General features: G+C 72.1%; 200 protein-coding genes, 4 tRNA genes and 1 pseudogene (2 of these 205 cut by a window edge). 103 read left to right on the top strand and 102 right to left on the bottom strand.

What is annotated here, in order from left to right; all coding sequences use genetic code 11:
* A protein-coding gene (locus FHX71_RS29920; protein ID WP_182614372.1) for a LamG-like jellyroll fold domain-containing protein crosses the window boundary here: on the bottom strand, positions 1-183 show its 5' end (the start). Its footprint begins 2,724 nt before the window's first position; 183 of the gene's 2,907 nt are visible here — the first part of the coding sequence; it begins with the start codon at positions 181-183; its stop codon lies beyond the left edge, outside the window.
* A 1,490-nt stretch (positions 184-1,673) separates the two neighbouring features.
* Here FHX71_RS29920 and FHX71_RS03095 point away from each other — a divergent pair.
* The 4 genes from FHX71_RS03095 to FHX71_RS03085 all read left to right on the top strand — a co-directional run bounded on the left by FHX71_RS03095 (position 1,674) and on the right by FHX71_RS03085 (position 5,701).
* Positions 1,674-2,840 (top strand): nucleotidyltransferase domain-containing protein, encoded by a 1,167-nt coding sequence (locus tag FHX71_RS03095; RefSeq protein ID WP_182614371.1) that lies wholly within the window; start codon positions 1,674-1,676, stop codon positions 2,838-2,840.
* Entirely contained in the window at positions 2,812-3,321 is a 510-nt protein-coding gene (locus tag FHX71_RS30350; protein WP_486352075.1) for a type II CBASS E2 protein, read from the top strand. The genes FHX71_RS03095 and FHX71_RS30350 overlap by 29 nt, the downstream gene beginning before the upstream one ends.
* Positions 3,318-3,851, top strand: a complete 534-nt coding sequence (locus FHX71_RS03090) for an SLATT domain-containing protein (RefSeq protein ID WP_182614370.1) — start codon at positions 3,318-3,320, stop codon at positions 3,849-3,851. Before FHX71_RS30350 ends, FHX71_RS03090 begins: the two co-directional genes overlap by 4 nt.
* Positions 3,852-4,399: 548 nt before the next feature.
* The gene (locus FHX71_RS03085) at positions 4,400-5,701 is read left to right on the top strand and encodes a nucleotide-binding domain-containing protein (RefSeq protein WP_220489445.1); all 1,302 of its coding nucleotides are present in this window, start codon (positions 4,400-4,402) and stop codon (positions 5,699-5,701) included.
* A gap of 248 nt (positions 5,702-5,949) precedes the next feature.
* On the opposite strand, the gene FHX71_RS28980 is transcribed toward FHX71_RS03085, so the two are convergent.
* Both FHX71_RS28980 and mobF read right to left on the bottom strand, forming a co-directional pair.
* Positions 5,950-8,301 (bottom strand): toprim domain-containing protein, encoded by a 2,352-nt coding sequence (locus FHX71_RS28980; RefSeq protein WP_512699495.1) that lies wholly within the window; start codon positions 8,299-8,301, stop codon positions 5,950-5,952.
* Positions 8,302-8,391: 90 nt separating this feature from the next.
* A pseudogene (gene mobF, locus FHX71_RS03075) lies at positions 8,392-11,273 on the bottom strand (MobF family relaxase); the annotation flags it as partial.
* Between the two features lie 482 nt (positions 11,274-11,755).
* Here mobF and FHX71_RS03070 point away from each other — a divergent pair.
* Positions 11,756-13,093, top strand: coding sequence for a helix-turn-helix domain-containing protein (locus FHX71_RS03070; RefSeq protein WP_182614367.1), 1,338 nt, complete (start codon positions 11,756-11,758; stop codon positions 13,091-13,093).
* Positions 13,094-13,109: 16 nt separating this feature from the next.
* Positions 13,110-13,616 carry a hypothetical protein gene (locus tag FHX71_RS03065; RefSeq protein ID WP_182614366.1) on the top strand — a complete coding sequence of 169 codons (507 nt, stop codon included), beginning with the start codon at positions 13,110-13,112 and terminating at the stop codon, positions 13,614-13,616.
* Here FHX71_RS03065 and FHX71_RS03060 read toward each other — a convergent pair.
* Positions 13,576-14,133, bottom strand: a complete 558-nt coding sequence (locus FHX71_RS03060; RefSeq protein WP_220489443.1) for an NUDIX hydrolase — start codon at positions 14,131-14,133, stop codon at positions 13,576-13,578. The genes FHX71_RS03065 and FHX71_RS03060 overlap by 41 nt on opposite strands.
* Positions 14,134-14,406: 273 nt before the next feature.
* On the opposite strand from FHX71_RS03060, the gene FHX71_RS03055 reads away from it, so the two are divergent.
* Positions 14,407-15,600: an HAD family hydrolase gene (locus FHX71_RS03055; RefSeq protein ID WP_312876905.1), complete on the top strand. Its 1,194-nt coding sequence runs from the start codon at positions 14,407-14,409 to the stop codon at positions 15,598-15,600.
* Between the two features lie 224 nt (positions 15,601-15,824).
* Here the strand turns inward: FHX71_RS03055 and FHX71_RS03050 are convergent, their stop codons facing one another.
* The 7 genes from FHX71_RS03050 to FHX71_RS03025 all read right to left on the bottom strand — a co-directional run bounded on the left by FHX71_RS03050 (position 15,825) and on the right by FHX71_RS03025 (position 20,532).
* Positions 15,825-16,397: a hypothetical protein gene (locus FHX71_RS03050; protein WP_182614364.1), complete on the bottom strand. Its 573-nt coding sequence runs from the start codon at positions 16,395-16,397 to the stop codon at positions 15,825-15,827.
* A gap of 340 nt (positions 16,398-16,737) precedes the next feature.
* Complete coding sequence (locus tag FHX71_RS03045) at positions 16,738-17,220, bottom strand: hypothetical protein (protein WP_182614363.1); 483 nt, start codon at positions 17,218-17,220, stop codon at positions 16,738-16,740.
* Positions 17,221-17,334: 114 nt separating this feature from the next.
* Positions 17,335-17,580 (bottom strand): hypothetical protein, encoded by a 246-nt coding sequence (locus FHX71_RS03040; protein ID WP_182614362.1) that lies wholly within the window; start codon positions 17,578-17,580, stop codon positions 17,335-17,337.
* 1,284 nt (positions 17,581-18,864) lie between these two features.
* Positions 18,865-19,386 (bottom strand): tyrosine-type recombinase/integrase, encoded by a 522-nt coding sequence (locus FHX71_RS28975; RefSeq protein WP_246402176.1) that lies wholly within the window; start codon positions 19,384-19,386, stop codon positions 18,865-18,867.
* Between the two features lie 28 nt (positions 19,387-19,414).
* The gene (locus FHX71_RS28970; RefSeq protein WP_246402723.1) at positions 19,415-20,038 is read right to left on the bottom strand and encodes a tyrosine-type recombinase/integrase; all 624 of its coding nucleotides are present in this window, start codon (positions 20,036-20,038) and stop codon (positions 19,415-19,417) included.
* A complete protein-coding gene (locus FHX71_RS03030; protein ID WP_182614361.1) occupies positions 20,038-20,316 on the bottom strand; it encodes a helix-turn-helix transcriptional regulator in 279 nt (92 codons plus the stop codon). Before FHX71_RS03030 ends, FHX71_RS28970 begins: the two co-directional genes overlap by 1 nt.
* A 142-nt stretch (positions 20,317-20,458) precedes the next feature.
* Positions 20,459-20,532: transfer RNA gene (locus FHX71_RS03025), tRNA-Pro, on the bottom strand.
* Positions 20,533-20,724: 192 nt separating this feature from the next.
* Here FHX71_RS03025 and FHX71_RS03020 point away from each other — a divergent pair.
* Positions 20,725-21,198, top strand: a complete 474-nt coding sequence (locus FHX71_RS03020) for a hypothetical protein (RefSeq protein WP_182614360.1) — start codon at positions 20,725-20,727, stop codon at positions 21,196-21,198.
* A 132-nt stretch (positions 21,199-21,330) separates the two neighbouring features.
* A complete protein-coding gene (locus tag FHX71_RS03015; protein ID WP_182614359.1) occupies positions 21,331-22,326 on the top strand; it encodes a LacI family DNA-binding transcriptional regulator in 996 nt (331 codons plus the stop codon).
* A gap of 87 nt (positions 22,327-22,413) precedes the next feature.
* On the opposite strand, the gene FHX71_RS03010 is transcribed toward FHX71_RS03015, so the two are convergent.
* Positions 22,414-23,409: a family 43 glycosylhydrolase gene (locus FHX71_RS03010; RefSeq protein ID WP_182614358.1), complete on the bottom strand. Its 996-nt coding sequence runs from the start codon at positions 23,407-23,409 to the stop codon at positions 22,414-22,416.
* Between the two features lie 203 nt (positions 23,410-23,612).
* Between FHX71_RS03010 and FHX71_RS03005 the strand changes: the two genes are divergently transcribed.
* The 3 genes from FHX71_RS03005 to FHX71_RS02995 are packed head-to-tail and all read left to right on the top strand — an operon-like array spanning position 23,613 to position 27,208.
* Positions 23,613-24,587, top strand: coding sequence for an ABC transporter permease (locus tag FHX71_RS03005; protein ID WP_312876904.1), 975 nt, complete (start codon positions 23,613-23,615; stop codon positions 24,585-24,587).
* Complete coding sequence (locus FHX71_RS03000) at positions 24,584-25,543, top strand: carbohydrate ABC transporter permease (RefSeq protein WP_182614357.1); 960 nt, start codon at positions 24,584-24,586, stop codon at positions 25,541-25,543. The genes FHX71_RS03005 and FHX71_RS03000 overlap by 4 nt, the downstream gene beginning before the upstream one ends.
* A gap of 18 nt (positions 25,544-25,561) precedes the next feature.
* Positions 25,562-27,208 carry an extracellular solute-binding protein gene (locus FHX71_RS02995; protein WP_182614356.1) on the top strand — a complete coding sequence of 549 codons (1,647 nt, stop codon included), beginning with the start codon at positions 25,562-25,564 and terminating at the stop codon, positions 27,206-27,208.
* A gap of 358 nt (positions 27,209-27,566) precedes the next feature.
* Here the strand turns inward: FHX71_RS02995 and FHX71_RS02990 are convergent, their stop codons facing one another.
* Positions 27,567-28,598 (bottom strand): LacI family DNA-binding transcriptional regulator, encoded by a 1,032-nt coding sequence (locus FHX71_RS02990; protein ID WP_182614355.1) that lies wholly within the window; start codon positions 28,596-28,598, stop codon positions 27,567-27,569.
* 204 nt (positions 28,599-28,802) lie between these two features.
* Here FHX71_RS02990 and FHX71_RS02985 point away from each other — a divergent pair, with 204 nt between their 5' ends.
* From FHX71_RS02985 to FHX71_RS02970, 4 genes are all read left to right on the top strand, one after another.
* Positions 28,803-30,752 (top strand): glycoside hydrolase family 127 protein, encoded by a 1,950-nt coding sequence (locus FHX71_RS02985; protein ID WP_182614354.1) that lies wholly within the window; start codon positions 28,803-28,805, stop codon positions 30,750-30,752.
* A gap of 136 nt (positions 30,753-30,888) precedes the next feature.
* A complete protein-coding gene (locus FHX71_RS02980; RefSeq protein ID WP_182614353.1) occupies positions 30,889-32,202 on the top strand; it encodes an ABC transporter substrate-binding protein in 1,314 nt (437 codons plus the stop codon).
* Positions 32,199-33,116, top strand: coding sequence for a carbohydrate ABC transporter permease (locus FHX71_RS02975; protein WP_182614352.1), 918 nt, complete (start codon positions 32,199-32,201; stop codon positions 33,114-33,116). The genes FHX71_RS02980 and FHX71_RS02975 overlap by 4 nt, the downstream gene beginning before the upstream one ends.
* 1 nt (position 33,117) lies before the next feature.
* The gene (locus FHX71_RS02970) at positions 33,118-34,035 is read left to right on the top strand and encodes a carbohydrate ABC transporter permease (RefSeq protein ID WP_246402169.1); all 918 of its coding nucleotides are present in this window, start codon (positions 33,118-33,120) and stop codon (positions 34,033-34,035) included.
* On the opposite strand, the gene FHX71_RS02965 is transcribed toward FHX71_RS02970, so the two are convergent.
* Entirely contained in the window at positions 33,968-34,918 is a 951-nt protein-coding gene (locus tag FHX71_RS02965) for an EamA family transporter (RefSeq protein WP_182614351.1), read from the bottom strand. The two genes, FHX71_RS02970 and FHX71_RS02965, sit on opposite strands and share 68 nt — an antisense overlap.
* A 70-nt stretch (positions 34,919-34,988) precedes the next feature.
* Between FHX71_RS02965 and FHX71_RS02960 the strand changes: the two genes are divergently transcribed.
* The 4 genes from FHX71_RS02960 to FHX71_RS02945 all read left to right on the top strand — a co-directional run bounded on the left by FHX71_RS02960 (position 34,989) and on the right by FHX71_RS02945 (position 37,565).
* On the top strand, positions 34,989-35,924 hold the full coding sequence (locus FHX71_RS02960) for a LysR family transcriptional regulator (protein WP_182614350.1): 936 nt from the start codon (positions 34,989-34,991) through the stop codon (positions 35,922-35,924).
* A gap of 12 nt (positions 35,925-35,936) precedes the next feature.
* The gene (locus FHX71_RS02955) at positions 35,937-36,317 is read left to right on the top strand and encodes a nuclear transport factor 2 family protein (RefSeq protein ID WP_182614349.1); all 381 of its coding nucleotides are present in this window, start codon (positions 35,937-35,939) and stop codon (positions 36,315-36,317) included.
* Between the two features lie 183 nt (positions 36,318-36,500).
* Positions 36,501-36,571: transfer RNA gene (locus tag FHX71_RS02950), tRNA-Gly, on the top strand.
* A gap of 313 nt (positions 36,572-36,884) precedes the next feature.
* Positions 36,885-37,565: a hypothetical protein gene (locus FHX71_RS02945; protein WP_182614348.1), complete on the top strand. Its 681-nt coding sequence runs from the start codon at positions 36,885-36,887 to the stop codon at positions 37,563-37,565.
* 51 nt (positions 37,566-37,616) lie between these two features.
* Here FHX71_RS02945 and FHX71_RS02940 read toward each other — a convergent pair whose 3' ends face one another.
* The 3 genes from FHX71_RS02940 to FHX71_RS02930 all read right to left on the bottom strand — a co-directional run bounded on the left by FHX71_RS02940 (position 37,617) and on the right by FHX71_RS02930 (position 43,483).
* Entirely contained in the window at positions 37,617-37,865 is a 249-nt protein-coding gene (locus tag FHX71_RS02940; protein WP_182614347.1) for a hypothetical protein, read from the bottom strand.
* Between the two features lie 374 nt (positions 37,866-38,239).
* Positions 38,240-38,941 carry a hypothetical protein gene (locus tag FHX71_RS02935; RefSeq protein ID WP_182614346.1) on the bottom strand — a complete coding sequence of 234 codons (702 nt, stop codon included), beginning with the start codon at positions 38,939-38,941 and terminating at the stop codon, positions 38,240-38,242.
* Positions 38,942-39,055: 114 nt separating this feature from the next.
* Entirely contained in the window at positions 39,056-43,483 is a 4,428-nt protein-coding gene (locus tag FHX71_RS02930; RefSeq protein ID WP_182614345.1) for an NACHT domain-containing protein, read from the bottom strand.
* A 437-nt stretch (positions 43,484-43,920) separates the two neighbouring features.
* Here FHX71_RS02930 and FHX71_RS02925 point away from each other — a divergent pair, with 437 nt between their 5' ends.
* Positions 43,921-45,231, top strand: coding sequence for a glycoside hydrolase family 6 protein (locus tag FHX71_RS02925; protein WP_182614344.1), 1,311 nt, complete (start codon positions 43,921-43,923; stop codon positions 45,229-45,231).
* A 71-nt stretch (positions 45,232-45,302) separates the two neighbouring features.
* Entirely contained in the window at positions 45,303-46,118 is an 816-nt protein-coding gene (gene bglS / locus FHX71_RS02920; RefSeq protein WP_182614343.1) for a beta-glucanase, read from the top strand.
* A 17-nt stretch (positions 46,119-46,135) separates the two neighbouring features.
* Here the strand turns inward: bglS and FHX71_RS02915 are convergent, their stop codons facing one another.
* Positions 46,136-47,158: a LacI family DNA-binding transcriptional regulator gene (locus FHX71_RS02915; protein WP_182614342.1), complete on the bottom strand. Its 1,023-nt coding sequence runs from the start codon at positions 47,156-47,158 to the stop codon at positions 46,136-46,138.
* Positions 47,159-47,264: 106 nt separating this feature from the next.
* Between FHX71_RS02915 and FHX71_RS02910 the strand changes: the two genes are divergently transcribed.
* Positions 47,265-48,008, top strand: a complete 744-nt coding sequence (locus tag FHX71_RS02910; RefSeq protein WP_182614341.1) for an SDR family NAD(P)-dependent oxidoreductase — start codon at positions 47,265-47,267, stop codon at positions 48,006-48,008.
* A 19-nt stretch (positions 48,009-48,027) separates the two neighbouring features.
* Here FHX71_RS02910 and FHX71_RS02905 read toward each other — a convergent pair whose 3' ends face one another.
* A complete protein-coding gene (locus FHX71_RS02905; RefSeq protein WP_182614340.1) occupies positions 48,028-48,726 on the bottom strand; it encodes a hypothetical protein in 699 nt (232 codons plus the stop codon).
* Between the two features lie 222 nt (positions 48,727-48,948).
* Here FHX71_RS02905 and FHX71_RS02900 point away from each other — a divergent pair, with 222 nt between their 5' ends.
* Positions 48,949-49,365, top strand: coding sequence for a hypothetical protein (locus FHX71_RS02900; RefSeq protein ID WP_182614339.1), 417 nt, complete (start codon positions 48,949-48,951; stop codon positions 49,363-49,365).
* A gap of 8 nt (positions 49,366-49,373) precedes the next feature.
* Here the strand turns inward: FHX71_RS02900 and FHX71_RS02895 are convergent, their stop codons facing one another.
* Together FHX71_RS02895 and FHX71_RS02890 are read right to left on the bottom strand one after the other, a co-directional pair.
* The gene (locus FHX71_RS02895; protein WP_182614338.1) at positions 49,374-49,841 is read right to left on the bottom strand and encodes an HAAS signaling domain-containing protein; all 468 of its coding nucleotides are present in this window, start codon (positions 49,839-49,841) and stop codon (positions 49,374-49,376) included.
* A complete protein-coding gene (locus FHX71_RS02890; RefSeq protein ID WP_246402166.1) occupies positions 49,841-50,176 on the bottom strand; it encodes a PadR family transcriptional regulator in 336 nt (111 codons plus the stop codon). The genes FHX71_RS02895 and FHX71_RS02890 overlap by 1 nt, the downstream gene beginning before the upstream one ends.
* 168 nt (positions 50,177-50,344) lie before the next feature.
* Between FHX71_RS02890 and FHX71_RS02885 the strand changes: the two genes are divergently transcribed.
* Complete coding sequence (locus tag FHX71_RS02885) at positions 50,345-50,578, top strand: hypothetical protein (protein WP_182614337.1); 234 nt, start codon at positions 50,345-50,347, stop codon at positions 50,576-50,578.
* A 10-nt stretch (positions 50,579-50,588) separates the two neighbouring features.
* On the opposite strand, the gene FHX71_RS02880 is transcribed toward FHX71_RS02885, so the two are convergent.
* The 4 genes from FHX71_RS02880 to FHX71_RS02865 are packed head-to-tail and all read right to left on the bottom strand — an operon-like array spanning position 50,589 to position 52,617.
* Entirely contained in the window at positions 50,589-51,035 is a 447-nt protein-coding gene (locus tag FHX71_RS02880; protein WP_376770137.1) for a DUF6924 domain-containing protein, read from the bottom strand.
* Positions 51,036-51,055: 20 nt separating this feature from the next.
* Entirely contained in the window at positions 51,056-51,493 is a 438-nt protein-coding gene (locus FHX71_RS02875) for a hypothetical protein (RefSeq protein ID WP_182614335.1), read from the bottom strand.
* Positions 51,494-51,531: 38 nt separating this feature from the next.
* Positions 51,532-52,122 (bottom strand): MafI family immunity protein, encoded by a 591-nt coding sequence (locus FHX71_RS02870; protein WP_182614334.1) that lies wholly within the window; start codon positions 52,120-52,122, stop codon positions 51,532-51,534.
* A 6-nt stretch (positions 52,123-52,128) separates the two neighbouring features.
* The gene (locus FHX71_RS02865) at positions 52,129-52,617 is read right to left on the bottom strand and encodes an SMI1/KNR4 family protein (RefSeq protein WP_182614333.1); all 489 of its coding nucleotides are present in this window, start codon (positions 52,615-52,617) and stop codon (positions 52,129-52,131) included.
* Between FHX71_RS02865 and FHX71_RS02860 the strand changes: the two genes are divergently transcribed.
* Entirely contained in the window at positions 52,587-53,018 is a 432-nt protein-coding gene (locus tag FHX71_RS02860; RefSeq protein WP_182618430.1) for a DUF1990 family protein, read from the top strand. The genes FHX71_RS02865 and FHX71_RS02860 overlap by 31 nt on opposite strands.
* A 12-nt stretch (positions 53,019-53,030) precedes the next feature.
* Here FHX71_RS02860 and FHX71_RS02855 read toward each other — a convergent pair whose 3' ends face one another.
* The gene (locus FHX71_RS02855) at positions 53,031-53,615 is read right to left on the bottom strand and encodes a hypothetical protein (protein WP_182614332.1); all 585 of its coding nucleotides are present in this window, start codon (positions 53,613-53,615) and stop codon (positions 53,031-53,033) included.
* Between the two features lie 113 nt (positions 53,616-53,728).
* Here FHX71_RS02855 and FHX71_RS02850 point away from each other — a divergent pair, with 113 nt between their 5' ends.
* The 3 genes from FHX71_RS02850 (at position 53,729) to FHX71_RS02840 (ending at position 57,312) form a co-directional block, all read left to right on the top strand.
* Positions 53,729-54,472: an SDR family NAD(P)-dependent oxidoreductase gene (locus tag FHX71_RS02850; RefSeq protein WP_182614331.1), complete on the top strand. Its 744-nt coding sequence runs from the start codon at positions 53,729-53,731 to the stop codon at positions 54,470-54,472.
* 111 nt (positions 54,473-54,583) lie between these two features.
* Positions 54,584-55,555, top strand: a complete 972-nt coding sequence (locus FHX71_RS02845; protein WP_182614330.1) for a hypothetical protein — start codon at positions 54,584-54,586, stop codon at positions 55,553-55,555.
* Positions 55,556-55,758: 203 nt separating this feature from the next.
* A complete protein-coding gene (locus FHX71_RS02840; RefSeq protein ID WP_182614329.1) occupies positions 55,759-57,312 on the top strand; it encodes an alanine/glycine:cation symporter family protein in 1,554 nt (517 codons plus the stop codon).
* Positions 57,313-57,365: 53 nt separating this feature from the next.
* Here the strand turns inward: FHX71_RS02840 and FHX71_RS02835 are convergent, their stop codons facing one another.
* Positions 57,366-58,157, bottom strand: coding sequence for a DUF2625 family protein (locus FHX71_RS02835; protein WP_312876903.1), 792 nt, complete (start codon positions 58,155-58,157; stop codon positions 57,366-57,368).
* Between the two features lie 82 nt (positions 58,158-58,239).
* Here FHX71_RS02835 and FHX71_RS02830 point away from each other — a divergent pair, with 82 nt between their 5' ends.
* Together FHX71_RS02830 and FHX71_RS02825 are read left to right on the top strand one after the other, a co-directional pair.
* Positions 58,240-59,418, top strand: a complete 1,179-nt coding sequence (locus tag FHX71_RS02830; protein ID WP_182614327.1) for an MFS transporter — start codon at positions 58,240-58,242, stop codon at positions 59,416-59,418.
* Between the two features lie 44 nt (positions 59,419-59,462).
* Entirely contained in the window at positions 59,463-60,506 is a 1,044-nt protein-coding gene (locus FHX71_RS02825) for a DNA polymerase III subunit beta family protein (protein ID WP_182614326.1), read from the top strand.
* 16 nt (positions 60,507-60,522) lie between these two features.
* Here the strand turns inward: FHX71_RS02825 and FHX71_RS02820 are convergent, their stop codons facing one another.
* Both FHX71_RS02820 and FHX71_RS02815 read right to left on the bottom strand, forming a co-directional pair.
* Positions 60,523-60,972 carry a hypothetical protein gene (locus FHX71_RS02820; protein ID WP_182614325.1) on the bottom strand — a complete coding sequence of 150 codons (450 nt, stop codon included), beginning with the start codon at positions 60,970-60,972 and terminating at the stop codon, positions 60,523-60,525.
* An 11-nt stretch (positions 60,973-60,983) separates the two neighbouring features.
* On the bottom strand, positions 60,984-61,565 hold the full coding sequence (locus tag FHX71_RS02815) for a hypothetical protein (RefSeq protein ID WP_182614324.1): 582 nt from the start codon (positions 61,563-61,565) through the stop codon (positions 60,984-60,986).
* Positions 61,566-62,157: 592 nt separating this feature from the next.
* Here FHX71_RS02815 and FHX71_RS02810 point away from each other — a divergent pair.
* Positions 62,158-62,406: a hypothetical protein gene (locus FHX71_RS02810; RefSeq protein ID WP_182618781.1), complete on the top strand. Its 249-nt coding sequence runs from the start codon at positions 62,158-62,160 to the stop codon at positions 62,404-62,406.
* 69 nt (positions 62,407-62,475) lie between these two features.
* On the opposite strand, the gene FHX71_RS02805 is transcribed toward FHX71_RS02810, so the two are convergent.
* Both FHX71_RS02805 and FHX71_RS02800 read right to left on the bottom strand, forming a co-directional pair.
* Complete coding sequence (locus tag FHX71_RS02805) at positions 62,476-63,015, bottom strand: hypothetical protein (protein WP_182614323.1); 540 nt, start codon at positions 63,013-63,015, stop codon at positions 62,476-62,478.
* A gap of 26 nt (positions 63,016-63,041) precedes the next feature.
* Positions 63,042-63,554, bottom strand: a complete 513-nt coding sequence (locus FHX71_RS02800) for a hypothetical protein (protein WP_182614322.1) — start codon at positions 63,552-63,554, stop codon at positions 63,042-63,044.
* A gap of 72 nt (positions 63,555-63,626) precedes the next feature.
* On the opposite strand from FHX71_RS02800, the gene FHX71_RS02795 reads away from it, so the two are divergent.
* Complete coding sequence (locus FHX71_RS02795) at positions 63,627-64,178, top strand: GNAT family N-acetyltransferase (RefSeq protein WP_182614321.1); 552 nt, start codon at positions 63,627-63,629, stop codon at positions 64,176-64,178.
* Between the two features lie 169 nt (positions 64,179-64,347).
* A complete protein-coding gene (locus FHX71_RS02790; protein ID WP_182614320.1) occupies positions 64,348-65,061 on the top strand; it encodes a PIG-L deacetylase family protein in 714 nt (237 codons plus the stop codon).
* Positions 65,062-65,091: 30 nt separating this feature from the next.
* Here the strand turns inward: FHX71_RS02790 and FHX71_RS02785 are convergent, their stop codons facing one another.
* Entirely contained in the window at positions 65,092-66,726 is a 1,635-nt protein-coding gene (locus FHX71_RS02785) for a sensor histidine kinase (RefSeq protein ID WP_312876902.1), read from the bottom strand.
* 152 nt (positions 66,727-66,878) lie between these two features.
* On the opposite strand from FHX71_RS02785, the gene FHX71_RS02780 reads away from it, so the two are divergent.
* Together FHX71_RS02780 and FHX71_RS02775 are read left to right on the top strand one after the other, a co-directional pair.
* Entirely contained in the window at positions 66,879-67,907 is a 1,029-nt protein-coding gene (locus FHX71_RS02780; RefSeq protein ID WP_182614318.1) for a metalloregulator ArsR/SmtB family transcription factor, read from the top strand.
* 61 nt (positions 67,908-67,968) lie between these two features.
* Positions 67,969-68,400 (top strand): arsenate reductase ArsC, encoded by a 432-nt coding sequence (locus FHX71_RS02775; RefSeq protein ID WP_182614317.1) that lies wholly within the window; start codon positions 67,969-67,971, stop codon positions 68,398-68,400.
* A 9-nt stretch (positions 68,401-68,409) separates the two neighbouring features.
* Here the strand turns inward: FHX71_RS02775 and FHX71_RS02770 are convergent, their stop codons facing one another.
* Entirely contained in the window at positions 68,410-69,951 is a 1,542-nt protein-coding gene (locus FHX71_RS02770) for an FAD-dependent oxidoreductase (RefSeq protein WP_182614316.1), read from the bottom strand.
* Between the two features lie 83 nt (positions 69,952-70,034).
* Here FHX71_RS02770 and FHX71_RS02765 point away from each other — a divergent pair, with 83 nt between their 5' ends.
* Complete coding sequence (locus FHX71_RS02765) at positions 70,035-70,412, top strand: ArsR/SmtB family transcription factor (protein WP_182614315.1); 378 nt, start codon at positions 70,035-70,037, stop codon at positions 70,410-70,412.
* A gap of 218 nt (positions 70,413-70,630) precedes the next feature.
* The gene (locus FHX71_RS02760) at positions 70,631-71,263 is read left to right on the top strand and encodes a dihydrofolate reductase family protein (RefSeq protein WP_182614314.1); all 633 of its coding nucleotides are present in this window, start codon (positions 70,631-70,633) and stop codon (positions 71,261-71,263) included.
* Positions 71,264-71,506: 243 nt separating this feature from the next.
* Here FHX71_RS02760 and FHX71_RS02755 read toward each other — a convergent pair whose 3' ends face one another.
* Positions 71,507-73,117, bottom strand: coding sequence for a HEAT repeat domain-containing protein (locus FHX71_RS02755; protein WP_182614313.1), 1,611 nt, complete (start codon positions 73,115-73,117; stop codon positions 71,507-71,509).
* 140 nt (positions 73,118-73,257) lie between these two features.
* Positions 73,258-73,662 (bottom strand): VOC family protein, encoded by a 405-nt coding sequence (locus FHX71_RS02750; RefSeq protein ID WP_182614312.1) that lies wholly within the window; start codon positions 73,660-73,662, stop codon positions 73,258-73,260.
* A 75-nt stretch (positions 73,663-73,737) separates the two neighbouring features.
* Between FHX71_RS02750 and FHX71_RS02745 the strand changes: the two genes are divergently transcribed.
* Positions 73,738-74,376 carry a TetR family C-terminal domain-containing protein gene (locus tag FHX71_RS02745; RefSeq protein ID WP_182614311.1) on the top strand — a complete coding sequence of 213 codons (639 nt, stop codon included), beginning with the start codon at positions 73,738-73,740 and terminating at the stop codon, positions 74,374-74,376.
* Between the two features lie 113 nt (positions 74,377-74,489).
* On the opposite strand, the gene FHX71_RS02740 is transcribed toward FHX71_RS02745, so the two are convergent.
* The 3 genes from FHX71_RS02740 to FHX71_RS02730 form a co-directional block, all read right to left on the bottom strand.
* On the bottom strand, positions 74,490-74,690 hold the full coding sequence (locus FHX71_RS02740; RefSeq protein ID WP_182614310.1) for a hypothetical protein: 201 nt from the start codon (positions 74,688-74,690) through the stop codon (positions 74,490-74,492).
* A gap of 21 nt (positions 74,691-74,711) precedes the next feature.
* Complete coding sequence (locus FHX71_RS02735) at positions 74,712-75,002, bottom strand: UBP-type zinc finger domain-containing protein (protein WP_182614309.1); 291 nt, start codon at positions 75,000-75,002, stop codon at positions 74,712-74,714.
* 72 nt (positions 75,003-75,074) lie between these two features.
* The gene (locus FHX71_RS02730; protein ID WP_182614308.1) at positions 75,075-76,100 is read right to left on the bottom strand and encodes a LacI family DNA-binding transcriptional regulator; all 1,026 of its coding nucleotides are present in this window, start codon (positions 76,098-76,100) and stop codon (positions 75,075-75,077) included.
* A 270-nt stretch (positions 76,101-76,370) separates the two neighbouring features.
* Here FHX71_RS02730 and FHX71_RS02725 point away from each other — a divergent pair, with 270 nt between their 5' ends.
* Positions 76,371-76,913 carry a GNAT family N-acetyltransferase gene (locus FHX71_RS02725; RefSeq protein ID WP_182614307.1) on the top strand — a complete coding sequence of 181 codons (543 nt, stop codon included), beginning with the start codon at positions 76,371-76,373 and terminating at the stop codon, positions 76,911-76,913.
* Between the two features lie 142 nt (positions 76,914-77,055).
* Positions 77,056-79,395 carry a glycoside hydrolase family 43 protein gene (locus tag FHX71_RS02720; protein WP_182614306.1) on the top strand — a complete coding sequence of 780 codons (2,340 nt, stop codon included), beginning with the start codon at positions 77,056-77,058 and terminating at the stop codon, positions 79,393-79,395.
* Between the two features lie 136 nt (positions 79,396-79,531).
* Here FHX71_RS02720 and FHX71_RS02715 read toward each other — a convergent pair whose 3' ends face one another.
* The gene (locus tag FHX71_RS02715; protein ID WP_182614305.1) at positions 79,532-80,398 is read right to left on the bottom strand and encodes a helix-turn-helix transcriptional regulator; all 867 of its coding nucleotides are present in this window, start codon (positions 80,396-80,398) and stop codon (positions 79,532-79,534) included.
* A gap of 180 nt (positions 80,399-80,578) precedes the next feature.
* On the opposite strand from FHX71_RS02715, the gene FHX71_RS02710 reads away from it, so the two are divergent.
* Positions 80,579-81,445 carry an SDR family NAD(P)-dependent oxidoreductase gene (locus FHX71_RS02710; RefSeq protein WP_182614304.1) on the top strand — a complete coding sequence of 289 codons (867 nt, stop codon included), beginning with the start codon at positions 80,579-80,581 and terminating at the stop codon, positions 81,443-81,445.
* 348 nt (positions 81,446-81,793) lie between these two features.
* On the opposite strand, the gene FHX71_RS02705 is transcribed toward FHX71_RS02710, so the two are convergent.
* Positions 81,794-82,720 (bottom strand): SDR family oxidoreductase, encoded by a 927-nt coding sequence (locus FHX71_RS02705; protein ID WP_182614303.1) that lies wholly within the window; start codon positions 82,718-82,720, stop codon positions 81,794-81,796.
* 91 nt (positions 82,721-82,811) lie between these two features.
* Here FHX71_RS02705 and FHX71_RS02700 point away from each other — a divergent pair, with 91 nt between their 5' ends.
* Positions 82,812-83,396 carry a TetR/AcrR family transcriptional regulator gene (locus tag FHX71_RS02700; RefSeq protein WP_182614302.1) on the top strand — a complete coding sequence of 195 codons (585 nt, stop codon included), beginning with the start codon at positions 82,812-82,814 and terminating at the stop codon, positions 83,394-83,396.
* A gap of 6 nt (positions 83,397-83,402) precedes the next feature.
* Here the strand turns inward: FHX71_RS02700 and FHX71_RS02695 are convergent, their stop codons facing one another.
* Together FHX71_RS02695 and FHX71_RS02690 are read right to left on the bottom strand one after the other, a co-directional pair.
* The gene (locus tag FHX71_RS02695) at positions 83,403-84,179 is read right to left on the bottom strand and encodes an ABC transporter permease (protein WP_182614301.1); all 777 of its coding nucleotides are present in this window, start codon (positions 84,177-84,179) and stop codon (positions 83,403-83,405) included.
* Complete coding sequence (locus FHX71_RS02690; RefSeq protein ID WP_182614300.1) at positions 84,176-84,928, bottom strand: ABC transporter ATP-binding protein; 753 nt, start codon at positions 84,926-84,928, stop codon at positions 84,176-84,178. Before FHX71_RS02690 ends, FHX71_RS02695 begins: the two co-directional genes overlap by 4 nt.
* 113 nt (positions 84,929-85,041) lie before the next feature.
* On the opposite strand from FHX71_RS02690, the gene FHX71_RS02685 reads away from it, so the two are divergent.
* Entirely contained in the window at positions 85,042-86,139 is a 1,098-nt protein-coding gene (locus FHX71_RS02685) for a sensor histidine kinase (protein ID WP_246402164.1), read from the top strand.
* Positions 86,136-86,798: a response regulator gene (locus tag FHX71_RS29915; RefSeq protein WP_312876901.1), complete on the top strand. Its 663-nt coding sequence runs from the start codon at positions 86,136-86,138 to the stop codon at positions 86,796-86,798. The genes FHX71_RS02685 and FHX71_RS29915 overlap by 4 nt, the downstream gene beginning before the upstream one ends.
* On the opposite strand, the gene FHX71_RS02675 is transcribed toward FHX71_RS29915, so the two are convergent.
* The 6 genes from FHX71_RS02675 to FHX71_RS02650 form a co-directional block, all read right to left on the bottom strand.
* Positions 86,795-87,991: an AI-2E family transporter gene (locus FHX71_RS02675; RefSeq protein WP_182614299.1), complete on the bottom strand. Its 1,197-nt coding sequence runs from the start codon at positions 87,989-87,991 to the stop codon at positions 86,795-86,797. The two genes, FHX71_RS29915 and FHX71_RS02675, sit on opposite strands and share 4 nt — an antisense overlap.
* 97 nt (positions 87,992-88,088) lie before the next feature.
* Entirely contained in the window at positions 88,089-89,129 is a 1,041-nt protein-coding gene (locus FHX71_RS02670; RefSeq protein WP_182614298.1) for a 1-aminocyclopropane-1-carboxylate deaminase, read from the bottom strand.
* The gene (locus FHX71_RS02665) at positions 89,126-89,848 is read right to left on the bottom strand and encodes a GntR family transcriptional regulator (protein WP_182614297.1); all 723 of its coding nucleotides are present in this window, start codon (positions 89,846-89,848) and stop codon (positions 89,126-89,128) included. The genes FHX71_RS02670 and FHX71_RS02665 overlap by 4 nt, the downstream gene beginning before the upstream one ends.
* Before the next feature lie 339 nt (positions 89,849-90,187).
* Positions 90,188-91,807, bottom strand: coding sequence for an N-acyl-D-amino-acid deacylase family protein (locus FHX71_RS02660; RefSeq protein WP_182614296.1), 1,620 nt, complete (start codon positions 91,805-91,807; stop codon positions 90,188-90,190).
* On the bottom strand, positions 91,791-93,041 hold the full coding sequence (locus FHX71_RS02655) for a glycoside hydrolase 5 family protein (protein WP_220489441.1): 1,251 nt from the start codon (positions 93,039-93,041) through the stop codon (positions 91,791-91,793). The genes FHX71_RS02660 and FHX71_RS02655 overlap by 17 nt, the downstream gene beginning before the upstream one ends.
* A 58-nt stretch (positions 93,042-93,099) precedes the next feature.
* Positions 93,100-94,122 (bottom strand): LacI family DNA-binding transcriptional regulator, encoded by a 1,023-nt coding sequence (locus FHX71_RS02650; RefSeq protein WP_182614295.1) that lies wholly within the window; start codon positions 94,120-94,122, stop codon positions 93,100-93,102.
* Between the two features lie 159 nt (positions 94,123-94,281).
* Here FHX71_RS02650 and FHX71_RS02645 point away from each other — a divergent pair, with 159 nt between their 5' ends.
* The 6 genes from FHX71_RS02645 to FHX71_RS02620 all read left to right on the top strand — a co-directional run bounded on the left by FHX71_RS02645 (position 94,282) and on the right by FHX71_RS02620 (position 102,227).
* The gene (locus FHX71_RS02645) at positions 94,282-95,568 is read left to right on the top strand and encodes an ABC transporter substrate-binding protein (RefSeq protein WP_182614294.1); all 1,287 of its coding nucleotides are present in this window, start codon (positions 94,282-94,284) and stop codon (positions 95,566-95,568) included.
* Positions 95,569-95,597: 29 nt separating this feature from the next.
* On the top strand, positions 95,598-96,533 hold the full coding sequence (locus tag FHX71_RS02640; RefSeq protein ID WP_182614293.1) for a carbohydrate ABC transporter permease: 936 nt from the start codon (positions 95,598-95,600) through the stop codon (positions 96,531-96,533).
* Between the two features lie 41 nt (positions 96,534-96,574).
* Positions 96,575-97,438, top strand: coding sequence for a carbohydrate ABC transporter permease (locus FHX71_RS02635; RefSeq protein ID WP_220489439.1), 864 nt, complete (start codon positions 96,575-96,577; stop codon positions 97,436-97,438).
* 152 nt (positions 97,439-97,590) lie between these two features.
* On the top strand, positions 97,591-99,813 hold the full coding sequence (locus FHX71_RS02630; protein WP_312876900.1) for a glycoside hydrolase family 3 N-terminal domain-containing protein: 2,223 nt from the start codon (positions 97,591-97,593) through the stop codon (positions 99,811-99,813).
* Entirely contained in the window at positions 99,810-101,126 is a 1,317-nt protein-coding gene (locus FHX71_RS02625) for a glycoside hydrolase family 125 protein (RefSeq protein ID WP_182614291.1), read from the top strand. Before FHX71_RS02630 ends, FHX71_RS02625 begins: the two co-directional genes overlap by 4 nt.
* Before the next feature lie 195 nt (positions 101,127-101,321).
* Positions 101,322-102,227, top strand: a complete 906-nt coding sequence (locus tag FHX71_RS02620; RefSeq protein ID WP_182614290.1) for a patatin-like phospholipase family protein — start codon at positions 101,322-101,324, stop codon at positions 102,225-102,227.
* 57 nt (positions 102,228-102,284) lie between these two features.
* Here the strand turns inward: FHX71_RS02620 and FHX71_RS02615 are convergent, their stop codons facing one another.
* On the bottom strand, positions 102,285-103,886 hold the full coding sequence (locus tag FHX71_RS02615; protein ID WP_182614289.1) for a helix-turn-helix transcriptional regulator: 1,602 nt from the start codon (positions 103,884-103,886) through the stop codon (positions 102,285-102,287).
* A 338-nt stretch (positions 103,887-104,224) separates the two neighbouring features.
* Entirely contained in the window at positions 104,225-107,047 is a 2,823-nt protein-coding gene (locus FHX71_RS02610; protein WP_182614288.1) for a CLIPPER-2 domain-containing protein, read from the bottom strand.
* A 398-nt stretch (positions 107,048-107,445) separates the two neighbouring features.
* Here FHX71_RS02610 and FHX71_RS29910 point away from each other — a divergent pair, with 398 nt between their 5' ends.
* Positions 107,446-109,443: a M15 family metallopeptidase gene (locus tag FHX71_RS29910; RefSeq protein WP_182614287.1), complete on the top strand. Its 1,998-nt coding sequence runs from the start codon at positions 107,446-107,448 to the stop codon at positions 109,441-109,443.
* A gap of 19 nt (positions 109,444-109,462) precedes the next feature.
* On the opposite strand, the gene FHX71_RS02600 is transcribed toward FHX71_RS29910, so the two are convergent.
* Positions 109,463-109,867 (bottom strand): pilus assembly protein CpaE, encoded by a 405-nt coding sequence (locus FHX71_RS02600; protein WP_182614286.1) that lies wholly within the window; start codon positions 109,865-109,867, stop codon positions 109,463-109,465.
* Positions 109,868-110,014: 147 nt separating this feature from the next.
* Between FHX71_RS02600 and FHX71_RS02595 the strand changes: the two genes are divergently transcribed.
* Positions 110,015-110,236 (top strand): hypothetical protein, encoded by a 222-nt coding sequence (locus FHX71_RS02595; RefSeq protein WP_182614285.1) that lies wholly within the window; start codon positions 110,015-110,017, stop codon positions 110,234-110,236.
* 102 nt (positions 110,237-110,338) lie between these two features.
* Positions 110,339-110,731, top strand: a complete 393-nt coding sequence (locus FHX71_RS02590; protein WP_182614284.1) for a BlaI/MecI/CopY family transcriptional regulator — start codon at positions 110,339-110,341, stop codon at positions 110,729-110,731.
* 312 nt (positions 110,732-111,043) lie between these two features.
* Here FHX71_RS02590 and FHX71_RS02585 read toward each other — a convergent pair whose 3' ends face one another.
* From FHX71_RS02585 to FHX71_RS02555, 7 genes are all read right to left on the bottom strand, one after another.
* Positions 111,044-111,781 carry a DUF5134 domain-containing protein gene (locus FHX71_RS02585; RefSeq protein ID WP_182614283.1) on the bottom strand — a complete coding sequence of 246 codons (738 nt, stop codon included), beginning with the start codon at positions 111,779-111,781 and terminating at the stop codon, positions 111,044-111,046.
* A gap of 111 nt (positions 111,782-111,892) precedes the next feature.
* Positions 111,893-113,350, bottom strand: coding sequence for a PepSY-associated TM helix domain-containing protein (locus FHX71_RS02580; protein ID WP_182614282.1), 1,458 nt, complete (start codon positions 113,348-113,350; stop codon positions 111,893-111,895).
* A gap of 13 nt (positions 113,351-113,363) precedes the next feature.
* Positions 113,364-114,587: a Dyp-type peroxidase gene (locus FHX71_RS02575; RefSeq protein ID WP_182614281.1), complete on the bottom strand. Its 1,224-nt coding sequence runs from the start codon at positions 114,585-114,587 to the stop codon at positions 113,364-113,366.
* Positions 114,587-115,180, bottom strand: a complete 594-nt coding sequence (locus FHX71_RS02570; RefSeq protein WP_182614280.1) for a copper chaperone PCu(A)C — start codon at positions 115,178-115,180, stop codon at positions 114,587-114,589. The genes FHX71_RS02575 and FHX71_RS02570 overlap by 1 nt, the downstream gene beginning before the upstream one ends.
* Positions 115,181-115,191: 11 nt before the next feature.
* Entirely contained in the window at positions 115,192-115,887 is a 696-nt protein-coding gene (locus FHX71_RS02565; RefSeq protein ID WP_220489437.1) for a copper resistance CopC family protein, read from the bottom strand.
* Between the two features lie 142 nt (positions 115,888-116,029).
* Positions 116,030-116,674, bottom strand: coding sequence for a hypothetical protein (locus FHX71_RS02560; RefSeq protein ID WP_182614279.1), 645 nt, complete (start codon positions 116,672-116,674; stop codon positions 116,030-116,032).
* Between the two features lie 220 nt (positions 116,675-116,894).
* Positions 116,895-117,509 (bottom strand): TetR/AcrR family transcriptional regulator, encoded by a 615-nt coding sequence (locus FHX71_RS02555; RefSeq protein ID WP_246402160.1) that lies wholly within the window; start codon positions 117,507-117,509, stop codon positions 116,895-116,897.
* 144 nt (positions 117,510-117,653) lie between these two features.
* Between FHX71_RS02555 and FHX71_RS02550 the strand changes: the two genes are divergently transcribed.
* Together FHX71_RS02550 and FHX71_RS02545 are read left to right on the top strand one after the other, a co-directional pair.
* Positions 117,654-118,514 carry an alpha/beta hydrolase gene (locus FHX71_RS02550; protein ID WP_182614277.1) on the top strand — a complete coding sequence of 287 codons (861 nt, stop codon included), beginning with the start codon at positions 117,654-117,656 and terminating at the stop codon, positions 118,512-118,514.
* A gap of 114 nt (positions 118,515-118,628) precedes the next feature.
* Positions 118,629-119,357: an aminotransferase class IV gene (locus FHX71_RS02545; RefSeq protein ID WP_182614276.1), complete on the top strand. Its 729-nt coding sequence runs from the start codon at positions 118,629-118,631 to the stop codon at positions 119,355-119,357.
* Positions 119,358-119,532: 175 nt separating this feature from the next.
* Here FHX71_RS02545 and FHX71_RS29640 read toward each other — a convergent pair whose 3' ends face one another.
* Positions 119,533-123,585, bottom strand: coding sequence for a S8 family serine peptidase (locus FHX71_RS29640; RefSeq protein WP_182614275.1), 4,053 nt, complete (start codon positions 123,583-123,585; stop codon positions 119,533-119,535).
* Between the two features lie 145 nt (positions 123,586-123,730).
* Entirely contained in the window at positions 123,731-124,576 is an 846-nt protein-coding gene (locus FHX71_RS02535; RefSeq protein WP_246402152.1) for an alpha/beta fold hydrolase, read from the bottom strand.
* A 108-nt stretch (positions 124,577-124,684) separates the two neighbouring features.
* On the opposite strand from FHX71_RS02535, the gene FHX71_RS02530 reads away from it, so the two are divergent.
* The 3 genes from FHX71_RS02530 to FHX71_RS02520 all read left to right on the top strand — a co-directional run bounded on the left by FHX71_RS02530 (position 124,685) and on the right by FHX71_RS02520 (position 129,293).
* Positions 124,685-127,417, top strand: coding sequence for a helix-turn-helix transcriptional regulator (locus tag FHX71_RS02530; protein ID WP_182614274.1), 2,733 nt, complete (start codon positions 124,685-124,687; stop codon positions 127,415-127,417).
* Positions 127,418-127,557: 140 nt separating this feature from the next.
* On the top strand, positions 127,558-128,382 hold the full coding sequence (locus tag FHX71_RS02525) for an alpha/beta fold hydrolase (RefSeq protein ID WP_182614273.1): 825 nt from the start codon (positions 127,558-127,560) through the stop codon (positions 128,380-128,382).
* Positions 128,383-128,468: 86 nt separating this feature from the next.
* Entirely contained in the window at positions 128,469-129,293 is an 825-nt protein-coding gene (locus FHX71_RS02520) for an alpha/beta hydrolase (protein WP_182614272.1), read from the top strand.
* Between the two features lie 102 nt (positions 129,294-129,395).
* Here FHX71_RS02520 and FHX71_RS02515 read toward each other — a convergent pair whose 3' ends face one another.
* On the bottom strand, positions 129,396-130,784 hold the full coding sequence (locus FHX71_RS02515) for an MFS transporter (RefSeq protein ID WP_312876899.1): 1,389 nt from the start codon (positions 130,782-130,784) through the stop codon (positions 129,396-129,398).
* A 72-nt stretch (positions 130,785-130,856) separates the two neighbouring features.
* Positions 130,857-131,870: a hypothetical protein gene (locus tag FHX71_RS02510; RefSeq protein ID WP_182614271.1), complete on the bottom strand. Its 1,014-nt coding sequence runs from the start codon at positions 131,868-131,870 to the stop codon at positions 130,857-130,859.
* A 116-nt stretch (positions 131,871-131,986) separates the two neighbouring features.
* Here FHX71_RS02510 and FHX71_RS02505 point away from each other — a divergent pair, with 116 nt between their 5' ends.
* Positions 131,987-135,817: a S8 family serine peptidase gene (locus FHX71_RS02505; protein WP_182614270.1), complete on the top strand. Its 3,831-nt coding sequence runs from the start codon at positions 131,987-131,989 to the stop codon at positions 135,815-135,817.
* Between the two features lie 251 nt (positions 135,818-136,068).
* Here the strand turns inward: FHX71_RS02505 and FHX71_RS02500 are convergent, their stop codons facing one another.
* The gene (locus tag FHX71_RS02500; protein ID WP_182614269.1) at positions 136,069-136,662 is read right to left on the bottom strand and encodes a hypothetical protein; all 594 of its coding nucleotides are present in this window, start codon (positions 136,660-136,662) and stop codon (positions 136,069-136,071) included.
* A gap of 153 nt (positions 136,663-136,815) precedes the next feature.
* Here FHX71_RS02500 and FHX71_RS02495 point away from each other — a divergent pair, with 153 nt between their 5' ends.
* Together FHX71_RS02495 and FHX71_RS02490 are read left to right on the top strand one after the other, a co-directional pair.
* Positions 136,816-137,184, top strand: coding sequence for a YciI family protein (locus FHX71_RS02495; RefSeq protein WP_182614268.1), 369 nt, complete (start codon positions 136,816-136,818; stop codon positions 137,182-137,184).
* Entirely contained in the window at positions 137,181-138,443 is a 1,263-nt protein-coding gene (locus FHX71_RS02490; RefSeq protein WP_182614267.1) for an RNA polymerase sigma factor, read from the top strand. The genes FHX71_RS02495 and FHX71_RS02490 overlap by 4 nt, the downstream gene beginning before the upstream one ends.
* 43 nt (positions 138,444-138,486) lie before the next feature.
* Here the strand turns inward: FHX71_RS02490 and FHX71_RS02485 are convergent, their stop codons facing one another.
* Positions 138,487-139,527, bottom strand: a complete 1,041-nt coding sequence (locus FHX71_RS02485; protein WP_220489435.1) for an NAD-dependent epimerase/dehydratase family protein — start codon at positions 139,525-139,527, stop codon at positions 138,487-138,489.
* A 54-nt stretch (positions 139,528-139,581) separates the two neighbouring features.
* On the opposite strand from FHX71_RS02485, the gene FHX71_RS02480 reads away from it, so the two are divergent.
* Positions 139,582-140,244 (top strand): TetR/AcrR family transcriptional regulator, encoded by a 663-nt coding sequence (locus FHX71_RS02480; protein ID WP_182614265.1) that lies wholly within the window; start codon positions 139,582-139,584, stop codon positions 140,242-140,244.
* Here the strand turns inward: FHX71_RS02480 and FHX71_RS02475 are convergent.
* Positions 140,241-141,236 carry a TetR/AcrR family transcriptional regulator C-terminal domain-containing protein gene (locus FHX71_RS02475; protein WP_182614264.1) on the bottom strand — a complete coding sequence of 332 codons (996 nt, stop codon included), beginning with the start codon at positions 141,234-141,236 and terminating at the stop codon, positions 140,241-140,243. The genes FHX71_RS02480 and FHX71_RS02475 overlap by 4 nt on opposite strands.
* A 190-nt stretch (positions 141,237-141,426) precedes the next feature.
* Between FHX71_RS02475 and FHX71_RS02470 the strand changes: the two genes are divergently transcribed.
* The 5 genes from FHX71_RS02470 to FHX71_RS02450 all read left to right on the top strand — a co-directional run bounded on the left by FHX71_RS02470 (position 141,427) and on the right by FHX71_RS02450 (position 145,909).
* Positions 141,427-142,656, top strand: coding sequence for an FAD-dependent monooxygenase (locus FHX71_RS02470; RefSeq protein ID WP_182614263.1), 1,230 nt, complete (start codon positions 141,427-141,429; stop codon positions 142,654-142,656).
* A 32-nt stretch (positions 142,657-142,688) separates the two neighbouring features.
* Positions 142,689-143,705 (top strand): AF_0692 family protein, encoded by a 1,017-nt coding sequence (locus tag FHX71_RS02465; protein WP_182614262.1) that lies wholly within the window; start codon positions 142,689-142,691, stop codon positions 143,703-143,705.
* A gap of 120 nt (positions 143,706-143,825) precedes the next feature.
* Entirely contained in the window at positions 143,826-144,269 is a 444-nt protein-coding gene (locus tag FHX71_RS02460; protein WP_182614261.1) for a hypothetical protein, read from the top strand.
* A gap of 106 nt (positions 144,270-144,375) precedes the next feature.
* Positions 144,376-145,146: a C40 family peptidase gene (locus FHX71_RS02455; RefSeq protein ID WP_182614260.1), complete on the top strand. Its 771-nt coding sequence runs from the start codon at positions 144,376-144,378 to the stop codon at positions 145,144-145,146.
* Positions 145,147-145,279: 133 nt separating this feature from the next.
* Positions 145,280-145,909 carry a class I SAM-dependent methyltransferase gene (locus tag FHX71_RS02450; protein WP_182614259.1) on the top strand — a complete coding sequence of 210 codons (630 nt, stop codon included), beginning with the start codon at positions 145,280-145,282 and terminating at the stop codon, positions 145,907-145,909.
* 16 nt (positions 145,910-145,925) lie between these two features.
* On the opposite strand, the gene FHX71_RS02445 is transcribed toward FHX71_RS02450, so the two are convergent.
* The 4 genes from FHX71_RS02445 to FHX71_RS02430 all read right to left on the bottom strand — a co-directional run bounded on the left by FHX71_RS02445 (position 145,926) and on the right by FHX71_RS02430 (position 151,269).
* The gene (locus FHX71_RS02445) at positions 145,926-147,029 is read right to left on the bottom strand and encodes an AI-2E family transporter (protein ID WP_182614258.1); all 1,104 of its coding nucleotides are present in this window, start codon (positions 147,027-147,029) and stop codon (positions 145,926-145,928) included.
* Between the two features lie 63 nt (positions 147,030-147,092).
* Positions 147,093-148,265, bottom strand: a complete 1,173-nt coding sequence (locus FHX71_RS02440; RefSeq protein ID WP_182614257.1) for a cation:proton antiporter domain-containing protein — start codon at positions 148,263-148,265, stop codon at positions 147,093-147,095.
* Positions 148,262-149,530, bottom strand: coding sequence for a chloride channel protein (locus tag FHX71_RS02435; RefSeq protein WP_182614256.1), 1,269 nt, complete (start codon positions 149,528-149,530; stop codon positions 148,262-148,264). The genes FHX71_RS02440 and FHX71_RS02435 overlap by 4 nt, the downstream gene beginning before the upstream one ends.
* A gap of 146 nt (positions 149,531-149,676) precedes the next feature.
* Positions 149,677-151,269 carry a peptide chain release factor 3 gene (locus tag FHX71_RS02430; protein WP_182614255.1) on the bottom strand — a complete coding sequence of 531 codons (1,593 nt, stop codon included), beginning with the start codon at positions 151,267-151,269 and terminating at the stop codon, positions 149,677-149,679.
* Positions 151,270-151,470: 201 nt separating this feature from the next.
* Here FHX71_RS02430 and FHX71_RS02425 point away from each other — a divergent pair, with 201 nt between their 5' ends.
* The 3 genes from FHX71_RS02425 to FHX71_RS02415 all read left to right on the top strand — a co-directional run bounded on the left by FHX71_RS02425 (position 151,471) and on the right by FHX71_RS02415 (position 155,062).
* Positions 151,471-151,992, top strand: coding sequence for a PadR family transcriptional regulator (locus tag FHX71_RS02425; RefSeq protein ID WP_182614254.1), 522 nt, complete (start codon positions 151,471-151,473; stop codon positions 151,990-151,992).
* A gap of 68 nt (positions 151,993-152,060) precedes the next feature.
* Positions 152,061-152,744 carry an ABC transporter ATP-binding protein gene (locus FHX71_RS02420; RefSeq protein WP_182614253.1) on the top strand — a complete coding sequence of 228 codons (684 nt, stop codon included), beginning with the start codon at positions 152,061-152,063 and terminating at the stop codon, positions 152,742-152,744.
* Positions 152,741-155,062 carry an FtsX-like permease family protein gene (locus FHX71_RS02415; RefSeq protein WP_182614252.1) on the top strand — a complete coding sequence of 774 codons (2,322 nt, stop codon included), beginning with the start codon at positions 152,741-152,743 and terminating at the stop codon, positions 155,060-155,062. Before FHX71_RS02420 ends, FHX71_RS02415 begins: the two co-directional genes overlap by 4 nt.
* A 79-nt stretch (positions 155,063-155,141) precedes the next feature.
* Here the strand turns inward: FHX71_RS02415 and FHX71_RS02410 are convergent, their stop codons facing one another.
* Positions 155,142-158,651: a family 43 glycosylhydrolase gene (locus FHX71_RS02410; protein WP_182614251.1), complete on the bottom strand. Its 3,510-nt coding sequence runs from the start codon at positions 158,649-158,651 to the stop codon at positions 155,142-155,144.
* Positions 158,652-158,940: 289 nt separating this feature from the next.
* On the opposite strand from FHX71_RS02410, the gene erm reads away from it, so the two are divergent.
* The 5 genes from erm (at position 158,941) to FHX71_RS02385 (ending at position 162,419) form a co-directional block, all read left to right on the top strand.
* Positions 158,941-159,810, top strand: a complete 870-nt coding sequence (erm, locus tag FHX71_RS02405) for a 23S ribosomal RNA methyltransferase Erm (protein WP_182614250.1) — start codon at positions 158,941-158,943, stop codon at positions 159,808-159,810.
* 102 nt (positions 159,811-159,912) lie between these two features.
* Entirely contained in the window at positions 159,913-160,527 is a 615-nt protein-coding gene (locus FHX71_RS02400; protein ID WP_182614249.1) for a hypothetical protein, read from the top strand.
* Positions 160,527-160,931, top strand: coding sequence for a DUF4345 domain-containing protein (locus tag FHX71_RS02395; protein WP_182614248.1), 405 nt, complete (start codon positions 160,527-160,529; stop codon positions 160,929-160,931). Before FHX71_RS02400 ends, FHX71_RS02395 begins: the two co-directional genes overlap by 1 nt.
* A gap of 61 nt (positions 160,932-160,992) precedes the next feature.
* On the top strand, positions 160,993-161,748 hold the full coding sequence (locus tag FHX71_RS02390) for an ATP-grasp domain-containing protein (protein WP_182614247.1): 756 nt from the start codon (positions 160,993-160,995) through the stop codon (positions 161,746-161,748).
* Positions 161,745-162,419: a hypothetical protein gene (locus FHX71_RS02385; RefSeq protein ID WP_182614246.1), complete on the top strand. Its 675-nt coding sequence runs from the start codon at positions 161,745-161,747 to the stop codon at positions 162,417-162,419. Before FHX71_RS02390 ends, FHX71_RS02385 begins: the two co-directional genes overlap by 4 nt.
* A 23-nt stretch (positions 162,420-162,442) precedes the next feature.
* Here FHX71_RS02385 and FHX71_RS02380 read toward each other — a convergent pair whose 3' ends face one another.
* On the bottom strand, positions 162,443-162,841 hold the full coding sequence (locus tag FHX71_RS02380; protein WP_312876898.1) for a hypothetical protein: 399 nt from the start codon (positions 162,839-162,841) through the stop codon (positions 162,443-162,445).
* A 192-nt stretch (positions 162,842-163,033) separates the two neighbouring features.
* Between FHX71_RS02380 and cutA the strand changes: the two genes are divergently transcribed.
* Positions 163,034-163,378: a divalent-cation tolerance protein CutA gene (cutA, locus tag FHX71_RS02375; RefSeq protein WP_182614245.1), complete on the top strand. Its 345-nt coding sequence runs from the start codon at positions 163,034-163,036 to the stop codon at positions 163,376-163,378.
* A gap of 22 nt (positions 163,379-163,400) precedes the next feature.
* Here cutA and FHX71_RS02370 read toward each other — a convergent pair whose 3' ends face one another.
* On the bottom strand, positions 163,401-163,730 hold the full coding sequence (locus tag FHX71_RS02370; RefSeq protein WP_182614244.1) for a nuclear transport factor 2 family protein: 330 nt from the start codon (positions 163,728-163,730) through the stop codon (positions 163,401-163,403).
* Positions 163,731-163,935: 205 nt separating this feature from the next.
* Here FHX71_RS02370 and FHX71_RS02365 point away from each other — a divergent pair, with 205 nt between their 5' ends.
* From FHX71_RS02365 to epsC, 3 genes are all read left to right on the top strand, one after another.
* Complete coding sequence (locus FHX71_RS02365) at positions 163,936-164,619, top strand: lytic polysaccharide monooxygenase auxiliary activity family 9 protein (RefSeq protein WP_182614243.1); 684 nt, start codon at positions 163,936-163,938, stop codon at positions 164,617-164,619.
* 509 nt (positions 164,620-165,128) lie between these two features.
* A complete protein-coding gene (cysK, locus tag FHX71_RS02360) occupies positions 165,129-166,064 on the top strand; it encodes a cysteine synthase A (RefSeq protein ID WP_182614242.1) in 936 nt (311 codons plus the stop codon).
* Positions 166,064-166,660 carry a serine O-acetyltransferase EpsC gene (gene epsC / locus FHX71_RS02355; protein WP_182614241.1) on the top strand — a complete coding sequence of 199 codons (597 nt, stop codon included), beginning with the start codon at positions 166,064-166,066 and terminating at the stop codon, positions 166,658-166,660. Before cysK ends, epsC begins: the two co-directional genes overlap by 1 nt.
* 130 nt (positions 166,661-166,790) lie before the next feature.
* On the opposite strand, the gene FHX71_RS02350 is transcribed toward epsC, so the two are convergent.
* Positions 166,791-167,183: an MmcQ/YjbR family DNA-binding protein gene (locus FHX71_RS02350; protein ID WP_182614240.1), complete on the bottom strand. Its 393-nt coding sequence runs from the start codon at positions 167,181-167,183 to the stop codon at positions 166,791-166,793.
* 101 nt (positions 167,184-167,284) lie between these two features.
* Here FHX71_RS02350 and FHX71_RS02345 point away from each other — a divergent pair, with 101 nt between their 5' ends.
* The gene (locus tag FHX71_RS02345) at positions 167,285-168,397 is read left to right on the top strand and encodes an LLM class F420-dependent oxidoreductase (protein WP_182614239.1); all 1,113 of its coding nucleotides are present in this window, start codon (positions 167,285-167,287) and stop codon (positions 168,395-168,397) included.
* 78 nt (positions 168,398-168,475) lie between these two features.
* On the opposite strand, the gene FHX71_RS28960 is transcribed toward FHX71_RS02345, so the two are convergent.
* Positions 168,476-168,994 carry an MGMT family protein gene (locus FHX71_RS28960; protein WP_182614238.1) on the bottom strand — a complete coding sequence of 173 codons (519 nt, stop codon included), beginning with the start codon at positions 168,992-168,994 and terminating at the stop codon, positions 168,476-168,478.
* A gap of 158 nt (positions 168,995-169,152) precedes the next feature.
* On the opposite strand from FHX71_RS28960, the gene FHX71_RS02335 reads away from it, so the two are divergent.
* Positions 169,153-170,469: a GNAT family N-acetyltransferase gene (locus FHX71_RS02335; RefSeq protein ID WP_182614237.1), complete on the top strand. Its 1,317-nt coding sequence runs from the start codon at positions 169,153-169,155 to the stop codon at positions 170,467-170,469.
* A 25-nt stretch (positions 170,470-170,494) separates the two neighbouring features.
* Here FHX71_RS02335 and FHX71_RS02330 read toward each other — a convergent pair whose 3' ends face one another.
* The 3 genes from FHX71_RS02330 to FHX71_RS02320 form a co-directional block, all read right to left on the bottom strand.
* Positions 170,495-171,574 (bottom strand): Fpg/Nei family DNA glycosylase, encoded by a 1,080-nt coding sequence (locus FHX71_RS02330; protein ID WP_182614236.1) that lies wholly within the window; start codon positions 171,572-171,574, stop codon positions 170,495-170,497.
* The gene (locus tag FHX71_RS02325; protein WP_182614235.1) at positions 171,567-172,019 is read right to left on the bottom strand and encodes a ribose-5-phosphate isomerase; all 453 of its coding nucleotides are present in this window, start codon (positions 172,017-172,019) and stop codon (positions 171,567-171,569) included. Before FHX71_RS02325 ends, FHX71_RS02330 begins: the two co-directional genes overlap by 8 nt.
* Before the next feature lie 68 nt (positions 172,020-172,087).
* Positions 172,088-172,702 (bottom strand): hypothetical protein, encoded by a 615-nt coding sequence (locus FHX71_RS02320; protein ID WP_220489433.1) that lies wholly within the window; start codon positions 172,700-172,702, stop codon positions 172,088-172,090.
* 79 nt (positions 172,703-172,781) lie between these two features.
* On the opposite strand from FHX71_RS02320, the gene FHX71_RS02315 reads away from it, so the two are divergent.
* Positions 172,782-174,803, top strand: a complete 2,022-nt coding sequence (locus tag FHX71_RS02315) for a M13 family metallopeptidase (RefSeq protein ID WP_182614234.1) — start codon at positions 172,782-172,784, stop codon at positions 174,801-174,803.
* 100 nt (positions 174,804-174,903) lie between these two features.
* On the opposite strand, the gene pepN is transcribed toward FHX71_RS02315, so the two are convergent.
* Entirely contained in the window at positions 174,904-177,468 is a 2,565-nt protein-coding gene (pepN, locus tag FHX71_RS02310; protein WP_182614233.1) for an aminopeptidase N, read from the bottom strand.
* 207 nt (positions 177,469-177,675) lie between these two features.
* Here pepN and FHX71_RS02305 point away from each other — a divergent pair, with 207 nt between their 5' ends.
* Entirely contained in the window at positions 177,676-178,695 is a 1,020-nt protein-coding gene (locus FHX71_RS02305; RefSeq protein WP_182614232.1) for a hypothetical protein, read from the top strand.
* Between the two features lie 170 nt (positions 178,696-178,865).
* On the opposite strand, the gene malQ is transcribed toward FHX71_RS02305, so the two are convergent.
* The 3 genes from malQ to FHX71_RS02290 all read right to left on the bottom strand — a co-directional run bounded on the left by malQ (position 178,866) and on the right by FHX71_RS02290 (position 182,726).
* Complete coding sequence (malQ, locus tag FHX71_RS02300) at positions 178,866-181,133, bottom strand: 4-alpha-glucanotransferase (RefSeq protein ID WP_220489431.1); 2,268 nt, start codon at positions 181,131-181,133, stop codon at positions 178,866-178,868.
* A gap of 48 nt (positions 181,134-181,181) precedes the next feature.
* Entirely contained in the window at positions 181,182-182,300 is a 1,119-nt protein-coding gene (locus FHX71_RS02295) for a mechanosensitive ion channel family protein (protein ID WP_312876897.1), read from the bottom strand.
* A gap of 192 nt (positions 182,301-182,492) precedes the next feature.
* Positions 182,493-182,726, bottom strand: coding sequence for a PTS sugar transporter subunit IIB (locus FHX71_RS02290; RefSeq protein WP_020018155.1), 234 nt, complete (start codon positions 182,724-182,726; stop codon positions 182,493-182,495).
* Positions 182,727-182,867: 141 nt separating this feature from the next.
* Here FHX71_RS02290 and FHX71_RS02285 point away from each other — a divergent pair, with 141 nt between their 5' ends.
* A complete protein-coding gene (locus FHX71_RS02285; protein ID WP_182614230.1) occupies positions 182,868-183,254 on the top strand; it encodes a globin in 387 nt (128 codons plus the stop codon).
* Between the two features lie 57 nt (positions 183,255-183,311).
* Positions 183,312-184,283, top strand: coding sequence for an acyl-CoA thioesterase (locus FHX71_RS02280; RefSeq protein WP_182614229.1), 972 nt, complete (start codon positions 183,312-183,314; stop codon positions 184,281-184,283).
* A gap of 38 nt (positions 184,284-184,321) precedes the next feature.
* On the opposite strand, the gene FHX71_RS02275 is transcribed toward FHX71_RS02280, so the two are convergent.
* The 12 genes from FHX71_RS02275 to FHX71_RS02220 form a co-directional block, all read right to left on the bottom strand.
* Complete coding sequence (locus tag FHX71_RS02275) at positions 184,322-184,972, bottom strand: hypothetical protein (RefSeq protein ID WP_182614228.1); 651 nt, start codon at positions 184,970-184,972, stop codon at positions 184,322-184,324.
* Between the two features lie 126 nt (positions 184,973-185,098).
* The gene (locus FHX71_RS02270) at positions 185,099-185,599 is read right to left on the bottom strand and encodes an acyl-CoA thioesterase (protein WP_182614227.1); all 501 of its coding nucleotides are present in this window, start codon (positions 185,597-185,599) and stop codon (positions 185,099-185,101) included.
* 60 nt (positions 185,600-185,659) lie between these two features.
* Entirely contained in the window at positions 185,660-187,495 is a 1,836-nt protein-coding gene (locus FHX71_RS02265) for a dynamin family protein (protein WP_182614226.1), read from the bottom strand.
* Positions 187,492-189,678, bottom strand: coding sequence for a dynamin family protein (locus tag FHX71_RS02260; RefSeq protein ID WP_182614225.1), 2,187 nt, complete (start codon positions 189,676-189,678; stop codon positions 187,492-187,494). The genes FHX71_RS02265 and FHX71_RS02260 overlap by 4 nt, the downstream gene beginning before the upstream one ends.
* Positions 189,679-189,742: 64 nt before the next feature.
* Positions 189,743-190,585, bottom strand: a complete 843-nt coding sequence (locus FHX71_RS02255; RefSeq protein ID WP_182614224.1) for a hypothetical protein — start codon at positions 190,583-190,585, stop codon at positions 189,743-189,745.
* A gap of 165 nt (positions 190,586-190,750) precedes the next feature.
* Complete coding sequence (locus tag FHX71_RS02250; protein WP_182614223.1) at positions 190,751-191,701, bottom strand: phosphotransferase; 951 nt, start codon at positions 191,699-191,701, stop codon at positions 190,751-190,753.
* 238 nt (positions 191,702-191,939) lie between these two features.
* Positions 191,940-193,622, bottom strand: a complete 1,683-nt coding sequence (gene ettA, locus FHX71_RS02245; RefSeq protein WP_182614222.1) for an energy-dependent translational throttle protein EttA — start codon at positions 193,620-193,622, stop codon at positions 191,940-191,942.
* A 125-nt stretch (positions 193,623-193,747) separates the two neighbouring features.
* The gene (locus FHX71_RS02240; protein ID WP_182614221.1) at positions 193,748-194,224 is read right to left on the bottom strand and encodes a single-stranded DNA-binding protein; all 477 of its coding nucleotides are present in this window, start codon (positions 194,222-194,224) and stop codon (positions 193,748-193,750) included.
* A 53-nt stretch (positions 194,225-194,277) separates the two neighbouring features.
* Positions 194,278-195,858, bottom strand: coding sequence for a GTP-binding protein (locus tag FHX71_RS02235; RefSeq protein ID WP_182614220.1), 1,581 nt, complete (start codon positions 195,856-195,858; stop codon positions 194,278-194,280).
* A complete protein-coding gene (locus FHX71_RS02230) occupies positions 195,855-197,534 on the bottom strand; it encodes a GTPase (protein ID WP_312876896.1) in 1,680 nt (559 codons plus the stop codon). The genes FHX71_RS02235 and FHX71_RS02230 overlap by 4 nt, the downstream gene beginning before the upstream one ends.
* A 121-nt stretch (positions 197,535-197,655) precedes the next feature.
* Positions 197,656-197,729 (bottom strand) — tRNA-Arg (locus FHX71_RS02225).
* Between the two features lie 56 nt (positions 197,730-197,785).
* Entirely contained in the window at positions 197,786-199,471 is a 1,686-nt protein-coding gene (locus FHX71_RS02220) for an alpha/beta hydrolase (protein ID WP_246402148.1), read from the bottom strand.
* A gap of 174 nt (positions 199,472-199,645) precedes the next feature.
* On the opposite strand from FHX71_RS02220, the gene FHX71_RS02215 reads away from it, so the two are divergent.
* The 3 genes from FHX71_RS02215 to FHX71_RS02205 all read left to right on the top strand — a co-directional run bounded on the left by FHX71_RS02215 (position 199,646) and on the right by FHX71_RS02205 (position 202,944).
* Positions 199,646-200,752: a winged helix DNA-binding domain-containing protein gene (locus FHX71_RS02215; RefSeq protein WP_182614219.1), complete on the top strand. Its 1,107-nt coding sequence runs from the start codon at positions 199,646-199,648 to the stop codon at positions 200,750-200,752.
* Positions 200,753-200,882: 130 nt separating this feature from the next.
* Positions 200,883-202,538, top strand: coding sequence for an ATP-dependent DNA ligase (locus FHX71_RS02210; RefSeq protein WP_182614218.1), 1,656 nt, complete (start codon positions 200,883-200,885; stop codon positions 202,536-202,538).
* Positions 202,539-202,605: 67 nt separating this feature from the next.
* Positions 202,606-202,944 (top strand): hypothetical protein, encoded by a 339-nt coding sequence (locus tag FHX71_RS02205; protein ID WP_182614217.1) that lies wholly within the window; start codon positions 202,606-202,608, stop codon positions 202,942-202,944.
* 117 nt (positions 202,945-203,061) lie between these two features.
* Here the strand turns inward: FHX71_RS02205 and FHX71_RS02200 are convergent, their stop codons facing one another.
* The 6 genes from FHX71_RS02200 to FHX71_RS02175 form a co-directional block, all read right to left on the bottom strand.
* Entirely contained in the window at positions 203,062-203,400 is a 339-nt protein-coding gene (locus FHX71_RS02200; protein ID WP_182614216.1) for a YciI family protein, read from the bottom strand.
* 301 nt (positions 203,401-203,701) lie between these two features.
* On the bottom strand, positions 203,702-205,483 hold the full coding sequence (locus FHX71_RS02195) for a dipeptide ABC transporter ATP-binding protein (RefSeq protein WP_312876895.1): 1,782 nt from the start codon (positions 205,481-205,483) through the stop codon (positions 203,702-203,704).
* Complete coding sequence (locus FHX71_RS02190) at positions 205,480-206,334, bottom strand: ABC transporter permease (RefSeq protein ID WP_182614215.1); 855 nt, start codon at positions 206,332-206,334, stop codon at positions 205,480-205,482. Before FHX71_RS02190 ends, FHX71_RS02195 begins: the two co-directional genes overlap by 4 nt.
* Positions 206,331-207,314 (bottom strand): ABC transporter permease, encoded by a 984-nt coding sequence (locus tag FHX71_RS02185; RefSeq protein ID WP_220489429.1) that lies wholly within the window; start codon positions 207,312-207,314, stop codon positions 206,331-206,333. Before FHX71_RS02185 ends, FHX71_RS02190 begins: the two co-directional genes overlap by 4 nt.
* Positions 207,311-208,978, bottom strand: coding sequence for an ABC transporter substrate-binding protein (locus FHX71_RS02180; RefSeq protein WP_182614214.1), 1,668 nt, complete (start codon positions 208,976-208,978; stop codon positions 207,311-207,313). The genes FHX71_RS02185 and FHX71_RS02180 overlap by 4 nt, the downstream gene beginning before the upstream one ends.
* 184 nt (positions 208,979-209,162) lie before the next feature.
* Positions 209,163-210,317, bottom strand: a complete 1,155-nt coding sequence (locus tag FHX71_RS02175; protein ID WP_182614213.1) for a M15 family metallopeptidase — start codon at positions 210,315-210,317, stop codon at positions 209,163-209,165.
* Positions 210,318-210,573: 256 nt separating this feature from the next.
* Between FHX71_RS02175 and FHX71_RS02170 the strand changes: the two genes are divergently transcribed.
* From FHX71_RS02170 to FHX71_RS02125, 10 genes are read left to right on the top strand one after another with little or no spacing between them, the layout of a single operon-like run.
* Complete coding sequence (locus FHX71_RS02170) at positions 210,574-211,791, top strand: toxic anion resistance protein (protein WP_182614212.1); 1,218 nt, start codon at positions 210,574-210,576, stop codon at positions 211,789-211,791.
* A gap of 23 nt (positions 211,792-211,814) precedes the next feature.
* A complete protein-coding gene (locus tag FHX71_RS02165) occupies positions 211,815-212,408 on the top strand; it encodes a hypothetical protein (protein WP_182614211.1) in 594 nt (197 codons plus the stop codon).
* Entirely contained in the window at positions 212,405-213,865 is a 1,461-nt protein-coding gene (locus FHX71_RS02160) for an AAA family ATPase (RefSeq protein WP_182614210.1), read from the top strand. The genes FHX71_RS02165 and FHX71_RS02160 overlap by 4 nt, the downstream gene beginning before the upstream one ends.
* Positions 213,862-215,193: a GlnX family signal transduction membrane protein gene (locus FHX71_RS02155; RefSeq protein WP_182614209.1), complete on the top strand. Its 1,332-nt coding sequence runs from the start codon at positions 213,862-213,864 to the stop codon at positions 215,191-215,193. Before FHX71_RS02160 ends, FHX71_RS02155 begins: the two co-directional genes overlap by 4 nt.
* Positions 215,190-216,245, top strand: coding sequence for a glutamate ABC transporter substrate-binding protein (locus FHX71_RS02150; protein WP_182614208.1), 1,056 nt, complete (start codon positions 215,190-215,192; stop codon positions 216,243-216,245). The genes FHX71_RS02155 and FHX71_RS02150 overlap by 4 nt, the downstream gene beginning before the upstream one ends.
* Positions 216,242-217,345, top strand: a complete 1,104-nt coding sequence (locus tag FHX71_RS02145) for a hypothetical protein (RefSeq protein WP_182614207.1) — start codon at positions 216,242-216,244, stop codon at positions 217,343-217,345. The genes FHX71_RS02150 and FHX71_RS02145 overlap by 4 nt, the downstream gene beginning before the upstream one ends.
* Positions 217,342-219,630: a serine/threonine-protein kinase gene (locus FHX71_RS02140; protein ID WP_182614206.1), complete on the top strand. Its 2,289-nt coding sequence runs from the start codon at positions 217,342-217,344 to the stop codon at positions 219,628-219,630. Before FHX71_RS02145 ends, FHX71_RS02140 begins: the two co-directional genes overlap by 4 nt.
* 43 nt (positions 219,631-219,673) lie before the next feature.
* Positions 219,674-220,792 carry a protein phosphatase 2C domain-containing protein gene (locus tag FHX71_RS02135; protein ID WP_182614205.1) on the top strand — a complete coding sequence of 373 codons (1,119 nt, stop codon included), beginning with the start codon at positions 219,674-219,676 and terminating at the stop codon, positions 220,790-220,792.
* Between the two features lie 25 nt (positions 220,793-220,817).
* Positions 220,818-222,134 carry a VWA domain-containing protein gene (locus tag FHX71_RS02130; protein ID WP_182614204.1) on the top strand — a complete coding sequence of 439 codons (1,317 nt, stop codon included), beginning with the start codon at positions 220,818-220,820 and terminating at the stop codon, positions 222,132-222,134.
* Positions 222,131-223,123, top strand: a complete 993-nt coding sequence (locus tag FHX71_RS02125) for an FHA domain-containing protein (RefSeq protein ID WP_182614203.1) — start codon at positions 222,131-222,133, stop codon at positions 223,121-223,123. Before FHX71_RS02130 ends, FHX71_RS02125 begins: the two co-directional genes overlap by 4 nt.
* Before the next feature lie 137 nt (positions 223,124-223,260).
* Here the strand turns inward: FHX71_RS02125 and FHX71_RS02120 are convergent, their stop codons facing one another.
* Positions 223,261-224,685, bottom strand: a complete 1,425-nt coding sequence (locus FHX71_RS02120) for an MFS transporter (protein WP_182614202.1) — start codon at positions 224,683-224,685, stop codon at positions 223,261-223,263.
* Positions 224,682-225,311 (bottom strand): ArsR/SmtB family transcription factor, encoded by a 630-nt coding sequence (locus FHX71_RS02115; protein ID WP_182614201.1) that lies wholly within the window; start codon positions 225,309-225,311, stop codon positions 224,682-224,684. Before FHX71_RS02115 ends, FHX71_RS02120 begins: the two co-directional genes overlap by 4 nt.
* 261 nt (positions 225,312-225,572) lie before the next feature.
* Between FHX71_RS02115 and FHX71_RS02110 the strand changes: the two genes are divergently transcribed.
* From FHX71_RS02110 to FHX71_RS02095, 4 genes are all read left to right on the top strand, one after another.
* Positions 225,573-225,752: a hypothetical protein gene (locus FHX71_RS02110; RefSeq protein ID WP_182614200.1), complete on the top strand. Its 180-nt coding sequence runs from the start codon at positions 225,573-225,575 to the stop codon at positions 225,750-225,752.
* Between the two features lie 291 nt (positions 225,753-226,043).
* On the top strand, positions 226,044-226,190 hold the full coding sequence (locus FHX71_RS02105) for a hypothetical protein (protein ID WP_182614199.1): 147 nt from the start codon (positions 226,044-226,046) through the stop codon (positions 226,188-226,190).
* A 180-nt stretch (positions 226,191-226,370) separates the two neighbouring features.
* Positions 226,371-227,006, top strand: a complete 636-nt coding sequence (orn, locus tag FHX71_RS02100; RefSeq protein ID WP_182614198.1) for an oligoribonuclease — start codon at positions 226,371-226,373, stop codon at positions 227,004-227,006.
* A 73-nt stretch (positions 227,007-227,079) separates the two neighbouring features.
* Positions 227,080-227,155: transfer RNA gene (locus FHX71_RS02095), tRNA-His, on the top strand.
* A 103-nt stretch (positions 227,156-227,258) separates the two neighbouring features.
* Here FHX71_RS02095 and FHX71_RS02090 read toward each other — a convergent pair.
* On the bottom strand, positions 227,259-228,016 hold the 3' portion of the coding sequence (locus tag FHX71_RS02090) for an ATP-grasp domain-containing protein (protein ID WP_182614197.1). 139 nt of this gene lie beyond the right edge of the window; the window shows 758 of its 897 coding nt (coding positions 140-897); the start codon falls outside the window, past its right edge — the gene reads right to left on this strand; the stop codon is at positions 227,259-227,261.

Below are 228,016 nucleotides of genomic sequence, written 5' to 3'. Positions count from 1 at the left end.
AGGCTCGTTGTTCCAACCCACGTCGCCCGCAGTACCAGACGGGTCCGACAGCTCAGCAAACGGTTCGCCAGGCCCAGCCGACCTCAGGTCGATGTCGAACACACCAGCAGCCACCGTCAAACCACCAGGCTCGGCCGGGTCCGTCACGATCTCTCCGGACGCAGGCTCCCAGGCCTCGTTCACACGCGTCCTGGAAGCAGTCGCGGTCGACTCCCACCGCACTTGCCCATTTGGCTGGACGAAGTACGTATCCCACGGAGTGCGAGCCGCAGCGATCTCTACGTCGTGGCCGCAAGCTGATGCGACCTGAACCGGATCGACGCCTGGATCAGTCAGCACATCAACACATTCGACCGGGCCATCCACTGGGAGCACGTCGTCCGCCTGAGCTACGCCACCCAGCGCGCCGAGGCTGATGCCAACGAAGCTGAGTGTGAGACCTGACGCCCAGATCCGGCGCGCCCTACCGGCGGCTGGCACATGCATGTCGACTCCCCATCGTCCACCCACACCCTGTCGGCCAAGACTCAACCAGCGGCACGCAAAGCACGTCAATGAAACATTCCGGACTTCACCCGCCCCACAAGTCTCGCGCTCAGTTCACCTTGGACGGCACGTACGCCGGGACCCGTTCCGCACGCGATCCATCTAGGTCGCTACCGCGCGGTCCAGACTGGCCAAGTTCGAGAAGCCGTCCCGGTGCAAGGCACTCACGCCCACGGGTCCCTGTCCCTGCACTTCACGGGCAGGCAACAGGTTGAGAACTACGGCCGAAGTTCAAGCCGGGTAGCACGATGCCAGTGCGAGCGGCACGGGCCCTCCGACCCACGAGATGGGGCAAGGGGCGGGCCGTCTTACGGGTGCCTCGGACGCGGGTCCGCCTGCAGTGTGCAGAGTGCGGCAGATGGTTCTTCTCGGCCACCAATTATGTGCTGATAGCGCATCCTGCATCAAAGCTGATCAGCGCTGGCGCCATTCCCCCGCTACCACGGTGTAAACCGTCGAAGTCGCCCTGACCTGCACGGACGCTCCCCGAAAGTACGCTCGTGGGCATCCCACGGGCATTCGAGGCTCGTGTGCTGATTCATGAGGACAGATTCCCACGCGGGTGTCACGCGCACCAGCGCCGCGACGGCCCGAAGTCATGCCGTCGGGACCACATCAGCGCGATGCTCGCCATGATCAGCGAAGCGACGACTCCGGCCTCGTGGTCACCACAGCCAGGGCCGAGGACCACAAGGTAACCGAGGGCGTCGCATCTGCCCAGCTCACGCCGCGCGCCGACGTGCTGCCCGCCGGGTCGATCCGCTCCGACCAGAGGCGAGCTGCAAGCCGAGCGCCCGAAGGTGCTTCGGCTCCCGCAGCCATCGCCAAAGGACACAGGAGCCGACCCCCGGAGACGCAGCAACTGGGGGCCACCGGGGCAGGGTCGACCGGGTCCAAATACCCGCTGCCACCTGTCCTGCAGTCGTCCCGGCCGCGCGTGCATCGATCAGCCCTCATGACCACTACATGTTGTGTCGGAGCGAGCGCCAGACCCTAGGTGTAGTATTCATAACATCGGTGTACTTCCACCGATGTGATTCCGCATCCGGGTCCAGATGCCGTTGCAGCACCGGGCAGAGCGACCTGAACCGCCACCCACGCCCACGCTTCGAAGGACTCGACCAGACATGACCCTCATGACCGCCCGCCCACCACGGCCCGATCTCGACCAGATGTTGCTCGGGGGCCTCCGGGAACTCGATATCACTCAAGATGACCACGACCGTGTCGTGCAGCGCTACCAGGAGTTCGGCGAGGTGCTCGACGACCTGTGGGCTCCTACGCTCGGCAGTAACAGAGTATTCGCCCAGGGTTCGTTCATGCTCGGTACCGTCGTGCGTAACGTCAACCGCAACGACGACATCGACATCGACATCGTCGCGCTTAGGGACATTGCGAGGTCCTCGATCACGCAAGAGACGCTCAAGGCTGAGGTAGGTGCAGCAGTGCACGCCTACGCACGCCGACCGGCGGCCGGTTCACCCAGGGTGGACGAAAGCGAACGCTGCTGGACGCTGTCCTGGCCAGGCATGCACATGGACATCCTGCCGGCTATTCCCGATGCAGAAGTTGGCCGGGACAACCTGCTCATCACCGACAAGGCCGTTCGGGAGTGGCAGCATTCCAACCCGGCTGGCTACGCGCGATGGTTCGCCTCCCGATCCGCCTCACAGCTGATCGCTAGTGGTGAACTCGAGGAGAAGCGTCTGGACATCGCGGCGGTGCCGGAGTGGCGGCAGAGGACGACCCTCCAGAGGGTGGTGCAGGCCCTCAAGCGGCATCGTGACGTCTTCTTCGCAGAGAAGTCAGGCGGGCGCCCGGCGTCCATTGTCATCACGACGCTCGCGGCGCACGCCTACTCCGGCGGCTCCGACCTCCATCACGTACTGCGTGAGGTCATCGCCGGAATGCCGGACCGTCTACGACGTGTCGACGGCGCTTGGGCTCTCCCGAATCCCGCCCAGGCCGGGGAGAACTTTGTCGACTCCTGGGCGGCCGAGCCTTGGCGGGCTAGCAACTTCTTCGAGTGGCTTACGGCGGCAGAGTCCACGTTCAATGCCATCGAGACGAAGGCCGGTCTGGACCAGACCATCCCCAGTCTCGAGGCCGCCTTCGGAAGCCGCTTCGCGACCGGAGCCAGTCGGGGACTCGCGGACTACCTAAGGGGCGCACGGGACACGGGCTCACTACGAGTTCGCTCCGGCGGCGCCCTGAGCGTCACCTCGGCTATACCCGCCGGAGTCCCCTCACGACCGGTAGTAGGCCATGGGTTTGCCGGTGGGCCGACGCACTGAAGCGGGCCCGGCGCTTCAGGCGTTCCGGCTCAAGCGCCACTATCCCGACAGCACCGTGAAACTCACGGCTCGGCGGCTGGTCTGGAACGCCCGTGTGACGCCCCTGCCTGGTAGCGGAACATACGGCCTCCGATTGGAGGCCGAGCCAGGAGAGCCTCCTTTCGTCTATGTGACCGAGCCAGCGCTCGTCCCAGATGAGTCAGGGCGCCTGCCCCACGTCTACGGCAACGGAAGCCTCTGTGTTGCGGAACCAGGCGACTGGGAGCGCCACATGCTGTTCATCGACACCTTCGTCCCGTGGTCGCTGGAGTGGTTGGTCTACTACGAATTGTGGCGCGCCACGGGGATTTGGCACGGAGACGGCCCCGACCGAACCGACCCGGCTTCGCAAGCGCGCATTCTCCATCCATACACCGCCCGGAAGCGCTCACTCGCGGGGCCCGGGTCTTCCTCACCACTAATCGAGACGGGCCTCGAATGACTGAATCAACCAGCAAGAGCAGCGGATACAACAAAGCCGTGGAGCAAGAGCTAGCCGCGTTGGAGGAAGATCTGCTCTGGACGGAGAAGGCGCACTTCGCGGCCGCTGAGTCCCTTGCTCGCGTGAATTTCTGGGTTGGCATCGTGGCGACTATCGCTGCCAGTGTCGCCGCGGCGACCGTGCTGGCCGATGCGACCCCCGTAATTGCTGGCATCGCAGCCCTGATAGCAGCGATCGCCTCCGGTCTGCTAACCTTCCTCAAGCCGACAGAAGCGGAAAACAATCACCTCGACGCGGGGCGCAAGCTCGGGGCATTGCGTGTCCGTGTGCGCCAGGCTCTAAGGCTGGACCTGTTCCCCGATCTAGATACCGATCCTCAAGAACTCCGCGGACTCGTCTTGGGGTTCGCTGCCGAGAAAGCAGAGATCGACAAGGACGCACCAGCGACGTCGGGGCGGGCGTTCAGTGCAGCCCGGAAAAAGATCGAGGCTGGGCATTTTCAGCATGCTGATGAAGCCAACGCTGGGTGAGAGCGATCCCGCTCCCTCTGAAGGTTGCGTCACCGCAAGCTTCGCCCTCGGAGGGCAGCGCTGACAAAAAGGGGCCCGCTGGCCGAAAGCTTGGAGGAGGTGCTGCGGCCTCAGCTCCGGTACGGGGGCCCACTCGTCCAGTTCACCCTGAAGTTCGGCGGTGAATCGCGCCTGGCCTCGGCAGCCATGTCTGGTCCAAGGTTCCGCCGGCATGTCAGTGGCAACCCGTAGCCTCTGCTCACGCCGGGGCTCTGACCACGAGGTCTGGCTGTTCGACAGATGAAGCCCCGTGTTCGTGTGAAGGAGTCACCAGAGTTGGACCACGACAAGAGTTCGCCCATAGGGCAGCAGGGCCAGGCGCTCCTTGTTGCGCAGGTCCGCGAGGCGGACGCCAGGATCTGCTGTTCACGCAAGACACAGGAAATGCAGGCGGACATCTGCCACGAGCAGAACTGCCGTGAGCACATCATCAAGGTCGCACTGACGCGCCCCTGCCGAGACCGATCAGTTACTGCCGCCCGCTCTGCGGACGCGAGAGGGTGGCGATGATGTCGCAGTCGAGTGAGATCTTCGAGGGACTGCTAGCGAACCTCAAGGTCGACAACGCTGCAGTAATCGGTGCGCGCCGTGACGAGATCACCAAAGTCCTCAACCAAGATTTCCGCGGTCTCGACGGCTCCGCCGCGAACCGGCTGATGGTCGGGTCGTACGGCCGATGGACCGCGATCCGGGGTATCTCCGACCTTGATCTTCTGTATATCTTGCCCCCGTCGCTCCGCGGCACATACGTGCAGCCCGGCGGGCCGTCGAAGGTCCTGGCCAGGACCCGCAAAGCCATCCAGGCCCGCTATCCCAACACGTCAGTCACTGTTGACCGCCTAGTCGTTGTGGTGCAGTTCACGAATTTTATGTTCGAAGTGCAGCCTGTCTTCGAGAACACCGACCGTAGCTTCTCGTACCCGGACACCGCTTCGGACTCCTGGAAAATCACCAAACCGCGCGCGGAGATCGAGGAGACCAGCGCCGAGGATGCGGCCTCGAACGGTAACCTGCGACGGTTGTGCAAGCTCGCCCGCGCGTGGAAGAACAAGCACGGGACCGTGATCGGTGGACTGCTCATCGATACGCTGGCGTACAACTTCATGAAGTCGCACACTGCCTACCGGTCGGCGAAGTCTGACGTCTACGGCGAGATGGCTCGAGACTTCTTTTTGTACCTGGCCGAGGAAGAGGACCACGAGTTCTACTCCGCACTCGGAAGCCGTCAACGTGTCCACGTCAAGAAGCGCTTTCAGCGAAAGGCCAAGCGCGCCTATAACCTTGCTATCGAGGCGATCGACGCGGACGGGAACGGGAACGCTTACAAGAAGTGGCGGAGCATCTTTGGCAAGGCCGTTCCAGTGATCGCAGGTATCGCGAAGGAGTCCCTCGCGGCCTCAGCGGGACCTTCCTTCAGGGATACTGAGCAGTTCATCGAGGACTTGTACCCGGTGGACATCCGCTTCGGGCTGTCGATCGACTGCACGGTCATCCAGGACGGCTTCCGAGCGCAGCGGCTCAGCAGCATCCTCGCGTCGCACGGCCTGCTCAGACCACACAAGGACCTTAGGTTCAAGATCGTCGAGACGAACGTCCCTGGGGCGTATGAGGTCCGATGGAAGGTGTTGAACCGCGGCCCGGAGGCCGAGCGCCGCGACAACATACGCGGGCAGATCCTCCGTCCGAGCGTAGGGTCGGAGCGGCGTGAGAAGACACAGTTCCGCGGTGAACACATCGTGGAGTGCTACCTCATCAAGAACAACGTTGTTGTCGCGCGTGACAGCATCGTGGTTCCGATCTCCCCGAGCTGAAGGTCCGGCGCACGGAAAGCCTGTGAGCGCGCAGACGAGGCCAGAGCCCAGTGAAGGTGATGTGGCCAGTGGTACCGCGTCCAGGGAAGAACCACAATGATGCGCTGGACTTCGGATAGATGAGTGGCGTCCCTCTGGCGAGGGGCCGGCCGGTTTGATCGAGAAGTCGTCGAGCACAATTCCGTGGATGCCCACCGCAAGAGATGCTCCTGCCCGCTGGCTCAAGGCGTGTCACTCTCTGGAAATTCCTACCAGCCCCAACCGTGGTTCTGCTGAGACGCGCGGTCGGTCGTCTCGCGTCGTGCTCGCTCATCTGCGTCGTGCCGAATCTGGGCGGCGCGGCCTCGCGCGTCTGCCAGGACCACTGGGACACGCTCCATCGGCCGCAGTGCCGGGCGGCGTAGTTGCCGAGTCGATACTTGGCTGGTCGTGATGGCTTCGAGAGCTCGTGCAGCGGCAACCTGGGCCTCGCCGCGCTCGCCTTCCCGCACTCGCGGCCCGAGCGGGTTGACCGGGTCCGTAACCTGGTAGCGGTCCCGGTAGGCCATGACCTGTCGCATCGCCGCCTGCCACGTCTCTCGCGCATGACCGTCCGCGGGCGGTGGGGTGGTGGTCTCCATCCACAGTTGCGGATTGGTCATCGCGTCCTCGACCAGGGCATCGAGGCGGGTTGCGATCAGGTCGGCGTGCCGAGCGAGCCACGCCTGAACGAGTGGATCGGTTACCGGTCGCTCACGCTCCGCCTGCGCACTGTCCTCGGTTCGACCGTCGACGCCGATGCGCGCGTCGACCTGGGCTCGGTTGGTGATCAGGTCGGCGAGGTGGTCGGTCATGACCTTGTGCACCGAGCCGACGTCGAGCTGCTGGTGCGTCTCGGCACCGGGCGCGTGCCCGACGGCCTGGGCCACATATTCGATGAGGGGCCACCACTGATCGAGCCTGACCCGGTCGTATATGTGGTCGACCAGCGCCCTAAGCTGCGAGATCTGTCGTTCGAAGTGGCCCAGGTCCCGGATGGTCTGCAGGTTAGGTTCCATCGCGAACCACGTCAGCGGGATGGTCTCGGCCAGTGCCGCGGCGAGTTTTCCGCGCTCCTCGGTCGCGGTCTGGGCGGGGTCGGTGGGCAAGTCGAGGGCCTGGGTGTGGGCGGCCTCTTCGGGAGAGAGCATGGCCCAGACCCGCGCGGCGGCGGTCCGGCCGGCGGTGTCGGGGTCCAGGGCGACGATCAGGTCGGTCAGGTCCCTGCCGGTCGCGTCGCGCAGGGCTTGCAGGTGCTGCGCGGTGATGCCGGTGCCGCCCGCGGCGACCGGCACGATCTCGACCCCGGTCTGCTCCGCGAGACGGGCGGCGGCCAGGTGCAGGGCGGCGTGGTCGGTGGGTCCCTCGACCAGCACCGGCCGGGCCCCCGCAGCCAGGCGTGTGATGGCGTCTGGGTGAAGGCCGTAGACGAGCTCGCCCTTGCGGTACGCCGCGGTCTCGGGGGTATTCAGGTACTTCGGGGCCCGCCCGTCACCCGCGTCCGCCTCGGCGGGGTTGATGCGTGCGGTGACGCCGACGACGGTCCCGGTCTGGTCGCGGTAGGGAAAGACGATCCGGTTACGGAACTTGTCGATGACCCGCCCGTTCTTGGTCCGGGTGGCGACCCCGGCAGTGACGAGCTGGTCGGGCGTGTACCCGAGGGACTGCAGGTGGTCGGTCAGACCGGTCCATGACGCGGGAGCGGCACCCCAGTCCGCACCGGCCAAGCCACGGCTGGTCATGTAGCGGGTCGCCCAGGACTGGGTGGCCTTCTGCCGGGTCCACCAGGTCCACGCATGGCCGGTGATCTCGACGACCAGATCCCGCTCCCCCGCGTCGACCGCGGGATCCTGAGTACCCGCCTTAGGCGCCTTGCCATCCGTACCGGTCGGGGCGCCCGGTCCAGCCGTCGCACCGCTCTCGGTGCCGGCTTCCTGCGGCGGTGCCTCGGCCCACGGTGTGGTCGTGGACGGGTCGCCGGGCCGGTCCACGCCGCCCGTCGGTGCGTCAGCGGCCCAGAGCAGCTTGTCGGTGGTGTCGGGCGAGGTGGTGATCCAGGCCGGCAATCCCCGCTCGTCGTGGTCATGGTGTCGGGGCAGGCCGATGCGGTGGTGCAGGACCTTCGCGACCGACCGCGCGTCCCCGAACCCGCTCCCGGCCGCCCGCCGGACCACGGAGGCCGGGTCGGTGCCTGCCGCCTCGTGCATGGACAGGCGCTTGGCCAGCACCGGCCACACCTCGTCGCGCAGGGCCCGGTCCGCGACTCGGCCGGGCAGTACCGATCGCACGGCCTCTGCGAGGCGGCCGGTGCGGTCGGGTTCGAGGAAAGTCATGTAGGCGTCCTCGTACTCGGGGACGAGGCGGGCCAGGGAGTGCGCGTAGTCCCACTCGTCCTCGATGACTCGGGAGGCGGACTGTTCCTCGCCGTCGCGGTCTAGGACACCCTTGAGCGCGTTCAGCACGGCGCGCTCCAGGTCGGGCTGGCGGTGCGGGTCGAGATCCAGGACGTCGTCGGTCTCGACGTAGACCCGGTTGGAGTCGGCCCCACGAGTGATCGCGGTATAGAGCTCGTTGCGGGTCATACCGACGCCGACCATCGCGTGAGAGGTGTCAACGGTCATGCCCTGGACGCGGTGGATGGTCGCGGCGTATCCGAGCTCGACATGCGCCGCGACGTAATCGGCCGGCAGGACGACCGTGGCCCCGGTCTCCAGATGCCGGGCCTGCAGCGCCGCGTTCTCGTCGCGGGCGGTCACGCGCCACAGGTCGCCGTTGCGGACCCAGTCCCGGCCCCAGTCGATGTGCCCGTCGTCGTGCTTCGCGCGCAGGTGCCGGTTGTTCAGCCGGGTCACGATGACGTCTCCGATCCCGGCGCGGTTCTCATCGTGCAGGGTGATGCCCTTGTCCTCGACCTCGCCGCGGGTGACGCGGTGCAGGCGGGCGCGGGCGGACAGCTCGGTGACCAGGGTGTTGGTCGCGGCGATCATGACCGTCTTACGCCCCTGGTCGGAGTCGGTCTGCCAGTTGGCGAACATCTCCTCCGCCATCGCCGCCGCACTACCGCCCAGCGTGCGGCGCCCGGTGATGTAGAAGTCCAGGCCCCGGTGGTCACCGTCGCGGAGCTGGAGGGAGGCTTCTGCTTCGCCCGGGGTGCGGAACCGGTGAACCTGTGTCAGCTCGACGACACCCGCCTGGTGTGCGATCAGGCGCAGGGCGCCGCCGGCGGCGACGGCACCGAGCTGGGCCGGGTCACCCAACAGCCGGACGCTGCCACCAGCGGCCTGGGTGATGGTCAGGACGTCGGCGAGAGCGAGCGTTCCGGCCAGACTTGCCTCGTCGACCAGGACCACCGTCCCGGGTTCCACGGTGAGGCGTTGGCGCAGCCGTTCGCTTCCCGCGCCGCGGTTGCCAGGAGGAACATGTCCAGGGTCTCCGCCGTGATTCCTTCAGCGAGGTCGGCGCCGAGGACTTCGGCGGCGGCGGCTGATGGGGCCAGGGCGATGAGCTTGCCGCCCGAGTCCTGAACCGCTGTCGCGAAGGCGCGCATGGCAGTGGTCTTCCCGGTCCCGGCCGGCCCGATCCCCGCCGCCAGCACAGTGCTGGTCGCGAAGTGGGCTACCAGGTCCCGCTGCCCGGCGTTCAGGACCCGGCCCCGGTCGACCCGGACCTGCTCGATCGCGCGCTCCACTGCATCGGGGTCGATGGCCAGGCCACCGCGGGTGCGGGCTGCGGTCAGGAGTTGGTCTTCGGCTTCCAGGACCGCGAGGGACGTGTACCGGGTCGAGCCGTGCACGAAGTAGACCGACTCGCCGTCCTTGCGACGCATCACATCCGGCGGCTCATTCAGATCCGGGGGCGTGATCACCAGGCTGCCAGCCTCCGCATGCCCCGCGATCGTCGCGGCCAACGCGAGCAGATCTGCGCCCTTGGGGGCGTACTCGCGGGCCAGACGAGTTCCCTCGGCCTGCAGGTGGTACGTCGTCCAATGTGCCCGCTTGCCTGCGACGTTGGTCAGGCAGGCGTCGACCAGGTCGCCCTGGGCCAGTACCTGCGCGGCCAGTTCGGCCAGCGCGGTCTGGCGCCCGGTCGTTGTCTTCCACCGCAGCGGCCGGAAGACCTGGGCGCGCGGCCACGTGTCGGTCAGCCGTTCGACCGCCCCGGTGACGTCCTCGGCCGCCCACCGCGCAATCCCTCGGACCGCGAGGTCCTGCGCGACGGCAGGCCACAGGTCTTTGAGCTCGTCGACCACGACCCGTCCTGTGTCTGGGCCAGGGTTCAGGGCTCGGTTGAGCATGCGGGCTACCGCCTCTGGACCGCCCAAGACGCCGGCCGCGAGTTGCGCCCACTGCGGGAGCCGGTGGCGCAGCCCGACCGGGGTGCCCTTGCCCTGGCGAGTATCTAGATTGGCTTGCTGCGTCAGGACGTACGCAGTCTTGGTCGCAGGCTCATGCCCGTACTTCGCCCGATACTCGGTCCGCAGATTCTCGTAGGACTCCTGGATCACCGCCCTGCGCCGCGAGAACGCGTCCCGCAGCGCCTTCGGAATCCCGACGATCTCCCGGACACCCTGCTTGCCCCGGCCCCGGGACTCGGTGTGGAACGCCACGCCCAGGGCCTCGACGACGAGCTGCTCAACGCGGGTGTTGTACCGCTCCGAGGCAGCAGCGCCCAACGAGTACAGAACCCGACCGTCCAGCGCCCGCCAGATCCCGTCGACACCCAGCACCTTCGTCGAGACCGCGACGTGGGTATGCAGGTTCGGATCACCGGCCCTTGAGTCCAGGTGGTCGAACGCGACCGCCGTCAGGCCATGGGTGTCGATCTGCCGGACACCACCCGCACCGCCGCGGGTGAGAGCGGCCTCGGACTCGATCCACGCGAGAGTGTCCTGCCAGGCCTGGGTATGAGCCTTCGTGATCGCCTCCCGCGTCGCCGCATCGCCAAGCCCCCACAGGACACTGATGCTCTTGGACGGCGTGAACACCAGGTCATACCCCGCCACCGCCTTGCGCGGCTGCTGACCCCGCTTCGCCAGCCAGGTCGCCACATCCTTGTCCGAGACCTCGCCCGACCCGCCCTTCTCAGTGCGTTCCTGCTGCGCCAGGGCGCGCGCGACGGTCCAGCGGATCAAGTCCCGCTCGACACCCGCCTCGGGCGGCCGGTCGTTCTCGCGGGCGAACCGCGCGAAAGCTGCCTCGAGGGCTGCGGTGTAGCCGTCGTCCGGGCGGGCCTTGAACTCCGGGAACGCCCGCCCCAACGCGCCCACCCGGGCCGCGTCCTGCTTCGACAAGCCGCGCGCGAGGGCTTCGACCTCCAGGCGGTCGGCGTCGGGGTGGCGGCCCTGGCCGAACAGGGATTTCATCTGCTTCTCCAGCACCTGCCCCGACACGCCGAGCTGCTCCAACCCGGTGCCGACCCAGTGGCCGGGCGGGTTGCCGTGCTGCATGTAGTAATCCGTCAACGACACCCCACGCCCCCGCGGCACATCCCCGGACGCGACCTGCTGGGTCAGGTACGTGTACCCGCTGCCAGCGCTCAGTGCATGGACCGTCATCATGTTGTCTCCCACCCCCTCTCCTGGGTTTGTCGGGCTGTTCCGGGTCGCCTTCGGCGGCCTCCGCTCACGGCTTGTGCAAGAGGTGTGTGGCCTTCGTCGTGGCGGTCCGCGGGACCCGCCGTCCTGCTGCACGCAAGCCGTCGTCACGCAGCCGCGTGACCGCGCGTCCATCGCGTGTGCCCGTCATCGGGCGTGTGCTCGTGAGCACGTGCTAGCTGGTGCGCGGAGAAGCGGATTGGTTCCCCGGGTCCCGGGCATGCCAAGAGCCCGCCCATCCCCGAGGGGGGACAGGCGGGCTCAGGCGGCGACCGCCATGGACTCTGGGAACCTGCGAGATCCGTGGCCGTTCCTCCCTTCCAGTGCACGTCGAAGTGACCATCCCCTGGCCCTTATCCGTGTTCTGAGACACGTCCTCTCTGCTGACGTACCGCGCATCCGGCCGGTAGCCTCGTTGCACCACGTCGAGCAGGGGGACTCCCATGGGTCAGCACGTCGTTGTCGATCCCGGCTTCGGGGCCCTCCTGAATGAATTGCGCACGCAGCGCAACTGGTCACTGCGTGGCCTGGGCGAGCGCGTGCACTGCTCACACGGACACATCTGGGACCTTGAGCACGGACAGAAGCGCCCGAGCCCCGCGGTGGCGGCGCTCTTGGATGAGGCGCTTGACGCCGGGGGCCGCCTCAGCGCAATGGTCCGAACAGCGGGTCAAGCGTCCATGTCACCGCACGACGGTGCGCCCGGCTCAACTGCGCCGGTCGAGGAGGGATTCGGCGGCGCGCTTCAGCTGTGGCGGTCCGATCTTGAGCGCCAGGACTTCCTGACCACTGCCACGTTCGACCCCGCGACCTTCCTCGTGCCTGCGCTGCGGTGGCTCACCGCCCCCTCTACGCCCGGTCCTGGCAGCGTCGGGGTGCGCGTTGTGGGCATGCCGGATGTCGAGATGATCCGGCAGATGCTGGGCGCGTTCCGCACGGTCGACAACCAATACGGCGGTGGGTACGTCCGCGAAAGAGTCGTCAGATTCCTGCACCACGACGTGGCTGAACTCCTCCAAGGCCAGTACGACACCCGCACGGGAGCTGCTCTGCTCTCGGCAGCGGCCGAAGCGACCCAGTTGGCCGGGTGGGCAACCTATGACGTCGGGCGACATGCCCTGGCGCAGCGGTACATGGTCCAGGCCCTTCATCTTGCCGGCGCTGCCGAGGACCGACCGCTCGGAGCGGAGATCTTGGCTGCGATGAGCCATCAGGCCGCGTACCTCCGCTCCGGTGACGAGGCGATCGACCTGGCTCGGGCGGCAGGGCGTGCGGCAACCGAGGCGGGCGTCGGGGCGATCGCGGCCGAGGCGGCAGTGCTGGAAGCTCAGGGCCACGCCGTGAACAGTTCAGCCTCTGCGACAGCGTCGTCGTTGGACCGTGCTGAGCGCTTGTTCGACCAGGCCGAGCGTGCCACCGACCCGCAGTGGCTGGGCTATTTCGACGAGGCGTATCTCGCGGCGAAGTTCGGGCAGACATTCACTGCCCTCGGCCGTGGCGACCTCGCCGTGCGTTTCGCGGAGCGTTCGCTGGACATGGACGCGCGGTACGCCCGAGGTCGGATGTTCAACCTCGCGCTGGTGGCCCGCGCGCATGCTCAAGACGGCAACGTCGAAGAGGCGGCCGCGGCCGGGCAGAAGGCAGTTGAGGCCGCTGAAGGGATCGACTCTGCGCGGTCGCGTGACTACCTCGCCGAGATCGCCCAGCGCCTGGCACCACACGCCGGGATCGACGCCGTGGACACCTACCAGACCCGCGCCCACGATCTCATCGCACGTTAGGCGACGACTCATCCCTATGGCACAGCAGTGGCATCCGGACATTCAACGACGAATTCTGCCTGGACCCACTGCACATGCGTGGGGACTTGTGGGTGCGGTCCTCATAGCCGTGTGCTTTGCATCATTCGGCATCTTGATCGTCGGCGTCGGGCTATCGACAGTCGGGATCACGCCGAATGACTTGCCCTATTTGTACGTGGCGCTCGTCGTTTTCCTGATGTCCGTGCTCCTGATCGGGCGGGGCAGTTTCAGTCCGATGTTCTGGGCCGTGGAACGCCGCCAGAAGCAGGAACGCGCCGAGGGCTACACCACCAGGCTCAACGCTGTGTACGAGGACGACGTTGCGGTGGACGTGGTCGACTGGCGGTCCGGACGAGTGATCCGCATGGCGCACGAGCCGTTGGTGGAGAGCAAGTACCTCGTCGACAAGCAGGCACAGATCCAAGATCGGATCCGCCTCGTACGCGCTGAGGCGAGGGCCGCTAGAGCCGGCCTTCTGCGCGGTCCAGAAGGACCTTCATAAGCCCTGCTACCGATGCCGCGCCGACGATCTGCCCGGACTCGATCAGTCCCGGGACCTCGGCGAGCGGGATCCACCGGATCTCCTCCGCCTCGTTGATATCGGGGGCAGCACCTGTGTCATGCCCGCCGCGGGCGAGGTAGATGATGTTGGGCTGGTCCACGGTGCCGACCATCGGCTGGAAGCGCAGGTACTCGCGGACCTCGCGAGGTCGCCACCCGGTCTCTTCCTCGGCCTCGCGGAAAGCAGCGGCCTGGGGTCCCTCGTTCGGGTCGAGGTAGCCACCAGGCAGCTCCCAGACCCAGGAGTCGATGATGAACCGGTGCCGCCACATCATCAGGACCCGGTCCTGGTCGTCCAGCATCAAGACCATGATCGCGGCCGGGACCCGGAGCACCCACTGCTCGAACTCCACGCCGTCGGGCAGACGCACGCTGGCGATGCTCACGTTCGCACGGCGGGTGTCGTCCACCAGCCGCTCGCCCAGGATCTCCCATTGCGTCGGCCTGTTCGGCGTCACAGCGGCCTGTGCGGAAGCCGCTGATGTCGGCGTACTGGGCGTCGATTTGCTCGGCTGAGTGCTCACGCTCGGCAGCGTACGGCCTGGCCGTACGGAACCGCCATGGACGGGAAACCCCATCGGCGTACGCCAGCCATGTACTCAGCGGTGTACTCCGAAGCAGACAGTTGTCTGCTGACAACGGCTGACGCGCCGCTCCTACCAGCGAACACCCCGCACCGGTCAGAGTTTCGGCAGAGAGCACGACACCCCGACACCTGCCGAGGACGCACCGTGAGTACTACACCCCTCAAGCCCCAGACGTTTGCTCGCTCTTCGATGCTCGTCGCATGCGATATCGACGGAACGCTCCTGGAACGAGGCGGGAAGATCCCGGCGGAGACCGTGACGGCACTGGATCTGGTGCGTGCAGCCGGACACGAGGTGGTGCTGGCGACTGGTCGGTCGCTGGTCGGATTGCTCCCCGTTGCGACAAGGCTCGGCCTGACCGAGGGATTCGCTGTCTGCTCCAACGGGGCTATGACTGTTCGACTGGAGCCCGGTGCGACCTCGGGCTACGCAGTTCACGATGCCCGATACTTCGATCCGACCGCACTGATCGGCCGGGTCCTTGGTTTAGTGCCCGGTGCGTACGTCGGGGTCGAAGAGATCGGCTGGGGCTGGCGAGTGAACGCCCCGTTCGGGCGAGGGCTGCTCAACGGAGAACAGAAGCAGGTACCTGTCGCTGACTTGTGCGCGGTATCGGCAACCCGCGTCGCTCTTCATGGTCCTGGTATCGCACAGCACGCCAAGGACTTGGCCGAGTCCGGTGTGACGGTGACGCCGGCGGGCGCCCACTGGCTGGATGTCACCGCGCCGGAAACCAACAAAGCCTCAGCGCTCGAGCGACTGCGGGTGCTCACGGATATCCGCCCTGACGCCACGGTGGCCGTGGGAGACGGTGTCAACGACATCGACATGCTCGCCTGGGCCGATCGAGGTGTCGCGATGGGGCACGCACCAGAGGTTGTCCGTGCCGCGGCACGCGAGATCACCGGCACGATCAGTCAGCGCGGAGCAGTGGCTGTTCTGCGCTCACTACTACCGCTCAATGTCGACACGGCCACGCTGTCGCGGCTCGCGGGCCAGCTCGCCATGGCGGTACACACTGCGTCGGGCCCGACGACATTGCGCGTCTGGCATGAGCACCACTCAGAGATAGCGCGTTGCGACACCTGGACTCTTCGCGACGGCGTTTGGGAGCGGCACGGTCCGATCCCCTCCGGCTCGGGCGCAACGATGCGCGCGCTCGAACTCGCAGCTCGTGAAGCCGGTCTCGAATATCCACGAGGTGACATCGGCCGACGTCGCGCGCACTGGCGCAGCGTGCACGACGGCCGAGGCCGGGCCGGGTTTGAGCTCCCCCCTGCACATACGGCTCGATGTGCCGACGTCCGAAGCCGCAGACGGCGTCCTGCATTGACCTGACCGGCACCGGTCGACACGTCGAGCAAGCCCACCTGCGGCGTTCGATCGCGACCCCACAGCCGTCCGGGAACTTCCTGGACCCGATGGAAGGAGAGATAGCGATGGAGAGCAACGCAGTCACAACGGCGGTCATGGCGGCCGACCTGACGGAGCAGGAAGTCCAGCGCACCTTTCGATAGGCCTAGATGCCGCGGTCCTGGAGCTTGAAGGTGATGTGCGTTGAGCTACTTCGACCGTTCAGGACCGGAGTGCTCGTCTCGGATAGTTTCAAGCCCCGACTCGGGCAGCTGCGCCTTCTTCCTGAGGTTCCTCCGGACCAGCACGACAACGGGAACCGCCACGATCAGGAGGACTACGAGAGCGATTCCTCCGGCGACGATCAGGGTGTTCCCCACACCAGCCACGTGGTCTCCGACGCTCGTGTCGTCGAGGCCCGCAGGCCGCGGCCCGAGCTCGTTCGCCAGCCACCCGTACTCGATCTCCCAGACCTCACCCCGGTACTCGATCGCAAGGATGTCGAACCTCATCGGCAGCTCGTTCCACACCACCGTGGCCGCCGTCTTCCGCGCGGTGTCACTATCCATGGAGTCGTGCAGCAGCACGATCGTCACGACGTCGACCGACTCCTCGGGGTGTTGGAGATACTCCCTGCGCCCGGCGTGCACCCCCGCGTCGTCGAAACCCGCGGCTACGAGCTTCGACTGCACAGAGGCAAGGCCCTTTAGGAACTCAGCCGAACCCGCCGTCGACGAGCATCCGGTAAGAAGGATGAGGGTCGCCGTGAGCATGGCGAGCACACGCCCGATCGAGCTGTTTCCGATGGAACTCTGTCCAACTGCGGAACCATGCACGGCGCCACCCCCTCGTGGGCGAATCATCCCATATTGGTCCCGAAACCAGGACGGACGCGCCACCGTCAGCCACGCTCGCGAAGACGCTTGGCCGCAGACCGGCTTCCGCCCGGCCACTGCCAGTTGAGGGTCTCCAGCCGCGGGTGCGAGCGGACCGCTTCAATCAGCGCACGAGATCCGGACACCCGGGTCGCCGTGAGGTCGTAGTCAGTCCACACAAACCAGGAGCGGTCTGCGGGCCACCAGCTCGACGGGCTCAGACCGCGGAACAGCTCTTGATCTCGCGTCAGGCCGCCGACGGCCGACAGCGTTCCCTTAAGAACCGTGAGCCTCTCGTCTCGTTAGCGGGCACCATCCCGTAGTAGGCGAGGCAGGCGACGTCAGGCCCGGAGAACTCACCCACGATGTCGAGCAGGGCCTTCAGCGACTCACCATCGAAGACGCCTTCATCAACCTCTACGTCCGGCCAGTTCAGATCCTTGATCAGGTACATCGCGTTCGGTGGCCACCCTTTAGCCTTCGACACTGCCGCCAGATCGGCGTCGGTGACGTCACGCCATCGACGCCGGACCCGTGGCCCTTCCTCGCGATCTGTGAGATCGATCGGAACCGTCAGGTCGTGCAGGATCCATGTGTCGTCCTCCCAGCCTGAAGCGTCCATTCCGCAGAGGTCTCCGTCCTCACGGACGTCCTGCGGGATCCATGCGAGCGCTGCCTGCGGGTCAGCGACCGGTCGGAACCCATCGACCTCGTCAGCACCTTGCGTCATCACCGTCCTCCACGTTGCGCGTTGGCATCATCGGTGTCGGTGAGGAGGTTGTTGGCCTTCATCAACGCCGGTGGAAGCACGTCGTCTTCCTAGGTCCGCGTCATCATTCACCAATTAATTCAAGAGTGGATCGACTGTCGCGAACAGTGCTCCAAATACTAAAAATCCGACGCCGATCACAAAAACTCTTTTCTGCATATCGAGCCCCGAAGGGGCTTTACGGACGAGATCAGCGAGCGTGGCTGACAAATTGCGACCCACATCCCTTTCTGCCGCATTCCCGATTCTCCCACTGAACACCATTAAGATGGCCCCCGCCACCACGAAGGCGGTGCCGAAAACTATGCCCACGATGGTCATATATCCACTCCGTCGCTGATCGCCACTAGCGCTGGGGCCATGTACGTCGCATATAGACATGTCCGCCGTGTCGCGCACCAGCGCCGATACCTCCGCCACCAGAAAGACCTCAGGGACTGCCGAAGGTGGTAGATCCGGTCACAAGGGGCCGAATACGTGAGCAGTTCCAGCAGGAGCGGACCGAGGGCCGGATCGATGAAGTCGAGCTCCGGACGCGGCGCGTCGGGATCCTCAGGCTTACCGTCACGAGGCAGAGGCAACATCCCGGGCCCGCCGAACGGCAACAGGGTCCCGTCGACGTCGAGGAACAGCAGCGGGCGGGCAACAGTCACGCCCGCACGATAGTGGCCTGCGCACGTGGTCGGCAGCCGGCACCCATCTGCCTTCCACACCGCCTGCATGGCTCACGCTCCGGGTCTGGCCCGAGCCCGCTGGAACACGGACTCTCGTACCTTTCCCATCGAACCCAAGGCACCATCCCGTCAGTAGCGCACTAGGGACGTGGTCACGACGCACCCTTGCCGCACCAGTACGCGCCGCGAGTTGGTGCGCGCATCTGACCTGCACTGATACGTGCGCACACCTTGGTGTGCGGACGACTTGGTGTGCGCAGAGCGCGCGCTCGTTCGTCATCCTCGACGCATGAATGGGTATCCGCTCGCAGACAGCACGCTGGAGGCAGGCGGCTGGAGTCCGCTGGCCAAGCTGCGGGGTCATGCCCACGAGTTGGGGGACATGCGTTCACCCTGCTCGGCGCCATGCCCCCCAGCAGGCACGCACCCGATATGGCCGCATGGGGGGACGTCAACGAGTACCTCGACAGGTACAGGTGACGTGCACAATCGCGAGCATGGGGCAGGCAGGTGCAGATATAAGCGGGCTAACTCGGACACGTGCGGTGGTGGCAAATTGCCACCACCGCGCGACCTGCAGCTTTGCTTCGACATGCCGCGCGGTCGGCGCCGAGCTGCCGCCAGCCGCAGGGCTAATCCGGACATCCGCGGTGGTGCCAATTTGGCACCACCGCGTGCCCTGGGGTTCTACCGAACCACCGACGCGCCACTGGCCCGTTCCTGGCCTGGAGAACAAACCGGACAACAATGGTTCTGCCAAATTGGCAGAACCATACGACCTGGGCAGGCGCCCCAGGCCCTATGCGATCCACGCGACGCCCTCGAACGCCCCCCGAGGAACAAAGCGGAAAAGGACGGTCCCGCTAAATTGGCGGGACCGTACGACCTGCGCAAACGCTCCGGCGCCAATCGCGCGCCACGCAGACGGGCCCTACACCGCCCGTGGCGCCAGCGACTCCAGGATCTCGGCTGTCGCCTCGTTCACGGCATCAGCCCGGGCGATGTAGTGCTTCTTGGTGATCACGGTCGAGGTGTGACCGAGCATCTCGGCCGCAAGCTCTGCGCCTGCTTCCTTCTCGAGCGTGGTGGCGACGGTCCTGCGGAACGCGTGAGGCGTCACCCGGTCGAGCCCTGCCTCTTTGAGCGCGGCCCGCAAGGTGCGCCGCACGTTGTTCGGCGACAGTGGGGTGCCGTTGCGAGAGAAGAAGATCAACTGCTCGGGGTCAGCGGGTATTTCGGCGAGCCGCTTGCGAATGACGTCCGCCGTGAAGCCCGGCACCGTCACCTTCCGGCACGACTCCGAAGTCTTCGGATGGTCCTGCCGGAACTGCGGCCTGTTCATCGGCGTGATGATCGTCCCGTCAAGATGAACGGTCATCCGCTTGCCCGTGTCGTCGATGTCGCGCCGACGGATCGCCAGCGCTTCGCCGATGCGACCGGACGTGCCGATCATGACCTCGATGACGGCCTCGACCTGGCCATCAGGCTTGGGCCCCGGACGCTCGGCAGTTGACCAGGCCCGGACGGCTGCTCGTACCGCCTCGAGCTCCTCGATCGTCAGTGCCCTCGACCGCCCTCTTGGGCTTCCGGAGCCGCTGCACACTGCGAACCGGGTTGCGCTCGATCGCCTCGTACCGGACCGCGAGACCCAGGGCGAGGTTGAGCACGACCTTGGCGTGCTGAGCCTTGGACAGGCTCTCCTTCGCCAGCTTCTTGAGGAAGCGGTCGACCATCATGATCGAGATCTCACGCAGCGTGTAGTCCTTGAAGGCAGGCTGAACCAACGTGCGCATGTCGCGGGCGTACAGCTCACGGGTGCTGAAGGCCAACTCCTGGAGGTCCAGGTCTTCGAGCCAGATCTCGACCAGGCGCTTAAACGTGCTGTCGCCGCTCAGATCTGTCGAGCCGGATGCGATGCGGCTGCGTCGCGCAAGTACCGCCTTGAGATTGTGCTCGGCCTGCTTGCGGGTGCTGCCGGTGGCCTGAACCGGGCGCAGCCGGCCGTCGTAGTCGCGGAAACGGGCGTGGGCGGTCACCGTCGTGGTCGTCTCAGAAGCGAAGCTGATCTGACCGAACGTGCCGATCGGGGTGCGAGGGCGAGCCATCACCGCTCACCGCCTTCGACGGCGCCCCGGCCAGGCGCGATCTCCCGGCGTCCGGCGAGCCATGCCTGGACGTCCGAGGCGTAGAACTTCACGTGCTTGCCCAGCAGCACACCGCGCGGGCCCTTGCCCGCAGTGCGCCAGGCGTAGATCGTGCGTACCGGCAGACCGATATAGTCCGCGAGCTCGTCGATACTCAGCAGCGGGTCCAGCCCCCGCTCGGGCGTCTGCTGTGTCTCCATGATTCCCAGGTGCGCGCGGAACACCTGGAGAATGGGCAACGATCGGAGGCGACCGTCACGCTCTGCGGACCACGTCGCAGGACGGGTCTCCCGGACACCAAAGTGTCGGGTTTTTGTCGGGGAGTTCAAATCTCGAGTCCGTTCTGGCCTGGCGAACCAGAAGCTCACCAGGACAGATGTGTCGGGGTGACAGGATTTGAACCTGCGACCCTCTGCTCCCAAAGCAGATGCGCTACCAAGCTGCGCTACACCCCGTGGGTCCGCCACGGCCTGGGGCTCCCCGGGCCGGACCGGGAGACTCCCGGTAGGACCTGCCGAGTGTATCCGATCGATGCGATCGACCGCCTGAGGTTTCTGGGCCGCACGCTGCGAAGTAATCCTTTGAACTCGCCCCCGTGGGCCTGCCATCGTCGAGACCTCACCTGATGCGTATCGAGAGGGACAGGCATGCTCCGGCAGCGGACGACGACGCCCCTCCTACCGCTCGCGTGCGCGCTTTCGTTCGCACTCGCGATGGCGCTCGGCAGCTGTGCCGCGCACGGCACCAGCCCGCCCAGGGACGAGCAGCCCCGCACGATCGCCGTCCGCAGCTACCCGGCCGAGACCGCCGACACCTCCCCGCCTGGTCCCCCGCTCGACGGGATGACGAACGCCGTCGTCGACGCCACGGTCCGGCCCGCCAACCTCGTCGTCACCATGTGGGGCACGCCCGGCTGCATGCCCTATCCGGTCGAGGTCGGCTGGCTGAACGACACGACGGTCGACGTCACCACGGCACGCGCCGACGACGACGCCTGCTCCACGGAGCACCTGGCCGTGAGCCAGGTCGTCGTCCTCCCGGTCGAGCATCCCGCCGACGGCGTCCGGACCGTCCGGGTCGACGGCGCCACGGTGGCCTTCGCCTTCCGCTCCGACCGGTAAAGAGCCCGGGCCCGACAGAGCGTCGTCGGGAGCGGACGCCGCCGACCAGCACCTATGATCACGCTGAAGGGTTCCGCTGCCGCTGGGAGACAGCTCGTGACACGTGCGGGTCGTGGGGTTCGGCTCTCCGATGTGGCCGAGCACGCCGGCGTGTCCGCGAAGACGGTCTCCAACGTGCTGCACAACCACCCGTACGTCAGCGCGACCACGCGCGAGACCGTCGAGGCGTCCATCGCCGCCCTCGGCTACCGCGCGAACCTGTCGGCCCGCGCGCTGGCGAGCAAGCAGACAGGGTTCATCGCCCTGGCGATCCCCGGCCTGGACAACCCCTACTACTCCGAGCTCGCGAGCCACGTCATGGACGCCGCGGCCGAGCACGACTGGATCGTGCTGATCGAGCAGACGCGCTCCTCCGAAGCCATGGAGAAAGCCGTGGTGCGGGGGCCGGCGTCGCAGCTCGTCGACGGCATCATCCTGCAGCCCGACGCGATCGGCGACGCCGACCTGACCGACCGGTTCGCGCACCAGAACCTCGTGCTGATCGGCGAGGCCGCGGCCACGGCGTCGGCGGACCACGTCACCGCGGACAGCACGGCCGCCGCCCGGGAGGTCGTGGAGCACCTGCTGGAGCAGGGACGCACGCGGATCGCCACCGTCGGCATCCGGCCGAGCAACCGCGCGAACGCCGGGGAGCTTCGCTACCGCGGCTACTACCAGGCGCTGGAGCGGGCGGGCCTGGGCGTCCGGACCGAGTACCTGGCACCGGCCGAGCGGACCCGGCGGCCCGACGGCGCGGCGGCGGCCGACCACCTGATGTCCCTGCCCGAGCCGCCGGACGCCATCGTCTGCTTCAACGACCTGCTCGCCAGCGGCGTTCTGGCCCGGCTCCGCGAGCGGGGCGTCGCGGTGCCGGACGACGTCGCCATCGCGGGCTTCGACGACAACGAGGAGTCCCGGTTCACGGCGCCGCCGCTGACCAGCGTCGCCTGGGACCTGGAGGCCCTGGGCCGCCGCTGCGTCGAGCTGCTGCGCGCCCGGACGGGCCGGACCGACGGGGACCACCCGCCGGTCCGGACGGTCGTGGGGCATCGGCTGGTCGTGCGCGAGAGCACGGCGGGGCGGGGCTAGGCCCGCCGCTCGGGCAGGACCGCCCGAGCAGGATCGCCCAGGCACGATCGCCCGAGCAGCCCGGCCCGAACGCCGCAGCCCCCGGGCTCAGTCCTCCCGCAGCGCCGGACGCCCGTCCGCCGCCCAGACGATCTCGGCGCCCGCCAGCAGGTTGGTGCGCCCGCCGGTGTCGTTGCCCTGGAAGAACAGGTAGGTGCGGCCGTCGTCGTCGGTGAGCACGCCGGGGTGCCCGCTCTCGGACGAGTTCCACGTGCCCGGTGCGCCGTTGGGCAGGAACGGCTCGACGGTCCCCCGTGTCCAGGTGACGCCGTCCTCGCTGGTGGCCCAGCCGATCTGCTGCGGCACGTTGTTGTACGCGCCGGCGTAGAACATCACGAGCCCGCCGTCCGGGCGGCCGCCCTCGCGCACGAAGGCCGGCGCCTCGATGCACTCGCCCTCCCAGTCGAGCTCGGGTCGCAGCGCGGGGCCGTCCAGGCTCAGGTCCCGCCAGTCGTCGCGGCCGAAGCCGCTGCCGAGCGGCGCCTCCGCGACGCCGACGAGCTGCTCCCGCATCTCCGGGTCGCGCGTGGCGTAGGCGAGCAGCAGCCGGTCGCCGTCGACGACGAGGTCCGCGTCGATCGCCCGGCCGCAGTTCCACTCGCCCTGCGGGCGGAACACCGGGTTAGAGGCGTCACGCTCGAAGGTGACGCCGTCGGTCGAGGTGGCGTGGCAGATCGAGTCCAGCGGCCCGGTGCCGTAGCTCTGGTAGAAGAGGTGCAGCACGTCAGCGACGACGACGGCGCCCGGCGCCGCGAGCCCCTTCGCGTCGTAGTCGCCGCCCGGGTGCAGCCGGGCCACCAGCTCCCACGAGGCCAGGTCGCGGGACTCCGCGATGCCGACGCACAGGCCCGCGCCGGGCTCCTCCGGCCGGAGCGTGAAGTACATGAGATAGCGGCCCTGGAACCGGACGACCGACGGGTCCTTGGCCCACCGGGTGCCGTCCGCCCGGTCCACGCCCCACGGCTCGCCGAGCAGCGGGGCGGACCCCACGGTCGGCCCGCTCCGCGACGTTCCGGGTGAGGTCGAGGTCGACGACTGCGTCATGGCGGTAGCTCTCCTGATGCTCGATATCCCGGACCGTCCCGGGTCCCGAGCGAACTTACAGCGCTGAAATACCGGTGGCAAGGCCGATCCGACTCCGCGCCGCCAGCGGCTGATTCACTCGGACACGCGCCCTTGACAGCCCTCTCGGCGACCCAGATACTCATCGGTATTTCAGCGCTGAAATACGATCGGAGAACAACGACGTGAACCGAACAGGCCTCGCCGCGCGAGGCACCGGACCCCGGACCGGCGGGCCACCCAGGCCCGGCACCACCTGGCGCGCCCGCCTCGCCCGCGACAAGGTGCTCCTGCTCATGGCGGCGCCCGGCATGATCCTGCTGCTGCTCTTCCAGTACGTGCCGCTCGCCGGCAACGTCATCGCGTTCCAGGGCTACCTGCCGTTCCTGCCCTTCGGGCAGAGCCCGTGGGTCGGGTTCGACAACTTCGCGGTGATCATCAACGGCGACCCCGCGTTCCTGAACGCGCTGCGCAACACGCTGGTGCTCACGCTCGTGCAGGTGGTGCTGGTCTTCCCGGCGCCGATCGCGCTGGCCCTGCTGATGAACAGCATGCTCTCCGAGCGCCTCAAGCGGGCGGTGCAGTCGGTGCTGTACCTGCCGCACTTCCTGTCCTGGGTGATCGTGGTCGCCGTCTTCCAGCAGGTGCTCGGCGGGGCGGGCCTGATCAACAACCTGCTCCGGGAGCACGGCGGGGAGACGCTGTCGATCATCGGCAACTCCGACCTGTTCGTCGCGCTGCTGACCAGCCAGGTGATCTGGAAGGACACCGGCTGGGCGACCATCCTCTTCCTCGCAGCGCTCTCGCAGATCGACGCCTCGCTCTACGAGGCCGCCCGGGTCGACGGCGCGTCGCGGTGGCGCCAGCTCTGGCACGTCACGCTGCCCGGCATCCGCGGCATCGTGATCCTGCTGCTGATCCTGCGCCTCGGCGACTCCCTGACCGTCGGCTTCGAGCAGATCATCCTCCAGCAGGACGGCGTCGGGCTGGCCGCCAGCGAGGTGCTCGACACCTACGTCTACAACAACGGCATCGTCGGCGGCCAGTGGGGCGTGGCCGCCGCCGTCGGGCTCGTCAAGGGCGTCGTCGGCGTGCTGCTCGTGCTCGGTGCCAACAAGATCGCCCACCTCTTCGGCGAGAACGGGGTCTACAAGTCATGACCGCCACCACTCCGGGCACCCGCCCCGGCACCGAGTCGGACGCAGGAAACGGCACCCCGCAGACCCTCCGCCGTCGGACAAGGCCGCTGGACGCGCCCGGAATCCCCGCCCGCGCGCTGAAGGGCGTGGTGCTGCTGGTCTTCTGCGCCGCAGTGATCCTGCCGTTCGTCGGCATCGTCTCCACGAGCCTGGCCGACCGGGCGCAGGTCAGCGGCGCGGGCGGCTTCGTGCTGTTCCCCACGAGTCCGTCCCTGGACGCCTACCGGACCATCTTCGCGGGCGGCGTCGTGACCCGGGCGATGGCGGTGAGTGTGGGCGTGACCCTGGTCGGCACCGCCGTCAGCCTCGTGGTCTCGACCCTGCTCGCGTATGCGCTCAGCCAGCAGGGCTCGTTCGGCCAGAAGCCGATGCTGATGCTCGTCCTGCTGTCGCTGCTGTTCACGCCCGGCCTCATCCCGAGCTACCTCGTGGTCAAGGAGCTGGGGCTACTGGACAGCTACTGGGCGCTGATCCTGCCCACGGCCCTGAGCGCTTTCAACGTGATCGTGCTGCGCGCGTTCTTCATGGGTATCCCGCCCGAGCTCATCGACGCCGCCCGGATCGACGGCGCCGGCCACCTGACGATCTTCGCCCGCATCGTGCTGCCGCTGTCCAAGGCGGTGCTCGCGGTCATCGGCCTGTTCTACGCCGTCGGCTACTGGAACTCGTTCTTCGCGGCCCTGCTCTACCTCAACGACACGGCCAAGTGGCCGCTCCAGCTCGTGCTGCGTACCTACGTGATCAACAACGCCGAGATCAGCGCGGCCGACCTGGGTTCGGCCGTCGACGCCCTGCCGCCGCAGCCGTCGATCCAGATGGCGATCCTCGTCGTCACCATCGTCCCGATCCTCGTCGTCTACCCCTTCCTGCAACGGCACTTCGCCAAGGGAGTCCTGACCGGCGCGGTCAAGGGCTGACCCCGAAAGGAAACCACCATGTCCCACCCCTCCCTCGACCGCCGCACGTTCCTCGGCGCCGGTCTGCTCGGCATGGCCGGCCTGCTCACGGCCGGTTCCCTGTCCGGCTGCTCGACGTCGACGACGACGTCGGGCGGCAGCGTCGCGGGCGCCGGCGTCACGCTGCCCAGCTACATCCGGTTCGACGGCGTCACGCCGGACCTGCCCGGCACCGACGCCGGCATCCCGGACACGTTCTTCGCCTACCCCGCGAACCCGCAGCGGGTCCTGACGGGTGTGCCCGCCGACGGCAGCGGCATCCGCGGCTCCGTGCCGATCAACCAGGCCGTGCCGCCGGGCATGGACCGCAACTCGTACTGGCAGGCGCTGAACGAGCGGATCGGCTCCGACCTGAGCCTGACGATCACGCCCGGCGCCGACTTCCCGCAGCGGTTCGCGACCGCCGTCGCGGGCGACGGCCTGGGTGACGTGTTCAACGTGGACGGCGCGTTCCCGCAGCTCCCGCAGCTCCTGGAGTCCACGTGCCAGGACCTCACCGAGTACCTGAGCGGCGACGCGATCGCCGACTACCCGTTCCTGGCGAACCTGCCCACCGACTCGTGGCGGGGCACGGTCTTCAACGGCAAGATCTACGGCATCCCCGTCACCCGGGGCGTGCAGTCGTCGGTGCTGCTGATGGCCCGCGCGGACCTCTTCGAGGAGCGGGGCGTGGACCCGGCGCCCGCCACGATCGACGAGTTCGTGCGGGCCTGCGAGGAGATGACCGACCCGCGCGCCAACACCTGGGCGCTGACCAGCGTGCCGATGGTGATGCTCCAGCAGATGTACGGGCTGCCCAACACCTGGGCGGTCGACGACGACGGCACGTTCACCCACGCGCTGGAGCTCGAGCCGTACAAGGACGCCCTGGAGCTCGGCCGCCGGCTCATCGCGGACGAGCTGGTGCACCCCGACAGCGTCGACTCCGCGACGGCCGACCAGAAGATGTGGTTCGGCGCAGGGTCGGCGGCGCTGCACCAGGACACCTACTCGTCGATGGGCTCGATGTACGAGTCCAACGCCGACGGGCTGGAGGGCTACTCCGTGGGCCTGCTGCTCACGCCCAGCGAGGACGGCGAGCCCGCGCCGCTGTGGCTGGGCAACCCGAACAACTCGATCTCGGCGCTGAAGAAGACCGACCCCGCCCGCACGAAGATGCTGCTGGAGGTGCTCAACTGGCTCGCCGCGCCGATCGGCACGGAGGAGCACCTGTCCCGCAAGTACGGCGTCGAGGGCGTGCACTACACGCTGGACGACGCCGACCCCGTGCTCACCCCGCTCGGCAAGACCGAGGCGTGCGGCGGGACGTTCCCGATCGAGTACCTGGTCGACGGGCCGCGGCCCAACTACTACCCCGGCCGGCCGCACGTGGCGCAGGACATCCACGACCACATGGAGCAGGCGATCCCTGGCGGCGTGCGCAACCCGACCGTCGGGCTGTACTCCGGCACGCAGGGGACGACGGGCGGACGGCTGAACACCACGATCACGGACGCCGTGAACTCGATCCTGCTGGGGCGTGAGCCGGTGTCGTCGTGGGACGCCGTGGCCGCGGACTGGAGGAAGCAGGGCGGCGACACGATCCGCAAGGAGTACGAGGAGGGGCACGCGGAGCTCAACGCCTGACGCTCTCCGGCCCGGGTCCCCCGGGGGCACCCTTTCCTTCGAGACCTAAGTTTCTCGCCTTTCGGGCGCCCCAAGAGCCAAGAAACTTAGGTCTCGAAGGAGAAGGTTCGGGGGACGACGGCGAACGACGACGCCGGTTGCCCGCTGAGGGCTGTACGCGCCAGCCGACGGCGGCGGCGAGAGGGCTGGGCATCGTCGAGGTCGGCTGGGCCGGGACAACCAATCCGGACGCCGACGGAGGCCGCTGCGCTCAACCCGGGAGGCAGCTTCTCCTTCGAGACCTAAGATTCTCGCCTTTCGGGCGCCCCAAAGCGAAGAAACTTCGGTCTCGAAGGAGAAGGCGACGTCGGCCGGAGCCCTACGCGTCGCCCAGGGTCGACGCGCGGACCACCAGTCGGGGGGCCAGGCGTTCGACGCCGCGCGCCGGGTCGCCCTCGATCGCCGCGATCAGCAGCTCGGCGGCGCGCTGGCCGAGCCGCTCGAGCTGCATGTCCACCGTGGTCAGCGGCGGTCGGCTGGCCAGCGACATGACGTCCCAGTCGTCGTAGCCGGTCACGGCGACGTCGTCGGGCACGCGCAGACCACGTTCGCGCAGCCGGTCGCACCCGCCCCGCGCGAGCTGGTCGGACGCGAACACGATCGCATCCACGGGCAGGCCGTCGCCAGAACCGCCGGCACCCGGGACCCCACCCAGCACCAGGTCCACCGCCCGCCGCCCCCACTGCTCCGACCAGTCCCCGTACAACGGCGAGCCCACCAGCTCCAGCCCGCGCGCCGCGAGCTCCGCCGCCAGGGTCTCGTGCCGCACGAGCGACGCCGCCTGCTCGGCGCGTCCGCCCACGTACGCGATCCGACGTCGGCCCAGCCCGGCCAGGTGCTCGACGAGCAGCCGCATGCCGAGCGCGTCGTCGGGCACCACAGAGGCGTCCTCGGGGTCGGACGACGGCGCGAAGGCGTAGACCACCGGCATCGGCACGCGGATCGGCTCGCGGGGCTCGGTGGTGCGGCCGGTCACGATGATGCCGTCGACCCTCCGGGCAACGAGCGCGCGCACGTGGTGCTGCTCGCGCACCGGATCGTGCCGCGCGGTCGCCAGCAGCGCCGACAGCTCGCCGCCCACCAGCGCGTTCTCCGCGCCGAGCACCACGGGCAGCGAGAACCGCCCGGCCGAGTCGGTGCTCAGCAGGCCCACCGTGAAGCTGCGCCGCGCCGACAGGGAGCGGGCGCTGGCGTCGGGCACGAAGCCCAGCCGCTCGGCCGCCTCCCGGACCCGCGCGCGGGTGCTCTCGCGCAGCGAGCCGGTGTCGTTGAGCGCCTTGGACACCGTGCTCGGCGAGACGCCCGCGAGCGCCGCGACGTCCGTGATCCGTACGACCGCTCCCCGGTCCATCCGCACCGCCTCTTCTCGACCTATTTTCCTTCCGCGTTTTCCGCCGAACGAGCCCGGCAACAACGGAACGCAGCGCCAGCGTACCTCCCGCCCCAGTTCAGCACCCAATTTCAAGCGAGTTTCGCCCAGACCTTTGACCCGGGCAGCACCGGTCCCTACGATCAGGAAATCGGATTCCTAGTTTCCGTCCGGAGGAGAGCATCGATGACGACACCGACGCCCAGCGGTACGACGCGCGGACCGGCCGAACCCACGAGCGACGCCCGGGTGCTGCTGCGGCCCCTTGCCCCGGGGTACGTCACCGTGGACGGCGGGCTGTGGCGCCGCACGGCCGACGTCAACCGTGCCGCCGCGATCCCTGGCGGGCTCGAGCAGCTCGCCAAGGCCGGAAACCTGCGCAACCTGGAGATCGCGGCAGGTGTGGCCGACGGCGACGCGATCGGCCCGATCTTCGCCGACTCCGACGTGCACAAGTGGCTGGAGGCCGCCGCCTGGGAGTACGCCCGCGAGCCCGACGAACAGCTCCTGGCCGACCAGCTCCACGTGACGAGCCTGCTCGCCGCCGCCCAGGCCGACGACGGCTACCTCGACTCCGTGCCGGCGCTGCGGAACGTGCCGCGCTACAGCGACCTGCCGTGGAGCCACGAGCTGTACTGCGCGGGGCACCTGTTCCAGGCCGCCGTCGCGCAGGTGCGCGGCACCGGCCGCACCGAGCTGCTCGACGTCGCGGTCAGGCTCGCTAACCACCTCGTCGTCACGTTCGGTGACGGCCCGGGCCAGCTCCGCGACGTCGACGGCCACCCCGTGATCGAGATGGCGCTCGTCGAGCTGTACCGCGAGACCGGCACGCGCGCCTACCTGGACCTGGCGAGCTGGTTCGTCGAGGCCCGCGGCACCGGACTCATCGAGGCGCACGGCAAGCAGCCCACCTACTTCTCCGACCGGGTCAAGGTCCGCGCGGCCACCACGGTCGAGGGCCACGCCGTCCGCGCCGTCTACCTGGGGGCGGGCGCCGCCGACGTCGCGATCGAGACCGGCGACGCCGAGCTCCTCGCCGCCCTGGACACCCAGTACCGCGCCATGGAGCGCGGCAAGCAGTACCTGACGGGCGGGCTCGGGGCGCGCTGGGAGGGCGAGTCGTTCGGTGACCCGTTCGAGCTGCCGACCGACCGCGGGTACGCCGAGACCTGCGCCGCGATCGGCGGCGTGCAGTGGGCGTGGCGCATGCTGCTCGCCACCGGCGAGGCCCGCTACGCCGACCAGATCGAGCGCATGCTGCTCAACGGCTTCCTCGCCGGCGTCTCCCTGAGCGGCACCGAGTACTTCTACGTGAACCCGCTCCAGCTCCGCGCCGACGCCCACGCCGAGGAGGACCGCAGCCCCGCGCACGGCCGCCGCGGCTGGTTCGACTGCGCCTGCTGCCCGCCCAACATCATGCGCACCGTCTCCAGCCTCACCGGTTACGTCGCGACGGCGGACGGGCCGAGCCTGCAGCTCCACCAGTACGCGCCCGGCACGGTCACGGCCCCGCTCGACGGCGGCACGCTCCACCTGCGCGTCGAGACCGCCTACCCCGACGAGGGCAGCATCGCGCTGCACGTCGAGGAGGCGCCCGACGGCGAGACCACGCTCGCGCTGCGCGTCCCCGCCTGGGCCGACGGCGCCACGCTCGACGGCGAACCCGTGACCGCCGGTACCTACGCCCGCGTAACGCGCCGGTTCGCCGCGGGCGACACGGTCCGGCTCGACCTGCCGATGACGCCGCGGCTGACCAGCGCCGACCCCCGGGTCGACGCCGTGCGTGGCAGCGTCGCGATCGAGCGCGGGCCCCTGGTCTACGCCCTGGAGCAGCCCGACCAGGAGGCCGGCGCCGTGGTCGACGACCTGCGCATCGACGTCTCCGGCGGACTGTCCGACGAGTTCCGCGCGGACCTGCTGGGCGGCGTGACGGTGGTCCGCGCGAGCGGCGCCGTCGTCCCCGGGCCCGACGCCGGGGCGACGACGCCGTACGGGCCGGCCGGGACGCCGTCGTCGGCGTCGGACCAGCCGACGGAACCCGTGCGCGACGTGACCCTGACCGCCATCCCCTACTACGCGTGGGCCAACCGCGGCCCGCAGCCGATGCGGGTCTGGATCCCGACGAACGCGGGTTGATCCCGCTCGCTGGTTGAGCTTGTCGAAACCAGCCCACCCCCCCGCTGGTCGAGCTTGTCGAGACCACTCACCAGGTCTCGACAAGCTCGACCGGCGGTACCCCACCCTGCGTAACGATGCGTAAGGAAGGAGAGCGATGGAGCTCACCAGACGCCAGCTGCTCACCCTCGCCGGCTCGGCGACGGTCGCGGCAGCGCTGGCCGGCTGCGGCGGCACGCTGCGGCCTGCGGACGTCGGCGCCGCCGGCTTCGGCGAGAACGCGACGGGCACCCTGAACCTGTGGTGCCGGTCGGACACCGTCAACGGCACCCAGGCCGTCGTCGACGCGTTCCACCAGGCCCAGGACCGGATCCGCGTGCAGGTCACGCCCATCCAGAACGGGCAGTACGTCACCAAGCTCGCCACGGCGATCCGCGGCGGTCGGGTGCCCGACGTCATCGACATCGACGACATCTACTCGACCCTGTTCGCCTACCGCGGCGCGTTCACGGACCTCACGCCGCTCATCGAGGACCTGGGCATCGGCGACGCGCTGAGCCCCGGCCACCTCGCCCTGAGCACCAAGGACGGCCGGAACTACGGCCTGCCGTTCATCGGCGACTTCTCGGTGCTGTTCTGCAACACCGAGCTGTTCGACCGCGCGGGCCTCGACGTCGACGAACACACCCGCGACTTCGACGGCATCCTGGAGGCGGCCCGCGCGATCAGCGCGCTCGACGACGACCTCTACGGCTGGTCGTTCCCCGGCAACTCCTCGGGCGCGCTCGGCTTCACGGTCCAGCCGCACGTGTGGGCGACCGACCGCGACCTCATCACGGGCGACGTCGGCAGCCAGCGCGGCGACGTCGTCGGCAACGAGGCGCTGCGCCGCACGCTGGAGCTCGAACGGACGCTGTGGTCGGAGCAGCTCGTGCCGCCGGGCAGCTTCTCCGACGACGCCTCGCGCTGGTCCGCCGACTACGTCGCCGGCCGGCTCGGCATGTTCCCGGCTGGGTTCGGCGTCGTCGTACCCAATGCCGACGAGGCCCTGCTGGAGCACACCAAGGCGGTGCTCCTGCCCGGCCCCGACGGCGGGCGCGCGTTCTTCGACGGCGGCGACAACCTCTGCATGCTCAACGGCGCGCGCAACCCGTCGGCGGCGTGGGAGTTCATGAAGTTCGCCGTCGCCGTCGAGCAGCAGGCCCGGATGCCGGAGGGCTTCTACTCCCCCGTCCGCTCCGACGTCCGCACTCCGGAGTTCGAGGAGAAGTACCCGCTGGTGGTGCCGCCCCTGGAGGCGCTCGACCGCGGGTACGCGCCCACCACGCTCGCCTACAACCTGATCTACAACCAGCAGGACGGACCGTGGCTGCGCATGTTCCGTTCCGCCGTCTTCGACGGGGAGGTCGATGCCGCCATGCAGGAGGCCCAGACCACGTACGACCGCATCCTGCGGCAGGCACAGGCATGAGCGCGCCGACGACGGCCCCGCAACCGCTGCGCCGCCGCAGGTACGGGACTCTCACGCACCCCCACCGCACGGGGCTCGCGCTGGTCACGCCGGCGGTCGCGCTGGTGGTCGTGTTCGTGTTCGTGCCGCTGGTCGTGGCGGTCTACATCTCGCTGACCAACTTCCCGCTGATCGGGCCGTACCGGTTCATCGGGCTCGACAACTACGCCCTGGTGCTCACCGACCCGACGTTCTGGAGCGCGCTGGGCTACACGCTGCTCTACACGGCGATCGTCACGCTGCCGATCCTGCTGCTCGGGTACGGGCTGGCCGTCCTGGTGCGGTCCAACCGGCGGGGCGCGACGCTCCTGCGCACCATCTTCTTCGTGCCGTTCGTCATCGGGCTGACGACGCTCAGCTTCCTCATGCTGCTGGAGGCCCAGCCGAACAGCGGCCTGGTGAACGTGGCGCTCAAGGCGCTCGGGATCACCGACGGGACGACGGCGTGGCTCGTCGACGGACCGCTCGCCACCGGGCTGCTCTGCGTCATGGTGGTCTGGGGCGTGTCCGGGCTGACGATGGTGCTGCTCATGTCGGGGATGCAGGGCATCCCGCGCGAGGTCTACGAGTCGGCGGAGATCGACGGCGCGTCGTGGTGGCAGCGGGAGCTGCAGATCACCGTGCCCATGCTGCGCCGGACCATCGCGATGACCGTGATCCTGTCGGTGATCGGCTCGTTCCTGGCGTTCACGCAGTTCTACATCCTGACGCAGGGCGGGCCGGGGTCCGAGACCACGACCATCGTCATGGCCATCTACCGGCGCGCGTTCGTACAGCTCCAGCTCGGGGCGGCGACCGCCATGTCGCTCGTGCTCGTCGTCATCACCGGTCTGGTCACCGCGGCCCAGTTCTGGCTGCTGCGGGAGAGGAGCTGACATGGCTACCGTCACTTCTGCTGCGCCCGTGGGGTCGCGTGCTGCGCGGCGTCCTGCCGTTGCGCCCGCCTCCCCCTCCGGGCCCGAGCGGGACACCCGGATCAAGCGGACCCTCTACGCCGTGGGCGGCACCCTGGCCGCGCTCGTGTTCCTGGTGCCGCTCGTGGTCGCGTTCGTGCGGGCGGGCCAGCCCGGCGACGTCATCGTCGCCGCCCCCGACGCCCGGTTCTTCGAGCTGTCGTGGGTCAATTTCCAGGCGGTGATCGACCAGCCCGAGGTGTGGCGCGGCATCCTCAACTCGGCGATCGTGTCCGTCTCGACGGCGGTGCTCACCGCGGTGCTGGCGACGCTCGCCGGGTACGGCTTCGCGCGGTTCCCGTTCCGGGGGCGAACCTTGTTGTTCGGGCTGGTGCTGGTCACGCTGATGATCCCGTTCCAGGCGATCCTCACCCCGCTCTACCTGCAGATGAACGTCATGGGGCTCACCGACAGCCTGTTCGGCCTGGTGCTCTTCTACACGACCGTGAACCTGCCGTTCGGCATCTTCGTCATGCGCAACACGTTCGCCGCGGTGCCGACGGAGCTGGAGGACTCGGCGCATGTGGACGGGGCGGGGACGCTGCGGATTCTCGTGTCGGTGCTGCGGCCACTGGTGATCCCGGGGACCGCGACGGCCGCCCTGTACGCGTTCCTGGCGTCGTGGACGGAGTTCCTCGGGGCGCTGACGTTCCTGACCGACTCCAGCCTCTACACGCTGCCGGTGTCGCTGGTGAACCTGCAGCAGGGGGCGTACGGGCAGGTCAACTTCGGTCTGCTGGCGGCCGGGTCGGTCATCGCGATGATCCCGTGCGTCATCTTGTACGTGGCGCTCCAGCGGTACTACGTGGCGGGGCTGGCGTCGGGGTCGGTGAAGGGATGAGGGGCTCTGGGGTGCGCGTCGTCGTCACCCGACGTCGCGCGCCCCAGAGCACTCCCGCGATGACCAGGCCGGCGCCGGCCGCCGTCGTCGCCTCGATCGGCTCGCCGAGCAGCACCGCGGACGCGCTCAGACCCACCACGGGCACCAGCATCGAGAACGGCGCGACGACGCCGGCAGGGTGCTGGGCCATGAGCCAGGTCCAGACGCCGGAGCCGGCCAGCGTGCCGATCAGCACGGTGTAGGCGAGGCCAAGGAGCGCCGGCAGCATCTGGGGGCTGGGCGCGAAGGACCGCGCGATGGCGTCGGGACCCTCGATGACCAGCGACAACGCCAGCATCGGGACTGGCGGCACCACGGACATCCACAGCGTCAGGTGCAGCGGGTTGGGCGCCTTGGCGCGGGCGCTGGACACGTTACCGATCGCCCAGCCGAAGCCGCCGGCCAGCACCAGAAGGAACGGTCCGAACGCCGCGGCCTGCGCCTGGGACCAGCCGACGACGGCGAGCCCGAGCGTCGCGACCGACAGGCCGACGAGCTGCCTTGGGGAGACGCGCTCGCGGAACAGGGTGGCGCCCAGCAGCACCGTGAACGGCGCCGACGACTGGAGCACCAGCGACGCGAGCCCCGTCGGCATGCCGACGGCCATGCCCCAGTAGAGGAAGAGGAACTGCAGGGTGCCGAACCCGAGGCCGTAGCCCAGCAGCCACCGCACGGGCACCTTCGGGCGCGGGACCAGGAGGATCGTGGGGACGGCGATGATCGCGAACCGCAGCGCCGCGAGCAGGAACGGCGGGAACTGCTCCAGCGACGCGTGGATGGCGATGAAGTTGAGCCCCCACATGACCGCGACGGACACGGCGAGCAGACGGTGCGAGATCGGCATGTTCTGAGCGTCGCCGTCATCGGCCTGTAGGACAAGCGAAATGTTCTACGCGTCCTTGTAGCCTGCCTACATGAATGACTCCCGTGGACAGGACCTCGCCCGTGTCGACCCGCGCCACCTCGACCTGCTGCGCGAGCTCGCGGACCGCGGGTCGGTCACGGCCGTCGCCAGGGCGACCCACCGCACGCCGTCGGCGGTGTCGCAGCAGCTCCGCACCGCGCAGCGCGAGCTGAAGGGCGTGCCGCTCGTCGAGCCGCACGGCCGGGGCCTACGCCTCACGGAGGCGGGCCGCCTCCTGGCCGACGGCGGCCGCGACCTCTCCCGGACGGTCGCCGAGGTGCAGGCGCGGTGGGACGAGTTCATGGGGTCGGCGTCGGGCACGGTGCGCGTGGCGACGCTGCCCAGCGCGGCGACGGTGCTGCTGCCCGGTGTGCTGGACCGGCTCGCTCCGACGGACGTCTCGCTCGAGTGCAGCGACATGGATATCGCGGAGTCGGAGTACTCGGGGATGGTCGCGGACCACGACATCGTCATCGGGCACAGCTTCACCGGTCCGGTGCCGGCGGGCGCGGAGCACCTGGTGACGGCGGCGTTGCTGCGGGAGCCGCTGGACATCGCGCTGCGTGTTGACCACCCGCTTGCCGCCAAGGCGCGGGTCACCGCCCGGGACCTGGTGGCCTACGAGTGGTATGGCGTGCCGGTCGGGTACCCGTTCGACGGGCTGCGCATCGCGGTCGAGACGACGGCGGGCGAGCCCGTCCGCGTGGCGCAGCGGCTGCGCGACAACCGGCTCATCGAGGCGCTGGTCGCCTCCAGCGACCGGGTGGCGGTGCTGCCCCGGTACTCGACGGCGCCTGGTGCCGGGCTGGTGCTGCGGCCGGTGCACGGGATGGACGCGGCGCGGTGGATCGTGGCGATCCTGCGGCCCGATCACGCGGAACGGCTGGCGGTGCGGACGGCGCTGGAGGCGTTCCGGGCGGTGGGGCGGTCTGTCGGCGAGGTGTGACATCCTGCGTCGATGTCAGCACTGATGTCGGCGCGAGAAGTGATGGAGCGGCTCGCGGAGGTGATCGACGGGCATCGCTGGGACGAGCTGCCGAGCCTGCTCGATCCTGCGTTCACCTGCCGCTACGTACATACCGGGGAGACGTTCGACGGCGCCACGTGGGTGCGGCTCAACGCGGAGTACCCGGGGTTTGAGCACTTCCGGCTGGAGGACTGTGTTGTTGAGGGCGATCGGGCGGTCGGGCGTGCGCATGTGACCGGGGTGGTCGACGGCGTGGTGCAGCATTTCGAGGTGGCGACGTTCATCACGGTGCGGGACGGGTTGATCGTGGAGATGACGGAGGTGTGGACCGACGTCGACCAGGTAGCGCCGGAGGGGACGCGGGTCTCTTGAGCTGTTGGCGTGCCCGGAGGCCGGCTGCGGGGAGCTGTTGCGGCTCCGCTTGCACTGGCTGGCGCGGCCCGACTTCAGCGACGTAGCCCGCTGCCCGACGGCGGCACGCCACGCGGACGGAACCGCTGGCAGGGCGCGAGGTTTGCTAAGGTAACGCCCGCACCGTGCTTCGAGCGCGGGCTTGCGGGCGTAGCTCAATGGTAGAGCCTTAGTCTTCCAAACTAATTACGCGGGTTCGATTCCCGTCGCCCGCTCAGAGTGCGGAAGCCCAGGTCAGAGACTGTTTCTGACCTGGGCTTCGTGCATCCTGGAGGGTTCGAATCGGCGCCGGCTGGCCCTCAATGGCCCTAGGTCGCTCGCGGCCGGGCCAGGAGCCGGACTTCCTATGTCCGTTCCGAAGGGCCCCAACTGAGTGCGCGGGCCGGTTCCGGCCCGATAGGGCGCCCCGCACGCACCTGGTCAGCGGCTTCGGCGGTCTGAGGCGCCCTCAGACCTCCGGATCGGCCTCGTCGGCCGCCTGCTTGGCCCCCGTTCGCGCCGTGCTACAGCCCGGTTCACGATGGGTTAATGAAGCGACCGATGCACCGGCCACGGCGCCGACGAGTCGCGCTCGTAGTCACGTCCCTGGCTCTGGCGGGTGTTCTCGGGGCTTGCGGCGGCTCCACAGGGGACGACGCCGAGAGCGCAGCACCGGAATCCTCAGCGCTGGCCGAAGCGTCAGAGCCAGCCGAGGCTGGCTCGGAGACACCGGCCGAGGACGCCCCGGCGGCCGAGGCTGATGAGTCCGCCGAGACCGATTCGGACGAGCCACTCAACTTCGCGAAGGACCCGTCGCTAGCGGCGCTGTTCGGCCAGAGCGTGGACACCTACGGCATCATCGTCACAGTGGAGAAGCCAGAGCCCAAGGACCTATTCCCCGAGTGGGAGGGCACGATCGATCCCGACCTGAAGGGCATCACGGTGGAGGTCACCGTGGAGAACACCCTGAACGCCGAGGCGGCGACCGGCTCGATGGGCTACACCGCCTTCTCCGGCGAGTCCGAGGGCGAGTACCTGTCCAATTCCGAGGGCGACCAGGAGTCCCCGACCTTCGTTCCTGCCGGGCGCACCGCGACCTGGATCGAGACCTTCGCGGTCGAGAACCCCGACGACGTGTATTTGAGCGTCACGACGCCAACCGAGTCCACGGTGCCATTCGTGACGCAGACGCAGATGGACCTCATCGAGGGTGAGGTTTCCACCGACTGACCTGTCCGGCGAGTAGGACAACCGACCCGGTGACGCGCCTGCGCGGCCGTGTCACAGGTTCATGGTCACGCGGTCGATTCCAGCTTCGACCGGTGATGACGCCCAAGGCGTCTCACCGCCGCGTGACGCCGGACCGCTATCCGGGTACACCTCGCGGAGCGCCTCGTAGAACGCGACGATGCGCGCGTCGTGGTCGCCCTCCGGATGGTCCCGCCCAGCGGCGCATCGCATTGCCTGGGCACGAATTTCGTCGTCGGAGGTGTCAGGCGTCGTCGCGAGGATCGTCAGGTCAAAGCTCACCTGTTGGCCACCTCGTCGGGTATACAACGCACGGCGGTGAACCCGTCGTTGATGGTGGTGAACAGACTGAGAAGCTCACTGCAGGCACCGTCACCGACACGACTGTGCTCGTGGAGCCGCGCGTGCAACTCGCATGTCCATGCAACGCCTCTCTCAGCCCCTGGTCCACAACTGCCCCACGCCAGCGGCCGAACGCTTCAGCCGCTGGCACTGTCGGAACGCTACTTCGACATGCTCAGTGCGCCAGGCGACGACAGCAAAGCCAAGCGCCGGATCAGCGTCGACTTCGGCCCCCCAGCCGGCGCTAAGTCTCAGCTAGCTTCACGGACTCCACCATGGACTGACCGGCCAGGGACATCTAGCACTTGGGACCTCTAACTCGCATTGGCGATACCCCGCGAAGCCTTCCCATCTCTTATAAGTTCCACCAACTCATCCAAGACCACACCAGCCATTCGATCTACTCGACGCGCCGCTTTTCGGTGTTTGCGCTCATGCCTTTTTACTAGTCGATTCTCGCGCATCCGATCGGAGTCCACGACTACCGGGCTCGCAACTCTTGCAGTGGGGAATCTCTCTCGAAGATATTGTTCATTTGCACCCAGGATGCGGGCTGTCGCAAACTCACTCGCACCTTCAACCCGTTCATGGATTGCTCGCCAACGCGCTATCGCCTGGCCGAGGTCATCTGCATCCTCCCGCAGGTCCCAGATTGCACTACGAAACCTGAGCAACGCCGATGTTAGGTCCGTCGGTTCGAGCTCATGCCACGAATCCAGTTCAGATCCTTCGATAATACTAAGGGCTCGCTGCCATTTTCTATTGATCGGTGACACCGTGTCGAAATTCCGCGCATATTCCGGACGCTGCAAAACCAGCAATAGCGGTTGGACGATCCGCCGCCTACGGAGGCGGACCTCAACGCGCCGGCGGCCTTCTGCCACACGTCTTTCCACCATGAGAAGGACCAGGCCGACGACCGCGCCAGTCATGACACCAACAATTAAGTCGGGAATAAAAGAAGACCAGTCCGATTTGGGCATCGCCCACATGAACCAATCCAGCACATCTCGCATTAGGCGCCAACCCTACCTTCGATCGCAAACGGGATTCACTATCGACCGTTACGCACAAATAATTCCCTGCGCGGAGACCAAAAAGGTCTGCATTTATCCGGCAAGGTTCTTACCTCAACGTTCTCCGCCGAGGGCCCGCTCAATTCCGTACGAGCCGACTATTGCGAGGTCGTCAATAAGATCCAGGCACCGTTCGCGGATCTGCCCGCCGCTCTGTCGGTAGAGCCGAAGGATGACCTCGATCACATGGATCCCTGCAGCCGCGCGCACGGTGCGAGCGTCACCCATGCCCTGACTCGCGATCTCGACGACTCTCTCGCAAGCCATGATGGTGGACTCGGGGAAAAGCCTCTGGCTATGGTCTAGCGCAAAGAACATCTCCTCGAAATTATGGGCAAATGCGTCGCTTGCTGCGAAGGTCCTGATCAGTGGATCTGCCACCTCCGCGGTCAGTTCGCCTACGAGGCGCATGGCCGATGCTGCTGTTTCGCGCACTGTGAAATCAGAGTCATCGAACAGCCGGGTTAGCAGGGAGTATGTGACCGATGGATCTCCGGCGAGCGCAGTCGCGGCACCACGTCGCGCGGCGGCGCTCAGTCCGGTTAAGTCGCGCGGAACAGGCTCAGCGATCAGGTCGCGAACAGCCACGATAGCCCAGACACCGCCCGCGCGCTCGGCAATGCTTTCTGGCCCGTTTAGCGCACGGCACAAAGAGGGCGCGAACCTCTCCTGGTCGTTCAGAAGGGCATACCGCAACAGGCGGCTACTGGACTCCGAATCAAAGATTTCCACGGGTGCATCGAACAGTTCAGCGGCCAGGTCCAGCGCAGCGTCGAGATCTGGCCTCATGAGCGCCATAACGGCTTGGGCAGCCTGGGTACGCACGGCCAGGATCTCGTCGGCTGCCAGCTTAGCGATTGTCTGCTTGAGCACGTCGGCACGCTCGGGCTGGGCAAATAGAATACGCGCGATAGTCCCAGCCGCCGCTCCGCGAGTGCTGTTCAACCCCGCCGTCTCTAGATCACCGTTGTAGTAGTGCTGACCGGACGCAGCGGGCGTGCGGGCAGACTCGGAATAGGGGTCTATGTCCGAGGAGCACTCTACGATCAGATCAACTAAGGCGTCATTGGCCTCGGACGCGACGGTCCCCGTCGCGTGGCAGATGTCCAGGCCGACAGGCTGGCCGACAACGCAGCGTGCGTGAGCACAGACGTCAACGAACAGAGATATCGGCACCTTGCCGACGATCGCGCGGATCACGTGCTCGTAGTGCCCGATTGGTGTATCGGAGCCGAACCTCAACGCGAGGCGCGCGAATCGTTCAGGTTCCGCTTCCGCTCGCGAGCCCAGCAACCCCGCGAGTTCTCGCGCACCACCGAGCGGAGCCTCCTCTGCCCGCCAGTTCGTTGTGTCATCCCGATACCTCTCGATTGCGCGAAGCCAGTCCCGGTCTGCCATCCGGATTGCAGCCTCTTGCGGGATAGGCGGACCGACAAAGCTGGCTGCTACAGGCTCGGGACCCCTCAGGGGAATTGCTCCAAGTTTTCGCTCCAACTCACCGAGCCGACGCTCGATAACTTGGTTGCGACGCAGCGGCTCGATTGCTGTCATTAGCTCGAACTGCGCTCGACCCCGCCAATAGCGCCCCATCTTGCTCGTTTCCAACAGAGGGTAGTAGCTGAGCAGCCGTTCAACGAGGGCATGCAGACGAACATCGTCACACTCACGGGTGGCAGTCTCGACGAGCTCACGAGATGCCCACCGTCTACTATCAGCCCAGCCGAGTTCCAAATTCCTGTCGTCCGAGAGCAGCCAATCAATGCCAATGTTTCCGGTACCGACCCTAGTGAGGGCTCGGCAAGCCAAGAACCGCAGTTCCTTCACGTCACTGGAAGCCAGCGGCCGGACGAGTTCGGCGACCTGTTGGGGTTGGTCATCAGGCAGGGCACGTAGAGCAACCTCGACACCCGTGAACAATGCTCCATCGATCCCATGATGGCTGCTGATATACCGAATTCCCCAACGGTGACTGGACCGCAACGATCCTTCGTACGTGGGAACGGCAGTCGCGCTAACTACGCGAACGATAAAAGGCAGCACCTCGTCGAGGAATGTTGAGGGCGCGGCCCTAGCCAGCCGGCCGATCAAGGAGTCGCCTCCAGCGGAGGAACGGGTGTCCAAATGGCCCGAACCGAACGGATCGATAGCACCTTCAGCCCTTGCGCGGGCGGAGCTCCGCCTTAGGTAGGCCCCGACCAGGCGCGTCGCGCCAATGGGGTCCTCTATGTCGAGTCGATAGACGATCGACCAGAAGTCTGAGGTTACAGCGGTCGAGCCTTGGGGGGCCTCTAAGTGACCGTCCTCGACGAGTTCCACTGCGAGGTCAACCAGGCCGGGTGTCAGTGACCATTCGACAATGCTCCGCAGCCGCAGCCGCCATGCTTCGGTTGTCCCAATGTAGGGCCGGACCAGTGCGGCGACCCGCTCTGGACGTTGGCTTCCTGCGTTAGTCAACTGATCCGCCGCCAAGTTCGCCGTCGACTGGTTGGCAAGTAGCACTTCCCAGCGCCCATCGGCGTCAGCGGCGTCGAACCATGTCGGGACAGACAACAATGCGGCCAGCCGCGGCCCAAGCCAGAGTTTCCCGAACGCCAAAGGCTCGATCACTCGCCAGTCCGCAACGGCGGCATCCAACTGAGCAAGCATTGTAATGACGACGTCCTGAAGGTGAGGTCGCAGGCTGTCACTGGTGAGTAGACGAACGATCAGCCGACGAAATCTGTTGCGGTCGATCGCTGCAAGATACTCCAGGACCTGGCGCGCCTGCGCCCGGCGAAACAGGCTCTGGCCTGAGCCGACCAGAAAGTCGTGTAGGTCGCCGCCGTTGGCTATGAAGGAACGCGCGAAGAGGAAGTCGAAGTACGTTTCGTGAAAGATCGCGTACCGGCCGCCGTCCCAAGTCAACACACCCTGCGAAACAAGAGAGGCCACCTCGATGGGGTCGGCATCGTCAAGGACTCCGGACGGTGCGCCGAGAATTTCTCGCTCGCTCATATATCGAACCAGTCCATCAATGGTGCGCCGCCAATCAAGATGCCCAATCTCTCGACTGATCTTTCGGCGTACCTCGTTGGTGAACCGCTCATACAAGTCGCTCAGCGTCCGAAACGGCGCCACCTGATCTGCGCCAGTGAGTCCGCTGAATATGGCCAGGTGGAGGGGCACCCGAAGCAACTCCAGTGTGGCCGGCGTCAATTTCTCCATGTTTACGCCCGACCGGTCAAGCGCGTCCTTCACCTCATCGGCAGTCAGATCACCGAGCTCTAGCGTCTCCACGCGAGTTTCGTCAACCAGCAGTGACCGCATTCGCGAGTCGGCCTGCAGGTCAACTGTACGGACGACCAACACGACTTTGATATTTGGGAGTGATGCCACCTGGTCGAGCAGTTCAGCCACGGCCTCATAACTGTCCGGCATCCGTCCGCTGTATGTACTGACTGCGTCGAGCTGATCTACGAGCAGGACAGCGGGAGAACCCTCTGAGGCCGCAGCTAGAATCGCCACGGGCGATGCCGCAAGGTCGAATGCATGACCAAGAGCCGAAGCGGTCTGTGTGGTTGCAGTGGCACCATCCATTCGTACGGCTGCTGCGAGCCAGCCATCGCGTGAGAGATCCCGAAGAGCATCGGCAGCGGTCGTAGATTTCCCCGCGCCCGCCCTGCCATGAAGGATCACCACCTGACGTCCATCCGCAGCAACAAGCCGCTCGACGAGCTGAGTCGTGCGTGCTTGCGTTGCGGCCATGATCGCAGGCCGCGCCTGCTTGGTCCGGCGTTGTTGTCGTTCAACGGTCGCGGTCAACGCTTGCAATGTGTCTGGATCGCCAACCAGGGTTCGCCGAGCGAATCCTTTCGACTTCAGGTGCCCCCAGATGCTGGGAGCACTGATCTCCTGGTGAAGATGATTGTCCAGCCATCCCCGAAGTTCGTTGACAACGACCTCGGGGTCCCCGTGGACGAGAATCTCGTAGCGTTGATGAACTAGACGGCGGAGGCTGTCCACGGGGTGGTGCTCGACATGGATCCGCCCCAGGTATGCCCACGCCGTCGCTTCGGTGACCCGCCATGCCTTCGCGAGCGACCGAAACCTGGGCAGGTCAATCTGCGTCAGGATCGAGTCGTATTCCTCGGGCGTTGCAGCGGCGCGTGCGCGAGATGAGAGCGAATCCAGCTCTGGCGCGCCGGTGGAAGTAACTAGTCGAAACTGGTGACCGGCTGCGAGGTGAGCCCGTACGGAGAGAAGCACACCCTGACTGATGAGGCGCTGGAGCGTCCACTGACGCTGGGCGTTCTTAGCCTGCTCGTACCAACGAGCTCCCGCTTCCTCGATCCAGAACTCGGCGCCATCTCCGCCATCGCCAGGCGGCTCCAACCGGATGCGCGTCGCAGACCCTTCAATCACGCCGGCAACACGCCACAGGGTCCACCAGGCTTCGTAGCGATTGCCAAGCTTGTCAGCCGAGCCGCCGGGCAGTGCTGTCACCCACGTCTCCCTCCGCTCGACACGATTATTGCGATAAACAACGCAGAAAGACAGTCGTCTTGCTGCTCACATAGTGGCCGCTGAAGATGCGGGTATACATCGACACGCAGGACTGCACTATGCCGCACCCGTTGTCGGTTGAGGCTCATCCGCGTGATCGATCACCACTATGTGGACGCCGTCCTCGCCGGTCCGGCTTCACCAACCGCTACTGCCTCACGGTCTCCGGTCTTGCCCTGGGTACTGCCCGCGGTCCAGACCAAGGTTTGCGACCGCAGCACCGGATCCGGCCAGGCAACCCTTGACACGCTCCCCCACCTCCCCACACCATGATCGAACTGGGAGCGCTTCCATAATCTTCCAGTTCTGTGCACGTCCCATGCAGCACCGCGACGAACACGCAACGACGCGTTCGCAGAGACCTTGGGAGAACCCTCATGAGACGACCGCGCCGGCTCCTGGCCGCGCTCACCGCGTGCGCGCTCGGCACCGCCCTCCTCGGCGGCACCACCATCCTCAGCAACAGCACCCCTGCCTGGGCAGCCAACGACGTCCTCAGCCCCGGCACCAAGCTCTACAACAACCCCCAGAGCTCCACGAAGGAAGCAGCACACGCCCTCCGCGGCCAGGCCAAGCGCGACGCCCTGCTCCTCAGCAAGATCCCCAGCTCCACCTGGTTCACGGACGGCACCCCCACCGAGGTCAAGAAGGACGTCCACAAGCTGGTCAAGCGCACCGGCACCAAGGTCCCCGTCCTGGTCGCGTACAACATCCCGTTCCGCGACTGCTCGCTCTACTCGGCCGGCGGCGCCCGCGACGTCGCGGAGTACAAGGCGTGGATCGACGGCTTCGCTGTGGGCATCGGCCGCGAGGAGGTCGCCGTCGTCCTCGAGCCGGACGGGCTCGGCGTCATCCCCTGGTACACGACCCTGGACGGGCAGCTCGAGAACTGCCGGCCGCCCGAGTACGACCCCGAGACCACCGGCCGGGACGCCGCGGCGGAGCGCTTCGAGATGCTCAACTACGCCATCGACCGGCTCCAGGAGCTGCCGAACACCGTCGTGTACCTGGACGGCACGGGCGCGTCCTGGCTGAACGTCGGCGAGTCCGCCGACCGGCTCGTCAAAGCCGGCGTCGAGCGCGCGGACGGGTTCTTCCTGAACGTGTCCAACTACGAGTTCACCGAGAACAGCGTCGCCTACGGCACCTGGGTCTCCCAGTGCATCGCCTACGTCACGCAGGTCTCCCCCGACGACTACGCCGGCTGCGGCAACCAGTACTGGAGCGGCGGCCCGGCGAACGACTGGACCGGCGTGACCCTGTCCAACCAGGGCCTCTGGAGCCGGACGGCGGCAGATCCGGCGCTGAACACCGCCGGCATCGACTCCCGCTACGAGCTGGTACTGGGCGACGTCGAGCCCACCACGCACTTCGTCGTCGACACCAGCCGCAACGGCCGGGGCGCCTGGGCCGCACCCGCGGGCGTCTATCCCGACGCCGAGACGTGGTGCAACCCGCCCGACCGCGGACTGGGCCAAAGGCCGACGACCGACACCGGCAACGAGCTCGTCGACGCCCTGCTGTGGATCAAGATCCCCGGCGAGTCCGACGGCCAGTGCTTCCGCGGCCTCGGCGGGCCGGAGGACCCGGAGCGCGGCATGGTCGCCCCGGCCGCCGGCCACTGGTTCCCCGAGCAGGCACGGGAGCTCATCGAGCTCGCCCAGCCGCGGCTCGGCGCGCACCACTGACGGCGGCGTCCGCTCCTGACGCCACCCACCAACCAGCCAAAAACCAAACCCCAAGAAAGACGGAGGCACGCATGCGATCAACGACGACGCAGCACCGCTCCACCACCCGAGACCGAGCCAAAGCCAGGCGCCGACGCCGGCTCCTTGCCCCAGCACTGGCCCTCGGCCTGCTGCTCGGGCTCACGGCCACCCCGGGCCTGACGCCCCCGGCTGCCGCAGTCGGCGGCAGCTTCACCGACAACCTCGATACCTACAACACGGCGCGCTGGCACAAGGCCGACGGCTGGACCAACGGCGGCATGTTCAACGCGGGCTGGCGCGCCGACCACGCCTGGCACAACGGCGGCGTCCTGGGCCTGAACCTGGACAACACCTCCTGCCCGGGCGGCTGCTCGGGCCGGCCGTACGCCTCCGGGGAGTACCGCAGCAACGAGCTCTACTCCTACGGGCGCTTCGAGGTGCGGATGAAGGCGGCGTCCGGGTCGGGCATCGTCACCTCGTTCTTCACCTACACGGGGCCGGGCGACGGCCAGCCGTGGGACGAGATCGACGTCGAGATCCTCGGCAAGAACACCCGGCAGATGCAGACCAACTACTTCACGAACGGCGTCGGCGGCCACGAGTCGGTCATCGACCTCGGCTTCGACGCCGCGGCCGGGTACCACGACTACGCCATCGAGTGGTGGAACGGCGGCACGATCAACTGGTTCGTCGACGGCCGCCTCGTCCACCAGGAGAACGGCTCGCGCGGCCCACTGCCCACGCGTCCGCAGCGCATCATGATGAACCTGTGGCCGGGCACCGGCGTCGACGGCTGGCTCGGGCCGTTCAACTACACCGGCCAGCGGACGGCGACCTACGAGTGGGTCAAGTACACGCAGTACTGACCTCACCCGACACGGAGTCAGTCCGAGGCCGGAGCCGATCCCCGCACGACCAGGCGGGTCGGCAGGATGACCGGGGTCGGCGACTCACCACCGATCAGCCGCACCAGCATCGTGGCCATCTCCTGACCGAGGCCACGGATCGGCTGGCTGACGGTGGTGAGCGCCGGCTCCGTGTGCTGCGCGATCTCCAGGTCGTCGAAGCCGACCACGGCGACGTCGTCGGGCACGCGACGCCCCTGCGCCTTCAGGGTACGGACGGCGCCGGCCGCCATGTTGTCCGACGCCGCGAAGACGCCGTCGATGTCAGGGTCGACGGCGAGCAGCCGCGCCATCGCCTGGGCGCCGCCCTCGAAGCTGAAGTCGGCGTGCTCGACCAGGTCGGAGCCGCGTCCCGCCACCGCCATGGCGTCGACGAACCCGTCGTACCGGGCGACCGACGCCTGCAGGTCCATCGGGCCGGTGATGGTGGCGATCCGACGTCGTCCGGACCCGAGCAGGTGCTCGGTCGCGAGGCGGGCACCGCCCCGGTTGTCGACGTCGACGTACCAGCGGGCCTCGCCGCGCATCGGCCGGCCGCCGACGACGACCGGCAGGTCGGTCTCCGCCACCAGCCGGTTCAGCGGGTCGTCCCCGCGCAGGGCCATGAGCATCAGCCCGTCGGAGCGCCGCGAGCGCAGCAGCCGGTCGAGCCGGGCCTGGCCGCGCTCGGACGACGCGAGCATGAGCGTCAGGTCCAGCTCCGACCGGTCCAGGGCTCCGGCGACGCCGACGAGCACCTGGGAGAAGAAGGGGTCGCCGAACAGCGCGGGGTCGTCGTCGGAAACGGCGAGGACGACCGAGCCGCCCGTGCTCGTCGCCAGGGCGCGGGCCGTCGCGTTCGGGACGTACCCGAGCTCGCTCGCCGCCCGGGCGACCGCCTCGCGCTTGGCCGGGCTCACGTTGCGGGCGTTGTTCATGGCGCGTGACGCCACCGACCGCGACACCCCGGCCCGCTGCGCGACCTCGTCGAGGGTGGGCACCTTGAGCACGCGGTCGGGCATGCGGCTCAGCCTAGTGCGGGACGTCGCGGTTCCCGCTGCCTGGGTGCGGCGCTCCTAGGCAGCCACGTCCTTCTCCGGACGACGTCGCGGCTGAAGACTCGGTGCCATGAACATCGTGATCATCACCGGCGGCAGCCGCGGCCTCGGCGCCGCCACCGCACTCGCCTGCGCCAAGCGCGGCCTCGGCGTCATCCTCACCTACAACAGCAACCCGGACGCGGCGGCGGACGTCGTCGGCAAGATCAGGGCCGACGGCGGCACCGCGGTGGCGCTGGAGCTCGACGTCACCGACACCACCACCTTCCCGGCGTTCGCCGCAGCGGTCCGCGACACCGTCCAGGAGACCTGGGGCCGGACCGACGTCGACTACCTGGTCAACAACGCCGGGTACGGCCTCTACAACCCGATCGCCACGGTCACCGAGGAGCAGTTCGACGGCCTGTTCCGCGTGCACCTCAAGGGCCCGTTCTTCCTCACCCAGACCCTGCTGCCCCTGATCGCCGACGGCGGCCAGATCGTGAACATGGTCAGCGCGACGAGCCGCGTGGCGACCGCGGGGGTCGCCCCGTACGCCAGCTTCAAGGGCGGCCTCGAGGTGCTGACCCGCTACATGGCGAAGGAGTTCGGCGACCGCCGGATCCGGGCGAATTCGGTCGCGCCCGGCGCTATCCGCACCGAGCTGGGCGGCGGGCTGAACGACGAGTTCGAGGCGCAGCTCGCCGGCCGCACGGCGCTGGGACGGGTCGGCGAGCCCGACGACGTCGGCGACGTCATCGCGAGCTTGCTCTCCGACGACAACCGCTGGATCAACGCGCAGTCGATCGAGGTCTCCGGGGGTTACGACATCTGAGGCCCGGGCCTGTCCGCCGTCAGCCCCGGCCTGGTCCCGCTGCCCTCGTCCCGCCGCCCGCCCCCTGGGAGAGCCAGGTGGCGGTGACGTTGATCGCCCAGAAGGCGGCAATGACGGCGGCGAGGTAGGCGGTCCAGGAGACGTCCCACGGCAGGGAGCCGCTCAGGCCGCTCGGCATCGGGAAGTCGCTCGGCACCTCCGAGCCGAGATACCAGTTCACGCCCAGGTGGACCGCGACGGCGCCGGCGGACAGCACCAGCACGGCGAGGCAGATCGCCCACGGAACGAGGTACGTGTGCACGACGCCGGGGCGGTGGTTCAGCTCGGCGTCCGCGAACGTCGCGTAGATGAGCCCGGGGAGAAGTACCGCGACGAGCGTCCCCCACCAGCGCCAGTTTCCGCCGAGGTCCAGGCCGACGTCGCGCACCTGCTGCGCGACGTCGGGCGACCATCTGGGGTCCGTGGAGAGGTAGGTCGTGGCGTCCACGCCCCAGGGGATGAGCCAGGTGCTCAGGTGCATGAGGGCCCAGCCCAGGAACAGGCTGGCGACCACGGTGATGAAGCCGCCGACGAACACGAGGATCGGCCGCTCCAGGTCTGCCAGGTCGATGCGCCCGTCGCGGACCGCCCGGAGGAACGCATTCCTGCCCACGGTCAGCACAGCAAGGACGCCGGGCACCAGCAGGCCGACCCAGAACTCGCTCAGGAAGTCCGCCACGGGCGTGAACATACGCGCCCGTGGCGGAGCGGATCGAGGGTCCGGCGTGCAGATCACCCGGGTGACTCCACCGTCGGAAAGGATGTCGCCAAGTCGATATCCGCACATCACAGCCCGTTCGCGTGTCCACGGCCTCTGCCCTGGTAGACATGCCATCGACACCGCAGCGAGAGGGGCAGCACGAACATGCAGGACGGTAGATCCCGGCAGGCCTGGGTTTGGGTGATCGCCGTTCTCGGCTACCTGATCCTGCCCGTCATCGCCTTCTTCTCGATCCTGGACGGGAGCCTCGTCAACGTCATGGGCGGGAGGTCCTCCGGCAGCATGCCGCCCGTGGGCGGCGTGGCAGTGGCCGGGACGTTCGTGATCCCGGTGCTGACCTGGGTCATCACCCTGGCCCTGCACCGCGAGCGCCGGGCGCACGGCGAGAAGGCGTTCGACGGCGTCATCATCAACTGGGTCGGCGGCATCCTGGTGGCGGGTCTCGTGGGCGCCACCCTCGGCTCCTACGCCTTCCCCCTGGTCAGCGACTACCTCCAGACGCACGAGCGGGCGAGCGTCGCGGACGACGGCAGCGTGGCGTCAGGGGAGCTCTCGCTGGAGCCGGCGCTGTTCGAGGGGCTGCGAGTCGCTGCCTAATCCGTCGCTCACCTGCCGAGAAGGCTCAGGTTGTGCAGCAGCAGGAGCACGATGCCGCCGACCGTGGGGATGGCGCTGAGCACGATCGTGAGCCACTGCAGACCCCGGTTTCCCACCGCGGCGCGCAGCCGGACGATCGCCCACACGAGGGTGACCGGTGCCAGCGGCCAGAGCACGACGGCGAGGATCGGCAGCACCACGTCGGTGGCCTCGAACTTCGCCGGGGCAGGTACTGGAGCGGCGGGTGTCGGGGCGGGCGTCACCTCGGCCGCGATGGCGTCGACGGGGCCCAGCTCGTCGAGCACGCGGCTGGCCGAGGCGTCGTCCCAGCCGTGCCGTGCGAGCGCCTCGGCGGCGTGCTCACGTACTGCCGCCACGGTCTCCGCGCGCTCGCGGGGATCGGCGGAGGCCAGGGCGCGGTCGAGGTCGGCGAGGTAGGCGTCGACGATCGGCGGGAACTCGGGGGTGGTGGTCATCAGGACTCCAGGGTCGTGCGGACGTCTGCCGTGAAACGGGACCAGGTGGCGGTGAAGGTGTCGAGCGCCGCCCGGCCCTCGTCGGTGATCTCGTAGTACCGGCGCGGAGGACCCACCGCGGAGGGCACCTGGGTGGTGGTGACCCAGTTCTGCTGACGCAGGCGCGACAGCAGCGGGTACAGCGTTCCCTCGCTGGTCAGCAGGGTGCTGTCCGTGCCGAGGCGTTCGGCGAGCTCGAGCCCGTAGGCCGGCCCGGAGCGCAGGCAGGCCAGCACGCAGTACTCCACGACTCCCTTGCGGAACTGCGTCAGCACCATGTCCGACGTCGGTATCATGCATCACACGATAGCAGGTACCTTGCGCAACAAGATAGCCCCCTGTGCCCTTGGCCCCCCGCACGGCGGGACTTTGGTCCCTAGCAGGGTGACGTCGCGGCGACGACGCTGGGTCGAGTGCTCACCGCGACGGTGAGGAACAGACCACCGATCGACGGGACCCGAGGCATGAACCGTGCGTGGAAGGCCGCCATGGAGCTGCTGGACGTCGGCGCCATCCGGCGCAACGACCCGACCGACGTCGCGCGCTTCACGCCGACGGGGTCCGGCTACATGGGGCCCGGCGGGGACTACGCGGTCCGCAGGATCATCGAGGAGCTGGCGCGCGCGAGGTCGTTGGCCGACGAGCTGGCTGACCGGCTGCGGCAGGCCGCTGCGCCGACGGCGTCGCGTCTGTCCTGAACGACCGGAGTCAGAGCCCGAACGTCTCCCGAAAGACACCATCGGAGCCGGCGACGTCCAGCAGATCGGCGAAATCAAGGTTCGCGAGAACGAGGTTCGCCTCCACGACGAAGACCGCCTCCGGGATGACGCGAAATGCGGTCAGGTAGGTGTCGGAGTCCTCGAACAGGTCCACGACCAGAAGAGTGCTGTCGACCATTGATCGCGCGTCCGCGACAAAGGCGAAGTCTTCGACGTCGACCAGCTCGATGATCTGCTCCGGAGTGATCCTGGCCAGACATGGGTCCTCGACGACCAGGAGCTTCGCCCCGTAGACGCCGTGCGCCCCTGCCGGCCGCCGGGAATCGGCGAGCACTTTCGTGAAGCGGTCGTCGTCGGTGTAGTCGGTCCGCAGCAGGACACCGGACAGGTCGAGCTCGTCGACCGGTGGGTCGATCCGCGCTGCGCAGTTGCTCACGGCCGCCAACCTAGCGCCTGTCAGCGAAGGCCTTCGGCCTTCAACAACCTCATGAATAACGGACCCGCGAACACCTGGAACGCCGCCCATGCATCAGGGTTTCCTTCGAAATAGCCAGCGATGTCTACGACCCAGCGTTCCACCAGATCGTAATAGCCATCCAGAACCGCCTCAAGGAAATCCGCGCACTGCTGCAGAAGAACGCCGTCCCGACGACCGTTCAGCTCTGGTATGAGAACAGCCTCGTAGAGTGCGAGCGAGATGATGGTATCGACCCCGACGATTCCTCTCATGCCGAAGGTTTCCTCATCCCACTCACCGACGCCATATTCACCGCCATTGGTCACAGCGAGCATAACAATGGAAGATTTCCACTCGGCCTCTTCCCACCCGAGTATCGCCTCACGCGATCGCGGAACCATCGCCCACTGGAGCGATCGAACTTCCCAGTCCCTCATGGATGCCATGGCAATCTTTCGTTCGTCAGGGTGGCGGCTCAGCCAAGGTCAGAGATGCGGTCCACCTCGACCTGGGCCCCATGAAGGTCGGGAAGTACCACCGTCGCAAGCCGTAGCGACGGCTCCGCTCTCACGCTCCACGTCGGGTGAACGACCGCAAAGCGCCCACCGGCCAGGCGGAGGAGCACCTTGTCGGCGCCAGAGAATCGTGCGAGCACATCGAACCGCTCTCCGTGCAGAACATGGCCGACGCCGATCTCCCGCTCTAACTCGCGACGCACGTTCCAGGAATGCTCGGCATCGGCTGGCTCGCCGGTCTGGAAGGTCCACCATGTAGCGGGGTCGACGTCGGGCCACGGGGCCGGGGCCAGGCGCTCCCACACCAAGGGGCTCGTCCCCATCAGCTCGCCGGCATGCGCGATCTGCCGGCGAGCGCCGTCGTCGATCTCGATGTCGTCCTCGTACAGGTGGCTGCACAAGGTATCGAGCGCGATGCCGGGTTCTCCGTGATCAAGGAGGTGAATGACGTCGTCGTACTGCTCGGGTCTCAGAGAACCGGCCACCAGACGCGCAGCCGCTCGAACGGAATCGTCGATCACCTGATGCGACTGGTAGTCGGGATGCTGCACAGTCGACTACTCCGCACGCAGAGCATCAGTGAGCCCAGCCGCAAACTCATCGAAGGACTCAGCAATCTTCCGAGGAACGCGATCCTCGTCGACGTACACCACGCATGGCTGCCCCGGCGCGGCCTCCCGGTAGTCCAGCATGACGGTGTCGTGCCCACCGGACGGCGTATGCGCGATGACGATACCGATCTCCGGATACTCCCACTCGGCGATGAGGTACTTGCTCGACGTGTCCGACGTCGAGTCGATTCCGAACACACCCCCGATGCCCAGGACCGACGTCACCTCGAAATGGTCCTCGGCCCAGGACGTCGGGAACACCGTCCGAAAGACGCCCCTGATCACAAACCCGCCGTTGCAGTGTTCAAGCGTGCGGACGTAGGCCGCTGGAAGCATGACGCCCAGTTCCCGCTCCGCTGCCTCGACGGCGAAGCGCGTGAGGGCAGGACCAGTGGTCAGGGGATCTGGCTCCAGGGGCAGCCACGGCTTCGTCATCTCGGAACACCCACGCGCCCGAGGGTAGCGCTCGGCCCGGTGGCCGCGGGTTCGCCGTCGACCCGCCGCTCGACGCAGGACGCAACGCGCGTCCGGGAGAGCGCTATTGGCTGGTCGCGCGGATCGGGCCGTTCCGGGTGCGAGAGCCCGTCCAGATCATCACGACGGTCTCGACCGGCAGCCGGGCCGCCCTCACCTACGGCACCCTGGCGGGCCACCCTGTCTCCGGGGAGGAGGCGTTCATCGTCCACCGGGACGACGACGGCGACGTCCGCCTCACGCTGCGCTCGCTCACCCGAGGCGGCCGAGGCGTCTGGCGGGGGCTCTTCCCGCTCATCTTGATCGCCCAGCGCGTCTATCGGCGGCGGTACCTCCGGGCGCTGCGGCCGGGCAAGCAGTAGGTTTCGGCGAGTTCACACCGCCGGTCGCGCCTTGCCACGGAGCCGACGACGACGGCGGTTCCGGCGGATCAGCACCATGACCGGCACCAGCGCGATTACTCCAATCACGATGAACACCGCGACAACACGAGCGACTGTGCCGACAACAGCCCCGGGCGCCGAATGCTCCACCAACCCGTCGGGCCGTGGTCCGAACTCGCCTTCCAGCTCGGCGTAGGTGGCGGTGTCGACCTCGCCCTCGTACTCGACCAGTAGATAGTCGAACTCCACCGGAAGCTTCTCCCACACGGCCGTGGCCGCGATCTCCCAGGCGGCTTCGCGGTCCATCGAGCTGCCGACCAACACCACCTCGACGCGGTCCTCCGACACCTCCCGCGACTCGAAGAACCGGACCCACACCCCGGCGTCGTCGAACCCTTCGTCGAGGAGGCCTTGCTGCACCTGTCGCAGCTCCGCCCCGTAGGAACAACCCGCGAGCGCGCAGCTTGCGAGTACGAGGCCGAGCGCGAGGACCAGCCATCGAGCAATGCGGGACGGCACTGTCCGACTCATCAGGATGCTCCTCTGATCGGTGACCGGGCCATCGACCTCAAGCACGCTCGCCTGCGCTGATACCGATGGCGGGACTCAATCAGCGAGGCACGGAGCCGGTCAATCAAACCTTCCGGAGTTCACCCGCCGCCGCGTGATGCGGCCTACGATCGATGACCATGGACGAAACGACCGGTTACCGGATCCTCGTCACGGGCTCCGCCGACGGGCTGGGCCGCCTCGCGGCCGAGACCCTCCTGGCCCAGGGCCACGACGTCGTGGTGCACGCACGGAACGCCCGCCGGGCGGAGGCGCTACGCCCGATGGTCCACCGTGGCGCCCAGCTGGTGGTCGCCGACTTTGCCGAGCGCGACGACGTCCTCGGCCTCGCCTCGCAGCTGGCCGACGACGCCCCGCTGGACGCGGTGATCCACAACGCCGGGATATGGAGCGGGCCGGCCGTCATGCCGGTCAACATCGTCGCTCCGTACCTGCTCACAGCCCTGCTGCCCGCACCACGCCGCCTGGTCTACCTGAGCAGCGGCTCGCACTACAGCGGGCGCCCGGTGCTCGACGGCGTCGACTGGCAGGGACGGACCGCGGGCTCGTACGGCGACAGCAAGCTGTACGTCACCGCACTGGCGGCCGCCGCCGCGCGCCTGCGCCCCGGGGTGCTGAGCAACGCCGTCGACCCCGGGTGGGTGCCGACCCGCATGGGCGGGGCCGGCGCGCCGGACAACCTGGAGCTGGGGCACCGCACGCAGGAGTGGCTGGTCACCAGCGACGATCCGCAGGCGTTGACCAGCGGCGACTACTGGTACCACCAGGAGCGACAGCAGCCGCACGCGGCGGCGCTCGACGTCGGCTTCCAGGACCGGCTCCTGGCGACGCTGGCGGAGGAGACCGGGACGACCCTCGGCTGACCGTGGACCACAGCAGCTACTGCCAGCCGGTGTTGACCACAGCGGTTGCTGCCAGTTTCCTGTCCGACTGGCAGGAACTGCTGTGGTCAACACCGGCTACGCTCCGACGTCGTGACGACGAAGCGGCGCCGAGGGACCGAGCACCGGCTGCGGCACGTCGGCGCACTCGTGCCGCCAGACGGCTTCGGAACCGTCGCCTCCGTGGGCATGGGCCCGGACGGTCCCGTCGTCATGTGGGCCGGAGGGCGAGACACCGGGCATGCGGTGGTCCAGGCCGGACGCCGCGACCTGGGCAAGCTTGGTCGCACGGTCGCCCTGGCGTCGTACACGACATCGAACCTCCAGCCGCGCGACGTCGTGATCGCCGCTGTGCCCGTCGCCCAGGCCTTCGTCCAGCCGTTGCCTGACGGCGGGTACCTCATCGCCCGGTCCCGCTGCGCGTGGACGTCGGAGGGCGCCGAGAAGAACGCCCTCGTCGTGGGCACGGACGGCCGCGTCGTCCGGCGCGGGACGCTCGGTGACGGGATCGCGCACCTGCAGGTCGACCGGGACGGGCGGATCTGGGTCGGTTACTTCGACGAGGGCATCGGCGGCAACAACGGCTGGCGCTTCGACGGACCCGAGCCCCTCGGCTCATCCGGTCTCGTGCGGTGGTCGCTGGGCTTCGAGAAGGAGTGGGAGTTCCCCACGAGCACAGGGACCGTCATCGCGGAGTGCGACGCGATGAACGTGTCCGACGACGGCGTCATCGCCTACGACTTCGGCGCGGAACAGCTGATCCGGGTCCGCGACGGCCAGACGTCCGTCCACCCGACGGGCACCGAGGGCGTCAGGGGCGTCGTCTTCACCGGCGACGCGGTCGGCCTCGTCGGGTCCTCCGCCGACCGCAACCTCTTCACGACCGGAACTCTCGGTGCCGAGTCGTTCAACCAGCGCCGGCGCGGTTACCTGTCCATGCCCAGCGGCAAGCCCGTCCCACGGGGACTGGGGCCGGAGTGCCGCGGCTCGACGCTGAACTTGTTCGACGGGAACGACTGGTACCAGCTCGACCTCGCTCAGCCTCAGGCGACAGACCAAGCCTGATCACATCTCTGGGCCCAGGGTCCCAACTCTGAGCGAAACGAGCGTTCACCCAGATTTCACCCGTTAGGGTGGCCGCCATTGCCAGTCCGTGATCGCGCTCACAGACGGCGTGCCGCCGGAAGGCGGCGTGCGCGGAGCGCGGCCACGGACGCGCTGGTCTTCCCCGGTGCGAGTGTCCGAACAACCACACCCTGGAGCAACACATGACCTTCGCCGATCGCATCAGTACTGCGAACGAGCTGATCTGGTCGATCCCGCTGATCGCCCTGTGCCTTCTCGCCGGCCTGTACTTCTCCCTCCGGACCGGCTTTCTCCAGGTCCGACACATCCCCGACATGCTCAGCCAGCTCAGGAAGGGCGAGAAGTCCGAGGACGGCACGTCGTCCTTCCAGTCCCTGATGATGTCGCTGGCCGGCCGCGTGGGCATGGGTAACATCGGCGGCGTCGCGACGGCCATCGCCTTCGGCGGCCCCGGCGCCGTCTTCTGGATGTGGACCTCCGCGTTCCTCGGCGCCGCCACCTCGTTCATCGAGTGCACACTCGGCCAGATCTACAAGGAGAAGGACCCGGACACCGGCGAGTACCGCGGCGGCCCGGCGTACTACTTCGAGAAGGCCTACAAGCACAAGGCGCGAGGCCTGTCGCTGACCTACGGCATCCTCTTCGCGGTCGTGACCATCCTCGCGATGAGCTTCTTCCTGCCGGGTGTGCAGGCCAACGGCATGGCCTCCGCGATCGACAGCGCCTGGGGCGTGCCCACCTGGGTCACCGCCATCGGCCTGGTGATCCTCCTGGGCTTCATCGTGATCGGCGGTGTCAAGCGCATCGCCAACTTCGCCGTGATCGTGGTGCCCGCCATGGCGCTGCTCTACATCCTCATCGCGGTCGTCGTCTTCTTCGTGAACTTCACCGCGATCCCCGAGGTGTTCGGGCTGATCTTCGGCAGCGCCTTCGGCGTCCAGCCGGTGTTCGGCGCGATCCTGGGCCTCGCCGTGAAGTGGGGCGTGCAGCGCGGCATCTACTCCAACGAGGCAGGCCAGGGCACCGGCCCGCACGCCGCCGCGGCCGCCGAGGTCTCGCACCCGGCCAAGCAGGGGTTCGCGCAGGCCTTCGCGGTCTACATCGACACCCTCTTCGTGTGCTCGGCCACCGCGTTCATCATCATCTCGACGGGCATGTACAACACCTTCGCCGGTGAGGTCTGGCCCAGCGACGTGATCCAGGAGGGCAGCGGCGGGCTGAGCACCGACGTCGAGCCCGGCCCGGGGTTCGTGCAGCAGGGCCTGGACTCGGTGTTCCCCGGTGCCGGCCCGTCGTTCATCGCGATCGTCCTCGCGTTCTTCGTGTTCACCACGATCGTGGCGTACTACTACATGGCCGAGACCAACCTGAACTACCTGACCCGCAAGATGACCAACCGGCTGGCCGCGCGCGCCATGCAGCGGGCGCTGCAGGCGCTCGTGCTGGTCTCGGTCGCCTACGGCGCGGTGACCACCGCCGGCGCGGCGTGGGGCCTCGGCGACATCGGCGTGGGGTCGATGGCCTGGCTGAACATCGTCGGCATCCTGTTCCTCCAGGGTCCCGCGCTGAAGGCGCTGAAGGACTACCGGGAACAGAAGAAGCGGGGGCTGGACCCGCAGTTCGACCCGCGGCGGCTCGGCATCGAGAACGCGACGTTCTGGGAGGACCGTGTCGACGGCCGGCTCGAGAGCGGGGCGGGCGCGGAGCGCGCGGAGAAGCAGCTCGACCGCGACTGACCGGCCCTACCGCGGCCCAGTCCGGAGAACGCCTCCGGACTGGGCTGCCCGCCTCAGCCCACCGGCCCGCCGAACGTCCCCAAAGGCCCGAGATCAGCACCGTCGATCTGGGCAGCAGTAGACCGCGCGACCCCGACCAGCTCGGACATCGGCACGACGGCCCGGCTGGTGGCCGCGAGATCCTCGTGCGCCTCCTTGGACCACAGCGGCGGGAAGAAGTTCAGCCCGCTGTCACCGGCGAGGCCGCGGGTCTCGGCCTCCCAGCCGTCCCAGCGCAGGCCCTCCGTGAAGTCGGTCAGACCGCCGTCGAGCACCCACGTCAGCCACGCCGCGTACCCGGCCTCGAGCGGCTCCCACTGGAGCGTGTCGGGCGCGAGGTACGTCATCTCGCCGGGACCTCCCGGCCGCCCGACCGACCCCGGATGCGGCCCGTTGAGCGCGTAGGTGCCGCCCAGCACGTCGTGCGCGACGACGAGCCCGTGGGCCGCGTACCAGGAGGCCTCCGGGGTCGGCGGGAACTCGTTCATCGCGGCCAGGTCGGGCAGCCGCCCCGGGTCCGGCGGGCCGACGTCGTCCCCGACGTCGTCCGCGCCAACGAGGCCGCCAGAACCACCCGGGCTGCCGTACACCCGCAGCCATCCCTGGTCGATCAGCAACCCGCCAGTGTGCACGACGACGGCGCCCAGGAACGACCCGGTCGTCACCTGGAGCTGTTCGAGGGTGCGGCGGCTGGTCGCGTCGTCGGCCTCCAGGATCTTGACGCTCACCGACGCCTCGTCGACGAGGTGTTGCAGCTCGGGCCAGGCGGGTCGCGGCGTCGCGGTCAGGTTCTCGAACAGTCGCACGCGTTCGATCGTAGTCGCGGGGTTGCTCCCCCGGGTCCGAAGCCGTTGACCCTCGACCCGGTCGATCCCCCAGGGTCGCGGCATGTCCGCACCGCTCCCCCGCGCCTGGCTCGCCTTTCTCGCCGCGAGCACCCTCAGCCAGCTCGGCAGTACCGTCCTGTGGTTCGCGCTCGGCTGGGCCGCGGCGTCGCACGGCGGCCAGGTCGCCGCACTCGTCCTGACGGCGTCGGGCCTGCCCCGGCTCCTCCTGGTGCTGGTGGGCGGCTCCGTCGCCGACCGCGTCGGCGCCCGACGCCTGCTCCTCGTCACCGAGTCCGTCATGGTCACGGTGTGCCTCGCGCTCGCGTCCGGCCTGCACGCCACCGGCCCGACGCCGTGGCTGCTCGCCGCCGCCGGCCTGGCCTCCGGCATCGTCTCGGCGTTCTCCCTGCCCGCCCTGGGCTCGATGCCCCGCCGCCTCGTCGACGACGCCGCGCTCCCCCGCGCGCTGGCCCTGCGCCAGAGCCTCGGCCAGACCGTCCTGCTCGTCGGCGCGCCGCTCGGCGGCCTCCTGGTCGCCACGGTCGGCCTGCCCGCCATCGCGGTGGCCGACGCCGCCGGCTTCGCCGTCGTCCTGCTCGTCCTCGCGGTGATCCGGCCCCGGCGCGACGTCGGGCCGGGCGCGGAACCGCTCTGGCGGTCCCTGTCCGACGGCGCCCGCGTGGTCGCCCGGACGCGCGGGCTGGCGGTCGCTCTCGTGCTGACGGGCGCCGTCGCCGCCGTCGTCCTGCCCGTGTCGTCGCTGCTGGTGCCGCTGCTCGGGCGGGCGTCCGGGTGGAGCGCCGGGACGACAGGTCTCGTGGTCGCCGCGCAGGCGGCGGGGTCGATCGGCGCCACGCTCGTCGTGGCCCGGACCGGGACGGCGCGGCGGACCGGGCGGGCCGTGGCGCTCGGGCTGGCCGTGGCAGCGGGCGGCGTGGGGCTGGTCGCCTCCGTCGGTGCGCCGGTCCTGGTCGCGGGAGCGGCCGTCGTCGTCGGGGTCGGGACGGGCGTCGCCGTCGCGCACCTGGCGCCGTTCGTGCTGGGGAGCGCGCCGCGCACCCACCTGGCGCGGGTCCAGGCGTGGACGGCGCTGGCACAGCTCGCGCCGGTCGTCGTGTCCAACAACCTGCTCGGTGCCCTCGCCGAACGGGTCTCCGCGGGTGCGGCGCTGGGCTGCTGCGCCGTCGTCCTCGGGCTGTGCGCTCTGGCCGCTACCCGGCTCCGGTCGGCGTCGTCGTGACTTGGGCTGGACCCTCGACCCGGTCGAGGGTCGATGCTGGACCCGTGCACCCCGCAACGATGCTCACCGTCGGCGCGTTCTCGCGCGCCTCGGACCTGCCCGTCAGCGCCCTGCGCTACTACGACGCCGCGGGCGTGCTGCGCCCCGCGCGCGTGGACCCGGCCACCGGCTACCGCTGGTACGCGCCCGACCAGGTCGAACGCGCGAGGCTCGTCGCCCGGATGCGGCTGACGGGGATGCCGGTCGCCGACATCTGCCGCGTCATCACCGGCGACCCCGTCACCGCCCACCGGGTCGTCGACGCCCATCAGCGTCGCCTGGAGGCGGAGCTCGCCGCGTCGACCGCCCACCTCGCGCAGGTGCGAGAACTCCTGGCGGCGACCACTCGGGTCACGGTCGATGCCGCCGAGCTGCGTGCCGCGCTGCGCTCGGTCCGGCACGCCGTCGGTGACGGCTCCGGCTGGCCGGCCCTGCGCGGGGTGCTGTTCGACGTCGACGGCGGGGCGCTCCGGCTGGTCGCGACGGACCGGCACCGGATGGGTGTCGTGGGTGTCCCGTTCTCGGGCGTGACGGGGCCGGCCGTGCGGGTCATCGTGCCGGTCGCGGTCGTGGACGCTTTTCTGGCCGGCGCGGAGACCGGGCCGGTTGATGTGTCTCTTACCGCGAACCGGGTCGCGCTCGGTGACGTGGAGGGTGCGGCCGTCGATGCGCTCTACCCCGACTACCGGGCTCTGCTCGATGCGCACGGGTCCTGGAGCGCGGGGGCGTCATCGGTCAGGGGTGGTGTGACGATGACGGCGTCTGACCTGCTGGCCCAGGTCGTGCAGGGCCCGGCCGAGCGACGGCCGGGTGTCCGACGCGGCGATCTAGTCCTGCTCGGGCTCGACCCCGCAGAGGTCCGCGTGGGCGACGAGCCCGGATCCGTCGCGTTCGACCGGGAGTACCTCGCCGACGCCGTCCGCTCGTTCGGCGACGCCGACCTCGTGCTCACGGTCGGTGAACGCGACGCCCTCCGCCTCGCGGCGGTGCACGGGCCGGACGCCGTCGTGCTCCTCATGCCGGTGCGGCGCGACGACCGGGCGGCGTGACACGCTCGACCGACGTTCAAAGGCTGGCTGGGGCACCGTCCCAGTCGACTCGTACGATCCAGAACTCCCGCTCCTCAGCCGTCACGCCGACGGCCACGGTGCGATCGAGATTGCTGGCCACGAATTCTGGTTCGCCGGGACAGAGACCGAGTGGAGACAGGTCGACCTCGCCGGTCATCGTCGCGAGCGCCACCTCGGGCGGCGACCCGGGAAGGCCGATGAGGAAGTTCTCCCCTTCGTCCGCCACTCCCCAGCGCCTCATGCATTCCAGCCAGCGGGCGGCGAGGTTCTCCAGCGTGCTCGCCCGGTCGACATCCGGGACCCGAAGATCGGGCACGACGTCGCCTCTGATGACGCGCCGCCACGCTCCGTTCAGAGCACCGCTGTCGGGAAGAATCTCAAGCAGTTCCAGCCCCGAGGAACTCACCCGGTGTGTCACGGACTGCCGGTCTGCGCTAGCAGTCATGGCCCCTACGATCACCAGAATTCGACACCGCCGACCCCCTCGACCAGGTCGGACCAGAATTCGATACGCCGGTGATGGGTCCGGCCCGTCGAAACCCCGAGGAACTCGTGGGCGCAATAATCCGCGAGATCCGTCCCGTAATGAATGACGTCCGTCTGGTAGGCGGAGAACACCGGTGCACCACTCGGCTCCGGTGCTGCGGGAATGTACCGGTTACCGTAGACCGGCACGAGCTGCGGCATTGCGGCCAAGTGGCGTCGGGCGACGTCGACCGCTGCGGCCTTGGTCCTCGGCCGTTCGCCCCAGGCCGGCGTCCAGAAGGCATTCGCGACGTCGGACAGAACGCCCTCGACCGGCCAGCCAAGGCTGTCTCGGAGGCTCTGCTCGTCGCCGGTCCAGTCGGTCCAGACCTTGGGCGTCGCATGTCGGAGAACATCGGCGTGGTCGCGGTTGAACGTGAAGCCGTACGTGGCCTGGATGTCAGCGATCTGGTCGTCACTCAGCCCGCGCCCAAGCCTGAGATCGGCTCGACGCAGGACCCTGAGGGCGAGTTCAGCGACAGGGCTCACGGCGTCGATGATGCCAGCCGCCACCTACGTTCGGTATGCCAGAATCCTCACCATGCTGACCAACACGAAGGGACATGCCGCGTAGGCGTCCCTCCACGCTGCGACGACGCGCAGCCGTACGCGATCTACGACGGGCCGAGGCCCAACGACGCCACCCGGTTCGGGAAGCGTCAACGAAGGACGGCCGGCTCTCCGGCTCAACCCACGCCGCCATCCTGCTGGCCGAGCACTGGCCCGGAGGCATCTTCAGCGCTCTCAGGAACTGGGAACGTGAGGCCAGAACCTCAAACCGCTGGCCGAAGTTCGTCTACGGCTGCGGCATCCGTGGATGCTGCGGTGATACGCGCGATGATCGGGACACGCTCGAGCAGGCGATTCAAAGCCTGCCCCGACGTCCGGCTCAAGAACTCCGGCGCCTTGTCCGGAGCATGGGCGACCGGATCCTCGCGAAGTTCCCCGCCCGGCTCGACTACTCCCACCGCTGGTGGCACGTCGACTTCCCATGGGACAGTAACTGAACGCCAGGCGGGGCCCGGCAGCTCCCTGCGCCGATCAGCCTTCGGCTGCCCCCGAAAGTGCAGGACCTGGCCAGCGCTCCCCACCTACGGTGGACCTCATGGTCGACGACGAACCCGGCGAGCACGTTGATGACCCGCGCAGCCCCAAGCAGCCACCCTGGAACTGGGTCGCCGGCTTCGCGCTGGGGATCGGCGTCGGTGTGGCGCTGGGCGCGGTGTTCACCGGGTTCTTCGGCCCGATGAGCATCGGGATCGGCATCGCGATCGGAGCCGGGCTCGCACCGATCTTCGCGATGGCTATGGCGCGGCGGCCCGACACAGACCAGGACCCGCCCGAGCCCGACTGAGCACGGGCATCAGCGACAGGGCTCACGGCGTCGTTGATGCCAGCAGGCACATCGGAGGTTGTCGGTCTGTCACTCTGACTCACCCTCAAGCCATCGTTCCAGCTCATCAACATCGAAGTCCGGAGACACCCGCTCGAACACGAACGTCTCGCCGGATCCCGACTCGGCGTACGTCCGGGGCATGGCCGAGTCCATCCGCAGGAGCCGGGGAGCCGCCACCTCACCCAGCGCTCCAGTACGTGCACAGACGTCCGTCACGCCGGCCTCGTAGGGAAGCCCGGCCAGGAGCGCGCCCCGGCGCACGAGCGATCCGACAAGAGAGACGTCCCTCCAGTCCAGGTCACTCCTGGTCATCAGTGCCATCCCGAAGACGGCAGCGTCCAGCACCGACCTCGATCGGGTCCTGACGACCTGGGTCGCCGCTGCCTCGATCCAGGAGAGCAGCACCCACGAAGCTCCGTCGTCCAACCGGTCGACCGCGCCGACCTCAGCCAGCCACTCGGTCTGTCGACGCCTGAGAGATTCCGCGAGCCCGTTGAACCACGAGCTACCCGGCCGGCCGTCGTCCCGATCGGCGTCCCAGTCCAACAATATGTCGAGGATCGTCATCGCCCCGGCTCCTGCCCGCGCCCGCGTCAGCCGACCGCGCAGTACTTCACGACCGCCATCTGCCGATCTCGCGCACGGACGTAGAACCCCACGGTCCGGCGGAGCGTCGCGCGCCCGGCCCGAAGCTGCTCCTCGTCATAACGCGCCCGGAGGAGGCCGACATGGCGATCCAGCGGACCGTCGTCGCCCACGAACGTCTCCAAGAAGTCGGCGGCATGCTTCACGTCGTGCGCGGACTGCACCATGATGCCGGCCTCCTCGTCGTCGAGCGGGATGAGGTAGCCGTCGTACATGGAGAACCCCTGCTGTGAGTGAACCGAGTGATCTCTCGTGTCACGGTCGCCGGCGATCAGCTGGTCGACCACACGCAGGGTCCAGTCCATCTCAAGCCTGGCCTCCGGGTCGGCATCGGTCCACGCGTCGGCGTTCCTCGGTCCCTCAAGCGCCCATTGGGCGTCGCTCATCCCCCGGCCGATCCGCTCGGCGTCCTCGGGCGTTCCGATCAGGTCCTCGGCGACCTGCATCGCGATCAAGTCCACAGTGCGGGACCCTAGCGACGACCACCGACACGCCCGTGGAACCACCCCGGACAAGATCGGTAACCTGCACCGATGGCAGACCTCGGACCCCTCACCTGGCCTCCCGCCCCGATCAGCACCGAACGGCTCCTTCTCCGGCAGCCCGAGCCACGCGACCGCGCCACGATCATCGAGCTCGGCGCATCCCACGAGGTGAACGCCTACGTCGGCGGCGCCCGACCGCGCGACGAGCTCGAACGCGAGATCTCCGCGACGCCTCAGGCGCGCTCGGGTCAGTTCGTCGTCGACCTCGACGGGGCGATGATCGGGTTGGTCCAGCTCGACCGGCGCACCGGGAACCACGAGTTCGGTCCGGCCCTCGGACGGGTGGAGCTCGGCTACCTGTTTCTCCCGAACGCGTGGGGGCAGGGGTACGCCGCCGAGGCCTGCGCCGCGGTCCTCGGGTGGTTCGACGACGCCGTCCCGGACGAGCCGGTCGTACTCGTCACCCAGACCGCCAACGAGCGCTCGATGCGCCTCGCGAAGCGGCTGGGGTTCACCGAGGTGCAGCTGTTCGAGGCGTGGGGCGCCGAGCAGTGGTTCGGCGAGCGGCCGGCGGCTGCGTCGGCGGCTTCGACCAACTGAGCCGACGTCGACCGACCGACAGACCGACCGGGCGAACCGCCGTCGGCCGATAGAAGCCAGGGACGTACCCGCGGGACCTTCACCCGGCCGCGAGGGGACCTTGGTCCCTGCCCCGCCCCGGGCCGCCGGAGCGACCCTCAGGAGGAACCACCTCCTGAGGGGAGCTGCCATGCGAGCCACGGTCGTCCACGAGGTCGCCCCGCGCGAGACCGCGCCCGAGCCCGAGAGCAAGCCCGAGCGCGTGGCCGAGTCGCCACCAGAGCCCCTTCCGAGGACCCGGCGCCTCCTGGTCGTGTGCGCCCATCCCTTCGACGCCACGGTGACGCTGGGCGGTGTGATTGCCGCGTTCGCCGACACCGGCACCGCCGTGCAGGTGATCTGCATGACCCACGACCCGGGTCCCGACCCGGACGGACGACGTCGCCCGGTCCGCGCGGCGCAGCTCCTCCGGGCGGCTCGCCTGCTCGGCGCCCGGGAGGCGACGCTGCTGGAGCACCGCGCCGCGCACCTGCAGTGGAACCCGCCGGAGGTGCTCGCCACGGAGCTGCGGTCGGTCGCGGGACCCGTCGACGCGGTGCTGACGATCGACGCCGGTGCACCAGGCAGCCACCCGGACCTCGTCCGTGCGGCGCGCGCCGCCCGTCGCGTCGCGTCCCGGCTGGGCTGCCCGCTGTACGCCTGGGTGCCGCGCACCTGGGACACGGACCAGCCTCCGGAGGGCGTCATCACGGTGACCTGCGACCGCGCCCGGCAGCGGGCGGCGATCGGGTGCCACGATGCCCCCGGACCGCGCGACCCGGCCCAGGGCCCGTGCGCGGAGCCTGCCGGCGAAGCCGCCGACGCCACCGCCGACGAGCCGCAGGACTACCTCACGATCCGGTGACCCGCGCCGGCACGACCCCGGCGGGAGCGCTCACGCGTCGTCCTCCAGCAGGGGCACCCGCCACTCCAGCCGGGTGCCGTTCGTGGTTCCGGGATCGACGCCGAGCGACCCGCCCAGGTCCGCCGCCCGCCGGGCGAGGTTGTCGAGCCCGCTGAGGTGCGCGTCCTCGGGAATTCCGTCCCCGTCGTCGACGACGGTGAGGACCACGTCGTCGGAGGACACCGCAAGGCGGACCGAGACCGTCCGGGCGTGCGCGTGCCGGGCGACGTTCGACAGCGCCTCGCGCAGGACGGCGACGACGTGCTCGGCGACGTCGGGCGGGACGGCCGTGTCGACGGGGCCGTCGAACTGCAGCCGGGGCGTGTAGCCCAGCGGACCGGTGGCCGTGTCGATCTCGGCGAAGACGCTGGAGCGCAGGCTGACCTGCGGAGAGCTGACTCCCCTGGGCTGCAGGCGGTGCACGGTGGTCCGGATCAGTGCGATCGTCTCGTCGATCTCGTCGACCGCATGGTCGATCTGCCGGGCGTGCTCGGGGTCGAGGTCGCGTCCGGCCGCCAGCAGCGACAGGCCGGTCGCGAACAGGCGCTGGACGGCAAGGTCGTGCAGGTCGCGGGCGATGCGCTCCCGGTCGCGCTGGACGGCGAACCGCTCCGCGTCCGCACGGTGCTCCGCGAGCTCCAGCGCGACCGCCGCCTGGGCCGCGAAGCCCTGCAACGCCTCGACGACCAGGGGTTCGAACGGGTCGCCCCCGCCGTACCTCCCGACGGCCAGCACCCCCCGGGTGCTGCCGGGCTCACCCAGCGGGAGCACCACGAGCGGACCGATCTCGCGACGCAGCCGGAACGAGAGCTGGGCGCGTTCGTCGGCCGCGGCGTCGGGAGAGACGATCAGGATGCCCGACTGGAAGACGGTGCTCGAGAAGCTGCCGGCCGGCGGAAGCATGACGCCGACCAGCCGCTTCGCCTCCAGGCCGGCCGCGGACCGGACGACGAGGCGCCTCGACTCGGGATCGGGCAGGGCGATGAGCGTCATGTCCGCGTCGGCGGCCTGGAGCGCGTGATCGGCGATCAGGGCGAGCACGTCCTCGGGGGCGTGGCCGACGAGCACCTGGCGCAGGATCTCGTCGTTCGCGCGCGCCGACTGCTCCCGCAGCCGCGACTCCTCGTAGAGGTGGGCGTTCTCGATGGCGACGCTCGCGCCGACGGCGAGTGCCTCCAGCAGCCGCTGGTCGTCCTCGGTGAAGTCGCCCCCGCCGTCCTTCTCCGTGAGGTACAGGTTGCCGAACGCCGCGCCACGCACCCGCAGCGGCACGCCCACGAACGACCGCATCGGCGGGTGGTGCGCGGGAAAGCCCACGGAGGCCGGATGCTCGGCCAGGTCGTGCAGCCGCAGCGGGACGGGGTGCCGGATCAGCTCGCCGAGGATCCCGCGGCCGGTCGGGTGCGCACCGATGGCGCGCACCTGGGCGGCCGGCATGCCGACCGTGAGGAACCGCGCGATGTGTCCGTCGTCGCCCAGGACACCCAGTGCTACGTACCTGGCCCCGACCAGACGAGCGGCGATCGCACTGATCTGGTTCAGGGTCGCCTCGAGGTCGAGCCCGCGGCCGAGGTCCGCCAGAGCGTCGAGCAGGAGCTCATCCCTCTCACGAGCATGCTCCGCCACAGCATCCTCCAGCGTCGCGCCCCTTGCGCCTTCCACAGTAGCCCCAGCCATCCGGGGGGACTTTCGGATCACCGGGCGCGAGGCGTTGGTCCAGGCAGGCGGGTGCTACATTGATGAGCATCAACATAGACGTCCATCGATACAGGAGCCTCATGCCAGCCCCCGCAGCGAGCACGCCCGCCCTGGAGTCGCACGCCATCGGCGCGGACGCCGCGAGCGCCGTCGCGTCCACGCTCAAGGCGCTCGCCAACCCGCTGCGCCTGCGCATGCTCTCCGCGATCTCGACCAGCGCCGGGGGCGAGGTCACGGTCGGGGAGCTCGCCACGCTGACCGAAGTGTCCCAGCCCACGGTGTCGCACCACCTCCGGGTGCTGCGCGAGAGCGGCCTGCTCGCCGCGGACCGGCGCGGCACGTCGGTCTGGTACCGCGTCGAGCCGACCTACCGGGGCGCGCTGAGCACGCTGCTGGACCGGTTCGCGCCGGCCGCCGTCGGCTCGCCCGAGCCGCCGCATCCCCCGGTCCTGGCGGACGCCGAACCGGCCCTGGACCACCTGGCCGACTCCCTGGCCGAGCGGTTCCCGGCGACGCCGCGCGGCGAGTGCGTGCGGGTGGTCCGCGAGTCGTACACGGCCCTGCTGCGCCGGGGCGGCGACCCCACGCACCTGGTCCCGCTGACCGAGCACTTCGCGCGGCAGCGGATCATCGACGCGGAGCGGGCGCACGCGCTGGAGTCCGCCCCGGCGGAGGCGGGCGCGTCACGGACGCCGCAGGTGCTTTTCGTGTGCGTCGCCAACGCCGGCCGGTCCCAGCTCGCCGCCGCCCTGCTGCGCCACCACGCGGGCGACCGCGTGGCGGTCCGCTCCGCCGGGTCGGCGCCCGCGCCCGACGTGCACGCGACCGTCCGCACCCTTCTCGCCGAGATGGACGACGTCGGCGCGGCCGAGGAGGTCGACGACGTCACCCGCTTCTACCCCAAGCCCCTGACCGACGACGCCGTCCGCGCGGCCGACGTCGTCGTCACGATGGGCTGCGGCGACGTCTGCCCGGTGCTGCCCGGCACCCGCTACGAGGACTGGACGGTGGGCGACCCCGCGCTCGCCTCCCCCGCCGGCGTCGCCGCCATCCGCGACGAGCTGGACCGGCGTGTTCGCGCCCTGCTCGCCGACCTCCTGCCCGCGTGACCTGCGACATCGCCGGCCCGACGGCGAACCCCACGACCACCCCGACCGAACGGAGAACCCGATGACCACCGACGAGCTCACCGAGCCCAAGCCGTCCGCCCTGTTCGTCTGCGTGCACAACGCGGGCCGCTCCCAGATGGCCGCGGGCTTCCTGCGCGCCCTGTCCGACGGCGCCGTCGAGGTGCGCTCGGCCGGGTCCATGCCCGCCGAGATGATCAATCCCACCGCGGTGGACGCGATGCTGGAGCGCGGCATCGACATCCGCGCCGAGAGGCCCAAGGTGCTGACGGACGAGGCCGTGCAGGCGTCCGACGTCGTCATCACCATGGGCTGCGGCGACGCCTGCCCGTTCTACCCCGGCAAGAAGTACGAGGACTGGGAGCTGGCCGACCCGGCCGGGCAGGGCATCGACGCCGTGCGGCCCATCCGCGACGAGATCGAGCGGCGGGTGCGTCACCTGCTCGCCGAGCTCGGCGTGGAACCCGCGGCCTGACGCGCCAGCTCACTCGTCGCCGGAGCGACCGTGCCCGACGCCGGTCGCGAAGCCGGCCTTGACCGGCTCGGGCTGTGCTGCCGGCGCGGCCGACGTGCCGCATCCGGACGCCTCCGCCGTCGTCCCGCCGCACCCGCCGACCGCCTCGGGCGGCGCGCCCAGCCCGAGCGTCACCGCCTGCGGGCCCGACGGCGCCGCGCAGCACCCGCCGCCCGACGCCTCCGCGAGCGCCAGCGCCCCGGGCGTGACCACGCCGTCGGCGTCGGCGGCGAGCGCCAGGTCCGAGGAGCAGACGCCGGTCTGCGGCAGGTTGAGCTCGACGGCGTCGGCGGCGGCGCGGTCCCCGGCCAGGGCGGCGGCGACGGACCGCACCTGCTCGTACCCGGTGGCCAGCAGGAACGTCGGCGCCCGGCCGTAGGACTTCATGCCGACGAGGTAGAAGCCGTCGTCGGGGTGCGCGAGCTCGGTCTCGCCGTGGGCGGGCACGGTGCCGCAGGAGTGGTGGTTGGGGTCGATGAGCGGCGCGATGGCGCGCGGGGCCTCGACCACGGGGTCGAGGTCGAGGCGGATCTCGCGCAGCAGGTCGAGGTCGGGCCGGAACCCGGTGGCGTTGACGATCGTGTCAACGCGCAGGTCCAGGGCGCCGTCGACGCCGTCCTGGCGCGCGGTGCCGAGCACGCGCACGCCGTCCTGGGGTGCCGCCGGCACGTCGAGGCGTTCGATCGCGACCCGCGTGAGCAGCTCGACGCCGCCGGCCTCGACCGCGTCGCGCAGCCGGGTGCCGAGCAGGCCGCGGGCGGGCAGCTCGTCGTCGGACCCGCCGCCGTACAGGCGGCGCGGGGACCCGCCGCGGATGGCCCACACGATCCGTGTGCCCGGCTCGTCCGCGGCGAGGTCGACCAGGCTGAGCAGGGTGTTCGCCGCCGAGTGGCCCATGCCGACCACCAGGGTGGTCCGCCCCGCGAACCGCTCGCGGTCGACGCCGAGCACGTCGGGCAGGCCGCCGCTGAGGTGGCCGGCCGCGCGCTCCTCGCCGACCGCCCGCAGGCCCGACGGCCCGAGCGGGTTGGGCGTCCCGTACGTACCCGAGGCGTCGAGCACCGCGCGCGCCCGCACCTCCCGTGTCTCTGCACCCACGGTGTATCGCACCAGGTAGGGGCGGCGCTCGCGGCCCAGCGAGCGGGACCGGTCGGCGCCGTCGCGGGCGACGTCGGTCACGCGGGCCCCGTAGCGGACCCGGTCGCCGAGGGCCCCGGCCAGCGGCGTCAGGTAGTCGCGGACCAGGTCGCCGCCGGTGGGCAGGGTGTCCGGGTCGGGCTCCGCCCAGCCGGTGTCGGCAAGCAGACGGCGGGCGGCGGCGTCGACGTCGTACCGCCACGGGGAGAAGAGGCGCACGTGGCCCCAGGAGGCGACGGCGGCCCCCGGGTCGCCGCCCGCCTCCAGGACGAGCGGCTCCAGGCCGCGCTCCAGCAGGTGTGCCGCGGCGGCGAGGCCGACCGGACCCGCGCCGATGACGACGACGGGCAGGCTCTCGCGGGGCGTCTCGGACATGACCCACTCCTCAGATCGAAACTTCTCGATGGGTTGACGTGTGCAACATATCCACAGACGTCGATGCGTGGCAAGATGTTCGCATGACGACCACCCTTCCTCTGGCGCAGACGCCGCGCACCAGCCGGGACACCGCCGCCGGCGCCTGCTGCGCGCCGCTGGTGCGCGAGGCGGCCGACCCCGAGACGGCCGTCGAGCTCGCCCGCGTGTTCAAGGCACTCGGCGACCCGACGCGCGTGCGGCTGCTGTCCGTCATCGCCGCGCACGACGGCGGCGAGGCGTGCGTCTGCGACCTCACCGAGCCGGTCGGGCTGTCGCAGCCCACGGTGAGCCACCACCTCAAGCTGATGGTCGACGCCGGCCTGCTCACCCGCGAGCAGCGCGGCAAGTGGGCGTACTACTCGGTGGTGCCGGGCGCCCTCAACCGTCTGGGCGTGCTCCTGACGGAGACCGCTGGCTGAGCCGCCGTCGTCCGGCGGCCGGCCCTCCGGCCGGAGAAAATGAGCGCGGGCCCGGTTGCGCTCTCAGGCCGCATTCCGCAACCAAGTCCGCGCTCAATCTGTCACCCGCGGCGGGAGCCCGGGGGGCCGGGGCGGGCAGGGGCAGGGCGGGGGTGCGATGAGTCTTGTGGGGCGCGCGGGTCTACCCGGGAAAGAGCGCACTCACCGGGGAGCACACCATGGGCAACATCCAGATCGAGCTGTTCACCACCCTCGACCTCGTCGCGCAGGCGCCGGGCGGCCCCGAGGAGGACCCGGAGGGCTTCCCGTTCGGCGGCTGGCAGGTTCCCCTGCTCGACGCCGCCTCGGGAGCACAGGTCGACGCCGCCTACGAGGGCACCGACGCCCTGCTGCTGGGCCGCCGCACCTACGACATCTTCGCCGGCTACTGGCCGCAGTACGAGGGCGACGACGCCGCCTCGTTCGCCGAGCTGTTCAACCGGATCCCCAAGTACGTGGCGTCGCGCGGCACCCCCGACCTCACGTGGGCGGGCTCCACGCGACTCGGCCCTGACCTGCCGGCGGCCGTGCGCGAGATCCGCGACCGGCACGAGCAGATCAGGGTCGTCGGCAGCGTGAACCTGGTGCAGACCCTGCTGCGCGAGAAGCTCTTCGACACCCTCGACCTGTGGGTGCACCCCATCGTCCTCGGCGTCGGCAAGAAGGTGTTCGACGACGGCGCGGTGCCGTCGAACCTCAGCCTCCTCGACCCGCCGGAGACCAGCCCGAACGGCATCGTCCACCTGCGCTACGGCCTCGCCGAGGGCATCCCGGCGACGGGCGACATGGACGACCTGCCCCGCGAGCCGTGACCGAGTCGCCGCCCCCGCTGCCGCACCCGCCCTGGGAGTCGAACGTAGAGATGGTCGCTCTCTGAGCACTCAGAATGCGACCAGCCCTACGTTCACCTGCCGCTCCCCAGATGCCGCCCGGCCGACGCCTCACCCGAGGGACGCCGGCGCCGCCCGGCCGAACGTAGGCTCCGTCGCCGGATGCGCGCCCAGTGAGCGACGAACTCTACGTTCGACGCCGCCGGCCGCCGCGCCGGCGGCGCGTCAGCGACGGGCGGCGCTTCCGAGCGCGGCGAGCAGGTCCGCGCGGAACTGCTCGTCGGCCGCGACGGCCGACTTCTGGAGCCCTCGGCCGACCAGCCGCTCGTCCTGGTCGATCACCTCGCGCCAGCGCTGAACACTCGCCGGCGACAGCAGCGGGGCGAGCGTGGCCAGCGCCGTCACGGTGTCCTCGTCGCGGTACTCCCCCGCCTGGGCGGCGAGGCGGAGCCCGACGTCGTCGGCGTCGAGGTCGCACCCGGCCCGCACGAGCGCGGTCGCGGACGCCGCGAGTGCGATCGGATCGGCCAGGAATGTGCGCAGTGCTGCCTCGAGGGGTGCCGCCGCCGGGCCCAGCCGGGCCGCGGTGCGCGCGGCCGACGCGCGCTCGTAGCCCCAGATGAAGCTCTCCCGGCCGGACAGGCGCTCGGCCGCCTCGGACACCGCGCCGACCATGGGCGCCGGGTCGGCCGTGCGCTCCCAGAGGGTCGCCGCCGCCATCAGCTTCCTGTCGATGTCCGGCGTCGTCAGCCCGTCGTCCGGCAGGGGCGCCGCGGCGCGCTCGCGGAGCTCCTCGATGCCGAGGTCCGGCGCCGCTCCCGGGAGAAGGGGCTGGTCGAAGGTCAGCACGAGCGGCCGGGGTGCCGGGGTGGAGTCCGCCCGCGAACCGATGGTCTCCGCGAGCCAGCGCCCCTCGGAGTTGCCGGCGTGCTTCTCGGCCAGCGGGCGCAGCAGCTCGGTCGCGACCCGCGACGCCTCGCACGCCTGGGTCGCAGCCCAGAGCACGGCCGAGATGTCGCCGTCGGCCCGGTCCGCCGCTTCGAGCACGAGCCTGGCTGCCTCCGCACCGTGCCCGGCGTCGCAGAGCTCACCGACCACCCAGGACAGGGGCTCGTGCCGGTGGCCGTCGTGCAGACTGCTGCCGATGTCATCGAGGCCGTCGACGGACAGCAGCACCTGCTGGACCCGGTCGTCCCAGGGCAGGCCGGCGTCGAACGCGGCGAAGACGCTCGCCAGGCGCACCTCGGCGGCGCCGTCGTCGTAGGCCGCGGCGATCAGGGCAGCCTGCTCCGGGGCGTCGCAACGGACCAGCGCGATCAGGGCCTCCGCACGCACGACTGCGGCCGCGTCGCGCTCCAGGACCGTCCGGAGGGCGGGCAGCACGTCAGCGGTGCGGGCCTGCCCGAAGGCGTGCACGGCGGCCTGACGCACCTCCGCGTCGGGGTGCGTCGCGAACGAGAGGAGGCGGTCGATCTCGGCGCGGACGGCGTTCCGCACGTCCTCCTCCGCGCCCGGGGCCGTGTCCTCGCTCTCGGCCATCGCGCCGAGCAGCCAGAAGCACTCCGTGGGCGCGGCGCCGGCGACCGCGAGGCCGGCCAGGAAGGGGACCGCCGCGGCCGACGCCGAGTACACGGTGCCCTGATGACAGATCGAGCCCCACAGGTCACCCCCGGCGCTGTCGGGCCCGGTGTCCTGGTCGAGGGCGAGCGCCCGGAGCATCTCGGGGAGGTCGGTGGCGTCCCCGTAGGCGTGAGAGACGGTGGTCCAGTCGAAGGCCTCGACGGCGGCCAGGACGGCGGCTACCTCGGCGCTCGGAGAAGTGGTCTGCTGCGACATGGCGCAGAGCATGCCACCCGCCACCGACACCCGATGCGGCCTCCGGCCGGGAAGTGCCGAACGTAGGGTTGGTCGCTCTCTGAGCACTCAGAATGCGACCAGCCCTACGTTCGACGACCCGCCTCCGCGGGGCGTCCCGACTAGCCCGCGTACGCCTGCGCGTAGTCGGCGGTCGGGGGGATCGGCTGGATGACGTCGAGCAGCACGCCGTCGGGCGCGGGCACGATGAAGTGCCGCTGCCCGAAGCCCTCGTCCCGGAGCGCCAGCACCGGGGACAGGCCGAGGCGCTCGGTCAGTCGCGCGTGCACGGCGTCGACGTCGTCGACCTCCAGGTTCACGAGGACGCCGCGCGGGAGCGCGCGGTAGCCCTCGGGGACGGTGGGGTGGTCGTGGGCGACCACGGCGAGCTCGAACGCGCCGAGGCGCAGGCTGACGTACCAGTCGGACTCGTAGGTGCTCTCGAACCCGAGCGCGTCGCGGTAGAAGGTCGCCGCCGCGACGACGTCCTGCGCCATGAGGACCGGGTAGAAGCTGGTGACGGACATCGGACGCTCCTTTACGTACACTGTGTATGTAACGAGACCCACGATACATACACTGCGTACGTAAAGGAAGAGCCCGTGCCCCGTGCCTCCGCGGCAGCCGCCGCCCACACCGCCCGCCAGGTGCTCGACTCGGCGACCGACCTGTTCGCCGCGCGCGGCTTCGCCGCGGTCTCGCTCGACGACGTCGCCCAGGCCGCCGAGGTCACACGCGGCGCGGTCTACCACCACTACGGGAACAAGCAGGGGCTGTTCCTGGCGGTCGCGGCCCGGCTCCAGTCGCAGGTCGCGGACGCCGTCGTCGCGGCCGCCGACGGCGCGGGCAAGGACGGCGCAGGAGCCGACGGCGCGGGCAAGGACGGCGCGGGCAGAGACGGCGCGGGCAAGGACGCGCGCGAACAGCTCCGCGCGGGGTCGCACGCCTTTATCGACGCCATCACCGCCGGCCCGGCGCTGCGGGTGCTGCTCGTGGACGCCCCCGCCGTCGTCGGCTGGGCGGAGTGGCGCCGGCTCGACGAGGCGAACTCTGCCGCGCACCTGCGCGAGGCTCTCCGGGAGGCGGGCATCGCGAATGACCTGCTCGACGCGCTGACCGCGCAACTCTCCGGCGCGATGAACGAGGCCGCGCTCTGGGTCGCGCAGCAGCCGGACCGGGCGGCTTCGGCGCGGCAGGCGCACGCGGCGCTGGACCGCCTGCTCACGGCGGCGCTCCCCTGACCCAGGGGTACTGAGGAAGGTTCAGCAGGCCCCGGGCGACCGCTTCCGCAGCGGTAACGGTCGCCTCCAGCCTGCTGAACCCAGCTCAGTCCGGCCAGCCGCAAACAACAGCCTCAGCCGGGGTGGCCCGTCCGCCCCGTCCGCGCGGCCTGGACGATCAGCACGATCCCGATGACGACGAGGATCGGCCCGATCACCGCCCACAGCTCGACGCCCGTCATCGGGCTGCCGGCGAGGTAGCCGAGCCCTTGCAGCGTGAACACGCAGCCGATCATCACGAGGACGACGCCGGCCACGATCAGACCTGCTCTCATGGGGTGCCTCCGGTCAGTAGGTCAGTACTTGCGGGTGCCCAGGGTGGTCGACGAGATCATCGCGTCGTCGGTGTAGCAGTAGCCCCAGCCCTCGCCCGGCTCGACGGACCGCATGAGCGGGTGGCCGGACTCCTTGAAGTGCGCCGTCGCGTGCTTGGCCGGGGAGGAGTCGCAGCAGCCCACCTGCCCGCAGACCAGGCAGCTGCGCAGGTGGACCCAGGTGCCGCCGAGGGCCAGGCACTCCGGACAGCCCTCCCGGTTCTCGGGCTCGAGGACCGCGACCTGGTCCAGGTGCGTGCACTCGTCGGTCATCGTTCGGTCCTCACGTCGCTCCGGTGGGTCTCCGGCCACGGCACGTACCGGCCGCGGCGGATGGCACAGAGTCTAGGCCGGGGACGCCGCCGGGGGCAGGGCGTCACGGGTGCTCTCCCGGGCCGTGATCCGGTGCGGCACCACGACGTGCTCGGCGGGGGCGCCGGGCTCGGCGATCCGCCGCATCACGAGGCGCACCGCCTCCGCGGCGAGCCGGGGCAGGTCGGGCGTCACGGTGGTCAGGGACGGCACGGAGAACTCGCCGTCCTCGATGCCGTCGAACCCGGCGACGGCCACGTCCTGCGGCACCCGCAGCCCGTGCTCGTGCAGGGCGCGCAGCGCGCCCAGCGCCATCAGGTCGTTGAAGCAGAACACCGCGTCGAACGCGACGCCGCGGTCGATCAGCCCGGCCACGGCGTCGGCGCCGCTGGCCCGGTGGTAGTCCGTGGTCTCGACCACGAGCGCCGGGTCGGCGGCCACACCGGCGTCCGCCAGCGCGGCCAGGTAGCCCTCGCCGCGCAGCCGGCCGGTGCCGTCGCCGCTCTGCAGGCCGATGCCCGCGATCCGACGTCGGCCCAGGTCCAGGAGGTGCCGCGTGACGTCCCGGGCCGCCGCGACGTTGTCCACGCCCACGTGGTCCACGCCCGCGGGCTCCCCGTACTCCCCCAGCAGCACCAGCGGCGTGCCGTCCCGCCGCTGCGCGACCTCCGCGACCGGGGTGACCAGCGGGCTGAAGACGACGCCGTCGACCAGGTGGCTCGGCAGCCCGTCGAGCACGGCGCGCTCCCCGGCCAGGTCGCCCGACGTCTCCTCGATGAGCACCGACTGCCCCACCGCCCGCGCCGCCGCGGCCAGCTCGGAGGCCAGCCCCGCGAAGTACGGCGACGTCAGCTCCGGCAGCGCGATCGCCAGGAACCCGGCCCGCCCGTGGCGCAGGCTCCGCGCCGACGTGTTGGGCCGGTAGCGCAGCTCCGCGATCGCCGACTCGACCCGCTCACGCGTCTCGGGACGCACGTTCGGGTGCCCGTTGATCACGTTCGACACGGTCTTGAACGAGACCCCGGCGCGTTCCGCCACGTCGCGCAACGTCACCCTCACTGATCGCCCCTGACCTGGCCGTGAACTCGGTCCGCCCGTGCCGCTGGGCCCGGCGGAGCAGCGCTCCGTACGGTGGGGACACTGCTCCGGCAAGGCTAGACCACCGGCCGGGGCGGCTTGGTCTGGGCGGCTCGGCCGGTGCGCCGTCCGGCCCGACGGCGGCAGCCCGGCCTGGCCCGACGACGGGACGACGGCGACCCGGCCCGACGCCGGGGATAGCCTCAGCCGGCGGGACCGCACGGTCCGCCACAGGCGTGAGAGGAAGAAACGTTGGATCACCCCCGGGTCCGCGAGACCACCGAGCAGGACGAGTCCGCGGTGCTCCAGCTCATGACGGAGTACATGACGTGGGCGCTCGCGACGTTCGAGCAGACCTACGGCTTCGCGATGGGCACGAACGCGCGGCACACGAGCGCGGATCTGGACAAGTTCCGCAGGCCGTCGGGGCTGCTGGCGATTGCCTGGGCGGACGGCGGAGCGGCGGACGGCGGGACGTACACGGCCGGCGCCGAACCCGCCGGCGTCGCCGCGCTGCGCGTGCAGGACGGCGGCGTGGTCGAGATCAAGCGGATGTTCGTGCGCCCCGGGCACCGCGGGACGCACCTCGGCTCGGAAATGCTGGACTGGCTGCTGGAACGCTCCCAGGACGACCTCGGAGCCCACATCGTGCGCCTGGACAGCAACCGCTTCATGGGCGACGCGCACCGCCTCTACGAGTCGCGCGGGTTCGTCGAGCGCACGCCGTACGCGGGGTCCGAGATCCCCGCGGAGCTCCAGCACCTGTGGCGGTTCTACGAGCTCCGGCTCGGCTGACCGCGCCGCCGACCGCCCGACCGACCGCCCTTGCCGACCGCAGGTTATCCGTTGTAACTTCGCCCGTGGTTATCCGTTGTAAAGGAGCGACGGCCACGTCATCGAGGACGTGGCGCGCAGCCGCCCGAAGGGACACCACACCATGGAGATCCGGCTCGTAGCCGCCCTCGCCACCGTCGCGCTGGTCGTCAGCGCGGTGGCCCTGCCCGCCGCGGGAGGCACGCCACCGGCGACCGCCGCACCCGCCACGACCGACAGGACCGGCACGGACCGGGCCGCCCTACCGTCGTCGGGCACCACGTACACCAACCCGATCACGGACCCGTTCTCGGACACCTACGCCGACCCGGCCGTGATCCGCGGCAAGGACGGCTGGTGGTACCTGTACGCGACGAGCGACCCGCTGGTCACCGGCGGCCCGTTCGGCGACATGCACGTGGCGAAGTCCCGCGACCTGGCGAGCTGGGAGTACGTGGGCACCATCTTCGACGACGAGAACAAGCCGGCCTGGGCCGCGGACGCCTCCTACTTCTGGGCGCCGGACATCCGGTACGTGGACGGCCAGTACGTCATGTACTACACGGTCACCGACACCGCGGCGAACCCCGATCCCTGGGACTACACGATCGGCGTGGCGACGGCGCCCACCCCGACGGGACCGTGGACCGACTCCGGCGGCCCCGTCCTGGACCCGCGCCCGGCGCCCGGCGGCGGCTACCTCAACACGATTGACCCGGCTCTCTTCGCCGACGACGACGGTTCCCGCTACCTCTACTTCGGCGGCTTCAACGGGGGCATCTGGGTCACGGAGCTCGACGAGACCGGGACACGCGCCGTCGGCGAGCCCACGCGCGTGACCGTCGCGGACCGCTACGAGGGCGCGTTCGTGGTCAAGCGGGACGGCTGGTACTACCTCATGGGGTCGTCGGCGAACTGCTGCTCCGGCCCCGTGACCGGGTACAGCGTGTACACCGGCCGGTCGAGGTCACCGCTCGGCCCGTTCACCGACCACGAGGGCGTGGGCATGAACGAGTCCCGTGTGGGCGGCACGCTCGTCGTGGCGCAGAACGGGAACCGGTGGATCGGCGTCGGGCACCACGCCGTGTTCTCCGACGTGTCCGGGCAGGACTGGATGCTGTACCACGGCATCGACCGCGACGACGCGTGGCTGAACGAGCCCGGCGGCGTCAACCGCCGGCCGACCCTGCTGGACCGGATGGACTGGATCGACGGCTGGCCCGTGGTCAACGCGGGGGCGGGCCCGAGCGAGGGCGCGCAGACCGCGCCGGTCGCCGCGAGCGAGCTGGGCATCGTCAGCGCCGACCCGGCCTCCGGGCACGCGCTGAGGCGCGTCACGGGCACGCTCGCCCGGGGTACGGACGGCTCGGGCGACGCGGGCTCGATCGCGCGGCTGGTCCCGGACCGGCGGCACTCCGCCGTCGTGCAGACCAAGGCCGCCCCGCGCGACGTGCGGGTCGAGACGGACGTGCGCCTGCCCGACGCCGACGGCGCGTTCACGGTGCGCGTGGGCGGCGCCGGGCCGGCCGCCGTGTCGGTGCGGCTGGACGCCGGGGCGCACGAGCTCGTCGTCGGGCAGGGACGGCAGACGGCCCGCGCGGCGCTGCCGGAGACCACGGACCTGACCGACTGGCGCGTGCTGACCGTCGAGGCGCGCGACGGCGGGATCGCCGCGCGGCTGTCGTCGAGCGGGCTGGGCGACGTCGACGCCGAGGTGCGGTTCGAGCCGCGGACGCCGCTCCCCCGCAAGGCGCCGGTGCGCCTCGTGGCCGACGGCGCCGAGGCGCAGCTCGACAACCTGACCGTCGTCGCCGCGCACGAGCCCGTGACCGAGCGGGTCGCCGAGCCGGAGGCCGGTGCGGTCACGTTCGCCGAGGAGTTCGACGGCGGCCTGGACGCGGGCTGGCGCTGGCAGCACGGCCCGGCCGACGTCGACGTCGCGGACGGCGCCCTGACCTGGCCGCTGACCGGCGCGGACCTGGTCGGCACCAGGAACGACGCGCCGGTGCTCCTGCGCGACGCGCCCGAGGGCGACTACGTGCTGGAGGCCACGGTGCACCTGCCGCTGGGCGAGGACACGGTGCGCAACTTCCAGCAGGCGGGCCTCATGGTGCACGCGGGCGACGACGACTTCCTGCGGCTCGGCTCCGTGTCGATCGGCAGGACGCGTCAGGTCGAGTTCGGCAAGGAGCTCACGGCCGACGGCGCGGTCCGGTTCGGCGGCTTCGTCTCCGGGCCTGTGGCCGACACGATGCACCTGCGGCTGTTCCACACCACGGACCCGGCCACGGGCGAGCACCGGTACCGGTCGGCGACGTCGCGCGACGGCGAGACCTGGCGGTTCGGCGCGACGTGGACGTTGCCCGCCGACACCGACCCGGCGGTCGGGATCTACGCGGGCGGCGGCGCGGCGCCGGCGGTGAGCGCGGTGTTCTCGGACGTCCGGCTCCGCGAGCTGGGCTAGGCCCGCTCCCCCTCCCCTTTGAGACCTAAGTTTCTTCGCTTTGAGCCGGCTCAAAGCGAAGAAACTTAGGTCTCAAAGGAGGTTGGCCTCGACCGGCTGAACCCCGGCCGGCTGGGCCCGGCCGGCCGACGTCGGCTCACGGTGCGGCGGTGCCGGGCGTCGTCGTCAGGGACCAGCTCGCCAGCAGGCTCAGCGCGCGCTGGGACGGCGAGCCCGGCTCGGCCGAGTAGACGTACAGCGTCGTGCCGGGGTCGCCGGGCAGGGCGAGGGTCTCGTACTCGACGGTGAGGTCGCCGACGACGGGGTGCCGCAGCCGCTTGGACCCGTACGTGCGCTGATAGACGCGGTGCTCGGCCCACCAGTCGCCAAACTCGGGGCTGGCCTCTCGCAGCTCCGCGATCAGCGCGGACGTAGCACGGTCGGCGGGGTCGTTCCCGGCCTCCAGCCGCAGGTTCTCGACAGCGGCGCGGGCCTGCTCCTCCCAGTCGACGAACAGCGACCGTGCGCCGTCGTCGAGGAACATCCAGCGCGCGTAGTTGCGGCGCGGCGCCGGGAGCCGCTCGAAGTCGGTGAACAGGGCCCGGCCCATGCGGTTCTGGGCGAGCACGTCGGCGCGGCGGCCCAGCACCAGCACGGGCGCGTCGCCGAGGGCGTCGAGGAGCTGGTACAGCCCGGGACGGACGCGCTGGACGGGACGGGTGCGCGGCTGGACCGACGCGGAGCCGAGCCCGATGAGGTCGGCCAGGTGGGCACGTCCGGCCTGGTCCAGCCCGAGCGCTCGCCCGATGGCGTCGACGGCCGACGGCGACGGCACGATCCGCCGTCCTTGCTCCAGCCGGGCGTAGTAGTCGGTCGAGACGCCGGCCAGGAACGCGACCTCCTCGCGGCGCAGGCCGGGCACGCGGCGGACCCTGCCGTCGGCGGGCAGGCCGGCGCGTGACGCGTCGCCCTGGCTGCGCGCGCGACGCAGGAAGTCCGCCAGCTCCGTGTTCTTCCCGGCCATGCCTCCATTCTGGGCGGGCCACCCCACGCGGCGCAGCCGTCAGGGTGGACCTCCGCGTCCTAGTCGGCCGCGACCCAGGACGCAGGGGGCCGCATATGGCGCTCTGCAGCGCAATTCCGGGCGGAAGTCTTGACGGGTCGGCACGCCGCGCCGACCCGACCCGACCTCCGAGGAGACACCATGTCCTACCCCACCGACCGCCCCGCCACCTGGTTCGTCACCGGCGCCTCCCGCGGGCTCGGCCTTGAGCTCGTCCGGCAGCTCCTGGAGCGTGGCGAGAACGTCGCCGCCACCACCCGCTCCACCGAGCGCCTGACCAACGCGCTCGACGACGTCGACACGAGCCGGCTGCTCGCCCTGACCGTCGACCTGGCCGACCAGGCGCAGGTGAACCGGGCTGTGGCTGCGACGACGGAGCGCTTCGGCGGCCTCGACGTCGTCGTGAACAACGCCGGGTACGGCTACCTCGCCGCCGTCGAGGAGGTCTCGGACGACGACGCCCGCTCGATGTTCGACGTCCAGGTCTTCGGCGTCTGGAACGTGCTGCGCGCGGTGCTGCCGCGCTTCCGGGCCCAGCGCAGCGGGCACGTGATCAACGTGTCCTCGATCCTCGGCCTGCTCTCGTTCCCCGGCTGGAGCCTGTACGCGGCAGGCAAGTTCGCGCTGGAGGCGATCACGGAGTCCCTGGCCGCCGAGGTGGCGGACCACGGCATCCGCGTGAACCTCGTCGAGCCCGGCTACATGCGCACCGACTTCCTGCGGCCCGTGTCGCTCGGCCTGCCGACGGACACGAACGAGGCGTACCCGGCCGTCCGCGAGATGGTCGAGCAGCACCTCGGGATGCCGGGCACCCAGCTCGGCGACCCCGCGAAGGCGGCCGCGGCGATCATCACCGTCGCCACCTCCGGCGCGGCGCCCCTGCACCAGATCCTCGGCTCGGACTCGCTCGGCCTGGCGGCCGGCCGCCTCCAGAGCCTGTCCGACGACGTCGAGGCCTCCCGCCCGCTCGCGGCGACCACGGACATCCCCGAGGCGCCGGCGGCCTGAGGCCTCCCGCGCAGGGCGCCCGGCGTCCGGCGCGGTCGAGAACCATGGAGGCCCGGAGAAGATGCTCGCGATCGGGGTGTGTTGCTCTGCGTCGACATTGTCGACGCAGAGCAACACACTCCCCGGACCAACACTCTCCCCGGAGCCTCGCCCGATGCGCCTGTCGTCCTGCGACGTGCCGGCGGCTCGACGTCGGGTGGCCCGGGCCGGCCCCCAGCGCGGCGGCTGTCGCGCGCCGGACCGACACCCTCACCTTCGAGACCTAGGTTTCTTCGCTTTGAAGCCGTCCAAAGCGAAGAAACTTAGGTCTCAAAGGGGATTGCTCCCGACCGGCTGGGCCCAGTCCGGCTAGACCGTGGCCGGGGTCGTGTAGGCGCCCGTCGCGATGTCCTCGACCAGGGTCGGGCCGGTCGGCGTCCAGCCGAGCAGCTCCCGCGTCGCGGTGCTCGTCGCGGACATCTCCGTGCCGAAGAAGCCGCCGATCCAGCCGAAGTGCGCCGTGACGTCGTCGGGCGCGATCGAGGCGACCGGGAGGTCGAGGGCCGCGCCGATCGCCTCGGCGATCTCGCGGCTCGTGACGCCCTCCTCTGCGACGGCGTGCAGCCGCGCGCCCGCCGGGGCCTTCGCCAGGCCGAGGGCGACGAGCCGCGCGGCGTCGGAGCGGTGGACGGCGGCCCAGCGGTTGGTGCCGTCGCCCGGGTAGCCGGCGACGCCGTGCCGGCGGGCGGCGTCGGTGATCACCGAGATGAACCCGTGGTCGCCCGCGCCGTGCACCGTCGGCGAGAAGCGGAGGCTGATCGCCCGCACGCCGCGGTCGACGTACTCCAGCGCGAGGTTCTCGGCGCCACCGCGGGGCGAGTCGGGGCCGTGGGACGGGGAGTCGTCGGCCTCGGTCGCGGGGCGGCCCGGCGCCAGCCCCGGGCGGTCCTGCGAGAGCCCGGCGACGCCCGCAGCGAACAGGAACGGACGGTGCGAGCCGGCGAGGGTGTCGGAGAACGTCTGCACGGCGGCGCGCTCCGCGGCGTTGGACGCCGCCGGGTTCGCGAAGTCGTGCTTGTTCGCGAGGTGCAGCACCGCCTCGGCGGCGTCGGCGCCCCGGCGCAGGCCGTCGAGGTCGTCCAGGTCGCCGCGCTGGACGCGGACGCCCTTCGCCTCGAGCGCGGACGCCGACGCGTCGGACCGGGCGAGCGCCGTGACGGCGTGACCGTCCGCGAGCAGCTCGTCGACCACGGCCGACCCGATCCAGCCGGATGCTCCAGTGACGAAAACCTGCATGGTGAACCTCCAGTGATGTCTGTGACTGACGTCAGTCACAGACATCACCATACGCGCGACGTCAGCCGCTGTCATCACCTAGACTGGAGCCATGGTCAGATGGCAGCCCGGCACGAGCGAGCGGCTGCAGGCCGCCGCCCTGGAGCTCTTCGCGAGCAACGGCTACGAGCAGACGACGGCCGCGGAGATCGCGCAGTCGGTCGGCCTGACGGAACGCACCTTCTTCCGCCACTTCAGCGACAAGCGCGAGGTGCTGTTCCACGGCCAGCAGCTCCTGGTCGAGGCCTTCCTCGGCGGCGTCGCGGCCGCGCCCGACGATGCCCCGCCGATGGAGCTGGTCGCCGCGGCGCTGGGGGCGGCGGAGGAGTTCTTCCCGGCCGAACGCCGCGACCACTCCCGGCTGCGGCAGACCGTCATCGACCAGAACCAGGCGCTGCAGGAGCGGGAGCGGCACAAGCTGTCGGTGCTGGCCGCGACGCTGGGCGACGCGCTGCGCGCCCGCGGCGTCGCCGAGCCGGCCGCCACGCTCGCGGCGGAGTCGGCGGCCACGGTGTTCGGCGTCGCGTTCACGCAGTGGATCGCGCCCGGCGAGGACCGCTCGATCGGGGAGATCGAGCGGTCGGTGCTCGCCGAGCTGCGCGACCTCATCGCCGTCGCCCCCGTCGGGAACGCCTGACGCCACTCAGTCCCAGCGGAACAACAGCGCCGCGGTCACCGAGCCCACCACGACCGTCACGCCCAGGCTGATCAGGTGCGCCGGCTCGACGGGAGCCCCGACCCAGGCCGCCGCGAGCGCCTGGACCGCTGCCCCGAAGGGCAGCCGTTCGCCGAGCTCGGCGAGCGGCTCGGGCAGGCTGCCGGGGCCGCCGAACATGCCGCCCAGGGCGCCGAGCGCGAAGAAGCCGACGAGCCCGATGGCGACCGCGGAGTTCGGTGTGGGCGCGACGGCGGCCACGATCATCCCGACGGCGTACATGGCCGCCATGGCGAGCACGTAGACCCCGGCGGTGGTCGCGAGGTCGGCCGGAGGTCGGGCGCCGAAGCCGAGGAACGACACGGCGACGGCCAGAGCGAGCCCGAGGACGGTCTGCAGCACGCTGACGACCACCTGCGCGACGAGCACCATCGCGGGGGACGCGGGGGTGACGGAGAGCCGGCGCAGGATGCCGCTGCGGCGGTAGTACGCCAGGAAGCTCGGCATGTTGATGACGCCGATGGTGGCGATGACCATGGTCAGCACCAGCGGCAGCACGTAGGCCTCCAGCACGGTGAAGCCGCCGGTCACGACCTGGTCGCCGGCCGCCTGGGCGCTGGTCAGGAGGATGAGGAGCGGCAGGCCGAGCGGTACGACGAGGCCGGCGGTGTCGCGCGCGACCATCTTGGCCTCGCAGACCACGAGGGTCAGCCAGGACCGCGGGCCCGGCCGGTGGACGGCGATGGTGGGGGCGGTGGTGCTCATTCGGCTGCCTCCAGCTGCTTTCCGGTGAGGGCGACGAATGCGTCGTCGAGGGTGGCCGCGCCCGCTCGCGCGGTGAGCGCGGCGGGCGTGCCGACGTCGACCAGCCGGCCGGCGTCGAGCAGCGCGACCCGGTCGCAGAGCCGCTCGACCTCCTCCATGGCGTGGCTGACGAGCACGACGGTGACGCCCTCGTCCCGCAGGTGCTCGACCGTGGCCCACATGCGGCGCCGGGCGCGCGGGTCGAGGCCGGTCGTGAGCTCGTCGAGGATCACGACCTGCGGCCGGCCCACCAGCGCCAGGGCGATCGACACCCGCTGCTGCTGGCCGCCGGACAGCTTCTCGAAGCGCACGCGGCGCTGCTCCTCCAGGCCGACGAGCTCCAGGAGCTCGTCGGCGGGTCGCGGGTCGGGGTAGAAGCTGCGGTAGAGCCCGAGCAGCTCGGCCACGGTGAGCGCCCCGTGCAGGTAGGCCTGCTGGAGCTGTACGCCGAGCACCTGCCGCACCCGGGCGCGGTCCCGCCGCGGGTCCAGGCCCAGCAGGCGGACGCTCCCCCGGTCCGGCCGGCGCAGGCCCGCGATCATCTCGACGGTGGTGGTCTTGCCGGCGCCGTTGGTGCCGAGCACGCCGAGCACCTCCCCGACGTCGACCCGCAGGCTCAGGCCGTCGACCGCGACCTTGTCGCGGTACCGCTTGACCAGGCCCTCGGCCTCGATGGCGGGCACCCCGCTCTCCTTCGTGTCGCTGCTCATGTCCGACGACGCTAGGTGCCCGCCCCGGGCCTGCGCCTGTGCCGTCGGTCAGGGATGTGAACCATGACTTTCGGCACGGGCCGACGTCGGCCACCGACCGTAGGGTGACTGTCATGCGGCTCGGGACGGAGGAGTGGTCGGGGCTCGCGATGCTCGTGGTCGCGCTCGCCCTGGCCGGGCCGGTGCTCTTCGGGCACGCGGGCACCACGATCCCGCGCGGCTGGTGGATCGCGCTGTTCGTGCTGCTGATGGTCACCCTGCTGGGGTCCCTGGTCCGCGAGCGGGCCGACCTGGTGCGGCACACGATGTTCGCGACGGCGGTCGTGTCGTCGTGGGCGGTGGTGCTCACCGCGCCCGAGGTCGGGCTCATGCCGGTGCTGCTGGTCGTCATCGCGAGCGTCAGCGTGTACGTCGCGCCGCTGCGTGTGGGCTTCATCGTCGTCGGCCTGAACACGGCGGTGCTGGTGGTGCTCACGGTCCAGCGCGACAACGGGCTCGCCGACGCCCTGGTCGGCGTCGGGTTCTACCTGCTCATCCAGCTCGCGACGATACTGAGCTCGATCACGCTCATCCGCGAGCAGCGGCTGCGCCGCGAGCTCAGCCAGGCGCACGTGGACCTGCGGGCGGCCTCCGCGCTGCTGACCGAGTCCGCGCGGACGGCGGAGCGGCTGCGGATCTCGCGCGACCTGCACGACCTGATCGGCCACCAGCTCACGGTGCTCACCCTGGAGCTGGAGGCGGCTCGGCACCGCGACGGCGACCAGGCGCGCGACCACGTGGAGCGGGCGAACCGGGTGGCGCGCGAGCTGCTGGCCGACGTGCGGACGACGGTCGGCGAGCTGCGGACGGCGTCGTCGGACCTGACGGAGGCGTTCCGCCAGGTGGTGCGCGACCTGCCCGACCTGGACGTGTCGATCGACGTGGGCCCCGACGTGCAGGTCGACGAGGAGCAGACGGCGGCCCTGGTGCGCGCCGTGCAGGAGATCGTCACGAACACCCTGCGGCACGCCGACGCCCGCGCGCTGCGGATCTCGCTGACGGCCGGGCAGGACGGCGTGGTCCTGTCCGCGCGGGACGACGGGCGCGGGTTCCGCGAGCTGGTGCCCGGCAACGGCCTGCGCGGCCTGGCCGAGCGGTTCGAGGCGCTGGGCGGCGGGGTCGAGTTCGACGGCGCCGACGGCTTCCGGGTGACGGCGCGGGTGCCGACGTGAGCGGGGGCGCCGACGTGACGCGCGTCGTCATCGTCGACGACCAGACCCTGGTGCGGCACGGCATCCGGGCGCTCCTGGAGATCGCCGACGTCGAGGTCGTGGGCGAGGCCGACGACGGCGCGTCCGCCCTGGAGGTGATCGCCGACGTCGCGCCGGACGTCATCCTGCTCGACCTGCGCATGCCCCGCTACGACGGCCTCTGGACCCTGGACCGGCTCCGGGAGCAGGGCAGCGACGTGCCCGTCCTGGTGCTCACCACGTTCGACGACGACACCCTGGTCCTCGACGCGCTGCGTTCCGGGGCCCGCGGGTACCTGCTCAAGGACGTGACGGTCGAGCAGCTCACGCGCGCCGTGCACGCGCTGGCCGGCGGCGGGACTCTCGTGGCGCCGTCGATCACCGACCGGATGCTGCGTGCGCTCCGCTCCTTCCCGACGTCGGACGACGGCGACACGTTCGCCGTCCAGCCGCTCACCGACCGCGAGACCGAGGTGCTGCGCCTGATGGCCGAGGGGTACACCAACCGCGAGATCTCGGGCGCGCTGTCCCTGGTCGAGGGCACCGTGAAGAACCACGTCTCGGCCATCCTGCTCAAGCTCGCGGCCCGGGACCGGACCAACGCCGTGCTGCGCGCCCTCCGCCTGGGCGTGCTCGGCTAGCGCCCCTCCTGGTACGGGATGACGACGCGGTTGATGATCAGCAGGCACGCCGCCGCGACCGGGACGGCGACGAGCGCGCCGAGCACACCGCCCAGCGCCGCGCCCGCCAAGGCCGCGACGATGACCAGGACGCCCGGCATCGACACCGCGCGGCTCATCACGCGCGGCGACAGCACGTACGCCTCGACCTGCATGTAGACCAGCAGGCACGCCGCGACGACGATCGCCGCGACCGGGCTCACGGTCAGGGTCGCGAGCGTCACCAGGACGGACCCGATGACGGCACCCACGACGGGGATGAGCGCCGCGACGAACGCGATCACGGCGAGCAGGATCGGGGCCGGGCTGCCCGCGAACAGGGTGAGCACCAGCGTGAACGTCGCGTTCATCGTCGCCAGGAGGAGCTGCCCGGAGACGTACCGGCCCACGGAGTCCAGCACCTCGTCCAGCAGCGAGCCGGTCATCTCGCGCCGGGACCGCGGCACCAGCCGCAGGACGGCGGAGACCATGCTCGGCAGCGACAGCGCGAAGTAGATCGTCAGCGCCGTGGTGATGATGACCGCCGTGACGCCGTTGACCAGGCCCGTGCCGACCTGCAGCACGCCGCCCGCGATGGCCGAGAGCTGCCGGGGGTCCGTGAGCAGGTCGGTCAGCGAGGACAGCAGCCCGTTCAGGTCCAGCGCGCCCAGGTTGCTGGTCGCCCAGGCGTACCAGGCCTGGTCGGGCAGGGTGCGCAGCAGCTCCACCAGCCCCGCGCCGAAGCTGCTGACCTGCGGGACGGCGATCGGCAGCACCGCCACGACGACCAGCGCGATCACCACCAGAGACCCGACGACCATCACCGTGGCCGCCGCCCAGCGGGGCAGTCCCCGGGCGGTCAGCTGCTCGATGCCGGGCTCCAGGGCCAGCGCCAGGAAAAGTGCCACGCCGACGTACACGAGCACCGTCGCCACCGCCGAGAGCGCGCCCAGCAGCGCGAGGGCCGCACCGACCCCCAGGGTGGCGAGCATCGCGTAGCCGAACGGGTTGGCGGGCAGCCCGACGACGGCGCGCTCGCGGCCCGAGGACCGTCCGCCCGCGATCCGCGCCGGCCGCGCGGCTGTCGCGGGCCGCGCCGGGCGGAAGCTCGCGTCGAGGTTCCGCCCGGCGGGCAGGCGTGGCGGGGTGCCGGGGCGGTGCAGCAGGCGGGCCATGACGCTCCATCGTGAGTCCGGGTGTCCGCGGTGAACACCTGGTGCGCCCAGCCTCCCGGAAAACCCGCCCGCCTGTCGCCGACGCGCAGGGACGTCGTCAGCCGAGCATCTGGCGGGTCTGCGTGAACAGGCCGCTGTAGGCGTTCAGCGCGGGCTGCCCGCCCAGGTGCGCGTAGAGCACGTTGCTGGTCGCGGGGATGTCGCCGCTGGTCACGAGGTCGATCAGCCCGGCCATCGACTTGCCCTCGTACACGGGGTCGATGATGACGCCCTCCAGCTCGCCGGTGAGCCGGATCGCGTCGAGCGTCGACTCCACCGGGATGCCGTACAGGTCGCCGGCCCAGCCGGGCAGCACGGTGATCTCGTCCTCCCGCAGCGGCCGGCCGACGCCGATCAGCTCCGCCGTGGCGCGCGCGATCCGGGCGACCTGGTCGCGGGTCTCGTCGAGCTTGGCGCTCGCGTCGATGCCGATGACGCGCCGCGGCGGACCGCCCGCCTCCTCCAGCGCCGCGAACCCCGCGATCATGCCGGCCTGGGTGGAGCCCGTGACCGCACAGACGACGATCGTGTCGAAGAAGACGCCGAGCTCCCGCTCCTGCTCCTGGACCTCCTCGGCCCAGCGTGCGAAGCCGAGGCCGCCGAGGCGGTGGTCGGAGGCGCCCGCCGGGATCGCGTACGGCGTGCCCCCGCGCTCCTTGACGTCCTCGATCGCACGGGCCCAGGAGTCCTTGAACCCGATGCCGAAGCCGGCCGGGTCGAGCCGCACCTCGGCGCCCATGATGCGGCTCAGCATGATGTTGCCGACGCGGTCGGCGACCGAGTCGGGCCAGTCGACCCAGTTCTCCTGCACCAGCACGGCCTTGAGCCCGAGCGACGCGGCGACCGCCGCGACCTGGCGCGTGTGGTTGGACTGGTAGCCGCCGATCGAGACCAGCGTGTCCGCGCCCTGGGCCAGGGCCTCCGGGACGATGTACTCCAGCTTGCGGGTCTTGTTGCCGCCGTAGGCGAGGCCGGCGTTGCAGTCCTCGCGCTTGGCCCAGACCTGGGCGCCCCCGAGGTGGGCGGTGAGCCGGGGCAGCGGGTGGACCGGGCTGGGCCCGAAGGTGAGCGGGTGGCGGGGGAAGTCGGACAGGCTCAACGGTGCTCCTCGGGGGTGGGCTGCTCGGGCTGGTCGGCGGGCTGGTGGGACTGATCGGGCTGGCCGGGCTGGTCGGCGTCGGTGGGCAGGGTGGACCAGGTGTCGAAGGCGACGGCGGCCGCCGCCTCGGCGTCGCCGGCGGCGCAGAGCTGGATCAGCTCCTCGTGCCGGGCGAACGACGCGCGTCCGCCCAGCGAGGCGAACCGCAGCCGTTCCGCGCGGCGCAGCACGGGCGTGTACTGGTCGAGCACGGCGGACAGCGCCCGGTTGGCGGCGACCGTGACGGGCACGCCGTGCAGCACGTCGTCGGCGCGCAGTGCCGCCTCGACGTCGCCGCGCTCGATCGCGTCCCGGAACTCGCGTTCGGCCGCGCGCATGGTGTCGAGGTCGTCCGTCGTGAGGCCGGGCACCGCCGCGCGCACGGCGACCTCGTGCATCGCGGCGACGACGTCGCGCGCGTCCCGCACGTCCCGGAGGTCGAGGGAGCTCACGGTCGTCGAGCTGCCGGGCCGGGCCACGACCAGCCCGGCCTCGGCCAGCCGCAGCAGCGCCTCGCGCACGGGCGTGCGGCTGACGCCGAGCCAGGCCGCGAGCTCGCCGTCGCGCAGCTGCTCCCCGGGCGCCAGGCTGCCGTCGACGATCGCGTCGCGCAGCCGGCCGTAGACGTCGTCACGCAGCAGCCGGCGATCGATCGCGGGCACACTCCTCGGAATGGGCATGCAATATATTAGATACAGCACCCCGCGCTCTGGCAACCCCCGCCTGCTCCGGCCAAGGGCAATGCACACCCGCCCGGTGTCGCCCTGGCAAGTGCCCCGCGGCTCTGAACGACCCGCACTCCCGACGCTGACGGCGCAGCCCAAGGCCCACGCGCCCTGCCGCAGAGCGCTCCGCGCTTGGCACACTATTCCTGCCCGGACATATGAGATCGGTCGGTGGCATCGAGACCGGTCGGGCGTTGGACCGGTCTCGATGCCACCGACCGATCTCAAAACCTCACCTCAGGGAGGTGCCGAGTTCAGCACCTCACCTCGGGGAGGTGCTGATCTCAGCAGCCCTCAGCGCGTCGCGCGCGGCCGGTGCCGCAGCGCTCGGCCCGGGCGCGCATCGGTGCGGGCCCCGTCCTCGATCACGGGGACGCCACCCACCAGGACCCACGGGATGCCGGCGGCAGTCAGGCGCGGCTGGTCCGGCGTCGCACGGTCGGCGACGGTGTCCGGGTCGAAGACGACGACGTCGGCCACGTAGCCCTCGGCGATCCGACCCCGGTCGTGCAGACCGAGCCGGGCCGCGGGGCGGGCAGAGAGGTGCACGATCATGTCGGCGAGCGACAGCACGCCCTCCTCGCGCACGTACCGGCCGAGGTAGCGCGGGAACGTGCCCGAGCCGCGCGGGTGCGGCTTGGCGCCGACCAGGATGCCGTCGCTGCCGCCCGTGTGCCGGGGGTGCCGCATGATCTCGCGGACGTTCCCCTCGTCGCCGACGTGCTGCAGGATGCTCGTGCCGAGCCGGTCGGCGAGCAGCAGGTCGAAGAACACGTCGGCCGGCGCCCGCCCCTCGTCCAGCGCGATCCGCGCCACGGTGCGGCCCACCCGGTCGCCGAGCGCGGCGTCGCGCACCCCCGCGATCTCGATGCTGTCCCAGTCGACGGGCACGCCGTGGCAGCCGTCGCTGCCGACGACCTCGACCTCGTGCGCGATCCACGCCCGCTCCCCCGGGTCGCGCAGCCGGGCCAGCGTCCGCTCCGGACCGCCGACCGCGGCGCGGCTCGGCAGCAGCGCGGACAGCGTGGTGGAGCCGGGGAGGTAGGGGTACGTGTCGAGCGTGATGTCGACGCCGTCCGCGATCGCCCGGTCGACGAGCGCCAGCAGCTCCCCCGCGCGGCCACGGTTCTCGGGGAAGTTCATCGTCGCGTGCGTCAGGTGCAGGGCGCAGCCGGAGCGCCGCGCGACGTCGACCATCTCGGCGTAGGCGCCGACCGCCCCCGCGCCGTAGGACCGCTGGTGCGGGGCGTAGTACCCGCCGTGCTCCGCGACCACCTCGCACAGGGCGACGAGCTCGTCGGTGTCGGCGAACATTCCGGGCACGTAGGTGAGCCCGGACGACAGGCCGAACGCGCCCTCCCGCAGACCCTGGGCGACCTGCGCGCGCATCTCCGCGATCTCGGCGGGCGTCGCCCGCCGGTCGCCCGTGCCGACGACGTTCATCCGGACGGTGCCCTGCGGCACCAGGTACGCGACGTTGGTCGCGCTGCCGCGCCGGTCCACCTCGGCCAGGTACTCCGCGACGGACCGCCAGGAGAAGTCGACCCCGTCCGGGATGCCGTTCCAGCCCGCGATCTGCTCGCGGACCAGCGCCATCGTCTCGTCGGTGACGGGCGCGTACGAGATCCCGTCCTGGCCCACCGCCTCGGTCGTGACGCCCTGCGTGACCTTGGCGAGGTGCTCGCCGTCCGCCAGGACGGCCAGGTCGGAGTGGGCATGCATGTCGATGAAGCCCGGCGCCACGGCCAGTCCGCCGACGTCGACGACGCGCGCCCCGGGCGCGTCGACCCGCCCGCCGACGGCGGCGATCCGGCCGTCCCGCACCAGCACGTCGCCGACGACCGGCTCCGCGCCGCTGCCGTCGACGACGAGACCGCCGCGCAGCAGCAGGTCCGAGTCAGACCGCGTCGACACGAACCAGCTCCCGGATCCCGCGAGCCTCCAGCGCGGCGGGGTCCGCGGCGGCGGCGCTGGTCACGACGGTGACCTCCACGCCCTCCTCGCGCAGCGCGTGCCAGCGCTCGAAGACCGCGCCGCCGGGGCCGAGGGACGGCCGGGACAGCGGCAGGTCGTCCGCGTCGACGTCGACCACCACGGCCACCGGCCGCCCCGAAGAAGCAGGACGCGCACCAGCACGCCGCGCCTCCGCGACCACCTCGGCGAACCGCCGCCCGAGCGGCTTCACGTTGTTCTCGGTGTCGAGCAGGCCGAGCGAGTACTCGAGGTCCTTGTAGTCGCCCAGCTCGCGGGTCACGTCGTGCGAGCACCACCAGGTGACGGCGTAGAGGTCGTCCGTGGTGAGTGCCGCCTCGATGGTGCGCGCGCAGAACTCGGGCATCTCCGACTCGGCGAGGTTCATCGAGGGCGCCCCGACCTCCTGCAGCCAGACCTGCCGGCCGGGCTGCGCGGCGAACGCCTTGGACAGCTCGATCATCCACTCGGCGTGCCGCACCGACTGCGGCGACAGCGCGCCGTACGTCGCGGCCGTGCCGTTGAAGATCCAGGAGTGCACGGTCGTCACGTCGCCCAGGCGCGAGGCGTGCGCCGGCACGAACGGGTGCTCGTCGCGGTACCAGAGGTGGTCGTTCTCGCTGTGCGTCACGAGGTGCCCCGGGTCGCGGTCGCGCGGGGCCTCCAGCAGCGACGTCAGCCAGTGCGTGATCTCGTCGCGCTTGGCGGGCATCGCGGCCGGGTTGGGCCGCTGGAACTGGTTGAGCTCGTTGCCGAGCGTCAGGCCCAGGAAGTTGGGCTTGTCCCGGACGGCGTCGTAGACCGCCGCGACGAGGTCGACCTGCGCGTCGATCGCCGGCTGGTCGGTGAACATGTTGCCGTCGTGCCAGTTCACGAGCCAGGCCGGCACGAAGTCGAAGCCCGACATGTGCCCCTGGATCACGTCGACGGCGATGTCCAGGCCCTGCTCGGCCGCGAGGTCGGCCACGAGCGCGATGTCGTCCAGGGCGCGCTGCCGGATCAGGGTGCGGTTGGGCTGCAGCACGGGCCACAGGGGGAACACCCGGACGTGGTCGACGCCGAGCGCCGCGATGGCCTCGAAGTCGGCGCGCACGACGGCGCGGTCGATCGCCATCCACTGGAACATCCAGTCCTTCGACGGGGTGTAGTTGACGCCGAAACGCGGGGTGGTGGTCAAGGGCCTGCCTCTCAGGTGGATCAGATAACCAAGGCGTGGGGTGGTCAGGCGGGGGCGGTCAGGCGGGAGTGCCCGGCGCCGCGGACGTCGACTCGCGCACCATGAGCTGGCGCCCGCCGACCGTCTGCGAGGTCACGGCGTCACCCCGCACGAGCCGCTCCAGCAGGGCGACGGCGGTGCGGGCGCTCTCCTCGACGGGCGCGTCGAGCGCGGTCAGGCGCGGGCGCACCAGGGTGGAGACCCAGGAGTCCTCCCAGGCGACCACGGAGAGCTGCCCGGGGACGCTCACCCCGAGCTCGGGGGCGTGCGCGACGATCTCGGCGGCGATCACCTCGCTGTCGACGATGATCGCCGTGACGTCGCCGACGCGGCCCAGCAGGTCGGCCACGGGGTCGGCGGCCTCGGCGTCCCAGACGGCGTAGGACGGCTCGACGCCGCTGTCGGCGGCGGCCTCGGCGAACCGCCGGTCGCGGGCCTGGGTGTGGGCGAGGCCGGGCGCGTCGTTGACCCGCGCGACCCGGCGGTGGCCGAGCTCGGTCAGGTGGGCGAGCACGGCCGCGAACGCGGCGTCGTCGCGCACCGTGACCGCGGGGACCGCGGCGTCGACGGGGGCGCCGAGCACCACGGCGGGCGCGCCGAGCGTGCCGACGAGGTCGAGCCGCGGGTCGTCGGTGCGTGCGTCGACCAGCAGGAACGCGTCGACGCGCTGCTCGGCCCACCACTCGCGGTAGACGCGCGCCTCGTCGTCCGCCCCCACGAGGGTGAGCGAGAGCGACCAGCCGATGTCCGCCAGAGGCTGGGTGAGCCCGGCGACGAGCCGCATGAAGAAGGGGTCGCGACCGAAGGTGTCGCTCGCGCGGGCGATCACCAGCCCGAGGCTGCGCCCGCCCTGGCCCGACACCTTGCGGCTGGCGTAGTTGGGGCGCCAGTTGAGCTCGTCGGCGGCCTGCCGGATGCGCTCGGCCGTGGCGGCCGAGACGTTGGGCCGCCCGTTGAAGACGTGGGACACCGCGGACGGCGACACTCCGGCACGGCGGGCCACCGCGGCGATCGTTGCTCGTTTCGGGGGTGTTTCGGTCACGCGCCAGACACTACGGGGGTTGACCCTCGAAAGTAAAGCGGTATACATTCACGGCCAGCCAGATTGTGTACCGCTTTACAAAGGCCCGGCACGCAGATGTGCCCCGCCCGTCTCGATCGACACACCGCAGTTCCAGGTCGACAAGCTCCAGGAGGTCCCGTGTCACACGGCATCAGCAGGCGCACCTTGTTGGGCGCCGCCCTCAGCGGCGGAATCATCACCCCGCTGCTCGCCGCGTGCGGGCCGCTCGCCCCGGCGTCCAGCGGCTCCGGCGCCCTGACCGTGCACACGCAGATCAGCGGCGCGGTCGCCGGCGCGCAGGTGTTCTCCGACGTCGTCGCCGCGTACCAGCGCGCCACCGCGCGCAAGGTCGCGCTGCTGAAGAACGGCTCCGACCTGCCCATCGTGTTCGAGACGAGCACGCTCGCGGGCAAGGAGGCCGACGTCGCGATCGTCAACATGATGGGCCGCACCCTGTCCTGGACCCGCCTGGGCGCGACCGTCCCCGTCAACGACTACCTCGACGACTGGGGCCTGCGGGACCTGATCATCCCCGAGGCGCTGGCGGAGTGGACCGACGACGAGGGCCGCCTGCGCGCCTTCCCGTTCACCCGCACCAACTGGCCGGTGTCGTTCAACACCGGGCTGCTGGAGGAGGCAGGCGTAGGCGCGATCCCGACGACGTCGGACGAGCTGATCGCCGCCGCGGACGCCCTGCGCTCCAAGGGCATCGGCCCCGTCACCGTGGGCGGCTCCGACTGGAGCGGCCAGAAGATGTTCCTGCAGATCCTCCAGGGCTTCATCACGCAGGACGAGGCGCGCACCGTGTTCTCGACCGGCAAGATCTCCGAGAGCCCCGGCGCCGTCGCGGGCGTGGAGCACTTCGTCGAGCTGCGCGACGCCGGCGTCTTCGTCGACAACGTGCAGGGCTACACCTCCGACTCGGAGCTCACGCAGTTCAACACGCGCAAGGCCGCCATCGTGCCGGCCATGTCGTCGGCCCTCGCGCTGGTGCCGAACGAGCGCGCGGCCGAGGTGACCGTGGGCGGCTGGCCCGTGCCGTCCAGCGGCGGCGTGCTGGAGCGCCCGAGCGTCATCAAGAGCTTCAACGGCCACGGCATCTGGATCAGCGAGAACGGCATGAAGAAGTTCGACCTGATCAAGCCGTTCGTGCAGAACCTGTACACCCCCGAGGTCACGGACGAGTTCATCCTCGGGTCCGGCCGCGACATGAGCCGCGTCACCGACACCGTGAGCCAGGACTTCCCGCTCGTCGCCCAGGGCTCGCGCCTGACCGACGACGACGTGACCCCCGTGATGCTGCCCGACCTGCTCATCCCCGACGCCGTGTTCGAGCCGATGATCCAGGCGACCGCGCTCGCCTACGGGTCCGCGCCCGCCGACCGGATCATCGAAGCCTTCGAGAAGTCATACCAGGCGGTCTGACCGCTCGAGCTGGGAAAGGACCCCCACCCATGACCGCGCTCCTCGACGCCGGCCGCCCTGACACGACCGGCGACGGCAAGACCGCCGCCCCCCGCTCCCGCCGCCGCGGGACGATCCGCGACCGGTTCCCCGGCCTCGCCCTGCCCGCGCTGATCTGGTACGCGGTGTTCATGATCGGCCCCGTGGTCGCGATGTTCGTCATCGCGTTCATGTCGTGGCCGGGCATGCTCACCACGCCGACACCAGCGGGCCTGGACAACTTCGCCCGCGTCTTCGCCGACGAGACCTTCTGGACGGCGACGGCGAACTCGGCGATCCAGATCGTCGTCGGCCTGCCGATCATGATCGGCCTCGCCTTCCTGCTCGCGTTCTACGTGGTGCAGAAGCCGCGCGGCCACCGCGTGCTGCGGTACCTGCTGTTCATCCCGGCGCTCATCTCCGCCCCGGCGACGGCGATGGTCTTCTACGCGATGCTCAACCCGGACGGCCTGGTCAACGGGTTCCTGCGCCCGCTGGGCCTGGAGGGCAACGAGTGGCTCGCCGACCCGACCACCGCGCTCGGCGCCATCATCGCCGTCGAGCTGTGGAGCGGCATCGGCTACTCGGCGGTGCTCATCGCGTCGCGGCTCGACGGCGTCGAGACCGAGATCGTGCAGGCGGCGCGGCTGGACGGCGCGAACGACTGGCGGCTGGCCTGGCGCATGTACTGGCCCATCGCGCGGGACTTCATCGGCGTCGTCGCGATGCTCCAGTTCCTGTCCATGCTGTTCAACTCGGCGCAGACCGTGCTGCTGCTCACGCAGGGCGGGCCCGAGAACGCGACCACCACGCTCGCGTACCTCATCTACCGCAAGGCGTTCGTCGAGACCGACCTGGGCTACAGCCAGGCCGTCGGCGTCGTCCTCTTCGTGATCGGGCTGCTCGGGATGTGGGCGATCCGCCGCACGCTCCGCGCCACGCACTGATCCCCGATCCGTCGCCTCCCGAACCTGCCCTGGAGAACCTCATGGCTCAGCGCGCCGCAGTCGCCCGTCGACTCCCCCTGCGCGACCGCATCGGCTCCATCACGAGCGGCACGCTCGCGTGGATCTACGCCGCACTGCTGGTCATCCCCTTCTACTACTTCATCGTCTCGTCGTTCAAGACGAACGAGGAGATCTTCGAGTCGCCGCTCGCCCTGCCGACGACGTTCGACTTCTCCAACTTCACGACGGCGATCCAGCAGGCCGACCTCGGCCTCGCGGTCGCCAACTCCGCGCTGACCACGGTCGCGGCGCTGGTGCTGACCCTGGTGCTCGCGCTGCCGGCGTCGTTCGCCCTGGCCCGGGCGCGCGGCAAGGCCGGGAAGATCGTCGAGAGCGTCTTCGCGCTCGGCTTCCTCATCCCGTCGTTCGCGGCGCTGTTCCCAACGTTCCTGCTCGCCGCGGCGCTCGGCCTGTTCCACACCCGCACGTTCGTGATCTTCCTGCTGCCGGCGACGGCGCTGCCGCTGTCGATCGTCATCCTGACGTCGTTCATGCGCACCATCCCGCGCGAGCTGGAGGAGGCCGCCTCCATGGACGGCGCGTCGTCGCTCCAGGTGCTGCGGCAGGTCTACCTGCCCATCTGCGTGCCGGGCATCGCGACCGTGCTGCTGCTCAACTTCCTGTCGTTCTGGAACGCGTACCTGTACCCGCTGATCCTGATCGGCCCGGACACCGCGCAGCGCACCATCCAGGTGGCCCTGCCGACCCTCAAGGTCGACGCCGGGACCGACTACGGCGTGCTGATGGCCGGGACCCTGTTCACACTGTTGCCCGTGTACCTCGTCTACACCGTGCTCCAGCGCCAGATGCAGCGCGCCCTGCTCTCGGGGGCGGTCAAGGGATGACCCACCCCCACCTGTCAGACGTACAGGTCCCCGGAGGGACCTGTACGTCTGACACCCGCGCCGCGGCTTTGCCGCTGGCTACACGTATTGGGCAAGTTAATCAGCGGGTGAAGGGGTGGGAGGCGGTCAGGTGGGTCGACGGCGCTCCCCGCGTGACCGACGTGCTGCGGCGTGAGGTGGACCGGTGGGGCGGGCTCGGGGCGCTGTACGGCGTGCTGCGCGCCGACCCGTGGTCGGCGGTGCGCTGGGACAACGGCATACCGCCCGAGCGCAGCGCCGAGGCCTACGCCGCGGTCCAGGACCACGTGAACGCCTTCGGCGACGGCATCCCGGTGCTGTTCGTCGAGGAGGCACCGCACGGCCTGATGGCGCTCGGCGGCACCACGCTGCCCGTGAACCTCGCGCTCGGCGCCGGCATGGACGCCGACCTGACCGAGGAGCTCGCGGCCGCCGTCGCCGCCGAGGCCCGGGCCCGCGGCACGCACGTCGCGCTCGTCTCCGGTCTCGACGTGCTGCGCGACCCGCGCTGGGGCCGCGCCGAGGAGTGCTTCTCCGAGGACCCGGCCCTGGCCGCGCTGCTGGTCGCCGCCACGGTGCGCGGCATGCAGGGCACCGCCTCGGCGGGCGACCCGATCGACGGCACGCACGTCGCCGTCGTCGCCAAGCACCTCGCCGGGCAGGGCGCCGGGATCGGCGGGCGCAACGGCTCGGGCGCACCGATCGGGCGCCGCGAGCTCGGCGAGATCCACCTGCGGCCCGCGCACGCCGCCGCGCGCGTGGGCGTCGCCGGCTTCATGGCCGCCTACAACGACGTCGACGGCGTGCCGTGCAGCGCCAACGAGGAGCTGCTCACCGGCACGATCCGCGAGCAGTGGGGCTGGGACGGCCTGGTCATGGCCGACGGCACCGCCATCGACCGGCTCCGCGACAGCTCCCCCGACCCCGCCTTCGCCGCCGCGCTGGCGCTGAATGCCGGCGTGGACCTGAGCCTCTGGGACGAGGCGTTCACGCACATCGAGCCCGCGATCGAGCGCGGACTCGTCGACGTCGCCGTGCTCGACCGCGCCGTGGACCGGGTGCTCGCCCTCAAGCGGCGGCTCGGGCTGTTCGGTGCGCCGACGCCGGACCAGCCCGCGGCGGACGCGGGCGCTGCGGACGTGCCCGGCGCCCCCGCGGCGGGCGCGCCCACTGCGGACGCGCCCGCCGGACGCGACCTGATCGAGCTCGTGGACCGCGCGGCCCGCCAGTCCGTCGTCCTCGTCGACGACGGTGGCCTGCTGCCGCTGCGCCCCGGCCAGACCCTCGCCGTCGTGGGCCCGAACGCCGACGACCTCGACGCCCAGCTCGGCGACTACACGCCGCCGCGCCCCGCGCCGGACCCGGGCGCCTCGACCGTGCGCTCCGCGCTCACGGCGCGCTTCGGCGCCGACCGTGTGCGGTACGCCGAGGGCAGCCGCCTGCGCGGCCCGCTCGCAGATCCGGGTGCACTCGACGCGGTCCGGGCCGCGAACGCCGGCGCCGACGTGTGCGTCGTGGTGCTCGGCGGCACGAGCCGGCGCACGTACGACGACGAGTTCGCCGACAACGGCGCCGTCGACGGCCCCGCGCTGGACACGACGAACGGCGAGGGCGTTGACCTGTCGTCGGTGGCGCTGCCGCAGGCGCAGCTCGACGTGGTCCGGGCGGCGCGCGCGGGCGGTACGCCGGTGGTCGCCGTCGTGCTGGACGGACGGCCGCGCGCGCTGACGGAGCTGCGCTCCCTGGCCGACGCGCTGCTGGTGGTGCCGTTCCCCGGTCCGTCGGGCGGCGAGGCCGTAGCGGCCGCGCTGTGCGACGGGACGGCGTCGGGCCGGCTGCCGGCGACGTTCCCGGCCGCGGACGGCGTCATGCCGGTGGCGCACGACGAGCGGATGGAGACGGCGCGCGGGTACGTGGACACCGACGTGCTCCAGCGCCTGCCCCTGGGCACGGCGCTGCTGCCCGGCATCAGCGCGCGCCTGACCGGCGCGGCGCCGTCCGTCGCCGCCTCCGCGCTCACCGCGGGCGGCACGGCGCACCTGACCGTCGAGGTCACCAACGCGGGCGCCGAGCCCCGGTCCGTCCCGGTGCCGCTGTACGCCCGCCGGCACGAGCCCGGCGTCCGGCCGCGCCGTCGTCAGCTCCTCGCCGTCCGGCGGGTGACCGTGGCGCCCGGCGCCACCACGGAGGTCGCGTTCGGGCTCGGCCTCGACGCGCTCGGCTCGTGGGCCAGTGGCGCGCCGGTCGCCGAGCCGGTCACGCTCAGCGTGTGGTGCACGCCAGAATCGGACCCGCCCGCCCACGCCCTACCGGTCCGCGTGACCGACCAGAACGGAGCCACCCCATGGGAGCGATGACGCGAACCCACCTCGACCCCGCGATCACGGCGACCCTGACGGAGGCCGCCGCGCGCGTGCGCGCCACGTCGGGCACGCAGGTGGGCGACATGGTCGAGGCCGCGCTGCTGCGCACGCTGACGGACACCGTCACGATGGGCGACGACGGCACGGCCTTCGTCATCACGGGCGACATCCCGGCGATGTGGCTGCGCGACTCGACCACGCAGCTCACGCCGTACCTGCGGTTCCTCGACACGTGCCCGCCGCTGGCCGACCTGGTCGCCGCCGTCGTGCGGCGTCAGCTCGCCTGCCTGGACCACGACCCGTACGCGAACGCCTTCAACGACGGGCCAACGGGCGCGCACTACGACCCCGAGGACGTGTGCGACGACCCGCACGTCTGGGAGCAGAAGTACGAGATCGACAGCCTGGCCTACCCGGTCACGCTCGCGCACACGCTGTGGCGGGCCACGGGCCGCACCGACGTGTTCGACGAGCGCGCCCACCGGGTGCTGCGCACGATCGTGGACCAGCTCCGCACCGAGCAGGACCACGACGCGTCGCCGTACCGGTTCCAGCGGGACACGGACATCCCCACGGAGACGCTCGCGCGCGAGGGCCGGGGCACCGCCGTCGGGCGCACGGGCATGACCTGGAGCGGCTTCCGCCCCTCGGACGACGCCTGCACCTACGGATATAACGTGCCCGCGAACCTGTTCGCGGCGCAGGCGCTGCTCGCGGTCGCACAGATCGCCGCCGAGGTGCTCGACGACGACGCCCTGGCCGCCGACGCGCGGGCGCTGTCCGGGGAGCTGGTGGCGGGGGTCCGGGCGTTCGGCGTGGTCCCCCTGCCCGACGGCGACGGCACGCCCGTCTACGCGTACGAGGTGGACGGGCTGGGCAACGCGCTGCACATGGACGACGCCAACACGCCGTCGCTGCTGTCGCTCCCCCTGAACGCGCCCGACGTGCTCGACGACGACGTGTGGCGCGCGACCCGCGACCTGGTGCTCAGCCCCGCCAACCCGTACTACGTGACCGGCACCGTGGCGAGCGGCATCGGCAGCCCGCACACCAAGCCGGGCCGGGTGTGGCCCATCGCGCTGGCCGTCGAGGCGCTCACCGGCACCCCGGAGGACCGGGTGCGGCTGCTCGCCGTGCTCGCCCGGACCGACGGCGGCACGGGGCGCATGCACGAGTCGTTCGACCCCTCGGACCCGACGGCGTTCTCGCGGCCGTGGTTCTCGTGGGCGGACTCGATGTTCTGCGAGGTCGCGCTCGTGGTCGCGGACGAGACGGAGGCCCGCAGCCTGGAGGCCGGCGGGGTGTGAGACCTGCCGGGTGTGCGGCACGCAGGGTGGTGTCAGCGGCGTGTGCTAATTTCGTCGCGATCGTGATTCGACGTGAGGAGGTGAGACCCGTGTACGCAGTGTCCCCATCGGGTGCTCCCCCGCGGTCCACGGTCGCGCGGCCGGCCTAGTCGCCACCGGGAGCGCCCGCGACTCAGCTCGCGAGAGGCAACTCCCATGCACACCACACCTTCTTCCGCCCTTGTCCTCGGCGGCGGCGGTTCCACCGGCAACGCCTGGCTGCTCGGCGTGGTCGCCGGCCTGTTCGACGGCGGCCTGGACGTGACCGCACCCGACCTGACCGTCGGCACGTCGGCGGGCGCGACGGCCGCGGCCCAGCTCGGCGGCGCGGCCCCGGCCGACCTGTACGCGGCGACGCTCGTCCCCGTCACGCGGCCCGGGGCGCCCGGGCCCGGCGCGTCCACACGGTCCGACGTCGGCCCCGCCGCCGCCCGTCCCGTCGTGGACCACCTGGAGCGGACGCGCCAGATCATCGACGCCGCCCACGACGCGGCCGACATGCGCCGCCGGATGGGCGCCTCGGCGCTCGCCCTGCCCGGGTCGTCGGACGACGCGGTGCAGGAGCGGTGGCGCGCCACCGTCGCCGCCCGACTGCCCGACCAGTCCTGGCCGCAGCGGACGGTGCTGCTGACGGCGGTCGACGCCGCGACCGGCGAGCCGGTCGCGCTCGGCCGGGACAGCGGCGTCGGCCTGGCGGACGCCGTCGCGGCGAGCTGCTCCAGCGGCTTCGCCTACCGGATCGGCGAGCACCGATACATCGACGGCGGCTACCGGGCGGGCGCCGAGAACGCCGACCTGGCCACCGGGTACGACCGGGTGCTCGTGCTGTCGCCGTTCGGCGGCGCGACCCGGACGCCGTTGGACTGGGGCCTGGACCTCGCGTCCCAGGTGGAGGCCCTGCGCGCGGGCGGCAGCCGGGTCGAGACGGTCTTCCCCGAGCCCGGCGCCGAGCACCTGTTCGGCGTCAACGCGATGGATGTCTCGCAGCGCCCGGCCGCGGCCCGGGCCGGGCATGCCCAGGGCCTGGCCCTCGCCGACCGGCTCGGCGTGTTCTGGCGCTGACGGCCGTGCCGGCACCCCGTGGCCGGCGGCGGGTCTCCCCCGACGTCGGCCACGGGGTCACGCGCTGCGCGAGGACTCCGGCGGGATGAGGCCGAGCTGGCCCGCGCGGGCCAGCGCGCTGGTGCGGTTCGACGCGTTGAGCTTGCGGTAGACCTTGCGCACCTGGGTGCGCACCGTGTTCACGGAGACGCCGTGCTCCTCCGCGATCCGCACCGCGCTGGCCCCGGCGGCCAGCCCGACCAGGACCGCCCGCTCCCGCCGGGTGAGCAGCACGATCGGGCCCGAGGCGGGGTGCCGGGCGTCGTCGGCGGTACGTACCAGGCCGAGCTCCGCGGGGTCGGTGCCGGTCCGGGCGCACAGGTCCAGCAGCTCGTCGTGCGGGAACAGCCCGAACGGCGGGAGCAGCCCCTGCCGCCCGAGCTCGACGGCGTGCTCGAACCGCGCCCGCGCGTCGTCGGTCTCCCCCGCGCGCAGGTGCACCAGGGCCATGACGAGCTGGAGCTCGAGCGCGTCCCGCGGGGTCACCCCGGCGTCGCGCATCGCCCGTCCCGCCACGGCGAGCGCCCCGTCGTTGTCGCCCGCCAGGAGCCGCACCCGGGCCGCGGGCGGCAGGAGCCGGCCGGTCGCGGCGACCTCGGCGAGGGCGACGACGCGGTTGCCCTCGCCGGTCGCCGCGAGCAGGTCGGCGTGGGCGCGCAGCAGCACCGGGTGGGCCCCGGGGCCGGGGCGCGCACCCATCCCGTGGGCGAAGCAGGCCGCGTCGAGGTCCAGCAGGCCGGTGACCGGCTCGTCGAAGGCCACGGCGTACGCCGCGCGGGCGGCGGCGAGGAACGGCCAGAGGTCGCCCTGCTCCTCGCCCGTGCCGGCCTCGTCCAGCGCCTGCGCGGCGGCGTCGACGTCCAGCCGGTCGATCGCGAGGAACGCCCGGGCGATGGTCGCGCCCAGCAGCAGGTGGTGCTCCAGCCACTCCGGGACCGGCCCGCAGCGCCGGATGCGGCCGAGCCAGCGCTCGGCCATGACGTGGTGCCCGCGCACCGCCGCGAGCAGCGCCAGGTTCGCGCAGGCCGCGGCGCCCGCGAAGTGCTGGTACGGCGGCGGGCCGGACTGCTCGTACGCGCGCCGCAGGTGCCCGACGGCGACCGCCGGGTGTCCCGCCACCATCGCCGTCACGCCCCGGTTCAGCGCGACCAGGCCCGGCCGGCCGATCCGGCGCTCCTCGCTCCAGGGCAGCACGCCCGAGTCGTCGGTGCGGAGCAGGTGGTCCTCGATCCAGGCGCCGATCGCCTCCGCCGCCCGGTACTGGCCCCGCACCCGCGCGGCGTGCATCGCCAGCACCCCGGCCGCGAGCGCGTCGCCGGGACGGGCGAACGAGCGGAGCCGCTTCGACAGGCGCGCGCCGTGCAGCTCGAACAGCCGCATCGAGGCGCGCAGCTGCGCGTCGTCGCGGGCCTCGGCGAGCTGGTAGGCCAGCACGCCCGCCATCAGCACGCGCGGGCGCCGGGCGACCACGGGGTCGGGCAGCCGTTCGAGCAGCCCCAGCAGCTCCGGGCCGTAGCGGCCCGGCAGCTCGAACCACCGCCGGTCGGCCAGGTCCTCGATCGTGTCCAGGTCGCCGGACGTGATCGCTTGCAGCACGCCGGCATCGGCGTGGCCGTTCATGTCGTCAACCAAAGTCGTTGCATCCCATTTCCACAGAGCGTCGACGCCGTTCGCCCTGCGGGCCACGCGCGGAGGCGCCTGCCGGCTCCGGGCGTCGGTGGCCCGTGCATCAGGTGGCGCAACTCCGGCGTTCGCCCTGTTCAGGGGCAACGCGGACACTCATCGGCCAGAGCAAGGCATCTTTCGGATGAGCTGTTCGACGGAACTATAAAGCATTTGGTAAAGCGTTCAACAGAATGTCATCTGCGTTTTCGGCGAAAAGCCGGAACTGTACATAAAGACCGCGACCGGCCCCTCGCCCCACCCGAGCACCGGGTGGGGCGAGGAACCGGTGTGGATCAGCCGATCGCGCGGCGTCGGACGGCGAGCATCGCCGCCGCACCGGTCAGCATCAGCAGCGCGGCGAAGCCCGCCGTCCAGGCCGGGTTCGCCCCGGTCGCGGCCAGCGAACCGCCCGGACCACCCGAGCCGCCCGGAGCCGGCGGGGCCGGCTCGTCCGGGTCCACCGGGACCGTCGCGGTCGACGGCGGCGACGTCGGCGGCGTCACGCCCCCGGGCGGGGTGCCCGTGGCCGTGGCCGTGTTGGTCAGCTCACCCGCGTCGAGGTCGGCGGCCGTGACCACGTACGTCGCGGTGCAGGTCACCGACGCGCCGGGCGCCAGGTCCGCCGCCTCGGCCGGGCACTCGACCGGCGACAGCTCGCCCGTCCCGGAGAAGTCCGAGTCGTCGACCGTGACGTCGGCGAGCGCCACGTTGCCGGTGTTGGTCACCTCGAAGCTGTAGGTGACCTTCTGGCCCACCCGGGTGATCTCCTTCGTGTCGGACGTCTTGACCACCTCGATGCCGGGCGCCGGGGTGCCCGGGATGTCCACGGTCGACGGCGGCGACTCCGGCGGCGGCGTGCTCCCCGGCGGGGTGCCGGTGGCCGTGGCGCTGTTGCTCAGCGCGCCGGCGTCGAGGTCGGCCTGCGTCACGACGTACGTCGCGGCGCAGGTCACGGAGGCGCCGGGGAGGAGGCTCGCGGCCTCGGCGGGGCACTCGACGGGCGACAGGTCACCCGAGCCCGAGAAGTCGGAGTCGTCGACCTCGATGTCGGTCAGCGTGACGTTGCCGGTGTTGGTCACCGCGAAGGAGTAGGTGATCTCCTGGCCGACCTCGCTGATCTCCTCGGTGTCGGAGGTCTTGACCACCTCGATGCCCGGCTCCGGGGTGCTGGGGATCTCGACGGTCGACGGCGGCGACTCCGGCGGCGGGGTGTCCCCCGGCGGCGTGCCGGTGGCCGTGGCCGAGTTGGTCACCTCACCGGCGTCGACGTCGGCCTGCGTGATCACGTACGTCGCGGTGCAGGTCAGCGAGTCCCCGGGCGCCAGGACGACGTCGGCGGGGCAGTCCGGGACGGGCGCCTCGCCCGTGCCGGTGAACTCGGTCTCGTCGACCGTGACGTCGCTCAGCGGCACGTTGCCGGTGTTGGTCACCTCGAAGTTGTAGGTGATCTCCTGGCCCACGGTGTACGACTCGGGGCCCGACGGCGTCGCGGACTTCACGACCTCGATGCCGGGGTCCGGCGCCTCGGTGGGCGTGCTGGTCTCCGAGGGCGGCGAGCCGATCGGGGTGTCCGTGCCGGGCGGGGTGCCCGTGGCGGTCGCGGAGTTGTCGACCGAGCCCGCCTCGACGTCCTCGTCCGTGACGACGTAGGGCTCGTCGGTGGTGCAGGTGACGGTGTCACCCGGCTCGACCGAGGTGGCCTCGCAGGTGATGGCGCCCACCTTGGGGTCGTCGATCGCCAGGTCGTTGATCGCGACGTCGCCGGTGTTGGTCACCTCGAACGTGTAGGCGATGGTGTCGCCCGTGTCCGTGATGCCGTTCTCGTTGACGTCGACGGGGTCACCGGCGGTCTTGACGAGCTCCAGGCTCGGGTCGCCGAAGGTCACGGTCGACGTGCCCGGGAAGTCCAGGCCGATCGCCGAGATGTTGTCGGGGCCGTTGGTGTAGCTGCCCGCCTCGTCGGAGGTCACGTTCACCGTGATGGTGCACGAGGCCATGCCGGCGTCCAGGTTGCCGGTCGCCTCGACCGCCGTGGCGCCGGCCGCGGCCGTCACGTCGCCGGCCGGGCAGGTGGTGGCGACGGCGGACGGGTCCGCGACGACCAGGCCCTCGGGGAGGGTGTCGGTGAACGACCAGCCGTTCTTGGCGGCCAGGTCGCTCGTGTTCGTGATCGTCAGGGTCAGCGTGGAGACGCCGCCGGTGGCGACCGACGTCGGGCTGAACTCCTTGTCGAGCTGCGGCGTCACGTCCAGCACGCGGATGTTGTCGTAGGCGCCGTCGTTGCCGCCGCCGTTGCCGTTCTCGTTGCGCATCACGATGCCGAACGAGCCCCCCGTGACGAGGGTCGAGCCGTCGGCCGGGAACCGGCCGCCGGTCACGAGGCGGGTGGTCCCGTTCTCGGTCGGCGAGGTGAACTGCGCCCCGCGCGGGTCGGTGCACGGATCGATGGCCGAGCTGGAGACCGGGATCTCCGTGCCGCTGCCGTCCACGAGGTAGAAGCGCAGCTCGGGGTGGCTGGCCTGGCAGTTCTGCGCGACGGCGTCCACGGAGAACGTCACGAACCGGCCCTCGGTCGTGAGCGTCAGCGGGGCGGCCGTGGCGAACTGCACCAGGTTGTCCGCGTCGTTGCCCGAGGTGTACGACGACGCCGCCGCGTTGCTCGCCGGGTCGGTCCCGTTGATGGTGCCGAGCGCGTGCGGCATCGCGGTCAGCGACGTGAAGGTCGCGGCCCCGAAGGTGTCGGGCTGCGAGCCGTTGCAGTCGCCCGGGACCCGCGTGCTGGTCTGGTTGATGATGAACCCGTTGCAGTCGTTCCGGTCCACCCAGAACGGGTCCGCGGTGTACGTCGTCCCGTCCGCGCCCGTGTAGTCGGTCAGGAGCACGTTCGAGTCCGCGGCGCGGTTCTCGAAGTCCTCGACGAACAGGACCGTCGGCTCCCCCGGCACCCCGGGGTTGCCCGGCGCGGCGACCGCGCTCGGCGTGACCGCCGTGAGCGAGGTGGCGACCAAGCCCGCCCCGACCAGGCTCAGCGCCGCCAGGACCGCCGGGACCCGCCCGCGTCGTCTCCTGGCATACCCGCCCTGGGTGGTCCTCGTCGTTGACCTTCGTGCTCGCATCTGTTGTTCCCCTCGCTCACGGGCCCGCGGCCCGCATCGAATCGACTACGGCGAGATCAATGCCATCGGCTCGGCGCCCGATCACCAGCCGGGGATCAAGAAATCACCAACCAAGTCATCAACCGGAGGTGGTTTTTCACCCCCTGGGGCATCGCGCGGGACGAACGCCGGGGTCAGCGGCCTGCCCTCGGCGACGCTTCGGACATACCGGAACGCACGGCCGGCCGACCGGATGTGCTCTCCGGGCCGGTCACGCCATCGGCGAACGCTTCACCGCGTGAGTCACGCGGACCCGTGATAGTCCTTTATTCGCTGCTCAAGACTTCTTTACCCGTCAGGCAACCCGGATCACTCGCAGTACGCAGGTGAAAGCAGGACACCGACAGAAGGAGCCCCGCGTGCAGGACCAGGCGACGAAGCCCGCTGTGCCCACCTCCAGCCCCAGCCGGCGCAGACTGTTGCGCACCACCTGGGCAGGCGCCGTCGCCACGGTGACCGCGGGAGGTCTGCTGCTCGCAGCGGTGCCGAGCATCCCGGACCAGCACGCACCCGGGGACGGTCGGGACCTCCCGGCCCGGTTCCTGGACGCCTTCCGGAGCGTGCCGGCGGTGCAGGCCGAGACCATGCCGCGGAACGTGACCCCGGACCAGATCGTCGCCGTCCTGGCGCGCGCGGACCAGCAGGCACGGGAGCAGGGCCCCGACCTCAGCCCGGCGGTGGCGCAGGCCGCGGCCGAGCTCGGCATGCTCTACACCACCTACCAGATCCAGCAGCCAGCGCCCCGCCAGGCGGAAGGGCTGCGCGTCCAGGACGCGCCGGTCGTGCGGGACCGGGACGCGGACGGCGACACGGACGGGAACAAGGGCCCGGACGACGACGGCGCGGAGCCGGCGCTCCAGGACGACCTGCAGGCCGTGATCCAGGTGTCCGACGAGCACGGCTCGACGATCAGGCCCGACGCCGAGAGTGACGCAGCGCCGGCGGCCGAGGCGGCGGCCGACGTGGCGTCGGAGGCAGCCGCCAAGGCTGTTGCCACGAGGGACGCGGCGTCGGCGCCGAGGTCGGCGGCGCGACGCGACCCGGCCGAGCCGCGCACCGGGGTCCTGGCAACGGCAGCCCGCCCGGCCGACGTCGTGCCGTGGGACCCGACGACGGGGCACGGCACCGCCGAGCTGGGGGCGGACCGCGTGACCTACGACGAGGTCGTGCTCGCGGCGGTACGCCTGGCGAACATGCTGGACCCGTCGGCGCCGAGCACCCTGGTCGAGGTGCAGCCCGCCGACCAGCACCAGGCCGCGCGCGAGGGGACGACGGCCGGTACGACGGGCGGTCGCGGGGGCGTTGGCCTCACGCTGCGCCAGAACCTGTTCGACGTGGTCGATGCGTTCGGCGACTCCACCGTCTCCTACGCCAACGGCCGCATCCCGGCCGGGGTGCTGTGCCCGCTGGACTTCGCGAGCGGGCACCTGCTGCGCTGCGACGCCGCGGAGCGCCTGGAGGCCCTGAGCGAGAAGTTCGAGGACGAGTTCGGGCACCCGATCCCGATCACCGACTCCTACCGGTCGTACGTGGCGCAGGTCGCCGTGGCGAGCGCGAAGCCGCACCTGGCGGCGGTCCCCGGCACCTCGAACCACGGCTGGGGCCTGGCCGTGGACCTGGGCGCCCCGATCTCGGGCGGCACGTCCGCCGAGTACGTGTGGCTGCGGGTGCACGGACCGGACTACGGCTGGGACAACCCGTCGTGGGCGCGGCCGGGCGGCACCAAGCCCGAGCCGTGGCACTTCGAGTTCTTCGCGGCGGGTGCGGTCCCCGACCGTGCGGTCGACCCGTCCGACGTCGGCACGTGGGGTTCGGACGACGAGACCGGGCGCTCGGACGACGAGGGCCCGCGCTACGAGGCCGCCGCGACCAGCTCCGGCACGAAGGACCGCTCGCCCGCCGACGACGCGGCGCCGCCGTCGGCCAAGCCGGCCGACAAGCCGGCCAAGAACCCGCCCGCGCAGAAGCCCACCAAGCCGAAGCCCAAGCCGACGCCCAAGCCCTCGCCGAGCGAGCCGAAGCCGACCCCGAAGCCGCCGGTGACCAGCCCGTCGCCCAGCCCGACGCCGGAGCCCTCGCCGAGCCCGTCGCCGTCGGACCCGAGCCCGTCGCCGTCGGTCCCGCCGTCCCCCTCCCCGTCGGTCCCGGCGCCCAGCCCGACGCCGGAGCCGAGCGCGCCGAGCCCGGCCCCGTCGCCCACGCCGTCCGGGGAGCGGCCGAGCCCGACGCCGGAGCCCGCCCCGAGCGGCAGCGGGACGCCGGCCTCGCCGGAGCCGTCGTCCAGCCCCTCGGCCACGCGTGAGTCCCTGCTGGGGCTCGCGAAGGACCTGGGCCTCACCGACGACGACGAGGGGTGAGCGGGGTCAGCCGCTGAGGTCAGCGGCTGAGCTCGACCAGCGCGAGGAGCGCCTGACCGTAGGCCTCGGTGGGCTCCGGGTCGGTGAACACCCGCGTCTGGTCGAGCAGCCGGACCTCGACCTCGTAGCCGTCGTCGGTGCGGCGCAGCGCGTGGAACGCCGAGCGCAGGAGGGTGCGGAGCTGGTCCTCGCGGGGCAGCCAGAGGGCGTCCTCGATCGAGACCGAGTCGAGCGCCCACTCGGTGGTTCCGTTGAAGCCCAGGATCGTGCCGGTCGAGTACTCGTGCGCCTCGATGGTCATGGTGCTCACGGTGAAGACGTCCCCGGCGAGCTCCGCCGCCCGGACCCGGAACTGGTCACCGTCCACGGGGGTCCAGACCAGGCCTGCGTCACGCAGCTTCGTTGCGAGTTCGGTGGAGATCATCGACCCATTCTGGCGATTATCGCCCGCGGGCGTCAGCGGGCCCTGTCTGCCACACCCACATCTTGACGAGTTGTAGAGATAGGGCGACCCTCGTAGAGGGCATCCAGCACGCGCCCGAGACCCGTCCGTTCAACAGAGGAGACAGCGATGAGCGACAACCCTCAGCTACTTCACGTGGCGACGTTCTGCGGCAAGTGCGACTGCGGCTGCCCGGAACTGTTCGTCGACCCGACCGCCGAGCCCCTGAAGCAGATCGTCATCACCGACGACTTCGGCCAGCGGATCCAGATGAGCCACGACCAGCTCGCGGACCTGGTGGAGCAGGCCCGGAGCGGTGCGCTGGACGCGGCGGCGCTCCAGCCGGCCTGACCTTCAGGGCGTTCCGTCCGGTATTCCGGACGACGGCAAAGGTGGCTGTCCACTCCCCGGTGGGCGGTCACCTTTGCAGTATGGTCCTGCCAGGAGGGCACTATGTCAGGCAGGACCCGCGCACGCGGACAGCTCGAGGCGGAGGTCATGCGCATCCTCTGGGACCACGAGGATGCCGTCGGAGCACGAGCGATCCAGGAGGGGTTCCGGGACGAGCACGTCCCGGCCTACACGACGCTCCTGACCGTGCTCGACCGCCTGGAGAAGAAGGGCGAGGTGGTCCGCATCGCGGCCTCTCCCCGCAAGGTCCGGTTCCGCCCCACCCGGTCCGACGGCGAACGCGCCGGCGCGGCGATGCTCTCCGTGCTGGAGGGCACCGGCGACCGCGAGGAAGCCCTGCTCCGGTTCGCCGACCACCTGAGCGCCCGCGACGCCGAGATGCTCCAGCGCGCCCTCCGCCCCCGGTCCACCACGGACCGACGCCGCGCGGGCTGAACCCGCTCCGGGCTCCGGGCTCCGGGCTCCGGGCTCCGGAGCAAGGTGTGCTCCGACAGGGGTGGCCGGGTGGGATGAATTTCGTTCGGCTGGGGCCCGGGTTTGCCAGCTCTGCCGGATTCTCTGGCAAGGCTGAATCGGCCGGGTCTCAGGTGAGCGAAGTTCGGCGCACCCGGCCAGTGCCGATCGGCAGTACCTTGCCGGGCGGGCTGAATCTTCGATTCGCCCCACCGCGCGCCAGGTCCGCACGTCGGCGCTACCGCCCGGCTGCCCTGCCGCCCGGCGGCGCGTCAGCCAGCAGCCTGCAGCGCGTCAGCCCGTCAGCATGAGGCCGCACATCGCGACCGTGCCGAAGCTCATCAGGGCACCCGCCAGCAGGTCGGAGCCGGTGCCGTCCCGGAGGGAACCGCAACAGCGCAGGTGCCGCACGAGGTCGGACAGGAACAGCGCTCCCCCGGCCACGAGGACCACGGCGAGCACCACGCCCGCGATCAGGATCGAGGTGTCCAGCGGCACGAGCGCCACGACGTTCCCGGCGCCGTGAGCACCGACGTCGTGACCGCCGGCCCCGTGACCACCGCCGCCGGGCACAGCAGTCCCCGCCCCGCCGGCGAACGCGCGCCCGGCGCCATGGCCGGCGGGCCCCGCCATGACGGCGAGCGCCCACACCATCGAGAGCATCATCACGGCGTGCACCACCTGGCACCGGGCGCTGCGGTGATGACCGGCGGGCCGGGCCGCCGTCGTCGGGCCGCGAGCCGGTGCACCACGACCCGGTGCACCAGGGCCCAGTGCGCCCAGGCCGTACCAGCCCGCGGCGCCCGCGAAGACGGCCGCGCCCAGGGCGAAGAAGGCGACCTGGGGCAGCGCGGGCAGCCGGGCCCACCAGGGCCAGACCATCGCCACCATCACGGCGCTCATGCCCAGGTGGAGCAGGTGGCTCGCCACGTCGAACGGCTGGCGGGTCGTGGCCAGGCGCCACAGGGAGTGTGCGGCGAGGGCGCCGAAGAGGGCGGTCGTCGCCCACTGCACCACTGGGTCCGACGTCACTGGCGCCCCCGCGTCCCGAGAAGTAACAGCGGCCGAACCGCCGCCGACATTACCACATGATGTAGAGATATCGGAGGGTTCCCGGGACGACGGGGGCGATCAGGGCGTGGCTCAGGGCGTGGCGCCGGCCTCCTGCCCCGCGCGCCGCGCCCGCACCAGCCCGACGACGACGTCGACCACGACGAACGCCACGAGCGTGTACCCGACCAGCGGCAGGAACGTCCCGACCACGAGGGCGACCGCGGCGACCAGGAGGAGCCCCCACCAGGGCGCGTCCTGGAGCGCCCCGCGCCGCGGGGCCGGTCCACCGATACCGCGGGGCTCGCGGGTGGGCCGCCGCTTCCACCACATCAGGTAGCCGAGCACCACCATCGCGCCGATGCCGAGTGCGAGCACGAACAGCACGAGCTGGTTGGCGAGGCCGAACAGCAGGCCCATGTGGAGGTCGATCCCCCAGGTGGTGAGCTTGGCGGGCAGGGGGAAGCTCGCGAAGTCGGTCCGGTGCACCACCTGCATGGTGGTGCCGTCGACGGCCACGGCGTCGGCCTCGGTGGGCACGTCGCTCTTGTTCTCCTGCACCGTCCACGCCAGGCCGGGCTCGGCGGGCGGCTTGATCTCGACCTCGCCGGTGTTCACGTTGATGCCCTGGGCGATCGCGAGCACGGCGTCGAACGTCGCGGGGTTCGCGGCGCCCGTCGGCGCGGACGAACCGCCGCCGTGCTCCGCGTGCTCGTCGGCCCCGCCGGCGGACGTGTCGCCGGAGAGCCGGGTGTCCAGGGCGGGCGTGGTCCAGCCGAGGTCGCTGCGCAGCTCACCCACGTTGCCGCCGCCGTGCTGGGACCAGGTGATGCCTGTGACCGAGAGGAACACCGCCCCCAGCACCACGACGGCGCCTGTCGCGGTGTGCCAGGACAGCAGCCGCCGGTATCCGGTGGCCTTGCGCTTCGGCCGGACGGCGCCCGCAGCCCGCCGGGCGGCCCGGAGCCGGTTGATCCACAGCACCAGGCCGACCACGGCGACGATGCCCAGCCAGGACGCGGCCAGCTCGCTGTAGAGCCGGCCCGGGTCGCCGAGGTGCAGGCTGCGGTGCAGGTTGGAGATCCAGGTCCGCAGCGGCAGCGCGCCGCTGGACCCGTAGACCGTGAGGTCGCCGCGCACCTCGCCGGTCGCGGGGTCGACGAAGATCGCGCGGGACTCGCTGGGCCCCAGCCCGTCCTCGGCGAACATGACCCGGGTGGTGTCCCCCGGCTCGGGCGCGGGTCGGACGGCGGTGAGCGCGGCGTCGGCGCCCACCTCTCCCTGGGCGACCTCGATCTGCTCGCCCAGGGTCAGGGCCGGGTCGGCCACGGGGGCGTGCAGCTCCTGGTCGTAGACGACCTGCTCGATCGCGGGGGTGAGCGCGTAGAGCGCGCCGCTGGTCGCGGCGACCAGGATGAACGGCCCCACGAGGAGGCCGGCGTAGAAGTGCAGCCGCCGCAGCAGCGGGCCGAACCAGGGGCCCCGGCGTGGCGGGGGCGGTGACGGGTCGGACGCCGGTGGTACGTCGGTGCCGGTGAGGGTGTCGGTCATGAAGGGCCTGCTTTCAGGTGAGGAGGGATTCGCCGATGAATCCGCCCTCGCGGCACCCGGGTGGGATGGCGAAGACGGCCGAGCCGAGTGGAACGGTCCATTCGTTGAGCAGGTCGAGCTGGTCCAGGCGGCGCTGGAGGGGGACGAACTGTCGGTCGACGTCCGCCTGGAAGGAGACGAAGATCAGGCCGGCGTCGGAGACCCGCGCCCCGGCCGCGCCGTCGTCGTAGTTGTAGGCCCGCCGGAAGATCCGCTCGTCCGGGTTGTCGCTGCGCGCCCGGCGCAGGTGCGAGAACTCGGGGATCACGGGGAAGCCGATAGCGGTGGTGGCCTCGAAGTCGGGCTCGTCGAACTCGTCCGTGCCGGTCAGCGGCGCGCCGTTCGACAGGGTCCGGCCCACGGACTGCTCGCGGCCGCCGCGGTCGAGCTCGTCCCACTTGTCGAGGTCCATGTGGATGCGGCGCACCACCATGCCGGTGCCTCCGGCGAGCCAGCCGTCGGTGGCCCAGACGACCCGGTCGAAGTCGGGGGTGCCCGGGGCCGGGTTGGTCGTGCCGTCGACCTGGCCGAACAGGTTCCGCATGGTCGTTCCGGGCGCGACGGTGCCGTGCGCGCGCCGGAACCCCTGCTGGGTCCAGCGCACGGACGCGAAGCTGCGGGTGTCCTTCAGCAGCATGCGCGAGGCGTGGGCGACGGTCAGCGGGTCGTCGGCGGCGATCTGGAGCAGCAGGTCGCCGTCGCTCAGGCCGGGCTCCAGCCGGTCGATCCCGAACGGCGGGAGCGACCGGAGCCAGTCCGGACCGGAGCCCTTGGCCCGCTCGACGAACCGCGGCCCGAACCCGAACGTCACGGTGAGCCGGGCCGGGGCCACGGCGAGCTCCGGCTCGGAGTCCGCGAGCGCCGGGGCGCCCTGGGTGAGCCGGGCGGCGTCGTCGGTGAGGATGCGCATCATGCGGGTCAGGTCGGCGCGGTCGGCGGAGTCGTGCAGGTCGAGCGCGACGAAGAACCCGTGCGCCTGCGCGGGGGTGTCGATCCCGGCCTGGTGTTCCCCGTGGAACGGGACGGTCTGCTCGCCGTGAAGCGGCGGCGGGACGGCCTCCTCGGCGGAGGCGTTCAGCGCGGTGTCGGCGCCGATCGCGGCGGCCGCGCCGACGCCGGCGACAGCCCCTCCGAGGAGGAACTGCCGCCGGGTCGACCCCGACCGCGCGGTGCGTGCACCGTGGTCAGGCGTGGTCATCAGCCGTCCGTGCCCGTGGCGTCGTCCGAGCCCATGTCCATGTCCATGCCGCCCTCGTCGTCGCCGCCGACGTAGTTCTCGTTCGCCCCCGAGTAATCCTTGACGGGGGCCGTGAACTCGTAGGTCGAGTCGTCGGAGAAGGTGAGCGTGAAGGTGACCTCCTCGCCCGCCTCCAGCGGGTCGGCAAGGTCCATGAGCATGATGTGGCTGCCGCCCGGTTCGAGGGTCAGCGTGTCGCCGGCGGGGACGACGAACCCGCCGTCGATCTCCCGCATGATCAGCTCGCCGGTCTCGTTCTCCACGGTCTCGTGGAGCTCCAGCATCGAGGACGCCTCGGTCGTCGCCGAGACGACGGTGACGTCCTGCGCGCCGGAGTTGGTCAGCCCGCCGAACGCGGCGGACATCCCGGAGTCGGCGGCCTTGACCCAGCCGTCGGTGAGGGACATGCCCTCACCGGCGGGCGCTGCGGCGGCGGCGTCGTCCGACGCACCCGCCGGGGCGCAGCCGGTCAGGGCCAGCGCGGCCGCCGCGAGGACGACGCCGAGGCGGGCGGTGGTGGTCGTGGTGCGACGGTTGGTCGGTCGGTTGTTCACAGAAGTGCCTCTCACAGGGTTCCCGACGCGTCGGGGGTGTTCCCGGCGTCGTCGGAGCCGCGCGCATCGCTGCGCCGGCGGAGGAAGTGGACGAGCGCGAACAGGGCCGCCGCGACGGCGGCCCCGCCCGCACCGACGAGGACGACCCGCCAGGGCCCCTCGTCCTTCTGCGCGGTCTGGTTCTGCGTGCTGCTCTGTGTGGTTGCTCCCGGGGCGGCTTCCCCTGGGGCGGGTTCACCCGACGCCGGTTCGTCCGACGGCGGCTCGTCCGCCGCACCCACGGCGTCGTCCCCGGCGTCGTCGGAACCGGAACCCGACCCCGCCCCCGTCTCCTCGCCGTCGCCGACGGCGAACGGGACGATCCCCGTGATGGGGTGCCCGTCGGAGGACACGACCCGCCAGCGGATCTCGTACCCGCCGTCGGGCAGGCCGGGATCGAGGGCCGCGGTGACGACCGCCCCGTCGATCAGGGGCGCGTCGGACACCCAGTCGGTGCCGTCGCCGTCGGTGACGACGACGGCGGCACCCATGTCCAGCACGTCGGCCGAGTACCTCAGGGACACCGTCTCGGGCGCCTCCTGCAGTGTCTCGTCGGACGCCGGATCGCTGGAGACCAGCTTGTCGTGGGCGGACGCGGGGGCAGCGGTCGCGAACAGCGCGACGACGGCCACCGCGAGCCCGGCCACGAGGGGACGGGTTCGGGGCATGAAGGGACCTCTCCTCGGACGTCAGGGATCGACGTCGGCACACACACGGGGACGCACAGGCGTCCCCGCCCGCCGCGCAGGAGCAACCCACGGGGCGAGCACGGAACAGCCCACGGGCACAGGTACGCCCGTGGGGCAGAGCTCAGACCGCGTGCGGTGCGGGAGGTCCCCTCCGCAGGAGGGGGGAGAGCTGGGGGCCCGGGTGGAGCGGGCGGAAGGTCTCGGCGGGCACGCCGGTGCGTGCGGGCGCGACGAAGGAGGTGGGGCGGTCGAGCACGGGCCGGCCGCGCAGCAGCCAGGCGGCCGCGCGGGCGCCGAGCTCGCGCAGGCGCCGCAGCAGCAGCTCCCCGCGGTGCAGGACGACGACGGTGACCGCCGCCGCGATCCCGTGCCAGAGCCACATCTGCGGGCCGCCGTGCAGCAGCTCCACCGGGACCGGCGCGCCGGACGTCGTCAGCGGGGCCATGTCCCCGTGCGCGCCGTGGGTCCCGCGCGGGTTCGCGACGGTCCCCAGCGTGCCGGCGGGGGGGCCGAGCTGGAAGAGCAGGTGGAACAGGAGCTGGCTCGCCGCGACCGACACCGAGAGCCGCGGCAGGGAGAGCCTGCGGCCGACCAGGGCCGTGCAGACGGGCAGCGACAGCACCAACGGCACGAGGACGCCGAGCCAGCCCGGCAGGTCCCCGCCGCCGGCGAGGTGCGAGGCGAGGGCCACGAGGGTCGCCGCCGACGCCGCGAGGACGCCGCGCACTCCGCGCGCGGTCCCCCGTCCGGTGTCGGGTGCGTTCATCGGGCCGTTCCCCCTCGTGACGGTCACAGGACGGGGGTCAGGATATGGGTCAAAGGTCAGCAAAGGGAAGTCCGCTCTGCCGTGCCCCGCGCCCCGGCGGCCGGCCCCTTCCTGGGGCCGCCCCCATGACTTCGGTCGGTTGCGCTGAGATCGGTCCGGCGATGGACCGGTCTCGGTGCAGCCGACCGAAGTCAATCTCAGCGGCCCAGAACCCACCCCCTCAGGAGGCCTCTGGCTCCAGGCCTGCCGCCTGGCGGGCCGCGCTCACGAACGCCACGCGGACGTTGTCCCAGCCGTCCAGGTAGCCGCCGACCAGGGCGGCGTCGCGCAGCAGCACGAGCTGGCCCGCGCGGGTCACGGCGTCGTCGGCCCCGGCGGCGGTCAGGGCGTCCTCGAGCGCCCCACGGAACCAGGCGCGGTGCTGATCGACGGCGCGCCGCACCCCGCTGTCGGCGTCGGGGTACTCGGCGGCGGCGTTGATGAAGGGGCAGCCGCGGGTGTGGTGCCGGGCGACGTCGTCGGCGATGCCCTGGATGATCAGCCCGACGAGCTCGACCGGGTCGTCGGTGGCGCCCTGGGCGCCGTCGAGCGCGGCGCGGAGGTTCGCGTCCTCGACGCCGAGGTAGGCCTCGACCAGGTGCTCCTTGCTCGGGAAGTGCCGGTAGAAGGTGGCGCGCGTGACGCCGGCCGCCGCGACGATGCGGTCGACGCCGACCACGTGGATGCCCTCGGCGTAGAACAGCTCGGACGCGGTGCGCAGCAGGCGTTCGCGCGCCTCGGAGCCTCCTTCGGCGGTCTTGCGGGGAGCGCGGGAGGCAGTGGATCCGGTTGCCATGTCTTTGAGCATAGAACGATCTTTCTCGTGAGGCGTTGACGCTGGCCGGGCGGGGGCGTACCTTCCTGGAATAACAGAGAAAGAACGATCGTTCTTCCTGACGACGGACCGGGAGCCCGGCCCACCGAACCTGAGGAGCCCGCCATGAACGCCACCCCCGACACCACCAGCACCGCCGCCGGCACCACCCCGGAGAAGCTGCCGATCGTCCTGGTCCACGGCCTCTGGATGACGCCCGCGAGCTGGGACACCTGGGCCGAGCGCTTCCGCGCCGCGGGCCACGAGGTGATCGTCCCGGGCTGGCCCGGCATCGACGACCGCGGCGTGCAGGACATCCGCGACAACCCCGAGGCGCTGCGCGGCGTCGGCCTCAAGGAGATCGTCGACCACTACGAGCGCATCATCACCGCCCTGCCGGTCAAGCCGATCATCATGGGCCACTCGTTCGGCGGCGTCATCACGCAGATGCTGGCGGACCGCAGCCTCGGCGCCGCCTACGTCGGCGTCGCCCCCGCGCAGACCGCCGGCATCAGCGTGCTGCCGCTGTCCACGCTGCGTACCGGCCTGCCGATCCTGTCCAACCCGTTCGGCCGCAACGGCGCCAAGCCGCTGTCGAAGGGGCACTTCCACTTCACGTTCGGCAACGACCTCTCCCGCGCCGAGTCGGACGTCCTGTGGGAGCAGTCCGCCGTCCCGTCCTACAACCGGGTCCTCTTCGAGGGCGTCGCGTCGACCATGAACGAGAAGACCGGCGTCACGCACGTCGACTACGCCCGCTCGGACCGCGCGCCGCTCCTGGTGATCACGGGCGGCATCGACCACGTGGCCCCGCCGGCCATCGGCAAGGCGATCGTCGCCAAGTACAACGGCACCGGGAGCCCCTCGGTCGTCGAGTACGTGGAGTACGCGGGCCGCACGCACCGGCTCGTCTCCCAGACCGGCTGGGAGGAGATCGCGGACCACGCCCTGACCTGGGCCACGTCGCACGCCACCGTCGCCGCATGACGGCGGCGGCCCCGCCGTCCCGCAGCACCATGACCGCGGACCTGGTTGCACTCTGGCCTCTCAGAGTGCAACCAGGTCCGCGTTCATCTGCGGGTGTTCACTACAGTTCACAAGGTGCGCATCGAAGTCGACGGGCGGCCCGCCGAGGCCGCCGACCTGTTCAGCACCTACGGGCACTTCACGGCCATGCAGGTGCGCGACGGCGGCGTCCAGGGCCTGACCAACCACCTGACCCGGCTCGACGCCGCGCAACGCGAGCTGTTCGGCCTTCCTCTGGACGGCGAGCGGGTCCGCGACCTCGTGCGGCACGCCCTGGCCGGGACGCCCGACGCCGGGGTCCGGGTCACGCTCCGGGACGCCGAGCACGTCATCGTCTCCGTGGCCGACCCGCGCGAACCGCCCGCCGCACCGCAGCGGCTGCGCTCGGTCCCCTACCTGCGCCCGTTCCCGCACGTGAAGCACCTCGGCGGGTTCGCCCAGGCCGAGTGGGCCCGCCGGGTCGCGCTCGACGGGTACGACGACGCCCTGCTCACCGGCCCCGACGGCACCGTCGCCGAGTCCTCGATGGCGAACATCGGCTTCCTGGAGCCCGACGGCGCCGTCGTCTGGCCCGACGCGCCCCAGCTCCACGGCACCGCGATGCGGCTCGTCGAGGACACCACGCCCTCGTCCCGCCGGAGCGTCACGCTGGCCGACGTCGGCGGCTTCGCCGGGGCGTTCCTGGTCAACTCGATCGGCGTCGTCGCCGTGGCGTCGGTCGACGACGTCCCCCTGCTCGACGCCGGCCCGCTCCTGACCGATCTCGTGGCCCGGCTGGCGGCGGTCCCCTGGGACCGCATCTGACCCGCCGCGCCGCGCCGAGATAGAGCCCTGGCGAAGTAGAACCAGGGCGAGATAGAACGCCGGCGAGGTAGAACTGCAGCGAGGTAGAACCCCAGCGGCGCTGGAGTTCTACCTCGCTGCAGTTCTACTTCGCCCTGGTTCTACTTCGCCAGGGTTCTATCTGGGCGGGCCGGGGTTAGCCGCAGTACTCGTTCAGCTCGAAGTCGTGCACCACCGTCTGGCCCTTGATGATGCGCGCGGACTTCGACTCCGGCGGGTACCCCGTCGCCGAGCTGAGCAGCGCCAGCCGGTTGTTGGAGACCCCCATCCAGCGGGCGTACCCGCCGTCGGGCCCGGTCACGAGGGTGACGTCGTACTCGGAGCCGTCGATGACCACGAACGCGCCCTCCAGCGGCACGGTCTCGTCGTCACAGGTAACGCCCGTGACCGTGCCGGCGATCTTGCCCCAGCTCGCGGGCGGGGTCACCGAGAGCGACACCTCGACGCGGGGCTCGGCGTACGGCGTGCCGCCGTCGGCCACCACGGAGGAGGTGTAGGTGCCCGGCTGGTCCACCCGGCTGCTGTCCAGGTCGACGAAGACCTTGGCGGACTTGCCCGGGGCCAGCGTGAACGCCGGCGGCTGGACGTCGAGCCACGGCACGTCGACCGTGGTCTCGCCGGTCACGTTGAGCACCGTGTGCATGTCGGGGAACCCGAGGTCCTCGACGGTGCTGGGCTCGGGGGTGCCGCAGTCGTCGGACGCGATGTACGACGGCGCGGTCTCCGGCTCGGCGTTGGACCCGACGAAGAACTCGCCGTCGCTGACGACCTCGACCACGAGCGTGCCGGACGCGGTGCCGGTGACCGGCACGTCGACCAGCGTGAGCTCCTGCGCCTCCAGGGTCACGTCCGCCGAGCCGACGGGCGTCATGTTGGCGTAGACGAAGTCCCCGTCCAGCTCGTACAGGTTGACCGTGACGGCGGTGTTCGCCGCCGCGGTCTCGACGCCGAACGACACGTTGGTCACGGCGAGCTCACCCTGGATCTCGAAGTCCTCCAGCGTGAACGTCCGCAGCCACTGCGTCTGGCTCCCCACGCAGCCCACCGAGTTGCCCGCCGTGATGTCCTGCGACGAGGAGTGGGTGATGGTGGTCCCGTCCGCGAGCAGCGCCGGCGGGGCCGACGGCGTCGCCGTCCGGCCGGGGTGCTTCCCGTTCCGGGCGAAGCCGTCGTCCTTCGCGGCCGCGACGCCCTTCGCGCCCTCAGCCCCGCCGGAGGACGGAGCCGTGCTCACCTCCGTCACGTCACCGGTGGCGCCCTTGATGACGCCGGTGCCGGACGCCGACCCGAGGATCTCGAAGTCGGACGACGCCGGTGCCACCTCGACGTCCGCGGGCGCGGTGCCCTCGTTCGTCACGGTGAACGAGCCGGACCGGGTGCCACCCAGCCGCACCTCGCGGGCGATCTCGCCCGGCGAGACCGTCAGGAGCGGGGCCGCGAGCTCCACGTCCTGGCGGGCGATCGTGTCGGCGACGACCGTGACCGTGGCCTCGGCGGACTCGTAGTCCTTGGCCGCGTAGCCGACCTGCTGCTCGCCGGTCTCCGGGGAGAACAGCGAGTAGTACCCGGCGTCGACCGTCGGGTTCTCGGGGTCGGACGTCTTGACGCTCGCCTCCCCCGCGCTCACCGTGGCGCCGTTCACGCCGTCGCCGGTGTTGAGGTCGTTGACGAACCCGGCCACGAGGCCGCCCTCGACGGGCGTGCACGCGCCGATGCCGACGTTGTCGACCTGCCACCACAGGGTCCACGCGGCGTCGCCGTAGTGGAACCGGACCCGCACGTCGGACTCGCCGGCGCCGGCCGCGATCGGCACGACGGTGCGGCCGAGCGCGTCGGAGGTCTGGTGCAGCACCGTCTCCCAGGTCTCGCCGCCGTCGACGCTGAGGTCGACGTCGGCGAAGTCGCCCAGCGCGCCGTACGACTGGTCGAACGTGAGGAGCGGGGCCTCGACGTCGGACAGGTCGTAGGCGGGCGACGTGAGGATGGTGTCCTGCGACCCGTCCGGGCCGTAGGCGTCGCTGTTCACCTCGGCGAACAGGCCCTCGCCGCCGGTCATGTTGCTCGCCTCGAACCGGTCGTCGAACGTCCAGACCTGCTCGGTGCCGGCCACGTCCTCGACGGTCCAGCCCTCGGGCACGTCGCCGGACTCGAACTCCTCGACCCCGGCGCCCGCCCCGACCAGCTCGTAGCCGGGGGCGGTGCACTCGGCGAGCGCGGTGACCGCGGCGTCGGCGGAGACCGGCTCCGTGCCGACCTCGACCGCCTGCGTGAAGGCCCCGTAGCCCGTCACGGACGGCCGCACGACGAGCGTGTGCGTGGCCGACTGCGGCAGCTCCAGGGTGTACTCGCCGGTGAACGGGTCGGTCCACGCCGAGACGCTGCTCGGTGCGCCCTGCACCGTGACCTCGGCGTCGAGCGGCCAGCCGTGCCCGGAACCGTCGGTGACGGTGCCGCTCACGGTCGTCGTCGGCGCGGCCTCCAGGGTGACGTCGACCGTGACGGTCTCGCCCTCGACGACGTCGGCCTGCGCCGCGCCGTCCACGTACCCGAAGGCCGTGACGGTCAGGTCGTGCGACCCCTCCTCCAGGCCGAGGCGGAACGCGCCCTCGGCGTCGGTGGTGTCGGAGCGCTCGCCGGAGGTGACGCGCGCGCCGCCGACGGGCTCGCCGTCGGCGTCGGTCACGGTGCCCGCGACGAAGCCGTAGCCGTCGATCGGCGCGGCCGCGACGAGCGCGGCGACGTCGAGCTTGCCCTCGCCCCAGACGTTGTTGTCGGCGGGGGTGCCGCCGCAGGTGTCGTCGTCCACGTCGACCGCGGTCTGGTCGAGCAGGGCCTGGGTGCCCTCGATGTCGCCCACCAGGACGGGGGCCGCGCTCCACAGCAGCGCGACGGCGCCCGCGAGGTGCGGGGAGGCCATGGACGTGCCGCTGAACTCGGCGTAGTCGCCGCCCGGCACGGACGAGCGCACGTTGTCACCGGGGGCGGACAGGTTCGGCTTGGTCACGCCGTCGGCGCCCGGGCCGCGCGAGGAGAACTCGGCGATCTCGCCGGACTCCCCGAACGCGCCGGACGCGTAGGTGGCCACGTTGGCGCCGGGGGACGACGTCGACTGGCAGCCCGCCTCGCCCGCGTTGCCCGCCGCCCACGCGCCGAAGATGCCGGCCGCCTCCCAGGCGGCGATCTCCTCGGACATGAAGTCGTCGATGGCGCCCGGCGCCTGCTGGCCCCAGGAGTTGTTCACGACCTGCGGCCGCTGGGACGGGTCGGGGTCCGAGCCGTCGGCGCGCGTCGGCGCCAGGATCCACTGGCCCGAGGCGAGCAGGTCGGCGTCGGAGCAGGACGCGCAGCCGTTGGCCGCGATCCAGTCGGCGCCCGGTGCGACACCGACCTGGTTGCCCTCGCCGTCGTCGCCCACCATGGTGCCCATGACGTGCGTGCCGTGCGCGTCGCCGTCGCACGGGGCGCCGTCGCAGAAGCCGCCGGCGTCGAACCAGTTGTAGTCGTTGCTCAGCCCGTCCGCGCCCAGGTAGCCGCGGTAGTGCTCCAGCAGGGCCGGGTGCTCGACGTCGACGCCGGAGTCGATGTTGGCCACGGTGATGCCCTCACCCGTGTGCCCCTGCTCCCAGACGTCAGGGGCGCCGATGGCGTCCAGGCCCCACTCGGTCGCCAGCGGCGCCCGCTCGGTCGCGGCCTTGCGCTCGACGGGTTCGATCGGCTGCGCCGCGAACCGCTCGTGCACCTGCTCGACCTCGCGGCTCGCCGCCACCTGCTCGGCGAGCTCCTGCGTGCCGCCCTCGACGAGGATCGCGTTGCTGATCCAGAAGGTCTCGTAGTCGGCGTCCGCGGCCTTGAGCTGGGCGACGACGCCCGCCTGGGACTTCTTGGCGGTGCTGGTCAGGGCGTCGTAGACGTACTGGCCGCGCTCGTCCCAGTCGGCGATGGCCTTGGCCGGCGCGAGGTCCGGGGCGTCGGCGAACCGGACCCAGAAGTCCGCCGTCTCCTTGGCCTCCAGCCGGGTCTGCACACCGGGCGTGATCTTGTCGGCGGCCCGCTCGGGGACGTCGGCGGCCACGACGGGTGCCGGCCCCGCGGGTGCCGGGGTGCTCGCGAGCGCGGGGGCCGCGCTCACCGTGGTGGCCAGCAGCGCGCCGACCGCTACGAGAGCGATCGGCGCGCGTCTGGTGGGCATGCGACTGTGCATTCTTGCCTCCGGGGTGCAAGCGCTCCGGGCGGGGCGCAACCACTGGCCCACGAGCGAGGGCCACGTGACACTCTGGAGAGAAGGGGCGAAAAGGGCAACGAAAGTCCACTGATCACCCCCTGACCGACGGGCCTCAGCTGTTGCGGGCGGCGTCCAGGATCACCTTGGTGACGGCGCCGGGCTGGCTGATCATCGCGACGTGCGAGCTCTTGAGCTCGACCGTCGTGGAGCCGGCGCGCTTCGCCATCGCCCGTTCGGCCTGCGGCGGGATGATCCGGTCGTTCTTGGCCACGATGTACCAGCTCGGGATGTCCTCCCAGGCGGGCGGGCCGGACGGCGTCACCAGCGAGCTCAGGGTCGCCGGGCGCTGGCTGGTGGCCATGACCTCGGCCGTGTCGCGCGGGAGGTCCTGGGCGAACAGCCGCGGGTACCAGACGGGGTCGATGTACGCGTCGGCGTCGCCCTCGGGGGCACCCGGGTACGGGCGCAGCACCAGGTGGTCGATCACCACGGGCGGCGGGCCGCCGCCCAGCGCGTTGGCGTCGGCCACGGTCTCACCCTCCGCGAGCGCGAAGCCCGCCACGTAGACGAGGGCCTCGACGTCCTCGTCGCCGGTCGCGGCGTTGGTGATGACGGCGCCGCCGTAGGAGTGGCCCACCAGCACGATCGGCCCCTCGATGGTGTCGAGGAACAGGCGCAGGTACTCGCTGTCCGACGTCGGGCCGCGCAGCGGGTTGGAGAACGCGAGGACCGGGTAGCCGCGGTCCTGGAGGCGTTCGGTGACGCCGGACCAGCCGCTGGAGTCGGCGAACGCTCCGTGGACGAGCACGATCGTGGGCTTGGCGTGGTGTCCCGGGGAGCCGTGGGAACCGTGCGAGCGGGCCGGCGCCGCAGCACCGGTCACGGACGAGAGAGCGAGCAGTGCCGTGGCGAGCGCGGCGACCAGTGCGGTAGGGCGGGTGAAGCGTCTCCTGGCCATCGGTGTGTCTCCTGTCGTGGTTCGGACACCAAAGATCATCCGCAGCGGGCCGGGTGAATGGACCACGTGAAGCGCGTAGTCCCTCGCCGTCGGACCTACGGTGGGCGGATGGAGACCGCCGCCGCCCCCGTGGGGCGCGACGAGGAGCTGCGCCGGCTCACCACGCTGCTGAGCGGCGCGCGCAACGGCCGCGGCGGCTCGCTGCTGGTCCTGGGCGAGCCGGGGATCGGCAAGACCTGTCTGCTGACCGCGGCGACGCGGGCCCCGGGCCTGGTCACGGTGCGGCTGGACGGGTACGAGTCGGAGTCGACCATCCCGTTCGCGGCCGTGCAGCGGCTGGTCTCGCTGCTGCGCGAGCACTGCGCGGGGCTCCCGGAGCGGCAGCGGGAGGCGGTGCTCGTGGCCTCGGGCCAGGCCGACGGGCCCGCCCCGGACCGGTTCCTCGTGGGCCTCGGGGTGCTGGGGCTGCTCGCGGCGGCGGGGGCCGGGACGCCGGTGCTGTGCGCGGTCGACGACGCGCACCTGATCGACGCCGAGAGCCTGGACGCCCTCGCCTTCGTGGCGCGGCGCCTGGCGGTCGAGAACGTCGCGGTCGTGTTCGCGGCCCGGGACGACCCGGGCTTCGCCGACCGGATGGGCGGGGTGCCGCGCCTCGCCCTGGCCGGGCTGGACCACGAGGCGTCGGTGACGCTGCTGAACCGGTCGGCGGACCGGCCGCTGGCACCGTCGGCGGCGTCCGCCATCGCGCGCGCGACCGGCGGCAACCCCCTCGCGCTGATCGACCTCGCGGGCGACGCCCTGGTGCACGAGCTGCCCGACCTGGGCCTCGGCGGGGCGCCCGTGCCCGTGGGCCGGCACCTGGAGGAGCACTACGTGCGCCAGGTGCGGCGGGCCGACCCGCGCGTGCAGTCCTGGGTGCTGCTCGCCGCGGCGGACTCGACCGGGAACATCGACCTCGTGACCGCCGCGGCCGGGCACGTCGGGCTGGGGCCCGAGGACGGCGACCGGGCCGAGGTCGCGGGACTCGTGGCGCAGCAGCCGGTGGTGCGGTTCCGGCACCCGCTGGTGCGGTCCGCCGTCTACAACGCCGCACCCGGCGGCGAGCTGCGCCGGATGCACGGGGCGCTCGCCCGCGCGGCCGACGGGCTCGGCATGGTCGAGTCCGAGGCCTGGCACGCCGCCCGCGCCGTGCTGGGCACGGACCCCGCGGTCGCCGACCGGCTGGCGCACACCGCGGACCTCGCCGCCCGGCGCGGCGGCCTCGCGTCGCGCGCGACCATCCTGACGCGCGCCGCCGAGCTCACCCCGCCCGGACCGGTCCGCGGGGCGCGGCAGGCCGGCGCCGCCGAGGCCGCGCTCGCCGTCGGGGCGGCCCACGTGGCGCAGCGCCTGGTCGACGGGATCGACACGACCGAGGTCGACGCCGTCACGCGCGGCCGCGTGATCTCGGTGCGCAGCGCGCTCGCCATGTTCACGGCCGACACCGACGGCGTGCGCCGCGCCACCGCGGCGAACCTGGAGGCGGCCGACGCGTTCCACGGGCACGACGCCGAACGGGAGCAGGTCGCGCTGCTGCGCGCCTTCGAGTCCTGCTGCACGGCGGAGCGCCTGATGATGGGCGTCACCCGGGAGAAGCTGGGCCGGCGGCTCGCCGTGGGCGCGGAGCTCGCCGCGGGCCCGACGTCGGACATCCTGCGGGGGCTGGGCGCCCTCGTGCTCGACCCCTACCCGCGGGCGGTCGGGCCCGCACGGGCCGCGCTCGACGCGATCCTCGCGCTCCCCGACGCCCGGATGATGCACATGGGCAGCGCCATCGCCGCGCTCGGCACGTTCCTGTGGGACGACGCCGGACGCGCCGACGCGCTCGCCCGGGCCGCCCAGGCGGCGCGCGACTCCGGTGCCCTGCAGGTGCTCGACACGCTCCTGTGGGTCATGGCGATGTCCGAGCTGTGGGGCGGCACCCTGCGGCGCGCCGTCGGCTACGACGAGCTGGTCCGCGAGGTGCGCCACGCCATGGGGTACGACGCCGAGAACGTGCCCAACGTCGCCGTCCTCGCCTGGAGCGGGGCGCCCCGGCCCACCGTCGAGGCCATCGCGGAGGGCACCGCGACGACGGGGTTCGGCGGGGTCGAGTCGTCCGCCGTCGCGTCGCTCGCCGTCCGCGACCTCGCCGAGGGCAGCTACCAGGCCGCCTACGAGCGGCTCGTCCCGCTCATCACCGACCCGTTCCTGCACGTCACGCCCGACCAGTACCCCGACTACGTCGAGGCGGCCGCGCGCAGCGGGCACCTCGACGAGGCGGCGCGCGTCGCGGGGCTGCTGGCCGAGCTCGCCGACGCGAACGGCTCGGCCTGGTGCCGCGGGCTCGCCGAGCGGTCGCTCGCGCTGGCCGGGCCGGACGAGGACGCCGAGCGGCACCACCTCGCCGCGGTCGAGATCCTGGGCCGGACCGGCGCGGAGATGGACCGGGCCCGCGCCCACCTCGTCTACGGCGAGTGGTTGCGCCGGGTCCGACGACGGCGCGACGCCGCCGAACAGCTCCGGCTCGCCCTGCGGCACCTGCACCACAGCGGCGCGGAGCTGTTCGTCGCGCGGACGGTCGCGGAGCTGGCGGCGCTCGGCACGGCCCCGGAGGACCTCGACTCCCCCGAGCCCCGGTTCGGCCTGACGGCGCAGGAGCACACGATCGCGCGGCTCGCGGCGCGCGGGCGCACCAACCCGGAGATCGCCGCCAACCTGTTCATCAGCCCCAGCACGGTGGACTACCACCTGCGGAAGGTCTTCCAGAAGCTCGGCGTGACCTCCCGGCGGCAGCTCGCGGACCGGCTCGCGGGGTCCTAGCGCAGGTCAGGGCCGCGTGGGGCTGCGTGGGCCGCGCTGACGGACTACGTGGTTCACGTGGTCCGCGCACCCCCGTGCGGGCGGGATGGTCGAGGGGTCATCACCCGATCCACCCACCCGACCGACCCGAGGGGGCCACCATGCCTTACGTCACCGCGGACGACGGCGCCGAGATCTTCTACCGGGACTGGGGCACCGACGGTACGCCCGTGCTGCTGAGCCACGGCTGGCCGCTGAGCTCCGACGCGTGGGAGGCGGCCGCGCTGTTCCTGGCGGAGCGGGGCCACCGCGTGATCGCGCACGACCGCCGGGGGCACGGCCGGTCCAGCCAGACCTGGCAGGGCAACGAGATGGACACCTACGCCGACGACCTCGCCGTGCTGGTCGACGCCCTCGACCTGCGCGACCTGACCCTCGTGGGCCACTCCACGGGCGGCGGCGAGATCGTGCGCTACATCGGCCGGCACGGCACCAGCCGGGTCGCCAGGCTGGTGCTGGTCTCGGCCGTACCGCCGCTCATGCTGCGCACCGCCGACAACCCGGAGGGCCTGCCGGCCGAGACCTTCGACGCGATCCGCGCGGGCGAGCGGGCGAACCGCGCCCAGCTCTACCGCGACCTGGCCGACGGCCCGTTCTTCGGGCACAACCGGAGCCAGGACGTCGCCCAGGGGTTCCGCGACGCGTTCTGGCTGCAGGGCATGACCACCGGGCACCGCGGCGCCTACGAGTGCATCGCCGCGTTCTCGGCCACGGACTTCCGGCCCGACCTCGCCGCCGTCGACGTCCCGACGCTCATCATCCACGGCGACGACGACCAGATCGTGCCCTTCGCCGTCGGCGGCAAGCGGTCGGCCGCGCTGGTCGACGGCGCCGTCCTGACCGTCTACGAGGGCGGCGCCCACGCGCTGCCCGACACCGAGCGCGACCGGCTGCACGCCGACCTGCTGGCGTTCATCGACGGGTGACCGGTCCCGTCCTGCGATCTTCCCGTCCGTCCCTGCCCGTACCTGCCCGTCCCCGCCCGCCCGTCCGCAGATGAAGGAGCACGCTCATGAACGCAGCACAGCCCGACACGGTCGTCCTCGTCCACGGCCTCTGGATGACCCCACGGAGCTGGGAGGCGTGGGTCGACCACTACCGGGCCAAGGGCCTGAACGTGGTGACCCCCGGCTACCCCGGCTTCGAGGTCGAGGTCGAGGCCCTGCGGGAGGACCCCGACATCATCGCGAGGCTGACCGTCCCCGAGACCGTCGACCACCTCGCCGGCGTCATCGAGGCGCTGCCGAGCAAGCCGATCATCATCGGGCACTCGTTCGGGGGCACGCTCACGCAGCTCCTGCTCGCCCGGGGGCTCGGCGCCGCGGGCGTCGTGATCGACTCCGCGCCGACCGAGGGCGTGCGGGTCAGCCCGTTGTCCCAGGCCAGGTCGCTGTTCCCCGCGCTGAAGAACCCCGCCAACCGGCACCGCGCCGTCGGCTTCACGCCCGAGGAGTTCCACTACGCGTTCACGAACACGCTCTCGGAGGAGGAGTCCCGGCAGGTCTGGGAGCGGTACGCGATCGCCGCGCCGGGGCACTGGGTCTGGGAGTACGGCCTGTTCGCGAACTTCAAGCCCGGGCCCCAGGAGACCTGGGTGGACTACGCCGCCGACCGCGCTCCCCTGCTGTTCATCGCCGGCAGCGAGGACCACATCATGCCGCCGGCGGTGAACCGCTCCAACGCCAAGCACTACGACAAGTCGCCCGCCGTCACCGAGTACTACGAGTTCGAGGGCCGCGACCACTGGACGTGCGGGGCGGAGGGCTGGCAGGAGGTCGCGGACCACGCGCTGGCCTGGGCCCAGAAGCACGCGTCGGCGGACAAGCCGGTCGCCTGACAGGGCTGATCCCCCATCTCCTTCGAGACCTAAGTTTCTTCGCTTTGGGGCGCCCCAAAGCGAAGAAACTTAGGTCTCAAAGGTGCGTCCTCGGGCCGCGAGTCAGGACGACGTCGTCGACGGCGTCCCGGTCGACGTCCCGGTCGGCGCCGGGGCAGACGACGTCGCGGCCGGCGTCGCAGGCAGGCCCGGGGCCGACGGCGGGGATGCCTCCGGTGTCGGCGCCGCGGCCGGCTCGATCCCGTTGACCTCCGGCGTGATCCGGCGTCCGACGGCGTACGACGTCGCCGCGATCCCCGCGCACCCGGCCACCACCACGCCGATGAAGGCCCCCGCCCAGCCGTGCTCCAGCAGCACGCCCGCCACCACGGGCCCGGCGATCGTCCCGGCCTGGAACGAGCCCGACCCGATCGCGTTGTACCGGCCGCGCAGGTGCGCGGGCGCCATGTCGTTGGTCAGCGCGGGCAGCACCGACTGCATGAGGGTCTCCCCCAGGCCGAACACAGCGTGGAACGCCAGCACGATCACGACGGCGGTCAGGCCGCCGGGCATCAGCCCCGTCACACCGAGCAGCAGCCAGGCCGCCGCCCACACGACGGCCATGAGCGCCAGCACGCGCGTCCGCCGTCGTCCGCGCACGCGGTTCATCACCCAGAACTGGAGCGCCACGATGACCACCGTGTTGACCACGAACGCGAACCCGATGGCGCGTGTGGAGACCTCCGCGATCTGCCGCGCGAAGGCCGGGAAGCCGCCCTCCATCTGCCCGTAGCCCACGAACGCCGCGAGCAGCCCGAGCGCGGCGAGCCACAGCACCTCGGGCCGGCGCAGGATCGCGAGGTAGCTCTCGCCGCCCGCGTCGGCGTCGTGCGGCCGGTCCACGCGGCCGTGCAGGTGCCGCAGCGGCCCGAGCAGCACGACGACGGGCAGCAGGAACGTCGCGGCGTTGACCAGGAACGCCATCACGAAGGTGCCGGGCCGGTCGACGTCGACCACGAGGCCGCCCACCACACCGCCGACGCCGACGCCGAGGTTGAGCAGTGCGAAGTTCACGCCGTAGTACCGCTGCCGCAGGTCGCCCTCGACCACCGTGGCGACCAGCGCGTTCACGGACGGCCAGCCGACGCCGAGCTGCACGCCGAACAGCGCGAGCCCGAGCGCCGCGACAGCGGGCGTCGTGGCGAAGGCCAGCACCGAGTAGCCCGCGACCGCGAAGAACAGGCCGGTGAGCATGATCCGGCGGGCGCCGTACCGGTCCACCAGGGCGCCGGCGGGGCCGGTCACGAGCACGCCGACCACGGCGATCAGGCCCATGAGCGCGCCGGACAGGGCGAGCGAGAACCCGCGCACCTCGTGCAGGTAGATGATCGTGAAGGGAAGCGTCAGGCCACGGCCGAAGAACTGCACCACCACGGTGGACAGCAGCCAGCGGCCGTCCTGCGGCAGGTCCGCCCAGAATCCCAGGGCGCCGGTACGGGGAGAGGATGTCACTGCCTGATCCTGACCCCCGTGGCACCGCCGGGAAAGCGGATTTCGGCCGTCACCGTCGCGAGGTCACGAACGTCACACCGGCACGGGCGTCCCCTCGGCGCGCACCCAGCCGCGCGTCGCGGCGTGCCAGCCGAGCTGCACGCGCGTCTCGACGCCGGCCAGGTCCATCAGCGCCCGGACCCGCCGCTGCACCGTGCGCAGCGACGTGCCGAGCTGGTTGGCGACGGCCTGGTCGGTGAGCCCGGCGAGCAGCAGGCCGAGCACCTTGGCGTCGTCGTCGTCCACGTGCTGCACGACGTCGCCGGCCAGGCCGGACGTGCCCACCAGCAACGGCGTCGACCGCGCCCAGACGTTCTCGAAGAGCGCGAGCAGGGAGTCGAGCAGCGTGCTCTCGCGGACCAGCAGCGCGCCCACGACGTCGCCCGACGACGTGAGCGGCAGCAGGGCGAGCCGGCGGTCGACGAGGATCAGCTTGAGCGGCACCTGCTCGGCGAAGCGGACGTCCTCCCCCGCCTCGGTCGCCTCGACGGCCTCGTCGATCGTCACGTCCTGGCTCTCCAGCATGCTGCGCTCGACGACCACGCGGTACTGCACGCCCCGCTCGACGGCCTGGCCCTCGGCGGAGTTCTCCTGGCTGGACGTGACGATCACGGGCGGACGGACGAACGCGTCGACGCACTCCCGCGCCCCGAGCTGGAGCTGCTCGAACCGGTGCCGCACGGCGTCCTCGCCCCGGATCACGTCGACGACGTCGGTGGGGCCCCGGCCCGCCGCGGCCACCCGGTAGACCTCCTCCAGGCGGCTGAGCTCGACCTCGGCGTGCCGCACCTCGTCCTGACGCCGGGCGAGCAGCGCGCCCAGCGCGATGGCGGGCGGCGCGGCGGCGAACCGGCGCTCGTCCCCGGTGAGGCGTGCGGCCAGCCCGTGCTCCTCCAGACGGCGGAGCAGGCGGTGCGCGTCACCCAGGGAGGTCCCGAAAGGGCTGAGCGCGGCGGCGAGGTCGGCCACCGTGGCCGAGGGCATGGCGACGAGCTCGCTGTACGCGAGGGTCTCGTCAGGGGTCAGTCCGAGCACGTCGCCGAGCATGGCACTCCTCCGTCACGTCGATGGGTGCCCAACTCTGGCGGAGTCACGACATGCCGTAAAGCCGCCACGATGCGCCTCTTGTGACGTGTCGTCCCTCGCTGGGATTGTCCAGGTCCATGAGATCCCCCACTCGGCGCGGGCTGTCGGCCGCCACCCGGGCCGCCGCGGCCGTCGCCGCGACCGCCCTGGTCGCCGCCATGGCCACCACGGCGCACGCGAACACCGAACCCACGTCCGGCTCCGGGCCCGCCTCCGGCGGCACGACGTCGGACGGCGGCAACACCGCCGGCACCGCGCCGCAGACCCCCGCGCTGGCCGACGGCCGCACCACCGTCACGCTGGTGACCGGCGACGTCGTGGACGTCACCGCCACCGACGGCGGCGCGCTGACCATCGGCGTCGAGCCGGCCGACGGCGGCGCCGTCCGCACCCAGCAGGTGGGCGACCACCTCTACGTGGTGCCCGACGCCGCGCTGCCGTACCTGGCCGCGGGCACGCTGGACCGCCGGCTGTTCGACGTCACCGCGCTGCTGGAGATGCAGTACGACGACGAGACCGTGGCCGCCACGCCGCTGATCCTGGAGCACACCCGGGCCGCCGCGCGCTCCGCCGCGACCGAGCTGCCGGGGGCGAAGCGCACGCTCGACCTGCCGAGCATCGACGCCTCCGCCGTGGACGCGAGCAAGAAGAAGGCGTCGGCGTTCTGGTCGGCGGTCGCGGCACCCGAGGCCGGCTCGGCCCGGTCCGCGCGCGGCGCGGCCGACGACACCGGCACGTTCGCGGGCGACGTCGAGAAGATCTGGCTGGACGGCAAGGCGGAGTCCACGCTGGACCACAGCACGGCGCAGATCGGCGCGCCCGAGGCGTGGGCCGCGGGCTTCGACGGCACGGGCGCCTCCGTGGCCGTGCTCGACACCGGCATCGACGCCACGCACCCCGACGTCGCGGACCAGATCGACGAGGCGGAGTCGTTCGTGCCCGGCCAGGCGGTCGACGACGACCAGCAGGGGCACGGCACGCACGTGGCCTCCACGGTGCTCGGCACGGGCGCCGCGAGCGAGGGCCTCTACAAGGGCGTCGCCCCGGGCGCCGACCTGCTGGTCGGCAAGGTGCTCGACAACGACGGCTACGGCCAGGACTCCTGGATCATCGCGGGCATGGAGTGGGGCGCCGCGAACGCGGACGTCGTCTCCATGAGCCTCGGCGACTCCAGCCTGAACGACGGCACCGACCCCATGGCGCAGGCGCTGAACGTGCTGAGCGAGGAGACGGGCGCGCTGTTCGTCGTCGCGGCCGGCAACAGCTACGCGGAGGGTTCGCTCGGCAGCCCGGGCACGGCGGACGCCGCCCTCACGGTCGGCGCGGTGGACGACGCCGACGTGCGCGCCGACTTCTCCAGCTACGGCCCGCGCGTGGGCGACCACGCGATCAAGCCCGACCTGACGGCGCCCGGCGTCGGCATCGTCGCGGCCCGCTCGCAGCAGTCGGGCGGCACCGGCTGGTACGTGTCGATGAACGGCACCTCCATGGCGACCCCGCACGTCGCGGGCGCCGCGGCGATCGTCAAGGGCGCGCACCCGGAGCTCACGGGCGCCCAGCTCAAGGAGGCTCTGGTCTCCTCCGCGGCCGACATCGACGCCCCCGCGTACGAGGTGGGCACGGGCCGCCTGGACGTCCCGGCCGCGCTCGACGGCGTGGACGCGTCCGGCGGCGGGTTCCTCGGCTTCTACGACTGGCCGCACGACGGCGACGAGCCGGCGAGCAGCACCGTCACCTACACCAACTCCACGGACGCCGACGTCACGCTCGCGCTGAGCACCGACGTCACCGGGCCCGACGGCGCGGCGAGCGACCTGATGACCCTGTCCGCCTCCGAGGTGGTGGTCCCGGCGGGCGGCACGGCCGACGTCACGGTCACGGCCGACGCCGACGACGCCGGGCTGCCCGGCAAGTACAGCGGCGCCGTCGTCGGGACGGACGCCTCCGGCGAGATCGCCGTCCGCACGGCGACCGCGCTGATCAAGGAGGAGGAGCGGTACGGCCTCGACATCACGGCGCTCGACCGGTCGGGGAAGCCGGCCACCGGGTACGTGGACTTCTACCGCTACGGCGACCAGTTCGTCGCCACCCTGCCGATCGACCCGGCCACGGGCGAGGTGCCGACGCAGCGTCTGCTGCCCGGCGTCTACTCCGCGACGGCGTTCCTCGACGTCGAGGGCTCCAACGGCGCCGGGTCCACCGGCATCGCCCTGGTCGGCGACCCGCAGGTCGTGATCTCGGACGCCGACCAGGAGCTCGTGCTGGACGCGAGCACGGCCGACGAGCTGACGCTGCGGACGCCCCGCGCGAGCGACGTCTCGTACCGCCGGTTCCAGTTCTTCAACGACTCCGGCATCGGCGGCCTGTACTCGACGTTCGGCGCCACGTACGCGATCCCGGCCGACGTCGACTCGTTCTACGCCGCGCCCACGGGCACCGTGGACAGCGCCGACTTCGACTTCGCCGTGCGCTGGCGGGCCACCGAGCCGGCCCTCGACGTGACGGCCTGGGCTCCCCTGCCCGTCGGATTCGACCCGGTCTACCAGTCCGGTTCCGCGCGGCTCGACGGCCGCGTCTCGCTGCGGGCCGTCGCGGCCGGCACGGGGACGGCGGACGAGTACGCGGGCGTCCGCGCCCAGGGCAAGGCCGTGCTCGTGACCCGGGACGACGCCGTCTCCGCCGAGGAGCGGGAGGCCGCCGCCCAGGCGGCCGGCGCCGCGCTGCTCGTGGTGGTGAACGATCGTCCGGGGTCCCTGGTCGAGCCCGTCACGCAGGGTGACCTGCCGGTCGTCTCGGTGTCGTCCGCCCAGGGCGCCAAGCTCCTGAGGGCCGCCGCCAAGGGCTGGCTCACGCTGACCGGCAAGGCCGTGGAGTTCCCGACGTACCTGTACGACGTGTCCAAGAGCTGGCCCGGCGCGATCCCCGCCGAGCTCGCCCTGGCGCCGTCGACGCGGCAGCTCGCGACAGTGGAGAGCCGGTACAACGACACCGAGGAGCGGCTCGCCGTCGACGACCGCGCCGACTGCCGCGACTACCAGTGGCCGCCGTGCCTGAGCGTCATGGTGCTGCAGCCCACGGCGTCCGAGCGGACCGACTACGTCTCCACCTACGACGACGTCACCTGGTACGAGAACGTGAACCACGAGAGCGGCTGGGAGCAGCGCGGCGTCAACCAGGCGTACGAGGCGCGCAGCACCACGGTGCGCGACTGGTTCGCTCCCGTGGCGGCGCCTCGCACGGGCGACGGCTACTGGGGCCCGTGGCACGGCGGCGACTGGTTCGCCGTGAACGTGTCCACCGCGGGTGGCAAGGACGGCCTGACCGGCGGGTTCGGCTGGGGCGAGACCCCGGTGACCTCCCGCCTCTACCAGGGCGACACGCTGGTGCGGGAGAACATCGGCCAGGCGGTCCAGCGGACGGTCCCCGCGGTCGACGGGCTCCAGACGTACCGGTTCGAGATCGACACCGACGCCGCCGACGACGCGCACCGGTACTCGACGAGCACCCGCACGTCGTGGACCTTCGTGGCCGACCAGGCCGACGAGGCCGTGCCCGGCGAGAACGGCACGCCGCTCCCGCTGGTCCAGCTCGACTACGACGTCGACACGGCGCTGGACGGCACCGTCCGGGCCGGCTCGACCGTGCCGTTCGCCGTCGAGCCGTACACGGTCCCGGGCGCTCCGCGGGCCGGCACCGTCAAGGGGGCGACGCTGGAGGTCAGCTACGACGGCGGCTCGTCGTGGTCTGCCGTCTCCCTGAGCCGGGACGGCGACCGCTGGAAGGCGAACCTGCGCATCCCGTCGCGCGGCGCCGACCTGGTCTCGCTGCGGGCGACCGCCCGCGACGACGCCGGCAACTCGGTGAAGCAGGAGGTCACGTCGGCCTTCGGCATCGCGGGCAAGAGGTAGGGCTCTCCCGGCGCCGGGTCTAGCTCTCCGACCCGGTGCCGGGGAGACCTGTAGTACGAGAGACGTGTTGCGGGGAGTAGACATCGTCTACTCCCCGCAACACGTCTTCGGGTCAAAATCTCTCTCCTTCGAGACCTAGGTTTCTTCGCTTTGAGGTGACTCAAAGCGAAGAAACCTAGGTCTCAAAGGGGAGAGTTCCACCCGGGCCGACGACGGCGGGGCGGCGGGCGGGCCGCCTCGCGGTCAGCCGGTCAGTCGCAGCTGTCGCAGATGCCCGTGCCCGGGAGCTGCATGTAGCAGGTCGGGCACGTCGGCGGCGCGGGCTCGGGCTCCTGGGCGGCCGCGGCCTTCGTCTTCCGCGCACCCCCGGCCTTCGCGGCGGTCGTCCGGGCGGCCGGCATGGCCGGGGTCGACAGCACCAGGCGCTCGTACCCGCCCTCCTCCTGGCGGACGTCGACGGAGTCCTTGTTGAAGAACGCCGTCACCTCGTGCCCGGTCCCCGGCGAGACCGCGACGTAGGCGCGCGTCGCCGGGATCCAGATGCGCGACGTGTCGAGGCCCTCCGCGATGGCGCGCATGGTCGGCCGGTTCGTCTGCGGCACGTGCAGGGCCTCGAGGGCGGCGTCGAAGGACTCGAAGTCGTCACGGCCGGGGTCGCCGTCGAGCGCGACAAGACACGAACGGCAGATCTTGAACTTCTGCCGGTCCAGGTCGGTGGCGGGCTGGAGCGTCGCCAGCCTGCTGGGGGTCAGGTGCTGGCAGTCCTTGCCGTGCAGCACCTTGCCGTAAGGGACCCGGTAGAGCAGCTCGATCGGGATCTCCGCCCCTGCTTCCGCAGGGGTCACGATGGACGTAGTCACACTCCAGTATGGCGGCTCGCGGAACCGGCTCCTGCCACGCGAAGATTTCTTGTGGCCGGTTGTCGTATCCGGCGCGCCCGTGCCGACCAAGGGGTACGACGACGGCAGGGCGCCGCCGCGGAGAACCCAGGAGGAACCATGAAGTACCTGATCCTGATGCAGATCAACCCGACCGTCCTCGAACAGCTCACGCCGGAGCAGAGCAAGCTGGTCCAGGACGGGCACGAGGCGTTCATGGCGCACATCAAGGAGCGCGGCGAGTTCGTCGGCACACAGGCGCTGGCCGACCCGAGCCAGAGCAAGGTGGTGCGGTCCGTCGCGGGGACGCCGCAGACCAGCGACGGGCCGTTCGCCGAGGCCAAGGAGTTCCTGGGCGGCTTCTACCTGGTCGACGTCGAGGACGAGGCGCGGGTCCTGGAGCTCGCCCGCATGATCCCGGACACGTCGATCGACGGGCTGGCCGTCGAGGTGCGGCCCGTGATGTTCAGCGACCTCGGGGACTCGTGAGCCGAGGACCCGCCGTCGGCGAGGACCTGCTGCGCGACCTGGCGCCGCAGGTCCTCGCCCGGCTCGTGCGCACCTACGGCACGGGCCAGTTCGACGTGTGCGAGGACGCCGTCCAGGACGCCCTGCTCGCCGCGCACCGCCAGTGGCCGGCCGATCCGCCGTCGGACCCGCTGGCCTGGCTCGTCACCACGGCCCGACGCCGGTACGTGGACCGGGTGCGCGCCGACAGCCGGCGCCGCGACCGGGAGGTGCGCGAGGCTTTCCTGGCCGAACCGCTGAGCACCGCGCCGGCCGGTGCGGAGCCCGGCGCCGACATCGGCCCATCGCCCGCCGACGACAGCCTGCTCCTGCTCCAGCTCTGCTGCCATCCCGCGCTGGCCCGGCCCGCGCAGGTCGCGCTGACGCTGCGCGCCGTCGCCGGGCTGACCACCGCGCAGATCGCGAACGTCCACCAGCTCCCCGAGACGACCGTCGCCCAGCGCATCACGCGCGCCAAGCGGCGCCTGGCCGAGCTCGGCGGGGACCTGCCCCGGCCCCGCGACGCCGCCGAACGGCTCAGCCCCGTGCTGGACGTGCTCTACGCGATGCTGACCGAGGCCCACCACACGACGTCGGGCACGCCCGCCCGCGACACGGATCTCGCGGCGGAGGCGATCCACCTGGCCCGGCTGCTGCGCCAGGCCCTGCCGGCGGACCCGGAGGTGGCCGGGCTGCTCGCGCTCATGCTGCTCACCGCGTCGCGCGGCCCGGCACGGCAGGCCGACGACGGCGCCCTCGTGCCGCTCGACGAGCAGGACCGGAGCCGGTGGGACCAGGCGCTGGTGCGGGAGGGTGTCGCACTGGTCGAGGCTACCGTGCCGGGCGCCGCCCCGGGCCCGTACCTGCTGCAGGCCTGCGTCGCTGCCCTGCACGCCGAGGCCGCCGACACCGCCTCGACCGACTGGTCCGAGATCCTCGCGCTGTACGGGGTGCTGGAGGTCGTGACCGGGCGGCAGAACCCGACGATCACCCTGAATCGGATCGTCGCGGAGGCCCAGGTGCGCGGCGACGGCCCGGCCCTCGACTCCCTGGCCGACCTGGAGCGCGCGCACCCCGGGCTGCCCCGGCTCGACGCGGTCCGCGCGCACCTCCTGGAACGCCAGGGCCGGACGACAGAGGCAGCCGACGCGTACCGCCGGGCCGCCCGCGCGACCCGCAACCTCGCCGAGCAGCAGTACCTGCAACGGCGCCTGCGGGCCCTGGTGACCGGGTCCCGCTGAGGTCGGCAGTTGGCCGCCCGACTCACGCTGCCGACCCCGCGACTCACGCCGCCGACCGCACCGCTCCCCGCGGCCGGACGAGGCCTAGCTCGGCGAGGCTGCGGCCGGTGTCGACCAGCGTCTCCCGCACGGGCCGCATGCTCCAGCCCAGCTCGCGGTGCGCCTTCTCCGCGCTGACGAGTTCCGCGCTGCCGACGAAGTCGAGGCCGAGCCGCACCTCCCGGTCGAACCGGCCGACCGTCCAGAGCATCAAGTACGGCATCCTGCGGCGCGGCACGCGGTACCCCTGCGACGCGAACTCGTCGTCGAGGATCCGGGCGATGTCGCCGAACCACAGGTTGTCGCCGGCGCAGATGTACCGCTGACCGGCGGCGGCGGGCGCCTCCATGGCCAGCCGGTGCGCCCGTGCCACGTCGCGCACGTCGACCGGGGCGAAGCCGAGCTCCGGGACCGCCGGGATCTCCCGGCCGAGGAGCCTGCGCACCAGCGACACCGACGTGCCGGAGGCCGCGTGCTGCACCGGCCCCAGGACGAGCCCCGGGTTGATCACCGCGAGCTCCAGCTCGGGGTGGTCCGCGACGAAGTCCCAGGCCGCGCGCTCCGCCAGCGTCTTGCTCTTCGCGTAGGGCGCGATCCGGTCCGGGTCGCTCCAGTCCTCCTCGGTACGCCGCCGGTCGCCCGCGCGCGAGGCGGCGGCGCTCACCGCGGCGAGGGACGACGTCATGACCACGCGCCCCACCCCGGCCCGGGCGGCCGCCGCCAGGACCCGCAGGGTGCCGTCGACGGCGGGCCCGACCAGCTCGGCCTCGTCCCGCGGCGGCGCGGCCGGGAACGGTGACGCCATGTGCAGCACGTACTCCTGCCCGGTGGCGGCCTCGTCCCAGCCCGCGTCCCGGGCCAGGTCGGCCTCCACGAGGTCGAGGCGCCCGCCGACCGCGTCGGCCAGGCGGCGCAGGTGCGCCACCCGCGCGGGGTCTCGCAGCGAGCGCACCGTCCCCCGCACCTCATGACCGTTCCTCAGCAGCTCCTCGATCGTGTGCCCGGCGATGAACCCCGTGGCTCCGGTGACAAGAACTTTCGACATCACGTCTCCAGTCTGAGCAGTGTTTAGATTATGAGCACCGTATAGATTGCGGCCATGGAGGTCAACGGGTCGCGCAAGCGGGAGACGTATCACCACGGCGCGCTGCGCGAGGAGCTGGTCGAGGCCTGCGTGCGGCTCATCGAGGCAGAGGGGATCGCCGCCGTGAGCCTGCGGCGCGTCGCCCGTGAGGCCGGCGTGAGCCCGGGCGCGCCCTACCACCACTTCGCGGACCGGGCGGCGCTGCTGTCCGCGATCTCGGCCCGCGGCTTCGAGCTGCTCACCCAGGACCTGCTGAGCGCGGTCGGCCCGCCGGGCACGACGTCGGGCGGCGACGAGGTCTCGCGCACGGTCGCCGCCTACGTCGCCTTCGCGCGGCGGCAGCCGGGCCACTTCCAGGTCATGTTCCGTCCCGAGCTCTCCGAGCCCGAGAAGCACCCGGCCGTGCAGGAGGCGGGCGACGCCGCGCTCCAGGTGCTGACCGACCTGGTCGGCCGGCTCGGCGTCACCGACCCGCACGCGCTCGGGCTCACCCTCTGGGCCACGGGCCACGGCCTGGCGGCGCTGGCGCTCGACGGCCTGCTCGCCCAGAAGGCCGAGACCTGGGGCACCGACCCCGACGAGCTGCTCGCCCGCGCCGTCGGCCAGGTCGGCCGGTCGGTCGACGCCCTCACCGGGACCGGCGCGGAGACCGGGCGGAGCACACCGCCGAGCGCCTAGCGGTCACCCACCAGCGCCGCGAAGCCGTCCAGGTGCCGCGCCAGGCTGTACTCGAACAGCCCGTCGACGTCCCGCGCCACCCCTCCGGGCACCGACGCGAGCAGCGGGAACCGTCCGGAGCGGAGCAGCTCGTCCGCCCGGACGCCCTGCTCCGCGTGCCACCGGTCGAGCGTGACGCCGCTGTCCTGCTCCGCCTCGACCTCGTCCGCCAGGGACAGCGCGGCGGTCACGACCAGCCCGTGCAGCGCGAGCGCCTCCCGCATCCGGACCGTCGGCGGCAGCCCGAGCCCGTCGAGCGCACGGAGCGTCCACTCGGTCTGCGCCATCATGTTCGGCACCAGGAGCGGACGGGTGAACGAGACCGTCCGGGACAGCCAGAGGTGCGTGCGGCAGAGCTGCCACTGCCTGCGGGCCATCAGCTCCAGCCGGGCCCGCCAGCCCTCGGGCCCGGTCCGGGGCAGGTCGATCTCGCCGAAGGCCCGGTCGGCCATCGCGACCAGCAGCTCGTCTTTGTTCGCCACGTGCCGGTACAGCGACATGGGGCCGACGCCGAGCTGCGCGGCGAGCCGCCGCATCGAGACCGCCTCCAGCCCCTCGGTGTCGGCGATCTCGATCGCCGCGCGCACCAGGTGGTCCCGGCTCAGCCCCTGGTCCGACGTCGCTCCGCCCGCCGGCCCTGTCCCCCGGTGCGCCACCGGCACCGCTGAAGCACTCGCCGTCGCCCGCTCCGTGACCGCCCGCCCGGCCGGCTCGCGCCCGGCCAGCGCGCTGACCACCGTGCCGGAGCCGACCCGCGCCTCGACCAGCCCCTCGTCACGCAGGACGGCGGTCACACGGGTCGCCGTCGCGACCGCGACGCCCCACCGCTGGGCGATCTGGCGCACGGACGGCACCCGGTCTCCCGGGCGCAGGTCGCCCGCGAGAATCCGGGCGCGCAGCTCCCCGGCGATCTGCCGGTACGGCGACCCGGCCTGCTGCGACGACGTGGACATGAACCCCTCCGGCTGGTCGGCACGCGCTGCTCCTCCCGCCGAGTGTACTAGTTCACCTGCTGTCGCGCCGAGGACACTTTCTCCGCGATATCACCGATGAGAGGCCCCGAGCATCGCTAGCGTGGGTAAAGTCCTGATCGACCGATACACCGTACGCATCATGCGGCGGACAGCACACCAGGGAGAACTCATGAAGAACCGGAGCGTCCTCATCTCCGGCGCCGGGATCGGCGGACCGACCCTCGCCTACTGGCTCCAGCGGTACGGCTTCGACGTGACCGTGGTCGAGCGCGCGGCCGGCCCACGCACCGGCGGGCATGCCGTCGACATCCGCGGCACCGCCCGCGAGGTCGCCGAGCGGACCGGGATCGTGCCCGCCGTCCGCGCGGCGCACACCGGGGCGCGTGGAATGGCGTTCGTGGACGAGGACAACAAGCGCGTCGCGACCCTCGGCACCGACGTGTTCGGCGATTCGGGCGGCCCCGTGGCCGAGCTGCCCGTGCTGCGCACCGACCTCGCACGCATCCTGTACGAGGCGACACGGGACGACGTCGAGTACCTCTTCGGGGACACGGTCGTGGCCGCCGAGCAGAACGACGTCGGCATCCAGGTCCGGTTCGAGAGCGGAGCGGCCCGGCGGTTCGACCTGCTCGTCGGCGCAGACGGCGTGCGTTCCACCGTGCGCGGCCTGGTCTTCGGCCCCGACGAGAAGTACCTCCGCGACCTCGGCTGCTACGTGTCGCTCTTCAGCACCACGACGACGCTGGCGCACGACGGCTGGCAGCTCATGCACACGATGCCCGCCGGGGGCGGGCGTCCCGGGCGGACGGCCGCCGTCTACCCGCGCGCCGAACCGGGCACCGCGCTGGCCGGGTTCTTCCTGCGCTCGGCGCCGCTGCGGTACGACCGGCGCGACGTCGACGAGCAGAAGCGGATCGTGGCGCGCGCCTTCGAGGGCGACGGCTGGGAGGTCCCGCACCTGCTCGCAACGATCGGCGACGCGTCCGACTTCTACTTCGACCGCGTCGTGCAGGTCGAGGTGGACGGCTGGTCCCGCGGCCGGACGGTGCTGCTCGGCGACGCCGGCTACTGCGCCTCGCCCATGTCCGGCATCGGGACCAGCCTCGCGCTGGTCGGCGCCTACGTGCTGGCCGGCGAGCTCGCTGCCGCAGCAGGCGACCACCGGCAGGCCTACGCGGCGTACGAGCTCCGGATGCGCGAGTTCGTCGACCGCGCCCACGAGTTCGCCCGCCGGTCGGGCGACAACGGCCTGATGCCGGACTCCCGGGCGCAGATCCGGATGCGCAACCTGTCGATCCGGCTGCTGCCGTACCTGCCGCGCACCCTCGTGGGCCGGGGCATGGAACGGGTCGCCAACGCCGTGAAGCTCCCGGACTACACCGCGCTCGCGCACCGCTGACGCGGCGACACGACGACCAGAGGGGGCACGACATGACGCGGGACGAGAACCCGAGGGGGCGGCTGCGCGCCGCCTGGACCCTGGCGCTGCTGACCACCCTGTGCGCGGAGCTGACCTTCACGGCCGTGGCGGTGCCGTTCGCCTGGGTGCTGCTGCCGCTGCTGCTGGTGATGTACGGCGCGGGCGTGCTGCTGGTCCGCGAGGCCGTGGTGCGGGCGGGCGGCGGCTGGCCGAGCCTCGTGCTGCTGGGCCTGGCCTACCAGCTCGCCGAGGACGGGCTGGGCCTCCAGGCGCTGACCAGCCCGAACATCTACGGCGCCGCGGACTGGGGCTGGCGCGCGCTCGGCGCCAACTGGAGCTACTGGGCGTCCCAGGTCGGGGTGCACGTGGTGTTCAGCGTGCTGGTCCCGGTGCTGCTCACCGACCTGCTCTTCCCGGGCCGGCGCGGACGCCCGTACCTGCGCACCGGGGGCCTCGTGGGCGTCGGGCTGCTGGCCGTGCTGGGTGTGGTGGGCCTGCGCGTGGTCATCAGCGGCACCGAGGACCCTGGCTACCTGGCCCCCTGGGGCTGGACGGTCGGGTTCGTCCTGGCCATCGCCGGGCTGGCGGTCGTGGCGCTGCGGGTACTGCCCCGGCTCGCTGTCCCGGTACCGCGACCGGCGGCGGCCCCGCCCGGGCCCGCGGTGGTCGCCGGCGCGACCGGGGCCGGCACCGTCGTCTTCCTAGGCTTGCTCATCCCGCCGGGCCTGGGCCCCGAGACCCTGTTCGGCGACGGCGTCCCGCCCGCGGTCCTGCTCACCGCCGCGGCGCTCGTCGGCGTCGGGCTCGCCGGGGCCACGCTGCGCTGGAGCGCCGCGCCCGGCTGGAGCGACCGGCACCGGATCTGGCTGGCCGGCGGCCTCCTCGTGGGGCACACCGCGTTCATGATGCCGGGCCCGCCCGCCAACGCGGCGATCGGCGCAGCCACGATCGCCCTGGAGGTGCTGCTCCTGACGCTGCTGGCCAGGAAGTCACGTTCTACCCAGTCATTACGCCCGAAAACCACGTGAGTTTTGGGCGTAATCGCTGGGTATACCGCGACATCGCCTGGCCCGCGAGCAAGAGGTAGGAATTCACCCACTCTGACCATGGACCAGAGGGTTGTCCGTTCCGTTACTCTTGGGGCCACCATGGGCCTGACTCGTCACCTCCGCGCGCACCTCGCCGGCACCCGGCCGGGGTCTGCGGGTGCCCTGACGGTCATGTTCCTCGTGCTCACCGTCGCGAGCGTGCACGCCCTGTGCAACGTTCACCTGGACGGGCACGGCGTCACACAGGCGCACGGCGTCACGCAGGCGCACGACGCCGAGGTGCACGCGGCAACAGCCCAGGAAGCCGTCGTCGAGACCGCCCCCGAGCCACTCGGGGACGGTTCTCACGGCTGCTCCGACCAGCACGACCTGACGGCGCGATGCGACCCCGTCCTCGTGTCGCCCGGATTCCTGACCACCCTCCCCGACCGTGGCGCGCACCGCCAGACGCCCGCGGTCGTGGACCAGGAGCACCGGGCGGCGTCGAGCGTCGCCGACGCGGAACCGCCGTCACTGCACGCCCTGGGGATCTCCCGGACGTAGACCGCCGCACCCCGTCGCCGCCACCCGGCACCGACGGGCCCGGCGCTCCCCGCCGCGGGGACGCGCGTGTGGTTTCCCCCTTCCGACCAGAAAGGTCCCAGCCTTCATGGAGCCCAACCTCGAACCGGCAGCGCCCGCGCGCGCACGGGGCCGGCACCGCGCCGCCCACCGCCCCCTGGCAGGCGTCGCACGCGTCGCCGGCGACCAGGTCACCACCTTCGCCGGCCGTGGCGCGGTCGTCGCGGCCGCCGGCGGCGGCGTGCTGCTGTCGCTCATCGCCCCGCCCGCCCAGGCGGCGCCGGCCACGATGACGGTCGGCACCGAGCTGACCGGTCAGCCCGCCCAGGCCGCGCTCAACACCGCGGACCTCAACGCCCTGACCGCCCAGGCCCGCGAGTCGGTCTCCGCGTCGACCATGATCTCCGTGTCCGCGGACGCCGAGCTGAAGGTCGAGAAGTCGGCGGTCAGCGTGGTCTCGGCCAAGCAGAACGCCGAGTACCAGGCGCAGATCGAGGCCGAGGAGGCCGAGCGGGCAGCCGCCGAGCGCGGCGCCACGGTGGTCTCCATCGCAATGCGCTACCTCGGCGTCCCCTACGTGTGGGGCGGCACCACGCCGAGCGGGTTCGACTGCTCCGGGTTCACGTCCTACGTGTTCGCCCAGGTCGGCATCAACCTGCCGCGCACCTCGTCCCAGCAGCTCTACGCCGGCACGCCGGTGTCGTGGGCAGAGGCCCAGCCGGGCGACCTGATCTGGACCCCCGGCCACATCGCGATCTACGCGGGCAACGGCATGCAGATCGAGGCGCCGGTCCCCGGCAAGAGCGTGCGGTACACGAGCATCTGGCAGTCCAACCCCACGTTCCTGCGGGTCGGCTGACGGGTCGGGTCACCGAGACGTTCTGAGCGGGCGGTGTCGCCCGGGGTCGGCCATGCTGATCCCGGGCGACGCCGCCCGATCCGTTTCTCCGCCCGTCGTCCCCGGCGGGTCCTCGACGAGGGAGCGAGGCGCCATGGTCAAGCAACCCGGCGTGGCGCGCATCCGCCGGCACTGGGACCGGCAGTCGGTGACCTACGACAGCAAGATGGCGCGCGCCGAGCAGATGTTCGGCGACACCCGCGACTGGGTGTGCCGGCAGGCCACCGGCCAGGTCCTGGAGGTCGCCGTCGGGACGGGCCTGAACCTGGGCCTCTACCCCGCGCACGCCACCCTGACCGGGATGGACCTCAGCCCGGCGATGCTCGACCGGGCCCGCCGGCACGCCGCCGAGCTGGGCCGCGCCGTGGACCTGCGCGTAGGCGACGCCCAGCACCTGGAGTTCGACGACGCCTCGTTCGACACCGTGGTCTGCACGTTCGGCCTGTGCGCCGTGCCCGACGACGGCGGCGCGGTCGACGAGATGGTGCGCGTGCTGCGCCCCGGCGGCCTGCTGCTGCTCGCCGACCACGTGGTGAGCACGTCCGCGCCGCTGCGGATGCTCCAGGCGGTCGCCGAGCTCTACAGCGTGCGGTTCCAGAACGAGCACTTCCGACGGCGTCCGATCCTGCACGTCCGGGCGGCCGGGCTGGACGTCGAGCGGCACGACCGGTTCACCCGCGGCGTCATCGAGCGGCTGGCCGCCCGCAAGCCGGCGGCGGGCTGAGCGCCCGGCGCCGTCGTCAGACCTCAACGTCTGGGTCGCGGAACATGTGCGACTCCACGAGCTCGTGCCGCCGGAAGTACGTGGTCGCCGTCGCCTGGATGGTTGCGGCGACCGGCAGCGCCAGGAACGCGCCGAGCACCCCGAACACCGCACCGAACGCGAGCACCACGAGCAGGCTGACCGCGGCGTTCATCTCCAGGGCCCGCGCCGACACCTTCGGGGCCAGGTACAGGTTCTCGAACTGCTGGTAGGCGATGACGAAGGCGAGCACGCCCACCGCCTGGGGCCAGCCCTGGGCGGTCAGCGCGACCATGGTGGGCAGGGCGCCGCCGAGGTAGGCGCCGATCGTCGGCACGAACTGGGACACCACGCCGACGAACACGGCCAGCGGCACCGAGTACGGCGTCCCCAGGATCGCGAGGAACGCGAAGGTGACCACCGTCGAGACGGCGGCGAGGACGACGCGGGAGCCGATGTAGTCGGACACCTTCGCCTGGGTGACCTCCCACAGGTGCAGCACCTCCTGCTGCCGGGCGGGCGTCAGCCAGCCGCAGACGGCGGCGCGGAACCGGGGCCCGGCGGCCAGCAGGTAGTAGGAGACGAGCAGGATCGTGAGGGTCGCGAGCAGCCCGCCGACGAGGGTGGTGCCGACCAGCAGCGCGCCCGACGCGACGTCGTCGCCGAACTCCTCCAGCGCCTGCCGCAGCAGGTTCTGGGTGTCGGGGACCACGACGTCGAACCGCTCGACGAGGAAGAGCTGCACGCTCGCGTAGAGCCGCGGCACGGACTGCGCGAGCGCGACGAGCTGCTGCACGAACAGGTTGCCGAACAGCACGATCAGCACGATGACCACGACCAGCGAGCCGAGCAGCGTGGCCGCGGCCGCCAGGCCCCGGCGCCACCCGCGCCGCACCAGCCACACCGTGCCCGGTTCGAGGACGAGCGCGATGAAGAACGCGATAAGCAGGTTCACGAAGAGCCCGTTCAGGGCCCCGAGGGCGTTCCACGCGAAGATCCCGACGAACACGGCGACCACGCCCATGGCCAGCGCCCGCGGCAGCCAGCGCGGCGGACGGGGCGAGTCGGGGGCGCCGTCGTCGGGCGAGCTGGGCGACGTCATGCCCAGACCGTAGTGCGCGCCGCGCACGCTGCCGGGGCGCCGCGCCGCTCCTCCCGAGCCAGGTCAGCCCGTGCCCCGTCCGGCCGGCTCGCCGGTCGAGCGCGACGTGAGCCGTCCGGCCACCAGGGGCAGCACCATCACGGAGAGCACGCCGGCGCCGACGAGCGCCGCGCCCGTCGCCGTCGACATGAGGTCGCGCTTCACCGCGATACCGGTCAGCGCGACCAGCAGCGGGAGGGCGGTCGCGGAGTAGAGCGCGGTCTGCACGCGTTCCGTGGCCGGCAGCTCCCCGCGGAGCCAGAGCAGCACCGGACCCCCGCGGACCAGGACCATCAGGGCGAACAGCACCAGGGGCAGGCCGGGCGCGGCGGCGATGGACGCCACGTCCAGCGCCATGCCCGAGCTCACGAAGAAGACCGGGACGAACACACCGAACGCGACGGCGTCGAGCTTCTTCTCCAGGCTGCTGATGTCGCCGGGCGCCCACCGGCGCAGCACCATGCCGCCGACGAACGCGCCGAGCACCGCGTCGAAGCCGAAGGCCGACGCGACGGAGAGCAGCCCCACCAGCAGCAGCACCGTCAGCCGCAGCGTGCTCTGCCCGGTGCCGTGCTCCGCTCCCAGGACGAGGCGCCCGGCCATCGGCGCGCGGAAGCTCGGCACCAGCGCCACCGCTATCGCCAGGACCGCGAACAGCACCAGGAGCAGGGCGGCGGCGCCCGAGCCGCGGGTCCCGAGCAGCAGCGCCATCGCGACGATGGGGCCGAGCTCGCCGTACGCGCCGACGACGAGCACGGCCCGCCCGAACCGGGAGTCGAGCCGCTTGCCGTCCCGCAGGATCGGGAGCAGGACGCCGAGCGTGGTGGTCGTCAGCGCGATCGCTCCCGCGGCCAGCACCTCCTCCTCGTCCGGCCGGATCAGCACGAGGACGACGACCGCCGCGAGCAGCAGCGACGTGCACCACGCCGCGCCGGCGAGGCGCCCGACCCGCTCGCGGAAGAGGCCCGGCTCCAGCTCGTAGCCCGCCAGGAGGAAGAGGAAGCCCATCCCCAGGTCGGAGAGCAGCGTGACGTCGTCGGGCGCGGCCAGCTTGAGCGCCGCCGGGCCGATGAGGACGCCGCCCAGCAGGAGCAGCACCACCTGCGGCAGTCGTGACCGCACCGGCATCAACGCCGTGAGCAGCGGCGCGAGCAGGGCCACCACGAACACGGGGACGAGCGGCGCGTAGACGTTCATGACTGGACCGTCGCGGGTCGCCGGGCGTTGAACAGGCCCTTGAGCAGCGTGCCGACGACCGCCCCGAGGATCGCCGGGACGGTGACGGCGGCCCCCGCGCTCACGCAGAGCAGCAGGGCGAGGACGAGGGCGGTGACCGGCATCCCGGCCGCGGCCGCCACCCCGGCGGCGATGCCGCAGGCCACCAGGGGCGCGAGCGTCGTCCCGGGGATCAGGAGGGCGGTCGCCGCGCCGGCGGCGGCCCCGATGAACACCGACGGGAAGATCGTCCCGCCGTGGAACCCGGTGCCCAGGCTCACGGAGTAGGCCGCGGACTTCACGACGGCGACGACGACCAGCGTGCCCGCGGCGGTCGTCGTCGTCAGCGTGGACAGGGACTGCTGCCCGGAGAACAGCACGGTGTCGATGTCGGCGCCCGTCGTCGCCCGGACCAGCACCGCGAGGAGGGCGACGGCCAGGCCGCCGGCGAGGAGCGCCACGAACGGGCCGCGGGCCGCCAGGTTCCGCGCGACGCCGCCGAACCGCATGGCGCCGACGATGAGACCCGCCGCGGCCACGGCCACGACGATCCCGGCGAGCAGGTCGACCACCAGGAGGGCCGGGTACGAGCCGAGGTCGCCCATGGACAGCTCGGGCACGTGGACGCCGGGCCAGTCGGCGATGCCGATGCGCACCACGTAGCCCGCGCCGAGCGCCGCCAGGATCGGGACCACCTGGAGCACCGGCTGCTCGGGGCGCGGCTGGGCGGAGAGGAACATCGCCTCCAGCACGAGCAGCATGGTGACCACGGGGTTGCCCAGGACGACGCCGAGCGCGGCCGCGGCGGACGCCATGATCAGCACCTTGGACGCGTCGGTGCCGAGCCGGCGGTGCACGGCGAAGCCGATGCTGGTTCCGATCGCGAGCAGCGGCGCCTCCGGGCCGAGCACCGCGCCGAAGACCAGGGACGACGCCGCTGCCAGCAGCGTCGAGGGCAGCTCGCGCGCCGTGATGTCGAACGCGAACCCGTCGAGCGGGTGGTGGCCGCCGTGCCCCGGCAGGCGGGACGCGCCGGCCACGCCCAGCGCGCCGAGCAGCAGGAGCAGCACGACCCACCACCAGGGCACGCCGTCGAGCCCCAGGGCGCCGGGGAGCCAGGTCCAGAACAGCCACTCCCCGCCGTGGACGAGCGACGTGAAGAGCGTGGCGAAGAGCGCTGCGGCGACGCCGACCACGGCGGGAAGCCCGACGAGCGTGGCCAGCGGCCTCTTGCCGTGTGCGTCCATGGCCGCACCTTCGGTCGCCTACCGCTGAACATGCCGATCGTCGCACCGCGTCCCGGGGTTCGCGCGCGGGCGGGACCGCGCCGCCGGGTGAGAACGCCGGGCGCCGCCGGCCGGCTGCCAGACGGCGGCCGGCGCGGCGGCCGCCGTCAGACGGCGCTGGCGACGAGCGGGATCAGCGGCACGTCCGGGTGGGCCCGCTCGAACGCCCGGGCGTGCCAGACGTCGCGCAGCAGGACCAGCGGGGTGCCGTCGCCGCGGCGCACGACCTCGACGCCCGGGTAGGCGGCGATGGTGTCGATGTGCTCCGGCGCGGCCTCGCGGGCCAGCGACAGGCCGAGCTGCTCCGTGCGGATGGGCGCGGAGAACTCGTGCTCCATGCGGAAGGTCGCGACCTCGAACTGCAGCGGGCCGACGGCCCCGAGGATCGGGTTGCCGTCGCCGCGCGCCTCGGACACCAGGACCTGGACCACGCCCTCCTGCTCGAGCTGCGAGATGCCCTTGCGGAACTGCTTGGAGCGGCCCGGGTCGGCCGAGCGGGCTGCCGCGAAGTGCTCGGGCGCGAACACCGGCATCGGCGGGAAGCGCACGTGCGGGCCCGCGGCGTCGAACACCGTGTCGCCGACGGCGAGCGTGCTGGCGTTGACCAGGCCCACGACGTCGCCGGGGTAGGCGTCCTCGACCGTCTGACGTTCCCGGCCGAAGACCGACAGGGCGTACTTCGTGGCGAAGGGCCGCCCGGTGCGCTCGTGCGTGACGACCATGCCGCGCTCGAAGCGGCCCGAGCACACGCGGATGAAGGCCACGTGGTCGCGGTGATTCGGGTCCATGCCCGCCTGCATCTTGAACACGAATCCGCTGAACGACTGGTCGACGTCGCGCGCGCCGCCGTCGACGTCGGGCCGCGCGCCCGGCGCGGGAGCCAGCTCGACGACGGCGTCCAGGAGCTGCTTGACGCCGATGTTGGCCAGCGCCGCCCCGAACAGCAGCGGCGTCGTCGTGCCGGCGAGGAACGACTCGCGGTCGAGCTCGTCGAGGAGCTGCACGCTCTCGACGGCCTCGGTGTGGTCGTCGCCGAGGGTGTCGGCGGCGGCCTGCGGCGTCAGCAGCTTCTCCTCCGCGATCGACGCGCCGCCCGGGGCGCGCTTGTAGGTGCGCACCTCGCCGCTGGCGCGGTCGAGCAGCCCAAGGAACCGGCCGGCCTCGCCGATGGGCCAGCTCAGCGGCGTCGGGCGCAGGTTGATGCGCTCCTCCAGCTCGTCGCAGAGCTCCAGCGCCTCGCGGCCGGGGCGGTCCCACTTGTTGACGAACGTGATGACCGGCACCCCACGGCGTCGGCAGACCTCGAACAGCTTGAGCGTCTGGGGCTCCAGGCCCTTCGCGGAGTCGAGCAGCATGACGGCGGCGTCGACCGCGGTCAGCACGCGGTAGGTGTCCTCGGAGAAGTCGGCGTGCCCCGGGGTGTCGAGCAGGTTGATGACGACGTCGCCGTAGGCGAACTGCAGGGCCGCGGACGTGATGGAGATCCCACGCTTCTGCTCCATCTCGAGCCAGTCGGAGACGACGCCGGCGCGGTTTCCCTTGCCGTGCACCGCCCCGGCCTCGTCGATGGCGTGGGCGTGGAGGGCCAGGGCCTCGGTCAGGGTCGACTTGCCGGCGTCGGGGTGGGAGATGACCGCGATGCTGCGGCGACGCGCCGCCTCGGCCTCGACCGGACGGGCGTCGGAGGTCAGGACGGTCATCGGGCTCCACCATTCAGTTCGTGCTGCACCAACGCCATCCCCATCTCCTGCGCCTACCGTTCCGGACAGCCTGCAACTCTACCCTCCCCCTCCCCCCGTTGAGTGCTGGGTATTCGTCCTTCCAGGACCCCGGGAAGGACGAATACCCAGCACTCAACGGGGTCTTCCGGGGGTGTATACACCGTGTGTATAGTCGCCGATATGACCGTTGGACACGCACTGCTGGGGCTGCTCGAGGGCGGGCCCGCGCACGGCTACGACCTCAAGCGCTCCTACGACGAACGGTTCGGGCACGACCGGCCCCTGCACTACGGCCAGGTCTACTCGACGCTCGCGAGGCTGCTGAAGAACGGCCTCGTCGAGGTCGAGGCCGAGCCGGGCGCCGGCCCCGAGCGCAAGAGGTACGCGATCACGGAGGCCGGCGTCTCCGACGTCGCCGCCTGGCTCGCCCAGCCGGAGAAGCCCGAGCCCTACCTGCAGAGCACCCTCTACACCAAGGTGGTGCTCGCCCTGCTCACGGGGCACGACGCCGACGACCTGCTCGACACGCAGCGTGCCGAGCACCTGCGCCTGATGCGCGACCTCACGCGCCGTCGCGACTCCGGGGACCTGGCCGACCAGCTCATCTGCGACCACGCCCTGTTCCACCTGGAGGCCGACCTGCGCTGGCTCGAGGTCACCGCGGCGCGCGTGAACCAGCTCGCCGCGCACGTCCGCGCGTAGCCCGCCGCCCTGCCCCCACCTTCCCGCCGCGCGGCCACGCCGCCGCGCGCCCCGACCCTGGAGACACGATGGCCGACGAACCACTGCTCATCGCCGAGAACCTGCGACTCGCCTTCGGCCCGACCCTGGCACTGGAACAAGCGACCGCCGAGGTGCACGCCGGGGAGGTGCTCGCGCTCATGGGGCCGTCCGGCTCCGGCAAGTCGACGCTGCTGCACTGCATGGCGGGCATCCTCCTGCCCGACGCCGGCCGCGTGACCTACGCCGGCCGCGACCTGACCGCGATGCACGACGACGAGCGCTCCGCGCTGCGCCGCACCGAGTTCGGGTTCGTCTTCCAGTTCGGGCAGCTCGTGCCGGAGCTCACCTGCCTGGAGAACGTGGCCCTGCCCCTGCGGCTGGGCGGCGCGGGCCGGCGCGCAGCCGAGCGCAGCGCCGCGGCCTGGCTGGAGCGGCTGGAGGTGTCCGACGTCGCCGGCAAGCGCCCGGGCCAGGCCTCCGGCGGCCAGGGCCAGCGCGTGGCCGTCGCCCGCGCGCTGGTGACGCGGCCGAAGGTCATCTTCGCCGACGAGCCGACGGGCGCGCTCGACACCGTGAACGGCGACCGCGTCATGCGGCTCTTCGTCGCCGCCGCCCGGGACACCGGGGCCGCCGTCGTGCTCGTGACGCACGAGCCGCGCGTCGCGGCGTACTCCGACCGCGAGGCCGTGGTCCGCGACGGCCGGGTGCGCGAGCAGGAGTACGTGCGATGAGGCGACGGCTGACCGACCTCACCCTCGGCGTGCGGCTGAGCGTGGGCGGCGGCCGGTCCGGCTGGGCGCGGCTCGCGCTGATCGCCGTCGGGGTGGGGCTGGGCGTGACGATGCTGCTGGTCGCGGCGAGCATCCCGTCGGTGCTGGACGCGCGCGGCGAGCGCGCGGCCGCCCGGTCGGTGGAGTCGGCGCAGGAGCTGACGCCGGGATCGCCCACGCTGCTCACCGCGGAGGTCCGCTCGGTCTTCCACGACGAGGCGATCAACGGCCGGCTCCTCCAGCCCGAGGACGGCGACGCCCCGCTGCCTCCCGGCGTGACCCGGCAGCTCGCGCCCGGCGACGTCGTCGTCTCCCCCGCCCTGGAACGCCTGCTCGCCTCCGACGACGGCGCCGCGCTGCGCGGGCGCTGGGGCGACCGCACGGTCGGCACGATCGGCGCGGAGGGGCTGGCCGGGCCCGGGGAGCTCACCTTCTACCTGGGCACCGACCGGCTCACGGCGGAGACGGCGAACCGCATCCAGTCCTTCGGCGGGGTCGAGATGCCCGACGACGGGGTCGACCCCGTCCTGATGCTGCTCGCCCTGGTCGGCATGGTGGTGCTGCTCCTGCCCGTCGCGATCTTCGTGAGCACCGCCGTGCGTTTCGGCAGCGAGCACCGGGACCGCCGGCTCGCCGCGGTCCGCCTGGTGGGGGCCGACGTCGGCGCGACCCGGCGGATCGCCGCCGGCGAGACCCTCGCGGGTGCCGTGCTCGGGCTGCTGGTCGGCACCCTGCTCTTCCTCGCGATCGGCCAGGTGGCCGGGTACGTCGTGCCGGCCGGGCTGACGTTCTTCCCGGCCGACCTCCGGCCCGTGCCCGTGCTCGCGGCCCTGATCGTGCTGCTGGTCCCCGTGACGACGGTGCTGGTCACGCTCTCGGCCCTGCGCCAGGTGCTCGTCGAGCCCCTCGGCGTGGTGCGGCTCAGCGGCCGACGGCGGCGCAGGTTCTGGTGGCGGCTGATCTTCCCGGCGGCCGGCCTCGCGCTGCTGCACCCGCTGGTCACGGGGCTGGACGACGCGCCCGAGACCCAGATCATGATCGTGGCCGGGCTGGTGTTCCTGCTGACCGGCGTCGCGCTGGTCCTGCCGTGGCTCGTGGAGGCGACGGTGCACCGGCTGCGCGGCGGCACGGTCGCGTGGGACCTCGCGGTGCGCCGCCTGCAGCTCGACAGCGGGACCGCGGTGCGCGCCGTCTCCGGGATCGCGGTCTCGGTCGCGGGGCTGATCGCCCTGCAGGGGCTCGTCGGGGCGATCGGCGCGCTGAACGCCGAGGCGCAGGCCGACACCCGGACCTTCCAGGCGGCCGTCCTGGACATCGACCCCGGCGCCGACACCAGCGAGGTCTGGGTGCGCGAGCTCGCGGGCGCGCGGGGCGTGACCGGGGTCGACACCCTGACCTCGGTGTGGGCGACGCCGGACGGGAGCAGCGCGGCGGACGACGAGATCCTGGTCGGCACGGGCACCTGCGAGGTCCTGGCCCAGGAGGCCCAGATCGGCACCTGCGCGGACGGCGACGTCTTCGTCGTCCTGCCCGACGGCGCGACCGCGCCCGCGGCGAACACCTCGTACCTGCTGGGCGACCCGGGAGCGGAGGCCGGTCCGGCCGACGACGCGGACGCCCTCGCGACCTGGACGCTCCCGGCGTCGGCCGAGACGGTGGCGCCGCCGGAGGGCGGGGTCACCGCGATGAACGGCGGCGGGCCCGCACAGATCCTGGCGACGCCCGGTGCCCTGGCCGGTGCGTCCTTCGCGCCGGTGTCGGTCACGACCTACGTCGCGCTCGATCCCGCCCAACCGGACGCCCTGGACCACTTGCGGACGGCGGCGGCGCAGGTCGATCCCGTGGCCTACGCGTCGCCGATCGAGCAGCGCGGCATCACCGCGGCGCTCGGCGGCATCCGGCAGGTGCTGCTGGTCGGCACGGTCGCGCTGCTGGCGATGGTCGGCGCGAGCATGCTGGTGAACGTCATCGAGCAGCTCCGGGAGCGGCGTCGGCTGCTGGCGGTGCTGGTCGCGTTCGGTACGCGGCGTCGGACGCTGAGCGCCTCGGTGCTCTACCAGGTGGCCATCCCGGTGGTGCTCGGGCTGGCCCTGGCGGTGGTGACCGGCTCGGTGCTGGCCGTGGCGCTGCAGACCGCCGTCGAGGCGCCGGTCCGGTTCGACTGGGCGGGCGTGGGCGCGACGTCGGGCGTGGCCGCGCTCGTGGTGCTGCTCACGACGGCGGCCGGGCTGCCGCTGCTGTGGCGCCTGACCCGGCCGGAGGGCCTGCGCAGCGAGTGACGCCCGCGCCTGAACCCGGATGACCGGACCACGCCCCTGACTCGCCGCCCGAGAGGCGCCGGGTCAGGGGCGTGGTTCGCTACACGGCCACCCGGTCCCGGCAGCCGGCCCGGCCCTCGACCGTGCGGGTCGCGTCCGAGACCGCGACCCCCGGCAGGGCGCCCGGCGTCGTGGCGGTCACCCGGACGGTGATCCGGTGGCCGACGTCGGCGGCGGTCAGCCGGTACGTGCGGCCCTCCGCGCCCGCGACCGCGGCGCCGTCGCGCAGCCACTGGTACGCGAACGCCAGCCGCCGCTGGTCCCAGTGCCCGGACGTCGCCGCGAGGGTGGACCCGACCGCGGCCCGGCCGCTCACCTTCGGCGGCCGCAGCGCCGTCGGCCGCACGCCGTCGTAGGGCAGCGGGTCCACGCTCGTCAGGGTGGGCGTGACCTGCCGCATCAGGCCGTCGGCGCCGAACGTCAGCCGGTCGACCGTGGTCTCCCGGTGCGTGCCGTCGCCGCCGGGCAGCGCGAACCGGTGGTAGGCGATGTACCACTCGTCGGTGCCGGGCACCTGGACGATCGAGCTGTGCCCGGTCGCGAGGATGCCCTGACTGGTGTCCTTGCTCAGGATGACGCCGCGGTAGGTCCACGGGCCGTCCACGCTGGTGGCGGTCGCGTACCCGACGCGGTAGTTCGCCGACCCGGTGTCGTCGATCGAGTAGGTCAGGTGGTAGAGCCCGTCGCGGTAGTTGAGGAACGTGCCCTCCCGGAAGTCGGTCAGCCCGCCGATCCGGGCCAGGGTGTCCTGCTTGATGGAGAGCATGTCGTCGCTCAGCTCGGCGTACACCGGGCCGTTCGACGGCCCGCCGTTGCCCCAGAACAGGTAGTACCGCCCGGTCTCGGGGTCCTCGAACGCGGCCGGGTCGATCGCCTGCCCGGACGCGACCGACTCGTTGTTGAGGATCATCGCCGTCGGCCGCGCGACGAACGGGCCCTCCGGGCTGTCGGCGACGGCGACCCCGATCGTCTTGCGGTTGTAGGTGGGGTTGTGGCCGGAGAAGTAGAAGTAGTACTTCCCGTCCCGCTCGATGATCGTGGGCGCCCAGGCGTTGCCCGTGGCCCAGGGCACGTCGCCGTTCGCGCCGTCCAGGGTGAGGATCGGCTCGGCCGAGCGCTGCCAGTCCACGAGGTCCTTCGACGTCCAGACGTAGAAGTCCTTGCCGCCCCAGCCCGCGACGCCGTCCGACGTCGCGTAGAGGTAGTAGCTGTCGCCGAAGTGCGCGATGTTCGGGTCGGCGTACAGGCCCGGCAGCACCGGCGAGCGCATCTCGACGGCGCGCACCGTCCAGTCCCGGCTGCTGCCGTCCCCGGCGGTGACCGTGAACGTGCGCGGCTGCGACAGGTCGACGGGCCCTGTGACCTGCGGCGAGACCGTCGACGTGGACACGACCTCGAAGCCCGGTTCCAGCGCGGTCACGTCGGTCCCGGGCGTCACCGGCAGCGTCACGGACGACGTCGCGCCGTCGATGACGGCGGGAACCTTCAGGGCGTCCAGGTCGACACCGGTGATGGCGGTCGGGTCGGCCCCGAGCTCGCGGACCTCGTCGTCGGACAGGGCGCGGTTGTAGAGGCGGAAGTCGCGGACCTTGCCCCGGAGGTACCGGTCGGCGGTGTAGGTGGAGCGGCCGATGTAGTTGGCCGTGGTGCGGCCGTCGCCGATGTCGCCGGGCTCGATCGTGACGCCGGTGCGTTCACCGACCCGGACGCCGTCGAGGTAGAGCCGCGCGGTGCCGTCCTGGAGCGTGTAGGTGAGCGTCTTCCAGGCGCCGCGCGGCAGGGCCGAGCCCGAGGTGACGGTCTGCTCCGTGGACCAGTTGCCGGTCGCGATCGAGGAGCGGTAGTTGTTCCCCGTGGTGAACAGGTAGCCGTTGCCGACGCCGCCGCCGTCGGTGTTGCCCAGGCCCCAGACGAAGTAGGGCGTGGCCTGCGCCGGGTCCAGCCAGACCTTCGTGGAGACGGTGATGGCGTCGAGCCCCGCCATCATGTCGTCGGGCAGCCGCACGTGGCCGCTGGTCCCGCCCAGGTTCAGCGCGCCGTCGGCCCAGGTGGCGTCACCGCTGACGACGACGCCGTACCCGTGGCCGGTGCCGTCCGCGGCGACCGTGCCCGCGGTCTCGTCCAGCGCGTAGTGCGCGACCAGGCCGTTCTCGTCGGCGACGACCGGCGTCGGAGGCTCGGGGACGACGATGCCCTCGCGCAGCGCGGCGAGCTCGGCGGACGTGACCGGGATGACGGTGCCGTGGCGCGGGCTGGCGGGCAGGTCGTAGTCCGCGGGCACCTGCCAGTCGGGGTGCTCCAGGTCGTCGGTGCCGAGCGGGATGTAGCCCCGGCCGCCGTACTCGTCGACGAACAGGTAGTACGGCGAGCCGGACGTGTCGCCCGGGTTCGCCTTGAAAACCGTCGGTCCTTCGACGGCGGACGTGCCCGCCTCGCGGCCGATGCACCCGGCCATGAACTCCCAGGCGGGGTCGCCGGGCAGGTCGACGGCGGTCAGCGACGCCGACTTCTCCTGGATGATGTCCGAGCAGCCCGTCCCGCCGCCACCCTCGTCCTTGGTAAACCGGTAGTAGACGTCGTTCTCCCGGATCACCGTGGAGTCGATGCGCGACTCGCCGCGGTCCTGCCAGACCTGCGCCTCGCTGAACGTCACGAAGTCGCGCGTGGTCGCGTAGAGCATGCGGTTGTAGGCGCTGCCGGTGTGGTCGGGGTCGTCGTCGGCGTAGAGCTTCGAGGCCCAGAACACGACGTACTGCCCGAGGGTCTCGTCCCAGTAGGCCTCGGGCGCCCAGGTGTTGCCCGCGTTGTCGGGCGAGACCTTGATGTGGCGCTGCTCGGACCAGGTGATCAGGTCCGTGGACTCCCAGACCTCCAGGTACTGGCTGCCGTGCCGCTGCGCCGCGTCCCAGTCGCCGTTGCGCCCGATCGACAGGTCGGTCGCGATCAGGAAGAAGCGGTCACCCTCGGGCGAGCGGATCAGGAACGGGTCGCGCAGGCCCCGGGTGCCCTCGGCGGACTCCAGGGTGGGCTGCCCGTCGTTCACCTCGTCCCAGGTCAGGGCGTCGTTGCCCCGGCTCGCGGCGAAGTAGATCTTCTCGCCGGCGACCGAGTTGCCCGTGAAGTAGCTGAAGGCGTAGCCCTCGTACGGGGCCGCTTCCGGCTGCTCACGGACCGTGAGCGGGATCTCCCGGGCCGAGGTCGCGCCGTCGGCCTCGACGGTCGCGGTCAGGGTGACCTCCGTGTCGCCCGCGCCGTGCGCCGGGCGGTGGACGACGCCGTCGGGCGCGACGACGCCGGGGTCGGACGACGCCCACGTGACCGTCGCGCCGTCCTGGCCCGACGTCGGCAGGGTGAGGTGGCCGCGGACGTCGTCAGCGTGCACGACGCTCAGGGCGGCGGCCGCCGTGGTCGCGGCTGTGGTTGCCGCCGCCGCCGCGGCGCCGGCGTCGGTCGTGGGAAGGAACGGGAAAAGGCTGCCGATCAGGGCGACGACGGCGCCCACGGCGACCGGCCGCAGGGGCAGGCGGGAAGGACGAGTGCTTCTTTGCACGGTGACCTCGCGAGAATGTGAGCGTTAACAGTCGCGTCATCCGACCATCGGCGGATCGCCGTGTCAAGGGTTGTCGGTGCGGTCGCGCGCGGCTGAAAAAGCGTGGCGCCCCGTGAACCCGGATCGTAGGGTCGCCCCGATATGAACGCCATGATCAAGGAGCGTTCCGCCCGCTAGCGGCGCGGAACGCACACCACCACCCAGCGCGTGCTCCGCGCCGCCGGCTCCCGCCGGGCGGCGCGTTCGTGCTGCCCGGATTCCTGTCAGTCGACGAATCCTGGAGCACGCCATGACGCGCAACCGATCTACCCGTTCCTCCGCCCGCACGGCCCCGGACACCCGACGCCCGGGGGGCTCCGGCCCGCGGGGCGACGCCGGGCAACCGGACGACCACCCCGGCGGCGCCCATGAGCTCGGGCAGAACCTCCTGGTCGACACGCAGGTGATCGACCGCGTGGTCGCCCTGGTCCCCCGCGCCGACCGGCCCGTCGTCGAGTGGGCCGCCGGACGCGGTGCGCTGACCCTGCCCCTGGCCCGGCTCGGCCGGCCCGTCGAGGCGGTCGAGATCGACCCGCGCTCGGTCGCCCGGCTGGGCCGGATCGCGCCGGACAACGTCACCGTGACGCGGGACGACATCCTGCGTCACGCACCGCCGTCGGGCGGCTACGACCTGGTGTGCAACGTGCCGTTCCACCTGACCACGCCGGTGCTGCGGCGCCTGTTCACGCTGCCGGGCTGGGAGCGGTCCGTGCTGATCACGCAGTGGGAGGTGGCGCGCAAGCGCGCCGCCGTCGGCGGCACCACCCTGCTGACGGCGCAGTGGTGGCCGTGGTTCACCTTCCGCCTGGACCGGCGTGTCCCCGCCGCGGCGTTCCGCCCCCGCCCGAGCGTCGACGCCGGGCTGCTCGTGGTCGACCGGCGGCCCCAGCCGCTCGTGCCCGTGGCCGATCTCCCCCGGTACCAGCGGTTCGCCGCCGGTGTGTTCAACGGGCCCGGCCGCGGCGTCCGCGACGTGCTGACCAGGCTGGGCGCAGGGCCGGGCGACGTGCGGCGCTGGGCCCGTGAGCACGGCGTCGGGCCGAACGCGCTGCCCCGGGACCTGGACGCGAGCGCCTGGGTGGGCGCGTACGCCCTGGGCGCCCGACGGCGGTCGCGATGAGCGGCCGAGGGCGGTCGCGGTGGGCGCTCGTGAGGAGAGCCATCACGTGATGCCCCGCGGTTCGCCATGAGTCCGGCATGACGATGCGGTCGAATAGGGCACATGTCGTCGAACGCAGCGCCGCCGCAGAGTCCGCCCCGCCGTCCCCGTCGTCGCTGGATCGGCGGTCTGTTGTCGGTGCTGATCGTGCTGGCCGTGCTCGGTGTGGTCGGCGAGGTGCTGCTGCGCGGCGTCATCGACGACCGCATCGCGGCCGCCGAGGCGGACCTGCCCGCCGGTGTCACCGTCGAGCGCGACGACACGCTCGCGCTCGTGCAGGTGGCGACCGGGCGGGCCACGCTGCGCGCGGAGGCCTCGCCCGAGGCCCTGACCGAGCTGGCCCGCTCGGCCACGGAGCTGCCGGAGCTGCAGGTCACGCCGCAGTCCGGCAACCTGGTCGCGCAGATCCCGTTGTCCATCGCGGGCAGCGAGCAGAACGTGGACGTGCTGCTCTCCGTGGCCGCCGAGAACGGCAAGGCGGTGCTCCGCGCTGACTCCGTCGAGTTCGCGGGCATCTCCCTGCCGCTGGACACCGTGGCCGAGCAGCTCGGCAACGAGCAGCTCAACCAGCTCGTCGAAGGCGTGGCGTTCCCCGAGGAGGCCAGCGAGGTGACGATCTCGTCGGTGCGCACGACCGATGCCGGTCTGGTGCTGGGCGCGGAGGTCAAGATCTGGTGATGAGCGACGGGAGCGGTCGCAGAGCGTTGTTGGTGGTCGTCGCCGTGCTCGGCGCGGTTCCCGTGCTGAGCGGTCTCCTCGGGATCGTGGTCGGGCCGGAGGCGCTGCCGGGCGGCGGACCGGTGAACGCCACGATCGACAGCGAGTACCGGTTCACCAACACGTTCTGGCTCGCCGCCGGGCTGCTCATCTGGTGGAGCCTGCGCCGGCCCGACGAGCGCGCCGCCGTCACGCGCGTGATCCTCGCGATCGCGGCCCTGGGCAGCATCCCCCGGCTCGTCTCGGTCGCCACGACCGGCTGGCCGAACCCCGTGTTCATCGGGGCGCTAGTCCTGGAGCTGGTGGTGGTGCCGCTGGTCATCTGGTGGCACGTCCGCACGTTCGGCCGCGCGCCGACCACCTGACCGGCGCCCCTGGCCAGGAAAGACGTCGCCAGGCGTCCGGCCGGCGTGCCATCCTCCGGGCATGCCCCCGACGATCGTCTTCCCACGTCGCCTGACGGCGTCCGCGCAGCGGGTCCGGGACGCCGCCGACCGGCGGGGTCTGACCACGACGTCGCTGCCCACCTCTGACGTTCCCGGAGACCTGACCGCCGACCACCTGCACGCCGGTCCGACGTTCGCCGACGCAGTCGCACCAGGCCTCGGGATCACGCTTCTCGAAGCACCCGCGACGTGGCTCGCCGACCTCCCTCGCGAGTACGTGGGCCGCACCGTCACCGCGATGCCCGTCGCCGAGGCGTGGCGGCTGCGCAGCCCGGCCTTCGTCAAGTCGCCCAACGACAAGAGCATGCGCGCCATGATCTACACCGACGGCACGCGCCTGCCCGGCGCGGACGCAGTCGACGGCGGGACCACGGTCCTGGTGAGCGAGATCGTCACCTTCTCGGCGGAGTACCGCTTCCACCTGCTCGACGGCGCGGTACGCGCCTCCAGCCAGTACGCCGCCGACGGCGCGCTCCACGTGGGCCCCGTCCCCGACGTCGTCCTTGGCCGCGCCGGTGCGATGCTCGCCGACCTCGCCGCGACCCTGCCGTCCGCGATCGTGGTCGACCTGGGCGACATCGACGACGGTCTCGTGGTGGTCGAGGCGAACGCGGCCTGGGCGAGCGGTACCTACGCCGCCGACCCCGACCGCGTCCTCGACGTCGTGCTGCGCGCGGCAGGCCCGGCCGACGCCGTCCGCGCCGACGACCGACGCTTCGTGCGAGGCCTCGTATGAGCCGGCTCTCCGGCCACACCTGGCGCACCACGATCAGGACGACGACCCTCGACGGGCGGTCGTACCGCGTGGTCCGGCCGAGCAAGCCGGTCTCGACCGCCTCCCTTCACGAGAACGCCCTCGGTCCGCAGCTGAGCGTCCACCAGGACGCCGCTCGCGATCTCGTCGCCGCGTGGTGGCTCGCGGCGCGTTCCCCGCACTCGCTCATCCACCTTCCCTTGCGCACCTCGGGCCATGTCGACGGCGAGACCGGCGCGCGTCCACTGGACCTCGTGCTGCTCCACCACAGCCTGGGGTTCCGCCCGGCCGACTGGAAGACGATCCGCGCACGCACTGGCACGGGCGGTTCCGCGCACACGGTCGAGCTGCCGGAGCAGCTGTTTCCGACACTCACCCGGGAGCACTACGACGCGGCGCACCACCGCGAGCACCTCGACGACCTGCACTGGACCATCGCCGCGGACACCCTGTTCGTCACCGGGAGCCGCGCCGCTTTCGAGCTGGACGGCCCCCAGCTGAGAGACCTCGTCGAGAAGAGCCCAGCGTTCCTCGCGACCCGACCGGACGGACACCGCTGCGCCGAGCTCTCACTCGGCACGTGGCGCTTCCAGCGCCGCAACCGCAACCCGTTCACCTACCTGCACGTCCAGCTCTGCGAGACGCACCGCTGAGGGTCGCGGCCGGTCCGTGGGGGTCAGCCGCGCGACGGCCCCTGCGCCTTCCACCAGGTGTTGTCGACCGGGAGCCGCTCGAGCCGCTCCAACCTCGCCCGGGCATGCTCGACGAAGGCAGCCGGCAACCGCACGTGATGTTCCTGCACGTAGTGCGCCAAGCCTTCGGGCCACACGTACACCCCGTCGGTGTACTCGACGGATCCGACGCGTTCACCGCAGAACCGGCACTCCGACAGCCCCATGTAGGCCCGCACCGCGGTCCCAGCGGAGAGGTAGTAGTGGACCTCGCTGCGTTCGTCCTCGTCCCACTCGGGGTCGACGAAGTCCCGCGGGTCAGGCCAACCGGGACTCGTGTGCGGCCCGTCCCAGTACCCGATCAGGATCAGTACCGACGGTCCAGGCTCTCGTTCCAGGCTCACACCGGGGATGGTTCCATGTCCCGGCGACCTCGGGGAGCACTGTCGCGCCCCGACTGTGTTGCTGTGCGTAGACGTTGTCTACACACAGCAACGGACCTCCAGCGGGTGGTGTCTCCCCCGCAGGTCGCCCGGCTCCCGAGCCACAGCCTCACACAAGGCAGGCGGGACCTGTGCCCGGGTAACGTGCCCGGCATGCCTTCCGACGACGTCACCGCGTTCGAGTTCTGCCAGGTCATGACGACGGTCTCGACCCGGGCCGACGCCGATCGACTCGCCCGGTCCGCCGTCGAAGGTCGGCTGGCGCCGTGCGCTCAGGTGGAGGGCCCGATCACGAGCACGTTCTGGTGGGACGGCGCCGTCCAGGTCGAGGAGGAGTGGCGCGTCGTCCTCAAGACGCCGTCGGACCGCTACGAAGCCCTCGCCCGGCACATCCGCGAGCAGCACTCCTACGACGTGCCGGAGATCATCAGCCTGCCGATCCTGGCCGGCACCCCGGACTACCTCGCCTGGATGCGCGCCGAGACCCGCGCGAGCTGAGACCCGTGCCGGCAGAGCGGCGTCAGCTCAGGACCAGGCTCGCGACCTTGCCGCCTCGCAGGTCGAACTTGAACGGCCCGGTCCCGTTGAACCTGTTGCTCGTCACCTTGATCGTGACGGTGTAGGCGTCCGGACCGTCACCGGGCTCCACGGAGACCAGGTCGAAGTGGCTCTTCATGCCGATGTTGTCGGTCTCGTTCCAGCTCCGGACGCCGTCCGGGCCGTGGAACTCGCGCCCCCAGTCGTTCAGGTAGGCGTCGTCGGTGAACGTCGCGACGAAGCGCTCGGTGTCGCCGGCGTTGGTGGCGTCGATGAACTCCTGGATCGCGGCGGGCAGGTCGGGAGCAGCCATGAGGTACCTCCTGGGCGTTCGATTGCCCCGACCATACGCAGGGCCCGGCGCCTTGTGCAGGACCTGCCGGTCCCCCCTCCCGCGCACGCGGCCCGGCCTTAACCGTTTCACCCCGTGGCCCCGGCGGCCCGCCCTCCGGACAGTGGTCCTGCACGCGCCGTGGCGGGCCCCGCCAGGCGCACCGTCCGAGCACCTGGAGGAACCCATGTCCGTCCGTGCACGCACACGCAGCCTGACGCTGGCCGTCGCCCTGGCCCTCGTCGCGCCCTTCGCGATGGTCGCCGTCGTCGCGGGAGACACGGTCACGGCCGCCCCCGCCGCCGCCCACGGCTCCGTGACCGACCCGCCCACCCGGAACTACGGCTGCTTCGAGCGCTGGGGCAGCGACCACCTCAACCCCGAGATGGCCGACCTGGACCCCATGTGCTGGGGCGCCTGGCAGGCCGACCCCAACGCCATGTGGAACTGGAACGGCCTGTACCGGGAGAACGTCGGCGGCAACCACGAGGCCTTCGTCCCGGACGGGCAGCTCTGCTCGGGCGGCCGCACCCAGTCACCGCGCTACGACTACCTCGACACCCCCGGCGAGTGGGTGGCCAAGGACGTGCCGCAGCAGTTCCACCTGACGCTCACCGACCAGGCGCAGCACGGCGCCGACTACCTGCGCATCTACGTCTCGCGGGCCGGCTTCGACCCGACGACGGAGGCGCTCGGCTGGGACGACCTCGACCTGGTCCAGGAGACCGGCTCCTACCCCGCGCAGGGCAGCTACGAGACCGACGTCGACCTGACCGGGTACAGCGGCCGCGCCGTCCTGTACACGATCTGGCAGGCCTCCCACCTCGACCAGCCGTACTACCTGTGCTCGGACATCAACATCACCGGCTGACCCACCCCGTGAGTGCGGGATCTTCGCCCCGGCAGGCACGCCGTCGGGGCGAAGATCCCGCACTCACGCGCGAGGCAAGCGACGGCAAAGCATCGATATGATCGATACCTGAGACAGATCTTGTCTCACAGTGCCCGCCCGCGTAATCTGCACGAGTCGAGCCGACGGCCCGGCACGGAACACGCAGCCGCGCGGCCACGAGGTCGCCACACGCAGGGAGGACGTCTTGAGCACCGTGCGCTCCGCACTCCCCACCCGTATCGCCCCGGTCGCCGCGCGCTCGATGTGCGAGACCGGCTGCTGCCCCCGAGGCTGTCTGTAGAGCGACCGCACGCACCTGACCACGCCGGCCCCGCCGCGTGGCCGGGTAGCCAGCGGGACGCTCCGGCCCCGACACCATCCCCAGACGCTCGACGCCGGCCCCGAGGCGCGCACCCGCACGACCGGGGCGCCGACGTCGGGCAGCGTACGAACCCAGCCAGACCCCGCCACCCAGCGAAGGAAGAACAATGGCCCGCATCTACGACGACGCGACCAAGCTCATCGGTAACACGCCCCTCGTCAAGCTCAACCGCCTGACCGAAGGCCTCGAGGCGACGGTTCTCGGCAAGCTCGAGTTCTACAACCCCGCCAACTCCGTGAAGGACCGCATCGGCGTGTCCATCATCAATGCCGCCGAGGAGTCGGGTGAGCTCAAGGAGGGCGGCACGATCGTCGAGGGCACCTCGGGCAACACGGGCATCGCCCTGGCCTGGGTGGGCGCGGCCCGCGGTTACAAGGTGGTCCTGGCGATGCCGGAGACCATGTCCAAGGAGCGGCGTGCGCTGCTGCGTGCCTACGGCGCCGAGCTGGTGCTCACGCCGGGGGCGGAGGGCATGAAGGGCGCCGTCGCCGCCGCCGAGAAGATCGCGCAGGAGCGCCCGGGCGCCGTGCTGGCCCGCCAGTTCGCCAACGCCGCCAACCCGGCGATCCACCGCGCCACGACCGCCGAGGAGATCTGGGCGGACACCGACGGCGAGGTCGACATCCTCGTGGCCGGTATCGGCACGGGCGGCACCATCACCGGCGTCGGCCAGGTGCTCAAGGAGCGCAAGCCCGGGGTCAAGGTCATCGCGGTCGAGCCCGAGGAGTCCCCGATCCTGAACGGCGGGCAGCCCGGCCCGCACAAGATCCAGGGCATCGGCGCCAACTTCGTGCCCGACATCCTGGACCGCGAGGTCTACGACGAGGTCATCGACGTCAACCTCGCCACCGCGATCGACGCCGCGCGTCGCGCCGCGAAGGAGGAGGGCCTGCTGGTCGGCACCTCGTCCGGCGCCGCGCTCTCGGCGGCCCTCGAGGTCGCGAAGCGCCCGGAGAACGCCGGCAAGACGATCGTCGTGATCATCCCCGACTTCGGCGAGCGCTACCTGTCGACGCCGCTTTTCGAGGGTCTGGTCGACTGATGGCGAAGGGGCGCGGGCTGCTCGGGGTCCTGTCCGAGGACCTCGACGCCGCGCGCGCCCACGACCCGGCCGCGCGGTCCCGCCTGGAGGTCGCGCTCGCCTACCCGGGCGTGCACGCCCTCTGGGCGCACCGCGCGGCGCACCGCCTGTGGCGGGTCCCGGCGCTGCGGCTGCCCGCGCGGCTGGTCTCCCAGTTCGCGCGGGCCGCGACGGGGATCGAGATCCACCCGGGTGCCCGGCTGGGCCGGCGGATGTTCATCGACCACGGCATGGGCGTGGTGATCGGCGAGACCGCGGTGGTGGGCGACGACGTCATGCTCTACCACGGCGTCACGCTGGGCGGCCGGTCGCTGAACCGCGGCAAACGGCACCCGACGCTCGGCGACCGCGTGACCGTCGGGGCCGGCGCCAAGGTGCTGGGCCCCGTGTGGATCGGCGACGACGCGCAGATCGGCGCCAACGCCGTCGTCGTCAAGGACGTGCCCGCCGGGGCTGTCGCGGTGGGCATCCCCGCGCGGGTCCGGGTGCCGAAGGCGCCCGTCACGGAGCGCTCCCGCAACGAGGACCCGTCGGAGCTCATCGAGTACTCGATCTGAACTCTGCGGACGGCAGACGCCGGGCGCCGGGTGGTCGGCAGAAGGTCAGGTGATCGGCAGCCCGGGCTGCCGATCACCTGACGTTCTGCCGATCATCCGGGCCGACGACGGCGGCAGCTCCGCCCGCCGGTCAGCGCAGCCGGTCCGCGTGCTGCTGCGCCAGGCTCGGCGGGGCCGTCGCCAGCCAGGCGTCGACCAGGGCCTCGCGCAGCCCGGGCTCGCCGATGACGTCGAGCTGGATCAGCATCCCGGGGAAGCCGTCGAAGTGCGCGATGGTGAAGAAGCCCGCGCGGCCCTCGCCGAGGATCGCCTCCTTCTCCCCCAGGTCCTCGACCCGGACGCCGAGGATCGGGCCCTGGGGCACCGGATCGTCGCCGAACCGCTTGAGGTCGGCCTTGGTGAACGGGCGCTCCCACGCGAACGCCTTGGGCCCGACGGACCAGGCGCGGTGGCGGTAGCTCGTGCCCTCGGCGGTCTCGGGGAGCGCGAGGGCGAGCCGGGCGACGTCGTCGTAGGTGGCCACGAAACCCACCGTAACCACAGAGCCACGGGACCGGTAGGGTGTGAGGCAGTACCTGGGACGCGCCGTCCCAGGTAAGCCGTTCCCACGACGAGGTGAACCCCATGCGCATCGGATTCCAGACCGGTTACTGGTCCCGCAGGCCCCCGAAGGGCATCCAGCAGTTCATCGTGGCCGCCGACAAGCTGGGCCTCGACTCGGTCTGGACCGCGGAGGCCTACGGGTCCGACGCCTTCTCGCCCCTGGCCTGGTGGGGCTCCCGCACCAAGAACGTGCGCCTGGGCACCGGCATCGCGCAGCTCTCCGCCCGCACGCCGACGGCGACCGCCATGCAGGCCCTCACGATGGACCACCTGTCGAAGGGGCGCTTCGTGCTGGGGCTCGGCGCCTCGGGCCCGCAGGTCGTCGAGGGCTGGTACGGGCAGCCGTACAAGCGGCCGCTGGCCCGCACGCGCGAGTACGTGGACATCGTGCGGCAGGTGATGCGCCGCGAGGCGCCCGTGACCCACGACGGCTCGTTCTACCAGCTCCCGCTGCCGGCCGAGGCGCCCGGTGCGATGGGCCTTGGCAAGGCGCTCAAGCCGACCGTGCACCCGTTCCGGCCGGAGATCCCGATCGTGCTGGCCGCGCAGGGTCCCAAGAACGTGGCCCTGGCCGCCGAGATCGCGGACGGCTGGATGGCCGGCTTCTACGCGCCCCGGATGGACGACGAGTTCCGCGCGCTGCTCGCCGAGGGCTTCGACGTCCGCTCCGAGGAGCGTTCGGCGGCGGACCGGTTCGAGGTGTGCGCCACGGTCCCCGTCGTCGTGCGGGACGACGTCGAGGCCGCCGCCGACGTGATCCGCCCCCACATCGCCCTGTACGCGGGCGGGATGGGCGCCAAGGAGGCGAACTTCCACAAGCAGTCGCTCGACCGGCTCGGGTACAAGGAGCCGCTCGACAAGGTGCAGGAGCTGTACCTCGCGGGGCGCAAGGAGGAGGCCGCCGCGGCCGTGCCGACGCAGCTCGTCGAGGAGATCGCGCTGGTCGGGCCGGCCGAGAAGATCCGCCGCGAGCTGCCGACCTGGGAGAAGACCGCGATCACGACCCTGCTCGTGCAGGGCGACCCGGCGTCGATGCTGGCGCTGCTGGCCGCGACGCAGGACATGTCCCTGGCCGGCCGCGCCCGCTCGACGGCGGGCAGCCTCCTCGCCAAGGTCGCCCCGTCCAAGGTCTGACCCGCTCTCCACGACCTGCCTCGTTGAGTGCTGAGTATTCGCCCTTCCGGCCCGCGGAAAAGGGCGAATACCCAGCACTCAACGAGGCCGGTGGGTGTCGTCCTCCGGGAACCAGACCGCTCGTCTGAGGTGGACGCGGCGGCCGTCCTTGGTGAGCGGGCAGCCCTCTGCGCGCAGGGCGTCCAGGGCCTCGGTCAGGTGGTGCTGCGGCGGCGAGCCCGCCGCGTTGACCACGCGCCACCAGGGCACACGGTCGCCGTCCGACGGCGGTTCGGCGGCGCCGGTGCCGGCTGCGGGCGCGCCTGCTGCGGGCGCGCGAGCCCCGGCCTCGGCGCCGTCCGCCCGCCCTGCCGCGGGCGCGCCGCCGTCGTCCTCCCCCGGCTCGTCCGGGACCAGGTGTGCGTACCTGCTCCCCGACCCCGCCAGGACGCTGCCGACCTGGCGCGGGCCGCCCCGGCCGAGCTCCTCGCCGACGATCTCCGCGATCAGCCCGTACGTCATCGCGCGGCCGGACGGGATGCGCCGGACGACGTCGAGGACGGCGGCGGCATACTCCTCGACGTCGGTGAGCGGCGGTACGGCCGACGACTGGTTCACGGGAGCGATCGTAGACGCGGTAGGAGCTGACTTCGGTTCAGCAGGCCGGGGACGACCACTTCCGCCGCACGGACGGTCGCCCCCGGCCTGCTGAGTGCCCGCTCAGTCCCGCTCCAGCCCACCGATTTCCGGTTGCGACCGGATGCGACGATCGACGCATGGCACTCCCCCCGATCGCCCTGCCGGCCGGATACCGCTGGCGCACGCTGACCGCCGACGACCAGCGCCTCGTGACCGAGCTGGACACCTGGGCCTTCCCCACGGGCCACGCGCACGACGACCTCGACGCCACCCCGTCCCCCCTGACCTGGGAGCGTGCCGTGGGGGTCGAGGCGGACGGCGCCGAGGGCCTCGTCGCGATGCACGCGTCCTACCCGTTCGGGCACTTCCCCGTGCCGGGCGCCGAGCTGCCGACGGCGGGCCTGACCTGGGTGGGCGTGCACCCGCAGCACCGTCGCCGCGGCCTGCTGTCGGCGATGATCGACCTGCACCTGGCGCGTTCCGTCGAGCGGGGCGAGCCGCTGAGCGCCCTGTTCGCCGCGGAGGCCGCGATCTACGGCCGGTTCGGCTACGGCCACGCGGCCGACGACCTGCGCCTCGACATCCCGCGCGGCGCGGCCCTGCGCGACGTGCCGGGCGCGGAGCGGCACACCCTCCGCGTCGAGGTCGCCTCGCGCGAGAAGCACGGCGCGCTGGTCGACAGGCTGCACCGTGCGGCGGGAGCGGCCCCGGCGGGCGTCCCGGGCCTCAACCGGCCCGGCTGGGTCACGCGCGAGACCGAGGAGCTGCAGGCCGTCCTCTGGGACGACGCCCCCATCCATCGCGGCGGACGCGAGTCGCGCCGCATCATGATCGTCGAGCTCGACGGCGAGCCCCGCGGCTACGTGACGTTCCGCCGCAACCTCAGTTGGGAGCCCACCGGCCCGCGCGGCCAGGTCAGCGCGGGCGAGGTCGTGGCGCTCGACGCCGCGGCGGCGCGCGCCCTGTGGGGCGCGCTGCTCGACCTCGACCTGTCGAACGAGGTCAGCCCGTTCATCCTGCCGGTCGACGACGTGATCACGCAGCTCCTCGTGAACCTGCGCGCCGCCGCGCCGCGCACCCCGGACAACCTGTGGGTACGCCTGGTCGACGTGCCCGCGGCCCTCGCGGGCCGGCAGTACGCCGCCGACGTCGACGTCACGCTCGCCGTGACCGACTCCCGCCTGCCCGCGAACGCCGGGGTCTACCGGCTGCGGGCCGAGGCCTTCGGTCCGGCGTCGGTGGAGCGGGTCGACCCGGAGTTCGAGGCGCCCGACCTGTCGCTCGACGTGCGCGAGCTGGGCGCCGCCTACCTGGGCGGGAAGTCGCTCGCGACGCTCGCCGCGGCGGGCCTGGTCACCGTGCACTCCCGCCCGGGGCAGCAGCCGGGCGCGCTGGCCCGGGCGAGCGCGGCGTTCGGCTGGCCGGTCGCGCCGGGTTCGTCCTGGGTGTTCTGATCCTGCGCCTGGCCGACGGCGGCCGTCAGGTCTGGCAGACGCCGCACCAGAACAGGTTTCGGCCCGCCAGCCCCTTGACCAGCACCGGCGTCCCGCACACCCGGCAGGGCAGCCCGTCCCGGTGGTACACGTAGAACGCCTGGTCGGAGGGCACGGCGCCCGGCGAGCCGTCGGTGTTCTGCCGGGTCCGGCCGCGGCCGACGTCGGGCACCGGCCCGGCGTCGTCCGCCCCGACCCTTCCCGCGCCCCGGTCCTCCGGCCGTGTCGTGACGATCGCGCCGTGCTCCGCGCCGTCGCGCATGAGCACCACGAGGTCGTCCCACATCGCGCGGACGGTCGCCGCGGGCACGTCGCGACCCGGGCGCAGCGGGTCCACGCCCGCGCGGAACAGCGCCTCGGCGCGGTAGATGTTGCCGACGCCCGCGACCACGGCCTGGTCCATGAGCTGCTGACCGATGGTCACGCGCGACCGGCCGACGCGGGCCACGAAGTCGGCGGGGTCGCCGTCGTCCCGGATCGGGTCGGGGCCCAGGCGTGCCTCGACGGCCCTCTTCTCGTCGGCCGTGATCACCTCGCACGCCGTCGGGCCGGTGAGGTCGGCGACGGCGTGCGCGCCGAGCAGGCGTACGCGCACCTGCCCGCGCGGCTCGGGCACCTCCCACGTGTCAGACGCACAGGTCCCCCCGGGGACCTGTACGTCTGACACGTCCGGGGTGGCGGACGCCGCGGCCGGGGCGTCCGACGACGACGGCACCGAGTCCCGCTCGCCGATCCGACGCCGGGGTGCGCCGATCGCGTGCGCGACCTCGGGCGCGTCCGGGGCGCCGGCGAACGTCCACGCGCCGTACAGCCCGAGGTGCGTGCGCAGCCACAACGTGTCAGACGCACAGGTCACTCCGGGGACCTGTGCGTCTGACACGTCCGCGGGCACGAAGCCCAGGAAGAGCTGCTTGCCCCAGGCCTCGCTCGCCACGAGACGGCGGCCGTCGAGCACGCCGGCGCCGTCGGCGAACCGGCCCTGCGGGCTGCTCACCCGCAGCACCTGCCCGGCGTACAGTGCCTCGAACGTCCGCGCGAGCCGGTGGACGGTGTGACCCTCAGGCACGCTTGCTCTCGTAGTCGGCGAGCTGGTCGATGCGGCGCTGGTGCCGGGCGTCGCCGCTGAACGGCTCGGCCACGAAGGCCTCGACGAACGACGTCGCCTCCTCGACCGTGTGCATGCGCCCGCCGACCGCGATCACGTTCGCGTCGTTGTGCTGCCGGCCGAGCTTCGCCGTCTCCAGCGACCAGGCCAGCACGGCCCGGACGCCGGAGACCTTGTTCGCGGCGATCTGCTCGCCGTTGCCCGAGCCGCCGATCACGATGCCGAGCGAGCCCGGCTCCGTGACGACGGCTTCACCGGCGGAGATGCAGAAGGACGGGTAGTCGTCCTGGGGGTCGAGCTCGTGGGCACCGTGGTCGACGACCTCGTGCCCGGCCGCGGTGAGATGGCCCACCAGGTGCTGCTTGAGGTCGTACCCGGCGTGGTCGGCGGCGATGTGGAGACGCATGGCCCCATCTTCCCTCATCCGCGTTCAGCGGACCGCCGCACACCACGAACCGGTACGCGGGCCGAGGACTAGGACGCGGCGAGCGTGAACGTGCTGCTCACCTCGGCGCCGTCGGGGTGCACGGTGAGCGATCCGCTCTCGGCGTCGACGGCGAGGGTCCCCGCATCGTTGCTGATCGACACCTGCTCGGGGCTGTCGAGCGTGGCCACGCTGAACACCTGGCTCGCGTCGGCGGGGTCGCAGGAGCCGAGCGACGGGTCGGCGCCGTCCGCCAGCGTCAGGCACGACGGCTCGCCGTCGGTCAGCGCGACGGTCGTGAGCTGGTACTGGTCGCCGCCGTCCTCCACGGGGCCGATGATCCACTGCGCGGGCACGTCGTTGGCGGCGGGATCCTCGACCAGCGCCACGCCGCCCTCGACGGTGGGCGCGAGGTAGGTGCCGGCGTACGACTCGATCTCCAGCTCCTGGCTGCCGTCGAGCAGCGTGCCGCCCGCCGCGCCCTCGGTGGGCTCGGACGTGGCGGCCGTGTCCTCCTCGGTCGGCTCCGACGTGGGTGCCGTCGTCTCCGACGTCGGGGACGACGAGGAGGTGCTGTCTCCGTCCGCGGCGGGCGAACAGCCTGCGAGAGCCAGGGCCACGCCGAGGAGAGAGATGGGCAGAAGGGCTCGGGACGTTGTACGCATCGGGTGAGTACATCACAGCGCCACGGGACGTTCGGGCAGGTCACCGGTGTGGGGCCGTCACGTTGCGTACGCTGGCGCAATGACGACCGACGCCACAGGACTCACGTCGGGGATCGACCTCGACGCCCTCGACCCCGCCACCCGCCCGCAGGACGACCTGTACCGCCACGTCAACGGGAAGTGGATCGACAGCCACGAGATCCCCGCCGACCGCGCGATGGACGGCGCCTTCCGCGCCCTGTACGACCAGGCGGAGGTGCACGTCCGCGAGATCATCCAGGACGCGCCCACCGGCTCCACGATCGGCGACCTGTACGCGAGCTTCATGGACACGGAGCGCATCGCCGAGCTCGGCACCGCGCCCTTGGACGAGGACCTCGCCCTGGTCAAGGACGCCGGCGACATCGCGGCCCTGACCCGCGCGCTGGGCACGCTGCAGCGCACGGGCGGCGCGGCCGGCGTCCGCTTCTGGGTGGACAACGACGCCAAGGACCCGGAGAAGTACGTCGTCTACCTGCGGCAGTCCGGCCTCGGCCTGCCCGACGAGGCGTACTACCGCGAGGAGCAGTACGCCGCGCTGCGGGAGAAGTACGTGCCGCACATCGCGCGGATGCTCGCGTTCGCGCCGGTCCTCGAGGCGTGGGGCGTCACGGCCGACGACGCCGCCCAGCGCGTGTACGACGTCGAGAAGCAGCTCGCCGGCCACCACTGGGACGTGGTGCGCGACCGCGACGCGACGCTCACCTACAACCCGATGACGCTGGCCGACCTGGTCGCGTCCGCGCCCGGCTTCGACTGGGCCGCCTGGGCCGAGGCGCTGGGCGTGCCGGCCGGCGCGTTCGACGACATCGTGGTGCGCGAGCCCGGCTTCGCGACCGGCTTCGCCGCGCTGTGGAGCGAGCTGCCGCTGCTCGACTGGCAGCTCTGGATCACGTACCACGTGGTCAGCGCCCGGGCGCCGTACCTCACCGACGAGATCGTCGAGGCCAACTTCGACTTCTACGGCCGCACCCTGACCGGTGCGCAGGAGGTCCGCGAGCGCTGGAAGCGCGGGGTGGCCCTCGTGGAGGGCGCGCTCGGCGAGGTCGTGGGCGCGGAGTACGTGGCGCGGCACTTCCCGCCGTCGAACAAGGAGCGGATGGACCGCCTCGTGGAGGCGCTGGTCGCGGCGTACCGCGAGTCGATCCAGGGCCTCGACTGGATGACGGACGAGACCAAGGCCAAGGCGCTGACCAAGCTGGAGAAGTTCACGCCGAAGGTGGGCTACCCGGTGCGCTGGCGCGACTACTCGGGCCTCGTCGTGGACGCGGCCGACGTGGTGGGCAACGTGCGCCGGTCCAACGCGTTCGACCAGGACTACGAGCTCGCCAAGATCGGCAAGCCGCTGGACCGGGACGAGTGGTTCATGACGCCGCAGACCGTCAACGCCTACTACAACCCGGGCATGAACGAGATCGTGTTCCCCGCGGCGATCCTGCAGCCCCCGTTCTTCGACCCCGAGGCCGACGACGCCGTGAACTTCGGCGGGATCGGCGGCGTCATCGGGCACGAGATCGGTCACGGGTTCGACGACCAGGGCTCGAAGTACGACGGCGACGGCCGCCTCGAGGACTGGTGGACCGACAGCGACCGCACCGAGTTCGAGAAGCGGACGAGCGCCCTGATCGCGCAGTACGACGCGTTCCGGCCGGCGCAGCTCGCGGGTTCGGAAGCCGGGGCCGAGGTGCCGGAGGGCTCGGAGGCCGCGACCAACGGCCACGTCAACGGCAGCCTCACGATCGGCGAGAACATCGGCGACCTGGGCGGGCTCTCGATCGCGATCAAGGCCTACCGGATCGCGCTCGGCAAGCCGCTGGAGGAGGCGCCCGTCGTCGACGGCCTCACCGCCCTGGAGCGGATCTTCCTCGGCTGGGCGCAGGTGTGGCAGTCCACGGGCCGCGACGAGGAGGTGCTCCGCCGCCTGGCGACGGACCCGCACTCCCCCAACGAGTTCCGCTGCAACGGCGTGGTGAGCAACGTCGACGAGTTCTACGCGACGTACGACGTGCAGCCGGGCGACGCCCTGTACCTGGCCCCGGAGGCCCGGGTCCGCATCTGGTAGTCGCACCTCTCACCTTCGTGGCCTAAGTTTCTTCGCTTTGAGCTGGCTCAAAGCGAAGAAACTTAGGCCTCGAAGGTGTGTGGGGGGCGAGCCCCTGCGGTCAGGCGTCCTTGGACTGGGCCTTCAGGGCGCGGTCCGTGCCCGCCAGGGCCTCGACGACCAGACGGCGCAGCGCCGGGGCGGCGTCCACGTTCGTCTCCAGCCACGCGGCGGTGGCGTCGCGCAGCTCCGCCGACGCCAGCGGCGCCGGGTAGAAGCCCTCGATGATCTCCTCCGCGATGTGGTAGCTGCGCTCGTCCCACACCTTGAGCACGGCGTCCAGGTACGGCTGCACGACGTCGGCCAGCGGGGCCGGGTCGTTGACGTGCAGGAACCCGAGTCCGGTGTTCCGGATGATCGCGTTCGGCACGTCGGCGGCGTCGACCACCGAGGACAGCGCGGCGAGCTTGCCCTCGACCGTCGGCTTGGCGGCCCGGGCGCGGGCGGCGGACTGGCGGCCCGTCGCCGTGTCGTCGGCGGCCAGCGTGGTGTCGATCTCGGCGTCGCCCGCCGCCCCGTTGAGCACCAGGCCCTCCAGGATCTCCCAGCGCAGGTCGGTGTCGATCTCCAGGCCGTCGAGCGCGACGGTGCCGTCGAGCAGGCCGGACAGCGTCGCGACGTGCGCGGGCGTCGAGGCGACGTGCGCGAAGAACTTCACGAGCTGGAACTGGGTGTCCGAGCCGGCCTCGGCGTCGCCCACGAGCGACCAGAGCGTGTCGCCCACGGTCGCGAGGGTCTCCGCACGGGCCGACGGCGCCACGAACTGCTTGGCGGCCAGCACCATCTGGTTGAGCGTGGTGCGCAGGGTCGTGGACTCGGTCTCGCCGGCGATACCGCCCAGCACGAGCTTCACGTACTCCGACGCCGGCACCTCGCCGTCGCGCACCGCGTCCCAGACCGAGCCCCAGACCAGGGACCGGGCCAGCGGGTCGACGATGTCGCCCAGGTGCTCCAGCGCGACGCGGAGCGAGTCGGCGTCGAGCCGGATCTTCGCGTACGCGAGGTCCGCGTCGTTGAGCAGCACGAGGGCCGGGCGGTCGAGCTCGACGAGCTCCTTGACGTCCGTCCGGCGCCCGTCGACGTCGACCTCGACGAAGCGGGTGCGCACGAGCTCGCCGGCGTCGGACAGGCTGTAGAAGCCGATGCCGAGGCGGTGCGGGCGGATGGTGGGCCACTCGGCGGGCGCCGTCTGCTCGACGACGAACGACATGATGCGGCCGTGGCTGTCCGTCTCGATGACGGGGCGCAGCGTGTTCACGCCGGCGGTCTCCAGCCACAGCTTGGACCAGGCCTTGAGGTCGCGGCCGCTGGTGGCCTCGAGCTCGGTGAGCAGGTCGGGCAGCTCGGTGTTGCCCCACGCGTGCTTGCCGAAGTAGGCGGACACGCCGGCGATGAAGGCGTCCCGGCCCACCCAGGCCACGAGCTGCTTGAGCACCGAGGCGCCCTTGGCGTACGTGATGCCGTCGAAGTTGACCTGGACGTCCTCCAGGTCCTTGATCTCGGCGACGATCGGGTGCGTGGACGGGAGCTGGTCCTGCTTGTAGGCCCAGGACTTCTCCATCGCGGAGAACGTGGTCCAGGCGGCCTCGAACTCCGTGGCCTCGGCCGTGGCGAGCGTGGAGGCGTACTCGGCGAACGACTCGTTGAGCCAGAGGTCGTTCCACCACTTCATGGTGACCAGGTCGCCGAACCACATGTGCGCCAGCTCGTGCAGGATCGTCACGACGCGGCGCTCACGCACGGCCTCGGTCACCTTGGAGCGGAAGACGTACGACTCCGTGAACGTCACGCAGCCCGCGTTCTCCATGGCGCCCATGTTGTACTCGGGCACGAAGAGCTGGTCGTACTTGGTGAACGGGTACGGCACGCCGAACGTGGACTCGTAGAACTCGAAGCCCTGGCGGGTCTTGTCGAAGATGTACTCGGCGTCGAAGTGCGCCGAGAGCGACTTGCGGCAGAACGCGCCGAGCGGGATCTCGCGGCCGTCCGACGACGTCAGCGACGAGCGGACCACCGCGTACGGGCCGGCGACGAGCGCCGTGATGTACGTCGAGATGCGGCCGGTGGGCTCGAACGTCCAGGTCGCGGCCTCGACGTCGCCGTCGGTGGCGTGCCGCGCGGCGGCCGGCTCCGGCGTGGGCTCGTTGCTCACGACCTCCCACGCGGCGGGCGCGGTGACGGTGAACTGGAACGTCGCCTTGAGGTCGGGCTGCTCGAAGCAGGCGAAGACGCGACGCGCGTCCGGCACCTCGAACTGGGTGTAGAGGTACACCTCGCCGTCCACGGGGTCCACGAAGCGGTGCAGGCCCTCGCCGGTGTTCGTGTAGCCGCAGTCGGCGACGACCACGAGCTCGTTGTCCTCGGCCAGCCCGTCCAGGGCGATCCGGGAGTCGGCGAACACGGCGGCGGGGTCGAGCTCGCGGCCGTTCAGCGTCACGGACCGCACGGACGGTGCGACCAGGTCCACGAAGGTCGAGGCACCCTCGGTCGCGGTGAAGCGCAGCGTCGTGGCGGACGCGAAAGTCTCCGGACCGGTGGTCAGGTCCAGCGCGATCTCGTACGACTCGACCGATACGACGCCGGCGCGTTCGACCGCCTCGGCGCGGGTCAGGTTCTCTCCGGGCACGGGCCCTCCACGTCTGTCTGCTCATGGGCGCCCACGGCGCCCCGCGCGTCGGAAAGACGCGCTTTATCGGTTGGCTTCTCGTCCGGTGTGTGAACTACCTGCGACGACTCGTCGATCATCCCACGCAGGAGTAACAGCGAGTAACGCCTTTGTGTACGATCGACCGCGGTCGCCCAGACCGACCGATTTGAGCTGAGGAGTTGCCCGATGTCCGGCACTGTGCCGCCCCCGCCACCGCCACCGGGCGGCAGCCCTGACGAGGAGCCCACCGCTCCCCTCCAGGAGCAGCACCCCGCCACCATGCCCACGCCTGTCCAGCAGGCGCCGGTGCAGCGTGTCTCGGCGGCGACGCGCAAGCCGCCCGCCATCTCGCCGACCAACCAGTTCGCCCAGGCCGTCACCCCCGCCCCCGCGGCACCGGGTGCTCCCCGGGTGCAGTCCGTGCAGCGCGGCGCCGACCAGACGATGCAGCAGCAGTACTACCCCGAGCAGTACCAGCAGCAGGGGTACGCGCAGCAGGGCGGCCAGTACCAGCAGCCCGGCCAGTACCAGCCCGGCGGGCAGCAGTACCAGCAGCAGGGCCAGTACCAGCAGCAGCCCGCGCAGTACCAGCCGCAGGGCTACGACCAGTACGGCCAGCCGGTCTACGCCGGGCAGCCGGGCGGCTACGAGCAGGACCCGCCGCGCAAGAAGCTCAGCCCCGGCTGGATCGCGTTCATCGCCCTCGACGTGCTGCTCGTGATCGCCGCGATCGTCTTCGCCGTGAACCTGCTCGGCTCCCCCGACACCTCCGCCTCGGGCGGCGGTGAGTCCCCGGCCGCCGAGCAGTCGGCCGAGCCGGAGGCCGAGGAGGGCCTGGAGACGGACGGCGGCGCCGGCGTCGAGACGTTCGCCGCGCCGTCGCTCAACATCACCTGCACCATCTCCGCCGACGCCGCGACCTGCGGCATCGCGGAGCTCGACCAGGAGCCGGCCCCCGACGCCTCGTGCGGCGGCGCGTCCGGCTTCGTCGCGAAGGTCGACCCGACCGGCAACGTCACCCAGCCGTGCGTGGGCAAGAAGGACCAGCCCAAGAAGGCCGGCGGCGACGTCGAGATCCTGAAGTACGAGGCCACGAAGAAGGCCCACGGCTTCACGTGCAAGAGCGCGCAGACCGGGATGACCTGCGTGGCCGACGCCACCGGCAGCGGCTTCTCGATCGCCCGGGCGGGCATCGGCTCGGCCTGACCCGCTGGGTCTGCTGCGTCCCGCCGGGTCCTCTGCGGGAGGTGCGCTTCTACCCAGTCATTCGGCCCGGAACTCACGTGAGTTCCGGGCCGAATGACTGGGTAGAAGCGCACCTTGCGTTCGCGGCGTTCGTGCCCGACGGCGGCACGGCGGCACGGCGACCGACCGAGCTACGCCGGCGGCTCCTCGTTCATGACCGTGACCAGGGACCGCAGCCGGGCGTTGCTGAACAGGTCCTCCAGCAACACCACGGTGCCCGCCGAGTCCGCGAGCGGCACCCGCCAGTTCGGGTACTCGGAGTCGGTACCGGGCTGGTTCTGCGCGCGGCGCTCCCCCACGGCGTCGGCCAGCGAGACACCCACCAGCGCGGCGGGAGTGTCCTTGAGGTAGCGGTGCAGGCCCTCGACGAGCTCGCGCTCGGACGGGTCGAACGTCGTCAGGCCGCGGCGGGACAGCACCTCCACGAGCGACTCGCGCTCCTGGCGGGCCCGCGCGCGCAGCACCGTCGCGTCCTCCGTGAGCAGGCCGAGGCGCTCCCGCAGGTCCACGTGCTCCCCCGCGAGGTACCCCGCGGTGGGCGGCAGGTCGTGGGTCGTGACGGTGGCGAGCGCCGCGCTGCGGTAGGCCTCGGGCTCGATCGGCGCGCCGGACTCGTCCCGCTCGAAGAGCAGCACGGACGTGCCGAGGACGCCGCGCTCCGCGAGGTACTCCCGGATCCAGGGCTCGAACGTGCCCAGGTCCTCGCCGACGACGGCGACACCGGCCCGGTGCGCCTCCAGGCACAGGATGCCGATCAGCGCCTCGTGGTCGTACGTGACGTACGCGCCGGCGGACGCGCGCGCCCCGCCCGGGATCCACCAGAGGCGGAACAGCCCGAGGATGTGGTCGATGCGCACGCCGCCGCAGTGCCGCAGCACGCTGCGCAGCAGGTCGCGGTAGGGCGCGTAGCCCGCCTTGGCGAGAGCGCGCGGGTGCCACGGCGGCAGGCCCCAGTTCTGGCCCTGCTGGTTGTACATGTCCGGCGGGGCGCCTACGGAGACACCGCGGGCCAGGACGGCGGCGTCGGACCAGGCGTCGGCGCCCTCCGGGTTCGAGCCGACGGCGAGGTCCTTGAACACCCCCAGCCGCATGCCCGCGTCGAGGCCCGCACGGTGCGCGGCGCGGAGCTGCTCGTCGAGCACCCACTGCAGCCAGCAGTAGAACTGGACGCGGTCGGCCAGGGCGTTGCGCAGGGTCTGCACGCCGGACGAGCCGGGGTCGGAGAGCTCCGCGGGCCAGTCCCGGCCGTCGAGGTGCTCCTTGATGGCGCACCAGGTCGCGAAGTCGACCAGGCCGCGCCCCTGGGCCAGCACGAACTCGTCGAACGCCGTCTGACGAGCCGCCGAGCGCGGCGCGGTCCAGACGACCTCCAGGGCCGCCTTCTTGGCCTCCCAGATGGCGTCCCGGTCGATCGGGCCGGAGTCCTCGGACAGCTCGCGGACGGGCTCGGCGGCCCACTCCACGAGCGAGCGGTCCGCGGCCGAGAGGTACGCCGTCTCCCGGATGTCCTCGACCCGGACGTACAGCGGCGACATGAACCGGCGCGACGTCGGCAGGTACGGGCTCGGGGTCAGCGGCAGCACGGGCTCGGTCGCGTGCAGCGGGTTGATGGCGACGAAGTCGGCGCCGCCGTTGTGCGCCGTCTGCCAGGCGAGGTCGCCCAGGTCGGCGAGGTCGCCCATGCCCCAGGAGTCGCGGGACCGCACCGAGTAGAGCTGGACCATGAAGCCCCAGGCCTGCTTGCGGGCGATCTCCTCACGCAGCTCCAGCCGCGCGGGCGTCACCACCAGGGTGGTCCGCGCGCTCTGCCCGGCCGACTCGGCGTGCAGGGTGTGCCAGCCGAGCGGCAGCGTGTCGGGCAGCGTGAACGTGGCACGGCCCACCTTGCGGCTGTCCACGGTGCGGGGCTCGGTGACGACGTCGGCCTGGCGCAGCTGCACCCGGGTGCCGCGCACGGTGGCGAACGAGCCGGTCGCCGTGGTGGCGCCGGGCGCCGCGACGCGCCAGGGCGTGGCGCTGGCGGGGACGGCGGGCGTCTCGGTCTGCTCGAGCTCGACCCAGGCGGTCACGTCCGCGCCGTCGGCGACGTGCACCGCGACCTGCACCTCGGTGCCCTCACGCGTGACGACGGCGGACGGCAGCATCGCGCGCCACTCGTCGTCCTTCGCGCGCTCCACGCTCGCCGTGACGGCCCCGGGGGTGGACGCCTGGACGCCGAGCGCCTCCAGCACCGCGACGAGCGTCGACGGACTGACCTGTTGGAGGCGCCCGTCGTGGTCGGTGTACTCGCACTGCACGCCGTGGGCTGTCGCCAGCTCGGCCAGCTCTGGCGGCACGGTGGAGCCGTCTCCGGTGGACCCGGGCTTCGGTTCGTCGGTCACAAGGAAAGATCCTGCCATCTACCGACCCGTACCGGGCGCAACCAGGGCCGAAGAGCCCGCGGGAGCTCAGCTGACGCCGGGCGTGTCCCCCGTGACGCCCTCGTCGAACGGCGTGGGCGCCGAGCGGGCGACGATCCCCGCGTCCAGCAGGGCCGCGTGCGCGGCCACCCGCAGCGACCGGGCGACGGCCCACTGCTGGGCAGGGCGCACCTGGGCGTGCAGCGTGAAGGTCAGGCCGCCCTGGTCGACGTCGTCCACACCGCGCACCGACGGCGTCTCCAGGAGGCTGTCGGCGAGCTCGGGGTCGTTCTTGACCCGGTCGACGGCGCGGCCGAGCGCGGCGCGCACCGCGTCGATGTCCGCCCCGAGCGGCACCTGCACGGGGGCGACGGCGCGGCTCCACTCCTGGGTGCGGTTGCCCGCCCGCAGGATCTCGCCGTTGCGGACGTACCAGAGGGTGCCGTCGAAGGCGCGGACCTGGGTCAGGCGCAGGCCCATGGCCTCCACCGTGCCGACGACGCCGGTGCCGAGGTCCACGTTGTCACCCACGCCGAACTGGTCCTCGATGAGCAGGAGGATGCCGGACAGGAAGTCCTTGACCAGGCTCTGCGCGCCGAAACCGATGGCGACACCCACGACACCGGCACCGGCCAGCAGCGGGGCGACGGGCAGGCCGACCGTCTGCATGATCGAGAGCACCATGATGGTGCCGATCACGATGTTGACCGACGAGTTGAGCACCGAGCCGACGGTCCGGGCGCGCTGAGCGCGTCGCTCGGCGGCCCGCGGGTTGACGGCGCCGAAGACGTCGGCCAGAGCCTGCGGCGTCATCAGCACGTTCTTGCGCCGGCGCTTGCGGCCCTGTCCGGGCACGGAGCCCGGCGCGGTCACGGGGATGGTGCCCGTGGTGGTCACGGGGATGGTGCCCGTGGTGGTCACGGGGATGGCGCCCGTGGTGGTCACGGGGATGGCGCCCGTGGTGGTGCCCACGGGGACCGTCTCGACGGAGCGGGGCTTCTGGCCGATCGCGATGCGCTCGGTGAGGGCGGTGATGACGCGCCGCAGCACGGCGATGGCGACCAGGCCGATCACAAGGATCAGGATCACCGTCAGAGGCTTGTCGGCGAACCAGATCCAGAAGTCCTCGGCGTTGTCGAACACGGAGGCGGCAAGAGACTCGAACACGCGCCCAAACCTACTCGGGTGGGCACGCCTGGACCGGACATGTCCGGCCGCGTCCGAAGGACCACTGCGTGACCTTCACAGCCCGTTCGCGCCCCGGTTCCAGGACGGCCGACGGTCGTGAAGCAGATCACGGGCCCGGGAGCGTGCTCCCGGGCCCGCACTCGTCATGCTCTGCGTCTCACGCCCTCGTGATCACACCCTGAGCGTGTCGAGCTCGGCCGCGAGGTTGTCCGCCTCCGGTCCGACGATCACCTGGACCACCCTGCCCGACCGCACCACGCCGAACGCTCCCGACGACTTCAGTCCGGGCTCGTCCACGAGGGACGGGTCACTCACCTCGACCCGTAGCCGGGTGATGCACGGTTCCAGCTCGACGACGTTCGAGGTTCCCCCGAGTGCCGCAAGGATCTGGTCAGCCTTGGTCATGTCTCAACTCCCACCGTGCGTCGCTGCAGGTTTGTCCCCACCCTATCTGTGCTGGCAAGTCTTTCGCCCGGGCAATTGTCGAGTTGCTCACACGAGACCCAGTTTCACCGGACTGTCAGAGGTGGGTGGCAGGATGGCTGCGTGACTCAGGAACCATCCTTCTTCGAGGCCGTCGGCGGCCACGACACGTTCGTGCGCCTGGTCGACGTGTTCTACGACGGCGTCGCCGGCGACCCGGTGCTGCGTCCCATGTACCCCGAGGAGGACCTGGGGCCGGCCAAGGAGCGTCTGACGATGTTCCTGGAGCAGTACTGGGGCGGCCCGGGCACCTACTCCGCCCAGCGCGGCCACCCGCGCCTGCGGATGCGGCACGTGCCGTTCAAGGTGAACCCCGACGCGCGCGACCGCTGGCTCGCCCACATGCGGACCGCCGTCGACTCCCTGGACCTGGCGCCGATCCACGAGTCGCAGCTCTGGGACTACCTGGAGCGCGCGGCGTTCAGCATGATCAACACGTTCGAGGACTGACCCGGCACCAGCCGGACCTGAGCACCGAAGACCTGAGCACCGAAGGAGACGCCCCGCGTGGACGCCACCACCCCTGACCCGACCGCCGGCACCCCGGCTTCCGGCACCCCCGGTGACCGCGCGCCCGACGCGCTCGACCGCCTGCTGGAGGTCCTCGACCTGCGGCACCTGGAGGGCTGGGGTCCGCGCGGCGAGGAGGACGTGCTGCGCGGCGACAGCGTGCCGGGCCCGGCCAACCGTGCCTACGGCGGCCAGGTGCTCGCGCAGGCCATCATCGCCGCGGACCGCACGGTGCCCGAGGGCCGCCAGATCCACTCGCTGCACGGCTACTTCCTGCGGGAGGGCCGGGTCGAGGAGCCCATCGACTTCGCGGTCGAGCGGCTGCGCGACGGGCGCTCGTTCAGCGCGCGGCGCACGCACGCCATCCAGTTCGGCAAGCCGATCCTGTCGATGATCGCGTCCTTCCAGGAGGACCAGCCCGGCTACGAGCACGCCATGCCGATGCCGCACGACGTGCCCCCGCCCGAGGAGGTCGGCTCCTCCCTGGACGAGCTCGCGAACGTGCCCGGCGGCGTCGACGCCCGCGCCCAGTTCTGGGCCGACTCGGCCTTCGAGCTGCGCCACGTGGGCGGGTCGCTCTACCTGCACCCGGACACCGCGGTGGCCGACGGCGGCACGCCGCCCGCGACGCAGCTCGTCTGGATGCGCGCCCGCCGCCCGCTGGGGATCAAGTCGCAGGCCATGCACCGCGCGCTGCTGGCGTTCGCGTGCGACCAGCTCATGCTGGAGCCCGCCATGCGCGCCGCCGGCAAGTCCTGGCAGGACGTCGCCGTGTCGGTGCCCATGGCCAGCCTCGACCACGGCATGTGGTGGCACCGCGACGTCTGGGTGGACGAGTGGATGCTGTTCGTCCAGACCTCGCCGACGGCGCAGGGCGGCCGCGCGCTGGGCACGGCGCAGGTCTACCGGCAGGACGGCGCGCTCGTCGCCTCCGTGGGCCAGGAGGGCATGATCCGGCTGCCGGCGTGACCCCGGGCCGGGGCGAGCCGGGCCGCGTAGGCCCGCGTCTACGCCCCGAGCTCCGCCAGCCGGTCGCGGGCCGCCTGCTCCGCCAGGCGGATGGTCGCGACCTCGGCGGGCGACGCGGCGACGTCCACGCGCTGCTCCAGGGCGCGCACGAACAGGGCCAGCGCCTCGCCGAGGTAGGGCCGGGCCTGGTCGGCGTGCACCTCGAGCGCCTGGTCGTACCGGCACCGCCCCCAGTGCTGCAGGGCGAAGAACTCCAGCCGGCGCGCGTGCTCGATGCTCGCGGCGTGCTCCCCGTAGTAGTGCGCGGCCTCCAGCGTCAGGCCGAACAGCAGGTCGGCCTCCGAGAACCGGTGCCGCCACTGGAGCACGTGCGCCAGCCGCAGCAGCGGGGTCAGGGCGGCCAGGGGTACGTCGGCGGCGTGCGAGTGGGCCGCGGCAGCGTCGTCGTCCGGGCCGCCGGCCAGGTCGACGGCGAGCCAGCCGAGGCGCTCCGCCTCGGCCAGCTCGGCGTCGGGGTCGTCGGCCTCCGGGGCGAGGGCTCGGGTCAGCGGCACGCGGACGGCGAGCGTCGCCGGCTCGTCGCACGCCGGCCCCCGGGCCAGCTCGACGAGATACGCCTGAGCGGCCGGGACGTCGTCGAACACCTCGTGCAGCGTGACCGGGTCAAGGTAGTGCGAGGGCAGATCCACAGTTCCTCCGTGGCCGAAACCAAGGGGGATGAATCTACCAATTCGGACACACCGAAGGCCACTCGACGCCACCACCCCACGTGTCAGACCTACAGGTCCCCCGGGGACCTGTAGGTCTGACACGGGTCAGCCGCGGTGGCGGAAGGTGATCGGGTCCTCCTGGAACGCCTTCCACGCCAGGCGCTCCCCCTCGGTGAGGCGGCGCGGCCGGTCCGTGGCGGCGTCGACGAACACGAGCGTGGTGGTCGCCCGCGCGTAGGGCTTGCCGCCCGACGTCGGGCCCGTCTTCGGCATGCTCGCCGCGCCGTCGTGCACCTCGTAGCAGACCTCGGCGCTGGCCCCGCCGATGCGGCCGAGCCACATCTCCACGCGCACCGGAGTGCGGGTGAACAGCAGCGGGCGCAGGTACTCGATGCGCTGCCCGGCCACGAGCGTGTGCGAGTCGGCGTCCGGACCGGTGGGCACCACCGCCGTCGGCCAGGCCTCGCCCTCGGGCGCCTCGGGGTGCAGCCAGAAGGCGGTGATGCGCGCGTCCTCCAGCAGGCGGAACATCGCGACGTTGTTCACGTGGGCGTAGGCGTCCAGGTCGGACCAGCGCAGCGTGACGGGGACGTGCAGGCGTGTCATGGGCTTATCTTCTCCCGCCGACGGCGCACCGCCCGCGCGCCGTCGGGCAGACCACGCGCCTCAGCTCGCGGCGACCACCGCCGCCGTCCGGCAGCTCGCGAGCCGGGTCAGCTCCTCCCCCACGGGCTCCCGCACCAGCCGGTCGGCGACGGCGCCGACCGACTGCCGCAGCCGGCGTCGTGCCGCGCGCGCCCGGCGCCGCGCGCCCAGCGCGCCGAACACCCGGCAGACCAGGGCGACGAGCAGGCCGAGCACCACCGAGCCGAGCACCATCAGGGTGGGCCACGGGATGGTGAAGGGGTCGACGCCGAGGCCCTCGCCCGAGCCGGACTCCGGCGCCCCGGGGAACACGACGCCGTCGCCCGACCAGACCGGCAGGGTCAGCACCGGCGTCGGCAGCGGCGGGAGCTGCAGGTACGTGAACCCGAACAGCACGAACAGCCACAGCAGGCCCGCCGCGAGCACGGCGACCAGCGCCCACTGCACCACGTTGACCAGCGACCACCACACGGGACGGCGCGCCGCCTCGACGCGCGTCGCGGCCACCGCCTGGTCGAGGGCGTCCGGCAGGGTGTCGATGCCCGCCTGCCCGCGCGAGCGCGCGGCCAGGACCCACGGGTCGGCGACGCCGCGCGTCACGTCCTCGACGTAGCGCCGCACGGCCGACGCCGCGGTGGACCGCACCGCGGGCCGCGCCGTCGGCAAGGACGTGCGCACCAGGTCCTCGCGGCCCGACGGCGCACGGTGCTCCCGGTCCGCCGTCCGCAGCCCGAGCCGCCGCAGCGGGTCCTTGCGCAGCCGCCCGATCCACCGGGTCAGCGGCCAGCCGGTCGCCGCCCGCGCGTCCCGGCGCGCCGAGCCGCGGACGGCCTCGACCACCGTGGGCACGCCCGCGGCGTCCTCCAGCGCGGCCACCAGGTCGCCCCGCGCCTGGCTTCCCGCGCGCGACGGCGGCGGCGTGCCGCACTCGTCGACGATCCGCCGGGCCACGACCCGCTCGTCCGCGGCGAGCCGGGCCGTCGCGGCCTCCCGCCGGGCCGCGGCATTGGCCAGCAGCCCGCGCAGGTCGTCCATGCCCTGCCCCGTCTTGGCGGACACGGCCAGGACCCGCGCGCCGTCCAGGCCGTCCTCGGCCACCAGCCGCCGGAGGTCGGAGAGCATCGCGGAGGTCTCGTCGGGCGTGAGGCGATCGGCCTGGTTGAGCGCCACGACCACCACCTCGGCACGGCCCGCGAGCGGCCGCAGGAAGCCCTCGTGCAGCGCGGCGTCCGCGTACTTCTGCGGGTCCACGACCCAGACCAGCAGGTCGGCGCGCTGCACCAGGCGCTCGGCGCGCATCCGGTGCTCGGTGACGACGGAGTCGTGGTCGGGCAGGTCCAGCAGCACCAGCCCGGTGGTGTCCCCGGCGGGCGTCCGACGACGGAACGGGCCGCCGCCGCCGGCGCTGGTCTGGGCCGCGCCGCTGGTCGAGCTTGTCGAGACCCCCGTACCGTCCCGGGGGGTCTCGACAGGCTCGACCGGCGGGTTCGGCTCGACCGGCGCGCCCGGCTCGTCCACCGCGCCCACGTGGTGCCGGCGGCCCACCTCCAGCCAGTCCAGCAGGGGGTCCGCGCCGTCGCCCCAGACGGCGGCCATCGGGTGCGACGTCGTCGGACGCCGCACGCCGGGCTGCGCGATCGCGACGCCCGCCACCGCGTTCAGCACCGACGACTTGCCCGAGCCGGTGGCCCCGGCCAGCGCCACGACGGTGTGCTCCGCGGACAGCCCGCCGCGCTCGCGCGCCCGGGTCACGACGGCGCGCGCCTCCTCCAGGAGCGCGGGCTCGATGCGGCCCTCGGCGGCCTGGACGGCGGTGTCGAGGGCCGCGGTGCGGCCGGCCAGGTCGAGCCGGCTCATCGCTCGCCGTCCCCGAACAGGCGCTTCCAGAAGCCCTTCCGGGCCGGTTCCTCGGCCGCGGTGTCGTGGCCGCCCGCCGGACGCCCGTCGTCCGTCCCGGCCCGGACGCCGCGCAGCCCGCGGCTCTCCAGCAGGTCCGCGGCGGACGCGCCGTCGCCGGGAACGGCGTCCGCACGGGACCGCACGCGGCGCTCGGCCGACGCCGCCGAGGCGACACCGGCGGCCGCCGTCCGCAGGCCGGAACCGCCGGCCTCCGCGGAGCCGAGCGCGTCGAGCTGGGCGGTGTAGCGCGCCGCCTGCCCGTCCATGACCGTCTGGATGCGGGCCCGCAGCCGGTCGCGAGCCTGCGTGGCGAGCCCGCGCACGGCGTCCTCGCCGAACACGGCCTCCAGCAGCCGCTGCGCGAGCACGGCGGAACCGCCCGCGATGCCGACCTCGATGCCGGTCAGCCCACCCGTCGAGGCGAACACGAAGATCATCAGCGCCGCGCCCAGGCCGTTGACGCCGAAGGACAGCGCGCGCGCCCGGCCCCGCTTGGACTCGCCCTGCTCGCGCACCAGCGCCAGGACGTCGCCCTGCCAGCCCCGGATCTGCTCGCCCACCTCGGCGCGCAGCGCCGCCGGCGTCCGCGACAGCTCCAGGCCCTCCAGCAGCGCCGCGCCCGCGGCGTCGCCCCGCCAGCCCTGGTAGGAGCGCTCGGCGGCCTCCTCGGCGGCGTCCAGCACCACCGACTCCAGCCCGTGGGCGATCGCCTTCTCGACCTGCGGCGCCTCCTTGGGCTTGCCCCGGAAGAACGACCCCACCGCGTCGCGGAACCGGCCGATGTTCTCCTCGACCGCCCGGTAGAACTCGCCCGTGCCCACGAAGTCCTGCCAGCGGGCGAGCACCTCGCCGCGCAGCAGCGCGCCGTCCGACGTCGCCGCCGTCACGTGGGCGACCGCGTCCGCGTAGGCGCGGTCCACGACGTGCCGCAGCCGGACGTCGGCGGCCTGCTGCTCGTCGGCGGCGTCGGCCAGCTCGTCGGCGCGGACCACGAGGGAGTCCACCACGCCGTCGCGCGTGGCGGCGATGACGCGGCGCCGGGCGTCGGCGTCGCCGCCCAGCCCGGTGAGCCAGCGCGAGACGTCGCCGACGGCGCCCTCGGGCAGCAGGCCCTCGCCGGAGAGCTCGCCCTCCGGGATGACGAACAGCGGGCTGTCGGGCAGGCCGTGCTCGGCCATCATGTCCCGCAGGTCGTCGGCCGTGGCCTCGGCGCCCGGGTCCACGCGGTCCAGCACCATCGCCACCTGCGCCTTGCGGGCGGCGGCCTGGTTCAGCAGGTCCCACGGGACGGCGTCGGCGTACCGCGCCGACGTGGTGACGAACAGCCAGAGGTCGGCCGCCCCGAGGAGCTGCGCGGCGAGCTCGCGGTTGGCGGTGTCGACCGAGTCGATGTCCGGTGCGTCCAGCAGCGCCAGGCCCTTCGGCAGCGCGTCGCTCGGCACGAGCCGCAGCGTGCGGGAGGGTTCGGACGGCGTGCCGTGGCCCTGCGTCACGGCGGCCGGCCCCACCGCCGACCGGAGCGGCGACCCGTTGCCCGACGCCGTCACGCGCGCCAGGCCCGGCAGCACCCGGTCCGTGGAGAACCACCGGGCGTCCAGCGGGTGGTGCACGAGGACCGGCGCCTTGGTGGTGGGCCGCAGCACGCCCGGCTGCGTCACCTTCTCGCCCAGGACGGAGTTGACCAGGGTCGACTTGCCCGCGCCCGTGGACCCGCCGACCACGACGAGCAGCGGCGCCTTCTGGGCGCGCAGCCGCGGCAGCAGGTAGTCGTCGAGCTGGTCCGTGGCGCGACGCTGCTCGGTGCGCGCCGCCTCGACGCCCGCGGTCTCCAGGGGCAGGCGCAGGGCGCCGAGCCGGGCGCGAAGCACCTCGAGGGCATCGGTCAGGCCGGACTCGCCGTCGGGGTCCGCGGGCGTCGTGGACCCGGGCTCGGCGGACGCCGGGGCGGGCGACCCGGCGCCGACGGCGGCGGGCTGGGCCGGGGCCGCCGGTTCGGTCGGTTGCCCCGGCTCCGCAGGATCGCCGGACGTCGCCGGCTCCGCGGACGTCACCGGCTCGGCGGGCCGTCCGGCGGCCTGCCAGGGACTCGCGCCCGCGTTCGAGCCGCCGGGCACCGCTCCGTCGTCGGGCTTCTCGGTCATGGCGCCAGTCTGCCGCAGCCGCGCAGGTCAGGCGCGCCGTTGGCGTGCCGACCGGGTGAAGACGTCAGCCGCCCAGGCGCGAGCGCAGCCAGTCGAGGGCGGCGTGCGCCACCTCGCGCTGCACGGCGCGGCCGTGGGGCGCACCCGGCTCCGGCGGGCGCATGGACTGGAGCACCAGCGCACCGGCGATGACGGTGACGGCACAGGTCAGCGCCTCGGGGTCGACGTCGGGCAGCGGGTGCCGGTCGAGCACGATCCCGGGTGGCGGGGCGCCGTCGACCCGCAGGTACGGCAGCAGCAGCACGACGTCGAGGAACGACGCGCCGTGCGACGGCATGAACCAGTCGACGGCGTGGGCGCTGGTCGCGTCCCAGCCGTGGTCGGTGATCAGGATCGACTCCCGGCGCAGCGCTCCGTGCACCAGGCTCTTGCCCGACATCGCCTCCTCGGCGTAGCGGGCGATGTCCGCGAGGTGCTCGACCTTGTCGGACAGCCACGGCGTGAAGGCCAGCAGCCCGGACGGCCGCATGGCGGCGATCGTGGACCAGGCGTCGACGTCGATGAGGTCGAGCGCGTCGGGCAGCCCCGGGGGCGCCTCGGTCGAGCCGATCTGGATGGCGAGCTCGACGGCCGCGGCGAGGTCGCCGTCGTCCCAGGGGTCGCGCGGCGGGCGGATGGGCTCGTTCCGGTAGCCGAGCACAACCCAGCGACCCGCCCCGGGGAGGTCCTCGTCGACGTACCACTCGCGCTCCAGGCTGGGCACGTCGTCGGGCAGCGTGGCCAGCGAGACCGCCTCAGCGGCCATCCGGTCCTGGGTCACCGGGGCCTCCGGGCCCACCGCGCGCACGATCGACCGGCCCGACGCCGTCTGCAGCACCTCGAGCGGGGCCAGGTCGGTGCCGCTCATCGGGGCCGAGCCGATCACACGACCACCCATCGACTCGCTGACCCGGGATCGGACAGACGGGGGTAGATCCGACCAAGCCGGTCGCCGCACAGCACTCATGGCCGGAGTGTGCCGAACTGTGCTTTCACCCGCAAACCACAGTCCGTGTTGCGGGATTCGCAGGCGTCAGAAACCGAGCCTGGTCTGCAGCCATGACACCGCGGCGCGGGCCAGCCGGTGCTGGTAGGCACGCAGCTCCGGCATGTCGGTGGGCGGCGGGTCCATCGACGACTTCACGTAGTGGCCGGCGAGCACCGCGATCCAGCAGGTGACGGCGTCGCGCTCGGTGCCGGGCGGCAGCCCGAACCGGCGCAGGGTGGCCTCCGGCGGCGGACCGTCGTTGGCCCGCACGTGCAGCAGCATCGAGACCAGGTCGAGGTACGGAGCGCCGACGCTGCCCCGGATCCAGTCCGTCACCAGCGGCTTCTCGCCCAGACGCGCCGGCAGCAGCACGTTCTGCACGCGCAGCGTGCCGTGCTGCAGGCTCTTGCCGGCGATCGCCTGGGGCGCGTGCTGAACGATCTCCGCGAGGCCCTCCAGCCGGTTGGCGAGCCACGGAGAGTGGTTGGCGAGCCCGGCCGGGCGCTTGTCCGCGAGGTAGTCCCAGGAGTCGGTGGGGAACACCTTCTCCTCGGGCAGGAACATCGGGTCGTCGGGCGCCTCGACCTCACCGATCCCCCGCACGACCTTGACCATGGCCGCGACGTCGTCGTCGGGCCAGGACTGGTCGATGGGCCGCACGCTGGACTTCACCGCGTAGCCGACCGCCAGCCACGTGCCCAGGTTCGGCAGCACCTCGTCGAGCGACCACATGAGCTCGGGGTGCGGGGCCGCCGCGGGCAGCAGCGGCGAGAGCTGGATCTCCTGCCGGAGGAAGTTCAGCGGGCCGGGCTGCTCCGTGCCGATCACCTTGATGAAGACGTGACCTCGCGTCGTCTGCACCTCGAACTGCGCGGCGGGCAGGATGCCGGAGTGGTCCGGCTGCCGGGCCGCGATCACCCGGGCACCGAGAAGGTCGGTGATGCGGTCACGCAGCAGGGGCGGCAGCTCGCGCCATCCGGGTAGGGCAGGGGTCACTGCGGCATCTTGTCGAACATGTCCGTGTACGGCAAGGAACGTATGTGCAATTCGCCCGCGATGTCGGTACGGCCACTCGCCTTCGAGACCTAAGTTTCTTCGCTCTGGAGGGCTCCAGAGCGAAGAAACTTAGGTCTCGAAAGAGAAGCGTCAGTCGCTGTGCTTGTCGCGCGACTTCCTCGGGACCGTAGGGGTGGGCGGCCTCGTTCCTCGGTCGCCCACCCCTGCGGCCGCGTCGTCAGTCGCGGGTCAGCTTGCGGTACGTGACCCGGTGCGGGCGCGCGGCGTCGGCGCCCAGGCGCTCGACCTTGTTGGCCTCGTACGACTCGAAGTTGCCCTCGAACCAGTACCAGTTCGACGGGTTCTCCTCGGTGCCCTCGTAGGCCAGGATGTGCGTCGCGACCCGGTCGAGGAACCACCGGTCGTGGGAGACCACGACGGCGCAGCCGGGGAACTCCAGCAGGGCGTTCTCCAGCGAGCCGAGGGTCTCGACGTCGAGGTCGTTGGTGGGCTCGTCGAGGAGCAGCAGGTTGCCGCCCTGCTTGAGCGTCAGCGCCAGGTTGAGGCGGTTGCGCTCACCACCGGACAGCACGCCGGCCGGCTTCTGCTGGTCCGGGCCCTTGAACCCGAACGACGCCACGTAGGCGCGCGACGGGATCTCGACGTTGCCGACCTTGATGAAGTCGAGCCCGTCGGACACGACCTCCCACAGGGTCTTCTTGGGGTCGATGCCGCCGCGCGACTGGTCGACGTACGAGATCGAGACCGTCTCGCCGACCTTGAGCTCGCCACCGTCGAGCGGCTCCAGGCCCACGATCGTCTTGAACAGCGTGGTCTTGCCGACACCGTTCGGGCCGATGACGCCGACGATGCCGTTGCGCGGCAGCGTGAACGTCAGGCCGTCGATCAGCACACGGTCGTCGAAGCCCTTCTTGAGGTTGTTGGCGTCCAGCACCAGCGAGCCCAGGCGCGGGCCGGCGGGGATCTGGATCTCCTCGAAGTCGAGCTTCCTGGTGCGGTCCGCCTCCGCGGCCATCTCCTCGTAGCGGGCCAGGCGAGCCTTCGACTTGGTCTGGCGGCCCTTGGCGTTGGACCGCACCCACTCCAGCTCCTCCTTGAGGCGCTTGGAGAGCTTGGCGTCCTTCTTGCCCTGGACCTCCAGGCGCGCCTGCTTCTTCTCGAGGTACGTCGAGTAGTTGCCCTCGTACGGGTAGAGGCGCCCGCGGTCGATCTCGCAGATCCACTCCGCGACGTGGTCGAGGAAGTACCGGTCGTGGGTCACGGCCAGGACGGCGCCGGCGTAGCCCGCGAGGTGCTGCTCGAGCCACAGCACGGACTCGGCGTCGAGGTGGTTGGTGGGCTCGTCGAGGAGCAGCAGGTCGGGCTTCTGCAGGAGCAGCTTGCACAGCGCGACGCGGCGGCGCTCACCACCGGACAGGAGCGTCACGTCGGCGTCCGGCGGCGGGCAGCGCAGGGCGTCCATCGCCTGCTCGAGCTGGGAGTCGAGGTCCCACGCGTCGGCGGCGTCGATGTCCTCCTGCAGCGTGCCCATCTCGGCGAGCAGCGCGTCGAAGTCCGCGTCGGGCTGCGCCATGAGCTCGGAGATCTCGTCGAACCGGGCCTTCTTGGCCAGGATCTCGCCGACGGCCTCCTGGACGTTGCCGAGGACCGTCTTCTCCTCGTTCAGCGGCGGCTCCTGGAGCAGGATGCCCACGGTGTACCCGGGCGACAGCCGCGCCTCACCGTTCGACGGCGTGTCCAGCCCGGCCATGATCTTGAGGATCGTGGACTTGCCGGCACCGTTCGGGCCGACGACGCCGATCTTCGCGCCGGGCAGGAAGTTCAGCGACACGTCATCGAGGATGACCTTGTCGCCGTGCGCCTTGCGCGCCTTGTACATGGAGTAGATGTATTCAGCCACTGCCTGTGTTCCACCGTTCACAAAAGGTACGTCGGATGGGTGCGCTCGCGCGGAGCGGGTGCCAGGGTTCGTCCGCGCAGGAGAACCCTGACACCCGCGGACCGCTGAGCACGACTGGCACCAGCCTACGCGGTCACCAGCTCCCGCCGCCCGGCCTCTGCCTCGATGTCGAACGGGTCGGTCTCGCCCGCCCGGGCCGCGACCAGCCCGCCGTCGTCCGCCGGGGCCCCGGGCAGCGCCGCCTGGTGGACCACCCGGGAGAATTCGACCTTGCCCTTGGTCGCGTCCACGCCGACCGACGTCGCCGCGATGACCAGGCCGGTGTGCGCCTTGCCGTCGGCGTCCTCCCACTCGTCGAGCTCGAGGCGGCCCGTGACGACCACCGGGTCGCCCTTGCGGACCGACCGGGCCAGGTTCGCCGCCGCCGTCCGCCACGCCTTCACCGTGAACCAGAGCGTCGAGCCGTCGGTCCAGTCGCCGACGTCGTTCACGTAGCGCCGCGTGCTGGCCACGCGAAACATGGCGAAGTCCTTGTCCTTGCCCGTGTGCAGCGCGGGGGTGTTGCCGGCGAAGCCGGAGACAGTCACCGTCACGTCGTTCATGGGGCCCTCCTGGGTGTCCGGGACCGGCCCTCGCGGCCGGCCCGTACCCAGCATCAGGCGCGGACGGAGCGCAGGTCGGTCAGTCGGACGCCACCTGTGGACGAAACCCGGATCTGGCTGCCTGTGGTCGCGTTCTCTTCCACACGGAGCGGTACCGACGGTCCGTCGTCGCGCGCACTCTGTGCGAGCTCGCGCACCGCGCGGTGCTCGTCGAGCAGCTTCTGGGTGGGCACGCCGAGGGTCTGCTGCAGCACCCGTTCCAGCGCCGCCCGGCCCGACGCGATGACGCCCTGCGCCCGGCGGGCGGCCAGCGCGCGGCGCAGCTGCATCGCCACGAGGAAGACCGCGAGCGCCGCCACCGCGGCGACGACGGCAGCCACGCCGAGCACGGTGGTCCACGTCTCGCCGACGGGCAGGACGTCCACCGAGGCGAGCACCGTCGCGATCCCCAGCACCACCGCGATCAGCACCGCCCCGAGCGCGAGACGGCGGGTGAGCGGCTGCGTCGTCGGGCCGCGGGTGTCCAGGGTGATTCCTTGCAGCGCGGTGGACACGGCGCCCGCGACGTCCCGGGCGGTCGCCACGCTCTCGGCGAGAGAGCGCTGCCAGCCCGGCTTGAGCGACTCCCCCGAGCCGGTGAGCCAGCGCGACCGGGACAGCGCGATCGAGTCCGGGTCAGGATTGCGGAACTCGGGCGAGCCGTAGCCGTTGCGCACCGCGGCGCCGACCTGGGCGGCGACCGACTCCAGCCCGGCCGCGCGGGCCAGGGCGTCGACCTCGCGCTCCAGGACCGTGTCGATGTGCCACGGCACCTCGGCCGGGGACTGGCCCAGCAGCAGGGTCGCGGCGGCGTCGAGCTCGCCCGCGGCGCGGCCGGCCGAGACGGACCGGCGGGCGACGGTCTGCTCCAGCAGCCCCCGCAGGTCCTCGATGCCGATGTCGGTCTTGGTGGACGCGGCGATGACCGGCACGTCGTCCAGGCCGTCGTCGCGCAGCAGGCGCTTCACGTCGTTGACCAGGTTGTCGCGCTGGCCCACGGGGACGGTGTCGATCTGGTTGAGCACCACCACGGTGGACGCGCGCATGCCCGACGAGTCGCGCAGGTAGCCGGTGTGCAGGGCGTCGTCCGCGTACTTCTGCGGGTCGACCACCCACACCAGCAGGTCGACCAGCGGCAGCACCTTGTCCACGACGTCGCGGTGTCCGGGCGCCACGGAGTCGTGGTCGGGCAGGTCCAGCAGCACGAGGCCGCTCAGGGCCGCCTCGTCGGCGGAGTCCAGCTCGCCCGCACGGGTGATGCGGCGCTCCCGCTCCACGCCGAGCCAGTCCAGCAGGGTCGCGGCGTCGTCGCTCCACGAGCACGCGGTGACCTTGGCGGTGGTGGGGCGCTTGACCCCGACGTCGGCGAAGGTGAGGCGGGAGATCTTGTTGAAGGTGCTCGACTTGCCCGAACCGGTGCCGCCCGCGAGCGCCACCACCGTGTGGTCCACGCCGAGCGCGAGTCGTTCGCGCACGCCCGCGACAGAGCTGGCGACCTTGCCGAAGACCGTGTCGTCGAGCCGGGACCCGGCGATCTGGAGGGCTCGGCCGAGGTCCTCGGTGCGGGCGCCGAGGGTCGCGTCGTGGCTCATCATGTCAGCCTCCTGAGCTCGGCCAGCCGGACACGGAGCGGAGCGGCCGCGTCGTCGGCTAGCGCGGGGACGTCAAGGGCACTCTGGACAGAACGGGCCTCTTCCGCAACCGCTAGCGCGACCTGGTCGGCGAGTTCGCCCTGAAGTTCCTCGATCGCGGCGCCCGCCGTCTCGCCGAGCACACGGTCCACGAGGTTCGCCGAGTCCTCGTTCCCGAGGGCGGTCGCCTGCAGGAGCGTGGCGAGCCCGACGTCGCCGAACGCCTTGCGGGCCCCCGCCGCGCGGGCGGCGGCCTCGGTGCCGGAGCTGTCGGGGTCGGAGTCCGCCATCCGACCGACGACGTCGTCGGCCAGCCGGGACCATTCCGCGGCGGTCCGCTGGCCCCAGGCGAGGCGGTCCTTGGCGCGGCTCGTCGCGGACGGGAGGATCGTCTCGCCGGCGGCCGGCGCCCCGGGTCCGGCCAGCGCGCCCTGGAGGCTCTCCTCGGTGCGCACGCCCGCGGCGACGAACGCGCGGGTCGCGGTGGCCTCGACCTCCTCGCGCAGCCGCAGGAGCGCCGTCTCGCGGGCCTTGCCGGCTCGCTTGGTGGTGCGGGCGATGCCGTCGCGCACGGTGACGCGGGAGATGTGGTCGGTGCTGGCGAGCTCCGCGAACCGCGCCGCGACCGTGCCCTCGCCCGAGGTGCCGGACAGGACGGCGGTGCGCGCGGCCAGCTGCGCGTCCGGGACCACCGACTGGACGGCGTTGCGCAGGTCGAAGGCGACCGTGCCCTGCTGCTCGACGGCGGTGACGAGGCCGGTCACCCAGTCCGGGAGGGCGCCGAGGGCACCCTTGAGGGTGCGCAGGATGACGGTCCGCGAGCGCTCGGGGCCGGCCATCAGGTTGAGCCAGCGCTGGATGGGCGCCACCAGCTTCGGGTCGAGCAGCCCCTCGTGCGGCCCGACGTCGGGCACGACGAACAGCGGCACGTCCTTCATGCCGCGCTCCTTCATGCGCGCGTTGAGGTCCGCCCGGATGGTCGTCAGGTTCTCCTTGGGCACCCGGTTGAGCACCATCGCGACGCTCGCCCCGCGCTCCTTGGCGCGGTCCAGGGCCTGCCACGGCAGGGCGTCGCCGTAGCGCGCCGCCGTGGTGACGAAGAGCCAGAGGTCGGCCGCCTCCAGGAGCTGGTGGGCCGTGGAGCGGTTCTCCTTGAGGAGGGAGTCGAGGTCGGGGGCGTCCATCAGCGCGGTGCCGCGCGGCACGCCCTCGTGCTTGACCAGCCGGGCCAGCTCGGTGACGGGCCCCGCGGTGAGCGTGTCGACGTCGCGCGGGTGCACGCCCACGACGGGCTCGCGGGTGGTGGGCCGCAGCACGCCGGCCTCGGACACCTCCTCGCCGAGCAGGCTGTTGAAGAGCGTGGACTTGCCCGCTCCCGTGGACCCCGCGAGCACGACGACGGCGGGGCTGGAGAGCTCGGCGAGGCGCGGCAGGAGGTGCTCGTCGAGCTGCGCGAGGAGGCGTTCCCGGGACGCCTCGGCCTCCTCGGTGCCGTCGACCGGCAGGGGCAGGGTCGCCGCGGCGACGTCGCGGCGCAGGTCGCGCACGACGTCGTGCACCGTGAAGCCGAGCTGCTCCGCAACGTTCGGGTCCACACCACCCCGACGGCCGAGCACAGCGGAGCGTGTTCCTGGAGTCACGGCTTCATCCTGATAGGTCAAGATCGTTCTGCCAAGCCGTAGAGGCTGGTAGATACGCAGAAACAACGGATTTGTGCAGGCTGTCGGAATAAACGCCCGACGCCCGACGACAGCAGATCAGTGCCCCCGGCAGGATTCGAACCCGCGACCTAGTCATTAGAAGTGACCCGCTCTATCCAGCTGAGCTACGGAGGCAAGCGAGCCGAGTTTAGCCTAGGCCGGGCCGGTCTTGACCATGGCAAATAGCGGCGTCACAGCGCCCCGCAGGCGACGTCGTCCGCGGGAAGCACGCCCGTGAGCAGGAACTCCGTGGCGATGTCGTCGGCGCAGTCGTTGCCCAGCCGCAGGTAGGACAGGTGGCCGCCCTGGTCGGCGGTCACCATGCGGGCCCGGTCCCCGAACGCGTCGCGCAGGTCCCGGGCTCCGGCCAGCGGCGTCGCCTGGTCGCGCAGGTTCTGCAGGATGAGCACGTTCGACGGCCCCTCGTCGGTGATCTCGACCTGGGGTTCGACCGGCTCCGACGGCCAGTACGCGCACGGTGTGACGTTCGCCCCTGCCGCGCCGAACATCGGGTAGCGGACCCGGTCGATCGCGACGTTGACCTGGTACCGCCAGAGCTGCTCCGGCCAGTCGGAGTCGTTGCAGATCACGTGGAGCTGGCTGGCCACGTAGTTGTCCGCCGGGATTCCGGCAGCCTCGGACGACGGCGCGGCCTGTTCGCCCGGGGTGGCCTGCTCCCCCGGGATGCCCGGATCGGCCGGCGCGGGCGCAGTAACAGCACCCGGAACCGGAACCGGCTCACCCTGGTCGAGCGCCTGCCACGTCTCGGCGAGCCCGGGCAGGCTGGAGTCGTAGTAGAGGGCGGCGAAGGTCGCGAAGCGGAAGGCCGCGCCGGTGTAGCCGTCGGGGCTCGGCGTCTTGTCCAGGCGCGCGGCCAGCTCGAAGTACTTGGCCCGCACCTGGCGGGGCGTCTCGCCGAGGCCGTACTCCGGACGTGCGGCGGCGAAGCGGGCGAAGTCCGGGAACCGGTCCTCGACGCCCTGCCCGAACAGCCGGGAGAACGAGGCGTCCCAGCCGCCGGGCCCGGTCGCGCTGTCGAGCAGGAACCGGTCGCTGTGCTCCGGGAACAGCGAGGTGTAGACCGAGCCGAGGTAGGTGCCGTACGAGATGCCGAAGTAGGAGATCGTCGACTCGCCCAGCGCCACGCGGATGCGGTCCATGTCGCGGGCGGTGTTGGCCGTCGTGACGTGCGGCAGCACGTCCGCCGTCGGGGAGGCCCCGCACTTCTCGGCCACCGCCGCCACGCGCTTCGCCTCGGCTCGGACGTCGGCCGCGCCCCGGGCGTACATCGGGATGTTGGTCGGCTGGTCCAGGGGCGAGAGGCCGCAGGTCACAGGCGTGCTGTGCCCGACGCCGCGCGGGTCCATGCCGATCACGTCGTACTGGTCCAGCAGCGCCTGCGGCAGCTTGAGCACGTCGCGCAGGCCCGCCGGGTAGGACAGGCCCTCGCCGCCCGGCCCGCCGGTGTTGGTCAGCAGCACCCCGCGACGCTCCTGCGGGTTGGTGCTCGCCAGCCGCGAGACCGCGACCTCGATGGTGCGCCCGTCCGGCTCGGCGTAGTCCAGCGGCACGTCGATCGTGGCGCACTCCAGCCCGGGCGCGGCCACGGCCTCCGGGCAGTCGCCCCAGGTCAGCGTCGGTTCCGGAGACGTCGCCGTCGTCGGTTGCCCGGCCGGGGACACCGCCGTCGTCGGCCAGGCCGCCGGAGCGGGCGCGGACGACGCCGTGCCCGGCGCCAGCGTGGCCGCCAGGAGCGCCACGGCGATCGTCAGCACGGAGACACGCATCACCTTGCCGTTCCGGGCCGGGACCTGCCTGGTCGTGCCCTGCCGGGCCGGCTCGGGTCCCTCAGGATCGAACGCTGGTGTCGAGGTCATCCCCCGATCCCACCCGTCCGCGACCGCGACCGCCAGTGCAGCCGTGTCACCGATTACCCGTGACAAAGCGCAGGGCAGACCATGACAGGGCGTCACTGGTGCGGCCTGGCGAGCCGGCACGACACTGCGGACCACGGACCGGTGAGTGTCAGGGGCGCGTCGTAGCCTTCCCGCATGCCCTCCGGAACGACCGCCCTTTCCCCCGACGCCGCGCGCCGGCTGCGCCTGCGTACGCAGGGCCTCGCGCTGCCCGACGGCGGACAGGCCGCCGCGTCGCCGGTCGACGTCGTGCGCCGGATGGTCGCGCTGCAGGGTCAGGACCTGCCCGCCGTGCTGCGCGCGATCGCCGTCCGGTCGCGGTCAGGCACCACCCTCGACGACGTGCGCGCCGCGTTCGACGGCGGCGAGCTCGTGCGCGGCTGGACGCAGCGCGGCACCATCTTCGCGACCACGCCGCGCGACCTGGCCGGGCTCGTCTCGCTGACGGGCGAGCGCGTGACGCACCTGGGCCGCCGGGTCCGCGAGGCCGAGGGCCTCGACGACGCGCTCGTGGACCGCGCGGAGGCGCTCACCCGGGAGCTGCTCGCGGCGTCGGAGGGGATTACGCGCGCCGAGATGATCGACCTGTGGCAGCAGGCCGGCGTGCCCATCGAGGGGCAGCGCGGGTACCACCTGATCGTCACCCTGGCGCTGCGCGGGGTGCTGCACTGGGGACCGTTCGCGGGGGCGCAGCAGCGCATGGTCGCGACGCCGGTCGCCGTCCCCGCCGAGCAGCCCGACGCCGCCCTGCGCCGCATCGCCCGGTCGTACTTCACGAGCCGCGGACCGGCCACGGTCGACGACCTGGCCTGGTGGCTCGGCCTGCCCAAGACGCCCGTGCGCGCCGCCGTGGCCGCGCTGCGCGAGGCCGAGCCGGACGCGCTCGCCGAGGTCACGGTGGACGGGCGGGTCATGCTCGTCGGGGGCGGGGTGCTCGGGGGCGACGCCGGGCTCGATCTCGGGCTCGACGAGCCCGGCGGCGTGGTGCTCGCGCCGGGGTTCGACGAGATCGTGCTGGGCTACCAGGACCGCGAGCTGGTCGCGGACGCCGAGGCGATGCGGACGGTCGTCCCGTTCACCAACGGCATCTTCCGGCCGGCAGTGCTCCTGGACGGACGGCTGATCGGCACCTGGCGGCGCGCGCCCAAGTCGGGCGAGGCGCCGTACGAGCTGGTGCCGGGCGTGGCGGCCCCGACCCGCACAGCGGTGGAGGAGGCGGTGGCGGCCTGGCCGCTGGGCTGAGCGTCACTTCCCGGTGACGCCCCCCGTGTTGACCACAGCGGTTGCTGCCAGGATCGCGCCCGGCGTGGCAGCAGCTGCTGTGGTCGACACCTGGGGCCGCGGCTGAGCGGGCGGCGGGTCAAGATGGAGCATGCTTCTCGCCGAGGTCGCCGCCACGTCCGACGCCGTCGCCGCCACGCGCTCGCGCCTGGCCAAGCGGGCGGCCATCGCCGACCTGCTGCGCCGGACGGCGGACGGCGCAGACGGCGTGGGCGGAGCGGCGCCGTCGGAAGCCGTCACCTCAGACCCGGCCGACGCCCCAGGCCGGGCCGGCGACCTCGAGATCGTCGTCGCCTATCTCGCCGGGGCGCTGCGTCAGCGCCGGACGGGCCTCGGCTACGCCGCGCTGCGCGACCTGCCGCCGCCGGCCGTGGACAGCACGCTCACGGTGCGCGACGTCGACGCCGCGTTCGACGCGATGGCCGCGCTGGAGGGCCCGGGTTCCGCGCAGGCCCGGTCGACGGCGGCCGCGGAGCTCTTCGGCGCCGCGACCGAGCGGGAGCAGGCGTTCCTGCGCGGACTGGTCGCGGGCGAGCTGCGGCAGGGGGCGCTCGACTCGGTGGTGGTCGACGCCGTCGCGGAGGCCGCGGGCACCCCCGCCGACGCCGTCCGCCGCGCCGTCATGCTGCGTGGCGCCACGGGACCGGTCGCGAGCGCCGCCCTTCTCGCGGACGACCCGCTCGCCGCGCTGGCGGACTTCACGCTGGAGGTCGGGCGGCCGGTGCGGCCGATGCTGGCCGCCTCGGCGCCGGACATCGCGGCGGCGTTCGAGAAGCTCGGCTCCGGCGACGAGCCCGTCGAGCTGTGCGTGGACGTGAAGCTCGACGGCATCCGCATCCAGGTGCACCGGCTCGGCGACGAGGTGCGGGTGGTGACGCGGTCCCTGGACGACATCACGGAGCGCGTGCCGGAGATCGTCGAGGCGGTGCGCGCGCTGCCGTCGGACCGGCTGGTGCTGGACGGCGAGGCGCTCGGCGTCGGTCCGGACGGTGTGCCGCGGCCGTTCCAGGAGACGGCGTCGCGGTCGGCGACGCACGAGCCGGGGCGGGGGTCGGCGCGCGGCCCGGGACGGGCGACGTCGGCGGAGGAGGCGCTGGCCGACCAGTTCCAGCTCACCCCGTTCTTCTTCGACGTGCTGCACGCCGACGGGCGCGACCTGCTCGACGCCCCGCTGCGCGAACGCCTGACGGTGCTGGACGAGGTCGCGGGGGCGCACACGGTGCGCCGCCTGCGGACGTCCGACCCGGAGGCGGCAGCCGAGTTCTTCGCGGGCGCGCTCCGCGAGGGCCAGGAGGGCGTGGTGGTCAAGTCCCTGGACACGCCGTACGCGGCCGGACGACGCGGCGCCGGCTGGGTCAAGGTCAAGCCCCGCAAGACCCTGGACCTCGTGGTGCTGGCGGTCGAGCGTGGTTCGGGCCGCCGCCAGGGCTGGCTGTCCAACATCCACCTGGGCGCGCGGGACCCGGAGGGCGGCTTCGTGATGCTGGGCAAGACGTTCAAGGGCATGACCGACGAGATGCTGCAGTGGCAGACCGAGCGCTTCCGCGAGCTGGAGGTCGAGGACAACGGCTGGGTCGTGACGGTGCGCCCCGAGCAGGTGGTCGAGATCGCGTTCGACGGCCTCCAGCGCTCGACCCGCTACCGGGGCGGCCTCGCGCTGCGCTTCGCGCGGGTGCTGCGCTACCGCGACGACAAGACCGCGGCGGAGGCCGACACGATCGACACGGTCCGCGCGCTCGCCGTCTGACGGCTCCGGGAATTCGTGTCGACCGACCTCGACCAGTTCGGCAGGATGACCGCATGACGGGTTGTCGATGAGCGCGGAGACGAGCAACGAACACCCGGAGCAGGCCGGCTCGGACGACGCCTTCCAGGTCGCGGAGCTCCGGGCGGCGATCGAGCTCGCGCTGGACGCCTTCGTGGCCGAGCACGGCAATCAGGTTCCGGTGGAGCACGACCACTACTGGCACCTTCCGGTCGGCGCCGCCTTCGATCTGCGGGGCGAGCCACGCGATCTCAGCGTCGGACAGATCAGCGATGACCTCGACGAGATCCGAGGATTCGTCGCGGAAGCGGACGCGACCCCCGCGTGGCACGCGCTCAGCCACGTCGTCGGCCTCCTCCGATTGCTGGAGAAGGTCGCTCGACCTTGACCCGCCTCTGCGGGTCCCCTTCGAGACCTAGGTTTCTTCGCTTTCCGGTGGCTGAAAGCGAAGAAACCTAGGTCTCGAAGGGGAATGCGGCCGACGACGTTTGGCGGGGGCCCGGCGTCAAGACTCCGGGTCGTACATGAGCTCTCGGACCTCCTGGGCGCAGCGACAGCCCTCCGCGATCCGGGCGGCCCACTTCAGGGCCTCGTCGCGCGAAGCCACCTCCAGGATCGAGAACCCGCCGATCACGGCCTTGGTCTCCGGGAACGGTCCGTCGGTCACAGCGCCGTCGGTCCCGACGACCGACGCCCGCTGTCGCTCCAGTCCCGCGCCGAAGATCCAGACGCCAGCATCCTTGGCCGCCTGCACGACCGCGTGCGAGGCCTCGGCCACGGCGGGCAGGTCCTCCCGCGGGAACGTCATCGCACCGTCGTCGAACGAGATCAGGTATCGCGGCATCGCAGTCCTCCAGTCTCGGCGGCCCCGTCGGGCCGGACTCCACCGAGGTGGACGTCGTCCGCCCGCGAAACTCATCGGCGTAGCCGGGGAGCAGTTCCCCGGGGGCCGGCCCGGGAGTGCACCCGCGCGCCGACGACGGTTCCCCATATCTCGCGGTGGTGTCCGGACTGGTCCGGGCGGACGTTGTGCCCACAGGTGGGTAATGCTGAGCTAGCGATGGAAACTCAGTGTTACCTGTTCGGGGCGCACATCATTCCCCCGGAGGTCGGCCGGGGCACCGGGCCACGCTCGCGGCAGCGGCCTAGATCCGGACGGCGTCGCGGAGCAGCCGGGCGTAGGGGTGCTCCGGGTCGTCGAAGACGCTCGACGCCGGGCCCTGCTCGACGATGCGGCCTTCCTGCATGACGGCGAGGTCGTCGCTCATGTGCAGCGCGACGCCGAGGTCGTGCGTGATCAGCAGGTATGCGAGGTCGCGTTCCCGCTGGAGCCGGTCAAGCAGGTCGAGCACCTGGGCCTGGACCGAGACGTCGAGCGCCGAGACCGGCTCGTCGAGGACCAGCACCCGGGGCTCGGCGGCGAGTGCCCGTGCGACGGCGACGCGCTGCCGCTGCCCGCCCGACAGGTGCAGGGGTCGGCGGGCGGCGAGCGCCGGGTCGAGGCCCACGGTGTCGAGGAGCGCCGAGATCTCCGCGCGCACGGGTCCGGGCCGGACCGACCGGCCGTGGGTGACGGCGTCGGCGAGGACGGCGCCGACCGTCCAGCGCGGGTCGAACGAGCTGAGGGCGTCCTGGAACACCGCGCCGATCAGCGAGCGGCGCGGCCGCCGTCGGGCCTCGGGGAGCGGGCTCCACGGCTCGCCGAGCAGCGTGACCTCGCCGGCGTCGGGATGCTCCAGGCCGAGCAGGAGCCGCGCGGTGGTCGACTTGCCCGACCCCGACTCCCCGACCAGCCCTAGGGTGCGGCCCGCCCGCAGGGAGAACGACACGTCGTCGGCGGCGACGATCTCCCGCCCGCCGACATGAAACACCCGCGACAGCCCCCGCGCCTCGACCAGCACGCCCTGTGCGTCGCCGTCGGCGTCGGTCAGATCGAACGTAGAGACAGTCGCTTTATCGGCGCTCAGAGAGCGACTATCTCTACGTTCACTACCCGCGGCCGACGGCGCGACGACGGCGGGGGCCGACGACGGCGCGGCGGCGCCCCCGGGCGACGACGCGGCATCGCCGACAGCGCCCACCGGCGCCGCACCGGCACCCGCACCCCCGGTCAGCGACTCCCCCCGCGGCCGGCCCGCCGGCACCGCGGCGACCAGCTTGCGCGTGTACGGGTGCCGGGGGCGCTCGAACACCTCGGCGGGCGTGCCCTCCTCGACGACGACGCCGTCGGTCATCACGAGCAACCGGTCGGCAATACCGAGCACCACCGACAGGTCGTGGCTGATGAGCAGCACGCCGGTGCCCTCGTCGCGCAGCTGCCCCAGCAGCCGGAGCACTCCGGCCTGGACGGGCTGGTCGAGCGCGGTGGTGGGCTCGTCGGCGATGACGAGCCGCGGGTCGGCCGCGATGCCGGCGGCGATCAGGGCACGCTGCCGCTGCCCGCCCGAGAGCTGGCCGGGTCGCTGACCGGCCCGGAGCTCGGCGTCGGGCAGGCCGACCCGTTCCAGGAGCTCGACGGTGCGGACGCGGCGCGCGGCGGCGTCGAGGTCGGTGTGCAGGGCGAGCGTGTCGCCGATCTCCCGGCCGACGGGGCGCAGCGGGTCGAGCGAGACCAGGGCGTCCTGCGCGATGAGCCCGACGGTGCCGCCGCGCAGCCGGCGCAGGCGCCGCCCGGACAGGGACAGCACGTCCTGCCCCGCGACCGACAACAGCCCGGCCGAGACCCGCGCCCCGTCCCCCGCCAGGCCGACGACGCTGCGCGCGGTCACGCTCTTGCCCGAGCCGGACTCGCCGACGATCGCCACGCACTCGCCCGCCGCGACCTGGAGGCTCACGCCGTCGACGACCCGCCGCCCGCCGAACGACACGACAAGATCCCGCACGTCCAGCACGGGCTCCCCCACGGGACCAGGCGTCACCACACTCACGAAGCACTCCTGTTCCGCTTCTGGATGCCCCGCCCGATCACGGTCGCGGCGGCGGCGCTGGCGACGATCGCGAGCCCGGGGAAGAACGTCATCCACCAGAAGTTGGCGATGTAGGTGCGCCCCGCGGCGAGCATCGCGCCCCACTCGGCGGCGGGCGGCACGGCGCCCAGGCCGAGGTAGCTCAGCGACGACACCCAGATGATCGCCTGCCCCAGCCCGAGCGTGGCGAGCACGAACAGCGCGGCCGTCACGTTCGGCAGGATGTGGCGCACGGTGATCCACAGCCGGCCGCGGCCCAGCACGCGCGCGGCCTCGATGAACTCCGCCGACGCCGTGCGGCGCACCTGGGAGCGGATGATGCGCGCGTACCCGGGCGCGGTCGCCAGCCCGACGGCGATGGTCGAGCTCAGCACGCCCGGCCCGGTGACCACGATGAACAGCAGCGCCAGCAGCAGGCCGGGGAACGCGAACAGCACCTCGACCACGCGGGTGGTGCCGAAGTCGAGCCAGCGCGGCCCGAGTCCGGCCACGAAGCCCAGCACGATCGCCAGCCCGATGCCGATCGCGGTGGCGAGCACACCGATCAGCAGCGACTCCGAGGCGCCGTGCACCACGCGCGTATAGATGTCCCGGCCGGACTCGTCGGTGCCGAAGAGATGCGCGAACGACGGGGGCTGGAAGGCGTCGGCGTGCGAGACGGCGAGCGGGTCGCCGGGCGCGAGCAGGCTCGGCCAGAGCGCGGCGACCACGAGCAGCAGCAGGAACACCGCGGCCAGCGCCTCCGCGACCGAGAACCGGGACCGGAACCCGCCCGCACGCCGCGACCCGGCGCCCCGGAAAGTCAGGCTCATTCCCCCACCCCCCGGGTCCGCGGGTCGATGACCCGGTCCGCGAGATCGGTCACCAGCGTCATCACCGTGTACGCGAGCGCCACCACCAGCACGATCCCGGTCACGAGCGTCACGTCGCGGAGCTGGACGGCGGACAGCAGGCTGCGCCCGAGACCCTGCCGGGCGAACACCGACTCCACCACGACGGCGCCGCTGATCAGCGACCCGAACGCCCAGCCGGACAGCCCGACGGCGGGGATGGCGGCGTGCCGCAGGGTGTGCCGCCAGAAGATGCGCACCTCGCTCTCGCCGCGGGCCCGGGCCGTGGTGACGAACGGCGACTCCATGGCGGTGAGCAGGGACTCGCGCATGACCTGGCCGAGGAACCCGGCGAGCGGGATGGCCATGGTGAGCGCGGGCAGCACGATGCCCAGCGGCCCGGGCACGCTGACGGGCGGCAGGATGCCGAGGGTCAGGCTGAAGAACAGGATGAGCACGGTCGCGAGCCAGAAGTGCGGCACGGCGGCGGCGACCAGCTCCAGCCCGGAGCCGATCGCCCACGCGACCCGTCCGCCGCGCACGCTCCACGCCGCCAGACCCGTGGCGAGCGCCCACGCGAGGGCGAGCGAGACCAGGGCGAGCGTGAGCGTGGCGCCGAACTGCTCGCCGATCGCGGTCAGCACCGGCTTGTGCAGCGAGTACGACTGCCCGAGGTCGCCCGTCAGCAGCCGCCCGAGGTAGGTCAGGTACTGCACCACGAGCGGCTGGTCGAGCCCGTACTCGCGGCGCACCTGCGCAAGGGCCTCGGGCCCGGCCTGCGAGCCGGGGCCGCCGAGGATCGCCTCCGCGGGGTCGCCGGGCACGAGCCGGAGCGCGAAGAACGTGATCGTCGCGGCCGCCCAGAGCACGAAGAGGACCCCGCCGGCGCGCAGGAGCAGCCAGTGCCGGTTGCCCGGCACCGGCTTCCTGCGCGCCCCGGTGGTGGGGACCGGAAGGGTCAAGGCACCAGCCAGGCCCCGGCGAAGGTGGGCGTCGACACCGTCGGCATCGCGCGCAGCCCCTGCACGGCCGACGACCGCAGGAAGTGGTTCTGCTGGTCGTACAGCGGCAGGATGTAGTAGCCCTCCAGGATGATCCGCTGGGCCTCCTCGTAGAGGCTGGCCCGCTCGCCGGCGTCGCTCGTGGCGGAGGCCTGGGTCAGCAGCTCGTCGAGGTCGGCGTCGTCCACCTGCGCGAGGTTCGCGAAGTACCCGCTGGGCGCCGGCGTGATCGAGTCGGAGTGGTACAGGATGCGCAGCACGTCCGGGCCGACCTTCGTGTACGGGGCGCTGACCAGGTCGTACTCGTTCTCGGCGAGCACGCCGTACCAGCTCGACAGGTCCAGCGGCTGGAGCTTGATCTCGAAGCCCTCGGTCTTCGCGTCGGCCTGGACCTGCTCGAACAGGGACTGCTCGGCCGGGATCGACTGGTTGGTGCTCACCGGGAAGTCGAGGGTGAGGCGCTCGCCGTCCTTGACGCGGTAGCCGTCGGCGTCGCGCTCGTCCCAGCCGGCGTCGTCGAGCAGCGTGCTCGCGCCGTCGGTGTCGACGGCGAACAGGTCGGGCAGGCTCAGGCCCAGCGGCTCGACGCTGGACAGCGGCGAGTACGAACGCTCGGCGGTGCCGAAGAAGAGGCTCTGGATGCCGTCGTCGACGTTCACGGAGCGGATGAACGCCTCGCGCACGCGCTCGTCGTCGAACGGGGCCTTGCCGGAGTTGAGCTCGATGCGGTTGGACGCGCCGGGACGGGGTGCGTCCAGCTCCTCGATCGCGTCGTCCGACTCGGCCGACTTGATCGTGTCCGGCTGGGCGTTGTCGATGACCTGCACCTCACCGGACTGCAGGGCGGCGTAGCGGCTCGCGGAGTCGGGGATGAACCGCCACACGATCGAGTCGAGGTACGGCAGGTCGCTGCCCTCGGTCGCCTCGGCGACGTCGGCGGGCGGCGAGTTGTAGTCGTCGTTGCGGACGAGGGTCACCGAGTCCTGGCGCTCCCAGGTGTCGACGACGAACGGCCCGGTGCCGACGGGCGCCGCGCAGTTGTCCTCCTGGCTGCGCTCCAGGGCCGTGGGCGACTCCATCGCGACCCACACCTGCGACAGCGACTCCAGCAGCGCGGAGTCGGGGGCGCTCATCTCGAACCGGACCAGGTGGTCGTCGACGGCGACGACGTCCTTGATCTTCGCCAGCGCGAGGTACCCGGTCGACGACGCCGTGGCCGGGTCCTGCACGTGCGCGATGTTCGCGGCGACGGCCTCGGCGTCGAACGGGGTGCCGTCGGTGAACGTCACGTCGTCGCGGAGCGTGAACTCCCACTCCAGGCCGTCGTCGCTGGCGTCCCACTCGGTGGCGAGCCACGGGACCACCTCGCCGTCCTCGTCCAGCGAGACGAGCGACTCCAGGTACTGGGTGGCGATGAGCGCCTGCGGGTAGTTGCCGCCGACGTGCGGGTCGAGGCAGGACGGCTCGGCGTCGCCCGACGCGTAGGTCAGGGTGCCGCCCGTGACGGGCTCGCCGGACGGTTCGCTGCTGGTCCCTCCCCCGGGCGAGCAGGCGGCGAGCAGAAGGGCGACGGCGGCCGTGACGACGACGGCGGCACGCGGGCGGGAGAACCGGCGCGAGGGCATGGCTACGGGTGCATCCTGTCTGGAAGGGTGTCCGAACGACTTCGTTCATGCTCCCAAACCCCGGGGCCGGGCGGGCATATTCCGTGGTCCGGGCTCGGGTGAGGCGCGCCACACCCGGTACATACCGGGCATACGACGACGCCGGCGCCCGGTCCGCGCTCCGTCCGCGCGCGGGCCGGCAGCCTCAGTAGCTGTTCGGCGCCAGGACCGACTGCCAGTGCCAGGGCTCCGGGTTGCGCCCGGTGGGCTCCGCGAACGGCGGGTGCACCCAGCCGTAGGCCTCGCCGTTGGCCTGGAGCCACTGGTACTGCGCCGACCCGAAGGTTTCCGCGCCGCCGCCCAGGTCGACCGCGAGGCCCGTGCCGTGGTTGGAGCAGCCGGGCGGCGCGGCGGTCTTCGACGCCGGGTCGTACAGCGCCTCCTGCTCGGCGTAGGTGCGGTAGGAGGAGTTGACCGTCAGGTTCACGCCGAACTCGGCGGCGAACGCCGCGTTCAGGTCGGTCAGCCCGCTCACGACGTCCGAGCGCACGGCGTGCCCCGGCGCGAACGGGAGCTGGGCGAGCTGGGCCGGCCCCAGCCGCCCGTTGTCGGCCGACCACACCTGGTCCGGCTCGGGGCAGGTGCCCGTGGGCCCGGCGGACGCGGTGACGCCGTCGGGGCCGGTCCCGGTGCCGAGGTCGGTCGTCGCGGCACCCGTCGTCCGGTCCGTCGGGGCGGCGGAGGCGCCGCCCGCCGCCTGGACGCCCTCGCGGCGCTCCCGCCCGGACGCGGCCACCGCCTCGGTCGCCTTCCGCAGCGCGGCACCGGCCGCGCGCGCCTCGTCGCGCAGGACGGCGGCCTGCTCCCGCAGCGCGGCGGCCTCCTCGTGCGTGCCCGACGGCGACCACGTCACCGCGGCCAGCGCCGTCGCCACCCGCTCCGCCTCCTCGATCGCCGCGCGCAGCTCCGCACGCTCGGCCCGGCCCGCGGCCGTGTCGTCGCCGCCGCGCAGCAGGGCGCGCGCGGACCGCACCTCGGTCTCCAGCTCCGCGGCCAGGACCGTGCTGTCCGCGACGGCGGTCCGCGCGACGGTCTCCGTGGTGTGCCCGGCCGCCCGCTCGCGGACGTCGCTCAGGACGGTCGCCGGCACCGCCGCCACCGTGCCCGGGTCGAGCATCCCGAGCGCCCAGGCGGTGCCCGACGACGCCGTCACGCCCAGCACGACGGCCAGGACGAACAGCACCGCCGGGTGGCGCCGTCGACGGCGCCCGTGGCGGCGTCCGGCGGGGGCACGACGGCGCGACCGGGCGGACCGGCGGGACCGCCGCTGCTCCGGCCACAGGGACGTCTCGGGGGGCACCGGAGCAACGTACGCCGCGCGCCGCCGCGGCGCAGCGAATACCTGCGATACGCCTCCTCGCGGGCCGTCCGGAAGAGTCACCGGCGGCGCTCCGGAAGCGTCGCCGGCAGCGCCTCGGAAGAGTCACCCGCGACGCCGGGAACTCTCCCGGCGGCCCCCTCGTTCTCACCCCGCCGAGCAGCGCTTCCGCCCCTCGCCGACGGTAGCCCGCGGCATATACTCGCCGCGTTCGGACGCCCTATCTCGAGGAGCACCGATGACCGAGCCGATGCCGCTTCAACCCCCCGCGCCCGCAGAGCCGCTCGTGCTCAGCGCGCCCGACCCCGTGCAGCCCGTCGCGGCGACGCAGGCCCCCAAGATGGCGCCCAAGGTGGACCCCGCGGTCGCGCCCGCGCTCGACCAGAAGGTCAGCACGTACCTGGACGGCCTGCTCGGCACAGACACCCGCTCACCCGAGTTCGCCAAGCGCGCCGACGACGTGCGCACCATGGGCGACCAGGACATCCGGCAGGCCGCCGACTCCAGCAACCGCCTGCTGGCCACGCCCGTCCGGGCCCTGAAGGAGGGCGGCCTCGCCGACGGCTCGAAGGTGGGCCAGACCCTCCTGGAGCTGCGCCGCACCGTCGAGGACCTCGACCCGTCCGAGGCGAGCGTGGGCCGCAAGATCCTCGGCGTCATCCCGTTCGGCGACAAGATCCAGGACTACTTCCGCCGCTACGAGTCCGCCCAGGGCCAGCTCAACGCCATCATCCAGGCGCTCTACAACGGCCAGGACGAGCTGCGCAAGGACAACGCCGCGCTCAACCTGGAGAAGCAGAACCTCTGGGACACGATGTCCCGGCTGAACCAGTACATCTACGTGGCCGAGCGCCTCGACGCCCAGCTCTCCGCGAAGATCGCCGAGCTGCAGATCGCCGAGCCGGAGCGGGCCAAGGCGCTGTCCGAGGACGTCCTGTTCTACGTGCGCCAGAAGCACCAGGACCTGCTCACCCAGCTCGCCGTCTCGATCCAGGGCTACCTCGCGATCGACATCATCATCAAGAACAACATCGAGCTCACCAAGGGCGTCGACCGCGCGACCACCACCACGGTCTCCGCGCTGCGCACCGCCGTCATCGTGGCGCAGGCGCTGGCGAACCAGAAGCTGGTCCTCGACCAGATCGGCGCCCTGAACACCACGACGTCGAACATGATCGCCTCGACGTCCAAGATGCTCGCCGACCAGTCGGCGACCATCCAGGAGCAGGCCGCGAGCTCGACCGTCGGCATCGAGCAGCTCCAGTCCGCGTTCGCGAACATCTACGCGACGATGGACTCCATCAGCGACTTCAAGACGCGGGCCCTGGACTCGATGTCGCAGACCATCGGGGTGCTGCAGACGGAGACGACCAAGGCGTCCGAGTACGTCGAGCGGGCGCGACGCACGAACACCGACGGCGTGGCGAGCGGTTCTCTCGACCTCGGCACCCGGTGACGGCCACAGGCACGGGGGAACGTATGGGCTGGTGGCAGCGGATCTTCGGCGGCGGACGCACCGAGGAGGAGCAGCCTCTCGCCATCCCGGCACCGCCGACGACGGAGCAGATCGTCACCTCCGTCGACGCGGTGCTGGCCCGCGCGTCGGGCAAGGCTCCCGCCGCCGTGACCGCCCGGGTGCAGCGCGTCGCCGAGACCGTGCACGAGATGGTGCCCCGGCTGGACCGGCTCGGCGCCGGCTCCCAGCAGGCGCACACCGTGGTCGCGACGGCGACGAGCTACCTGCCCGAGGCCGTGGACGCCTACCTGCGCCTGCCCCGCGACTTCGCCGACCGGCGCGTCGTGGACCGCGGCAAGACGTCGCTGCTGATCCTGTGCGACCAGCTCGACCTGCTGGGCGCCACGCTCGACAAGATCTCCGACGCCGTCTCCCGCGCCGACGCCGTGGCGCTCGTCGCGCACGGCCGGTTCCTGGAGGAGAAGTTCGGCGGCTCGGGCGGGCTCACCCTCCCGAGCGCCGGCACGGGCCAGGCCCTGCCGGGCCAGCCGCTGCCCGGCCCGGGTACGGCGGGTCCTGGCACGGCGTCGGGCCCGGCCCCGCTGGAGGCCCCGTGACGACGACGGCGCTGACCGCCGCGCTCGACGCCCTCGCCCGGGCCGGCACCGCCGCGGGCGTCGACGGCCCCGCCGCCCGGGCCGAGGGCGAGCGGCTGGCCGCCGCCGTGGCTGAGTCGTCCCCGGGCGCCCCGGCGGACTGGCTCGCGGCCACCGCCTCCGGTGGCGCGGCGGCGAGCGGCTCCGCCCGCCCGACGTCGGCCACGCTGCAGCCGTTCTTCGACGCCGCCGTGAGCGCCCGCCGCTGGCGCTCCGCCCCGACCGACCTGCTCGCCGGCCTCATCGCGACCGCGCCGCAGCAGGCCGCCGGCTACGCCGACGCGCTGGCCGCCGTCGTCGACGCGGCCGCCTCCCTGGGCGACCCGAGCATCAGCGCGATCGCCGCCGCGGAGGGCACCAAGGCCGTCCACCGCAGCGCGGCGGCGGGCCGCGACCAGGCGCCGTCGGCCGCCTACCCGCCCGGCCTCCCGACACTGTTCGGCGAGCCCGCGACGCCCCTCCCGACGACGACGCCGCCCACCGGGCCGGCGCCGTCGGCCGCGGGCTCCGACCCGGCAGGAGCGGGAGCGACCGCCACGGCGCAGGACGCGGGAGCCCCGGCCGAGCCGACCGAGGGCAAGGAGCCCGAGAAGACCCTGGAGGAGCTCCTCGCGGAGCTCGACCGGCTCATCGGCCTGGGCCGGGTCAAGGACGAGATCCACCGCCAGACCGAGCTGTTGCGTATCGAGCGCCTGCGGGCCGAGGCCGGGCTCACCTCCCCCACGCTGACGCGCCACCTCGTGTTCACCGGCAACCCGGGCACGGGCAAGACGACCGTGGGCCGGCTCGTGGCCGGCATCTACCGCGCGCTGGGGCTGCTGGAGAAGGGCCACCTCGTGGAGGTGGACCGGTCCGAGCTGGTGGCGGGCTACCTGGGCCAGACCGCCGAGAAGACGACGGCGGTGGTGCAGCGCGCCCTGGGCGGCGTGCTCTTCATCGACGAGGCCTACGCGCTGGCCGAGGACCAGTACGGCCGCGAGGCCGTGGACACCCTGGTCAAGGACATGGAGGACCACCGCGACGACCTCGTGGTGATCGTGGCGGGCTACCCCGGCCCCATGGCCCGGTTCATCGGCACGAACCCCGGGCTGGAGAGCCGGTTCGCGCGGACCATCACGTTCGAGGACTACTCGGCCGACGAGCTGCGGCGGATCTTCGAGGCCATGTCCCGCGCCGCCGACTTCGAGCCGGAGCCGGCCGCCCTGGACCGCTTCGACCGCCTCGCGGCCGACCAGCACCGCGGCGAGGGCTTCGGCAACGGCCGCTGGGCACGCAACGTGCTCGACTCCGCGATCGCCCGGCACGCCTGGCGCCTGCGGGACGTTGAACGACCGACGGTGGACCAGCTGCGCACGCTGGTCCCGGAAGACCTGGAGGACGTCGTGGACATCGGGACAGACAGCGAGGCCGGCCTGTGACCGCACCACCGACCACCACGAGCCCGCCGCAGGCCGACCCGGGCACGCCCGCCGGCGCCCCGGACGAGGGTCCGGCCCGCAGGTCGGTCCGGGACCGCCTCGCCGCGGAGCTCGCGACCACCCCGGGCCGCCTCGCGCTGGCCACCGCCGTCGCCGTCGTGGCCTGCCTGCTGCTGGCGATCACCGGGTTCCTGGCGGGCAACAGCCAGTCGGCCGCGCTGCGGGACGCGCAGCGCGACGCCGCGCAGCTCGTCGGCACGCAGGAGCTGCGCAACGACCTGGTGTCCGCCGACGCGACGGCGACCAACTCGTTCCTCGTCGGCGGGCTGGAGCCCGCGGAGGCGCGCGAGGCCTACGAGGCGAGCGTGTCGGAGGCAGCGCAGTCGCTGCCGGCGCTGGCCGCGACCGCGCAGGGCGCGGCCGAGACGGACGACCTGGCCACGGTGTCCGACTCGGTGCAGCGGTACGCGGGCCTGGTCGAGTCGGCCCGCGCGAACAACCGGCAGGGCTTCCCGGTCGGCGCCGCCTACCTGGACCAGGCCTCGTCGGCGCTGCGCGACGAGGTGCTGCCCACGCTCGACGACGTGGCGGTATCGACGTCGCAGCGGGTCGACTCCGACCTGACGTCGGTCTCCCTGTCCCAGGCGCTGCTGCTGTTCGTGCTGCTGGGTCTGGTGGCGCTGGCCGCCGTGCAGCTCTGGCTCGCCCGCCGCACGCACCGCCGCCTGAACATGGGTCTGGCGGCCGCGACCGTCGCCCTGCTGGTGGGCGGCATCGTGGCGACGGCCGCCGTGCTGGGCGGCAACGGCGTGGCCCGGTCGGTGGCGAGCGGCCCGTACGCGGCCACGGTCGCCACGTCGCAGGCCCTGTCGCTGGCGACCGACGCCAAGTCGATGGAGTCGTTCACGCTGATCAAGCGGGGTTCGGGCGCCGAGTTCGAGGACTCGTACCAGACCTCGGTCACCCAGGCGCGCGACCTGCTGAACGAGGCGGACGACGCCGCGGGCACCCGCAACGACCCGCTGTCCCTGCTGGACGCGTGGGACGAGAAGCACGCCGAGATCCGCGCCCTGGACGACGACGGGCAGTGGGACGACGCCGTCGCCGCGGCGACGTCCACGGCCGACGACTCGGCGGGCGCGGCCTTCACCGCGTTCTCCGACGCCGCCCACGCCGACGTCCAGACAACGAGCACCCAGGCGGTGGACCGGCTCGCCTCCGCGGCGACGACCGCGCAGATCGCGGCCTGGGTCGCCCTCGTGCTGGGGGTCGCCGGAGCCGTGGCCGCGGCCGCCGGGATGAACGTCCGCCTGAAGGAGTACCGATGAGCACGCGTGCAGCCCGCAGACCGATCGTCACCGCGCTGGTGGCGCTGGCCCTGGTGGGCACGACGGCGGCGTGCGCGCCCCAGTCCTCGACCCAGCTCCTGACGGGCGCGGCCGGGGCCGGCTCGTCGGCCCAGCAGTCGGCCCAGGAGTCCACGCAGGACTCCGCGCAGCAGTCCGCCCAGGGCTCGGCCCAGCAGGGTGGGACGACGTCGGGCACGGCCACCGCCCCGGCGGAGGACTGCAGCGACGGCCTGCCGGCGGTCGCGTCGATCGAGCCGGACGGCAGCCCGCGGGTCACCTCCGGCTCCACGATGGCCGAGATCCGCGACCGCGGCGCTCTGCGGGTCGGCGTCTCGGCGGACACGCTGCTGATGGGCTCGCGCAACCCGTTCACGGGGGACATCGAGGGCTTCGACATCGACGTGGCCCGGCAGGTCGCCGACGCGATCCTGGGCGACCCGGACAAGATCCAGTTCCGGGTCATCACGTCGGGCGACCGCGAGACCGTCCTGGAGGACGGCGACGTGGACATCGTGACGCGCGCGTTCACGATCAACTGCGACCGGTGGGAGAACATCGCGTTCTCGGCGGAGTACTACCACGCGGGCCAGAAGCTGCTGGTGCCGTCGACGTCGGACGTGCGCGGCATCGACGACCTGGCGGGCCAGCGCGTGTGCGCGCCCGAGGGCACCACGACGCTGGAGCGGCTGCAGCAGTGGGAGGGCGTCGAGGCGGTGCCCGCCGCCACGCACACCACGTGCCTGGTCCTGTTCCAGCAGGGCGCCGTGGACGCCATCACCGGTGACGACACCGTCCTGGCCGGCTTCGCCGCGCAGGACCCGTACGCCAAGGTCGTGGGCGACGCCGTGAGCGACGAGCCCTACGGCGTCGGCATCCCGTCCGGCGACGCGGACATGGTGCGGTTCGTCAACGGGGTGCTGGAGGAGATGGTCGCGGACGGGCAGTGGGAGCAGTCCTACGACAGGTGGCTGGGCGACGCGCTCGGCGACGCGCCGTCCGCTCCCGAGCCCGTGTACGGACGGACGCCGTGAGCCGGACGCAGCGCGCCCCGGCGCCGCCTGGCGCGCTGGGGGTGGCGGCCGAGCCGGCCGCGCTCCTGGCGTACCTGACCGACCTGCAGGCGTGGCTGGACGTGCGCCGCGCCGACCTGGACCGCCTGGACGCGGCGGCCCGGCAGTCCGGCGCGGACGCCGTCACGGCCGACGTCGTGCTCGCCCTGACGCTGTGGCAGGCCGTGCGCACGCGCACGGACGAGCTGGTCGAGGTCTGGGACTCCGGCCGGGCCGACACCGTGGCGCGCGAGCGCATGTCGCAGCTCGTCTGGGGCCGCCTCGGCGGCGACCCCGCCACGTCGCTCCTGTCCCTGGTCGACGCCGCGCGCCTCTGCGACGCGCAGGCCGACCAGCTCGCCACCCGGCTGTCCTTCGACCCGCACGCCGCCGACGTCACCGCGCGCTTCCGGGCGCTGTCCGCCGGGATCGTCCGCGCCGAGGACGCCGCCCGCGCGACGGCCACGACGGAGGACGACGCCGCCGTCGCGCGCCTGCGCGACCGGCACGCGCGGCTCAAGGCCGACGCCGCCCGCGGCGCCGACGTGACGGGCCCCCTCGGGTCGCTCGAGGACGAGGTCGCGCGCACCGAGCGGGACCTCATCGTGCACGCGGCGCGAAGCCGGTCGCTGGCCAAGGACCGGCAGCGCGCCGTCGAGCTGCGCGCCACCCTGGCGGACCGCGCGCCCCGGATCGCCCAGGTCGCCGACCGCTGCCGCCGGGAGGTCGCCGACCCGCCGCACCTCGCGATCCCGGACGTGCACCGCCTCGGCGAGGTCCCCGACGAGCAGGACCGGCTCACGACGTACGTCCAGCGGCTGGGCGCCGTCGAGCGCGCCATGGAGAAGGTCGAGGACGCCTACACCGCACCCCTGCGGGAGCGCGCCGAGCTGCGCTACCGCGTCAAGAACCTGATGACGAAGGCCCAGGGCAACGGGCGGGCGTCGTCGTCCACCGTGAAGGCGGGCGAGGACGAGGCGCGCGAGGCGCTCGACGCGACCCCCTGCGACCTGGTCCTGGCCCGGCACTTCACCGAGCAGCTCGAGGTGCTCGTGCGCGATCTCCCGGAGGGACACCGATGACTGAACAGGCCTGCGCCGAGCCGGGCTGCACCGGCACCATCGAGGACGGCTACTGCAACGTGTGCGGCACGCCGGCCGGGGGCAACCCCGACGGCGACGGGCTAGCCGCCGTCGCCGCGTCCTGGGCCGACGGCGACCTCGACGCCGCGACGGTCCGCTCCGCGGGCTCGCTGCCGAGCGCCGCCGAGCCGTCGACCGGGCGCACCAGCTCGTCGCGCCTCGCGTCCACGGCCCTGGGCTCCGCGCGCGTGACGGGCGGCACCAGCCAGACGCGCCGCGTCGGCACCGGCTCGACCCGCCTGCGCGGGCACCGGCTCGGGGCCGGCCTGACCACCGTGCCGCACACGCCCGTGGCCGACCCGCTGCAGGCCGTCATGGAGACGCCCGAGCTCGCGGAGTCCAAGCGGTACTGCCCCACCTGCGGGCAGCCCGTGGGCCGCGCCCGGGACGGAGTGCCCGGCCGCATCGCCGGGTTCTGCGGGCACTGCGGCGCGCGGTACGACTTCGCGCCCGCGCTCAAGGCCGGCGACCTCGTGGCCCGGCAGTACGAGGTCGTGGGCTGCCTCGCGCACGGTGGCCTCGGCTGGATCTACCTGGCGCGGGACCGCAACGTCAGCGGCCGCTGGGTAGTGCTCAAGGGCCTGCTCAACGCGGGCGACAAGGAGGCGTACGAGGCCGCCGTCGCCGAGCGCCAGTACCTGGCCGAGGTCGAGCACCCGCTGATCGTCGAGATCTTCAACTTCGTGCTGCACGAGGGCCTGGGCTACACCGTCATGGAGTTCGTGGGCGGCCGCTCGCTCAAGGACGTGCTCAAGGACCGCCGCGAGCAGGACGGCGGCAAGCCCCGCCCGCTGCCCGTGGACCAGGCCATCGCCTACATCCTCGAGGTGCTGCCGGCGTTCAGCTACCTGCACGACCACGACCTGCTGTACTGCGACTTCAAGCCGGACAACATCATCGCCCAGGGCGACGGCGTCAAGCTGATCGACATGGGCGGCGTGCGCCGGGTCGACGACCTCACCTCCGCCATCTACGGCACGGTCGGCTACCAGGCGCCCGAGGTGCCGGAGGTCGGGCCGTCCGTCGCGTCCGACATCTTCACGCTCGGCCGCACGCTCGCGTCCCTGGTGCTGGACTTCCGCGGCAACACGACCGTCTACCAGGCGTCGTTCCCGCCGGTCGCGGACACCCCCGTCTTCCAGAAGTACGACTCCTTCTACCGCTGGCTCGCCAAGGCGTGCGCCCCCGCGCCCGCCGACCGGTTCGCCTCCGTGGACGAGGCCCGGGTCCAGCTCCTGGGCGTGCTGCGCGAGGTCGTCGCCACGGACAAGGGCCCGGGCTACACCGCCACGACGTCCGCCGAGTCGCTGCTGTTCGGCGTGCCGCCGCTCGACGGCGCGGACGGCGCCCTGGACTGGAACGAGCTGCCCCTGCTCAAGGTCGACTCGTCCGACCCGATGGCGTCCTGGCTGTCCGGCGTCAACGTCGCGGACCCCGCCGAGCGCATCAAGGCGCTGGCCGGGCCCGCCGAGCACACCGTCGAGGTGCGCCTCGCCGTCGCGCGCGCCGCCATCGAGGCGGGCGACGGCGCGCTGCTGCGCACCACCGTCGCGCAGATCCTGGAGGAGGACCCCTGGGAGTGGCGCGCGGCCTGGATGGAGGGCCTCGGGCACCTGTCGACGGCCAACGCGGCGGCGGCGCGGGCGTCGTTCAACGCCGTCTACGGTCAGATCCCCGGCGAGCCGGCGCCCAAGCTGGCGCTGGCCACGGTCTGCGAGCTGTCGGGCGAGCCCGGCGTCGCCGAGCAGCTCTACGGCACCATCGCGCGGGCCGACGCCAACTACACCGGGGCCGCCGCGTTCGGCCTCGCCCGCGTGCGCTCCGGCGGCGGCGACCTCGACGGCGCCCTCGACGCGCTGGAGCTGGTGGGCCCCACGCGTGGCTCGTTCCCGGACGCCCGGCTGCAGCGGGCCCGGCTGCTCGTCTCCGCGCACCGCACCCTGCTCGACCTGGCCGACGCCGTCGCCGGGCTCGACGCCGCCCACATCCCCGCGCGGCCCAAGGCCGAGGTCACCGTCGACGCCCTCGACGAGGCGCTCGACCTGGTGCTGAGCGACGGCCCCGTGCCGACGGTGCGCGTGGCCGGGGTGGCCGCCGAGGAGCGGGAGCTGCGGGACCGGCTGGAGCTCGCCCTGCGCAACCTCGCCCACCTCACCGACGAGCGCTCGGAGCGCGTGGCGCTCGTCGACCGGGCAAACTCCGTACGGCAGTGGACGTGGCGATAGACGGGGCGGGAGCCCTGACAAGAGCAAGGAGATCCACCCAGACATGAGTGCCGACGACAGCGTCCTCGTGCGCTGCCCGAGCTGCGGCGAGACCGCGGCGCCCCGCGCCCGATTCTGCGAGAACTGCGGCACCGCGCTGGGCGCCGGGGCGAGCGACCCGTCGCTGCCGTCCGAGGTGACCCTCGACGTGGCACCCACCGTGCTGGACCTCGACCCGGCGACGGGCGAGGCCGGCGGCCGGCGCCGGTGCGCGGCCTGCGGCGGCGTCATCGCCGACGACGGCTACTGCGCCGACTGCGGCACCCCCGGCCAGTCCGAGCGCGACCACTTCGAGGAGCGTCCGGCCACCTGGGTCGCCGGTGTCTGCGACCGCGGCATCCGGCACTCCCGCAACGAGGACGCGATGGCGCTGGCCGCGAGCCAGGACTTCGCGGCCCTGGTGGTGTGCGACGGCGTCTCCAGCGCCCCGGACTCCGACGTCGCCTCGCTCGCCGCGAGCCGCGCCGCCCGGGAGGTGCTGGTCGCCTACGGCCCCGAGGGGTCGAGCTCGGTCGCGGGCGCGACCAGCCGGCGCATCGCCGGCTGGACCGACGCCATGGTCGCGGCGTCGCGCGCGGCGGGCCAGGCCGTGCGGGGCGCGGCGGAGCAGCTCGCCGCGACCAAGGGCACCGACGTGGCGGACGACCCGCCGTCGTGCACCTTCGTGGCCGCCGTCGTGGACCGCGACCTGATCGTGGCCGGCTGGCTGGGCGACTCGCGCGTCTACTGGCTGCCGGACGCCGGGCCCGCGGAGCAGCTCAGCGTGGACGACTCGTGGGCGCAGGAGATGATCGCCGCCGGCGTGCCGCGCGCCCAGGCGGAGACCTCGCCCCAGGCGCACGCCATCACGCGGTGGCTCGGGCCCGACGCCGCCGACACCGACGCGCGCTGCGCCGCGACCGTCCCGTCGGGGCCCGGCTGGCTGCTGGTCTGCTCCGACGGCCTGTGGAACTACTGCTCCGGCGCCCACGAGATGGGTGAGCTCGTGCGCAAGTTCGCCGGCTGCGGCGAGCCCCACGCCGCCGCGTCGGCCCTCGTCCGCTGGGCCAACGCCCAGGGCGGGCGGGACAACATCACCGCCGCGCTCGCGCGGATCGACCCGACTGTCACCGAGCAGCGTTAACCTGCCGTAACCGAGAGGAGCCACCGTGGCCGAGTTCTCCGCCGAGGTCTTCCAGAACGAGTTCCTGTCCGACGGCGGCACCGACGTGCACGCCATCGTGTCCGTGACCTGCACCGGGGCGGGCGCTGCCGGCGCGGGCGCCGCCGCATCCCTGAGCGGGACCGCCGACGGCGTGGGCGGGGGCCAGGTCGCCGAGATCGTCGCCGTCGACACGTCCGGGTCCATGCAGGGCCGCAACATGGAGGCCGCCAAGCACGCCGCAGCGGTCGCCGTGGACCAGATCCCGGACGGCACGCTGTTCGCGATCATCGGCGGCTCGCACGTGGCCACCCGGATCTTCCCGTACCCCAACGCGCGCGTGCCGATGGTCGCCATGGAGCCCGGCGCCCGCAACGAGGCCAAGCGCGCCATCTCGACCATGTCGGCGAGCGGCGGCACGGCCATCTCGACGTGGCTGCGGCTCGCCGACGACCTGTTCGCCACAGTGCCCGCGGCGCAGAAACACCTGATCCTGCTGACCGACGGCAAGAACGAGTCCGAGCCGTCGATGCACCTGGACCGGATGATCACCGACGTCACGGGCCACTTCCAGTGCGACGCCCGCGGCGTGGGCGACCGCTGGGTGGTCGAGGAGCTGCGCAAGATCTCGACGGCGCTGCTCGGCACCGTGGACCTCATCGCGCGCCCGGAGGACATCGCCGAGGACTTCGCGGCCCTCGTGCGCAAGTCCATGGCCCGCGGCGTCGCCGACGTGGACCTGCGCGTCTGGGCGCCGCAGGGCTCCCAGGTGCTGTTCGTCAAGCAGGTGGCCCCCGAGGTCGACGACCTGACGAGCCGCCGCACCGAGGTCAACCCGCTGACCAGCGGGTTCCCCACGGGCGCGTGGGCCGACGAGACCCGCGACTACCACGTGGCGGTCCGCGTGGCGGCCAAGCCCGTGGGCTCGGAGCAGCTCGCCGCGCGCGTCCAGGTCGCGGTGGGCGGCGAGGTGCAGGCGTCGGGCCTGGTCAAGGCCAAGTGGTCGGATGACTCCACGCTCACCGCCCGGATCAGCCCCGAGGTCGCGCACTACACGGGCCAGGCGGAGCTCGCCTCCGCCATCCAGGAGGGCCTGGCGGCCAAGGCCTCGGGCGACGAGGCGACGGCGACCGTCAAGCTCGGCCGCGCCGTGCAGCTCGCCGCCGAGACCGGCAACGACGAGGCCACGTCGCGGCTGCGCAAGATCGTGGAGGTCGAGAACGAGGAGGAGGGCACCGTGCGGCTCAAGCGGAACACCGCCAAGCTGGACGAGATGGCACTCGACACCGCCTCCACCAAGACGACCCGGGTCCGGCGCGCATGACCGTCGTCTGCCCGGAGGGACACACCAGCCAGTCCACGGACTACTGCGACGTCTGCGGCACGCCGATCCCGGCGGCCTCGGCCGACCCGGGGCCTGCGAGCGGGACCGGTGCGGCCGCTTCTGGTGGTGCGGTTTCTGGTGGCGCTGCCGCCGGCGGGGCCGCCGCCGGACCGGTGACCTGCCCGAACTGCGGCGACGTGTCCCCCGCCGACTCCCTGTTCTGCGAGAACTGCGGGTACGACTTCACGACCGGGACGCCGGCCCCGCCGCCCCCGCCCGGGGCGACGTCGGGCCTGGACCTCGGCGACCTGGGCGCGACGCAGCCGGGGAACGGCTCTGCTCCGGGCGGGTCTGCGCCTGCCGGGTCTGCTCCCGCGGGCGACCCCGGTCCGGGGTCGGCGTCGGTCGGGTCCGTGCCTGCTTCGGCGGGGTCGGTGCCGGCGGGTGCCGGGTCGGTGGGGTCTGCTGCGCCGTCGGCCGGTACTCCGGCGCCGTCGGCCGGGGTGCCCGCGCCGTCGGCCGGTGGGGCGGTGCCCGGGCCGTCGGCGGAGGGTGGTGGCCTCGCCGCGCCGCCCGTCCCGGGTGACGACACCTGGGTGGCCGAGATCTGGGTGGACCCCGACTGGTACGCGCACGAGCGGCCCGAGGACCCGATGCCGTCCGCGGGGCTGCCCGGCCTGGTCACGCTGCGGCAGCGCAGCCTGCTGGTGGGGCGGCCGTCGAAGTCGCGCGGCATCCGGCCCGACATCGACTGCGGCAGCGACCCGGGCGTCTCCCGGCGGCACTGCCAGCTCTCGACGGACGGTCAGCGCTGGTGGGTCGAGGACCTGGGCTCGTCGAACGGCACCTTCGTCGCGGCGGCGGGCGACCCGCTGCCGGACACCCCGCTCACGCAGGGCGTCCGGCGCGAGATCGAGGAGAACGACCGGGTCTTCATCGGCGCGTGGACCCGCCTGGTGGTCCGCAAGGCCCTCCCGGGCGAGGCCTGACTTTCTCTTCTGTCGGCCCGGACATGTCAGACGCCTTCGCGTCGGACCCTCGGGTCGCCTTCTCCTTCGAGACCTAAGTTTCTTCGCTTTCGAGCTCCTCAAAGCGAAGAAACTTAGGTCTCGAAGGAGAGAGCGACCTAGGCCTCCGAGGCGGGGGCGTCGGCGCGGCGGAGGCGGAGCGCGACCAGGCCGGCGCCGACCACCACGACGACGTTGACGAGCACCAGCAGCCGGTAGTCGACGAACGCCAGCAGCCCCGCGCCGAGCGCCGTCACGAGAGTGCCCGGCAGGTTGTTCACGAGGTGCCCTGCCGCGGCGACCCGGCCCTGGAGCCGGTCGGGGGTCACGACCTGACGCTCGGTGACCCATGCGATGACCGCGGCCGTCACGCCGAAGCCGAGCAGCGCCTGGGCCGCGACCGCCGGGATGACCCACTGGAACGCGAACGGCACGAGGGACACGCCCACGGCCAGGACCCCGAGGGCGTAGACGCGCGGCCGCCCGTACCGGAGCATGAGCCGCGGCGTGACCGCCCCGGCGACGAACCCGGCCACACCCTGCAGCACGGTGATCGGCCCGAGCCAGGCCGCGGGCAGCCCCAGCCCGTCGAGCACGGCGAAGACGACGGCGTTCACGAGGCCGACCGACGCGAAGACGATCACCGCGTTCCATGTCATCCCGCCCAGCGGCTGGGTGCCGAACAGGTGCCGGAACCCCGCCGTCGTCGCCGCCAGGTACGACTCGCCCGTGGAGTCCTCGAACCGCGACTCGACGACCCGCACGAACCCGAGCACGATCGCCGCGCCCACGAACCCGCCGATCGCGACGGCGACCAGCGGCACCACGCCGGCCAGCGCGTACACGGCCGCGCCGACCACCGGCAGGGCCACCCGGAAGACCTGGTCGATCATGGAGAGGCGGCCGTTCGCGTGCCCGAGGGCCTCGTCGGGCAGCAGGTCCTTGAGCAGGCCCGACTGGCAGGCGCCCGTCACGTACGCGACCGCCGAGTAGACCAGCGTGGACGCGAAGATCACCCAGACCTGGCCCGGCGCGGTGACCCAGAACAGGGGCACCAGCCCGAGCGCGCCCACCACGTAGGCGACCACGAGCATGCGGCGGCGCGACACCCGGTCCGCGAGGTACCCGAGGAAGGGCGATGCGAGGGCGGGCAGTCCGAGGACCGCGAACGTCACGCCGCCCAGGGCGGCGCTGCCGGTCAGGTCAGCGACCCACACGGCCATGAGCAGCGTGAGCAGGGAGTCGGCCACGTTGGCGAGCGTCCAGCCCACCACGAGGGTGCGGAACACGGGGGTCCGCAGATGTCGGGCGGGGTCGTCGGGGACCGGCTGCCCGACGGCGGACGGGTCCGCGGGTGGTGTCGGCGGGAGGCTCGCAGTCGCTCCGACGGGCGCCGGTGGTGAGACCACGGCCGGTGCGGCTGCCTCCTGCCCGACGGCGGACGGGTCGCCCTGAGCGGTGCCCGGGGCCGGGCGGACGCCGGAGGTGGCATCGTCGGCCGCGGCGGTCTCGTCGCCGTGGGCCGGGGGCAGGGTGGTGGTCATGCGTCTTCGCCCTCGGGGTCCGGGATGTCGGACCAGACGGCGCCGAACAGGTGCGCCCGCCGCGCACCGGGCGGGCGCTTCGCGGGGTCCTCGGAGCGGCCGCGGAACGGTGCAGCGATCTCCTCGAGCCGGCGGGACAGGTCGTCGAGCTCGTCGCGGGTCGCCCAGTACTCCTGGTGTGTCTGGGTCGTGGCGTAGATCCAGGCCGGGTCGTCGCGGCCGGCGTCGGCGAGCCAGCGCTGGAGCGCCGCGAACTGCTCGGCGACGAACATGCTGCCGAACGCCTGGGCGGCGGGCCACGACTCCGGGTCCGCGAGGTCGGGACGCACGCTGAACCCCCTGCTCACGGCCCGCCAGGGTCGCTCCTTGCCGTGCGGCTCGGCGCGCTCGACGTGCCCGTACTTCTGGAGCTGGCGCAGGTGGAACGAACAGCTCGCCACGGACTCGCCCGTGCGCTCGGCGCACTGCGTGGCGGTGAGCTCGACGCCGGCAGCGAACAGGCTGAGCAGCCGGATGCGCAACGGGTGGGTCATGGCCTTGATGGCGTCGGCCTGCGAGATGACGGCGTCGTCAGGCGACACCGGGCGTGTGAACCCCTGGACCTCTGGCTGCATCTGCTCGGGCATGCGCCGAGCGTAGGACGCTAAAGGGAACTTGCGCAAGCATCCTTTAGCGACTTCCCCGCACGTGTCAGACGTACAGGTCACTCGGGTGACCTGTACGTCTGACACGTGCGCGGAAAAAGGCGTGCGCGGCACCGGGGTCTCCTGGGAGGCTCAGGGCACACCGCGGTGACGTCCGTCCGGTCCCATACCGGGCGGTGGACAGGGTCCGGCCAGACCCTCCTGTCGGGAGACCGGCAATCCAGCGTCACGAAAGGCACTCACGTGCACACCGAGTACGACCTGGCGCAGTCCCTCCACCGGGACCGCCTGAAGGACGCCGAGGAATACCGGCGTTCCCGCAAGCTCCGCGAGGAGCAGAAGCGACGCAGGGCCGAGGCCCGCGCCGCACACCGGAACGACAGCCGCGCATCGGCACCCGCCCTGCGCGTGCGGTCCGCATGACCCGTACGGCGTCCGCCGGAGCACCTCCGGCGACCGGCGCCTCCGACATCCCGAAGCAGAGCGTGTGCGCGGCACACGCTCTGCTTCGCTCTTGTGCGCCCGAACACGCCTCGCATCGCCCCTGACCTGCGAACAGGGTGCTGCACGTCACCCCTGTCCGCCTTGCGCGGCATTTCCGGAATCAGGGATGATGTAACACGACGGAAACACTGAGGAGCACCGCGCCGCGACCCGGCCGGAGCACGCCCACTGCCACCGTCACCTCTCCCCACCCCTGGAAGGACCACGGACATGCATGCCGAGACCGCCTACTACATCAGCCGCGCACAGGTCGCCGAGATCGCCCGCCGCGCCGAGGTTGCCGAAGCCCAGGAGCGCGCCCTGCGTGAGCGCCCCGAGCGCGCGACCAAGCGCACCAAGCGTTTCCGCCTGATCTGACCGACTGACCCGGTCGGTCGATCGACCGGCCCCGTCGGCACGGCCGACCCGCCGAGCAACAGCGCCCCGACCGCCGTCGGACATCCTGGGCCCTTCCCCGAGCGACCTCGTCGCCTCGCGGAAGGGCCTTCGTGTACCCCGCCGGACTGCCCCAGGCACCGGACGGAATAGGCTAGGTCGGTGAGCCTTCCCAACCCCAACGAGCGCATCGTCTGGATCGACTGCGAGATGACCGGCCTCGACCTGCGCGCAGACGCGCTGATCGAGGTCGCCGCGATCGTCACCGACTCCGACCTCAACGTCCTGGGCACCGGTGTCGATGTCCTCGTCAAACCCCCGGCCGAGGCGCTGGCGCAGATGAACGACTTCGTCCGCACCATGCACACCACGTCCGGCCTGCTCGACGAGCTCGACCAGGGGCTGACCCTCGAGGAGGCGCAGGAGCAGATCCTGGCCTACATCCGCGAGTGGGTGCCCGAGCCGGGCAAGGCTCCGCTGGCCGGCAACTCCGTCGGCACCGACAAGTCGTTCCTCGACCTGCACATGGTCGAGCTGGTGGACTACCTGCACTACCGGATCATCGACGTGTCCTCGATCAAGGAGCTCTCGCGCCGCTGGTACCCGCGCGTCTACTTCGCTTCTCCGAAGAAGGACGGCGGGCACCGCGCGCTGGCCGACATCCTGGAGTCGATCGACGAGCTGCGCTACTACCGCGAGGTCCTGTTCCCCGCGCAGCCCGGCCCCGACACCACGACCGCCCGCGCCGCAGCGGCGCGTGTTGCCGAGACGTCCGTCACGAAGCAGCTCGCTCCGTAGATTTGAGTTCGGTCCGCGGCCGCTGACCATGTATGCTTTTCGACGGTCGCCGGTCCACGAATCGGCGGACATGGTGGGCGTAGCTCAGCTGGTAGAGCATCGCGTTGTGGTCGCGAGGGCCGCGGGTTCAAGTCCCGTCGCTCACCCCATGCGCAAGAGGGCCCCTCGCTTCGGCGAGGGGCCCTTTCGCGTTGCCCGACGACGCCGGAGGCGGCACCGGTGCCGCCTCCGTCAGCCTCCGGCCGGTCACCGTCAGCCCAGGAGCTTGACCACCGCGTCCGCGAGCCGGCCCTCGACGCCCGTGCCGTACTTCATCCACAGCGACGGCTCGGTCAGCTCCAGCTCGATGACCATCGGCACGCCGTCGTCGCCCGAGACGAGGTCCACGCGCGCGTAGGTGAGGTCCGCGCCCGTGGCCGCCCGGGCGACGTCGAGCGCCCGCCGGGCCACCTCGACCTGGTCGGGCGTGGCCTCGAACGCCGCCATCTCCTCGCGGGCGTACAGCTCGCCGGACTCCTCGGCCGGGCCGGTGAGCAGCGCGTTCTTGCGGACGGCGTGCGTGAGCTCGCCGTCGACGAAGACGAGGCAGGTCTCGCCCGTGGTGTCCACGGAGGTGACGTAGGGCTGGATCATGGCCCAGCGGCCGTCGTCGAGCAGGCGCATGGCGTGCGCGATCGCCTTGCCGCGCGACTGCGCGGACACCGGCTGGTACCGGCCCGTGTTCTGCGCGCCGGCGCTGACCACGGGCTTGACCACGAAGTCGCCGAACGCGGGCATGCGGGTGTGCACGGCGCGCTTGGACAGGTGCCGCTCGGGGTCGAGCCAGATCGTCGGGATCACCGGGACGCCCGCCGCCTCGAGCTCGCGCAGGTAGCGCTTGTCGGTGTTCCACTCGATGACGTCGGCGCTGTTCGCGACCTTGGGCAGCGAGCGCGCCCAGGCGAGGAACTCGTCGTGGCGCGGCGAGTAGTCCCAGGTCGAGCGGACCAGCACCAGGTCGTAGGCCTGCC

This window comes from Promicromonospora sukumoe (assembly GCF_014137995.1).
Classification (GTDB): domain Bacteria; phylum Actinomycetota; class Actinomycetes; order Actinomycetales; family Cellulomonadaceae; genus Promicromonospora; species Promicromonospora sukumoe.
The sequence above is the reverse complement of the archived record's forward strand: the minus strand, read 5'-3'. Positions and strand labels throughout refer to the sequence as shown.

What these genes read in the sequence shown, in the direction of transcription:
- FHX71_RS03095 (WP_182614371.1), top strand. Translation starts at nt 1,674, where the DNA reads ATGACCCTCATGACCGCCCGCCCACCACGGCCCGATCTCGACCAGATG.
- FHX71_RS30350 (WP_486352075.1), top strand. Translation starts at nt 2,812, where the DNA reads ATGGGTTTGCCGGTGGGCCGACGCACTGAAGCGGGCCCGGCGCTTCAG.
- FHX71_RS03090 (WP_182614370.1), top strand. Translation starts at nt 3,318, where the DNA reads ATGACTGAATCAACCAGCAAGAGCAGCGGATACAACAAAGCCGTGGAG.
- FHX71_RS03085 (WP_220489445.1), top strand. Translation starts at nt 4,400, where the DNA reads ATGTCGCAGTCGAGTGAGATCTTCGAGGGACTGCTAGCGAACCTCAAG.
- FHX71_RS28980 (WP_512699495.1), bottom strand. Translation starts at nt 8,301, where the DNA reads ATGACCCGCAACGAGCTCTATACCGCGATCACTCGTGGGGCCGACTCC.
- FHX71_RS03070 (WP_182614367.1), top strand. Translation starts at nt 11,756, where the DNA reads ATGGGTCAGCACGTCGTTGTCGATCCCGGCTTCGGGGCCCTCCTGAAT.
- FHX71_RS03065 (WP_182614366.1), top strand. Translation starts at nt 13,110, where the DNA reads ATGGCACAGCAGTGGCATCCGGACATTCAACGACGAATTCTGCCTGGA.
- FHX71_RS03045 (WP_182614363.1), bottom strand. Translation starts at nt 17,220, where the DNA reads ATGACGCAAGGTGCTGACGAGGTCGATGGGTTCCGACCGGTCGCTGAC.
- FHX71_RS03040 (WP_182614362.1), bottom strand. Translation starts at nt 17,580, where the DNA reads ATGACCATCGTGGGCATAGTTTTCGGCACCGCCTTCGTGGTGGCGGGG.
- FHX71_RS28975 (WP_246402176.1), bottom strand. Translation starts at nt 19,386, where the DNA reads ATGATCGGCACGTCCGGTCGCATCGGCGAAGCGCTGGCGATCCGTCGG.
- FHX71_RS28970 (WP_246402723.1), bottom strand. Translation starts at nt 20,038, where the DNA reads ATGGCTCGCCCTCGCACCCCGATCGGCACGTTCGGTCAGATCAGCTTC.
- FHX71_RS03020 (WP_182614360.1), top strand. Translation starts at nt 20,725, where the DNA reads ATGCTCCGGCAGCGGACGACGACGCCCCTCCTACCGCTCGCGTGCGCG.
- FHX71_RS03010 (WP_182614358.1), bottom strand. Translation starts at nt 23,409, where the DNA reads ATGACGCAGTCGTCGACCTCGACCTCACCCGGAACGTCGCGGAGCGGG.
- FHX71_RS03000 (WP_182614357.1), top strand. Translation starts at nt 24,584, where the DNA reads ATGACCGCCACCACTCCGGGCACCCGCCCCGGCACCGAGTCGGACGCA.
- FHX71_RS02995 (WP_182614356.1), top strand. Translation starts at nt 25,562, where the DNA reads ATGTCCCACCCCTCCCTCGACCGCCGCACGTTCCTCGGCGCCGGTCTG.
- FHX71_RS02990 (WP_182614355.1), bottom strand. Translation starts at nt 28,598, where the DNA reads ATGGACCGGGGAGCGGTCGTACGGATCACGGACGTCGCGGCGCTCGCG.
- FHX71_RS02985 (WP_182614354.1), top strand. Translation starts at nt 28,803, where the DNA reads ATGACGACACCGACGCCCAGCGGTACGACGCGCGGACCGGCCGAACCC.
- FHX71_RS02980 (WP_182614353.1), top strand. Translation starts at nt 30,889, where the DNA reads ATGGAGCTCACCAGACGCCAGCTGCTCACCCTCGCCGGCTCGGCGACG.
- FHX71_RS02975 (WP_182614352.1), top strand. Translation starts at nt 32,199, where the DNA reads ATGAGCGCGCCGACGACGGCCCCGCAACCGCTGCGCCGCCGCAGGTAC.
- FHX71_RS02970 (WP_246402169.1), top strand. Translation starts at nt 33,118, where the DNA reads ATGGCTACCGTCACTTCTGCTGCGCCCGTGGGGTCGCGTGCTGCGCGG.
- FHX71_RS02965 (WP_182614351.1), bottom strand. Translation starts at nt 34,918, where the DNA reads ATGCCGATCTCGCACCGTCTGCTCGCCGTGTCCGTCGCGGTCATGTGG.
- FHX71_RS02960 (WP_182614350.1), top strand. Translation starts at nt 34,989, where the DNA reads ATGAATGACTCCCGTGGACAGGACCTCGCCCGTGTCGACCCGCGCCAC.
- FHX71_RS02955 (WP_182614349.1), top strand. Translation starts at nt 35,937, where the DNA reads ATGTCAGCACTGATGTCGGCGCGAGAAGTGATGGAGCGGCTCGCGGAG.
- FHX71_RS02945 (WP_182614348.1), top strand. Translation starts at nt 36,885, where the DNA reads ATGAAGCGACCGATGCACCGGCCACGGCGCCGACGAGTCGCGCTCGTA.
- FHX71_RS02935 (WP_182614346.1), bottom strand. Translation starts at nt 38,941, where the DNA reads ATGCGAGATGTGCTGGATTGGTTCATGTGGGCGATGCCCAAATCGGAC.
- FHX71_RS02925 (WP_182614344.1), top strand. Translation starts at nt 43,921, where the DNA reads ATGAGACGACCGCGCCGGCTCCTGGCCGCGCTCACCGCGTGCGCGCTC.
- bglS (WP_182614343.1), top strand. Translation starts at nt 45,303, where the DNA reads ATGCGATCAACGACGACGCAGCACCGCTCCACCACCCGAGACCGAGCC.
- FHX71_RS02915 (WP_182614342.1), bottom strand. Translation starts at nt 47,158, where the DNA reads ATGCCCGACCGCGTGCTCAAGGTGCCCACCCTCGACGAGGTCGCGCAG.
- FHX71_RS02910 (WP_182614341.1), top strand. Translation starts at nt 47,265, where the DNA reads ATGAACATCGTGATCATCACCGGCGGCAGCCGCGGCCTCGGCGCCGCC.
- FHX71_RS02895 (WP_182614338.1), bottom strand. Translation starts at nt 49,841, where the DNA reads ATGACCACCACCCCCGAGTTCCCGCCGATCGTCGACGCCTACCTCGCC.
- FHX71_RS02890 (WP_246402166.1), bottom strand. Translation starts at nt 50,176, where the DNA reads ATGATACCGACGTCGGACATGGTGCTGACGCAGTTCCGCAAGGGAGTC.
- FHX71_RS02885 (WP_182614337.1), top strand. Translation starts at nt 50,345, where the DNA reads ATGAACCGTGCGTGGAAGGCCGCCATGGAGCTGCTGGACGTCGGCGCC.
- FHX71_RS02875 (WP_182614335.1), bottom strand. Translation starts at nt 51,493, where the DNA reads ATGAGGGACTGGGAAGTTCGATCGCTCCAGTGGGCGATGGTTCCGCGA.
- FHX71_RS02865 (WP_182614333.1), bottom strand. Translation starts at nt 52,617, where the DNA reads ATGACGAAGCCGTGGCTGCCCCTGGAGCCAGATCCCCTGACCACTGGT.
- FHX71_RS02850 (WP_182614331.1), top strand. Translation starts at nt 53,729, where the DNA reads ATGGACGAAACGACCGGTTACCGGATCCTCGTCACGGGCTCCGCCGAC.
- FHX71_RS02840 (WP_182614329.1), top strand. Translation starts at nt 55,759, where the DNA reads ATGACCTTCGCCGATCGCATCAGTACTGCGAACGAGCTGATCTGGTCG.
- FHX71_RS02830 (WP_182614327.1), top strand. Translation starts at nt 58,240, where the DNA reads ATGTCCGCACCGCTCCCCCGCGCCTGGCTCGCCTTTCTCGCCGCGAGC.
- FHX71_RS02820 (WP_182614325.1), bottom strand. Translation starts at nt 60,972, where the DNA reads ATGACTGCTAGCGCAGACCGGCAGTCCGTGACACACCGGGTGAGTTCC.
- FHX71_RS02810 (WP_182618781.1), top strand. Translation starts at nt 62,158, where the DNA reads ATGGTCGACGACGAACCCGGCGAGCACGTTGATGACCCGCGCAGCCCC.
- FHX71_RS02805 (WP_182614323.1), bottom strand. Translation starts at nt 63,015, where the DNA reads ATGACGATCCTCGACATATTGTTGGACTGGGACGCCGATCGGGACGAC.
- FHX71_RS02795 (WP_182614321.1), top strand. Translation starts at nt 63,627, where the DNA reads ATGGCAGACCTCGGACCCCTCACCTGGCCTCCCGCCCCGATCAGCACC.
- FHX71_RS02790 (WP_182614320.1), top strand. Translation starts at nt 64,348, where the DNA reads ATGCGAGCCACGGTCGTCCACGAGGTCGCCCCGCGCGAGACCGCGCCC.
- FHX71_RS02780 (WP_182614318.1), top strand. Translation starts at nt 66,879, where the DNA reads ATGCCAGCCCCCGCAGCGAGCACGCCCGCCCTGGAGTCGCACGCCATC.
- FHX71_RS02775 (WP_182614317.1), top strand. Translation starts at nt 67,969, where the DNA reads ATGACCACCGACGAGCTCACCGAGCCCAAGCCGTCCGCCCTGTTCGTC.
- FHX71_RS02770 (WP_182614316.1), bottom strand. Translation starts at nt 69,951, where the DNA reads ATGTCCGAGACGCCCCGCGAGAGCCTGCCCGTCGTCGTCATCGGCGCG.
- FHX71_RS02765 (WP_182614315.1), top strand. Translation starts at nt 70,035, where the DNA reads ATGACGACCACCCTTCCTCTGGCGCAGACGCCGCGCACCAGCCGGGAC.
- FHX71_RS02760 (WP_182614314.1), top strand. Translation starts at nt 70,631, where the DNA reads ATGGGCAACATCCAGATCGAGCTGTTCACCACCCTCGACCTCGTCGCG.
- FHX71_RS02755 (WP_182614313.1), bottom strand. Translation starts at nt 73,117, where the DNA reads ATGTCGCAGCAGACCACTTCTCCGAGCGCCGAGGTAGCCGCCGTCCTG.
- FHX71_RS02750 (WP_182614312.1), bottom strand. Translation starts at nt 73,662, where the DNA reads ATGTCCGTCACCAGCTTCTACCCGGTCCTCATGGCGCAGGACGTCGTC.
- FHX71_RS02740 (WP_182614310.1), bottom strand. Translation starts at nt 74,690, where the DNA reads ATGAGAGCAGGTCTGATCGTGGCCGGCGTCGTCCTCGTGATGATCGGC.
- FHX71_RS02735 (WP_182614309.1), bottom strand. Translation starts at nt 75,002, where the DNA reads ATGACCGACGAGTGCACGCACCTGGACCAGGTCGCGGTCCTCGAGCCC.
- FHX71_RS02720 (WP_182614306.1), top strand. Translation starts at nt 77,056, where the DNA reads ATGGAGATCCGGCTCGTAGCCGCCCTCGCCACCGTCGCGCTGGTCGTC.
- FHX71_RS02715 (WP_182614305.1), bottom strand. Translation starts at nt 80,398, where the DNA reads ATGGCCGGGAAGAACACGGAGCTGGCGGACTTCCTGCGTCGCGCGCGC.
- FHX71_RS02710 (WP_182614304.1), top strand. Translation starts at nt 80,579, where the DNA reads ATGTCCTACCCCACCGACCGCCCCGCCACCTGGTTCGTCACCGGCGCC.
- FHX71_RS02705 (WP_182614303.1), bottom strand. Translation starts at nt 82,720, where the DNA reads ATGCAGGTTTTCGTCACTGGAGCATCCGGCTGGATCGGGTCGGCCGTG.
- FHX71_RS02700 (WP_182614302.1), top strand. Translation starts at nt 82,812, where the DNA reads ATGGTCAGATGGCAGCCCGGCACGAGCGAGCGGCTGCAGGCCGCCGCC.
- FHX71_RS02695 (WP_182614301.1), bottom strand. Translation starts at nt 84,179, where the DNA reads ATGAGCACCACCGCCCCCACCATCGCCGTCCACCGGCCGGGCCCGCGG.
- FHX71_RS02690 (WP_182614300.1), bottom strand. Translation starts at nt 84,928, where the DNA reads ATGAGCAGCGACACGAAGGAGAGCGGGGTGCCCGCCATCGAGGCCGAG.
- FHX71_RS02685 (WP_246402164.1), top strand. Translation starts at nt 85,042, where the DNA reads ATGCGGCTCGGGACGGAGGAGTGGTCGGGGCTCGCGATGCTCGTGGTC.
- FHX71_RS02675 (WP_182614299.1), bottom strand. Translation starts at nt 87,991, where the DNA reads ATGGCCCGCCTGCTGCACCGCCCCGGCACCCCGCCACGCCTGCCCGCC.
- FHX71_RS02665 (WP_182614297.1), bottom strand. Translation starts at nt 89,848, where the DNA reads ATGCCCATTCCGAGGAGTGTGCCCGCGATCGATCGCCGGCTGCTGCGT.
- FHX71_RS02640 (WP_182614293.1), top strand. Translation starts at nt 95,598, where the DNA reads ATGACCGCGCTCCTCGACGCCGGCCGCCCTGACACGACCGGCGACGGC.
- FHX71_RS02635 (WP_220489439.1), top strand. Translation starts at nt 96,575, where the DNA reads ATGGCTCAGCGCGCCGCAGTCGCCCGTCGACTCCCCCTGCGCGACCGC.
- FHX71_RS02625 (WP_182614291.1), top strand. Translation starts at nt 99,810, where the DNA reads ATGACGCGAACCCACCTCGACCCCGCGATCACGGCGACCCTGACGGAG.
- FHX71_RS02620 (WP_182614290.1), top strand. Translation starts at nt 101,322, where the DNA reads ATGCACACCACACCTTCTTCCGCCCTTGTCCTCGGCGGCGGCGGTTCC.
- FHX71_RS02615 (WP_182614289.1), bottom strand. Translation starts at nt 103,886, where the DNA reads ATGAACGGCCACGCCGATGCCGGCGTGCTGCAAGCGATCACGTCCGGC.
- FHX71_RS02610 (WP_182614288.1), bottom strand. Translation starts at nt 107,047, where the DNA reads ATGCGAGCACGAAGGTCAACGACGAGGACCACCCAGGGCGGGTATGCC.
- FHX71_RS02600 (WP_182614286.1), bottom strand. Translation starts at nt 109,867, where the DNA reads ATGATCTCCACCGAACTCGCAACGAAGCTGCGTGACGCAGGCCTGGTC.
- FHX71_RS02595 (WP_182614285.1), top strand. Translation starts at nt 110,015, where the DNA reads ATGAGCGACAACCCTCAGCTACTTCACGTGGCGACGTTCTGCGGCAAG.
- FHX71_RS02590 (WP_182614284.1), top strand. Translation starts at nt 110,339, where the DNA reads ATGTCAGGCAGGACCCGCGCACGCGGACAGCTCGAGGCGGAGGTCATG.
- FHX71_RS02580 (WP_182614282.1), bottom strand. Translation starts at nt 113,350, where the DNA reads ATGACCGACACCCTCACCGGCACCGACGTACCACCGGCGTCCGACCCG.
- FHX71_RS02575 (WP_182614281.1), bottom strand. Translation starts at nt 114,587, where the DNA reads ATGACCACGCCTGACCACGGTGCACGCACCGCGCGGTCGGGGTCGACC.
- FHX71_RS02565 (WP_220489437.1), bottom strand. Translation starts at nt 115,887, where the DNA reads ATGCCCCGAACCCGTCCCCTCGTGGCCGGGCTCGCGGTGGCCGTCGTC.
- FHX71_RS02560 (WP_182614279.1), bottom strand. Translation starts at nt 116,674, where the DNA reads ATGAACGCACCCGACACCGGACGGGGGACCGCGCGCGGAGTGCGCGGC.
- FHX71_RS02555 (WP_246402160.1), bottom strand. Translation starts at nt 117,509, where the DNA reads ATGGCAACCGGATCCACTGCCTCCCGCGCTCCCCGCAAGACCGCCGAA.
- FHX71_RS02550 (WP_182614277.1), top strand. Translation starts at nt 117,654, where the DNA reads ATGAACGCCACCCCCGACACCACCAGCACCGCCGCCGGCACCACCCCG.
- FHX71_RS29640 (WP_182614275.1), bottom strand. Translation starts at nt 123,585, where the DNA reads ATGCCCACCAGACGCGCGCCGATCGCTCTCGTAGCGGTCGGCGCGCTG.
- FHX71_RS02535 (WP_246402152.1), bottom strand. Translation starts at nt 124,576, where the DNA reads ATGGCCAGGAGACGCTTCACCCGCCCTACCGCACTGGTCGCCGCGCTC.
- FHX71_RS02530 (WP_182614274.1), top strand. Translation starts at nt 124,685, where the DNA reads ATGGAGACCGCCGCCGCCCCCGTGGGGCGCGACGAGGAGCTGCGCCGG.
- FHX71_RS02525 (WP_182614273.1), top strand. Translation starts at nt 127,558, where the DNA reads ATGCCTTACGTCACCGCGGACGACGGCGCCGAGATCTTCTACCGGGAC.
- FHX71_RS02520 (WP_182614272.1), top strand. Translation starts at nt 128,469, where the DNA reads ATGAACGCAGCACAGCCCGACACGGTCGTCCTCGTCCACGGCCTCTGG.
- FHX71_RS02510 (WP_182614271.1), bottom strand. Translation starts at nt 131,870, where the DNA reads ATGCTCGGCGACGTGCTCGGACTGACCCCTGACGAGACCCTCGCGTAC.
- FHX71_RS02505 (WP_182614270.1), top strand. Translation starts at nt 131,987, where the DNA reads ATGAGATCCCCCACTCGGCGCGGGCTGTCGGCCGCCACCCGGGCCGCC.
- FHX71_RS02495 (WP_182614268.1), top strand. Translation starts at nt 136,816, where the DNA reads ATGAAGTACCTGATCCTGATGCAGATCAACCCGACCGTCCTCGAACAG.
- FHX71_RS02485 (WP_220489435.1), bottom strand. Translation starts at nt 139,527, where the DNA reads ATGTCGAAAGTTCTTGTCACCGGAGCCACGGGGTTCATCGCCGGGCAC.
- FHX71_RS02480 (WP_182614265.1), top strand. Translation starts at nt 139,582, where the DNA reads ATGGAGGTCAACGGGTCGCGCAAGCGGGAGACGTATCACCACGGCGCG.
- FHX71_RS02475 (WP_182614264.1), bottom strand. Translation starts at nt 141,236, where the DNA reads ATGTCCACGTCGTCGCAGCAGGCCGGGTCGCCGTACCGGCAGATCGCC.
- FHX71_RS02470 (WP_182614263.1), top strand. Translation starts at nt 141,427, where the DNA reads ATGAAGAACCGGAGCGTCCTCATCTCCGGCGCCGGGATCGGCGGACCG.
- FHX71_RS02465 (WP_182614262.1), top strand. Translation starts at nt 142,689, where the DNA reads ATGACGCGGGACGAGAACCCGAGGGGGCGGCTGCGCGCCGCCTGGACC.
- FHX71_RS02460 (WP_182614261.1), top strand. Translation starts at nt 143,826, where the DNA reads ATGGGCCTGACTCGTCACCTCCGCGCGCACCTCGCCGGCACCCGGCCG.
- FHX71_RS02455 (WP_182614260.1), top strand. Translation starts at nt 144,376, where the DNA reads ATGGAGCCCAACCTCGAACCGGCAGCGCCCGCGCGCGCACGGGGCCGG.
- FHX71_RS02450 (WP_182614259.1), top strand. Translation starts at nt 145,280, where the DNA reads ATGGTCAAGCAACCCGGCGTGGCGCGCATCCGCCGGCACTGGGACCGG.
- FHX71_RS02445 (WP_182614258.1), bottom strand. Translation starts at nt 147,029, where the DNA reads ATGACGTCGCCCAGCTCGCCCGACGACGGCGCCCCCGACTCGCCCCGT.
- FHX71_RS02440 (WP_182614257.1), bottom strand. Translation starts at nt 148,265, where the DNA reads ATGAACGTCTACGCGCCGCTCGTCCCCGTGTTCGTGGTGGCCCTGCTC.
- FHX71_RS02435 (WP_182614256.1), bottom strand. Translation starts at nt 149,530, where the DNA reads ATGGACGCACACGGCAAGAGGCCGCTGGCCACGCTCGTCGGGCTTCCC.
- FHX71_RS02430 (WP_182614255.1), bottom strand. Translation starts at nt 151,269, where the DNA reads ATGACCGTCCTGACCTCCGACGCCCGTCCGGTCGAGGCCGAGGCGGCG.
- FHX71_RS02425 (WP_182614254.1), top strand. Translation starts at nt 151,471, where the DNA reads ATGACCGTTGGACACGCACTGCTGGGGCTGCTCGAGGGCGGGCCCGCG.
- FHX71_RS02420 (WP_182614253.1), top strand. Translation starts at nt 152,061, where the DNA reads ATGGCCGACGAACCACTGCTCATCGCCGAGAACCTGCGACTCGCCTTC.
- FHX71_RS02415 (WP_182614252.1), top strand. Translation starts at nt 152,741, where the DNA reads ATGAGGCGACGGCTGACCGACCTCACCCTCGGCGTGCGGCTGAGCGTG.
- erm (WP_182614250.1), top strand. Translation starts at nt 158,941, where the DNA reads ATGACGCGCAACCGATCTACCCGTTCCTCCGCCCGCACGGCCCCGGAC.
- FHX71_RS02400 (WP_182614249.1), top strand. Translation starts at nt 159,913, where the DNA reads ATGTCGTCGAACGCAGCGCCGCCGCAGAGTCCGCCCCGCCGTCCCCGT.
- FHX71_RS02395 (WP_182614248.1), top strand. Translation starts at nt 160,527, where the DNA reads ATGAGCGACGGGAGCGGTCGCAGAGCGTTGTTGGTGGTCGTCGCCGTG.
- FHX71_RS02390 (WP_182614247.1), top strand. Translation starts at nt 160,993, where the DNA reads ATGCCCCCGACGATCGTCTTCCCACGTCGCCTGACGGCGTCCGCGCAG.
- FHX71_RS02385 (WP_182614246.1), top strand. Translation starts at nt 161,745, where the DNA reads ATGAGCCGGCTCTCCGGCCACACCTGGCGCACCACGATCAGGACGACG.
- cutA (WP_182614245.1), top strand. Translation starts at nt 163,034, where the DNA reads ATGCCTTCCGACGACGTCACCGCGTTCGAGTTCTGCCAGGTCATGACG.
- FHX71_RS02370 (WP_182614244.1), bottom strand. Translation starts at nt 163,730, where the DNA reads ATGGCTGCTCCCGACCTGCCCGCCGCGATCCAGGAGTTCATCGACGCC.
- FHX71_RS02365 (WP_182614243.1), top strand. Translation starts at nt 163,936, where the DNA reads ATGTCCGTCCGTGCACGCACACGCAGCCTGACGCTGGCCGTCGCCCTG.
- cysK (WP_182614242.1), top strand. Translation starts at nt 165,129, where the DNA reads ATGGCCCGCATCTACGACGACGCGACCAAGCTCATCGGTAACACGCCC.
- epsC (WP_182614241.1), top strand. Translation starts at nt 166,064, where the DNA reads ATGGCGAAGGGGCGCGGGCTGCTCGGGGTCCTGTCCGAGGACCTCGAC.
- FHX71_RS02345 (WP_182614239.1), top strand. Translation starts at nt 167,285, where the DNA reads ATGCGCATCGGATTCCAGACCGGTTACTGGTCCCGCAGGCCCCCGAAG.
- FHX71_RS02335 (WP_182614237.1), top strand. Translation starts at nt 169,153, where the DNA reads ATGGCACTCCCCCCGATCGCCCTGCCGGCCGGATACCGCTGGCGCACG.
- FHX71_RS02325 (WP_182614235.1), bottom strand. Translation starts at nt 172,019, where the DNA reads ATGCGTCTCCACATCGCCGCCGACCACGCCGGGTACGACCTCAAGCAG.
- FHX71_RS02320 (WP_220489433.1), bottom strand. Translation starts at nt 172,702, where the DNA reads ATGCGTACAACGTCCCGAGCCCTTCTGCCCATCTCTCTCCTCGGCGTG.
- FHX71_RS02315 (WP_182614234.1), top strand. Translation starts at nt 172,782, where the DNA reads ATGACGACCGACGCCACAGGACTCACGTCGGGGATCGACCTCGACGCC.
- FHX71_RS02305 (WP_182614232.1), top strand. Translation starts at nt 177,676, where the DNA reads ATGTCCGGCACTGTGCCGCCCCCGCCACCGCCACCGGGCGGCAGCCCT.
- malQ (WP_220489431.1), bottom strand. Translation starts at nt 181,133, where the DNA reads ATGGCAGGATCTTTCCTTGTGACCGACGAACCGAAGCCCGGGTCCACC.
- FHX71_RS02290 (WP_020018155.1), bottom strand. Translation starts at nt 182,726, where the DNA reads ATGACCAAGGCTGACCAGATCCTTGCGGCACTCGGGGGAACCTCGAAC.
- FHX71_RS02270 (WP_182614227.1), bottom strand. Translation starts at nt 185,599, where the DNA reads ATGACACGCCTGCACGTCCCCGTCACGCTGCGCTGGTCCGACCTGGAC.
- FHX71_RS02265 (WP_182614226.1), bottom strand. Translation starts at nt 187,495, where the DNA reads ATGAGCCGGCTCGACCTGGCCGGCCGCACCGCGGCCCTCGACACCGCC.
- FHX71_RS02260 (WP_182614225.1), bottom strand. Translation starts at nt 189,678, where the DNA reads ATGACCGAGAAGCCCGACGACGGAGCGGTGCCCGGCGGCTCGAACGCG.
- FHX71_RS02255 (WP_182614224.1), bottom strand. Translation starts at nt 190,585, where the DNA reads ATGAGCGGCACCGACCTGGCCCCGCTCGAGGTGCTGCAGACGGCGTCG.
- FHX71_RS02240 (WP_182614221.1), bottom strand. Translation starts at nt 194,224, where the DNA reads ATGAACGACGTGACGGTGACTGTCTCCGGCTTCGCCGGCAACACCCCC.
- FHX71_RS02235 (WP_182614220.1), bottom strand. Translation starts at nt 195,858, where the DNA reads ATGATGAGCCACGACGCGACCCTCGGCGCCCGCACCGAGGACCTCGGC.
- FHX71_RS02220 (WP_246402148.1), bottom strand. Translation starts at nt 199,471, where the DNA reads ATGACCTCGACACCAGCGTTCGATCCTGAGGGACCCGAGCCGGCCCGG.
- FHX71_RS02215 (WP_182614219.1), top strand. Translation starts at nt 199,646, where the DNA reads ATGCCCTCCGGAACGACCGCCCTTTCCCCCGACGCCGCGCGCCGGCTG.
- FHX71_RS02210 (WP_182614218.1), top strand. Translation starts at nt 200,883, where the DNA reads ATGCTTCTCGCCGAGGTCGCCGCCACGTCCGACGCCGTCGCCGCCACG.
- FHX71_RS02205 (WP_182614217.1), top strand. Translation starts at nt 202,606, where the DNA reads ATGAGCGCGGAGACGAGCAACGAACACCCGGAGCAGGCCGGCTCGGAC.
- FHX71_RS02200 (WP_182614216.1), bottom strand. Translation starts at nt 203,400, where the DNA reads ATGCCGCGATACCTGATCTCGTTCGACGACGGTGCGATGACGTTCCCG.
- FHX71_RS02190 (WP_182614215.1), bottom strand. Translation starts at nt 206,334, where the DNA reads ATGAGCCTGACTTTCCGGGGCGCCGGGTCGCGGCGTGCGGGCGGGTTC.
- FHX71_RS02180 (WP_182614214.1), bottom strand. Translation starts at nt 208,978, where the DNA reads ATGCCCTCGCGCCGGTTCTCCCGCCCGCGTGCCGCCGTCGTCGTCACG.
- FHX71_RS02170 (WP_182614212.1), top strand. Translation starts at nt 210,574, where the DNA reads ATGACCGAGCCGATGCCGCTTCAACCCCCCGCGCCCGCAGAGCCGCTC.
- FHX71_RS02165 (WP_182614211.1), top strand. Translation starts at nt 211,815, where the DNA reads ATGGGCTGGTGGCAGCGGATCTTCGGCGGCGGACGCACCGAGGAGGAG.
- FHX71_RS02150 (WP_182614208.1), top strand. Translation starts at nt 215,190, where the DNA reads ATGAGCACGCGTGCAGCCCGCAGACCGATCGTCACCGCGCTGGTGGCG.
- FHX71_RS02140 (WP_182614206.1), top strand. Translation starts at nt 217,342, where the DNA reads ATGACTGAACAGGCCTGCGCCGAGCCGGGCTGCACCGGCACCATCGAG.
- FHX71_RS02135 (WP_182614205.1), top strand. Translation starts at nt 219,674, where the DNA reads ATGAGTGCCGACGACAGCGTCCTCGTGCGCTGCCCGAGCTGCGGCGAG.
- FHX71_RS02125 (WP_182614203.1), top strand. Translation starts at nt 222,131, where the DNA reads ATGACCGTCGTCTGCCCGGAGGGACACACCAGCCAGTCCACGGACTAC.
- FHX71_RS02120 (WP_182614202.1), bottom strand. Translation starts at nt 224,685, where the DNA reads ATGACCACCACCCTGCCCCCGGCCCACGGCGACGAGACCGCCGCGGCC.
- FHX71_RS02115 (WP_182614201.1), bottom strand. Translation starts at nt 225,311, where the DNA reads ATGCCCGAGCAGATGCAGCCAGAGGTCCAGGGGTTCACACGCCCGGTG.
- FHX71_RS02105 (WP_182614199.1), top strand. Translation starts at nt 226,044, where the DNA reads ATGCATGCCGAGACCGCCTACTACATCAGCCGCGCACAGGTCGCCGAG.